We start from the raw sequence: 227,760 nt of genomic DNA, 5'->3' as shown, positions 1-227,760 counted from the left end.
ATCGAGGCCAGTGAGCCGTTCGGCGAGTTGCGCGGCAGGGAGCGCACGCTGGTCACCTCCGACGAGATGGCCCTGCACGTCGAGATCGACGGGCCGGAAGACGCGCCGCTGACGATCGTGTTCTGCCACGGTTACTGCCTCAGCCTGGAGTCCTGGCACTACCAGCGCAGAGACCTGCGCGAGAACTACCGCATGGTGCTGTGGGACCAGCGTTCGCACGGCAGGTCCCAGCGCGGCACCGCCGCCGACAGCACCATCGACCGGCTGGGCGACGACCTGGCCGAGGTGATCGAGCGGTTCGTGCCCGGCCCCTGCGTGCTGGTCGGCCACTCCATGGGCGGCATGACGATCATGGCGCTCGCCGACCGGCATCCCGAGCTGTTCGGCGACAAGATCCGCGCGGTGTCGCTGATCTCCACGTCCGCGGGCAAGCTGGCCGAGCTCACGCTGGGCCTGCCCGCGCTGGTGTCGAAGGTCGTGCACAAGGTCGCCCCCACGACGGTCTCGATGCTCGGCAGGCGCGGCGCGCTGGTCGACCGCACCAGGAGCGTGGGCAGCGACATCGCCTTCCTGATCACCCGGTACATGGGCTTCGGCGACTCGAAGAACGTCAGCCCCACCCTGGTCGACTTCGCCGAGTCGATGATCCGGGCGACCCCCACCGAGGTGATCGCCGACTTCTACCCCGCCCTGATGAACCACGACAAGCTCCAGGCCCTCGACGTCCTCGCCCCGGTGCCGACGGCGATCCTGGTGGGCGCCAAAGACTGGCTGACCCCGCCGGAGCACAGCGCGGCGATCGCGGCGGCGTTGCCCGACGCGCAGCTCACCGAGGTCCCCGACACCTCCCACCTGATCCAGCTCGAGCGTCCTGGCGTGGTGAACGACGCGCTGCGCGAGCTGATCAAGCGGGTGGAGCTGTGATGGACAGGCTCGCGACAGCCGACGAGATGCGGGCGTACGGCACTCGGCTGGCCGCGCGGCTGCGCCCCGGTGACCTGGTGGTCCTGTCGGGGCCGCTGGGCGCGGGCAAGACCACGCTGGTGCAGGGCATCGCCGAGGGGCTCAAGGTACGCGGCCCGATCACCTCGCCCACCTTCGTGATCGCCAGGGTCCACCCTTCGCTGGGGGACGGGCCGCCGCTCGTCCACGCCGACGCCTACCGCCTCGGCGGCGACCTGGAGGTCGACGACCTCGACCTCGACGCCTCGCTGGAGGAGTCGGTGACGGTCGTCGAGTGGGGCGAGGGCTTGGTCGAGGGGCTGTCGGAGGACCGCCTGGAGATCCACATCGACCGCGAGTCCGGCGACGACGCCCGTATCGTGACCCTGCGCGGCATCGGCCCGCGCTGGGCTGAGACGGGGGCTGAGACGGGGGCCGACACGCCGTCTGATCCGGCCGAAGAGTAAAACCCGCGCCATCGCCGGGTCTGGCTGGCACCCTTGACGTACCCGGCCATTGATATGAAACATGATCATTGGCTGGGGTTCGCCCGGATTTTCTGGGTATCAGGAGGGGCAGCATCCCAAAATCTGGGGATGCTTTTCGGCAAGACGGCAAAGTGGGGTGCGGCGGTGCTCAGGGTCAGCCGGGTCGCGTACGCGGGAGCCATTGTCACGATCGGCCTGGTCGGATGTTCCGCCTCAGCGGAGACCACACCGACCGCCACGCCCTCGGCTTCGGCGACGCCGTCGACGCCGACGTCCGCGAACCCGACCGCGTCTCCCACCGCCACCAGGAAGGCCATCGACGTCCAGCTGAACCCTGACAGCGTCACCGCGGGCGAGACGTCGAAGGTGTGGATCCTGGCCAACTGCCCCGTCCCGACCGGCGGGCCCGCGCACACCGGCACCGCCACCTCCAGGGCGTTCATCTCCGGCGTCTCGCTCAACCCGGTACCCGCGTCCTCGGCCACGCCGACGGCGACGGGCGCGCCCGCCAACACGCCGTGGGTGCGCGGCGAGGCGCAGGTGTCGGGCACGGTCAAGCGCGGCTCCTACCGCGTGGACGTCAAGTGCGACGGCACCAACGACACCGGCAAGGCCACGCTGAAGGTCGTCAAGGCGGAGGCCCTCCCGACCGGCGTGCCCACGAAGGCGCCGAGAGCGGGCGGCGGCGGCACGTACGCCAAGGACGTCTCCGACGAGTCCACGGTGCCGCTCGGCCCCGCGGGCGTCGTCCTCGGGCTGGCGCTGGCGGCGGGCATCGGGGTGGCGATCAAGCGCCGCAGGGCCTAGCCATGGCCCGCAAGGGAGCGGTGGTCCTCGCCGGGGCCGCCACGGGGTTGGTGCTGGTCGCGTTCGGCAGGTCCCTGCAGACCACCCCACAGAACGCCGGGGCGGCCGTGGTGCCCGAGAGCATCGACATCCCGTCGATCGACGTCGAGGCGCCGCTGATGAAGCTCGGGCTGAGCAAGGACGGCGAGGTCGAGCTGCCGCCGTACGAGAAGCCCAAGATGGCGGGCTGGTTCTCGGGCAGCGCGGTGCCGGGTGAGAAGGGCGCCTCGGTGATCGTCGGGCACGTCGACACCAAGACCGCGCCCGCCGTCTTCTTCAAGCTGCGCCAGGTCCGCAAGGGCGAGATCGTCAAGGTGGAGCGGAGCGACGGCAAGGTCGTCGAGTACAAGGTCGACTCGATCGAGCAGGTGCACAAGGACAGCTTCCCGGCCAAACGGGTTTACGTCGACGACGGGCTCAAGCTGGTGACCTGCGGCGGCAAGTTCGACTACGCCAAGGGCGAGTACATCGACAACATCATCGTCTACGCCTCCAAAGCCTGACCCGTTCCGGAAAACCGGTTGCCCGGTCCCGGAAGATGGGGAGATGAGCGTAGACAGCAACCCGCCTGCCTCAGGCTCGCGGGTTCCCTGGCAGGAGGTCCATCCGGCCGCCCGCGACGCCGTCGAGGAGTTCCTCGGCGGGCGCGTGGTCGAGGCGGTCACGCAGGCGAACGGCTTCTCGCCCGCCGCGGCGGTACGGCTGCGTGCCGCCAACGGCCGCCGCGCCTTCGTCAAGGCCGTCGGCCCCGAGCCGAACGCCGAGAGCGTCGCCATCTACCGCGCCGAGGCCAGGATCGCCGCGTCCCTGCCGGGCTCTGTCCCCGCTCCTCGGCTGCTGCACAGCCTCGAGGTCGACGGCTGGGTGGTGCTGGTCTTCGAGGACGTCGAGGGCCGCCACCCCGCGATGCCGTGGCGGCGCGACGAGCTGGACCGGGTCCTGGAGGCCGTTCGGCGGATGTCGAGCGCGCTCACCCCGTCGCCGGTCGACGCGCCCACGCTCGGCGAGCGGTTCGACGACTCCTTCCGCGGCTGGCGCAGGCTGCTCGACGAGGACACCACCGGCCTCGACCCCTGGGCGCTCAGGAACCTCGACGGGCTGGCGGAGCTGGAGTCCGGCTGGGGCGAGGCGGCCGCCGGCGACACGCTCGTCCACGCCGATCTGCGGGCCGACAACGTGCTGCTCACCGACGACGGCCGGGTGTACGCGGTGGACTGGCCGTGGGCGTCCGTCGGGGCGCCGTGGTTCGACGTGATCGCCATGCTGCCGTCGGTCACCATGCAGGGCGGGCCGCCTCCGCAGGAGCTCTTCCCCGATCCCGACCCGGCCGCCACGGCGGTGCTCACCGCGTTCGCGGGCTTCCTGGTGCGCCAGGGACGCCAGGAGCCGCCGCCGGGGCTGCCCACCCTGCGGGCGTTCCAGCTGGCCCAGGGCGCGGTCGCGGTCGAGTGGCTCAGGCTGCGTACCGGCTGGGCCTGAGCGTCCGGCAGGTGGGCGGATGGGCAGGGCCTGGGCGAGCGCGCCAGGCGGGCGGATCGGCGGGGGCTGGGCCGTCCGGCGGGTAGGCTACACAGTCGTGCTGGTCCTGGCCTTTGATACCGCGACTCCCGCCGTCACCGCGGCCCTTCACGACGGTGAACGGGTGCTCGCCGAGTCGACGACGATCGATGCCCGCCGCCACGGCGAGTTGCTCGTCCCCACTGTCGAGCGTGTGCTGGCGGAGGCGGGCGCGGCGTTGCGCGACGTCACCGCCGTCGTCGCGGGCAGCGGCCCCGGCCCCTACACGGGCCTGCGCGTCGGGCTGATGACCGCGCAGGGGCTCGCCACCACGCTCGGTGTGCCCGCGTACGGCGTGTGCACGCTCGACGCGGTGGCCTACGGCAGCGGGCTCTCGGAGCCGTTCCTCGCGGCCACGGACGCCCGGCGCAAGGAGGTGTTCTGGGCGCGCTACTCGGATCTGCGCACCAGGCTCGCCGGGCCGTTCGTCGACAGACCCGCGGACGTGCCGGTGGAGGGTCTGCCGGTGATCGGCGCGGGCGCCGCCCTTTATCCCGAAATATTGGGGCACAGCGCGGCTCCTCCGTACCCCTACGCCGGCGCTCTGGCCTCCCTGGCGGCCGAGCGGCTCGCGGCGGGAACCCCCCTCGACCCGCCACGCCCGATCTACCTGCGGCGGCCCGACGCGGTGGTGCCGGGAGCGCCCAAGAAGGTGACGGCGTGAACCTCCGCCAGATGACCGAAGCCGACCTGCCCGCGGTCATGGCCATCGAGCGCACCACGTTCCCGCTCGACGCCTGGAGCGAGGGCATGATGCGCGGCGAGCTGGCCGACCAGCCCCGCAGCAGGCACTACGTGGTGGCACTCGTCGACGGCGTGATCGTCGGATACGCCGGCCTGGCCGCCGCCGCCGACCAGGCCGACGTCCAGACCATCGCCGTCCTGGAGGCGCACCAGGGCACCGGCATCGGCGGCGCCATGCTGACCGAGCTGCTCGCCGAGGCCCGCAGGCGCGGCGCCCGCGAGATGTTCCTGGAGGTCCGGTCCGACAACCCGCAGGCGCGCGGCGTGTACGAGCACTTCGGGTTCGCCGAGATCGGCCTGCGGCGGCGCTACTACGACGACGGAACCGACGCGATCATGATGAGAAGGAACCTGGATGGCTGACGAACCGCTGGTCCTCGGCATCGAGACCTCCTGCGATGAGACCGGCGTCGGCATCGTCAGAGGGCACACGCTGCTGGCCAACACGATCGCCTCCAGCATGGAGGAGCACGCCCGCTTCGGCGGCGTCGTGCCCGAGGTCGCCTCGCGCGCCCACCTGGAGGCGATGACCCCCACGGTGGAGAAGGCGCTGGCACAGGCCGGGCTGACGTTCTCCGACATCGACGCGATCGCGGTGACCGCGGGCCCCGGGCTCGCCGGCGCGCTGCTGGTCGGCGTCGCCGCGGCCAAGGCGTACTCGCTGGGGCTCGGCGTGCCGCTGTACGGGGTCAACCACCTGGCCGCGCACGTCGCCGTCGACCAGCTCGAACACGGCCCGCTGCCCAAGCCGTGCGTCGCGCTCCTGGTGTCAGGCGGCCACTCGTCGCTGCTGCTCGTCCCGGACGTGGCCGAGGACGTGATCTCGCTCGGCTCCACCGTCGACGACGCGGCGGGCGAGGCGTTCGACAAGGTGGCGCGGGTGCTCGGCCTGCCGTTCCCCGGCGGCCCGCACATCGACAGGGCCGCTACCTCCGGCTCCGGCACCGCCGTCGCCTTCCCCCGAGGCAAGATCGACGACGGCACGCTCGACTTCTCCTTCTCCGGGCTGAAGACCGCCGTCGCGCGCTGGGTGGAGGCCCGCGAGGCGTCCGGCCAGTCGATCCACGTGCCCGACGTGGCCGCCTCGTTCCAGGAGGCCGTCGTGGACGTGCTGACCCGCAAGGCGCTCCAGGCGTGCAAGAAGTACGACGTCCACGACCTGCTGATCGGCGGCGGCGTGGCGGCCAACTCGCGGCTGCGCGCGCTCGCCCAGGAGCGGTGCGACGCGGCGGGCGTGCGGCTGCGCGTGCCGCGTCCGGGGCTGTGCACCGACAACGGCGCCATGGTCGCGGCCCTCGGCTCGAACCTGGTCGCGGCCGGGGTGCGCCCGTCCACGCTGGAGATCCCCGCCGACTCCTCGCTGCCGATCACCACAGTCCACGTGTGAGTCGGGAAGGCGGGAGCTCCTGCCTCGCCCGGTCCGCGCAGAGCCTGACGCGGGTGCCCGCCGGCTAGGTGGGGCCCCGCTGTGCGGAGCGGGGCCCCTCGGCGGTCGTCCACGGGGCGTTTCGGCCCTGTGGCGCCTCCGCCGGGAACGCGCCTGCCGTTCCGGCCCGCCGCCCTCAGTCCTTCGTCCTGGACGGGCGGAGGAGGGCCTCGGCCAGCGCGAGCATGGTCTCCTCCAGGGCTCCCAGACGCTTGGTGAGGTCGCCGGTGGCGGGGGCGACGATGTCGGTGACGGTCTGGGCGACCTCGTCGCGGTCGGGACGCGCCTGGACCATCTCCGTGAGCGCGGCGGCGGCCGCCTCCAGCCGCCCGGCCTGGTCGGCCGTCTGAGAGTCGAGCAGGTCGCTCATCCGCGTGCCGATGCCGAGTGTGGTGGGGAGCTGGCCGACGCGCTGGTTGACCGCCTCGACCCGGTCGTCGACGGCCTCCAGCTGCTCGCCCGCCTGCTCCGCCCGCGCGGCCAGGCCCGTGAGCTGCGTGTCGAGCCCGTCGAAGCGGGTGGCGAGCTGGGCGTCGACGGCGTCGAGACGGGTGTTGACGCGGTTCTCCACGCTCTCGATACGGCTGTCGGCGGTGTCGTGGCGGATGGTCAGCCGCTCTTCGACCTCGCCGAGGCGCTCGTCGAGCGTTTCGAGGTGGTTGTCGAGGTTGTTGAAGCGGCCCTCGTTGCGGGTGGCCGCCTCGGTGAGGTGCTGGTCGGTGCCCGCCAGGGCCTGGTCGAGCGCGCCGAAGCGGCTGTCGACGCGGCCGTTGAGCTGGTCGAAGCGGTCGTCGTGGCGGCTCAGGTGGGCGTCGACCGCGGTGAGCCGCTTGCCGGCCGTGTCGAGCTGGTCGTCGACCGAGGTGATGCGCTTGTCGACGCCGTCGAGACGGGAGTCGACGCCGCCGAGGCGGGTCTCGATGTCGGTCAGGCTCTCGTCGGACGACTCGATGCGGCCGTCGACGCTGCTGAGCCTGGTGTCGATGGCCAGCAGCCTGCCGTCGACCCGCTCGGCCCGGCCGTCGAGCCCGTCGAGCCGGCCTGACAGGCGCTGCTCGGTCTCGCCGAGGTGGCTGGTGAGGCGGTGCTCCGCGGCGTCGATCTTGATGCTCACCTGCTCGGTGACCGAGCTGAGCCGGTCGGTGGTGGCGGCCAGCCTGGCCTCGACGGTTTCCGGCAGGCCGAGCACGGCGGACTCGATGCGGTCGGCCCGCGCCGTCAGCTCGCCGATCGACTTGTCGAGCCTGGAGAAGCGGTTGGCGGCGGCCTCCATGCTGACGGTGAGCTGGCCCAGCTTGGTGGCGAAGTCCCCCATCCGGCCGGCCAGCCCGTCGGCGCCGTCGGTGCCGTCGAGCAGCGACTGCAGCCGCTTGAGCGTCTTGTCGACGCTCTCGCCCACGGTGCCGAGGTCGGCGCGCAGGCCGGGCAGCTCGGCCACCGGCGAGACCTGCTCGTTGATCGCCTCGATGCGCGCGTCGACGGTGCCGACCTGCTCGCCCACGGTGTCGACGTGATCGCGGACCGCCTCGATGTGCTGGGCCAGACCCTCTGCCCACATCGGGGGCTTGGCGGTGATGTCGTCGAGGCGGCCGCTCACGGTCTCGAGGGTGCCGCTGAGGCCGCCGAGCTCGCGTTCGCGTACCTCGCGCAGCAGCCACTCCATGCCTTCGAGGCGCTGGCGGATCTCGTCGAGGACGGCTCCCTGCGTGCGCTGCTCGTAGACGTGATCCTGGCTGACCCGCGCGAGCAGATCCCGCATCCTCTCGTTGATGGCCCGTTCGCTGCCTGCCTGCAGAAGGCCGGTGTGGTTGGAATGATCCACCGAAAGCTCCTTCGACGCCGACGGTCTGCCATGGTCGGTAGGTCCGGTTTGCTGATGAAAGAAGGAGGAACGCGGTTAAGCGCAACAGGGGAGAACTCCCGCCCGCCCACCTTAGCCTTTCGATCAAGGTACGTCAGGGGCGCGGAAGAAGTTCGTGATTATCGATGGATCGCCCTGATTTGTCATTCTCGCAGGTCAGAGCCGGTCAGCGCTGGTTGCAAATGAGGACGGAGGGGCGGTCCATGACGCGCGTCAAGATGATTGTCGCTGATTTGTCGCCGGAAAGGCGACGGTGCAATTCGCTGCGCAGCCGGTCGATGTCGACCGCCGATCCCCGCTTTTTGACGACGACATTCCCGATTTCTCGTTCCCTGAGCGCGGCTCGCAGCCGTTTCACCGAGAACGGCATCACCTCCCGCACCTCGTACCGGGCGGCCCAGGGGGTGTCGACGGGCTCGTCGGCCGTGATGTAGGCGATCATCGGGTCGGCCAGCCGCCCGCCGACGAGCTCGGCCACCTCTCCCACGAGGTGCGCCCTGATCGCGGCGCCGTCGGGCTCGTACACGTAGCGGCCGACGGGCCCGGTGGGGGCCGTCACGCCGGTCGCGGTGAGGGTGTGCCCGCCCGGGAGCAGCGTGGCGCGCCGGACGAGCCCCGTCGCGGCCTCACCGGTCCACAGCGACGCCTCCTTCACCTCGCCCCGGTACGACACCCACTCGGCCTCCGTGCCGTCGGGGATGAACTCGTACGGGATGCCGGGGGCGACCTTGAGGCACGCCCGCGCGGCCCGGGACAGCAGGTCGAGCACCACCGGCCACGGCGGCGAGTAGGCCATCGGGTCGAACGTCCGCCCCCGGGCGGAGCCGCTGACGACCCGGCGGGCCGGGTCGGCGAACAGGACGTCGTAGCCCTCGGGCGCGGCCTCGGCCGCGTCGCCCACCGTGACCGTCACCCTGTCGGAGAGTCCGAGCGCCTCGGCGTTGGCCCTGGCCACGGCGACGGTCAGCGGGTCGGTGTCGAGCGCGTCCACCGTGCAGCCGGCGCGGGCCAGCGCGACGAGGTCGCCGCCGACCCCGCAGCAGACGTCCAGGACGCGCGGCGCGCCCGGGACGGCGGCGGTCAGGCGGCGGGCGCGGTGGGCGGCCACCTCGGCGCGGGTGGACTGCTCCAGGCCGTGCGGGGTGAAGAACATGCGCTCGGCGTCGGCGCCGAACTTGGCCTTGGCGCGCTCGCGTAGGCTCGCCTGGGTGAGGGCGGCCGAGGTGAGCGTGGCGTCGTACGTCCGGCGCAGCCTCGTGGCGGCGGCGAGCGGGTCGGTGCCGGTGAGTTCGACCGCCTCGGCGAGCGCGCGCAGGCCGCGCGGGGTCAGCAGCTCGGTGAAAGCGTCGAGGTCCACGTCATACGACGGTAGCGCGTGCGGCCGGGGGACGCTTCGGCGCGTCGTTTTCGCGGGTCGTGAGCTGCAGGAAGCCCGCCAGATCGGCGATCCAGGACGTTCTGGCCCAGGGCCGCCACGGCTGATCGCTCTGAGCAGACGCGTTCGTGTTGACTGTCAAGCCCCTCTTGCATATGTTTCCTGTTGGCACTCTCCCCTTGAGAGTGCCAACGTGCGACGAGGCAGGTCTGACACCCGCGACGGCAGGCCCCGCTGGTCGCCTCTTCTAGATCATTCAAATCTGAAGGGGAGGTCCGATCGTGACGACCGCCACCAAGGTTCCCGTTAAGCCGCTCGGCGACCGCATTGTGGTCCAGCCGCTTGAGGCCGAGCAGACGACCGCTTCCGGTCTCGTCATCCCTGACACCGCCAAGGAGAAGCCGCAGGAGGGCAAGGTCCTCGCGGTGGGCCCGGGCAACTGGGACGAGGACGGCGACAAGCGGATTCCGCTCGACGTCAGCGAGGGCGACATCGTCCTGTACAGCAAGTACGGCGGCACCGAGGTCAAGTACGGCGGCGAGGAGTACCTCGTGCTCTCCGCCCGCGACGTTCTCGCGATCATCGAGAAGTAAGCCGGTTGTGTCGAGCCCCGGGCGCGCTCTTGGCGGCCGGGGCTTTCGACACTAGGAGAGGAATCTCAGCAAAATGGCGAAGATCCTGGAGTTCGACGAGAACGCTCGCCGCGCGCTCGAGCGTGGTGTCAACGCCCTCGCGGACGCCGTGAAGGTTACCCTCGGCCCGCGCGGCCGCAACGTCGTCATCGACAAGAAGTTCGGTGCTCCGACGATCACGAACGACGGTGTGACCATCGCTCGTGAGATCGAGCTGGAGGAGCGCTACGAGAACCTCGGCGCCCAGCTCGCCAAGGAAGTTGCCACCAAGACCAACGACATCGCGGGCGACGGCACCACCACCGCGACCGTCCTGGCCCAGGCCATGGTCCGTGAGGGTCTGCGAAACGTGGCCGCCGGCGCCTCGCCGCTGTCGCTCAAGCGCGGCATCGACAAGGCCGCCAAGGAGATCAGCGACAGGCTGCTCGCCAGCGCCCGTCCGGTCGAGGACAAGAAGGAGATCGCCAACGTCGCGACGATCTCCGCTCAGGACGCCCGCATCGGCGACCTGATCGCCGAGGCGTTCGACAAGGTCGGCAAGGACGGCGTCCTGACCGTCGAAGAGTCCAACGCCATGGGCATGGAGCTCGAGTTCACCGAGGGCCTCCAGTTCGATAAGGGCTACCTGTCGGCGTACATGGTCACCGACCCCGAGCGCATGGAGGCCGTCCTCGAGGACGCCTACATCCTGCTCACCCAGGGCAAGGTCTCCTCCATCGCGGACTTCCTGCCGCTGCTCGAGAAGATCGCCCAGACGAAGAAGCCGCTGCTCGTGGTCGCCGAAGACGTCGAGGGCGAGGCCCTGGCCGTCCTGGTCACCAACAAGATCCGCGGCACCTTCACCTCCGTCGCCGTCAAGGCCCCGGGCTTCGGCGACCGCCGCAAGGCGATGCTGCAGGACATGGCCATCCTCACCGGCGGCCAGGTCGTCAGCGAGGAGGTCGGCCTCAAGCTGGAGAACGTCGGCCTCGAGGTGCTCGGCACCGCTCGCCGCATCGTCGTCACCAAGGACGCGACGACCGTCGTCGACGGCGCCGGTGACGCGGAGGCCATCGAGAGCCGGGTCAAGGAGATCAAGCTCGCGATCGAGCAGTCCGACTCCGACTGGGACCGTGAGAAGCTCCAGGAGCGTCTCGCCAAGCTCGCCGGCGGCGTGTGCGTGCTGCGTGTCGGCGCGGCCACCGAGGTGGAGCTCAAGGAGAAGAAGCACCGTCTCGAGGACGCGATCTCCGCGACGCGCGCCGCGATCGAGGAGGGCATCGTCTCCGGCGGCGGCTCCGCGCTGGTCCACGTCTCCAAGGACCTCGACGACCTCGGCCTGACGGGTGACGAGGCGACCGGCGTCGGCGTCGTCCGCCGCGCGCTGGTGGAGCCCACCCGCTGGATCGCCGAGAACGCCGGCCTCGAAGGCTACGTCGTCACCCACAAGGTGGCGGAGCTCAAGGCGGGCCACGGCCTCAACGCCGCGACGGGCGAGTACGGCGACCTGCTCAGCCAGGGCGTCATCGACCCGGTCAAGGTCACCCGCTCGGCGGTGCAGAACGCGGCGTCCATCGCCGGCATGCTTCTCACCACCGAGGCCCTCGTGGTCGACAAGCCCGAGGAGGAGGCCCCTGCCGCCGGGCAGGGCCACGGTCACGGCCACGGCCACTGACCTTCTTCCCGTTCCACGCCCACGGCCCGCACCACTCTCGGTGTGGGCCGTTCGCGTTTTCTGGCCGTCGTGGGAGTCGGCTCGCCTGGGTCTCGTATCGCGTTCGGTGCGAGGTTGTGGGGCGCTGCGTGCTTGTCTGGGGCGCGTCCGTTGGTGTCGGGTGTCGGCCAGTCCCTCGTCTGTGTCCTGTGCCGTCTTCGGCGCGGCCGTTCGCTTGCGGGCTACCCACCCCGTGCCGCGCCCGTCGGTACGGGCCGGTAGGGGGATCGTCCACAGTGCCCGGATAGGGGTTGTCTGTGGGTTTTTAGGGCGACACGTCCCTTTCACAAGTGGGCGGCGGAGTCAACAGGGTTGGCCGGATGTGGAAAAAGAGGTTTATCGAAGTAAACCCAGCGTGTTCGTTAAGCGTCGAGCGGTCTGACAAATGTTGCACATTCCGGCTTATGGGGTGAAATATTATGTCACATTGAAAGACTTAGTGTACGCGGTTGATTACCGGGTGTTATTGTCGCTTCAATGTGACCAATCCGTAGCCGTTCGCCATGACGACAGGCCGTATCGGTGCGGGCATCATGCCTATCGTGAGCGAGGGAAGCGTCGCCGACGCCAAAATTGGGGTAAGGCTCGCGTCGAGACTTCCGGCACGGACGGATGACTCCGACCTTAGGGAACTGACGAGCCTCGCCGTGCAGGGAGATCGCAGTGCGATCGAATCCCTGCTCGGTGAGTTGCGTCCGATGGTGGTGCGGTATTGCCGTGCCAGGTTGGGCAGGGTTTCTGGGCAATATCACATTGCCGATGACGTCGCCCAGGAGGTGTGCATCGCGGTGCTGTCCGCTTTGCCCCGATACCGTGACATGGGGCGGCCTTTCGCGTCCTTCGTCTTCGGGATCGCCTCGCACAAGGTGGCCGACGCGTTGCGGAGCTCCGTGCGCTCGGCCGTCCCGACCCAGGATCTGCCCGACGGGCCCGACGACGGGCCCGGCCCCGAGGAGACCGTGGTCCGGTACATCGAGGTGGAGCACGCCCGGCGGCTGCTCGCCCGGCTCCCCGACAACCAGCGGGAGTTGCTGCTGTTGCGGGTGGTGTCGGGGCTGTCCGCCGAGGAGACCGGTAATGTACTCGGTATGTCACCAGGTGCGGTCCGCGTCGCCCAGCATCGGGCGCTGGCCAGGCTGCGGCAGATGGCCGAGCTGGAGTCGGCTTGACGCCAGAGGAAGAGACCGACGCGCTCCTCGACGCGCTATCCCGAGGTGAGGCGGCCGGTTCCGGCGACCCCGCCGTGCGCCTGTTGGCCGCCTTGCGCGACGACGTCCTGACCGACGCCTCTCGGGATGAGGTCACTTGCGGCGGTGACCTGGGCGAGGGCGGCGTGGGTCAGTGGCGCTCCTCGGTGTCTATGACGCCGTCCACGTAGCCTCTGGCGTACTCCCAGCTGACGTAGTCGGCGGGGTCGGGGTGGAACGCCGGCTCGTGCACCTGGGGCTGCCCCTTCTCGATCATCTGGCGCAGGTTGCCGCGCAGCAGCTCCCAGTCGAAGAAGTGCTGCTCACCGCATTCAGGGCAGTCGAGCACGAGGCCGAGCACTCCCTGCGGTTCCAGCAGCGAGCGGAAGACCTCGACGTCGGCCAGGTCGGTGATCGCCTCGTCGCGTTCGGTCGCGGTGAGCGGCTCGGAGTCGTCGAGCTCGCCCATCTCCGCGGAAGGGTCGTTCGGGTCGTCCGCGAACGGGTCGCGGGGGACGTCTTCCAGCACCTTCCCACCATATGACCCGTGGGGGTCCAGCGGTGGGTGTTAGCTCAGCCAGCCACGCCGGGCGGCTTCCACACCCGCGTGGAAGCGCGACTGGGCGCCCAGCTCGGCCATCGCGTCGGCGAACCTGGCGCGCACCGTGCGCACCGACACGCCGAGCTGGCGGGCGATGGAGTCGTCGCACATGCCCTGGGCCGCCAGCCTGAGCACCTGGACCATGCCGTCGCTCCGGCGGCGGCCCCAGGGGAGCGGCACGGCGCGTCCCCACAGCTCCTGGAAGAGCGAGCGGAGCACGCCGACCACGATCGGCGCCCGCACCAGGTAGAAGTTGTACGCGTGGTCGGGCAGGTTGCCGCCCCAGAGCGCCGGCAGCCCGGCGGCGTCGGGGCCGGCGGTCATGAACCAGCTCGGCAGCCGGTCCAGCGTGCGGACCCGGCCGCCCGTCTCGACCAGCCGGGTGACCTGCTCGCGGACTCCGGGCGCGGTGAGCGTGGCGACCGGGATCAGCGCGCGCAGTGTCAGCAGCTTGCGGCGCTGTGCATCGATCCAAGGATCAGCAAATTTCCGAACAAAGTCCGTCATCGTGCGCTCGTCCGGGATGGCGGTCAGCAGTTCCAGGGGCGGCGACTGCACCGCCATGCCGACCACCGACTCGTACAGCACGTCGGCCCCGCTGACCAGCTCGACCGGGAACGGGCCGCTCTGGTAGTCGCGTCCCGCGTCGTAGTCGCGGATCAGGTGGCGGATCGAGCCGAGGGCGCTGTCGATTCTGCGGCTCTCCTCCGCCAGCCGGTCCAGGCGCTCGGCGAGCAGGCGGCCGAGCGCGGCGGCGGGATGCCTGGCCAGGTACTCGCCCGAATGCTCGTCCACCACGCCTAATCTGACGAGGTCGTCGAGCTGGCTGCTCACCTTCTCCACCGGGCCGTCCGTGGCCTCGGCCAGCTCGGTGCGGGTCGCCTTGTGCAGGCGCAGCACCGCTGTGTAGAGGGCGCTCTGGGCCGGATCGAGGCCCAGCGTCTCGAGCGGGTCAGACAGGGTGCGGGACTCGTCGCGCATGTGGGGGGCTCCGTCGGGGGGACACGGGCGTGTCGCGAGGATAGCTCGGCATTAGGCCCGTGTCCGCTGCTTACGCGGACTCCTCCGCCCTCGCGTGCAACTTCGTGCAATTGCACGTTTTCACATTGCGATGTGTCCTTGAGTAACGCAGGCTTAACCCACAGTCGGCACGCACCGGTGGGGTATCGCCAGCCATCAGGACGCGGAGGGGGGTTCGGTGGCGCGACGCGCGCCCCGGCCGGGTGCCGATGGCCGGGGGGTGAGACGGGTCATCGACCGCTCCGCCCCCCGGCTCTCCGGCTGCCGGGAGTACGGCGGTGGCGTGGGGGTCATCGTCCTCCCGGCTTCCGTGTCGTTTGGCACCAGGCCCTAGACTTGCCTTATTCAGCGCAGACGGCAGGAGGGGGCCGCAGCATGTCCAAGTTCACCGAAGTGGGTCTCACCTTCGACGACGTGCTGCTGGTGCCGGCATATTCGGACCTCCAACCGGGCGAGGCCGACACGTGGTCCCGCCTGTCGCGGGGCATCACGCTGTCGATCCCGCTGGTCTCGGCGGCCATGGACACCGTGACCGAGGCGCGCATGGCGGTCGCCATGGCCAGGCAGGGCGGCATCGGCATCCTCCACCGCAACCTGTCGGTCGAGGAGCAGGCACAGCAGGTCGATTTGGTGAAGCGGTCCGAGGCCGGCATGGTCACCAACCCGGTGACGTGTACGCCCGACGCCACGCTGGCGGAGGTCGAGCAGCTCTGCGCCACGTACCGGATCTCCGGCGTGCCCGTAACGGACGTCTCCGGCATCCTCGTCGGCATCGTGACGAACCGCGACATGCGCTTCGAAACCGACCACTCTCGCCTGGTGGGCGAGGTCATGACCAAGATGCCGCTCGTCACCGCGCCCGTCGGCGTCTCGCGTGACGAGGCGTTCAGGCTGCTCCGGCAGAACAAGATCGAGAAACTGCCCCTGGTCGACCCCGACGGCAGGCTGCGCGGCCTGATCACGGTCAAGGACTTCACCAAGAGCGAGCAGTACCCCCTGGCCACCAAGGACGCCGACGGCCGCCTCGTGGTGGGCGCCGCCGTGGGCGTCGGCGGCGACGCGGAGCTGCGCGCCAAGGCGCTGATCGAGGCCGGCGTCGACGTGCTCGTGGTGGACGTCGCCCACGGCCACTCCAAGGGCCTCGCCGAGATGATCGCCAAGCTCAAGGCCAACAGCAAGGTCGAGGTCATCGGCGGCAACATCGCCACCAGGGCGGGCGCCCAGATGCTGGTCGACGCGGGCGTCGACGCGGTCAAGGTAGGCGTGGGCCCCGGCTCCATCTGCACCACCCGCGTCGTGGCCGGCGTGGGCGCGCCGCAGGTCACCGCCATCCATCAGGCGTCGCTGGCCTGCGCCCCGGCGGGCGTCCCGGTCATCGGCGACGGCGGCCTGCAGTACTCCGGCGACATCGTCAAGGCCATCGCCGCGGGCGCCGACACGGTCATGCTGGGCTCGCTGCTGGCGGGCTGCGAGGAGTCGCCCGGCGAGCTGATCTTCATCAACGGCAAGCAGTTCAAGTCGTACCGGGGCATGGGCTCGCTCGGCGCGGTGCGCAACCGCGAGCGCGGAGGCACGTCCTTCAGCAAGGACCGCTACGCGCAGGCCGACGTCGGCGGCGACGACAAGTACATCCCCGAGGGCATCGAGGGCCAGGTCCCCTACCGCGGGCCGGTCGCGGCGGTCGCCCACCAGCTGGTCGGCGGGCTGCGCCAGGGCATGTGGTACGCCGGGTGCCGCACGATCACGCAGATGCACACCGACTGCGAGCTCATGCCGATCACGGCCGCGGGGCTCAAGGAGAGCCATCCCCACGACATCCAGATGACCGTGGAATCTCCGAACTATCACAGAAGGTAAAACCGCATGACTCAGCAGGTGGAGATCGGCCGGGGCAAGACGGGCCGCCGAGCTTACGCGCTCGACGAGATCGGGCTCGTGCCCTCGCGGCGCACACGTGACCCGGAGGAGGTCTCGATCGCCTGGCAGATCGACGCCTACCGGTTCGAACTGCCCGTCGTGGTCGCCCCCATGGACAGCGTCGTGTCGCCGGCCACCGCGATCGAGATCGGGCGGCTGGGCGGCCTGGCCCCGCTCGACCTCGAAGGGCTGTGGACCCGCTACGAGGACCCGTCGCCGCTGCTGGAGGAGTGCGCCTCCCTCGACGCCGAGGCCGCGACCAAGCGGCTGCAGGAGATCTACGCGGCGCCGATCAAGGAGGAGCTGATCGGCCGCCGGATCGAGGAGATCCGCGCGTCCGGCGTCACGACCGCGGTCCGCCTGTCGCCGCAGCGCACGGTCCAGTACCACAAGGCCGTCATCGACGCGGGCGTCGACATCTTCATCATCCGCGGCACCACGGTCTCCGCCGAGCACGTCTCCGGGCGGGCCGAGCCGCTGAACCTCAAGCAGTTCATCTACGAGCTGGACGTCCCGGTGATCGTCGGTGGCTGCGCCACCTACACGGCCGCCCTCCACCTCATGCGGACGGGCGCGGCGGGCGTCCTGGTCGGTTTCGGCGGCGGCGCGTCCCACACCACACGCAACGTGCTGGGCGTGGCCGTCCCGATGGCGACCGCGATCTCGGACGTGGCGGCGGCCCGCCGCGACTACCTCGACGAGTCCGGCGGCCGGTACGTGCACGTGATCGCCGACGGCGGCATGGGCACGTCCGGCGACATCGCCAAGGCCATCGCGTGCGGCGCCGACGCGGTGATGGTCGGCTCGCCGCTGGCCCGCGCGTCCGAGGCACCCGGCCACGGCTTCCACTGGGGCTCCGAGGCGCACCACCCCGACCTGCCGCGCGGCCGGCGGGTCGAGTTCGGCACGGTCGGCACGCTGGAGCAGATCTTCCACGGCCCCTCCAGCGTCGCCGACGGCTCGATGAACCTGATGGGCGCGCTGAAGCGCACCATGGCCTCTACCGGGTACTCCGACATCAAGGAGTTCCAGCGGGTCGAGGTCGTGGTCGCTCCCACCCAGCGGTAGCGCTCGAACCCAAGGATCAGACCCGTCGCCGTCTCCGGCGCGGGTCTTTTCCGTCTGCGGGCAGCGGGCGCTTCGTGGCCGGGGCGGGAGTGGTGCGGCCGGGGAGGTCCCGCGATCTTGTACGGTCGGGTTCTCGGGGCGAGGGAGGGTGCGGGATGAATCGGGTGTGCCTGGTTACCGGGGCGAATCGGGGCATCGGGCTGGAGGTCGCGCGACAGCTGGCCGCCGCCGGCGACACCGTGGTCCTCACCGCCAGAGACCTGGCCAAGGCCGAGCGGGCGGCGGGCGGGCTGCCCGGCACGGTGGTGGCGCGGCAGCTCGACGTGGCGGACCAGGGGTCCGTCGACCGGCTCGCCCGCCGGCTCGGTGACTCCTACGGGCGGCTGGACGTGCTGGTCAACAACGCGGCCATCCACTACGACACCTGGCAGCGGGCGAGCGGCGCGGATCTCCGGGTCGTCCAGGAGGCCCTCGACACCAACCTGCTCGGCGCGTGGCGGGTCGCGCTCGCCGTGCTTCCGCTGTTGCGCAAGAGCGCGCACGGGCGGATCGTCAACGTGTCGAGCGAGGCCGGGTCGCTGGCGTCCATGGGCGGGGGGACGCCCGCGTACAACGTCTCCAAGGCGGCGCTCAACGCGCTGACGAAGATGCTCGCCGCGGAGCTGCGCGGCGACGGGGTGCTGGTCAACGCGGTCTGCCCTGGGTGGGTGGCGACCGACATGGGCGGGCCCGGTGGGCGTCCAGTGGCCGAGGGGGCGAGCAGCGTGGTGTGGGCGGTCGATCTGCCCGACGACGGGCCGAGCGGCGGCTTCTTCCGCGACGGCCACCCGCTGCCCTGGTGACCGGAAGCGCGCGGGCTGGTGGCCGATCCCGGTGCGGCCCTGGCAGGTGGAGGGGCTCGCCGTGGTCGGCGGGTGGTGCGCCCGTTGGCAGCCGAGGAACCCGCCGGCCGACCGGGCCGTGCGGGAGGGGGCGAGGTGGCTGGAGGGTTGGCGGCCCGGCGAGGCGGGGGTGACGCCGGTCTTCGGCGCGGGCGACGGCAACCTGGCGAACTCTGCGAGCACGTCTCGATGTGGGTGGACGGTCCGGTGGACGTCGGCGTGGAGGTCGTCCGCCACGTCGAGCTGACCCCCGCGCAGGCGCGGCGGATGCGCGAGTGCCGCAGGCTTCAGGCGCTCACCTGGCTGTTCCTGCTGTCGGGCGAGGGCCCGCGCAATCCGCCCGGAACCTTCGCAAGGCAGGTCGAACGCGTCCTGAGAGTATTGGACGCATGAGACCCGCGCAGACCGCCGACAGGGCGGCCGTCGAGCAGCTGGTGCAGGCCGCCTACGAGCCGTGGGTGGAAGTGATCGGCATGCGTCCGCTGCCCATGGAGGCCGACTACGACGCGCTCATCGCCGAGGGCCGCGTGCACCTGGCCGACCGGCTCGAAGGCGGGGTCGGAGGCGGGCTCGGAGGGCTGATCGTGCTGGTGCCCGAGGACGGCGTGCTGCTCGTCGACAACGTCGCCGTCCGGCCCGAGCAGCAGGGCAAGGGCATCGGCCGGATGCTGCTGGCGTTCGCGGAGGAGGAGGCGCGGCGGCTCGGCCTGCCCGCGCTCCGCCTCTACACGAACGTGAAGATGACCACGAACATCGCCCTGTACGAGTCGCTCGGCTACGTGCAGACGGGCCGCGTGAGCCTAGAGGGCCGCCAGGCGGTGTCGATGCGCAAGGAGCTCAGCCGCTGAGCACGCCCAGCAGGTGGGTCACCTCGCGGGCCACGGCGTCGCGGCCCGCTCTGAGGTACTTGCGCGAGTCGACGACCTTCTCGTCATGGGCCAGGTAGTCGCGCACCGCGCCGGTGAACGCCTTGTTCAGGTGCGTCGCGATGTTGATCTTCTTCATGCCGTGCCGGACGGCCTCGCGCAGCGTGTCGTCGGCGACGCCGGACGAGCCGTGCAGCACCAGCGGCACCGGCACGGCGGCGCGCAGCTCGGCGATGAGCGCGAGGTCGAGCACGGCGTCCTTGGTGGTCATCGCGTGCGAGCTGCCCACGGCGACCGCGAGGGCGTCCACGCCGGTTCTCGACACGTACTCGACCGCCTCGTGCGGCTTGGTGCGGGCGCCCGGCGCGTGCACGCCGTCCTTGCCGCCGACCTCGCCGAGCTCGGCCTCCACCCACACGCCGCGCGCGTGGCACCAGGCGGCGACGTCGGCCGTGGCCGCCACGTTCTCCTCGTCGGGCAGCGCGGACGCGTCGAACATGACCGACCCGAGCCCCAGCTCGACGGCCTCCTCGACGAGCGTCCGGTCGGTGGCGTGGTCGAGATGGACCGCGACGGGCACCTTCGCCTGCCGGGCGACCGCCAGCGAGGCGAGCGCGACCGGCTCCAGCGCGCCGTGGTAGCGGACGCAGTTCTCGCTGATCTGCAGGACGACGGGCAGCCCGACGGCCTCCGCCCCCGCCACGATGGCCGTGGCGTGTTCGAGCTGGATCACGTTGAACGCGCCCACCCCTGCGGGGGACTCGCGGACGATGTCGCCGATTCCGGCGAGCGGCATGACGGGCTCCTTACGTGATGACGATCTGCGGATGCATGTCGGCGTAGACGTCGCGGTCGAAGTCTCCGGCCACCGGCGCCGCGACGGCGGCGGCTCCCAGGGCGGCGGCCCTGCTGAGGGTCTCGGGCCACCCGGCCCGTTCCACGAGCCCCAGCGCCAGGCCCGCCACCAGCGAGTCGCCCGCGCCGGTCGGGTTGCCCTCCACCTTGTACGGCATGCGCGCCCGGAACGTCCCCTCGGGGGTGACGGCGAGCAGCCCGTCGGACCCCATGGACACGACCACGGACCGCGCTCCCCGGCCCCGCAGCGCCTGCGCGCCCTCCTCGGGGCCGCCTCCGGGGACGGCCCTGGCCAGTTCCTCGGCGTTGGGCTTGACGATCGAGGGACGCCCGCTCGGCGCGTGCCTGAGCGGCTCGCCGTCGGCGTCGACGATGGCGGGGACCCCCTGCTCGGCGGCGATCGCGGCCAGCGTGGCGTAGGTGTCGGCGGGGACACCTCTCGGCAGGCTGCCCGAGATGACGACCGCCCTGGCCGTCGCCAGCAGGGACGTGTAGGCGTTCAGGAAGTTTCCGAGCTCGTCGGCCGTGACCTCGGGGCCGGGCTCGTTGAACAGGGCCGTGCGGCTCGCGCCGGTCTCGGAGACCACCAGCGTGGTCCTGGAGTCGGCGGCGACGCCGACGAGCGCGCTCGGCAGCCCGGCCGCCCGCAGGTCGGCCTCGATGGCCTCGCCGGTCGGCCCGCCCGCCATCCCCGTGACCAGCACTTCCTGGCCGAGCGCGGCGAGCACGCGGGCGACGTTGACTCCCTTGCCGCCCGCCCGCCTGTGGACGGTGGAGACCCGGTTGACGCCGTCCCAGTCGACGCCGGGCACCTGGTAGGTGACGTCGAGGGCGGCGTTGAGCGTCACGGTCAGGATCATCAGGGCTCCGTGATCCAGGAGCCGCGCTTCATCACGCCCGCCACCTCCAGCGAGTTGTCGAGCACCACGAGGTCGGCGAACCTGCCGACGGCGATCGAGCCGACCTCGCCGTCGAGGCCGAGCACGCGGGCGGGTGTCAGCGAGGCCACCTGGACGGCCTCCGGCAGCGACAGGCCGACCTCCCGGACCGCGCGGCGGAAGGCGACGTCCATGGTGAGGGTGCTGCCCGCGATCGAGCCGCCTTCGACGAGCCTGGCCACGCCGTCGGTGACCGACACCTCCATGGAGCCGAGCACGTAGGTGCCGTCGCCCATGCCGGTGGCGGCCATCGCGTCGGTGATCAGCGCGGTCCTGCGCGGCCCTGCCACGGCGAAGGCCAGGCGCAGCATCGCCGGGTGGACGTGCACGCCGTCGTTGATCAGCTCGACGGTGACGCGCTCGTCCTCCAGCAGCGCCGCGACGGGGCCGGGGGCGCGGTGGCCGAGCGCCGGCATCGCGTTGTACAGGTGGGTGGCGACGCTCGCGCCCGCTTCGACGCCCTCCAGGGTCTGCTCGAAGGTGGCGTCGCTGTGGCCGAGCGCGGCGATGACGCCCTGGGCCACGGCCGCCCTGATCGTGTCGAGCGCGCCGGGCAGCTCGGGCGCGATCGTGAGCATGCGGACGTGCCCGCGCCCGGCCTCGACCAGGGTCGTGAACTCCTGCGGCGTCGGCTCGCGTAGCAGCGCCGGGTTGTGCGCGCCGCAGCGCGCCTTGGAGATGTAGGGGCCCTCGAAGTGGATTCCGGCCAGCAGGCCGTCGTCGCAGAGCTCGGCCAGCGAGGACGCGGCGGCGGCCAGTTCGTCGGTCGTGCCGGTGACCAGGCTCGCGATCATCGTGGTGGTGCCGTGGCGCTCGTGCAGCGCCACGGCCTGTCTGGCTCGGTCCTGCTCGCCGGTCGGGAAGGAGCCGCCGGCCCCGCCGTGGTTGTGGATGTCGACGAAGCCGGGTACGACGTGCCGCCCGCCCAGGCTGTGGCCGTCGCGGGGGGCCGATCCACGGCCGATGTGCGTGATGCGGCCGTCTTCGATGGTCAGCCACCCGTCGTGCACTCCCTCAGGGGTCACGATGCGGGCGTCGGCGAGTGTAAGGCTCATGAAGAAAGGATCACAGATCGCGTGAGGTGCAGGGGCTCATCGGGGTTGAGGCCCTTGGCGAACGCCCTGGCCACCGCGACGCGCTGGGCCCTGATCAGCTCGGCCATCGGGTCGAGCCCGGACTCCACGAACGTGCCGCCTGTGGCCTCGACCTGCTCGCGCAGGCCCTCGGGGGCGGTGCCGAGCATCCAGGTGACGCGGGAGGGGCCGGCGATGCTGATCGGGCCGTGGCGGTACTCCATCGCCGGGTACGCCTCCGTCCAGGACCTGGACGCCTCGCGCATCTTCAGTGCCGCCTCCTGGGCCAGGCCCACCGACCAGCCGGTGCCGAGGAAGCTGTACTGCTCGGCGGCGACCAGTTCGTCGGGGAGCGGGGCCGACACGGCCTGCTCGGCGTCGGCGATCGCCTGGGTCAGGTCCTCGCCGAGGCTGGCGCGGAGCAGGGCGAGCTGGGTGGTGGCGAAGCGGGTCTGGACGACGGACCGCTCGTCGGCGTAGTCGAGCACGATGGTCTGGCCTGCCGCCGTCATGACCGGGGTGTTCGGGTCGGCGGTGATGGCGGTGGAGCGGGTCCGCGTCCTGTTGAGGAGTTCGAGGACCTCGGTGGTGGTGCCGGAGCGGGTCAGCGCGAGCACGCGGTCGTACGGGCGGCCGACGGGCGCCTCGGAGGCGGCGAACGCGTCGGTCTCGCCGAGCCCGGCCCGCTCGCGCAGCGCGGCGTAGGCCATCGCGATGAACCATGACGTCCCGCAGCCGATGACGGCGACCCGCTCGCCCGGGCTCGGCAGCGCGTCGGTCGGAACGTTCTCGACCGCGCGACGCCAGCATTCGGGCTGCGAGGCGATCTCGGCTTCGGTGTGGGTCGTCACCGCTTACCTCCCGTGATGTGATTGTTTCTGCGCTTTTTATATCAGATTAGAGCAGATTTGTGCACCGCTGGCTGTGTCTGGCTGGGTGTGCCACGCTTGCTGCTGACCGGTCTCGAAGGGGGAAGACGTTCGTGTCCCGTTATGAGCGATGGAACGCGATTCTCGAGCTGCTCGCCCAGGAAGGCAGGCTCTCCGTCGAGGAGGCGGCCCAGTCGCTCGACGTCTCGACCGCGACGATCCGCCGCGACTTCGACCAGCTCGCCCAGCAGCAGATGCTCATGCGCACCAGGGGCGGCGCGGTCGCCCAGAGCGTCAGCTACGACCTGCCGCTGCGGTACAAGACGGCCAGGCACGCCGACGAGAAGCAGCGCATCGCCTCGGCGGCGGCCGAACTGGTCATGCCGGGAGCGGTGGTCGGCATGAACGGCGGCACCACCACCTCGGAGCTGGCCCGCACCCTGGCGACGCAGGCCACCCTGGAGTCGGGCTTCACGATCGTCACCAACGCGCTGAACATCGCCTCGGAGCTGACGGTCCGCCAGCACGTCAAGATCGTGGTCACGGGCGGCGTGGCCAGGCAGCAGTCCTACGAGCTCATCGGCCCCCTGGCCAGCGGGGTGCTGGAGCAGGTGACCCTGGACATCGCGTTCCTGGGCGTCGACGCCCTCGACGTGGACCTGGGAGCCTCGGCGCACCACGAGGGCGAGGCCAGCGTCAACAACCTGCTCATCAGCCGCGCGGCCCAGGTGGTGGTGGTCGCCGACTCCTCGAAGGTGGGCAAGCGGGCCTTCTCTCGCATCTGCCCCATCACCCGGATCGACGCCCTGGTGACGGACGCCCTCCTCTCCGACGCCCTGGCGACCCAGCTCACCGACGCCGGCGTGAAGGTCGTCCGTGCCTAGTCGACGATCGCGCAATAGGGAGACACCCGCCCGGGTACGTATCCCGGGCGAGACGGACCCAGGGGGATGAACATGACGGCCGGAAGGGGTGTGGCTCGGCTCGGGCCCGTCGGGCGCACGGCGGCGCTGGCCCGGATGGCCGCGCAGGAGCTGGACGTGGTCGTGGTCGGCGGCGGCGTGGTCGGCGCGGGTGTCGCGCTCGACGCCGCCACCAGGGGCCTGGACGTCGGCCTGGTCGAGGCGCGTGACTTCGCCTCGGGGACGTCGTCGCGCTCGTCCAAACTGATCCACGGCGGGCTGCGTTACCTGGAGCAGCTCAACTTCGAGCTCGTCAGGGAGGCGCTGCAGGAGCGCGCGCTGCTGCTGCAGCGGATCGCGCCGCACCTGGTGCGCCCGGTGCCGTTCCTGTTCCCGATGACGCACTTCGGGTGGGAACGGCCGTATGTGGGGGCGGGGGTGGCGCTGTACGACACGCTCGGGTTCGCCACCGGGCTCGCCCGTGGCGTGCCGGGGCACCGGCACCTGTCCAGGAGCCGGGCGCTGCGGCTGGCGCCCGCGCTGCGGAAGGCCGCCTTCACGGGGGCCGTCCAGTACTGGGACGCGCAGGTGGACGACGCGCGGTACGTGATGACGGTGCTGCGCACGGCGGCCACCTACGGCGCGCAGGTCGCACCGCGTGCCCAGGTCGTGGGGTTCCTGCGGGAGGGGGAGCGCGTCACCGGCGTGCGGGTGCGCGACCTGGAGAGCGGCAACGAGGTGGAGATCCGGGCGCGGCAGGTCGTCAACGCGACCGGCGTGTGGACCGACGACATCCAGGAACTGGTGGGAGGACGCGGCCAGATCCACGTCCGGGCGTCCAAGGGGATCCACCTGGTGGTGCCCAAGGACCGGATCCACTCTCTGGCCGGAATCATCCTTCGCACCGAAAAATCGGTACTTTTCGTGATTCCGTGGGGGCGACACTGGATCATCGGCACCACCGACACCGAGTGGACCCTGGACAAGGCGCACCCGGCCGCGTCGAGCACGGACATCGACTACCTGCTCGACCACGTGAACGCGGTGCTGTCGGTGCCGCTGACCCGCGACGACGTGGAGGGCGTCTACGCGGGGCTGCGGCCGCTGCTGTCGGGGGAGTCGGAGGAGACGTCCAAGCTGTCGCGCGAGCACGTGGTGGCCCATCCCGTCCCGGGCCTGGTGATGATCGCCGGAGGCAAGTACACGACCTACCGGGTGATGGCCAAGGACGCGGTCGACGCCGTCGCGCACGGGCTGGACCAGCGGGTGCCGCAGTCCTGCACCGACAGGGTCCCGCTGGTGGGGGCCGAGGGCTACCAGGCGCTGTGGAACTCCAGGCACCGGCTCGCGCAGAAGTCCGGGCTGCACGTGGCGCGCATCGAGCACCTGCTCCAGCGGTACGGCTCGCTCATCGAGGAGGTGCTGGAGCTCATCGAGAGCGACAGTTCCCTGGCCAGGCCGCTGAACGGCGCCGACGACTACCTGCGCGCGGAGATCGTCTACGCCGCCACGCACGAGGGCGCCCGGCACCTGAACGACGTGCTGACCCGCCGCACGCACATCTCGATCGAGACCTTCCATCGCGGCGTGGCCGTCGCCCAGGAGGCGGCCGAGTTGCTGGCCGTCCCCCTCGACTGGGACGGCGAGCAGGTCAAACGCGAGGTCGAGTACTACTCCAAACGGGTCGAGGCCGAGCGGCTCTCCCAGGAGCAGGACACCGACCAGGAGGCGGACGCCATCAGGCTGGGCGCCCCCGAGATCGAGCCGGTGGTCGCGCCCGAGCACTCGTGACAGCGGCCCGCGCCGCTGATCGGGGGCGAGGCGGAGCCGTTGAACTGGCAGTGATCGACGGCCCACGCCCCTATGAGCTCCTGAGCTGCCTGCGTGAGGTGAGGCCCAGCTTGCGCAGCGCGTTGGCGACGTGGACCTCGACGGTTCTGGGCGACAGGAAGAGGCTCTCGGCGATCTCCTTGTTCGTCAGCCCTTCGGCGGCCAGGCCGACCACCTGCTCCTCCCTGGGGGAGAGGGTGCCCTGGGGCTGCGCGGGCGCCTCGATCCGGCGTCTCAGCCGCCGCCTGGCCGCCGGGGTGATCGACTCGCAGATCGCCTGCCTGGTCAGGGGCTGGCGCAGGCTGTACTGGCAGGGCGTCCACTCGCGCAGCAGGCCGCGCCGCACCGCCTCGGCGAGCCCGCGCTCGGCCTGCTCGGGCGGCACACCCGCCACGGTGGCGAGCGACTCCTCGCCGACCGGCTCGTCCAGCACGGCCGCCGCCTGCACGAGCCTGAGCGCGGCCAGCGGCAGCGCCTCCAGCTTGAGCAGGACGGCGTCGCGCAGCGCCGGAGGGGTTCCCGGCTCGCGGCCCTCGGCGAGCATGCGGGACACCTCTTCGATCGCGTACGGCACGCCCCCGGTGAGCGGCCAGAGGTCGAGGGCGGTGCCGGGCAGCAGGTGCTTGGCCAGCAGCGCGGTCTCCTCGGCGTCGAGGGGGGCGAGCGCCAGCTCGGCGTGGTCGATGTGCGGCGGTAGGTGCGCGAGCGGCTCGGCCACGGGATGGCACAGCTCCTCCGCCCGGTAGGTGAGCACCAGGTTGACCGTGTCGGGCAGGCAGCGCGCCAGGAAGGAGAGCAGCTCCCTGGTGTCGCCGTCGACCCAGTGGACGTCCTCGACGACCAGCGTGATCGGCTGGAGCGAGTCCAGCAGCGACAGCACGGCACGGAAGAGTCGATGCCGCTCGACCTGCGGGTCCTGAAGAGGGGGCGGGGTGGGCGGCAGCAGATGGGCATATTCCGGCAGGAACGGGCGTAATGCGCCGGTGACGGGGTTGAGGTGCGCGGGCGGGCAGGCGTGTCGCAGCGCTTCCACGATCGGTCCGTACGGGAAGCGCATCGGGTGGCAGTTGCCGACCAACATCGGACGGACGGCCAGCTCGTGGAGCAGGCGGGTCTTGCCGACCCCCGCCTCGCCCTCGATGAGCACCACGACCGGGGGGCGGGTGAGAGCGTCCGTGAGCTGACGGAGTTCCCGTTCTCGACCCACGAATGGCATACCGCACCCGCCCGGCCCGATTGACTTCACATTGTCAATGAATTTTTCATTATTTGTAGCTTTATGTCCATAGTGATTATTTCTGGCATTGTGTCCATAGGTTTAGTCCTGCGGCTTTAGTGCAGCGGAATCCACGCCTGCTTCGCCAGCGTGGTGGCGTCGTTCACCTGCACGCCGTCGTAGGAGACGGTCCAGATCGCGTCGCCGATCACCATCGAGCGCTGGATGCCCGGCTGGTAGGACTGGTCCCGCTGCTTCTGCACCGGGTGCTGGATCAGGCCGACCTTGGTCACCGCGGAGTCGTCGATCTTCAGCACGACCGCGCCGACCTCCTCCCGGTTCTCGCTGTAGGTGTTCATCGGGATCACCGACAGCCCGGTCTTCGGCCAGTACAGGAACGCGTGCGGGTCCCATTCGGCCTCCGAGCCCGAATCCTTCTGGAACAGCTGCGACAGCCGCTTCGGGTTCGCCGGGTCACTGACGTCGAACAGCGAGATCTGCGTGCCGAGGGTCCTGCCCTTCTCGCTGGCCTCCTGGCCGATGCCGATCAGCCGCCCCTCGTTGCCGGGGTGCAAGTAGGCGGAGTAGCCGGTGATCTTCAGCTCGCCGGTGACCTTCGGCGCGGACGGGTCGCGCAGGTCGAGCGTGTAGAGCGGATCGACCTGTTTGAACGTGACGCAGTAGCCGACCGGGCCGATGAACCTGACCGAGTAGATCCGCTCGCCCTCGCCCAGCCCGCCGACCGAGCCGACCTTCGCCAGCGTGTCGGCCCTGAGCACGGACACGCTGCTCGTGCTGGACTTCTCGGTGGTGAGCGTGGTCGCCACCCGCAGGTTCCCCTCGTACTCCGACAGCGAGTACTGGTTCAGCAGTCGCCCGGGAACCTTGCCCGAGGCCACGTACGAGGGCGGCCCCGCCTTGCCGATGTCGAAGCGGTGGACCTCGGTCTCCTCCGGGGGCTCCTTGACCGGCGACTTGGTGGCGGTCGGCTCAGTGGTGGTCGGCTCGGTGGCGGGGGCCACGTCCTCCACTGCCCCCACCGGCACACCCCGGGACCACCAGCGCGGGTTGCTCGTCACGTAGAGGCTCTGGCCGGTGCCGTAGACGGTGTCGCCGTCGGCGGCCAGGGCGATCGGGTCGGTGCCCGCCTCCGTGAGCCCCTGCGCCAGGTCGATCGTGTGGACCGTCATCAGCGAGGTGCCGGTGTAGTCGTCCGGGTGGCTGACCCGCTCGCACGGCACCGACGCCTTGCTGACCTTGCCGGACGCGTCGGTGATCTCGACCTTGGGCAGCCAGGCGTCGATCGGCGCCCGCCGGACCACGTCCTCGTTGAGCTTCACGCGCTCGGGGTCGGCCGTGTTGTCCTTGGGTGGGGGGAATTCGATGTCAGGCTGGCTCCGGGTGACGATCCTGACCGTCGAGCCGACCATCCGGGCGTCGACGTAGCTGCCCTGCGGCTTGACCGTGCCGATCACCTTCGGCTCGCCCGCCAGGTCCACCAGCACGTACCTGGTCTCGCCCTGCGGCGCGAACGACTTGTACATCACGTTGCCGCCCTGGAACAGCACCAGCGCCCGGTCGCCCGAGACCAGCAGGTCGGCCGGGGTGTAGGCGGGTTCGCCCTGCTTCGTGAGGTCGAGCGACGCGGTGACCTTCCTGGTGGCCGTGTCGATGATCCGCAACGTGCCGCCGTTGACCGTGATGACCCGGTTGCCGTCGGTCTTGACCACGTCCGGCTCGTCCACGCCGGCCTCGTGCACGTTGGTCGTGGAGTGCTCGGGCGCCGCGTCGGACTTGGCCTTGGCCTCGGGGGTGGCCATCGCGTTGTCGCGCATCATGTAGATCGGGGGGCCGCCGAAGCCCCACGGGCCGACGTTGGCCGCCGCGTGCTCGCGCAGCCCGCCGAGCATGTCGTCGCAGCTGCTGTAGGAGACCAGGCGCACCGCGTCCAGCCGCACGGGCGCGCCGCCCCCCGGGCTCCCCGTGGACGAGCTGCAGGCGGCGATGGCCGTCGCGAGGCCCGCAGCGGTCAGGGCCGTACGGATCAGCGTCTTCATGACCTCCTTGACGGATGCCAGGACGCGGAGGTTCAGGAACGCGGGGCCTGATTGACGGTGAAGACGGGGCTGAAGTCGACCGCGTCGGGGATCTCCAGCAGCTTGCGCACCAGTTTGCCGTCGAAGGCCACCACCTGGACCTGGTCACGGTCCTCGTTGTCCTGCTCCCAGCAGAACAGGTGGGTCTCGTCGTACCAGCCGAGGACCTTGTCGCAGTCGGAGGCGAACTTGCGGACCCGCTTGCCCGTCCCGGAGTCCCAGACGCAGTGGTCGCCGTCGCCGCCGCCCGGGCAGTTCGACACGAAGAGCTTGCCCGAGGGGGAGAAGAGGTCGCGGGTGCCGGACGCCAGCTCGCCGATGTCCGGGGCGTCGTGGGTGGCCTTGCCGGAGGCGTCGAAGAAGCGCAGCGTGCTCTTGCCCGACAGGTTGACGACGCCCTTCTCGTCGCCGTCCCAGCCGAAGGCCGTCTTGCGGATGGAGGTGTCGGCCACCTTGACGACGCTGGCCTTCTCCGCGGCGACGTCCACGATCACGAAGCCGAGGTAGGTCCATTTGCCGCGGTTCTCCTGCTCGATGTTGAGCAGGATCTTCGAGTTGTCCCGCGACCAGGAGCGGATGCTGCTGATCAGCGGCTTCTTCACGGTCTTGATCGTGGACCTGGTGCCCGTCCGCCGGTCGGTGATGATCACCGAGTCGTAGTCGTCGGAGGTGTAGTTCTTGCCCCGGCCCGCGAGGTAGTGGCCGTCGGACGAGACCATGGACTCCCAGTTGCCGGCGTACTTGGCGAACGTGCCGCGCAGCGAGCCCCTGGCGTAGTCGACCCAGTCGTCGGCCTTCTTGTTGAAGATCTCGTACGAGGTCAGCGTGATGGGGTCGGCCGGGTTCTCGTACAGCATGATCGAGCCGCCGGTCAGCTTCACGGGCTTGCCCGCCTGCGGCACGCCCGTGGGCCTCGGCGTGACCGGCTTCCTGCTCCTGCCGTTCGTAGGGGTGGTGGACGGCGCGGCGGCCGTGTCCTTGTTCGTGTTGATGACCACGACCAGCCCGGCGAGCAGCAGCAGGGCCACCCCGATGGCGCTGCCGATGAGGACCAGCGCCTTGCTCCGCCGTCCCGGAGCCTGCGGATAGCCCGTCTGGTAGACGCTGGGATGCGTCGTCGGTGCCGAATGCGGGGGCGGGCCCGCCTGGGCGGGCATCGCCGGGTGGGACGGCGGCCCGGCCTGGGCGGGCATGACCGGATGCGACGGCGGCCCCGCGTAGCCGTGCGGCGCCTGGTGCGCGACCGGCGCCGGATACGAGGGCGGGCCCTGGTGGCCGGGCGGCGGTGCCTGGGGGTGGGACTGCCAGGCGGGGGCCGCCGCGGCGGCCCCCTGGGCGAGCATGCCCGAGTTCGGCACCGGGTGCTGGAGCAGCCGCATCATCACCTGCTCGGCCGTCGGCCGCTGCGCGGGGTCCTTGGCCAGGCACGCGGCCACCACGTCACGCAGTGGCCCGTCGAGCACGCCCAGGTCGGGCTGCTGGCTCAGCACCCGGTTGATCACGGCGGGCATCGTGTCGCTGCCGAACGGCGCCCGCCCCGACGCGGCGAACACCATCGTGCTGCCCCACGAGAACAGGTCGGCCGCGGGCCCGACGGTGTGCCCCATGATCTGCTCGGGAGGCATGTACGACGGCGTGCCGACCGGCATGCTGCTGATCGTCGAGGTGGCGTTGAGCGCGCGGGCGATGCCGAAGTCGATCACACGCGGGCCGTCGGCGCCCACGATCACGTTGGCGGGCTTGAAGTCGCGGTGCACGATCCCGGCCTGGTGGATCGCCGCCAGCGCGGTGACCGTGCCGATGGCCAGCCGGTGCAGCGCGGACCCCGTGCGCGGCCCCTCCTCCTGCACCACCCGCTGGAGCGACGGCCCCTCGATGAACTCGCTGACGATGTACGGCCGGTCGTGCTCGACCCCGGTGCCGAGGACGGCGGCGGTGCAGAACGGGGCCACCTGCTGGGCCACCTGCACCTCGCGCAGGAACCGCCCGACGCTCACCTCGTCGCCCGCCTGGTCGGAGCGCAGCCACTTGACGGCCACGCGCGTGCCCGACGGGTCTCTGGCCAGGTAGACGACGCCCTGACCGCCCTCGCCGAGCCTGCCTAGGAGCTCCAGGCCCCCCAGCCTCTCGGGGTCTCCGGGTCTGAGCGACGCGATGGATGGCATGAAAGGGATTCTGGCCCCAGGCAAGGGATCCGCAAAAACTACCCGCCGGTAGGTTCACGGAATATCCTTCTGTAATGCACGTGACGTCCAGCGGCGGTACCCGCGAGATCATCGCCCCCTTCACCGGCGAACCCCTCACCGAGCTGCCCGTATCCAGCCCCGACGACGTACGCACCGCCTACGGCAAGGCCAGGGCGGCCGGGACCGGCTGGGCCGCGCTGCCGGCCGTCGAGCGGGCACGCCCGTTCCTGCTGCTCCACGACGCGATCCTGGACCGCCGCGACGAGATCCTCGACATCCTCCAGGACGAGACGGGCAAGGCCCGCAAGCACGCCTTCGAGGAGGTGCTGGACGTCGCGGGCTGCGCCCTCTACTACGCGCGCCGCGCCCCCGGCCTGCTCGTCCCGCGCAGGCGCGCCGCCATCTTCCCCCTCGCCACCCAGGTGCGCGAGCTGCGCCAGCCCAAGGGCGTGGTCGCGCTGATCTCGCCGTGGAACTACCCGCTGTCGCTCGGCGTCACCGACGCCGTGCCCGCGCTGCTGGCGGGCAACGCGCTCGTCCACAAGCCCGACACGCAGACCGCCCAGTCCACGTTGTGGACCATCGACCTGCTGGCCGAGCTGGGCATGCCGCGCGAGATCTGGCAGGTCGTGCTGGGCGAGCCCGCCGAGATCGGCGACGCGCTGCTCGACGGCGCCGACTACGTCGCCTTCACCGGCTCCACCCGCGGCGGCAGGAAGATCGCCGAGGAGGCGGCCAAGCGGCTCATCGGCTGCTCGCTGGAGCTCGGCGGCAAGAACCCGATGCTGGTCCTCGACGACGCCGACGTCGACCGGGCCGTGCAGGGCGCCATCCGGGCCTGCTTCACCAACGCGGGGCAGCTCTGCCTGTCGGTCGAGCGGCTGTACGCGCACGAGTCCGTGTTCGACGTGTTCGCCGAGCGGTTCGCCAGGCAGGCCGGCAACCTCAAACTCGGCGCGGGCCACGACTGGTCGGTGCAGATGGGCTCGCTCACCTCCCAGCGCCAGCTCGACGCGGTCACCGCGCACGTCGAGGACGCGGTGGCCAAGGGGGCGAAGCTGCTCACCGGTGGCAAGCCCAGGCCGGACCTCGGCCCGTACTTCTACGAGCCGACCGTCCTCACCGGGGTCACCGAGGACATGCGGCTGTGCCGCGAGGAGACCTTCGGCCCGGTGGTCGCCGTGTCGGCGTTCTCGTCCGACGGCGAGGCGGTCGAGCTGGCCAACGACACCGCCTACGGGCTGAACGCGTCCGTCTGGACGTCCGATCCGTCCCGCGGTCGCGCGCTCGCCGCCAGGCTCAGGGCCGGGACCGTCAACGTCAACGAGGGGTACGCCTCCGCGTACGCGTCCTACGACGCGCCGATGGGCGGGATGAAGGCGTCGGGGCTCGGCCGCAGGCACGGCGCGGAGGGCCTGCTGCGCTACACCGAGGCGCAGACCGTGGCCTCGCAGGCGTCCTGGCTGGGCTTCGAGCCGCCGTTCGACCTGTCGGCCGAGACCTGGGCGGACGTGCTGGCGACCACGCTCAAGACGATGCGGAGGCTGCGCCTGAAGTGATCGCGGCGTATACACTGTAAACGATGAGTGACCAGGGAACGGCCGCGCGCATCGCGGCCGTGGCACAGCGGATCGTGGTCGAGGAGGGCGCCGACGCCGTGAGCATGCGGCGGGTCGGCGAGGCCGCCGGCATCACCGCGATGGCCATCTACCGGCACTACCCCAACCGCGAGGCGCTGCTCCGGGCCGTCGCCGACACCTGCGCCCGCGAACTGGCCGGCAGGTGGCAGCAGCGGCCGGTGACCGGCGGGCTGGTAGAGCGGATCGACGCGATGCTGGACGACTTCCTCGACTTCGCGCTCGGCAGCCCGCACCTCTACACCTTCCTGATGCTGGACCCGTGGGCACGGGCGAAGCGCTTCCCTGACGACTTCCACGCCGACGAGGGGCCATTCGGCGCCCTGGTGAAGCTGGTCGAGGAGGGCATGCACGTGGGCCTGCTGCGGGAGGACGACCCGCTGGAGGTCACGCTCACGGTCACCTCGGCCGCCCAGGGGCTGGTCCAGCACTATCTGGGCGGCCGGGTCGCGATGAAGGAGTCGGACTTCCGCGAGCTCTGCCACCGCACGGTGCGGAGGATCGTCGACGGCCTGGCAGGGGGAATAGCCCCTATTTCAGGAATGTCGTAGCAGAGCATGGAGATTCGCTACGTGGGCGGGCCAACCGCCGTGCTCGACCTGGGTGGGCTGCGCCTGCTGACGGACCCGACGTTCGACCCGCCGGGCGACTACCCGATCGGTGACCGGGCCCTCAGCAAGACCGGAGGGCCGGCGTTCGGGCCGGAAGAGGTCGGAGCCGTGGACGCCGTCCTGCTCTCGCACGACCAGCACCCCGACAACCTCGACAGAGCCGGGCGCGCCTTCCTGGCGTCGGCGCCGGTGGTGCTGTCCACGGGCGCGGCGGCCGAGCGGCTCGGCGACCCCGTCCGGGCCCTGCCCAACTGGACGCACGTCGACCTGCCCCGCCCCGACGGAGGCACACTGCGGATCACCGGCGTCCCCGCCCAGCACGGCCCCGACGGGTCGGAGCACCTGGTGGGCGAGGTGACCGGGTTCGTGCTCAGCGGCGAGGGCCTGCCGACCGTGTACGTCAGCGGCGACAACGCCTCCCTGGACGTGGTCAGGGCCATCGCCGAGCGGACCGGCGGGGCCGACGTGGCGATCCTGTTCGCCGGAGGCGCCAAGACGCCGCTGGCCGGTGATGCGTACCTCACCCTGACCAGCGAGGACGTGGCCACGGCGGCGGACGTCCTCGGTGCCCGGCACGTCGTCCCGCTGCACTTCGAGCACTGGGCCCACTTCACCCACGGCAGGGACACGCTCCCCAAGGCGCTCGCCGCCCTGGGCGAGCGGGCGCACGTGCCGGACCCCGGCCGGCGGCTGACTCTCCGCTGACGGCGGGAGCCTCAGCGGGCTGTGGGACAGTGGTGAGGTGAGCTGGGATGTGCGAGCACTGGACCTGCTGCAGGCAGGGCCGCCGACACCGCTGATCGAGGTCCCCGTCCAGGCGCCCGGTGTGCGGCTGCTGGTGAAGGACGAGTCGGCACACCCCACGGGAAGCATGCGGCACCGGCACGCCAGGGCGCTGTTCAGGCAGGCGGTGCTCGACGGGCTCGTCACCGAGGGCACCACCGTGGTCGAGGCCACGGGCGGCAACGCCGCGGTCGCCCAGGCGTGGTTCGCCAGGCGGCTCGGCCTGCCGTACGTGGTGATCATGCCGGGTGCGTACGCCGAGGAGCGGGCGCGGCCGGTGGAGGAACTGGGCGGCGAGTGCCGGTTCGTGACCCCGCCGCTGGCGATCTACGACGCCGCCAGGAAGGTCGAGGGGCACTTCCTCGACCAGTTCGGGCGGGCGGCCGAGCACGACCTGGCCGCCGAGCTGTTCGCCCAGGTACGTCCCGACTGGGTGGTGGTGGGCGCGAGCACCGGCGCGACCTCGGCCACGCTGGGCCGCTGGGTCCACGACCGCCGCGACGGCGACTCCCTGGAACCGGGCCTGGGCGGCGCCGACCCGCTGGAGTGCCGGGTGGCCGTGGCGGATCCGGAGAACTCGGCGTACTTCCCCGGCTGGACCCTCGACGCGCCCGACTACGCGACCGGCATGCCGTCGAGGATCGAGGGCATCGGGCGGCCGCGTATCGAGCCGGGCTTCCGTCCGGACCTCGTCGACCTGGTGATCCCGGTGCCCGACGCGGCGAGTGTCGCGGCGGCGAGGCACCTCAGGCGGCTCACCGGGCTGGCCGTGGGCGCCTCGTCGGGCACCGCGCTCTGGGCGGCGCTGGAACTGGTCGAGCGCATGCGTACCAAGGGGACGACCGGCACGGTGGTCTCCGTCCTCGGCGACGCCGCCGACCGGCACCTGGCCACCTGCCACGACGACGCCTGGGCCGCCGCCAAGGGCCTCGACCTCGGGCCGTCCGACGAGGAGCTGCGTCGCCGCGTCGGCCAGTGGTGATCAGCGGAGGCGGTGGCTGACCCAGACGTTGGGCTCGACGTAGACGGCGTAGTCGTGCTCGACACTGCAGTGCACCGGGTTGAGCGCCGTCGGCACCTCCACCGGGCCCGAGCGGTCGAACGGCAGCTCAGTCCACTCGCGCCACTCGGCGAGCGTGCCCGCCACCACCATCGAGCGCGGCGCCACCTTGACGATCCGCCCGCCCGCCCGGACGTGCACGCGCAGCCAGGCGTCCGACGGCAGCCCGTCCGCGCGGGTCCTGGACGCGTACGCGTCCATCGGGGTGTGTGGTTCGAGGTGTTTCTGGTTGGGCCGGACCGGGGCCACCAGCTCGGCGAAGCCCAGCCGGGTCGCGGTGTCGCGCATGGCGGCCACCATGCGCGGTGACACGCCGGTGCCGAGGAGGTCCCGCCTGACGGTGATCTCCAACGCGGAGACCCTGTCACGCTTCTCGCCGCGCTCCCTGGCCAGCCAGCCGCGGCGGATCACGCCGTCCCAGCCGTCGTCGGGCAGCTCGTCGTCCTCGCAGGCGTAGGGGATCATGCAGCCCCTCGCCGCCAGCCTGCCCGGTTCGGTGTCGTCGTCGGCCACCAGGACGTACTCGGCGTAGGTGGTGTTGGCGATCGGGTAGAAGAGGTCGGCGATCGGGTCGTTGAACATGAACACCCCCCACGCGTGCTCCATCTCCCATAAGTCGGCGGCGAACTCGGGGCGTTCGGCAAGCGTGGTGATCCGCAGAGACATGCGGAGCATTGTCACATCTCGGCGGGCAGCTGGATGGGCTGATGCTCCGTTTTGAAGATCAGCGTGGTCTGCAGGTGCACGATCTCCCGCCTGATCAGGAACTTCTCCAGCGCGAGCCGGTGCAGGTGGTCGGCGTCCGCCACGGCCACGTGGACGAGGAAGTCCTCGGTGCCGGCGACGTGGAACAGGGTGATCGTCTCGGGCAGGCTGAGCACGAGGGCTCGCAGCGGGTCCACGATCTGGCGGGTGTGCGGCTTGACCCGCAGGGCGAACAGCGCCTGGAGGGGGCGTCCGAGCCGGGCGGTGTCGACCGTGGCGCGGAACCCGGTGATCATGCCGCGGCGCCGCAGTGACCGCACCCGTTCGAGCGCCGTGGAGGGGGCCACGCCCAGCCGTTCGGCGAGGTCCTTGTTGGGCAGCCGCGCATCCTTCTGCAGCTCGGCCAGGATCGCCAGGTCAATCGAATCAAGTTCGGCGTTGCTCTCCATTATCGCCCTCCAGTTCGGTGACACTAGCCCCATACCGCAGGATTAACCAATATTTCGGCTATGTGGAACATTGATGAGTTCACCGAGGCGGCCGCGATCACCGTCGAGGAACTGGCCGCCTATGTGAACGAGAGCCAGCACGGCCACGCCCCCGTGCTGCGGCGGCAGCCGCCCGGAGAACTGGCCGACCGCCTCGGCCTGAGCGACCTGATCGCCAAGGGCGGCATCACCCCCGAGACCTACCGAGCCTTCCTCAGGACGTTCCTCGCCGAAGGCACCCGCCTCCACCACCCCGGCTTCCTCGCGCACCAGACGGCCTCGCCGGACTTCCCCGCCGCCCTGGCGGATTTCGTGCACGGCGCCACCAACAACCCCATGGCCATCTACGAGATGGGCGCGGCGTCGGCCACGGTCGAGTTCGAGGTGCTCAGGTGGATGCTGGAAAAGGTCGGCTTCCCGGCCGGTGGCGGCGTCCTCACCCACGGCGGCTCGCTGGCCAACCTGACGGCGTTGCTGGCGGCCCGCGCCCGCGCCGTGCCGGACGCCTGGGAGGGTGGAGTCCCCGGTGACCTGGTGATCCTCGCCCCGCCCTCGGCCCACTACTCGATCGCGCGGGCGGCCTCGATCCTGGGCCTCGGGCAGCGCGCCATCGTCCCGCTCGAAACGGACGAGCTGGGCCGCATAGACATCACCCGCCTACCCGAAATTTCCGGGAAAAGGGTGATGGCGCTGGTGGCGTCGGCCTGCGCCACGGGCACCGGGCTGTACGACGACCTCCGTCCCATCGGCGAGTGGTGCCGCGAGCGCGGCGTCTGGTTCCACGTGGACGGCGCCCACGGGGCCTCCGCCCTCCTGACGGACCGGCACCGGCACCGGCTCGACGGCGTGGAACTGGCCGACTCCGTCATCTGGGACGCGCACAAGATGCTCAGGACGTCCGGGCTGGCCGCGGCCGTCCTCGTCCGCAGGGAACAGGACCTCGACGCCGCCTTCAAGCAGGAGGCCAGCTACCTCTTCTACGGCGACCAGGGCTTCGACCTCATCCGCCGCACGGTGGAGTGCACCAAGGCGGCGCTGGGCCTGAAGATCTTCCTCAACCTCGCCTGGCGCGGCGAGGAGGGCCTGGGCGGGTACGTCGCCCGCCAGTACGCCACGGCCCACCGCTTCTGGGAGCTCGCCCGCCGCCGTCCCGGCTTCGACCTGCCGTACGAGCCGGAGAGCAACATCGTCTGCTTCCGATACGGCCAGGGTGACCAGGCGGAGCTGCGCGAACGCCTGATGCGGAACGGCTCCTTCTACCTGACCTCCACGGAGCTCAACGGCGTCCGCCACCTGCGCGTCACGGTCATGGCCCCGGCGACGGACGACGCCACCCTGGAAGCCCTGCTGGACGAGATCGCCTCCCTCCGGCCAGGGGCTCCTCAAGATCAGACAGCTGCGCTAGCGTCGCAGGCATGACGGAACTCGACGCCAGGTTGCGTGCCATCACCGACCTGATCGTGGCCGACGTCCGGGAGGCGGGCGGCAGGCACGAATACGACGGCAAGATCCAGGACCTGTCGCCCGAGGGCGTCCGGGCCGGGCTGGCCCGCCTCGGCGAGGGCGACGCGCCGCAGGACGCCCACGACGCCGAGCACCTGCGGGTGTTCGAGGAGGCGCTGCGCACCCAGCTCGGCGAGCTGGAGCTGCACAGGAAGAACCCGCTGATCCACCTGTCCAACCTCGACCTGGCCTGCTACGACCGCGACTACGCCCCGGAGGAGGAGCGCGCCGCCGCCAAGGCCGCGCACCTCGCGCTCTGGCCGGACGCCGTCGAGCAGTCGATCGCCTCGCTCGACCAGGTCAGCGCCCCCGTCGCGAAGTCGCTGGCTGGAGCGGTCAAGGGGCTGGCGGCGGGCGTCACCGACGAGGCCGCGCTGAAGGCGCACGCCCGGCTGCTCGCGCACGTCGAGCGTGCCGCCGTCGAGGGCGACCCCGACGCGGCGCTGGGCGGTGACGCGCTGGCCCGGCTGATGGGCACGGCGGAGGGCCTGCCGGTGGACCTGGGCAGGCTGGCGGAGCGGGCCGACGCCGAGCGCGACAGGCTCATGGCGCTGCTGGCCGACAGCTGCGCCAAGCTCGGCCAGGGCGGCCGGGCCCCGCTCGACGTGGTGCGCGAGCTGGTCAAGCAGCACCCCGACGCCGACGGCGTGATCGAGGCGGCCAGGATCGGCACCGAGAAGGCCATCGCCTTCACCCGGGAGAAGGACCTCGTCCCCTACCACGACGGCGAGTGCCTGGTCGGCCTCGCGCCGGAGTCGCGCCGCTGGGCGATGGCGATGATGGCGTGGAACTCGCCCGGCGAGCCCGAGGGTCCGTCGTGGTACCACATCACGCCGCCCGACCCGTCCTGGCCCGCGCAGGACGCCGAGGAGTGGCTGGAGGTCTTCAGCGACACCACGCTGCCCGCGATCAACGTGCACGAGGTCGCGCCGGGGCACTTCTCGCACGCCCGCGCCCTGCGCCGCGCCGGGTCGGACGTCCGGCGGCTGCTGCAGTCGGTGGCGTTCATCGAAGGCTGGGCGCACTACGCCGAGGAGCTCTGCGTCGAGGAGGGCTTCGAGGCGCAGGACCCGCGCTTCGAGATCGGCGTGTGGGTGGAGGCGCTGATCCGCGTCACCCGGCTGGCCTGCGCGATCGGCGTCCACACCGGGCAGCTGACGGTGGAGGAAGGCGCGAGGCGGTTCGAGTCCGACACGCACCTGGCCGGCCCGGCCGCGCTGTCGGAGGCCAGGCGGGCCTCGTTCGACCCGACCTACGGCCGCTACACCTGGGGCAAGCTGCTCATCCTGGACCTGCGCGAGCAGGCCCGCAAGGAGTGGGGCGGCGGCTTCACCCTCCAGCGCTTCCACAAGGCGCTGTTCGATCTCGGCTCGCCGCCTCTGGGACTGATCGGCCGCATCCTGTAGCGTCGAAGCGAGCGCTTGGGAGGTTTGGGTGCGGGAGCTCTCCGGCAGGGTCGCCGTCGTGACAGGCGCGGCGAGCGGCATCGGCCGGGCGCTCGCCCTGCGCTTCGCCGCCGAGCGCATGTCGCTGATGCTCGCCGACGTCGACCCGGGAGGCCTCGCGGAGACGGCCGCGCTCGCGGGCGACGCCCCGGTCCTCACCCAGGTCACCGACGTCTCCGACGAGGCCGCCGTCCGGCACCTCGCCGACCGTGCGTTCGGCGAGCTGGGCGGCGTGCACGTGCTCTGCAACAACGCCGGCGTCTACCAGGGCGGCCGGCTGTGGACCAGGACCTTTGAGGACTTCACCTGGCTGCTCGGCGTGAACCTGTGGGGCGTGCTCAACGGCGTCCGCGCGTTCGTCCCGCGCATGCTGGAACAGGGCGGCGAGGGGCACATCGTCAACACGGTGTCGGTCGCCGGGCTGCTGGCCACCCGCCGGTCCGGCGGCTACGCGCTCACCAAGTACGCCGCGCTGGCCGCCTCGCAGGCCCTCGCCCAGGACCTGATCGCCGCCGGGTCCGCGATCCGCGTCACCGCGCTCTGCCCGGGCGCGGTCCGCACCGAGATCCACCGCTCGGAACGGGTGCGACCGGCCGGCCTGGCCGCCGCCCGGCCCGGCGGCGACCCGGAGTCGCAGCACGCCATCGACGGCCTGGTCGAGCAGGGCATGGACCCGTCACAGGTCGCGGAGCTCGTCGTCCAGGCCATCCGCGAGGAGCGCTTCCTCCTGCTCACCCACCCCGGCTACGACGGGCGCCTGCGGGCCCAGCTCGAGACCCTGCTGGCGGGGGGAGTGCCCGGCCACGGCTGATCAACGGTCCAGGGCCGGGTGGAATTGTTACGGCCGATACACTGAGAACACCGCATTCGCCTTTGGGGGGTTCTCTCGGTGTCTGAATTCGACACAGTGCTCGTCGTCGACTTCGGCGCGCAGTACGCACAGCTGATCGCCAGGCGTGTCCGCGAATGCCATGTCTTCTCCGAGATCGTCCCCTCGACGATGCCGGTCGAGGAGATGCTGGCCAAGAAGCCCAAGGCGATCATCCTGTCCGGCGGCCCCTCCTCGGTCTACGCCGAGGGCGCACCGGCCGTCCCCGACGGCCTGTTCGAGACCGGCGTGCCCACGTTCGGCATCTGCTACGGCTTCCAGGCCATGGCCAGGGCGCTGGGCGGCGACGTCGCCCGCACGGGCGTCGCCGAGTACGGCGGCACCCAGCTCGACGTGCTCAGCGAGGGCGTGATCTTCGCCGGGCTGCCCGCGACCCAGAAGGTGTGGATGTCGCACGGCGACAGCGTCGCCGCCGCCCCCGAGGGGTTCGCCGTCACCGCCTCCACCCGCGAGACCCCGGTGGCCGCCTTCGAGCACCCCGCCCGCGGCCTGTACGGCGTGCAGTTCCACCCCGAGGTGCTGCACTCCGAGCACGGCCAGCAGGTGCTCAAGCACTTCCTCGACGCCGCGGGCTGCCGCCCCACCTGGACCATGCTCAACATCGTCGAAGACTCCGTGGAGGCGGTGCGGCGGCAGGTCGGCGACGGCCGGGCCATCTGCGCGCTGTCGGGCGGCGTCGACTCCGCGGTGGCCGCGGCGCTCGTCCAGCGTGCCATCGGTGAGCGGCTGACGTGTGTCTTCGTCGACCACGGGCTGCTGCGCAAGGGCGAGGCCGAGCAGGTCGAGCGCGACTTCGTCGCCGCCACGGGCGTCAAGCTCCGGGTGGTCGACGCCGCCGACCGGTTCCTGAAGGCGCTCGAAGGCGTCACCGACCCGGAGGAGAAGCGCAAGATCATCGGTCGCGAGTTCATCCGCGTCTTCGAGGACGAGCAGCGCGCCATCCTGGCCGACGGGCCCGTCGAGTTCCTCGTCCAGGGCACCCTCTACCCCGACGTGGTCGAGTCGGGCGGCGGCACCGGCACCGCCAACATCAAGTCGCACCACAACGTCGGCGGCCTGCCGGAAGACCTCCAGTTCACCCTGGTCGAGCCGCTGCGCACGCTGTTCAAGGACGAGGTGCGGCGCGCGGGCGAGGAGCTCGGCCTGCCGACCGCCATGGTCTGGCGCCAGCCGTTCCCCGGCCCCGGCCTCGGCATCCGCATCGTCGGCGAGGTCACCCGCGACCGGCTCGACCTGCTGCGCGAGGCCGACGCGATCGCCCGCGAGGAGCTGTCGCGCGCCGGCCTCGACAGGGACATCTGGCAGTGCCCGGTGGTGCTGCTCGCCGACGTGCGCTCCGTCGGCGTCCAGGGCGACGGCCGCACCTACGGCCACCCGGTGGTGCTGCGGCCGGTGACCTCCGAAGACGCGATGACGGCCGACTGGGCGCGGGTGCCGTACGACGTGCTGTCGCGCATCTCCACCCGCATCACGAACGAGGTCCGCGAGGTCAACCGCGTGGTGCTGGACGTGACCAGCAAGCCGCCCGGCACCATCGAGTGGGAGTGACCCTCAGGCGGCGGCTTCTTCCTTAGGGCACGGCTTGTAACAGTGGTCACGATGTGTGACCATCAAAGCCCTACGGAAGAAGGCGCCTTGATGTCCCAGGGGAACACCGCCGCAGCCGGGATCGAGCAGGGTGCCTGCCCGGTCCCGCCGAGGGAGATCCTCGACCGGATCGCCGGCAAGTGGGCGATCCAGATCATCATCGCGAGCGCGACAGGGCCGATCAGGTTCACCGAGCTGGAGCGGCTCGTCGAGGGCATCAGCCGCCGCATGCTCACGCTGACCCTGCGCACCCTCGAACGCGACGGGATCCTGGAGCGCACGGTCTATCCCACGGTGCCGCCGAAGGTCGAGTACCAGGCGACGCCGATGGCGTTGGAGCTGTATGAGGCCATGCTGACCCTGACCGACTGGTCACGCAGGCACAGCGCGAGCGTCGCCAGGGCACGCGAGCGCTACGACGCCCGCCAGACCGTCGCCGTCTAGGACACCGCCGCCTAGGACGCCGTCTTCCGCGACGCGAGCACGATGTCGCCCACCCGTCTCGGCAGCCGGATGAGGCTCGCGACGAGCAGCGGCAGCAGGACGATGCCGACGAAGATCGGCGAGGCCATGTAGCGGAAGTCCTGCGCCGAGATGTTCGCCAGGATCGCGAGCTGCTGCCCCACGACCACCGCCGCCACCCCGACCACGTACCGGTTGCGCAGCGTCCACGCGGCCAGCGCGACCGTCAGGTACGACAGGTACGACCAGAGCGCCCCGCGCCACAGCAGCCAGTCGAGATTCGGCGCCATGGTCGTGGTCAGCCACGGGTCGGCGTACCGGTACAGCTCCTGCGACAGCGGCCGCAGCGAGTACACCCACCGCCCCTGGAAGTCGGGGACCTTGGTGGGCCCGACGTAGGTGTCGGCGTTGGGCTTGCGGGAGAAGTGGTAGGTCATCCCCGAGGGCGTGGAGTCGTCCGCGAACAGCTTCCACGCGATCGCGCCCCTGCACAGGCGCGCGTCGATCACCAGCCGCGGCTGCTCCAGGAGCAGCCGCTTCCACAGGTCGAGCAGCTGGCCGGCGTGCGCGTCGGCCTGCGGCCAGCTGAAGTCACGCCGCCAGATCAGCGGGTTGATCGTGGTGCACACGCCGCCCTCGGTCCACCTGGTCAGCGGCGCGACGGACGCCATGAGCGTCTTGTCCTGCTCGCTGAACAGTTCGGGATGGTCGCGGTAGGCGACGGCGATGTCGCCGAAGGCCGTGTGGTAGACGTACGTCTTCGACGGGGCCAGGATGCCGAACTGCGGGAACACCAGGTTGGTGAGCAGCAGCGGGAGGGCGGCCGCGACCGTCCCGACCAGCGCCAGCCGGATCCGCGCGGCGTTGACGACCACGAGCAGCACGACGACGGCGACCCCCACGACGAGGAAGCCGTTCGCCCTGAACAGGCCGAGCAGGGTCATCAGCGTTCCGAGGGCGGCCAGCCTGCGGCCGGTGACCGTGCGGTCGCCCGCGATCCGGGCGCACACCCCCGCGATCGCGATCGCGCAGATCGTGAACGGGACGTCCTTCCAGAGCGTGACGGAGAACGCGCCCGCGGTCGGCAGTAAGGGGAGCAGGAGGGCCACGGCCGTCGTGGTCCTGCGCGGCGCGCCGACCCTCTTCAGCGACTGCGCCAGGTATGTGATCGCCGCGGCCATGCCGGTGGTCTGGAAGAACGTGACCCAGCCGATGTCACCGTCGACCCTGAAGCTGAGCCAGAGCAGCGCGTCGTAGAGCACCGAGTGGTCGCTCACCCACGGCCCGACCATGGTGTGACTCAGGTACAGGACGGAGTCGCGACTGAAGAGTCCTGGGTACAGGGCCGCCCACCAGCACACGAGGACGGTCTGGATGGCCGTGAAGGTGGCGAGCGGCCCCCAGATCGCGGGCTTCGCGGACTCTGTCTGCATGGCTCCAATCCCCAAACATGCCGAAAGCCCCTGCCTGCCTCCGACACGGGCAAGCTACCGCACTTTACGGATAGCTGACTCCTGGTGTCAGAGCCTTACCGCGCAGCAGCGCCGGGACCGTGACGAGGCGGTAGCCCTGTTTCTTCAGCTCTTTGATGATCTCCGGCATCGCCTGGACCGTCTGCGGGACCGTGTCGTGCATGAGGATCACGCCGTCGCGCTTGGCCAGCCTGAGCACCGCCGCCTTGATCTGCTTGACGTCGCGCAGCTTCCAGTCGAGCGTGGTGCCCGACCACAGCACCTGTGCCAGGTCCTGCTGTCCCGCCAGCCCCAGCACGCGCTCGTCGGTGTGCCCGTACGGAGGCCGGAACATCTTCGGCCGCTGCCCGGTGGCCTGCTCGATGAGCGCCTGGGTGCTCTTGATCTCGTCGATGACGTCGTTGTCCAGCTTGGACGGCAGCGACGGGTGCGAGTAGGTGTGGTTGCCGATCGCGTGGCCCTGCGCGGCCTCGCTCTTCGCGACCGCCGGACGCCGCTCCACCTGCTTGCCCACCAGGAAGAAGGTGGCCTTGGCCTGCTCCTTCCGCAACACCTTCAACAGGGTCGCCGTGTGGTCGCTCGGCCCGTCGTCGAAGGTGAGCGCCAGGCACTTCACCTTGGCGCAGTCGGCCTTCGCCTGGACGTCCGCGGCCGGAAGCGACGTCATCATCAGCGTCGCTGCTAATAAGCTGTGAATCACCACAGCCGCCACTTTAAGGGCAAATTGCCACGCGCGAGCAGCCCGTCAGATGCGCTTCCTGAAGACCCGCAGGTCATTGCCGTAGATCACGCGGTGCGCGGTTTTGGACAGTTCCAAAGTGAGCGAGTTCTCGGCCGCCCACCGCTCGACCGTCGCGACCGGCACGGGGTGGATCCACTCGCGGGCGATGATCAGGTCGTGGACCCGGCAGGCGGCGTTGCGCCACCTCGGGCGGGCGCTCATGTCCTTGTAGATGAACATGCCGCCCGGACGCACCGACGCGCACGCCTTGTCGAACACCTCGCGCTGCCAGGAGACGGGCACATGGTGGATGACGTCCTGCATGTGGACCACGTCGTAGGAGCGGTCGGGCCACGGCAGGCGGGCGTCGCGGTGCTCGAAGCGCAGCGTCGAGCCGGTGTCGCCGAGCCGCGCCGCCATCTCCCGCGCCAGCCCGATCGCGACCGGGCACGGGTCGAACCCGTGCCCCTCGATGCGGCGGCCGCGGGCCGCCATGAGCCCGAGCGAGAGCCCCGAGCCGCAGCCGATGTCGAGCACCGTCGAGCCCGGCGGGACGAACCCGACGGTCTCCTCGAACGGGCAGACCAGCACGCGCAGCCGCTGCTTGAGCCGGAGCGCCCGTGGCGCGTCCGCGTAGAGCCGCCAGGCGTCCTGGAGCAGCAGGCGCCGGTCGAACACCTCGTGGTCGAAAGTGAGCGTCACGTCAGTCTCCTAGCTCGGCTTGCGGGCGCGCAGGTACAGCGTCACGCCCTTGAGCGACGTGACCGGCAGGTGTCTTTCGAGCATGACGACCGCCGAGAGGGCCGCGTTGACCAGGGCCGGAGTCTCGGCGAGGTCGCTCCCGGTGGAGCGCCGGCGGTGCCTGGCCACCAGCGGGCGCAGCAGCACGTTCCAGCTCCACAGCCGCTCGACCTGTAGGCCGCCCTTCTCGACCACGGCCGTCAGTGAGTCGCGGCAGTAGCGCCGCACGTGTCCGACCGCCTCGTCGTGCGCCGACCAGAGCGCCATGTCGCACGGCACCGCGATCAGCGCGCGTCCGCCGGGCCGCAGCGCCTTGGCGATCTGCTCGGTGACCAGGTAGTCCTCGTCGATGTGCTCCAGGACGTCGAAGGCGGTGACGAGGTCGAAGCTGCCCGGGGCCACCGGCAGGTCGCGGGCGTCGGCCAGGAGGCACTTGAGCCCGCGCTCCCTGGCCACCTGCACCGCGACCTCGGAGAAGTCGGTCGCGGTGGCGTCCCAGCCGTCCTCGACCAGGACGCGGGTGTTGCCGCCGCCCGCCGCGCCGATGTCCAGCGCCCGTCCGGGACGCAGCCTGCGCAACTCCCGGCGGAGGATCGCCCGGCGCTCCCGGTACCACCAGTGGGTGTCCTCGAGGGCGACGAGACGGCGGATCTCTGTAGCTTCCATGATGGTCATCTCCGTGAGCGGGCGAAGACCCAGCGGTCCAGCGCGACGAAGCGGAGCAGGGTGAGCCCGCAGTACGTCGCCACGACGGCGGTCACTTCGAGCAGGCGGCTGATCCCTGGCGCGGCCGCGTGCAGGCTGAGCACGGCCGTCGTGGTGACGGCGTAGTTGGCCAGGAAGAGCAGCGCGGCCTTCAGGCGCATGGCCGTGTGGGGGCCGCCGAGGCGGTTGAACGTCCAGCGGCGGTTCGCCTCGGTGTTGGCGATCGCGGTGAGGACGAGGGCGCCGAGATTGGCGAGCGCGGGCGCCCAGTGTTCGCGGAGCGGGAGGTAAAGCAGCGCATAGAGAAATCCGGAAAATGCGCCAATTATCGAGAATGATGTGAATTTAGCCAACGTGACGGCCCTGGGTCTGGCGACCACCGCGTTCGGATGCGTGGGCGTCGGCTCGGCCCGCCTCGGCACGTCCACCCTCGCCCGGCCCGTGGACATCGACCAGGCGACCCTGGCGAGGCCCTTCAGGTCGTCGACCGCCGTCCTGACCAGGCGGACGCGGGAGTCCAGGTCCTCGATCCAGTCGACCGGCACCTCGTGCACCCGCAGGCCGTTGTGCTCGGCGAGCAGGAGCAGCTCGGTGTCGAAGAACCAGCTGTCGTCCTCGACGTGCTCCAGCAGCGGCCTGATCACGTCCGCTCTGGCCGCCTTGAAGCCGCACTGGGCGTCGCTGAACCTGACGCCGAAACCGTAGCGGAGCAGGGCGTTGTAGCCGCGCGAGACCACCTCGCGCTTCAGCGACCGCCGGGTGCGGGCGCTGTGGGCGAGCCGGGTGCCGATGGCGACCTCGGAATGGTCGCTGGCCAGCGAGGCGACCAGCGGGAACAGCGCGCCGAGCCCGGTGGAGAGGTCCACGTCCATGTAGGCGACGATGTCGGCCGGGCTGTCGCGCCAGGCCGCCTTCAGCGCCGCGCCCCGCCCCCTGACGTCGATCTTGCGGGCGTGCACCTGGTCGAACTCGCTCGCCAGGCGCAGGGCGGTCGGCCAGGTGTCGTCGGTGCTGCCGTTGTCGACGATCGTGATACGCCACGGCAGCGGGAACGAGCCGCCCAGGAACGCACTGAGTGTCCTGACGCAGCCCGGCAGCGCACGTTCCTCGTTGAGCACCGGAATGACGATGTCGACGGACGCGAGCCTGACCGGTCCGTCGAGGACGACGGTGCCGGGGCGATGCTCCATGGCGGCAGTCGTGTCCATACGGTCCCCTGATCCCTTGTGGCCGTCGGTCTCCAGAAATGTTGCTGGTGCCGTCGCGCCGACGCTCGCGGTTTCACCGCAACATTCTCAGAGGAGGGGAGAGTTTTACCGTCCGGTGAGCTCGTAGACCGAGCAGGCGCCGCTGTGGAAACGCAGTTCCGCGAACTTCCCGAGCGTCGGAGCCGGTGGATTTACGGAATTGTCCACCAAAAGCCATTTCACGCGATATTTGCGGACGAGCTCCTCGACGTTCTTCGCGGACGGCTCCCGGAACACCGCGTCGTTCGCCGCCAGCCGGGCGGGATCGGCGAACGGGATGGCGACGTACGTCATCGTCGCCAGGTGAGCTCTCGACAGCGTGCTCGCCGCGTACGCCCAGCCCTCGACCAGCACGCGACGCTCGCTGTACCCCGACACCCAGAAGTGGCGGCTGTCGCAGTGCTTCTTGAGCAGCGGACGGCAGTGCGCGTTGGTGGCCACCACATCGTCAGGCGCGGAGTGGTCGCGCAGCCACCTGCCCGCCTCGACGGCCCCGGCGGGGACCGTCACGTCGAACACTCCAGGCGGGCCGAAAGGACTGGCCACCTTGGCCACCGTCGACGGCACCAGGTAGCCCGTCACCAGCGCGAGCAGCACCAGCCCCACGGGCCTGCGGCACAGCACGAGCAGCAGCCACACGACGGCCGCGACGAGGGCCAGCGCCAAGTAGGGCTCGGCGACGTCCGGGAAGCGGTGGTGGCGCACCGGGATGTCCGGCCCGAACGCCTTGGCGGCGTAGGCCAGCCCGGCTCCCGCCACCAGGGCGCAGACCGCGAGCGGCCACGAGTCTCGGCGCGCGGCGACCATGGCCGACGCGCCCACCACGGCCGCGATCGACAGGTAGGGCCGGGCCCCCTCCAGGAAGTAGAGCTGCCCGATGGCCGGATGGGCGAGCAGCAGCAACGCGCCGATCCCCGCCGCCCCGATACCGACCAGCAGCAACACAGCCGGATCCGCCACCACCGCCCACCGGCTCCCAGCCTGCGGCGCTCCCGGGCCGACCAGCCTGTCCCACTCAGGCTGCGGTTCTTTCGGGCTGGTTGCTTTCGCCCCGAGGCTCTCAGGCGGTTCCGTGGCTGGGCCGACCGTCCTGGCTCGCCGGATGATCAGCCCCGACAGTCCGGCCCACACGCAGGCCAGGCAGAACAGGTAGATGGCCGCCATCCCGAGGACCGTCCTCAGCGGAGCCGCCGCCATCTCCGGCTCCGAGAGATCCGCCGCCACCCGCCACATGCGGCGCATGGTGTCGAGAGGGGCGATCGTCATCCCCTGCGCGTCACGCCCGAACACGACGAACTGCGCGATCAGCAGGCACGCCACCGTGATCTCCGCAGCGGTCACCGCCGGGCGGTGCAGGCGCCTGTCGACCAGCCAGCGGACGGCCAGCACGAGCACCAGCCCGCCGAGCAGGAGGGGGAGGAACGTCGCCTTCGCCCCCGTCAGAGCAAGCAGCAGGATCGACACCGCCGCCCACTGCCTCTTGCCGTCCTGCCGGAGAGAGTCGACGAGCAGCAGGACCACCAGTGCGAACAGCAGCGTGCCGAAGTTCTGGGTCGGACTCAGCCAGGCGGTGAACAGCGACCTGGCCGTGAACAGTTCCACGCCGCCCTGATGCAGCTCGGGGGAGCTCACGAAGCAGGTGAAGCCGATCGCCGCCGGCCCCGTCCACCAGCGGCCGGTCAGCCGCACCGCGATCACTGACACCAGTACGGCCGTCGCCGCCAGCATGGGCAGCGCCGACAGCCGGTAGAGCAGGGTCTGCGGCTCGATCCCGGTGACCCAGCTCGTCGCGGACATCTCGGCGTACACGAACCAGTGGTAGGCCAGCCGCTCACCCAACACCACCGGAAGCGTGGGCGGGACGTGGTGCTTGACCTCGCCGAGCAGCGCGAGATGGTAGGGCATGTCCACGTAGGGTGCCGCGTTCCCCGGCCAGGTCAGCCCGTGGACGCGGTAGAAGACCAGCGCACTCCACGCCACCAGATACCCGACGACCGCCGACATCCCCCACGCCCACCACCCCGGCACCCGCCCACCCCGGCCTCGCCAGTGCGCGCGCAGCCGGGGAACGGCCAGGAACGCGGTGATGGTGGCGGCAGGCCAGGCGAGCACCAGCAGCGGCATGCCCGCAGCCCGGGCCGGGATGTACACCAGCACCTCGACCGCGTACCCCAGGGCCAGTCCGGCTGCCAGGTCGGCGGGGAGCGACCCACCTCCTCTGCTCAACGCCCGCCACAGCAGCGTCCCCGGCAACAGGACCCCGATCCCGATATATCCCCCGAAAGCCGCCAACTCGCCAGGCGCACCACCGAACCCGTACAGAACGGCAACCGCAGCCACGGCCACCAGCACAGCCGGCACCCACCCCGGGCTCGGCCTCCAACCCGATCGCCCAGCCGTCCGCACTGTCGCGGGCAGTGTGATGGTCACGTGTCCCCCCAGGTTCCATCTGCTCGGCGATCGCGCCGCCAAGGTCGGTGTCAGGCGAGGCCCGCCAGCCGGCAGGCCGCGTGCTCGGCGATCCCGCCCATGCGCCGGACGCGGTTCGCGAGCCGGACGATCCCGTAGCCGTCGGCCCGTCGTCCTGCGCCAGTCGGTAGGTCGGATGATCAGCCGACCCACGTGCCGAGAGCTGCGGCGCGGGCCCGGACGCCCCTGCTGTCGGCGTGTCGCGGTGGATCGGCTGGACGGTCGTGTGGTTGGTGTGGACGGGTGATCAGCTGGACACGGTTACCAGGCGGGTGTACTCGGCCGGCAGGTCCTCGCCGTCCCACACTCGGTGGAAGCTGAGGGCGGCCCCGAACGGGACCATGCGATCGACCCCCCGCCCGCCCAGCGCCCGCGCCAACCCCTCCAGCTCGGCCCGCTCGAACCCGAAGTGGGTCATCGTCTGATCCCGCCGTTCCACCAGCGAGACCAGGTCGCCCAGCGCGTCGAGCCGCGTGTGGGCGAACGTCCCGGCGCCGAGCCACCGTCTGGGGGCCGTCTCGGGCGTCGCCAGTTCGACGCTGGCCAGGACGTTGCCGTGGAACCCGATGCCGCGCGCCACCCCGTCGGCGGCCAGTCCGTACGTGGCGACACGCTTCTCGACCGCCATCGCCGCGTCCACCGCCCAGCCGCGCCGAGCCACCGCCTCCGCCAGGCAGGCGGTGAAGTCGGCGCGCGCCGCCGCGCAGTCGTCGGGCGGCCCGACCCAGTACACCGTGCGCGGCGACGAGCAGGCCGCCTGGTCGAACCAGTACGCGTCGTTGGCGAACCCGTCGGCCGCCTCCACCCGGGCGGCGACCGGCGCGGCCAGCCAGGCCGGCGCCCGCACGACCGCGAACGAGGAACGGTCGGGAAAGGTGAGGTCGCGTGCGTGCGGAGCGAGCGGATGCCGCCGGATCTCGGTGACCGCCCGATCACCGCCCCAGATGACCCGCAGATCGCACGCCGACGACAGCGCGGCGGTGACGCGCTCGGACCGATCGTAGGAGACGATCCGCTGCGTGCCGGCGACCACCGGGTCGGCGTCGGCGAGCGCGTCCTGGAGCGTGCCGAGCACCGCCTCGGCGACCGCCCCCGCCCGCGGTGACAGCCGCACCACGTTCCGGTTCCCCATCAGCGCGGACAGCGCCCACGAGTAGACGAACACGGTGTCGACGTTCGCGGGCGGGACGTGGAACACCAGCCCCCGCGGCACCCGCAGATGCTCGCCGCGCAGCCCGTCGAGCACCCGGGCCAGCTCGCTCGGCCGCAGGAAGAACCCGAGCGGCCCCAGCTCGGGATGCCGCCGCTCCTTCAACAACCGCCGCCCGAACGCGACGAGAAAGCCCCGCACCCGCTCGTCGCCGACCGCCAACTCCTGGGAGGAAACCTGGCGAAGCACCTCATCCACGGAGACCGCGCCGGCGGCGGGCCACCGCACCTCCACAACCGCCTCACTCCCTCCGCGGGACGCGTCGCCGCTCATCGCCGCCTCCCGCGACCATCAGCCTTCGCGCCCTGCCCGCCGTGGAGGCCGAGCTTTCCGCGGACATCGGTGCGGGCGTCCGTAATCATGCGGCGGCTCCTTTGGACGTGTCGCTGCAGCCTCGGGCCTCCGCTCGGGGCAGGCGGCCGAGCACCGAGAAGCGCTTGCCCGGCCAGCAGCCGTCGTCGACGCCGTGCACCACGCCGAGGTCCTCCGTCAGCAGCACGTGCCCCGGGTACGACGTGGGCAGCGTGCTCACCACCTCGATCACCCCCGGCACGCCGACCGGCGCCTCCTGCCACGTCTCCGGGTCGCGGATCACCACGTCGGCGAAGTCGGGGCAGTACAGCCCGCCCCCGTCGAAGCCCTCCAGAAAGATCGTGCCGATCTGCTCGACCATCCCGTAGAAGTCGTGCACCCGGCTCAGCCCGCACTCCTCGGCCAGCTGTCCGCGGAACTCGGCGTTGCCGACCGCCTGCTCGGCCAGCTTCTTCCAGCCCCCCGAGTGGATCAGCAGCCCCTGGGACAGGTCCAGCCCGAGCCGGCGCAGGTACGTCCAGACCATGAAGGTGAACCCGAAGATCAGGTACGGCTCGCGCCCGTGCCGCGCCAGGAACCTCCTGACCGCCTCCGCGTCGAGTCGCCCGTGCTCGTCGAGGGCGAAGGTGTGGTCTCTGCCGAAGTTCATCATCCCGAGCACGCCGGCCCCCCGGGCGCTCAACGTCGGGTCGCGCAGCACCGCGCGGGCGTCGACGATCAGCATGGGCAGCCGCCGCTCGCCCAGCACCGCCCTGAGCGTCGCGGCGAGCATGCGCGGCTGCGCGGCGGCCGCCGCCCGGTCGAGGTGGATCCGGCTGGGACGCTGCCCGGTGGTGCCACTGGACGTCAGCACCCGGAACACCTGCTCCTCGGGCACGCTGCGCAACTCGTGCGTCTTGAACATCCGCACCGGCAGCCACGGCAGCTCGGCCACCCGCCGATAGGGCCCGGTCGCGCCGATGGCGTCGAGAATCCGCTGGTACGGCGGGCAGGCGGCCCGGTGGTGCTCGGTGAGCTCCACCAGCGCGGGCAGCAGCGCCGCCTCCCTCGCGGCCTGGGGCAACGTGAAAACGCTCACGGGCGGGTCGGTCACGTCAGCGCCTCCAGAGTGCGGTAGTCGATCTTGCCGGTGGCGAGCAGGGGGAGTCTGTCGATGGCGCGTACGTCGAAGCCGCTCCAGTGGAGCCGGAGTTCCGCGCCCAGCCGGCGGGCGAGGCTCGTGCGGGACTCCGCGTCGAGGCTCTCGGCCCAGATCGTCACCCGGTCGTCGCCGCTGGTCGCCGCCACCGGGCCGCAGTCGCGGAGCAGGCGTTCGACGTCGTCGAGGTTGACGCGGACCCCGAAGACCTTGGCGATGCGCCGCACCCTGCCGGTCAGGTACAGGAAGCCGTCGCCGTCGAGGACGCCGAGGTCGCCGGTACGCAGCACACCGCCCAGGTCGTCGCCTCTGGCCAGGTCGGCGGCGGTCTCGGCGTAGCCCATCATCACGTTGGGGCCGTGGTAGACGACCTCGCCGTCGTCGATGGCGACCCGCCCGCCGGGGACGGGCAGGCCGACCGAGTGGGGCCTTTCCGGCAGCCGTTCGGGCGGGAGGACCGTGATGCGGGCCGTCGCCTCGGTCTGGCCGTACATGAGGTAGAACCGTTCGGCCATGAGCGCGAACTCGGCGGCCACCTCGGGACGCAGCCGCCCGCCCGCCTGGGTCAGGGTGGTGAGGGAGGCGTGCTCGCGCGGGTCGAAGCGCAGCCTGCGCAGCATCTCGTACTGGTACGGCACGCCCGCCAGCGACGTGCAGCCGTGCTGGTCGAGCTGGTGCCAGAAGGGACGCTCGAGCAGCCCGGCCTCGGTCAGCACCACTGTCGCGCCCGCGGCGAGGTGGCTGTTGAGCACCGAAAGGCCGTAGCTGTAGTAGAGCGGCAGGCTGGTGGGGGCGACGTCGTGGGGGCCGATGGCGAGGGCGGCGGCGATCGACGTGGCGTTGGCGACGACGGCCTGCCGGGCCAGCCGCACCAGCTTGGGGTTGCCGGTGGAGCCGGAGGTGGCGAGCAACACCGCCAGATCGGGATGGGGGTCGCCGCTGTCGCACCGGGGCGGCGGCCCGTCGGCGGCCTGGTCGAAGCCGAACAGCGCGACGGGCCTGAACCGGCTGACCAGATCGGCCAGCGTTCCGGCGGACAGCTCGGGATCGAGCAACGCGACGGGCCGCCGGCCGTGCCAGGCGGCGAGATAACGCAGGACGGACGCCAGGTTGTTGCGCATCCCGCAGAACACCGGCCCTGAGGGCAGCTTCGCCATCTCCAGCGCCGCCACCTCGATCCGGCGGGCCAGCTCGTCGCCGGACAGCCCGCCTGACTCTCCGGCGACGACCAGCCGCGCTTCCGGATGCGGGAAGCCCTCGGAGAAGGGGTTGAGAGGCGGCAGGCCCGCCCGCAGGGGGCGGTTCGCGCCGGGGGAAGAGGTGGGCCGCACGCGGCTCGTACCTCCTTCGCTCGTGGTGGGAGGGTGGCGTGCGGCGCGCGGTCCGCACCTCTTGCGGTGGTACGTGACAGGGCGGGGCGGGTCATAGGACGAGGCCGCCGTCCACGCCGAGGACCTGACCGGTGACGAAGGCGGCGTCGGGTGACAGGAGGAAGGCGACGGGCGCGGCCACGTCGGCGGGGGTGCCGAGGCGGCCCAGCGGCGTCGCGGCGATCCTGGACGCGCGCCCCTCGGCGTCGAGGGCGCCCAGCATGTCGGTCTGGACGAAGCCGGGAGCCACCACGTTCACCCTGATGCCCGCGGGCCCCAGCTCCTTGGCGGACGCCAGGGCGAGGCCCAGGACGGCGGCCTTCGTGGCGGAGTAGACGGCCTGCCCGGGCCCGCCCCGGACGCCCATGATCGAGGAGAGCAGCACGACGGCGGGCGCGACCCCCCTGCGCAGCAGCTTGACGCCCGTCTGCAGGGTGTGGACGGCGCCGAGCGCGTTGACCTGGAAGAGCTCGTGGACGGTCTCGCCGCGCACGAGCCCGAGCAGGCCCGCGGCGTGCACGCCGGCGTTCACCACCAGGGCGTCGAGCCGCCCGTGACGCCGGTGGATCTCGCGCATCATGGCCGACACGGCGGCGGGGTCGGCCACGTCGCCGTGGACGGAGCCGGTGCGGCCGCCGGTCGCCGTCCGCACCTCGGCCGCCGCCTTGGCCGCCCGCTCCTCGTCGCGCCCGTGGACGACGACGTGGTAGCCGGTCGCGGCCAGCCGTTCGGCGACGGCCCGGCCGATGCCCCGCGTCGAGCCGGTGACCAGCGCGACCCGGATGTCAGCTGGCAGTGCCGGCACCGTGCTTCTCCAGGAGTTCGGCGGCCTTGGCGAACGAGCTCATGTCGATCATCTCGTCGGTGTCGATCATGATGGCGAACTCGTCCTCCATCGCCGCGACCAGCGCCATGTGCGCGAGCGAGTCCCACTGCGGGATCGCGCGGTACTCCAGCCCGTCGACGTCGCTCTCGGACGGCAGGTTCAGCGAGGTGCGGAAGACGGCCCGAAGCCGGTCGAGGTGGCTCATGTTCCCTCACTCTCTGTCTTCTCGTAGCGACGTAGTGTAGCGACTCCGGGTGATCGCCTGAAACCAACCTCTGTCACAGGTAATGGAACCGTATAAAGACCGGTGGCGACGGGGTGGGGCTGGGAATGTCGCATGCGGCGACAGCTACAGGGGGAATGATGGACGAATCCAATCACTGGTACGGGCACTCCCGCATACTCAGCGGATACTGCGGACTTCTGGACGACACCCCCAAGCGAATTCAGGGCTTTCTGCAACACGGCTGGAACTATTTGCATGGATTTCCCCCGAACGACCGCTGGTGCAGCCCCGGATATCCCCGTTTCATCTGGTCTGACGTGCTACGACGCCGAGGGTGGTCGATGGGGCGAAGAGGGCACTATCTCATCGGCGCGCCCTGGATCTACCTCCTTCACCAGGAGCCGGATCTCGGCTGGATTCCGGAGGCGGAAAGGCGGGGTACGATCTGGTATCCGTTCCACGGCTGGGAAAAATCCTCGGTCCATGGCGACCACGCCAAGCTGGCGGCCGAGATCCGGGAAGTGGAGCAGGGGCCGGTGACGGTATGTCTTTATTGGCTGGAATTCGCAAATCCCGCCATAAGGCAGGCTTACCGGTCGGCGGGTTTCCGCGTCATCTGTCACGGCGAGCGCGGCTCGCGCTGGGACGGCAACGGCCGCGACTTCCTCCGCGGCCAGCTCACCGAGCTGCGGCGGCACCGGAGGGCGGCGTCCAACCGGCTCGGCAGCGCGCTGTTCTACGGCGCGTCCGTGGGCTGCGACATCGCCGTCTACGGCGATCCGATGCAGTACGAGGACGAACGGCCCGAGTACGGCGGCACCGCGCGGCGGATGCGGCTCTGGCCCGAGCTGCACGGCGTGGAGGTTGACCGCGCCCTGGCGGCCGAGGTCGCGCGGCGCGAGCTGGGATACGACTATCAGGCGACACCTGAGGAGCTAGTGCGCATGTTCGGCTGGAAGCGGGTGGGCGTCGCATGAGCGAAGCGCCCGAGAACGTCCGGTTGATCGGCGGCGAGATGCTGCTGTGGTCCGACGCGTCCTGCGCGACCGACTGGGGGGACGTGGCGTCGGAGCTGGTCAGACGGCTGCTCCCGGCGGGAGGCAGGGTGCTGCTCGCCGGGCCGCATCCCCCGGCCCTGGTGGACGAGGTCGCCGCCCGCGCCGCCGCCGTCGCCGCGCTGCTGCGCTCCTACCCCGACGCGTGCGCGCTGGCCGAGCGGCTGCCCCGGCTGGAGGTGCACTGCGGCGACCTGGCGGCCTTCACCGCCGACCCGGCGTACGACCTGGTCCTGGCGCTCGACGGCCTCCAGCGGACACACTCCGCGGAGGCGCCCGCGCCGTCCTGGCGGGGGGCGCTGGCCGTGCTGGCGGGGGCCGTGGCGCCCGGTGGGCGGCTGGTCCTCGCCGTCCGCAACGATCTGGGGGTCGACCGGTTCGTCGAGGCGCGTCCGGGAGACCGGGAGGGCTCCGACGCGCAGTGGGCGCCGCACGGTTTCGACCCGACCTACCCCAACGGCGTCGGAGCCCTCGGCGGCGAGCTGGAGTCGGCGGGGCTGGCTGTGGAGTGGCGCTACTCGGCCTACCCGGGGCACGAGGCGCCCCGCGCGCTGCTCGCGCGGGAGGCGCTCGACCTGCCGGAGGCGCTCATGGTCCCGCTCAGCGCGTGCGGCGGCGACCGGGTCCTGGTGGCCGACCCGCTGCACCTGACGCGGCTGGCGTTCAGCCACGGCCTCGGCGAGGACCTGGCCCCGCTCTGGCTGACGGTGGCGTCCAGACCGCCCGCTGAGGGGGTGCGCGAAGCCGTCGACGGGCAGAGGCTGCCGCTCGGGCTGGTCGAGGACGGCATGGTGGTCAGGGAGATCGCCCGTGCGGGCGAGGAGTGGGTCACGCGGCGGCTGCCCGACGGCGCGGCCCAGCCGGTTCCGGCGGGCAGGCTGGTCGAGGAGGTGCTGGTCGAGGCGTGCGTCCGCGAGGACGTCCGGGCCGTCCGCGAGCTGCTGGCCGGGGTGGCCGCGTGGGTCGAGGCGGGCGGCGACGTCACCGCCGCCGCCGACAGCCTGGTGTGGGACGGCGAGCGCTTCGAGGCCGTCACCCCCGGGCCCGCGCCGGCCGAGATCCCGTCCGAGCGGGCCGTGTTCTCCCGGATCGCCTGGCGCTTCGCGGTCCGCCTGCTGGCCGCCGGGCACCACCATCCGTGGCCGTGGCCGCAGGACCCCGTCCAGCTCGCGCTGACGCTCTGCGACATGGCCGGCCGGCCCTGCGACCAGGCCGACCTCGACCGGGGGCGGAAGCTCGACGCCGAGCTGGGCCGTCCGGCCGAGCTGGGGCAGGCCGCGCCCACGTACCGCGACCTGATCGGCGCCCGCGAGCGCCTGGCCGACCAGCTCACCGCCACCCTGGCCAGGGTCGCCCGCCTGGAGACCAAGCTGACCTACCGCGAGCGGGAACTGACGAAGGCCAGGGCGAAGCTGAAGCGGACCCGGCAGCGGGCCACCGCCTACCGCAAAACGCTCGGTTCGCGGCTCTCCCGCCGGCTCTCCCGCCGTCTGGCCCGCCCCCGGGCGGTCGCGCGCAAGGTCCTGCGGCGCCTGTCCGGCTGACGAAGAGGAGTTGACGTGCCGATCCTTTCGGTGATCGTCCCGTTCTACAACGTCGAGAAGTACATCGGCCCCTGCCTGGACTCGCTGGCCGCGCAGACGCTGCACGACCTGGAGGTGATCTGCGTCGACGACGGCAGCACCGACGGCGGCCCGGCCGTGGTGGAGGCCAGGCTGGAGGGGCCGGTGCGCCTGGTCCGCCAGCCCAACCAGGGGGTGGGCCGGGCCCGCAACGTCGGGGTGCGGTACGCGAGCGGCCGCTACCTGGCCTTCGTCGACGGCGACGACAGGGTGCCGCCCGGCGCGTTCCAGCGGCTGGTGTCCTCGCTCGAGTCGACGGGGTCCGACCTGGCCTGCGGGAACGTCATGCGGCTGAGCCAGAACCGGCTCGTCCCGTCCTGGGCGCACAAGCGGGCGTTCGCCCAGCCGGCGCGGCGCACCCATATCACCCGCCACCCGCTGCTGATCCGCGACCGGATGCTGTGGAACAAGGTCTACCGGCGCTCGTTCTGGGAACGGCTCGGGCTGAGCTTTCCCGAGCGCATGTACGAGGACCAGCCGGTCGCGATGGCCGCGCACGTCGGCGCCCACTCGGTGGACGTGCTGAAACAGATCGTCTACCACTGGCGGCAGCGCGACGAGGAGGGCGCCTCGATCACCCAGCGCTGCCTGGAACCCGACAACCTGCGCGACCGCCTGCTGTCGGTGATGGAGACCGCCCACCTGCTCGACGCCTGGGCGCCGAGCCTCAAGCCGCACTTCGACCGCGACACGCTCGACATCGACATGACCGTCGCGGCCGAGGCGCTGGCCGCCATGGGCCCCGATGCCGATCCGGGCCTGGTGGACCTCGCCGTCCGCTTCCTCGACGGCGTCTCCCACGCCGACTGGCTGACCATCCCGTTCGCGCAGCGCGTGCAGATGCACCTGCTGCGCGAGCGCCGCCTGGCCGAGCTGGCGGAGGTCTTCGCGGAGCACCGCGACGGCCGCCTGCGCCCGCGCGTCAGCCGTGCCGGCCTGCTGCGCAGGCGCTGGCACGGCGTGCATCCCGCGATGCCGCGACGCCTGTCGGAGGTGTCGGAGGAGCTGGAGCTGGCGCCCCGGCTGACCGGGCTCGGCTGGCGCGACGGCTTCCTCACCGGCGCCGGGCGGGTGGCGCTGGGCTCCTTCGACGCGACGGAGCTGGGCCGGGTCCGAATCGACGTCCGGCTGCAGGAGCACGGCACCGGGCGGGCCATCGCGCTGTCGTCGCAGGACGCCGAGCCCACCTGGGACAGTGCCCCTCGCGATGACGGCGCCCCGACGCCCGAGCACGGTTTCGCCTTCTCCTTCACGTTCGACCCCGCCGTGCTGACGCCCGCCCAGCTCTCCCGCCAGCGCCTGTGGGATCTGCGCGTCCGGTTGCGCGCCCCACGGCTGGACCTGGACGCCCGGGTGGACGGGCCGCGCTGGCAGGGGCCGGTCGCGCCCGCGCCGCACCGCCGCGAGGGCGTGTGGCTGCTGCCGGTGCGCAGCGCCAAGGGGCGGTGGGGGCTGCGTCTGCGCCGTGCCGACGCGGTGATCGACGAGTGCCGCGTCGAGGGTGGCGAGCTGCGCTTCTCCGGACGGCTGCGCGACCCGGGCGACGGTGAGCCGACGATCAGGCTGGTACGCGGGAGCGACGGCGAGGAGATGTACTTCCCCGTGACGCTCACCGGGCAGGACTTCCACGCCGGTGTCCCGCTCGACGACGTCGAGGAGGCCGTCGGCCGGGATTCCTGCTGGGACGTCCTCATCGACCAGGGCAGGCCGCTCAGGCCGGTCGTGCGAGGTGCGGCGCGGCCGGAGGCGACCGTCGGCGACCGGCGCTTCCGCGTCGACCGGGCCGCCGACGGCGGCCTCATGCTGGTGGAGCGGACGGCTATCGCAGAATCGCGGTCAGACGCTCCACGACGTCGTGCTGCTGGTCGTCGGTGAGGTCGGGGAAGAGCGGCAGTGACAGCTGCTCGGCGTAGTACGCCTCGGCCTCCGGGCAGAGCCCGCGGCGGTACCCGAGATCCTGGAAGACCGGATGCCAGTAGGCCGGGAGGTAGTTGACCTGCACCCCGATGCCCGCCGCCCGCATCCGGTCGTAGACCTCGCGCCTGCGCCCGTCGCGGACCCTGACCGGATACAGGTGCCAGCTCGGCTCGGTGTACGGGCGCCGCGCGGGCAGTGTGAGGCCGGGAACGCCGGCCAGCAGGGTGTTGTACCCGGCCACCAGCTCGGCCCTCCTGGCGCGGAACCGGCCGAGGCGGCGGAGCTGGCTGATGCCGAGCGCGCACAGCACGTCGGGGATGCGGTAGTTCAGCCCGAACTCGTGCACCTCCTGGTGCCAGCCGCCGTGCCCGGGGTCGCGCTGCTCGACCGGGTCTCTGACCAGGCCGTGGTTGCGGAAGCGGGCCGCCCGCGCGTACCGGGCCGGGTCGGCGGCGGCGACCGCGCCGCCCTCGGCGGTGGTGACGGTCTTCGTCGGGAAGAACGAGAACGTCGTGAGGTCGGCCAGCAGCCCGACGGGCCGGTTGCGGTAGGCCGAGCCGACGGCGTGGGCCGCGTCGGCGACCAGCACCGCCCCCGCCCGGTCGGTGATCGCGCGCAGCTCGTCGTAGTCGGCGGGGTGGCCCGCGTAGTCGACCGCGGTGACCGCCCTGGTGCGGCCGGTGACCAGCGACTCGACCGCCTTGGGGTCGATGTTGCCGGTGTCGGGCTGTACGTCGGCGAACAGCACCCGGGCGCCGCGCAGCGCGGCGGTGGCGGCGGTGGCCACGAAGGTCAGCGGCGTGGTGACCACCTCGTCGCCGGGCCCGACCCCGGCGGCCACGTACGCGACGTGCAGCGCGGCGGTGCCGGAGGTGACCGCCACGCAGGGCACGCCGCCGCACCAGCGTGACAGTTCGGCCTCGAACGCCTCGACCGCGGGCCCGGTGGTCAGCCAGTCGCCGCGCAGCACCTTGGCCACCGCCTCGATGTCGGCCTCGCTGATCGACTGCCGCCCGTAGGGGAGCATCAGGCCGTCACCATCCCGCGCAGGTCGTCGACCGACAGCCAGCGGTCGTTGGTGTCGGAGCGATACGCGAAGCCGTCGGGCAGCAGCTCGCCGCCCTGCGGCGGCACGTAGCCCCAGGTGGCGATCGTCGGCGTGACCACGTAGCGGTCGTGCAGGCGCAGCGCGCGGCGGCCGTCGTCGGGGCCGATCATCTCCTCGTGCAGCTTCTCGCCGGGCCTGATGCCGATCTCGTAGACGGGACTCTCCGGCGCGAGGGCCTCGGCCAGGTCGGTGATGCGCATGCTGGGGATGCGCGGCACGTACAGCTCGCCGCCCTGCATCAGGTCGAAGGAGTCGACGACGAACCTGACGGCCTGGTCGAGGGTGATCCAGAAGCGGGTCATCCGCTTGTCGGTGATCGGCACGCTGCCGCCCTCCTCGGCGAGCCGCAGGAAGAGGGGCACCACCGAGCCCCGGCTGCCGACCACGTTGCCGTAGCGCACCACGGCGAAGCGGGTCTCGTGGCCGGCGGCGTAGTGGTTGGCCGAGACGAACAGCTTGTCGGCGACCAGCTTGGTGGCGCCGTACAGGTTGACGGGGCTGGACGCCTTGTCGGTGGACAGCGCCACGACCTTGCGCACCCCGCAGTCGATGGCGGCCTCCACCACGTTCTGCGACCCGCCCACGTTGGTGCGGACGTACTCGAACGGGTTGTACTCGGCTGTGTCGACCTGCTTGAGCGCCGCGGCGTGGACCACGTACTCGATGCCGTGCATGGCACGGGCCAGCCGGTCGCGGTCGCGGACGTCGCCGATGAACCAGCGCAGCCGCTCGTCGGCGCCGAAGAGCTGGCGGGCCTCGTACTGTTTCAGCTCGTCTCGGGAGAAGACGACGAGTCTGCGGACGCCGAGCGAGGCGAGCGCGTGGCGGATGAACGCCTTGCCGAACGACCCCGTGCCTCCGGTGATCAGGATCGACGATCCACTGAGAATGCTCACGCGGCCCCCCGCAATCGCGCTGTGGTTGTCCAGGCTGGGCGGTAGCATAGCGCGATCGCTCGGTCACGTACGGTCACAGTGGAGAATGGGGCTTCGGTGCGTATTGTCGGAATTATTCAGGCACGCATGGGGTCCACGCGCCTGCCTGGCAAGGTCCTGCGCCAGCTTGGGGGCCGTTCCGTGCTGGCCTGGGTGGTGCGGGCCGTGCGGGAGGCGGGCGCGGTCGACGATCTGGTGGTGGCGACCACCACGCAGGCCGCCGACGACGCCGTCGCGGCCGAGTGCCGCAAGCTGGAGACGCCCTGCCACCGCGGCCCCGTCGACGACGTGCTCACCCGCTTCATGCAGGCGCTGGCCGGGCATCCCGGCGACGCGGTGATGCGGTTCACCGCCGACTGCCCGCTCCTCGACCCGATGGTGATCCGCGACGCCACGCTGGTCTACCGGGCGGTGCCCGGCCTCGACTACCTGAGCACCGGCCTGGCGCGCACACTGCCGCGCGGCCTCGACGTCGAAATCGCCGGTCTCCCGGCCCTGCTGAGGGCCGACCGCGAGGCCACCGCCTACCACCGCACCCACGTGACCTCCTACGTCTACTCACATCCGGGGGAGTCGCGGCTGCTCGGCCTCGCCTACGCTCCCGCGGCGGCCGACCTGCGGGTCACGCTCGACACCGAGGACGACTGGCGGCTCGTCTCCAGCGTCGTCGCCGGCCTCGGCGACCGCTGCGTCCCCGCGCGCACCCTGGTGGAGTGGCTGCGGGCCAGGCCGGAGGTTCGCGGGCTGAACGCGCACGTCGAGCAGAAAGCGCTGCAGGAAGCGTGACCGGCCCCAGCGGTGAACGCCCCTCCGGCGGCCTGGCCCGCGTGGTCGGCGGGGGCGGGTCCCGCGCGGGGCGCGACAGCGGGGGAGCGGTCCGCCGGGTGGGCATCCGGTGCGACGCGGGCGTCAAGAGCGGCGTCGGGCATCTCATCCGGTGTGTCGCGCTGGCCGAGGAGCTGCTCGGGCGCGGCGTCGAGGTGCTCTTCCTCGGCGACGTGGCCGGGTCGGCGTGGGCGCGCACCCAGCTGCTCGCGCGGGGGCTGCCGCTGGTGCCCGCGCCGGAGTCGCCCGAAGGGCTGGCCTGGCTGGTCGGCGAGCTCCGCCTGGACGCGGTGGTGCTCGACTCGTACGAGCTGTCACCCGGCACGGGGGCGGTGGTCATGGAGACCGGCGCGGTCGTCCTGGCGATCATCGACGGCGACCCGCTCGGGCAGGAGGCCGATCTCTACCTCGACCAGAACCTGGGCGCGGAGCGGCGTCCCTTTCCCCGGTCGGCGCGGCGGCTGGCGGGGGCCCGATACGTGTTGCTGCGCGACAGCGTCCGCGAGCGCCGCCGGCCGGTCAGGGCCGGGAGGGCCGTGCCGCGGGTGCTCTGCTTCTTCGGCGGCACCGACAGCGCCGGCGTCGCCCCCGCCTGGTCGGAGGCGTTGCGGGCGACGGGCCTGCCGTTCCAGGCCACCGTGGTCAGCCCGGCGTCGTTCGCCGTCGAGGGCTCCTTCACGGTCATCCCGCCCACCGACCGCCTGCCGGAGCTGATGGCCGAGGCCGACCTGGTGGTCACGGCGGCGGGCTCGGCCATCTGGGAGCTGCTCTACCTCGGCGTGCCGACCGCGCTGAGCTGGGTCGCCGACAACCAGCTCATCGGCTACCAGGAGCTGGTGCGCGGCGGCATCGCCGCCGGCCTGGGCCGCGCGGCCGACGGGGCGGCGGTGGCGGTGCTCGCCCGCCTGCTCGCCGACCCCGGCCTACGCGAACGGTACGGCAGGCGCGCCGGCGGCCTCGTCGACGGCCGAGGCCGCGAACGCGTCGCCGACGCCCTGCTCGCGCTCAGCTGACCGCGCCGGCTGCCGACGCCCTGGTCGCACGCGGGTGGTCGCGGTCGTCCCAGCGCGGTCAGATGAGGTCCCAGGTCAGCGGGGTGCCGAGGGGGGTGTCCCGGGTGAAGCGGCGGCCGATCACCTGCGCGGCGGCGGCAGGCGGCAGCCCGCCGGCGGGCCGGATGGAGCGCACGTTCTCGGCTGTCACCGGCTCGCCGGCGCGGACGTCCCGCACCACGTACAGCGAGCGGCGGAAGCGCAGCCCCTCCTTCTCGGAGGCGCGCGGCCCGATCACCGGGCTGCCCAGCGACTGCCAGGCCCGCCCGCTCTCCACGACGAGCGCGGCCAGCTCGTCGGGCTCCAGCGAGAACGCCGCGTCGACGCCGCCGTCGGCCCTCGACAGCGTGACGTGCTTCTCGATCAGGCAGGCGCCGAGCGCCACGGCCGCCAGCGCGGCTCCGAGCCCCGGCGTGTGGTCGGAGACGCCGACCACCGCGCCGGTGAGCCCGGCCAGCAGCGGCAGCGAGCGCAGGTTGCTCTCGGCGGGGGAGGCCGGGTAGGAGGCCGTGCACGACAGCACCGCGAGCTGCGCGCAGCCGGCGTCGCGGGCCGTCTCGACGGCGGCGTGGATCTCGGCGATCGACGCCATCCCGGTGGAGATGATCAGCGGCTTGCGGGTGGCGGCGGCGAGCCTGATCAGCGGCAGATCGACGATCTCCGAGGACGCGATCTTGTACGCGGGCGCGTCCAGCTTCTCCAGCAGCTCGATCGCCGTCGGGTCGAACGGCGAGGAGAACGGGACGAGCCCGCGCGTGCGCGCCCTGGCGAAGATCGGCTCATGCCACTCCCACGGCGTGTGCGCGCGCTCGTAGAGCCGGTAGAGGTTCTCGCCGCCCCACAGCTCGTGCTGCTCGCCGATGCGGAAGGCGGGCCCGTCGGCGTCGATGGTGATCGTGTCGGCGCGGTAGGTCTGCAGCTTCAGCGCGTGCGCGCCGCTGTCGGCCACCGCGTCGACGATGGCCAGCGCCCTGTCGAGGCTGCCGCCGTGGTTGCCCGACATCTCGGCGACGACGAACGGCGGCGAGCCGGGGCCTATCGGACGCCCTGCGATGGAGATCATGCCTGGTCCTTCCTGGTGAGCTGGATCGTGACGACCTCGCGCCGGACGCCCCCGACCGCCTGCCGGCGGCGTCCGACCTCGACGAACCCGAACCTGTGGTGCAGCCTCATGACCGCCTCGTTGCCGGCGAGCACCTCGCCGCGCAGCGTGGTCAGGCCCAGCGGGCCGAACGCGTGGCCGATGGCCTCCCGCTCCAGCCCGAACCAGGCCGCCAGCAGCTTCTCCGACAGCCCGTCGATGTCCAGGTAGAAGCCCCAGTAGCCGGAGCCTGAGCCGAGCCCGAAGAAGGTCACCACACCCGCGGCGGTGTCGCCGTGGTGGTAGACCAGAACGCGCGTGGTGGGGTCGTCGCACATGGCCGCCCACCAGCGGGCGTGCTCGGACTCACCGATCTCGTGGGTGGTGAGGCTGGCCGCCCGCACCTGCGGATGGTTGCGCCAGCGCCGCATGGTGGCCAGATCGCGTTCTTCTGCGTCTCTCAGCACCGCTCTCCTACCTCCCGTGCTCGGTCTGCTACAGACCGTAGCGGATCGTAGGGCGGGTAAAGAGCTCATCAGGACCGCTGCTCAGGGTCCGTGACCAGGGCATCCTGCCCTCAACACATCCCCGCATCCAAGGAGCGTCTCGGCATGGTGCCTATGCTCAGCGTCGTTGTGCCGATCTACAACGTGGAGCCGTACATCACCGAGTGCCTGAAGTCGCTGGCCACGCAGACGCTGGAGGACCTCGAGGTGATCATGGTCGACGACGGGTCGACCGACGGCAGCAGGGAGCTGGCGGAGAGCTTCGCCGCCCTCGACTCCCGGTTCACCCTGATCTGCCAGCCCAACCAGGGGCCGGGGCCCGCCCGCAACGCGGGGCTGCGCCTCGCCAAGGGCGTCTACCTGGCCTTCGCCGACGCCGACGACGTGGTGCCGTCCGAGGCCTACGAGCTGCTGGTGGGCTCGCTCGAGCAGACCGGCTCCGACCTCGCGTGCGGTGGCGTCCGGCGTATCAGGGACGGCGAGCTGGAAGAGTCCTCGCTGCACGAGAGGCCGTTCAGGCGGACCCGTCCAGGCACCCACATCCTGCGCAAGCCGTCGCTGACCAGGGATCGCACGGTCTGGAACAAGGTCTACCGGATGGACTTCTGGCACCGGCACGGGCTGGCGTTCCCTTCGGGGATCTACGAGGACGTCCCGGTCGCCATGCGGGCGCACGTCCTGGCGGACAGCGTGGACGTCCTCGCCGACGTGGTCTACCACTGGCGCAGGCGCGACGACGACGAGGGCGCGACCTCGATCACCCAGCACCGGGCCGAGCTGGACAACCTGCGGGAGCGACTGGCGGCCATCCGCGCGGTCAGGGACTTCCTGAGCGAACGGGCGCCGGACCTCATCGAGACCTTCGACGGGCTGGTCCTGGAGAAGGACATCGTCTTCCTCTTCCAGGCGCTGGAGGCGGCGAAGGAGACCAGGTCGCTGGTCGAGCTCGGGCGGGAGTTGCTGGAGATGCTCAGCCCCGCCGTGCTCGCCTCGGCGTCGTCGCTGCGCAGGCTGGAACTGCACCTGCTCGAACACGGCATGGTCCCGCAGTTGCGCCGCGTGCGCAGGTTCAGGCGCGAGTCGGTCAACGGCACCAAGATCGTTCCGCGCGGCCTGCGGACCGTCAACTGGTACGGCGACTACCCCTACTTCCGCAGCAGGAGGCGGCTGCGCATCCCCGACTCGGTCTACGACGCCAGCGCCGAGCTCAAGCTGCTGGCCAAGGTCGAGGAGTGCACGTGGACGGGCAGCGAGTTCCAGATCCGCGCCGAGGTGGCCCTCCACCGGGTCGCCCGCAGGCCGGACTCGGTGCACCTGTGGCTGAGCGACGGCCGCCGCAGGGTGCAGCTGGAGGTGCGGCGTGTCGGCCGCCACGGCGTGGTCGCCACGGTCGATCCGCGGCGGCTGAAGGGCGGTGGGCCGAACTGGCGGCTGAACGTCCGCACCGAGACCAAGGGCCTGGTGCTCAAGAACGTCTTCACGGACGGAGAGGGCTCGCGCACCTGGCGGCTGTCGGTTCCGGGATGGTCAAGAAGCGGCATGGACATGCCCCAATAGTTCCAGAGAGTAACCGGCCAACGGCGGGGCGTCGCCATGCTGGGATCCATGAGGACCTATTCGCTTCAGGACGTCTACGCGACACGTAAGCGGAGAGACTCCTGGTGGACCGTGTACTTCGTGGATCCGGTCGCCTGTCGGGCCGCTCTGCTGGTGGCCAACCGGACCCGGATCACACCCAACGCGTTGACGGTGTTCTCGCTGGTCCTCGGCATGGTGTCGGCCGTCTGCTTCGCGATGAACAGGCTGCCGGCCGGCGCGACGATGTTCTATCTGAGCTTCATGATCGACTGCGTGGACGGCAAGATCGCCAGACTCAAGGGCACGGGGACTCCCTTCGGCCTCTGGCTCGACTACGTGGGCGACCGGGTCAGGGTGGTGTGCTGCGCCGCGGGTCTGGCCTACGGGCAGTTCGCGATCACGGGCGAGCTGGCGTACATCCTGCTGGGTGCGGCGGTGGCCGTGCTCGACCTGTTCAGGTATGTCAACGCGCCGCAGATGAAGCGGGTCCGCGAGGTGATCAGGGAGGCGCAGCTCGAAGCCCAGATGGGGACGGGACTCGACCCGGTGCCGCCTCCGGTGACCGAGCGCGCGGTCCCGGCGGCGCCCAAGCAGCGCAGCTTCTTCAGGCGGCTCAACCGGCTTCTGGCCCGTCACCGGGTCCGCTCCCACGTGATCAGCGGCATCGAGTTCCACGCGGCGGTCTTCGTGATCGCGCCCCTCGTCGGCGTCGCGGCGCTGATCCCGGTCTCGTCCGTCGCCAGCGTCCTGCTTCTCGTCAACGAGATCTTCCTGGTTCACCGCTTGTGGGTCTTCACGCGCAAGCACGGCGTGCCCTCCTCCCAGGAGAGCCGAGAGCACGTTCTCGTCTAAGTTTTCGGGGGTAAGAAAATGTCCGACAGGCCAGTGTTCGTCGTCGGCTGTCCGCGCTCCGGCACCACGATGCTCCAGCTCATGCTCCACTCGCACCCGCGCCTGGCGGTGACGCCTGAGACGCGCTTCCTGGTGCCCGTCTACTACGGCCGCCGCGAGTACGGGGACCTGCGCGATCCCCAGCGCCGCCGGACGCTGGCGGAATGGATCTCGGGCGACCGCACCACCAAGTTCCGCGAGCTCAAGATCGAGGCGGCCGACTACATCCAGCAGGTCGTGGACGGCCCCGGCTCGCTGGGCTCGGTCATCGGCACGGCGTTCCGCATGTACGCCGACCGCTTCGGCAAGGCCCGCTGGGGCGACAAGCGGCCCAGCTACGTCAAGCAGGTCGACATGCTGCTCAGGCTCTTCCCCGACGCCCAGTTCGTGCACCTGATCAGGGACGGCCGCGACTGCGTCTCCTCGCTGAAGGAGATGCCGTGGTACACGCTGAACTCCTACCACGCGATCTCCACCTGGGCCGAGGCCATCGACGCGGGCAACAAGCTCAGGCGGTCGCTGCCCGAGGACACCTACTACGAGCTGCGCTACGAGGAGCTCACCGACGACCCGGAGACCGAGCTGAAGAAGCTCTGCCACTTCCTGGAGGAGGACTTCGACCCGGCGATGGTCTCCCCGCGCGAGGCCGCCACCGACGCCGTCCCGCTGCACAAGGTCTGGCACAGCAACACGCACGGTGACGTCACCCGCGCGAGGGTGGGCAGCTGGGCCAACCGGCTGGAGAGCTGGGAGATCTCGGTCTGCGAGGCCGCGCTCGGCGAGCGTCTGCGGGCCAACGGCTACGAGCTCAGCGGCGCTCCGGCGCCGTCCAAGGTGCACATGGCGAAGCTGCAGCGGACGATGCAGAAGCGGCGTGCCAGCCGCAAGCGCAAGAACATGCGCGACAGGCTCAACCGGCTGCGCGAGCCGGGGCCGGTGGCCGCGCTGCTCACCTCGGAGCAGCGGGCGCTGGCGGGCATCCCGCAGCAGCGCGTCGAGTCGCCGGAGCTGGCCGGCCACGCCTAGACGTACGGGGTGAGGGCCTTCGGGTGTGGTCCGGCACCGAACCCGAAGGGCCGTCTCCTAGCGTTCAGCCGGGTGGAAGTCGTACGGCTCGGAGTCGTACACGTAGTAGACGCAGTCGGCGCCCTTCGCGCACCGGCCCCAATGGACCGCCTTGGACGGGTAGTACAGGAAGTCGCCCCGGCCGACCTTGTAGGTCTTGTGGCCCTTGACGTTCCACAGCATCGTCCCCGAGACGCCGACGACATGCTCGGGGCTGGTGTGCCAGTGCGGGGCGAACGGGGTGCCCGCCTTGAGGGTGAACATCGCTTCGGAAGGCCCCGTCTCGGGGTCGCCCTTCAGCTGGACGAACGTGCAGCCGGGCAGGCCCTCGCAGGGCGTCCCGTGCCTTCCTGCGTCCTTGTGGACGACTCGATCCTGCGGCTGGGCCGAGTCCGCCACGGCCACGGGTCCTGACGTCACGAAGGCGAGCGCCGCAGCGGCGACGGCAAGCTTGAACACGACCACTCCTAACTGGACTACGGTCCGATTGTTCGGGCGTGTCGAAGCTACCGGACTGTGGTCCGGTTGATCAAGTGCAGGACGGCTAAGCTGTGCAAATGGCGCGATATGGAGCACAGTACGGCCCTGACTTCACCTTCCTCGGCGTCCCCAGCTGCGATCTGACCGACCCCGCGTCCTATGCGGACGCCGACATCGTGATCGTCGGCGCCCCGTTCGACGGCGGCACCTCGCACCGGCCGGGAACCCGGTTCGGGCCGCAGGCCATCCGATCGACGGACTACCTGGGGCACGACGGTTCGAGGCCCAGCCTGGCACTGCGCACCGACGGCCTGAAGGACCTCAAGGTGTACGACGCCGGCGACGTCGAGATGTTCTCCGGGGACGTGGTGAAGTCCCTTGCCGGCCTCCGGGCCGAGGTCGCCAAGGTGGTCGAGGCCGGGGCGATCCCGGTGATCCTCGGCGGTGACCACGCGATCACCTTCGCGGACGCCGCGGGCGTGGCGAGCGTCCTCGGCCACGGCCGGATCTCGATGATCCACTTCGACGCGCACGCGGACACCGGCGACATCGAGTTCGGCTCGCTGTGGGGACACGGGCAGCCGATGCGCCGGTTGATCGAGTCCGGCGCGTTGCGTGGTGACAGATTCCTACAGGTCGGCCTGCGCGGCTACTGGCCAGGGCCGGACGTCCTGAAGTGGATGGCCGAGCAGCGCATGCGCTCCTACGAGATGACCGAGATCGTCGAGCGCGGCCTGACCGAATGCCTCACCGAAGCGTTCGCCATCGCCACTGACGACTGCGACGGCGTGTTCCTCTCGGTCGACATCGACGTCTGCGACCCCGGCCACGCCCCCGGCACAGGCACGCCCGAGCCGGGTGGACTGACGGCCCGCCAACTGCTCGACGCCGTCCGCCGGATCTGCCTGGAGCTGCCGGTGGTGGGCGTGGACGTGGTCGAGGTCAGCCCGCCGTACGACCACGCGGACATCACCGCCGCCCTGGCGAACCGCGTGGTGCTGGAAGCGCTGTCGGCGATCGCCCGCAGACGCCGCGACGAACGGGACGGCACGACCTGGGACCCCCGGCGGCCGCTCCTGGACGGCCGTTGACCGCTAGCGCGCCAGGTGGGCGAAGAGCAGTTCCCAGCGGTCCAGGACGCGGTCGAGGCGGAAGTCCTCGGCCCGGGCCCGAGCGGCGGCGCCCAGGCGCCGGCGCTCCCGCGGGGAGGCGATGAGGCGGGCCAGTGCCCGGCCGAACGCGTCCACGTCCCCGGGCGGGACGAGCACCGGAGCCACCGAGCGGACCCCGCCCGACACGTCGAACACCACCGCCGGCACGCCGTGGGCGGCCGCTTCGAGCAGCACCACGGGCAGCCCTTCGTGCTCGCTGGTCAGCCCCACGATCGAGGCGTCCAGGTAGGCGGCGGGCAGCTCGGCGGCGGGCATCCGGCCTCTGAAGGCGACCCGGCCGGCGACGCCCTCGCGGGCGGCGTGCGCCCGCAGCCGCTCCAGCTCCGCGCCGTCGCCGATCAGGTGCAGCTCCCAGGGCTCGGGCGGGGCCGCCCTGGCGAAGGCGCTGATCAGCCGGTCGAACCGCTTGACCCCCTCCAGCCGTCCGACACCGAGGACGCGCGGCGCCGTGAGCGGCGACACCTGGCCGGGCCAGCCCGACAGCGGGTTCGGCAGCGTCCAGGCGTTGGGCAGCAGCGCGTGCTCGGAGAAGCGCCACGCGTCGTCGTCGCTCAGGAAGACGGCCTGGTCGAGGCCGGGGTAGTGCCGGGCGATGGAGGCGAGGTGCCAGGAGCCGCGGGCGTGCTCGAACGAGCCGTGGTACTGACCGATCCGCAGCAGCGTGCCGGGCAGCAGCCCGGCGACCCTGGCCACCACGCCCGGCGAGGTGAGGACGGCGTAGCCCGGCGGCATCGACGCGAGCAGCGCGGCCAGGCGGCGGTCGGCGCGCCAGCGGGCCAGCCGTCCCTGCGGTCCCAGCGGGTCGCGGCTGACCACGTGGTGCAGGTAGCGGGGGGCCTCGACGTAGCGGAACGGCGCGGCGGCCCGGTGCAGTCCGACCACGTGGACCTCGTGCCCGCGCTCGGCCAGGCCCTGCGCCAGGGTGTGCGTCACCTGCTGGACGCCCCCGAGGGTGTCGGCGTCCATGCAGGCGAACAGCACGCTCACCGAGCGCTCTCCGCGAAGAACGCGTCCACCACGCGGGCCGCCGCGTCGCCGCGCTCGTCCGCGCACCACATCGCGCGGAAGGCGGCGTACCGGCCGGCGTAGGACGCGTGCACGGCGGGCAGCAGGCGCAGGGTGTCGATCAGCTCCCAGGTCGTGGTCAGACAGGGGCCGGGGGCGATCGACGGCAGGTCGTGGTAGACGCCGCGCTCGGCCAGGCGGTACTCCTCCCAGTCGTCCACGTAGAACAGCATCGGCTTGCCGGTCAGCGCGTAGTCGCACATCACGGACGAGTAGTCGGTGAGCAGCGCGTCGGAGGCCAGCATGAGCTCGTTGATCTCGGGGTAGGTGGCGGCGGGCCTGACGAAGTGCCGCAGGTGCTGGGGGATCGTGAACCGTTCCACCGGGTGCGTGCGCAGGACCAGCACCCATTCGCCGGCCAGTTCCTCGGCCATCAGCTCCAGGTCCACCCGCACCGACTGGCCGCTGCTCTTGGCCCGGTCCCGGTAGGTGGGCGCGTAGAGCAGGATCTTCCGCCCCGGCGGGATCTCCAGCCGTTCCCGCACGCCCCGCACGTCCAGCCCGTGTACCAGGACGTCGCAGCGCGGCGTGCCGCAGCGGAAGATCCGGCCCGTGTAGCCGTTCGACGGCAGGAAGACCCGGGTGAACTCCTCGCTCGGCGCGACCAGCGCGTCCCAGCGGGCCACTGCCGCGCGCCACTGCTCGCGCGGCCTGTCGAAGTCGGCGCGCAGGTCGGGCGCGTCGAAGCCGACGGACTTGATCCCCTGCCCGTGCCAGGTCTGCAGGTAGCGGGTGCCGGGCGGCTTCGGGTAGTCGAGCGGGAAGCCGTGGCTGTCGACCCAGATGCCCGCGCGGGCCATCGTCCAGACGTAACGCCAGGAGCCCCTGCGCACCAGGCGGGCGTTGGCCGGGAAGTTCCCGCGGCCGCGCGCCACCGACCACACCACCTCGACGGGCAGGCCGCGCCGCCGCAGCTCCTCGTAGATCGCCCGCGGGCTGCCGGTGTAGCCCTTGCCGACGTCCGCCTCGAACAGGGCCAGGTAGCGGCGCGGGGGCAGCACTCCGATAAGCGCCTTGTAGAAGCGCAGCTTCATCGCCGGGGTGCTGAACCTCCGCAGCAGCCTGCGCCTGACCGCGCGCAGGATCGACCGACCGCACAGGCGCGCCCGCACCCGCAGGAACGCCGCCTTGCCCTCGGCCTTCACCATGACGCCCGGCAGCTCGATCGGGCGCAGGTTCGGGTCCACCAGCAGCCGGTCGGTGGTGGTGTGCCCGTCGGACGCCCTGGTGAAGCCGATGCAGGGGTCCCCCGGGGCCGTCGGCGTGAAGGTGATCTCGCTGACGTACCCGCCGTCGCCCGACGCCTCCGGCCTGATCGGGACGCGCTCGTCGCCGTGCTGCAGGAAGGCGGTCCAGTCGATGGGGAGCGCCCCGAACGGGTCGTAGGTGCGGACGGTCATCCTGACCTGCCTGCCGTTGGAGGCGATCCGCGTCACCTCGTGCCGCAGGCGGGTCGCGGTGTAGGGCAGCTCGGCCATCCGCAGCCTGGTGATGTCCGTGCCGGAGGTGACCGTGGTGCCCCAGTACGTCCGCCCGTCACGCTGGACGGCGGCGCGCGGCGGGGCGTACGGCTCCGTCAGTGAGGCGGCGGCCACCCGCAGGTCGTCGATCCGGTCGTCCAGGATGAGCCGGCAGCAGACCCGGATCATCGGCTCGACCCGCGCGAACACCTCGGACGCCGTCCGCTCCAGGTACGGCCTGACCGTCGCGGCGAACTCGCGCGTCCACTCCCGGTCGCGGGAGGGCAGCGGGTTGAGGTAGACCCGCAGGTCTTGCTGAAGGAAGCGGTACTGGCGCGCGGGCACCAGGTCGGCCGCGCCGTGCGCGCGCAGCAGGGCGTCGCTCCTCCTGGCCGCCTCCACCCGGTGCTGGACGTTCCGCATCTCGCCGATGCTGAGCGAGATAGACGCCGAGTCGCGCGCCCGGTGCCAGAGGTAGACGACCCACGGCACGACCGCGAACCGGCGCGCGACGGCGTACAGCTCGCTGGCGAAGACGTGGTCCTCGTAGTGGATGTCCTCGGGGAAGCGCAGCGCCCTGTCGCGCAGGAATCGTGTGTCGTAGAGCTTGTTGGTGCTGAAGGAGTCGAGGAACAGGTCGGGTTCCTCCCTGATGCCGCACACCACCCGCCGCCGGGCGAACAGCGACGGGTAGTAGCGGTTCTGCCGTCCGCTCCACTCGTACAGGCGGGAGATCTGGCCCGAGACGAACTCCGCGCCGGTCCGCTCGATCTCGGCCACCAGGCTCTTGCAGGTGTGCCTCGGCAGCTCGTCGTCGCTGTCGAGGAACATCACGTACGGCGAGGACACCGTGTCGAGCCCGTCGTTCCGCGGCGCGCCGCAGCCGCCGCTGTTGCACTGTCTGCGCAGGTAGCGCACGCGGGGGTCGTCCCTGACCAGCTCGGCGGCCACCTGGTCGGTCCCGTCGGTGCTCGCGTCGTCGACGATGACGACGTCCAGGTCGCGCAGCGTCTGGTCGAGCACGGAGCGCACGGCCCTCGGCAGACGGGCCGCGTCGTTGTAGGTGATCACGACAACGGTGCAGTCCGACATGCGTAGGGCATTCCCCCAGCTCAGGGGAGTGTGTCCGTACTTGGGGGTGTTTTTGCTGGAAAATCAGCGCATAAGCCGTCGGATCAGCCAGCCGAGCAGCAGCAGCCCGGCCAGCGCCGCCGCGACCGGGGCCAGCCGCTTCAGCAGCGGCGCCCCCGCGACCTCCAGCAGGTCCAGGGCCTCCTCGTCGGGCGTCAGCGAGGTGCGCAGCGTGCCCGCGGGCCGCACGTCCTCCGAAGGCACCGCGGTCAGGTGCCGCTCCTCCGACGCCGCCACGGGCACGGGCTCCGCCACCGGCGCGGCGACCACCGCAGCCGCCGGCGCGGGCTCCACCACCGCCGTCGGGGCCAGCTCGGCCAGCAACTCGGCCAGGTTGGCCGCGAACCTGTCGATCAGCTTCGCCCCGACCTCGGCCATCACCCCCCTCCCGAACTGCGCTGGACGTCCCGTCACGGTGAACGACGTCTCCACCGCGACCGCCGTCGACCCGTCGCCCGGCGTCAGTTTCGCCCTGACAGTCGCCGAAGCCGTGCCGGACCCCCTGGACTCCTTGCCCGCGGCCGCGATCGTGAGCGTGTGCGCGTCCTTGTCGACGTCCTCGAACCTGGCGGAGCCTCGGTAGGTGACGGTGATCGGCCCGACCTTGACCTTCATCCTGCCCGTGAACTCGTCGCCCTCGAAGATGTCGAGCGTCGCCCCGGGCAGGCAGGGCGCGATCCGCTCGACGTCGAGCAGCACCGCCCAGGCCTGCTCGACCGGAACCGGGACTGTGAACTCGTGCTCGAACCGCATCGCCATCGATCCGCTCCTTTTCCCGATGTCTACGACACTAAGTCGGTGCAGGGGCGCCCAGGAAGGGGCGCCCCGGACCGGGTCAGGGAGATCCGGCGGCCGCGAGGACCGCGCGATGGGTCAGCACCCTGGCCAGATGCCGGCGATAGTCGGGCTGCGCGTGCAGGTCGGCGGGCGGCGTGGTGCCGTCGTCCGCCTCCTCGCACGCCTGCCTGACCTGCTCGCCCACCTCGACGCCGCGCAACGCGGCCTCCGCCGCCCGGGCCCGCACCGGTGTCGCCCCCATGTTGGTCAGCCCGATCCTGGCCTCCTGGATCGCGCCATCGGACCGCCTGACCGCCGCCGCCACCCCGACGATCGCCCAGGACTGCGCCGTCCGATGGAACTTCTCGTAGTGGAAGCCCCAGCCGGGGCCGAGCTTGGGGATCTTCACCCCGACCAGGACCTCGCCCGGACGCAGAGCCGACTCCCAGTAGTCGACGAAGAACTCGGCCACCGGGATCTCCCGCTCGCCCTCCTCCGACCTGGCCACGAAGACGCCGTCCAGCGCCAGCACCACCGCGGGCAGGTCGCCCGCCGGGTCCGCGTGCGCCAGCGAACCGCCGACCGTGCCGCGGTGCCGCACCGCCGGGTCGGCCACGGTGGCCACGGCCAGCGACAGCAACGGGCAGTCGGCGTTGACCACGCCCGACCGCAGCACCTCGTCGTGCGTCGCCATCGCGCCGACGAACACGTGGTCGCCGCGGTCGTGCACGCCCGCCAGCTCGGGCAGCCTGGCCACGTCCACCAGCGCGGACGGGTACGCGAGCCGCAGCCGCAGCAACGGCAGCAGCGACTGCCCGCCCGCGAGCACCTTCGCGTCCTCGTCCGAGGCCAGCGCCCTGCACGCCTCGGCGAGCGAGGCGGGGCGGACGTAGTCGAACTGTGCCGGGATCATCGCCGTGCTCCTTCCAGTGCCCGCCAGACGCGCTCGGGAGTGCACGGCATCTGGACGTCGTGGATGCCGTACGGGCGCAACGCGTCCACGACGGCGTTGACGACCGCCGGGGTGGAGGCGATCGTGCCCGCCTCGCCCACGCCCTTGACCCCGAGCGGGTTGCTGGTGGCGGGGGTCTCGGTCCTGTCGGTCACGAAGGTCGGCAGGTCCGCCGCCGACGGCAGCAGATAGTCGGCCATCGTGGCGGTGAGCAGGTTGCCCTCGGCGTCGTAGACGGCCTCCTCGAACAGCGCCTGCGCCACCCCCTGGGCGATGCCGCCGTGCACCTGGCCCTCGACGATCAGCGGGTTGACCACCTTGCCCACGTCGTCGACCGCCACATAGGAGCGGATCTTCGCCATGCCCGTCTCGGTGTCGACCTCCACCGCGCACAGGTGGGTGCCGTGCGGGAAGGAGTAGTTGTCGGGGTCGAACGTGGCATCGGAGTCCAGCCGCGGCTCCACCCCGTCGGGCAGGTCGTGCGCGGTGAACGCGGCGTAGGCCAGCTCCTGGATGGTCTGCTGCGCCTCGGTGCCCCGCACCTTGAACGCGCCCTCGGCGAACTCCAGATCGTCGGGCGAGCACTCCAGCACGTGCGCGGCCAGCGTCCGGGCCTTGTCGCGGACCTTCTCGCACGCCTTGAGCACCGCGACGCCGCCGATGACCAGCGAGCGCGAACCGTAGGTGTCCATGCCCTTGTGCGCGATCGCGGTGTCGCCGTGGATCACCGAGACGTCCTCGAACGGCACGCCCAGCGCGTCGGCCGCGATCTGGCTCCACGCCGTCACGTGGCCCTGCCCGTGCGGCGAGGTGCCGGTGATCACCTCGACCTTGCCGGTGGGCAGCATCCGCACCGAGCCGTGCTCCCAGCCCCCCGCGCCGTACTTCGCCATGCCCAGCAGCCTGGACGGAGCCAGCCCGCACATCTCGGTGTACGTGCTCACCCCGATGCCGAGCTGCACCGCGTCGCCCCTGTCGCGCCGGTCGGCCTGCTCGGCGCGCAGCTTGTCGTAGCCGAACAGCGCCATCGCCCGGTCCGTCGCCGCCTCGTAGTTGCCCGAGTCGTAGGTCAGCCCGGAGATCGTGGTGTAGGGGAACTCCTCGTGCCTGATCCAGTTGCGCCGCCGCACCTCCAGCGGATCGACCTGCAGCTCGGCCGCCAGCTCGTCCATGATCCGCTCGATGGCGTACGTCGCCTCGGGACGGCCCGCGCCCCGGTAGGCGTCGGTCGGCATCTTGGTGGTGAACACACCCGTGCAGGCGAACTCGTAGGCGTCCATCTTGTAGATGGCGTTGAACATCGACGCGCCGAGCATCGGCACGCCCGGCGTGACCAGCATCAGGTAGGCGCCCATGTCGGCCAGCAGATCCACCTGGAGGCCGCGGATCCGCCCGTCTGCCTCGGCCGCCAGCCTGACGTGCTGGATCTGGTCGCGGCCGTGATGCACGGTCAGGTTGCCCTCGGAGCGCGACTCCGTCCACTTGACCGGCCTGCCGAGCCGACGGGTGAGCAGCAGGCACAGCACCTCTTCCGCGGTGACCTGCAGCTTCGAGCCGAACCCGCCGCCCACGTCGGGCGCGATCACCCGGAGCTTGTGCTCGGGGATGCCGGTCACCACCGCCAGCATCACCCGCAGCACGTGCGGGATCTGCGTGGACGACCAGAGCGTGAACGTGTCGCCGTCGGTCACGGCCATGACCGCCCGGGGCTCCATCGCGCTCGGGATGAGCCGCTGCTGGACGAAGGTCCTGTCGATCACCACGGGCGCGTCGCGGAAGGCCCCCTCCACATCGCCGGACGTGATCTTCACGGAGAACGCCTGGTTGCCCGCGTCGTGCACCTTCGGGCTGCCCTCGGTCAGCGCGTCGTGCATGTCGAGGACGGCGGGCAGCGGCTCGTAGTCGACCTCGATCGCCTCCAGGGCGTCGGCCGCGCGGTAGCGGTCGGTGGCGACCACGCAGGCGACCGCCTCGCCCACGTACCGCACCTCCGACACCGCCATCGGCGGGTGGTCCGGGATGACGATGTCCTCGCTCACCGGCCACGCGCACGGCAGGCTGCCCTGCTCCCCGGCGAAGTCCTGGCCGCTGAACGCCGCCACCACGCCGGGCAGGCCCCGCGCCGCGGACACGTCCACCCGGGCGATCCTGGCGTGGGCCATCGGGCTGCGCAGGAACATCACGTGCAGGGTTCCCGGCTGCTGCAGGTTGTCGGTCCACCGGGTGCGCCCGGTCAGCAGGCGGGCGTCCTCCTTGCGTCTGCGCGCCCTGCCCACCTCGGTCGTCATTGTGCCCTCACCGCCTGCCCCATCTCCTGGGCGCCCCTGCGTACCGCGCGGACGATGTTGCAGTAGCCCGTGCACCTGCACAGGTTCCCCTCCAGGCCGTGCCTGATCGCCTCCTCCGACGGGTCGGGGGTGTCTCTGAGCAGATCGATCGCGGCCATGACCATGCCGGGCGTGCAGTAGCCGCACTGCAGCGCGTGCTCCTCGTGGAAGGCCCGCTGCATCGGGTGCATCGCGCCGTTCGCGCCCAGGCCCTCGATGGTGACGATGTCGCAGCCGTCGGCCTGGACGGCCAGGACCGAGCAGCTCTTGACGCTCTTGCCGTCGAGCATCACGGTGCAGGCGCCGCAGTTGCTGGTGTCGCAGCCCACAGGGGTGCCGGTCTTGCCCAGCCGATCTCTCAGCAGATGGACGAGAAGGAGTCGCGGCTCGACGTCCTCCTCGTACGTGACTCCGTCGACGGTGACAGCGATTCGAGGCATACGTCCTCCCTCAAAAGCAGGGGAAATGCGGACAGTTGCCAAGCTACGCTCGTGTTTCCCCCGGTCAAGGGTTACTTACCCCGGATCACCCGCGCCACGATCGCCACGAGCCCCGCGAAACCCAGCCCGACCACCACCAGCGCGACCAGGACCAGCGGGTCCTTGAGCGCCCCGGTCAAGATCAGGATGCCGAGCACGACGAACAGCGCGCCGCTGAGAAAGGCCATCCAGTCGGTCCTGTGGACACTGCGCGGCCTGTCGACCTCACGCGGCACGCCGCACCTCCATGTCGCCGACCCCGCCCCTGAGATTGAGCACGATGGTGGGGACCTTGCCCTCCGGCCGGGTCTCCGGTTCGAGCACCTTGTCGAAGCTGACGTCCACGCCGCCCCTGAGCGACTGGTCCACCTTGATGTCGCCGACCTTGTTGGACGCGTGCACCTCGACCCTCGCCGAGGGAGGCACGATCACGGCCAGCTGGCCGATCGAGACCGTCGCGTTGAACGTCAGGCTCGCGCCGGGCGTGAGCTGGAGCTCTGACAGGTCCAGCCTGCCGTCGCCGACGCCCACGTCGTACCTCCGGCTCGCCTCCGCGGCGGACGTCGGATGCCAGACCGAGTCGCCGATCCTCCTCGGCACCCCGCCGACCGTCAGCCCCAGGGCCACCAGCAGGGCCACGACCGTGCCCGTGGCCACCAGCCCCGCGCCGCGCCCCCACCAGGCCGCGACCAGCAGACCCGCGCCGATCGTGACGAGCACGGCGCCCCCGACGAGGGCCGGGTTCACACCCGAGCCCGACCTGGCTTGGACCGCCACGACTATCACTCCCATGATGATGGCCAGCAGTACGGTGATGGCGCCGATGAACGACCTGGGACGCTTCTGCCGGGGGACTGGCGGGGGGATCGGCCTGCCGTACAGCGTGGGGTCGTAGGGCGAGTAGCCCTCCCGCCTGCGCGGGTCCAGCGGCCGGTAGGGGCCCTTCGGGGCGAACGGCTCGCCGTAGGCCGGGTGCTCCACGGTCCTCGGCTGCGGCCGGTACCTCGGCGCCTCCTGGTACGGCTCCCCGTACACCTCTCCTCGGTCCCGAGGCGTCTCCTCGCGCCTGCCCTGGTACGGCGGGGTGTCGCTCGCGCCGGCGGGCCGTTCGGTCTCGGCGGCCGGACGCTCCTGCGGCGGGACGTCGGGGGCGAGGGCCGGGTTGACCGCGGTCACCGGCTGCTCCGCCGCCGGTTCCGGCACCGGCCTCTGCTCCGCGGCGGGTTCCGGGCGGCGGGCGGGGGCCGGCTCCGGGCGGGGAACCGGACTGGGACGGACAGGGGAAGTGGGCTGCGGCGGGCCGGGGAAGCTGGAGAAGTCCTGCCTGTACGGCGCCACCGGCTGCGCGCCCTGCCTGCGGTTGAGCCGCTCGGGCATCGAACGGGCCAGCGCGAGCAGGTTCACCCCGTTGGCGTGCGCGGCGAGCAGCGACACGGCCAGCACCACGCCGACCACCAGCGTGCCCGTCCCCAGCCAGACGTTCGCCAGGTTGACGACGAGCCCGAACGCGAGCACCGCGGTCAGCAGCGCCATCACGGTGTCGCCGGTGAAGTCGCGCCTGGTCCACTGCTCGATGTAGCCCGGCCTGCCGTCCGGCTCCTTCATCAGCAGGAAAGCCGCGATGTACATGAACAGCCCGATGCCGGAGCCGAACAGGAGCACGCCGAAGCCCACGCGGAAGACCACCGGGTCGAGCCCGGTGTAGCGGCCGAGCCCGGCGCACACGCCCATGAGGAAGCGCCCCTCGTTGCTGCGTCGCAGCACGTCGGGTGGTGCGGCCGGATGCTTCGGAGGCGCTTCTGTCATGGGTCCATCGTGGACCCGGGAGGCGGTTGCCCGCATCCGGGAGACCCCTGACCCGACCCGGGGGTCATTCCCTGATGCCCATTTCGTCCCCGACGTGTGACGATGACGGTGTTATGGCTGACCAGAAGACTCTTGCCGAACCAGGCCCCGACGCGCCCTACCACCGGATGATGCGTCCCATGGAGGGGCGCCTGCTCGGCGGCGTCGCCCAGGGGCTGGCGGCGCAGCTCAAGCTCGATCCGGTGGTGATCAGGCTGGCCTTCGTGCTGCTCAGCGTGGTCGACGGCGTCGGCATCGTGGTGTACGCGGTGCTCTGGATGATCGTGCCGCGCAGGCCGTACGAGGGGCAGCCGCCGCAGCGTGACTGGAGCCAGCTCGCCGCCTTCAGCGCCATCGGCATGGCGCTGCTGGCCTTCGGCTGGCTGACCGGTGCCTCCAAGGGCGGCATCGGGCTGCTGCCGTTCGCGGTGGGTGGGATCGGCGCGCTCATCCTGTGGCAGCAGGCCGACCCGGAACGCCGCAAGAACTGGGTCAGCGGCGCGACCAAGAGCATCCGGGGGAACCGGGTGCGCACGCTGCTCGGCGTGGCCCTGGTCGTGGTCGGCGCGGTGGGCTTCCTGGCCGGGCAGGGCGAGCTTGACCTGGGGGAGGCGGGCCAGGGGCTGATGTTCACGGTGGTCGTGGTCGTCGGCCTCGCGGTCATCGCCGCGCCGTGGCTCGCCGGGCTGTGGAAGGAGCTGCAGCTCGAACGGCGTGAGCGCATCAGGCAGGAGGAGCGGGCCGAGATGGCCGCGATGGTGCACGACTCGGTGCTGCACACCCTCACGCTGATCCAGCGCGTCGCGCACGACCCCCGCGAGGTCGCCCGCCTGGCCCGCGCGCAGGAACGCGACCTGCGCAACTGGCTCTACCAGCCCGCCCAGGACGCCGACGCGACGCTGGCCGCCGCCGTGCGCAGGATCGCCGCCGAGGAGGAGGACGCGCACGGGGTGCCGATCGAGGTGGTCTGCGTGGGTGACATCGCGCTCGACCCCGGGGGCAAGCTCGCCGCCACGTTGAAGGCGTCCCGGCAGGCGATGGTCAACGCGGCCAAATACTCTGGAAGCTCGTCCATTTCCGTCTATGCGGAGGTGGAGGGTGAAGAAGTGACGATTTTCGTGAAAGATCGTGGCAAGGGGTTCGACCTGGATGCGGTGCCGCTCGACCGGATGGGCATCAGGGAGTCCATCATCGGCAGAATGGAACGCCACGGCGGCGCCGCCAGGGTGCGCACCGAGCCGGGTGAGGGCACGGAAGTGATGTTGACGATGAAGGTGGAGAAGTCATGACCAGGGTCCTGATCGTCGATGACCACCGGCTGTTCCGCTCCGGCGTCCGGGCCGAGCTGGGCGAGTCGATCCAGGTCGTCGGCGAGGCCGAGGACGTCGAGACCGCGGTCAAGGCCATCGCCGAGCTCCAGCCTGACGTGGTCCTGCTCGACGTGCACATGCCCGGGGGCGGCGGCCAGGAGGTGCTGCGCCGGGTGCTCGGCGCCGGGTCGCAGGTGCGCTTCCTCGCGCTGTCGGTCTCCGACGCGGCCGAGGACGTGATCGGTGTGATCCGCGGCGGCGCCCGCGGCTACGTGACCAAGAACATCAGCGGCAAGGAGCTGACCGACGCGATCCGCCGGGTGGCCGAGGGCGACGCGGTCTTCTCGCCGAGGCTGGCCGGGTTCGTCCTCGACGCGTTCGCGTCGTCGGAGGCGCCCTCGATCGATCCCGAGCTCGACTCGCTGACCCAGCGCGAGCGGGAGGTGCTCCGGCTGATCGCCCGCGGTTACGCGTACAAGGAGATCGCCAAGGAGCTGTTCATCTCGGTCAAGACGGTCGAGACGCACGTGTCGTCGGTGCTGCGCAAGCTCCAGCTGTCCAACCGGCACGAGCTGTCGCGCTGGGCCACGGCCCGCCGCCTGGTCTGACGCTCTGGCCTAACCGTCCCTGACGTGCGACATTTCGGATATGGGACGGGACGTGCCAGTCGTCGTGTTCAGCAGGGACGATCGCCGGAAATATCGGGAAAAAGTGCGACAAAGTCTGGACGTTTTCGCCCAGATGCTCCGGGAGTCGCGCTTCGAACGCGACCGGCCGGTCGCCGGGCTGGAGATCGAGCTCAACATCGTGGACGAGCACGGCCGGCCCGCCATGCGCAACGCCCAGGTGCTCGCCGCCATCGCGGCCCCCGACTGGGCCACCGAACTCGGCCAGTTCAACGTCGAGATCAACGTCCAGCCGCAGGAGCTGGGCGGCGACGGCGCGCTCAGACTGGAGAACGACGTCAGGGCCCGGCTCAACCACGCGGAGGACCGGGCCCGCTCGCAGGGCGGCCACCTCGTCCTGATCGGCGTCCTGCCCACGCTGCGCGAGCAGGACGTCGTCGAGGGCGCCCTGTCGGCCAACCCCCGCTACCGGCTGCTCAACGAGCAGATCTTCGCCGCCCGCGGCGAGGACCTCCACCTGTCGATCGAGGGCGTCGAACGCCTCGACACGCACGCCGACAGCATCACCCCCGAGGCGGCCTGCACCAGCGTCCAGCTGCACCTCCAGGTCAGCCCCGAGGAGTTCGCCGCGCACTGGAACGCGGCCCAGACCATCGCCGGACCCCAGGTGGCCCTCGCCGCCAACTCGCCCTACCTGTTCGGCAGGGAACTGCACCGCGAGACCAGGATCGCGCTGTTCGAACAGGCCACCGACACCCGTCCCGACGAGCTGAAAGCCCAGGGAGTGCGGCCGCGCGTCTGGTTCGGCGAGCGGTGGATCACCACGGTCTTCGACCTGTTCGAGGAGAACGTCCGCTACTACCCGGCGCTGCTGCCGCTCTGCGAGGACGAGGACCCGCGGGAGGAGTTGGAGCAGGGACGCGTCCCGCACCTGCACGAGCTGACCCTGCACAACGGCACGATCTACCGCTGGAACCGTCCGGTGTACGCGGTGGCCGACGAGAGCCCGCACCTGCGGGTGGAGAACCGGGTGCTGCCCGCGGGGCCGTCGGTGGTGGACATCCTGGCCAACGCCGCCTTCTACTACGGTCTGATGGCCGTCCTGCCGCACGCCGAGCGTCCGATCTGGAGCCAGATGTCCTTCTCCGCCGCCGAGGACAACCTGAACGCCGCCGCCCGGCACGGTCTCGACGCCCGCCTGTACTGGCCGGGCGTCGGCGAGGTGCCGGCGGCGGAGCTGGTGCTGCGGCGGCTGCTGCCGATGGCGCACGAGGGGCTCGCCAGGTGGGGCGTGGACACAGCCGTCGCCGACCGCCTGCTCGGCGTGATCGAGGGACGCTGCCTGACGGGCCGTACGGGGGCGACGTGGCAGGTGGACAAGGTGCGCGCGCTCGGCGGCGAGCGGCAGGAGGCGCTGCGCGCCATGACGCTGGAGTACATCGAGCGTATGCACGGGAATGAACCCGTCCACACGTGGGAAGTGTGAAGCCCGTGAGCCGACCCCTGGCGCTGGTACTCGCGCTCCTGCTCCTGCTGACGGCCTGCGGGCTCACCCGCGCCCCCTCCAGGGACGTCCGGGGAGCCGACACCGTCGACGACGACGTGATCGCGGCCCGGCAGCTCACGGAGCAGTTCTGGGTGCAGCAGTTCAAGCAGCAGGGACTGACCTATCGGCCTATCACTGCTTTTATCCCCTATACCGGTGATTCTGGGCCGAGGTGCGGTAACGAGCGTGCCGTGCCGAACAACGCCTTCTACTGCCCGCTCGGACACTTCGTCGCCTACGACCGGGACTGGATGGAGTCGTTATGGAATGAGATGGGTGACGGGTCCGTCTACCTGATCGTCCCCCACGAGCTGGGGCACGCCGTCCAGGCGCAGCTCGAATCCCGCTTCGAGCTGAACGTCCAGCAGGAGCTCCAGGCCGACTGCTACGCGGGCGGCACGCTGTCGGCACTGATCAACTCCGGCGCCCTCCGCGCCGAACCAGGGGACGAGGACGAACTCCTCCTCAACCTCGAAGCCGCCGGAGACCCCACGGACGACTGGCTGAACCCCGCCGCACACGGCACCGCCCAGCAACGCCAACGCTCGTTCGCCACGGGCTACAACAACAGCGTCGGCGCCTGCTGAGACGCACGGGCTGACATCCACTGAGGGTGTACGTGCGTGTCAGCCCTGAGGATGATGCGGTCGATCATGAGCTGGTCGTAGCGTTGACGCATGCCATTGGGAGAGATCGGCTGGCTGCGCGGGGGCGCCTGCAGGTCCAGCGATCCTGAGCTCTTCTTCCCGCTCGCCCCCAGTCCCGTCCAGGAAGCCCGGGCCAAGGCCGTCTGCGCGACCTGCCAGGTTCTCGCCGAGTGCCGCGCGTACGCCTTACGAGCCGGTGAAGCCGAGGGCATCTGGGGCGGCCTGACCCCGGCGGAACGCCGCCGCACCCGCTTCCCGGCAGGCTGGCGCACCCCGGCCGCCACCTGACCGTCCTCCGGCCCCACCATCGTGGGAGTCCGGGACCACCGGTGCGCCCCTCACGCTGAGGCGCTGCGTGGGGGGGTGGGTCCCGCGCCGAAGGGCTGTGCGAACGTTTGGGTTCCGCGCTGAGGTGCTGCGTGGGGTTTGGGGTCCCGGGCTGAGGCGCTGCGAACGTTTGGGATCCGCGCTGAGGCGTTGTGCGGGGGGCTTGGGGGCTCGCACCGAGGTGGTGTGGGGTTCGAGGTCCCGGGCTGAGGTGCTGTGTGGGGGCCGGGCTCATCGGCCCGCCCCGCGCTGAGGCGGTGCGCGCGTATCAGCACGAACACTGTCTTGGCCAGGAAACTCTGCCGTCCATATGCGATCTGCAAACTATCCGTATCCGATAGATCGCGTAGAGTAATGTCCCGGTCATGGTCACGCCACTTCACGAGGGGCTGGTTGGGATCACCACTCTCGACACCGAACAGACCGCGCACATGCTGCGCACCATGTTCGAGCTGCCCATCTCCCCGACAGCGCAGGTACGCGTAGTCTCGTGTGATCTGTCCGAATGCGTTCCCGCCGTCTATCGGGCCGACGCCGCCATCCTTTACGGCGACGGCGAGGCACGACTCGGGGTCATCACCGAGGTTCAGCTCAAGCCGGACCCCGAGAAGCATCTCACCTGGCTTGCGTACCTGGCGAACCTCCGGGCCCGCGACAAGTGCGAGGTCTGCCTCGTCGTCATCTGCCCCGATCGGGCCACGGCCAAGTGGGCCGCGAAGGCCATCAGGACCGGCCACCCCGGGCTGATCCTGATACCGCTGGTGATCGGCCCCGACAACACCCCCGTCATCATCGACGTCGCCGAGGCCGTGGGCAACATCGGCCTGTCTGCGATCTCGGCCATCACCCACAGCAAGCATCCGGAGATCAGCACCATCCTGGCCACCCTTACGGAGGCATTGGACAGCATCGATCCTGCCAAGGCCCGCCAGTACGCTGAATATGTCACCGTGGCTCTGACAGGCGACGCGCAGAAGGAAATGGAGCGGCTCATGGCCACTGAGACCTACCTGTACCAGGGCGAGTACGCCCAGAGCCTGATCGCCAGGGGCGAGATCCTCGGCGAAGCCAGAGGCGAAGCCAGGGGTGAGGCGAGAGGCGAGGCCAAGTCTGTGCTGCGGGTGCTGGAGTATCGGGGGATCTCCGTGGCTGACAGTGATCGTAAGCGCATCATGAGTTGCGTGGATCTCGACACGTTGGAGATGTGGTTGCAGCGGGCGCTGAGCGTCGACTCTGCTGAGGAGCTGTTCCTCTGAGGTCGTTGAGGCGGCGCCCTTTCACGTTGAGTGGGCGCCGTCGCTGGCAAGAGATGGAGCGGCTCGTGGCCACTGAGACCTACCTGTACCAGGGCGAGTACGCCCAGAGCCTGATCGCCAGAGGCGAGATCCTCGGCGAAGCCAGAGGCGAAGCCAAGTCTGTGCTGCGGGTGCTGGAGTATCGGGGGATCTCCGTGGCCGACGGTGATCGGGAGCGCATCATGAGTTGCGTGGATCTCGACACGTTGGAGATGTGGTTGCAGCGGGCGCTGTCGGTCCACTCCGCTGAGGAGCTGTTCCTCTGAGGTCGTTGAGGCGGCGCCCTTTCACGTTGAGTGGGCGCCGTCGCTGGCAAGAGATGGAGCGGCTCATGGCCACCGAGACCTACCTGTACCAGGGCGAGTACGCCCAGAGCCTGATCGCCAGGGGTGAGGCCAGGGGTGAGGCCAGGGGCGAAGCCAGGGGTGAGGTCAGGGGTGAGGCGAGAGGCGAGGCCAGGTCTGTGCTGCGGGTGTTGGAGTATCGGGGGGTCTCCGTGGGTGACGGTGATCGGGCGCGGATTATGAGTTGTCTGGATCTCGACACGTTGGAGATGTGGTTGCAGCGGGCGCTGAGCGTCGACTCCGCTGAGGAGCTGTTCCTCTGAGGTCGTTGAGGCCTCCGTTGGCAGGCGGTTGTGGTTGGGGTGGCCGTCGGTGAAATGGCTGTAGGCGCGCCGGATGTTGGTTGACTGGCTGTCTCTGCTGGAGCTGCGGAGAAGGCCGACCCGAGATGGGGCGCCGGCCCCGAGATGGGGCCTCGCCGGCGAGGCCGTTCAGGCGCGTGCATCGGGGACGGAGGTGCGGCGCCTGAGCGCGCCGTCGTTTGCGTGTTGCGGCGCCTGAAGTGCTGTGCCCGGTCGGGTCGCCCTGAACCGTCGCACTTGGTGCGGGAGGCGTCGGCGCGGGACGTAGCCTGCAGGGGTGCTGCTTCCCTCGATCGCCGTGCTGGCCGCGGCCAACGTGCTGAACAACCGGGTCGCGCCGCGGCTCGCGCCCCTGACCTCGGCCGTCGCCACGGCGGTGCTGGTGGCGATGGCTCGCAGGGACGGGGTGTCGTGGCGGGAGTTGGGGTTCGACCGGGGGCGCCGGGGGGCGGCGGTCGGCGGGGTGTTGGCCGCCGGGGTAGCCGCCGTCTACACGGCCGGGGTCGCGATCCCGCGTACGCGGGAGTTCTTCCACGATGAGCGGGCGTTGTCGCTGACGCGGGCGCGCGTCCTGGAGGAGGCCCTGCTCCAGGTGCCGGTCGGGACGGTGCTGCTGGAGGAGGTGGGCTTCAGGGGAGCCCTGTACGGCATGCTCCGCCGTACCCACGGCACGGCGACGGCGACGGCGGTGTCGTCGGCGCTGTTCGGGCTCTGGCACATCCTGCCCGCCATCGACATGGCCCGCGCCAACCCCGCTTTCGGCGCGCTGGCGGCGGGGGAGGCACCAGGGCAGCTCGACGCGGTGCGGGCAGCCGGACGCCCCGGCACGGCGCGAGTAGTGGGGGAAGCAACTTCCGGGCAGCCGGGCACGGCTCCGGTGGAGGCCGGTGAGGCGTCTGGGCAGCCGGACACGGCCCACGCGGTGGCGGGTGAGGTGCCCACGCGGCCGGATACGGCCCACGCGGTGGCGGGTGAGGCGCCCATGCAGCCAGACATGGCTCAGGTGGCGGTAGTGGAGGCCGGGGCGGGGGAGGCGGCCTCGCGGCTCGAGACGGCGCGCGTTGTGGTGGGGAGCGTGGTGTCGACAGCGGCGGCGGGGGTGTTCTTCTGCGAGCTCCGCCGCCGAGCCGGCCTGCTGGCGCCGACGATGCTGCACCTGTCCACGAACTCCCTCGGCTACCTGTTCGCCCGCCTCGCCGGGAAGCGCGCGCGGGACGCGCACGCTCAGCCGGTCAGAGCATCGGACTCGTAAGCCGAGTAAGCCGAGTAAGCCGAACCAGGTGGTCAGGCGGTCGGGACGACCTGGAAGCCCTCCGCGTAGCGGCCCTCGCCGAACCCGGCCCGCTCGGCCCAGCTGGCGAAACGGGACCTGATGAAGTCCGCGAAGCCCTCGACGTGCGACACCTGGCTGACGTGCGACTGGAGGGCCGTCAGCTTGCGGTCGATCGCGTCGGTGATGTCCACCCAGTGGTCGGGGGTCGAGCCGCCGGTCAGCCAGACCTCGCGGACGGTCCACGCCTCCAGGCCCTCGTCCTTGGCCAGTTCGGGGAAGGCGTAGGGGTTGCGGGCGTCGGGGTAGACGGCGTCGAGGGTGGAGCCGCCCACTGCGCGGTGGTCGGGGTGGCTGGGGGCGATGAACTGGTAGTTGCGGTCGGGGTGGTGGGTGATCACCAGGTCGGGACGCACCTGGCGGATGACCCTGGCGATGTCGCGCCTGAGGTCCAGCGACGGCACCACGCGGCCGTCGGAGTAGCCGAGGAAGCGGACGTCCGTGACGCCCACGGCCTTGGCCGCCGCCGTCTGCTCGGCCCTGCGCAGCTCGGCCATGCCCGAATTGTCGAGTGTCCGTTCGTTGCCGCCCGCGTCGCCGTCCGTGACCAGGAGGTAGGTGACCTGGACGCCCCGGTCGACGAAGAGTGCGACCGTCCCGGCGGCGCTGAAGTCGGCGTCGTCGGGATGCGCGGTCACCAGCAGCACCCGGTTGATCTCGCTTTCCGTCAGCATGTTCGTCCTTTCTGATCTGCTCCCCTGGACAACCAGCTTGCCCTGAAGGGCATTCCGGGCGCCGATTGTCGGTGGGGAGTCTTAACCTAGGACAGTGCCGACCGAAGTCTCTGTTGACCATCCCTTGCTCGACGGTCTCAACCCGCAACAGCGCGAGGCCGTGATCCATCACGGCAGTCCGCTGCTGATCGTGGCGGGGGCGGGCTCCGGCAAGACCAGGGTGCTCACCCATCGCATCGCGTACCTGCTGGCCGAGCGGAACGTCCACCCGGGTGAGATCCTGGCGATCACGTTCACCAACAAGGCCGCGCGCGAGATGAAGGAGCGCATCGACAAGCTGGTCGGCCCGCGCTCGAAGGCGATGTGGGTGATGACGTTCCACAGCGCCTGCATGCGCATCCTGCGGCGCGAGGCGAAGCGGCTCGGCTTCCCGTCCAGCTTCTCGATCTACGACCAGGCCGACTCGCAGCGGCTCATGGCGATGGTCTGCCGCGAGATGGATCTCGACCCGAAGCGCTACCCGCCCAGGTCGTTCTCGGCGCAGGTCAGCAACTTCAAGAACGAGCTGATCGACTACGAGACCGCCATGGGCAAGGCGGGCTCCCACCTGGAGAAGGTGCTGGCCGAGGCGTACAAGAGCTACCAGCTCAAGCTCACCGAGGCCGGCGCCATGGACTTCGACGACATCATCATGAACACGGTGACGTTGTTCCAGCTCTTCCCCGAGGTGGCCGAGCACTACCGGATGCGCTTCCGGCACGTCATGGTCGACGAGTACCAGGACACCAACCACGCCCAGTACATCCTGGTCAGAGAGCTGGTGGGCCGTCCTGAGCTGCGTACGGACGACGGCGATCTGGTGCGTTCCGGCGCCGACCAGTCCGAGCTGTGCGTGGTGGGCGACGCCGACCAGTCGATCTACGCCTTCCGGGGCGCGACCATCCGCAACATCCTGGAGTTCGAGCGCGACTACCCCGACGCGCGCACGATCCTGCTGGAGCAGAACTACCGTTCGACGCAGAACATCCTGGCGGCGGCCAACTCGGTCATCGCGCGCAACGAGTCGCGCAAGCCGAAGAACCTCTGGTCCGACCAGGGCGACGGTCCGAAGATCGTCGGTTACGTGGCCGACAACGAGCACGACGAGGCCATGTTCGTCGCACAGGAGGTCGACCGGCTCGGCGACGAGGAAGGCGTCAGGCCCGGCGACGTCGCGGTCTTCTACCGCACGAACGCCGCCTCCCGCGTCTTCGAGGAGATCTTCATCCGCACCGGGCTGCCGTACAAGGTGGTCGGGGGCGTGCGCTTCTACGAGCGCAAGGAGGTCAAGGACCTGCTGGCCTACCTGCGGGTGCTGGCCAACCCGGCCGACGTGGTGTCGCTGCGGCGCATCCTGAACGTCCCCAAACGCGGCATCGGCGACCGGGCCGAGGCGATGGTCGAGGCGCTCTCGTCCCGCGAGCGCATCTCCTTCTGGGACGCGTTGCGCAGGGCCGACGAGGCGTACGGCATGGCCACCCGCTCGCTCAACGCCGTGCGCGAGTTCGTCGCGCTGGTCGAGGAGCTGATCGAGAAGGCGGCGGGCATGCCGCCGTCGGCGCTGGCGGAGGAGGTGCTGGTGGCCACCGGCTACCGCGCCGAGCTGGAGGCGTCGGAGGATCCGCAGGACGAGTCGCGCCTGGAGAACCTCAACGAGCTGATCTCGGTGGCGTCCGAGTTCGAGGAGGCCAACCCCGAGGGCACGCTGGTGGAGTTCCTGGAGCAGGTGTCACTGGTGGCCGACGCCGACCAGATCCCCGAGTCCGACGGCGGCCAGGGCGTGGTCACGCTGATGACCCTGCACACCGCCAAGGGCCTGGAGTTCCCGGTGGTGTTCCTGACCGCGATGGAGGACGGCGTCTTCCCGCACGTCCGGTCGCTGAGCGAGCCGAAGGAGCTGGAGGAGGAGCGCCGCCTGGCCTACGTCGGCATCACCAGGGCGCAGCAGCGGCTCTACCTCACCAGGGCGGCCGTGCGCAGTTCGTGGGGTGCGCCGTCGTTCAACCCGGCGTCGCGCTTCGTGAACGAGGTGCCGAGCTCGCTGGTCGACTGGCGCACCGATCCGGAGAAGTCGGCGTGGAGCGCGGCCACCCGGCGCGAGCCCGCCCCCGCGGCGGCGCCCAAGAAGAGCGGCCGCACGGTTCCGTCCCTGGCGCCCGGCGACCGGGTCACGCACGACGCGTTCGGCCTGGGCACGGTGGTGTCGGTCGACGGGGTGGCGGAGAAGACCAAGGTCAAGATCGACTTCGGCAGCGGCGGCGAGAAGACCCTCCTGCTCGCCTACGCCCCCCTGGAGAAGCTCTGACGGTGCTCCTCGGGGCGAGTCCCGAGGAGCACAGCAAGGTCAGTCCTCGACGGGCTGGGTCTTGGCGCCGTTGAGGGCGCTGCCCTTCTTCCACTCGGTCCAGTTGAGCTGCCAGTAGCTCCAGCCGTTGCGCCAGTCGAGCTGGCGCTTGGTGCCGGTGATCTTGACGACGTCGCCGCGCTGGGCGATCGTGTAGAACCACTTGGCGCCGGCCGGGGTGGCGCGGACGCACCCGTGGCTCTGGTTGGAGCGGCCGAGGTACTGGTAGTAGCCCGCGCTCTGGTGGACGTACTCACCGCTGTCGGAGATCCGCACGGCCCACGGGATGCGCTCCTTGTAGTAGCGCGGGTCCTTCGGGTCCGTGACGCCCATCCAGGAGGACGTCATGACCTCCACCGGCTTCTTGCCCATCGTCAGGTGGACACCGCTGGTGGTGAGGTAGACGTCCACGCCGTTCTTGACCAGGCCGCCGCGGCCCGCGCTGATCGGGATGGACTTGACCAGCTTGCCGTCCCTGCGGACCTTCATCACGTGCCTGCGCGTGTCGACCACCGAGATGTTGGCCGCGCCGACCGCGAAGCGGCGGGTGACGTCCTTGGCGGCCTGGTTGCCGGGCAGCTGGCTGAGGCGGGCGGTGAACAGGACGTTCTGGTGCGGACGCCAGTAGGTCTTGGTCCGGTAGATGACCTTCCGGGCGGAGACCCAGCGCCAGGCGCCGTCGCTCGGCTTGTCGGCCTGGACCTGGAACAGGCCCTCGACGGCCGCCTTGTCCTGGACGTCACGGTCGAAGGTGACGATGATCGGGAAGCCGACCCCGACCTTCTCCTTCTCTTCCCCCATCGGGGTGATGTCGGCGATGTCGAGCTTGGCCTTCTTCGGCGCGGTGCTCGGCGTGGCGCTCGGCGTGGCGGCCTTGGGCGCGGAGCCTGCGGCGTGGGCCGCGTGGGCCACGGGGGCCACGGGGGCCGAGGCGGCGCGTGGAGCCGGGGGGCCGTCGGCCGAGCAGGCCGCCACGGTGACCGTGGCGGCCAGTGCCAGCAGCATCCGGGGGAGGGACATGAGGGGTTACTCCTGAGATATGTACGCGTTCACCTAGATAGACAAATAAAACGCGCCATATGACGGCGTACCAATGTAACGATCTTGTAACTGCTCGAAGTCCCATCCGGAGGGCCGCCGGATTTGCCGATCAAGCCAAGGCCGGCTCTCGGGCGCGGCCTTGGCCGGAGATGTGGCCACCACGGAGGTGGCGGCCACGGTTACCCGGTGAGTGCGGGCCCTACTTCGCGACGCTCACGCCGAACGGCAGCTCGATGCTGTCCGGAGCCTCGTCGTTTCCGTCCTTGAGCTCGGTCGTGACCTCGTCCGCCGACGGAGCCTTGATCTCGACCTTCGCGCCCCAGCCGCTGTAGCGGGTGTCGACGCTGAGGGTCGTGCCCTTGGCCGAGCTGCCCGCCAGAGCGGACATCGGGTAGGTGGTGACCAGCCTCGTGGGCAGGCCCTTGGCGTCGACGTCCAGCCGCCAGCTGATCTCGCTCTTGAGCTGCTTGGCGCTGGTCGAGATGAAGCCCATGCTGGAGCGGAACGACGGCGAGACCCGCTTCAGGTCGCCGAACGTGAGCTTGCCGGCGTAGCCGCCGGCCGTCGGCTTGGCGCCCTTGAACAGCGTCTTCAGCGTGGCCGGCTCGCCGATGTTCACGAGCTGGCCGTAGAGGCCGGTGAGGCCGCCGACCGGGCCCCTGGACACCTTGAACCAGGTCTTGCCCTCGGGCAGCATCGTCGCCCAGATGTTGCCGGACAGGTACGACGTGTTGCCGATCTTGATCGTGTGTTCCGGCTTCGTCATGGCGACGAGGAGCTCCGGCGCGTCCTCGGGGAAGTCGCTCGCCTTGAGGTTGAGCTTGCCGGTGGTGTCGGACGCCGCGACACCGATCTTGCTGAACTGCACCGTGCCGGAACGCCGGACGAAGACGTCGCGCATGTTGTTCGACGTCAGGGTGGTGCGCTCGGTCCACTTCATCCCCGTGCCGGGGACGAGCTGCTTCTGCACAGCCGTGACCGGGTTCTTCGGCGCTGCGGCGGGTGCGGCCTGCGCCGGGCCCGCGGCAATGACCGTAGCGGCCGAGGCTAATGCCAGGCCGGCGAGCATACGCTTCATGCGGTTTTCCTCTTTTGTAGAAGGGGGAGCCAGAAGATCTTGGCAACAAAAGATCACGAAAGAATCTCGCTGTGTGAAATTTCCTGCGCGATAGTTGTGGATATTTCGTGCAACAGGATCCGCCCGGCGAGATTTCCGGTCTTAATTGGGCGTTACGGGATGGTGTTGCCCTCGTCGTCCGGCGGAACGCTGACGTAGTCCCTGTCGATCGTGGACGGCGGCTTCAGGCCCTTCTTGGCCAGGTCCTTGAAGTCCACGACCTGCTCGGCGGGCGGGGCGGTCACGGTGATCGCGCTGCCCCAGTCGCTGTAGCGGGTCTCGGTCGAGACGTTGAGCGTGATCTTCTTCGTGACCTTCGTGCTCCACGAGATGGCGATCCGTTTGACCAGCTTCTGCGCGTCCAGCGTGAGACGCCAGGAGATGGCGTCCTTCGCCGACGTGCCGGTGGGCTTCGCGCCGGTCAGCTTGCGGAAGTCGGGGGAGAGCTTGTACAGCTGAGCGAACGTGATCGAGCCGCGGTACTGGTCGCCGCTCTTGCCCTTGGTCTTGCCCTTGGCCGTGGCCAGCAGGGTCTTGAGCGTGTCCGGCTCGAAGACGTTGATGATCTGGTCGGCGCCCGCCGCGGAGATGGGGGTGCCGGGCCAGCCGACCCAGAGCTTGCCGTCGGGGAGCAGTGAGGAGATCAGGCCGCCGTTGGCGTAGAGCCTGTTGCCCGCGCTGACCAGGTAGATGCGCTCGGTGAGGAGCTGAGCGGTGTCGCCGATGTCGTTGTTCTTCTCGGCGAGCTTCTCCAGCCGCTTGCGCATCTCGGGGCTGAGGGCCGGGGTGCGGGTGACCTGGGCTCCGGCGACGCCGTTGGCGTCGAAGGCGATCACGCCCTCCTTGAGGTCGCCCGCGTACTGCTCGCGGCCGATCCTGCTCGTCGTGGTCGAGGTCAGCTTGACGCCCTGACCGGCGACGAACTGCTTCTTCAGCGCCTTGACCGGGTCGGCCGAGGCCGCCGGTGCCGCCTGGGCAGGTCCGGCCGTGACGAGTGCGGCGGCCGTGGTCAGCGCCAGGCCGGCGAGAATTCGCTTCATCGAAGCTCCTTGCGGGGAGAACCCGGGTGCTGGCCCCGGGGGAATCGCGGCGTGTGCCGCACGCTGGCTCTGCCCTGGATTCAGGACGAGGCGAAAGGGATTCTGCCAAGCCAAGATCACGAGCGTGTCGCGTTCCACGAAACTCGTGCCCCGCGTGCGAAGAGGGTGAGATCACCGTCACATAACGGGATATCTCCGACCCGATGACCAGGGCAGGTCAAGCTTGGGGCTAGGCTTCACTGGCGGAAACGCCCGGCACGCACGGGGTGGCCCGGGCCGTCGAACATCAGTCGGAGAAGCAAGGACGGACCCTCGTGGACCTGTTCGAACATCAGGCGAAGGAGCTCTTCGCGGACTACGGCATCCCGGTGCCTCGCGGCATCGTTGCCAACACCGTTGAGGGGGTGCGCGCGGCCGCAGAGGAGCTGACGGGCCGCGTCGTCGTCAAGGCCCAGGTGAAGACCGGTGGGCGTGGCAAGGCGGGCGGCGTGAAGGTGGCCGACGACGCCGCCGACGCCGTCCAGAAGGCCGAGGCCATCCTCGGCATGGACATCAAGGGCCACACGGTCCACAAGGTGCTCGTGGAGGAGGCCAGCGCGATCGCGGAGGAGTACTACTTCTCCTTCCTGCTCGACCGCGCGAACCGTACCTTCCTCGCGATCTGCTCCGCCGCCGGCGGCATGGACATCGAAGAGGTCGCCCACAGCGCGCCGGAGAAGGTCGCCAAGGTGCCGGTCTCGGCGCTGAACGGCGTCGACCGCGCCAGGGCGCGCGAGATCGCGGCGGCGGGCGGGCTGCCCGAGAAGGCGCTCGACGGCGCCGCCGAGCTCATCGAGAAGCTGTGGTGCTGCTTCGTCGACGAGGACGCCACGCTGGTCGAGGTCAACCCGATGATCCTGTCGGCTGACGGCCAGGTGAAGGCCCTCGACGGCAAGGTCACCCTCGACGACAACGCCTCCTTCCGTCAGAAGGAGCACGAGTCCTACGCCGACAAGGCGGCCGAGGACCCGCTCGAGGCCAAGGCCAAGGAGAAGGACCTCAACTACGTCAAGCTCGACGGCGACGTCGGCATCATCGGCAACGGCGCGGGCCTGGTCATGTCCACCCTGGACGTCGTGGCCTACGCGGGCGAGGGGCTGCCCGGCAAGCCGTCCCCGGCGAACTTCCTCGACATCGGCGGCGGCGCGTCCGCCGAGGTCATGGCCGCCGGCCTGGAGATCATCCTCTCCGACCCCAGCGTGAAGTCGATCTTCGTGAACGTCTTCGGCGGCATCACCGCCTGCGACGCCGTGGCCAACGGCATCGTCGCGGCGTTCAAGCTGCTCGAAAGCCGCGGCGAGGCCGTCACCCACCCGCTGGTGGTGCGCCTCGACGGCAACAACGCCCTGCTCGGGCGGCAGATCCTGGCCGACGCCGCGCTCCCGCGCGTCGAGCTGGTAGACACGATGGACGACGCGGCCAAGCGTGCCGCCGAGCTCGCTGCGGTAGGTGTGTGACCCATGGCTATCTGGCTGACCGAGAACAGCAAGATCATCGTTCAGGGTATGACCGGCGGTGAGGGCACCAAGCACACCCGCCGCATGCTCGCGTCCGGCGCCCGCGTGGTGGGCGGCGTGAACGCCCGCAAGGCGGGCACCACGCACGAGGGCCTGCCGGTGTTCGGCACCGTCAAGGAGGCCATGGAGCAGACGGGCGCCGACGTGTCCGTCGTCTTCGTGCCCCCGGCCTTCACCAAGGACGCCGTCAAGGAGGCCATCGACGCGGAGATGCCGCTCTGCGTGGTCATCACCGAGGGCGTGCCGGTCCACGACTCGACCGCGTTCTGGGCGTACGCGGTGGAGAAGGGCAACAAGACCCGGATCATCGGGCCGAACTGCCCCGGCATCGCCTCGCCCGGGGCGTCCAACGCGGGCATCATCCCGGCCGACATCACCACCGCCGGGCGCATCGGGCTCGTCTCCAAGTCCGGCACCCTGACGTACCAGCTCATGTACGAGCTGCGCGACTTCGGGTTCTCGACCGCGGTCGGCATCGGTGGCGACCCCGTCATCGGCACCACGCACATCGACGCCCTCCAGGCGTTCCAGGACGACCCGGGCACCGACGCGATCGTCATGATCGGCGAGATCGGCGGCGACGCCGAGGAGCGTGCGGCGGCCTACATCGAGCAGCACGTCACCAAGCCGGTGGTCGCCTACGTCGCGGGCTTCACCGCCCCCGAGGGCAAGACCATGGGGCACGCCGGCGCCATCGTGTCGGGCTCGGCGGGCACGGCGCAGGCCAAGAAGGAGGCCCTGGAGAAGGTGGGCGTCCGGGTCGGCAAGACCCCGTCGGAGACGGCGCGCCTGATGCGCGAGATCATGCAGTCGCGCTGACCACTCGCACCCGGACGGCCTCGCCCGGCCGCGCTCCCCGCTTCCAGGGGGGCCGCCGCGCGGGGCCTTCCCTTTTCCGGGACTCATGAGGCCTCCCCGCGGGGCGGGGTAAGCCGGGAGTGGGGCGGCGGTAAAGAATCTTGAACGGGATAGTCGCCTACAAACCCGGCGGTGTGCGGCGCGTCAACTCCACGGGCGTCGAGAAAACTTGAGAAAATCGCCAACTGTGACCGCGCTTCTCGACCAGCTCCGGGCCGCCCCCCGTTCCGTACTCGGCAGGCTCCCCGGGGTCTCGGGCGGCGACGACGACGAGGCGCGGCGGCCGCTGCCCGTGTCCGGGATGCTGGCCGCCGCCTGCACGCTGGGCGCGGGCCTGGCCGTGCTGACCACGGTGACGATCGTGGGATGGATGGCCGCCCCCCGAGGCGCTCTGGGGGCGGGCCTGCCCGGCGTCTTCAGGACGGCGGCGCAGCTCTGGCTGGCCGCCCACCATGCGGGGTTCGCGTATCCGGGCGGCCGGGTCGGGCTGCTGCCGCTCGGGTTGATGGTGCTGCCCGCGGTGCTGCTGTACAAGGCGGGCCGGTGGATGGCCCGCGACGCCGACCTGCGGCTTCGGCTGCCTGCCCGGCTGCCGAAGGACAGCCCGCGCGAGGTGGCCAACGCCCGGCGGCGGGCGCAGCTCGTGCTGGTGGTGCAGGCGGGGGTGTCGCTGGCGGCCCCGTACGCGCTGCTCGCGGGGCTGATCGCGCTCGTCGCCAAGAACGATGTCACCCAGCCGTTCCTGGGTGAGGCGCTGCTCAGCCACTTCACGCTGGCGTTCGTGGCCGGGGTGCTGGCCACCGCGCGGACGATCGGGCCGTGGCGGGCGATGCTGCGGCTGCTGCCGGAGCGGGTGCGGGCGCTGGCCGTCGGCACGGCCGTCGCCACGGCGATCCTGCTGGCAGCGGGGCTGGCGCTGGTCCTGGTCGCCGTCGTGCTCAACTTCGGGCAGGTGAGCGAGCTGACCGGCATGCTCTCGCCGGGGGTCGTGGGCGGGGCGCTGCTGTTCCTGATGCAGGCGCTGTACCTGCCGAACGTGGTCGTCTGGGCGTCGTCCTACATCGCGGGCCCGGGGTTCGCGCTCGGCGGCGGCACCCTGGTCGCGCCGACGGGCGTGCAGCTCGGCACGGTGCCCATGCTGCCGCTGTTCGGCGCGCTGCCTGACAGCGGTCCCGCGCCGGCCTGGATGATGGCGGTGATCGCGCTGCCGTTCGCGGCGGGCGCCGTGGCGGGCGTGGTGGTCGCCAGGATCTCGCCGTCGCCCGCGTACGAGGTCGCGCCGCTGTGGGGGTTCTTCACCGGCATCTCGACGGGGCTGGTGGCGGCGCTGCTGGCGGCGCTGTCGGGCGGTCCGATCGGCGGCGGACGGCTCACCGCCATGGGTCCGTCGCCGTGGGAGGTCGCGCTCTCGGTGGGGCTGGAAGTGGGAGTCGCCGCGGGCATCTCGGCCGGTGTGGCCAACCTGCTGCTGTTGAACATGAAGGCGCGGGCCCCGCTCGACAAGGCCGCGGCGCCGGTGCGGAAGGCGGGGGCCGCGATCGCCAAGGCCGCCAGCAAGGTGGGGCTGGCCGAGGCCGATGCCCGCCCGCTGCCCGGTCACTGGATGGACGCCACCGAGGCGGAAACCCAGCCGATCCCGGTCATCCGCGACGACTGGCAGGACGAGCACGCCTCCGCCGAGGCCGAGACCCTCTTGCAGGCGCGTCCGCGTCCTGCCGAGCAGCCGCGCCCGCCGCGCAAGGACATCGTGGACGAGTCCGACGACAGAGGCGGCAAGGTCATCTACCTCGACCCCTACGCCTGGGACCGCGACTAGGGATCTTCGCCGGCGAACGGCAATCCCGTCCCAACATTCCTCGAAGAACTGTCGCGGCCCGCTCGTGTCCTCCTTCGCGACTTCGCCTCACGCCCATGCTGGGTGGGCTCGCCAAGTCACCTTCAGCGAAGGAGAGTTCATGAGCGCACGCTCAAGACAAGCCGCAGTCGTCGTCTGCGCGGCGTTGCTGGCCGTCTCGGGGATGAGCGCGACCGCCAACGGGCAGACCTCCGCCACCGCGGAGACGTCCCCCAGCTCGTCGGCGCAGGGGGTGAGGAACACCCCCGCGAAGAGGATCCTCGGTTACTGGACCAAGAGGCGCATGCGCGCGGCCACGCCGGAGCCGATCCCGGCGGTCACGGTCGCGACGCAGCAGACCCAGCCCAGCAACGTCCTGCCGGGCCGTACGGTGCAGGGCACGCTGCCGCAGCGGAAGATCGCGCGTACCGGCGCGAGGTCCGTGTCGGCGCGTGTCGGCTCGCACGCCGAGCGCTGGTACGGCCAGGGGAACATGCCCGCCCGCACCATCGGCAAGATCTACTACCGACGCAACGACGGCACCCCCGGCTACTGCTCGGGCAGCGTGATCAACGCGGGCAACCGGAACACCGTCTGGACGTCCGGCCACTGCGTGCACGCGGGCGGTGGCGGCGCCGCGAACTGGTTCAGCGACTTCATCTTCGTCCCCGACACCGACAACGGCCAGGAGCCCCAGGGCCGGTGGACGTGGCGGTACGCGAACACCACGCTCGGCTGGTACAACGACCACAACTGGAGCTACGACATCGCGGCCATCGCCTTCAACCCGCAGCCGCTGCGCGGCAATCTGCAGGACTGGCTGGGGTCGCAGGGCTACAAGTTCGGCTCCGGCCAGGTCTTCCCCAACGTCTACGCCTTCGGCTACCCGCAGGACGGCTTCAACCGCACCGACTTCACCGGCAACAACCTGTGGTACTGCACCGGCAGCACCTGGCGGAACAGCGCTTCCGACGACCGCATGAACATGAGCAACGACATGTTCCACGGTTCCAGCGGCGGCCCCTGGCTGGAGGACCTCCAGGTGAGCCGGGGCTGGGGCTACATCGTCGGGGCCAACAGCCACCGTGACGTCGACGCGAACGGTAACCCGACCAGCATCGTCTACCGGTCGCCCAACCACGGCGACGGCGCCATCAACGTCTACAACGACGTGACCGCGCACTAGCGCGGGCCGCACGGGCGAGGGGCCGTACGCTCCTCGCCTTCCCGCCGTCAGCCCGGGGTGGCCTCGTTCATCCGCTGCGGAGTCCAGTAGGACGAGATCTCCTGCGGCGAGCGGGTGCTGCGCACGCCCGTGGCCGCCTCGTCGGGGCCGGCGCTGCGCGCGACCGCGACGGCCGCTCCCGCCAGGACGAGGGCAGCGGCGATCACCAACGCGGTGACGGCCCTCCTGCTCATGCCCCCCATGCTACGCCAGGCGCCCGGCGACGCCCGGCCTGCGCGCCCGCTCAAGAACGGCGCTCAAGCGCGCGCCCGCTCAAGAACGGCGCTCAAGCGCGCGCCCGCCCAGCGGGACGGCGCCGCTAGGGCTGCACCGCCCCCAGCAGTTGCAGCACGTCGGCGGGGAGCTTGCGCTGCGCGGCCTCCCTGAACTGGGCGAAGCACTCGCCCTGCGACGAGACCGTGCCCGCGCCCTTCATGCACTCCTGGTAGGCCGAGTACTCGTCCATCAGGTAGAGCTGGAGCGCCGTGGCCATCGCGGACAGTGCGAGCGCGACCGAGGAGACGACGATGCCGCCCACGGCCATGCCCGTGGAGCGGCCCGCGTCCTTCAGCACGGGCAGCGCGCGAACCCCCGCCATCAGCGCGAACCCCGCCATGACCAGCCCGGCCAGTGGCAGCATGAACGTCATGGCCAGCGCTGCGACGGACAACCAGATCGCTCGGCGGCCCGCGGAATCAGCGGGCTGCGGGCCTGCCGGCGCCTGCACCGGTGTCGACACCTGACCTCCTCTGCCTCGCCGGACCGAGGGAGCAGATACGCTGGCAGCCTCACCCCCGGTTTCACCTTGGGAGTTCGCGTGTCAAAGGCTGGGCGGCTCGTCGTCCTCGTCTCCGGCTCTGGAACCAACCTACAGGCCCTTCTGGACGCTTCGGCCGACCCGGCGTACGGAGCCAGTGTGGTTGCTGTCGGCGCCGACAGGGACGGCATTGAAGGGCTGGCGAGGGCCTCGCGGGCTGATGTGCCAACTTTTGTGGAAAGGATGGGCGACTACGCGTCCCGAAGCCAATGGGATGTCGCGATCGCCGAGCGGATCGCCGCGTACGAGCCCGACCTGGTGGTCTCCGCGGGGTTCATGAAGATTCTCGGCGCTCCGACGCTGAAGAACTTCCCCGTCGTCAACACCCATCCCGCCCTGCTGCCCTCGTTTCCCGGTGCGCACGGGGTGCGCGACGCGCTCGCCCACGGGGTCAAGGTCACCGGCTGCACGGTGATGCTGGCCGACGCGGGGGTCGACACCGGGCCGATCATCGCGCAGGAGGCGGTCGCCGTCCTGCCCGACGACGACGAGCACACCCTGCACGAGCGCATCAAGACCGTCGAGCGCCGCCTGCTCGTCGAGATCGTCGGCCGGATGGTCCGAGAGGGCTGGACGGTCAGCGGACGAACCGTCCGCATTGGCAACTGAATCAGGAGGATCACGTGACACGCATCGCCATCCGGCGCGCGCTGATCGCGGTGTACGACAAGACCGGGCTCGAGGAGCTGGCCAGGGCCCTCGACAGTGCGGGCGTGGAGATCGTCTCGACCGGTGGCACGGCCGCCGCGATCGCGTCCCACGGGATCCCCGTGACGAAGGTCGAACAGCTCACCGGGTTCCCGGAGTGCCTCGACGGGCGGGTCAAGACGCTGCACCCGCGCGTCCACGCCGGGCTGCTCGCCGACCTCACCAAGCCGCACCACGTGGCCCAGCTGGACGAGCTGGAGATCGACCCGTTCCAGCTCGTGGTGGTCAACCTCTACCCGTTCCAGGAGACGGTGGCGTCCGGTGCGACCGACGCCGAGTGCGTCGAGCAGATCGACATCGGCGGGCCCGCGATGATCCGCGGCGCCGCCAAGAACCACGCGACCTGCGCGGTCGTGGTCGATCCCCGCTTCTACGGCGACGTGCTGTCCGCGCTCGGCGAGGGCGGGTTCACGCAGGCCGAGCGCAAGCGGCTGGCCGGCATCGCCTACGCCCACACCGCCGCGTACGACGTCGCGGTGGCGTCCTGGTTCTCCAGCACGTACGCCAAGGACGACACCGGCTGGCCCGCGTTCCTCGGGGCGGCGCGCACCCGCAAGGCGGTGCTGCGTTACGGCGAGAACCCGCACCAGGCGGCCGCCCTCTACACCAACGGGCAGGGCGGGCTCGCCGAGGCCGAGCAGCTGCACGGCAAGGACATGTCGTACAACAACTACCTCGACTCCGACGCGGCCTGGCGGGCCGCCTGGGACTTCACCGACCCGTGCGTGGCGATCATCAAGCACCAGAACCCGTGCGGCATCGCGGTCGGCGCCGATCTGGCCGAGGCGCACCGCAAGGCGCACGCGTCCGACCCGGTGTCGGCGTACGGCGGCGTGATCGCGGTCAACGGCGAGGTCACCGGTGAGCTGGCCCGGCAGATCGCCGGCGTGTTCACCGAGGTCGTGGTGGCCCCCTCCTACAGCGACGAGGCGCTGGAGGTGCTCACCGGCAAGAAGAACCTGCGGCTGCTGCGTTGCCCGACGCCGCCGGCGGAGGCGGCCGAGTTCCGCAGGATCGACGGCGGGCTGCTGCTGCAGACGGTCGACCGGATCGACGCGGTGGGCGACTCGCCCGACCGCTGGCAGCTCAAGGCCGGCGAGCCCGCCTCCCCCGAGATGCTCGCCGACCTCGTCTTCGCCTGGCGGGCGTGCCGGTCGGTGAAGTCCAACGCGATCCTGCTGGCGTCCGACAGGGCGACCGTGGGCGTCGGCATGGGGCAGGTCAACCGGGTCGACTCCTGCCGGCTCGCGGTCGCGCGGGCGGGGGAGCGGGCGGCGGGCTCGGTGGCGGCGTCCGACGCGTTCTTCCCGTTCCCCGACGGGCCGGAGGTGCTGATCGAGGCGGGCGTGAAGGCCATCGTGGAGCCGGGCGGGTCCGTCCGCGACCAGGAGGTCATCGACGCGGTGGAGAAGGCGGGCGTCACGCTCTACTTCACCGGCGCGCGGCACTTCTTCCACTAGGGACGCCCACAGGGGCGGCACGCGCGTCGTGTCGCCCTTGTACGGAAGCGCGGCGAGCATCCTCGGAGTCCGGTTAGCCTGTGTGCCCTGCCGTCCGCTTCCCCCGGAGTCCTCGCCATGGCACTGCTCGATCCCGCCCTGCACGCGTTCGTGACCCTGAACGGCATCGCCACGAGCCCCTTCATGCTCGTGGTGCTCGCGTTCATCGGCGCCTATCTCGGCGCGCGGGCGGTCGAGTTCATCCCGTTCACCCGCCGCATCCTGGAGCGGCGCGCTCAGGCCGCTGCCGAGCGGGAGTAGTCCCAGGCCAGCTTGGCCGCCCCGGCGAGCCCGGCCCGCACCCCGAGCGTGGTCGGCTTCACCTGGACGGCCCTGACGAACGGCAGCCCGCCGATGTCGTCCAGCGCCCGCGCCAGCGGGTCGAACAGGACGGGCCCGGCCGCCGAGACGCCGCCGCCGATGACGACCGTCGACACCTCCGTCGCCGCCGCCGTCGACGCGATCATCGCGGCGAGCGCCCTCGCGCCCCGCTCGAACGCCGCCACCGCGACCTCCTCGCCCGCCGCGGCGTCGCGGGCGAGCGCCCTGGCGTCCGCGGGCTCCCCGTCGGGGGCCTGCCAGCCGTTGGCGAGGGCCCAGCGGGTCAGATTCGGGCCACTGGAGTAGCGTTCGACGCAGCCGCGTCCGCCGCACTCGCAGCGCTCTCCGTACGGGTCCACGGTCATGTGACCGACATGTCCGGCATTTCCGCTACGGCCGAGCAGCGGGACGCCGTCGATCACCAGCCCGCCGCCGATCCCGGTGGACACCACGATGCCCAGCAGCGCCGCGCTGCCCCGGCCCGAGCCGAGCCAGTGCTCTCCCAGGGCCATGCACTGCGCGTCGCCCGCGAGCACCACCGGCAGGCCGGTCAGCTTCCGCACCTCCTCGCGCAGGGGGAAGCCGCGCCAGCTCGGCATGTTCACCGGGCTCACGGTGCCCGCCTCCAGGTCCAGCGGCCCGGCGCAGCCGATGCCCACAGCCCCGGGCGCTGGGCCGTCGCCGGTCACCTCCTCGACGAGCGCGGCCAGCGCGGACATCACGTCCGCCCGCGGGGTCGGCCGGGTGGCGGAACGCGCGACGGAACCGGCCTCGTCCACCAGTGCGGCGGCGAGCTTGGTTCCTCCGATGTCGATGGCGAGTACGCAGGTCATCTCAGTGCTCGTGGGGGTTGTCGGGCCGGCGGGGGCCGCCAGGTTCGAGTGGCAACGAGACCTCCGTGAACGCGCGAGCCGGGCGAGCGCCACACTATTGCCTTCCAAGATCAATGACAACGATGTCAATGGGACCGCGCGTGCACGTACCGGAGGAAGGCATGCGAGGATTGCGAGACATGAGCGCAGTGAAACTCGACGGCAAGGCGACCGCCGCAAAGATCAAGGCAGACCTCGCGACCAGGGTGGCCGCGCTCAAGGCCCGAGGCATCACGCCCGGCCTGGGCACCGTGCTGGTCGGCGACGACCCCGGCAGCCAGATCTACGTCGCGGGCAAGCACCGCGACTGCGCCGAGGTCGGCATCGCCTCCATCCGCGTCGACCTCCCCGAGACCGCCACCCAGCAGGAGGTCGAGGCGGCCATCGACGAGCTCAACGCCTCGCCGGAGTGCACCGGCTACATCGTCCAGCTCCCGCTGCCCAAGCACCTCGACACGATGGCCCTGCTGGAGCGGATGGACCCGGCCAAGGACGCCGACGGCCTGCACCCGGTCAACCTGGGCCGCCTCGTCCACATGGTCGAGGCGCCGCTGCCCTGCACGCCGCACGGGATCGTGCTGCTCCTGCAGGAGTACGGCGTGCCGATCAAGGGCGCCGACGTCGCCGTCGTCGGGCGCGGCATCACCGTGGGCCGCTCGCTCGGCCTCCTGCTGACCCGGCGCAGCGAGAACGCCACCGTGACCCTCTGCCACACCGGCACCCAGAACCTCGCCGAGCACGTCCGCCTGGCCGACATCGTGGTGGCGGCGGCGGGCGTGCCCGGGCTGATCACCCGCGACATGGTCAAGCCGGGCGCGGCCGTGCTCGACGTGGGCGTCTCCAGGGTCGACGGCAAGATCGCCGGCGACGTAGCCCCCGACGTGGCGGAGGTCGCGGGCTTCCTCACCCCCAACCCCGGCGGCGTCGGCCCGATGACCCGGGCCCTCCTGCTGTCGAACGTGGTCGAGGCCGCGGAACGCCTCTGACGCGCCCCCAGCTAGCGGAGCCGGTAGCGGTCGGTGGCGTCCCTGGTGGCGCGGATGGCGGCGTCGGCCCGGTCGTAGGTGCGCTGCGCCAGGCCGACGAAGATGCAGTCGACGATCAGGAGCTGGCTGATCCGGCTGGCCAACGCCCCTGGACGGAACGCGGTCTCCCGGCCCGCCGACACGAGCGTGTGATCGGCCAGCTCAGCCAGCGACGAGCGCGGGTTGTTGGTGATCGCCACCACCAGCGCCCCCGCCTCCGCGGCCGTCCGTGACGGCACCAGGACGTCCGGCGTCTCGCCGCTGCAGCTGATCGCCACCACCACGTCGCCGCTCCTGAGCAGGGCCGCGCTGGTCAGCGCCAGATGGGCGTCGCTGAACGGGTGGCTGGACAGGCCGATCCGCAGCAGCTTCTGCGACATGTCCGCGGCCACCAGGCCGGACGCGGCGACGCCGTACACGTCCACCCTGCGGGCGTCCGCGATGGCCGAGACGACCTCGCCGAGCCGGTCGGGGTCGAACTGCGCGGCCGTGTCGGCCAGCGCCTCCGACTCGGCCCGCGCCACCTTGGCGATCACGTCCGTGAGCGGGTCGTCCGGGCCGAGGTCGCCGGGCACCAGCCGCTCGGGCTCCTTGGCCACCGCGGCGGCCAGGGCGAAGCGCATCTGCGAGTACCCGGCGAAGCCGAGCGCGCGGGCGGTGCGCACGATCGTCGCCTCGCTCGTCCCGGACACCGCGCTGAACTCGGTGATGGTGCTCCGCACGACCAGGCCGGGGTCGTCCAGGATGATGCGGGCGATGGCCTGCGCCGCGGGGGTGAGGGACGGCAGCACCGCCCGCACCGCCGCGACGGGGCTGGCGAACTCGCTCATCCTGGCCCCCGCTTCCAGCGCCCGATCATCTTGTGAGCCATTCGGCAGCCGCCTGTGCTGAGACGCGGGAGATGCCGTGGGTGGCGACGTAGGCGCCCCCGGCGGGCGCATCGGGGATGCCGGTGTCGACCACGATCACGTCCGGACGCGCCCGCACGGCCTGCGCCACCCTGTCGCGCACCCACGGGTGGCGGGCGGCGTCGTGCACCACCAGCACCACGGGACGCTCGTCGAACGGCGGCAGCTCGCCTTCGGCCTCCATCTGCAGCCTGGCGGTGCCGGGAAGCAGCGCGGTGAGCGCCGCCGTGATGCCCGTCGGCGTGGACGGGTCCACCGCCTTGCTGAAGCGCGTGTTGACCTCGATGACCAGCGGCGGAGCGCTCAGCCTGGTGGCGCCGGCCGTGGTCAGCGCGGCCCTGGCGGCCTCCAGGCCGACGCCCTCGTCCACGTCGGCGCGGGCCTCGTCACGCAGCGCGGCCTGCCGTCCGTACCAGGTGGACAGCGCGGCGACCCGCGAGGCCGCCTCGGCCAGCCGCTCCTCGGGCAGGACGCCCGAGCGCACCGCCGCCACGACGGCGTCGCGGATCTCGTGCAGGCTCTGTTCGGTGGACAGACCCACGCAGATGGCGTCGACGCCCGCGTTCAGCGCCCGCACGGTGATCTCGCCAGGGCTGAACATGGACGCGACCGCCTGCATCTCGATCGCGTCGGTGACCAGCATCCCCTCGAAGCCGAGCTCGTCCCTGAGCAGCTCGGTCATCATGGCGCGGCTCAGCGTCGCGGGCATCGACGGGTCGAGTGCGGGGATGAGCAGGTGCCCCGACATGATCGACTGGACGCCGGCCTCGATCGCGGCCCGGAACGGCGGCAGGTGGCGTTCGAAGAGCTCCTCGCGGGAGGCGTGCACGGTGGGCAGCGCCAGGTGCGAGTCGGTGACCGTGTCGCCGTGGCCGGGGAAGTGCTTGGCGCAGGCGGCGACCCCGGCGCCCTGCACCCCCTTGACGTAGGCGACCGTGTGCCGGGAGACGAGGTCGGCCGTGGGGCCGAAGGAGCGGACTCCGATCACGGGGTTGGCCGGGTTGGAGTTGACGTCGGCCGACGGCGCGTAGTCCAGCGTGATGTCGGACTCGGCGAGCATCCGGCCGATCTGGCGGCCGACCCGCTCGGTGAGCTTCACGTCGTCCACCACGCCCAGCGCCCGGTTGCCGGGGAAGGAACTGCCGGAGTGGACTTCAAGCCGGGTGACCGCGCCGCCCTCCTCGTCGATCGCCACGACGGCACCCGGATTCTCGGCCCTGAACTGACGTACGAGCTGCTCGTCCGGGTTGTTGCGGGCGAACAGCACGAGGCCGCCGAGGCCCTCGCCGAGCGCCCGGCGCATCCAGTCGGGGGCCGATGCCTCTTCATAGCCCGGCTGGAGCACTGCCATCGCGAGTTGGTACAGGTCAGCGGTCATGCGGCATTTTCCTTCACGGTTGTTGATCTGAAGGTAATTTTCTGTCATCGTCGCCCTCGACACAACCACATCCGAGAGGCCACCCCCCATGCCCAGCAGAAGGACCCTCCTGAAGGGCCTCGCCCTCGCCGCCGCCGCCTCGGCCGTGCCACTCCCCGCCTTAGCCGACGCCTCAGCCGACGCCTACGTCCCGCCGCTGCGGCAGATGCGCGGCATGTGGATCGCGTCCGTCGCCAACATCAACTGGCCGTCCAAGCAGGGCCTGACCGTCGAACAGCAGAAGGCCGAGTACCTCGCCTGGCTCGACCTGGCCGTGCAGCGCAAGCTGAACTCCGTCTTCGTACAGATCAGGCCGACCGCCGACGCGTTCTGGCCATCGCCCTTCGAGCCCTGGTCGCACTGGCTGACCGGCACCCAGGGGCAGGACCCCGGCTACGACCCGCTCGGCTTCGCCGTGGAGGAGACCCACAAGCGCGGCCTCTCCTTCCATGCCTGGTTCAACCCGTACCGCGTGTCGATGCAGACCGACCCGTCCAAGCTGCACCCCGACCACCCGGGACGCAAGCACCCTGACTGGATCCTGCCGTTCGGCGGCAAGCTCTACTACAACCCGGGCATGCCCGAGGTGCGCAAGTTCTGTCAGGACGCGATCATGGACGCGGTCACCCGCTACGACATCGACGGTCTGCACTTCGACGACTATTTCTACCCGACGAGCACCACTGCCTTCGACGACAGCGCCACGTTCGCCAAGTACGGCGCCGGCTTCCCCGACCTGGCCAGCTGGCGGCGCAACAACGTCGACCTGATGGTCTCGGAGATGCAGCAGCGCGTCCGCGAGGCCAAGCCGGAGGTCGCCTGGGGCATCAGCCCGTCCGGCATCTGGCGGAACAAGGGCACCGACCCGCTCGGCTCCGACACCAAGGGCGGTCAGTCCTACGACGACCTGCACGCCGACACCCGGGGCTGGGTGAAGAAGGGCTGGCTCGACTACATCGCGCCGCAGCTCTACTGGTACATCGGCCAGCCGCCCGCCGACTACTCCAAGCTGGTCCCGTGGTGGTCCGGAGTGGCCGACGGCACCGGCACCCTGCTCTGGATCGGCCAGGCCGCCTACAAGGCGGGCGACCCCGCCCAGACCGCGCCGGAGTGGAAGGACCCGGCCGAGCTGTCCAAGCACCTCACGCTCAACCGCGACCACCCGCAGGTCTCGGGCGACATCTGGTACAACGCCAACGACCTGCGCGCCGACCGGATCGGCTCCATCAGCACCGCCGTCAACGACCACTACACCCGGCCCGCGCTCGCCCCGGTGCTGCCCAGGCTCGCGGGCGGCCAGGCGCCGCGCCGCCCCGTGCTGGCCTACGCCCTGCGGCGCTCGGGCGGGGTCGAGGTGCGCGCGGTCGCCACCGGCCGGGACGAGCCGTTCCAGTTCGCCATCTTCCGGTTCCCCGGCCACGCGCCCGCCGACGGCTTCGCCGACGCCCGCAACCTGGTGGCGGTCGTGCCAGGCGACCGGCAGGTCCGCTGGACCGACCCCGACGGGAAGCAGGGTGACCACTACTACGTGGTCGCCGTGGACCGGGCCAACCGGACCAGCGACCCCAGCCACGGCTTCCGGGTCGTCTAGGTCTACGAGCCCGAGGCGGGTTCCGGCCAGCGCCGGAGCCCGCATCGGACCGTCACGGCCGAGATCCGCAGGACCGTCTCGTGGCATGCCGCGCACGCGTACGCGCACGGTGACGCCAGGCTCCGGTCCTTTCACGCTGCCGGAACCCCTCGCCGAAGCCCCGGTCGCGATCCGGTTCCTAGGAAGCCCTGCGCCCGGCCGCCGACGGCTGCTCGGCCGAGGAACCCGTCCGCTGTGGTGGCACCACGGGGGTGGGGCGTACCAGGCCCAGCGCGACGACCTCGTTGGCCAGCCGCGTGCGCCGGTTGGTGCCCTCGGGGATCCTGAACTTCTGGTACAGCCGCAGCAGGTGCTGCTTGACCGCGGCCTCGGTCACGACCAGATCGTCGGCGATCTCGCGCGCGGTCGCCGGGGCGACGAACGCCTCGTCCGACAGCGCCGGCCTGCAGAGCGAGGTGAGGACGTCGACCTCGCGCCTGGTCAGCTCGGGCGCCGCGGCCCTGCGAAGCTCCACCTCGGGGGTGAAGTCCTCGCGGGGGATGCCGCCGATGCGCCCGCGGGCCGCGCCGAAGGAGACGACGTCGCCGTCGTCGAGCACCCTCCGGGCGATCGGCCTGCCGTTCACCCGCGTGCCGTTGCGGGACAAGCCCAGGTCAACGACGTACAGGTAGGGTCCTCGCCTGACGAACTCGGCATGGAGTCGAGACACGCTCGGGTCGGTGAGCCGGATGTCGACACCGCGGCCCCTTCCCACCGTCGTGATCTCGGGGCGCAACGGGACCACCTCGCCGGTGTCCTCGATGCGTATGAACGGCCCCTCCACTGGCGGTTCCTTCCCTTGTGAGGCAGCGTATGAACGGCACGCCTCCTCCTGGGCACGGCAGTTCCTCCCCAGGTAGCCCGCCGTAACTATTACTACAGCTGCGGCTTACCCAAACGAGGGGATGCGGAATCTCCTTTGCCATAAGGAGAATCCGTCGTGAAATTGGTCTGGACCTTTGCGGACGGTTTTGCCTGCTCACGGGTAGACTTCGGACGAAGATAAGCGGAGGAAACACTCATGGCGGACAAGCCCACGAAAGGCCTGGCCGATGTCGTAGCCGCGTCCACAGCGCTCAGCGACATTGACGGGAAGGCCGGTCGTCTCTTCTATCGGGGATACGACATCCACGATCTTGCCGGCCGCGCGACGTTCGAAGAGACCGCCCACCTGCTCCAGCGAGGCAGGCTCCCCAACCGCGAGGACCTCAGGACGTACGAGGAGGAGCTCGCCCGCGGCCGGGAACTCGGCGCCCTCGTCTCCACGAACGTCGAGGAGATCGCGGAGAAGCAGAAACCCATGGAGGCGCTGCGCTCGCTGGTCTCCCTGTCCGGTGCGGACGACCCGGACAAGGACTCCATCGCCCCCGACGCCAACCTGCGCAAGGCCGCCCGGCTCACCGCACAGCAGCCCCTGCTCGTGGCGCGCTACCACGCCGCCCGCACCGGCGGCAGCGTTCCCACCCCTGATCCCTCGTTGAGCATCGCGGCGAACTTCCTCCTCGAGGTCACCGGCCACATGCCGGAGCAGCGCGAGGTCGAGATCTTCGACACCTGCCTGGTGCTGCACGCCGACCACACCATGAACGCCTCCACGTTCGCCGCCCGCGTGTGCGCCGCGACCCTGTCGGACATGCACTCCGCCATCGTGGCCGCCATCGGCACGCTCAAGGGCCCGCTGCACGGCGGGGCGAACGAGCAGGTCATGAAGACGCTGGAGTCGCTCTCCCCCTCGGGCGTGGGGCAGGCCGTCCGCGACAAGCTCGCGGCGGGCGAGAAGATCATGGGCTTCGGCCACCGCGTCTACAAGACCGAGGACCCCCGGGCGACGCACCTTCGCAGGATGTCCGCGGAGCTGGCCGAGGCGTCCGGCGACGACACGTATTACCGGATGTCCAAGGAGATGGAGGAGGTCGTCTTCGAGACGAAGGGCCTCTATCCGAACGTCGACTTCTACGCCGCGACGGTCTACCACTACCTCGGAATCCCGACCGATCTGTTCACGCCGGTCTTCTCAATCAGCCGCATGTCGGGATGGACCGCACACGTAATCGAGCAACACGCTGACAACCGGCTGATCCGCCCCGACAGTGAATACATCGGTGAGCGTGACCAGAAGTGGAAGCCGATCGACGAACGTTGAGCCAGGACACCGAACGCGAGAGCTGGGGACCGTACCCGATCATTCTGGCGGGTGCGGTCATCGGCGTGGGCGTGACCTATTTCATGGACCCGCGGTGGGGCGGGTTCGCGCTGGGCGCCGTCGTCATGGTGGCAGCCGCGCTCCGCTTCGCCGGGTACGCGGGCCAGCTCGCCGTCCGCAGCAGGAAGACGGACGTCCTCACGCTGGGCCTGTTCGGCTTCGTCCTGGTACTGACCTCGCTCATCCTGGGCAACGACGAGCTCAAGGGGATCATCCTGTCCCTTTTCGCCCGGTGAACGGTCGGTCCGATAGCCTCAACGCATCGATTCATTGAAGGGGAACCATTCGCATGCCCAAGATCAAGGTGGAGGGTCCTGTCGTCGAGCTTGACGGCGATGAGATGACCCGGATCATTTGGCAGTTCATCAAGGACCAGCTGATCCTTCCCTACCTCGACGTCGACCTGAAGTACTACGACCTCGGCATCGAGCACCGCGACGCCACGGACGACCAGGTGACGATCGACGCCGCCAACGCCATCAAGAAGTACGGCGTGGGCGTCAAATGCGCCACCATCACCCCGGACGAGGCGCGTGTCGAGGAGTTCGGCCTCAAGAAGATGTGGAAGTCCCCCAACGGGACCATCCGCAACATCCTCGGCGGCGTGATCTTCCGCGAGCCGATCATCATGTCCAACGTGCCGCGGCTGGTACCCGGCTGGACCAAGCCGATCGTCGTCGGCCGTCACGCCTTCGGCGACCAGTACCGCGCCACCGACCTGAAGATCCCCGGCGAGGGCACGCTCACCCTGACCTACACGCCGAAGGACGGCTCCGAGCCGATCGAGCTGGACGTCTACGACTTCCCCGGCGCCGGCGTCGCCCTGGCGATGTACAACCTCGACGAGTCGATCCGCGACTTCGCCCGCGCCTCGATGCGTTACGGCCTCGCCCGCAACTACCCCGTCTACCTCTCCACGAAGAACACCATCCTCAAGGCCTACGACGGCCGCTTCAAGGACATCTTCGCCGAGGTCTACGAGACCGAGTTCAAGGCCGACTTCGAGAAGGCGGGTCTCACCTACGAGCACCGCCTCATCGACGACATGGTCGCCGCCGCGCTCAAGTGGGAGGGCGGCTACGTCTGGGCCGCCAAGAACTACGACGGCGACGTCCAGTCCGACACCGTCGCTCAGGGCTTCGGCTCGCTCGGCCTGATGACCTCCGTCCTGATGACGCCCGACGGCCGCACCGTCGAGGCGGAGGCCGCGCACGGCACCGTCACCCGGCACTACCGCGAGCACCAGAAGGGCAACCCCACCTCCACCAACCCGATCGCCTCGATCTTCGCGTGGACCCGTGGGCTCGCCCACCGCGGCAAGCTCGACGAGACCCCCGCGGTGACCGAGTTCGCCAACACCCTGGAGCAGGTCTGCATCGAGACCGTCGAGAGCGGCCAGATGACCAAGGACCTGGCGCTCCTGGTCGGCGGCGACGCCAAGTGGCTCACCACCCAGGACTTCCTGGCGGCGCTCGACGAGAACCTCAAGAAGAAGATGGCCTGACGGTCGAATACGGCCTCTACCTGCGGTTGCGCCGCAAGGTGGGGGCCGTTTCGCCTGCCTGGGCCGTCTGCGGGCCGTCACGGCCGTCTGAAGATCGCGAATGTGCCGGAGGTAACGTCCCGACTCCAGCGTTCCGACTTCAGCGGCCCGGCGAGGTCGATGGCCCGCTGGCAAGCCTCGGTGCCCTGGTTGTGATCTCGGTTGGTCAGTCGTGCCGGGGGATGCTGGAGACCTCGTGATCGGCGTGGAAGAGCGCTTCGTTGATCACTGCTCGGACGTGCGCGTCCCGGGCGCGGTACAGCACGCGGCGGCCCTCTCGGCGGGTTTGCACCAGCCCGGCGAGCCGCAGTTTGGCCAGGTGCTGGGAGACCGACGGCCTCGCCACCTCGATCGCCGTGGCGAGGGATCCGACGTCGTATTCGCCGGCCGCCAGCAGCCACATCAGCCGCAACCGGGTGGCGTCGCTGAGCATGCGGAACGCCTCGACGGCGGCCTCCACCTGCGCGCTTGTCGGTTGCTCCTGCGGCGAGCTTGCACCTGATTCGTTGTCGCGTGCGTACATGACTACATATAATCCGCACAGACGGAGTCGATCGCAAGCGAGGTGGACGAATGACGGATCCGAATCCCCACCAGAGCGGTCACGGACACGGTCATGGACATGGGCATGGTGGCGGGGGCAAGCGGCTGCTGTCGAAGATCGGCCACGCCTTCACCCCGCACAGTCATGACAGCGCGGACAAGACCGATACCGCGTTGGAGTCGAGCAGCCGCGGCATGCGTGTGCTCGCCGTCTCGTTCGCCGTGCTCATGGTCACCGGGCTCGTCCAGGCGGTCATCGTGGTCTTCTCCGGCTCGGTCGCGCTGCTGGGCGACACGCTGCACAACTTCGCCGACGCCTTGACGGCGGTCCCGCTGGCCATCGCCTTCTCGCTGGGACGGCGGGCGGCCACGCGCCGTTTCACCTACGGGTACGGCAGGGCCGAGGACCTGGCCGGGATCGTCATCGTGCTGCTCATCGCCGCGTCGGCCGCCTTCGCGGGCTACGAGGCGGTCAAGCGGCTGATTCAGCCCGAGAACGTGCAGGCGCTCGGCTTGGTGGCGGTGGCCGGCGTGGTCGGTTTCCTCGGCAACGAGTGGGTGGCCCGCTACCGGATCAGGGTCGGCCGCGAGATCGGCTCGGCCGCGCTGGTGGCCGACGGGCTGCACGCCCGCACCGACGGCTTCACCTCGCTGGCTGTGCTCCTCAGTGCGGGTGGCGCGGCGCTCGGTTTCCCGCTCGCCGACCCGATCGTCGGCCTGCTCATCACGGTGGCCATCGTGTTCGTGCTGCGGGACGCGGCCCGCGAGATCTACCACCGGCTGATGGACGCGGTAGACCCCAAGCTGATCGCGCAGGCCGAGCGCATCCTGGCCGGCGTGCCCGGGGTCAAGCGGGTCGGTTCGGTGCGGTTGCGCTGGATCGGTCACGCGCTGCGGGCGGAGGTCGAGATCGCGGTGCGCCACGACCTGTCGCTCATCGAGGCGCACGCGGTGGCGGTGGAGGCCGAGCATCGGCTCATTCACGAGCTGCCGCGGCTGCGCGCCGCCACGGTGCACGCCGACCCTGACGGCCCGGTCGGCACCGATCACCACGCTGTGCTCGTCGCGCACCGGTAGCGATCCGGCGGCTTGCAGAGCCGGTGCCGGAGGGGGACCTGCCCGTCATACTCTCCTACGTCCGTGCCCGGCGGCCCGCAGCCTGAAGTGGGCTGTCCTGGGCAGGCCGACGATGACGGACGTTGATCGACGGTGACGGCTGTGACGCACGTCGGCGCGGTACCCGGCACATGCCTTCCACGTCAGCGGAACGGTCTGACGGTCCCTCAAGGGGAAAAGGCCTGACCGTCCTTCGTCAAGGGCGGCCCTTTTCGCTGTTCAAGACCATGTCTTGGGTTTCGGCGAGCGTGGCGCGGTTGATCATCTGGGTAGGAGCCTCCCGTAGGAGTCGTACGTCTCGGGGGGTTCGGATGCGACTGCGTTTCATGGGTGGAGTGGGTGTGCTCGCGGTCGCTGTGATCGCGAGCGGGTGCGGCTCGGAGCACTCCGCCGCCCCGGTGGCCACCGCCAAGGCCAACACGGCGGCCCAGCTCAAGCAGGCCAAGGCGGCCAAGGCCGCCGCCGCTGCCAAGGTCAAGGCCAACGAACTGGGGCAGATCCCGGTGCTCATGTTCCACCGGGTCATCAAGAACCCGGCGACGACGGACGACCGCACGCCCGAGCAGTTCCGCGCCGACCTCGATCGACTGGTGCGCGACGACTACGTCCCGATCACCGCCGCCGAGTTCGTCACCGGCAAGATCGACATCCCGGCCGGGAAGCACCCGGTGGTCCTCACCTTCGACGACTCCTCGCCGTCGCAGCTCACGCTCGACGAGATGGGCACGGTCAAGGCCGACACTGCCGTGGCGATCCTGCGCGAGGTCGCGGCCAAGCACCCGGGCTTCCGTCCGGTGGCGACGTTCTACGTGACGCGCGACATGTTCGGCAAGACCGTCCGCGAGGAGCAGGCGCAGGCGCTGGGCTGGCTCAGGGACAACGGCTTCGACATCGGCAACCACACCCGCGACCACGTCAACCTCCGCGGACGCCCGCAGAAGGACGTCGAGGAGCAGATTGGAGCGATCCAGAAGCAGATCACCTCGCTCGTCAACGTCAAGCCGATCACGCTGGCCCTTCCGTACGGCAACCAGCCGACCAACAAGGAATGGGCGATGCACGGCAAGTTCGGCGACGTGACCTACCGCAACAGCGGCGTCTTCCTGGCCGGCTACACCCCGGCGCCGTCGCCGTTCAGCAAGTCCTTCGACCCGATGGGCATCCCGCGCATCCGCGCCATGGACAAGAAGGGCGACTGCGTCCAGTTCTGCTCCATCGCCTGGCTCGACTGGCTCAACCACAACCCGGACATGCGGTACACGTCCGACGGTGACGTGCGAACGGTCGCCTACCCCAAGTTCAAGACCCCGTTCCTGCGCACCTCGTTCACCACCTGGTCCCTGCCGTACTAGCGGACCGCGAACGTGATGCCCGCCTGCTGGAGGCGGTTGATGAGGGGGCGGCCCATCGCGGACGCCGTGGTGAGCTGGCCCGACAGCCTGGGGACGTCGTCGAAGGCCAGGCAGAGGGCCGAGTGGGCGAGCATCTTGGCGGTCTCGTCGTAGCCGGGGTCGCCGCCTGACACCTCGGTGACCACCCGCCGCCCGCCTCCCTCGCCGAGGAAGGTGACCTTGAACCAGGACTTCGCGCGCTGCTCGGGGGTGGGGCCGTCGCCCGGCCTGACCCGGTTCTGGATCCACTCGCGCGCCCGGGGGATCTGCGCGACGGTCACCAGGGCCGCGGCTCCCACCGCCGTGAACAGGGCCGCCGGCAGGCGCCTGACCGCGTAGTACTGGCGGTAGGTGAAGTCCGGGCCGTAGCGGTCGAGCAGGCGGGCGGAGCGGCCGACGATCTGCGGGTCCAGGCTGGGCATCGGCAGCGCCCAGCCGCCCACGTAACGGAGGCCGCCGGGGAGCGCGCTGATCCTGCGCCCGCGCGGGCGGGGCTCGGCAGAACGGCGCTGCGTGCCCTGCTCCAGCATCTGGCGCGGACGGGAGAAGATCGACATGGCCGAGGCCACGGTGCCGCCCGAGGGCCGCATCCCGCCCCGCAGGAACCCGCTCACCCTGAGCGGCACCCCCTCCGGCAGCTGCTCGACCGTGAACAGCACGCCGAGGTCGTAGGGGATCGAGTCGAAGCCGCACGCGTGCACGATCCTGGCGCCGCTCCGCTCGGCCATCGCGTGGTAGCGGACGTACACGCGGTCGACGAACTCGGCCTCGCCTGTGAGGTCGAGGTAGTCGGTGCCGGCCTCGGCGCACGCGGCCACCAGCGGCTCGCCGTGCCGTACGTACGGGCCGACGGTCGTGGCGACCACCCGCGCCTGCCGGGCGATCGCCGCCAGCGAGGCGGGGTCGCCGGCGTCGGCGACCAGGATCGGCACGCCGAGGCCGAGCGCCTCCAGCTTGGCGCGGTCGCGTCCGGCCACCGCCCAGCGCACGTGCGGCCCCGCGACCTCGGCGAGGTAGGCGGCGGTCAGCGCCCCGGTGAAACCGCTCGCGCCGAACAGGACGATGTCGTAAGCGCGCTCCATGATCGTCAAGGCTCCCTTCGCCGGCGGGCGGGCGCAATGTGTTTCCGCTCACCTTCCCTGACGGTCAGGATGTGTGCGGGAGCAAACCGTGACGTCACGAACGGTTAACACATCCCTGAGAAGTTGCTGAACGTCGTAAAGTTTGCGTCGACGGGCTTTGTGTACACGTGGGGAAGACGAATGCCGCAGATCTCGCCGCTGGTTACGGGCGATCCGGGCCAGCTGGGGTCCTTCCAGCTCTCCGGACGCATCGGAGAGGGCGGTCAGGGCATCGTCTACCTGGGCGTCAACGACCGGGGGGAGCGCGCGGCGATCAAGCTGCTGCACGTGAAGTTCAGCGGCGACACCATCGCCAGATCGCGTTTCGCCCGCGAGCTGAAGGCGGCCCAGCGGGTGGCCTCGTTCTGCACCGCCCGCGTGATAGAGGCCGATCTCGACGGCGACACCCCCTACATCGCCAGCGAGTACATCGACGGGCCCGCGCTGAGAGACATCGTCGACACCGACGGGCCGCTTCGGGGAACGGTCCTGGACCGGCTGGCCATCGGCACCGCCACCGCGCTGACCGCGATCCACCACGCCTCGATCGTCCACCGCGACTTCAAGCCCGACAACGTGCTGATCGCCGCCGACGGGCCGCGTGTGGTGGACTTCGGCATCGCCAGGATCATCGACTCCACCGGCACGATCACCAGCCGGGCCATCGGCACGCCCGCCTACATGGCTCCCGAGCAGATCGCCGGCGACGAGATCGGCCCCTACACCGACGTGTTCGCGTGGGGGGCGACGATCGCGTTCGCCGCGACGGGAAAGACCGCGTTCGAGGGGAACTCGATCGCGGTGGTGCTCAACCGCATCCTGAACCACGAGGTGGACGTCGGCATGATGCCGGAGCCGCTGCGCGGGGTGGTGCGGTCCGCGCTGTCCAAGGCGCCGGACGAGCGGCCTTCGGCCGACCAGATCCTGCTGAGGCTGCTCGGGCAGCCGGAGTCGGTGGGCGCGTCCACGGCCGTGCTGACCAAGGGCGTGCAGGTGGCGAGCGACGACACCACCCCCTTCGCCCGGGTGTCGCGGACTCTCGGCGGGCGGCACACGGGAACGGACACCGCGCGACGCGACTCCACCGGAACGGGGACACCGGCGCAGACCGCCACAACGGGGACGCAGGCCCAGCCTCCCGGTACGGGGACGCACGACCAGGCTCCGGGGACGGGGACGCAGGCCCAGGCACCCGGAACGGGGGCACAGGCGTCCGTGGCGCCGGGTTCCGTGGCCGGGCCGCCGACGCGGCAGTCCGGCCTGCCCGCCCAGGCCACGCAGCCGCCGCAGCCCGCGACGCCGCCCGGCCCGGCGCAGCCGCAGCAGGCGGGGGCCGGTGCGCCGCCCGCGCGGCGGCGGCGTACCGCACTCTGGGTCGCGTTGATCGCCGCGGTCGTGCTGGCCGCGGCGGCGGCGGTCGCCGTCATGAACGACTGGCCGCCGCTGGCGTTCGGCGAGCAGCCCGACGCCACCCCGACCGGCTCCGACAGCAAGGATCCGTTGCCGAACGCCTTCGCCTCCGCGGTCGACAAGGCGGTCCAGACCGGCCGGCTCGTGATCGGCGTGAAGGGCGACCTGCCGGGCGTCGGCCTCCAGGAGGGCGACGGCTTCGCCGGGTTCGACGTCGACCTGGCCAGGCGGATCGCCGCCGAGCTCGGGGCCAAGAAGGTGGAGTTCGTCAGGGTCAGCAAGAGCGACAGACCCGAACTGCTGTCCCAAGGCACGGTGGACCTGGTCGTCGCCACGTACTCGGTGAACAACGACAAGGTCCAGTTCGCGGGGCCGTACTACTTGGCGCACCGCGACCTGCTGGTGCGCGCGGGCGACTCCATCGACTCGATCGACGACCTCGAGGGCAAGAAGATCTGCGACCCCAACAGCCCGTCCGTCGGCGACACGCAGGACAAGGTGAAGGTCGAGCTGGTGCCCGCGCAGAACTACGCCGAGTGCATGGACCTGCTCAGGAGCGGCGAGGTCGCCGCGGTTCCCGGCGACGACCTCATCCTGGCCGGGTTCGCCAGCCGTGAGAACCAGCGCTACAAGATCCTCGGCGCCAAGCTGAACGACGAGCGTTACGCCGTCGGCGTCAAGCAGGGCGACGCGAAGACCTGCAAGGCGGTCAAGGCCGTCATCGCCGACCTGTACCGCACGGGCGCGTTCAGGAAGCTCGTGACCGCGTACTTCTCCAAGGTGGAGTTCACGCCGGAGCTGAAGGTGCCCGCGATGGAACCCTGCGAATGACGAGCGGGTAACATCCGAAAGTCAATGATTCACACTGCGAGTTAGGGGAAGGCCATGGCCACGCCCGTCAAGGTGACCGTCACCGGTGCCGCCGGTCAGATCGGCTACGCACTGCTGTTCCGCATCGCGTCGGGCCAGCTGCTTGGCGCGAACGTCCCGGTCAAGCTGAGCCTGCTGGAGATCCCGCAGGCGGTGAAGGCAGCCGAGGGCACCGCCATGGAGCTCGACGACTGCGCCTTCCCGCTGCTGTCCGGCATCGAGATCACCGACGACCCGAACGTCGCCTTCGCGGGCGCCAACGTCGCGCTGCTGGTGGGCGCCATGCCGCGGAAGGCGGGTATGGAGCGCGGCGACCTGCTCGGCGCCAACGGCGGCATCTTCGGCCCGCAGGGCAAGGCGATCAACGACCACGCCGCCGACGACATCAGGGTCCTGGTCGTGGGCAACCCGGCCAACACCAACGCGCTCATCGCCCAGCAGCACGCGCCCGACGTCCCCGCCGAGCGCTTCACCGCGATGACCCGCCTCGACCACAACCGCGCGCTGTCCCAGCTCGCCGCCAAGCTCCAGGTGCCGGTCACCGAGATCAAGAACATGACCATCTGGGGCAACCACTCCGCCACGCAGTACCCCGACCTGTTCCACACCGAGGTCGGCGGCAAGGTCGCGGCCGAGCAGGTCGACGGCGAGTGGCTGCGGGAGACGTTCATCCCGACCGTCGCCAAGCGCGGCGCCGCCATCATCGAGGCCAGGGGCGCGTCGAGCGCCGCCTCCGCCGCGAACGCCGCGATCGACCACGTCTACGACTGGGTCAACGGCGCCGCCTGGACCTCGGCCGCGGTCGTGTCCGACGGGTCGTACGGGGTGCCGGAGGGGCTCATCTCGTCCTTCCCGGTGCGCGCGGTCGACGGCCGGTTCGAGATCATCCAGGGCCTGGAGATCGACGCCTTCTCCCGCGACCGGATCGACGCGTCCGTCCGCGAGCTCGTCGAGGAGCGCGACGCCGTCAGGGCGCTCGGCCTGATCTGATTCCTGTGTGACGAGGCGCGCGTCCGGTGTGACGCGCGCCTTTCGCGTACTACGCGGCTACTTGCCGGAAAGCCCGTCCCAGGCGTCCGAGACGATGTCCCTCAGCGACGTCCGCTCGGGCTTCCAGCCCAGCTCGCGCTGGATCTTCTCGGACGAGGCGACCAGCACGGCGGGGTCGCCCGCACGGCGCGGTCCGACGACGGCCGGGATCTCGTGCCCGGTGACCTCGCGGCAGACCGAGATCACCTCCTGGACGGAGAAGCCGGTGCCGTTGCCCAGGTTGTAGATCTTGTGCTCGCCCTCGGTGATCGTGTCCAGGGCCAGCAGGTGGGCGCGCGCCAGGTCCGAGACGTGGATGTAGTCGCGCACGCAGGTGCCGTCGGGCGTCGGGTAGTCGGTGCCGAACACGCTCACCGACTCGCGCTCGCCGGTGGCCACCTTCAGCACGTTCGGGATGAGGTGCGTCTCGACGGTGTGCCGCTCGCGGAATCGCCCGTAGGCCCCGGCCACGTTGAAGTAGCGCAGGCTCACCGCGCCCAGCCCGTGCAGGCCCGCGTAGGCGGTGAGAGTCGTGTCGACGGCCAGCTTGGACGCGCCGTAGGGGTTGGTCGGCCGGGTCGGGTCGCTCTCCTGGATCGGCGAGCGCTCCGGCTCCCCGTACGTGGCCGCCGTGGAGGAGAACACGATCCGGCGCACGCCCTGCTCGCGCATGGCGTGCAGCAGCGCCAACGTGCCGCCCAGGTTGTTCGCCCAGTACAGCCCCGGCTTCTCCACGGACTCACCCACCAGCGACTTGGCCGCGAAGTGCAGCACCGCGTCCACGCCGGCGAGCGCCGCGGAGGCATCGCTGATCGAGCCCTGGACGAACCGTGCCCCGTCGGGCACCGCGTCCGCGTGCCCCGTCGAGAGGTCGTCGAGGACGGTCACCTCGTGCCCCGCCTCGACCAGCTGCGCGGCGACGACACTGCCGACGTATCCGGCTCCTCCGGTGACCAGCAGCCTCATGTTTACTCCTGTTCGAATATGTTTGAGGATGTAGGGGTTGCTGTTCAGCATACGCGGGAAAGCGGCCGAGTACGCTGCGAAGCACCATGTTTGACACGCTCGTGGCCAACATCGCCTTGGTCTTGCTCTTCATCCTGGTCGGCGGCTTCTTCGCCGCCGCAGAGATGGCCATGGTCTCGCTCCGAGAGTCGCAGGTTCGCAAGCTCTCACAGCGTGGCCGCCGCGGTGAGCGCGTCGCCAAGCTCGCACGCGATCCAAACCGCTTCCTGTCCGCCGTCCAGATCGGCGTCACCGTGGCCACCATGCTGTCGGCCGCGTTCGGGGCCGACCGGCTCGGCATGCAACTCGTGCCCGTCCTCGAACGGTGGCGGGTGCCCGCCGCCGTCGCGCCCGTGCTCGCCCTTGTCCTGGTGACGCTGGCGATCTCGTACGTGTCCCTGGTGCTGGGCGAGCTGGCGCCCAAGCGGCTCGCCAGGCAGCGGGCAGAGGGGCTCTCGCTGTTCGTCGCGCCCTTCCTGGACCGGATCGCGGCCCTGTCGCGGCCGATCATCTGGACGCTGTCGAAGTCCACCGACGGCGTGGTCCGGCTGCTGGGCGGCAACCCGCAGGCCGACAGGGAGGAGGTGACCACCGAGGAGCTGCGTGAGATGGTCGTCGGGCACACCGACCTCACCACCGACGAGCGCAACCTGATCGCCGAGGTGTTCGCTGCGGGCAAACGCCAGCTCCGCGAGGTCATGCTGCCGCGGACCGAGGTGGAGTTCATGGAGGCCGACACGCCGCTGGCCGAGGCCGCCGTGCTCGCCGCGGGGCTGCCGCACTCCCGCTTCCCCGTCTACCGCGAGTCCTACGACGAGATCATCGGGTTCGTGCACGTCCGTGACCTGCTCGACCCCGTCCTGACCGGACGCATCGAGCCGATCAGCGAGCTCGTCCCGATCCGTCCGGTGAAGTTCCTGCCCGCGTCCAAGCGGGTGCTGACCACCCTGTCGGAGATGCGCGACGAGGGGCACCACCTGGCCATCGTCGTCGACGAGTACGGCGGGACCGACGGGATCGTCACCCTGGAGGACCTGGTCGAAGAGCTGATCGGCGACATCAGGGACGAGTACGACCTCGAGGACCACACGGTGATCCTCACGGCGGGCGAGATCGAGATCGACGGCCTGACGAACCTCAACGACTTCGTCGCCGAAACCGGCCTCCGGCTCCCCGACGGGCCCTACGAGACGCTGGGCGGGTTCGTCATGGCCATGCTCGGCCACGTTGCCACCCTCGGGGAGACGGTGGAGGTCTCCGGCTTCGAACTGACCGTCACCGGGCTCGACGGACGCCGCATCGCCAGGGTGAGGGTCAAACGGCGTCCGGCGATCGAGTCGCTGCCGGACCAGGATTGCTGACACAATTACCTGCTATGGCCAGACCTCGTGTTCTCTCCGGCATCCAGCCCACGGCAGACTCCTTCCACCTGGGTAACTACCTGGGTGCGGTCCGCCAGTGGGTCGCGATGCAGGAGACCCACGACGCGTTCTACTGCGTGGTCGACCTGCACGCGATCACCGTGCCGACCGACGCCGCCGCCCTGCGCCGCCGCACCCGCGTGGCCGCCGCGCAGCTCTTCGCCGCCGGGCTCGACCCCGAGCGCTCCACCGTCTTCGTCCAGTCGCACGTGCGCGAGCACACCGAACTCGCCTGGATCCTGATCTGCCAGACCGGCATGGGCGAGGCCGCCCGGATGACCCAGTTCAAGGACAAGTCGGCCAAGTACGGCGAGAGCGCCGCCAGCGTCGGCCTGTTCACCTACCCGATCCTGCAGGCGGCCGACATCCTGCTCTACCAGGCCAACGCCGTCCCGGTCGGGGCCGACCAGAAGCAGCACCTCGAACTGACCCGCGACCTGGCCCAGCGGTTCAACCACCGCTTCGGCGACACGTTCACGCTGCCCGAGCCGTACATCCTCAAGGAGGTCGAGAAGATCACCGACCTCCAGGACCCAACCTCGAAGATGTCCAAGTCGTCCTCCAGCCCCGCGGGCATCCTCGACCTCCTCGAGCAGCCGGGGCCGCTGCGTAAGAAGGTCATGCGCGCGGTCACCGACACCGGGTCCGAAGTGCTGTTCGACGAGGAGAACAAGCCCGGCATCTCCAACCTGCTGCGCATCCAGTCGGCCCTGACCGGCACCCCGATCCCGGCCCTCGTGGAGCGGTACGCGGGCCAGGGGTACGGCACGTTCAAGAAGGACGTCGCGGAGGCCGTGGCCGACGCGTTCGGCCCGATCAGGGAGCGCACGGAGAAGCTGCTGGCCGACGAGGTGGAGCTGGACCGGATGCTGGCGATCGGCGCCGAGCGCGCCCGCGCGGTGGCCACCCGCACCATGGCCGAGGTCCGCGACCGCGTCGGCTTCCTCCCCACCCACTGACCGCGGGGGCACGCACCGGCGTGCCCCCGGAGCGGGTGCCCGCCCCAGGGGTATGTCGGCGGGACGTCCGGGCGCGTCCGGACGTCCGCTACGAGAGCTTGCCGAGGCCGCGGGCGAGGATGGCGGCGGTGTCGGCGATGACCTTGTTGTCGTTGGTGGCGTCGGCGGCCGGGCGGTTGGTGTAGATCGCCATGATCAGCGGCGGAGCCGACTCGGAGGTCTGGATGACGGCGATGTCGTTCGCGGCTCCGTAGGTCGAGCCGGTGCCGGTCTTGTCGCCGATGATCCAGGTCTTGGGAAGCCCGGCGCGGATGCGCGCGTCGCCGGTCTTGGTCGCGCGAAGCCACGCGTTCAACTGCTCCCGGTCCTTGGCGTCGAGCGCGTCCCCGGACGCGACCTGCCGCAGGTCGCGGGCGATGGAGGCGGGCGTGGTGGTGTCCCGCTTCTCCTTGGGGCTCCAGATGTTGAGCTCGGTCTCCCAGCGGTCGAGGCGGGAGACCGGGTCCTTCAGCGTGCGGAAGTACCGGGTCAGTCCCGCCGGCCCGCCGATCTGCTTGAGCAGCAGGTTGCCCGCGGTGTTGTCGCTCACGGTGATGGCGGCCTCGCACAGCTGGGCGACGGTCAGCCCGTCGTCCACGTGCTCCTTGGTCACCGGCGAGTTGTCCTTCAGCTCGCCGGCCTTCCAGCGGATGACCCGCTCCATCAGCCCGGGGTCGGACGTGCGGGCCTTGTGCAGGACCGCGGCGGCCGCGAGCGCTTTGACGGTGGACGCGAGCGGGAAGCGCTCGCCGGACCGGTAGGCGACGGTCTTGCCGGTGGCCGTGTCGAGGGCGTACGCGCCGATGCGGGTCTTGGACGACGTTTCCAGCGCACGCAGCTGCTTGCGCGCGTCAGCTGCCTGCAGGTCGGCGTGGACGGCCTCCCCGTTCTGGGCCGCCGAGGCGTGGGGGAGCGCCTGGCTGTCGGCCGAGGCGGCGTTCACGCCGTACGCGGTGCCGCCGACCAGGACGGAGATCGCCAGTCCGGTCGCCTTCAGGGCCGCGGGGAAGCGGCGGGCGTCAAGGTGTCGCATTCCATGTCCTTGCTCTTGATCAGCAGATCGCTGGAGCCAATCAGACCGGACGAGACGATGTCCAATAGCGATATTGGCCGAGCAATGATATGTATTCCGATATCAATGCAGCTCCGGGCCGTCTAGGTTCTGGTCGTCTCCCGGCGTGTACGGCGTTGTCTCCGGATGAGCAGGAAAGAGGCGGCTGCCAGCCCGGACAGGCCGACTCCGGTGATGATCGCCGCAATGGGGCAGCCGCTGTCCATCGTCGCGGCCCTGGTGTCTGCCTGGTCCGCGAACGCCACCACCGAGCTGTCGCCACCCCCAAGGTGATCTTCGCTGACTCCGGCCTGGCCGGCTATCTGACGGGCGGGAGCGTCGCTGACGCCGGACTTCCGCGGGCTGCGGCTCCTGCGGCGCAGGCTGGGCAATCGGATGCGGGCGGGGTTCGTCCTCTACTGCGGGCCGGAATCCCTGAGCTTCGGCGACGGGCTCGCCTGCCTGCCCATCTCCGGGGTGTGGACGGCGAACGAAGGCTAGCGGCGGGCTCGTGTGCGCTGCGCTTTGTTAGCGGACGCGGCGTCTGCCCACCACCAGGAGGAGTTCTCGGAGGGCGTCGGCTGCCTGCCTGATGGTGGCTTCCGGGACCCCGGCCATGACCTCGTCGTGGGCCTTGCCCGCGACGTTGAGGGCGGCGGTGGCGATGCGGAGGCCCTCGGCGGTGAGCTGGACCCAGCGGCTGCGGGCGTCGCCCGGGTTGGCCGCGCGTTCGACGTACCCCGCCGCCGTGAGGCGTTGGAGGACGTTGCTCGTGCCGCCCGAGGTCAGGAAGAGGGCTTTGGACAGCTCGCTGGGCTTCATCCGGTGCGGTTCGGGAGTGCGCGCGAGGGCGGCCAGGACGTCGAACTCGGCGTAGGTGAGGCCGAGGTCGGTGATTTCGGCTTTGACGGCGGCTTCGAAGAGCGCGTTGAGGCGGGCGGTGCGCTTGCTGAGCTCGAGGCTGGCGATGAGGGACGACGACAGCCCCGAGGCCTGCCAGCGGGGGACCATGGCGTCTACCTCATCGTGCTTCATGTGTTCGAGGATACTTCCAGGTAAATTGCTTTTCCAAAAGCTTCTAGCTAAGCTTTTCGGCATGACAATTTTGATCAGAAACGGGATCGTCGTCGACACCGAGCCGCAGCCCGTGGTGGTCGGCACGGCCGACGTGCGGATCGAGGACGGGAAGATCGCCGAAGTGGGGCCGGGGCTGCCCGACGTGCCGGGAGCCGAGGTGATCGACGCGTCCGGGATGATCGTGATGCCCGGCTTCGTCGACAGCCACCGGCACACCTGGCAGGCCGGCATCCGGGCCGTCGCGCCCGACATGACCTTCCAGGGATATCTGCAGCGCATCCTGGGCGAGCTGGCGCCCGGCTACCGTCCCGAGGACGTCTACGCGGGCAACCTCGCCGGGGCCCTGGAGTGCCTCGACGCGGGCATCACCACCCTGCTCGACTGGTCGCACGTGCAGTTCACGCCCGCGCACACCGAGCAGGCCGTCCGGGCGCTGCGCGAGTCCGGCATCAGGTCGGTCTTCGGGTTCTGCCACGGCGGGGCCCCGGAGGGCCTGGTCGAGGAGGGGCGCCGGGTGCACGACACGTACTTCGGGACGCCTGGGCTGGTCAGCATGGCGGTCGCGGCCCTCGGGCCGGAGATCGTCGGCGAGGAGCACGCGCTGGACGAGTGGCGGCTCGCCCGCGACCTCGACCTGCCCGTGACCGTGCACCTGGGCGGGCAGAGCCAGGAGAGCGCCGCCCGAGGGCTCGCGTTCCTGCGCGACAACGGCCTGCTCAGCACGCCCACGACGTACGTGCACGCCAACCACTACGCCGACGACCACCTCAAGCTCATCGCCGACACCGGCGGCAGCGTGTCGGTGTCGCCGATCGACGAGATGACGCTGGGCATCGGGTACCCGGTCAGCGGCCGGGCGCGGGCCGCCGGGATCCCCACCTCGCTCAGCGTCGACACCGTGAGCTGCGCTCCGGGCGACATGTTCAGCCTGATGCGGGCCGCGTTCGCGATGGAGCGCGGGCGTCCCGGCGGTGACGGGCTCGGGTTCACCACCCGCGACGTGCTGCGCATGGCCACGATCGAGGGCGCGGAGGTGGTCGGGCTCGGCGACGTCACCGGGTCGCTGCGTCCCGGTAAGCAGGCGGACGTCGTCCTGCTCCGCACCGACACGCTCGGCATGGCCGCCGCGCAGGACCCGATCGGCGCGGTGGTGCTCAACGCGGGCACCGACGCCGTCGACACGGTCCTGGTCGCCGGACGGGTGGTCAAGCGCGACGGCAGGCTGCTGCACCACGACGTGACCGCCGTGCTGGAGTCGCTGACGGAGTCGGCCGCCAGGGTGACCGCCGCGTCCTCCTGAACCGCCGGATCCCGGGCTTTCCCCGGGATCACGGAAACGGCAGACTTGTCCGGCTTGTGGGGGGAAGATTCCTCTGATCGAGCCGGAAAGGGGGCCGTGCGGCAGCGATGGCAAGCCTGACGGAGCGGATCGAGGCCGTGAAGGCCCGGGGGCGCCGCCTCGTGGAGCACTGGCGGGTCCGCCGTCCCTCGATCGACCACCTGATCAGGACCGTCCAGCGGTACCAGGTGAACACCGGTGACCGGCTGGCGGGCGCCGTCACATACTTCGCGTTCCTGTCGTTCTTCCCGCTGGTGGCGCTGGCCTTCGCGGTGTTCGGCTACGTCCTGTCCAACAACGAGAAGGCGCTGAACGCCCTGAACGCGGCGATCGCCAAGCAGTTGCCGGGCCTCACCTCCCAGCTCGACCTCACGAGCATCGCGCAGGCCAAGCAGACCGCCGGGATCATCGGCCTGCTCGGTCTGCTCTACGCCGGGCTCGGCGCGATGGACGCGTTGCGCGGCGCGTTGCGCGAGATCTCGATGACCACGACGCCGCCGCTCAACTTCTTCCTCGGCAAGCTGCGCGACCTCGCCTCGCTCGTCCTCCTGGGGCTGACGATGCTCGCGTCGGCCCTGGTCACCGGCTTCGCCACGCAGGCGACGACGTTCCTGGTGCGCTTCCTCCACCTGGACGCCACGCCGTTCAACAAGGGCGGGCTCTTCGCCGGAGGCCTTCTGGCGAGCCTGGCGGCCGACTGGCTGATGTTCCTGATCCTGCTGGGCTGGGTGGGGCGTCCCACCCAGCCCTTCCGGGTCATCGCCCGGGGGGCGTTGCTCGGGGCGATCGGGTTCGGGCTGCTCAAGCAGCTCGCCGGGCTGCTGCTGGGCGCGACGCTGAGCAACCCGGTCTACGGCGCGTTCGCCGTCATCGTGGGCCTGCTGCTGTGGATCAACCTGTCGGCCAGGCTCGTCCTGTACGTGGCAGCCTGGACGTCCACGGCCGGGCTCAGCCCGCCCCCTGTGCCCTCGCCCATCCCGTCCAACGGCGGCTCACGCGCGTGACCTGCGCCTGCGGCGGATGCCGAAGCCCAGCCAGACCACGCCGAACAGCAGCGCTCCGCCGATCACGCCCGCGCCGATCTTGCGGGTGGTGTCGGTCTGCCTGGACGCCGTGTTCACCATCGGCGCCTTGGACGCCACTCCCGGCGCGGGCGACGCGGCGACCTGCCGCGGTGTCGGACGCACGGCCGGGATCGGGTCCACCAGCTGGCCCACGGGCGGGACATGGCCTCTGACCTGGAAGCCCCAGTCGAGCAGCTTGGCGACCTCGTCCCAGAAGTAGCCGTCGTGCCGCATGATCGTGACCATGATGGTGTGGCCGTCGCGTGTGGCGGCGCCGACGAAGCTGCCCAGGGCCTTGGACGTCCAGCCGTTCTTGACGCCGATCATGCCCTTGTAGCGCCAGAGCAGCTTGTTGTGGTTGCTGATCTCGTAGTAGCTCTTCGGCGCCGGGAACTTGGCGACCTTCGTGCTGATATATCGCCGGAAGGCGGGATTGGCCAGGCCGGCCCGCGCGATGAGCGCCAGGTCGTAGGCCGAGCTGCTCTGGCCGGGTTTGTCCAGGCCGCTGGGTGTCTTGGCCACGGTGTCGTTCGCCTGCAGGCGCTTGGCCTCGGCGTTCATGTCCCGCATGGTCTTGGGCACGCCGCCGTTCGTCTCGGCCAGCGCCATCGCCGCGTCGTTGGCCGAGGACATCATCAGCGCCCTGAACAGGTCGTCCACCTTGTAGGTGACCTTGGGCGACAGGCCGACCGCGGTGCCTTCCTGGTTGCACGCGTTCGCGCTCGGCCTGACCTTGAGGTTCTTGTCGAGTTTGGGGATGAGCGTGAGCGCCGTCAGCGTCTTGAGCGTGCTGGCCGGCAGGTAGCGCCCGTGGGCGTCCTTGGCCGCGAGCACCTGCCCGGTCTCGACGTCCGCGATCACGAAAGAGGTGGCCTGTGTCTTCGGCGGCGCCTCGACGCCGTCGGGCTTCACCAGGCCGCGGCTGCCCAACGCGTCGCCCCCGATAGGTGCGGTGGTCGAGGCGTGCGCGGGTGCGGTGAGCGTGACCGCCGCGAGGAGTGCCGTGACAGGCACCGGTTTCATCCACATGGCGGTCTCAGCGTAGCTTTGTGTCAATGCCCATGTGGCGACACATCCCCTGAAGATCCACCTTGGACACTAGAGAGATGGCAATGTCACGAAAGATCGCTGGATTCCTCGTTGCCCTCGGCGCGTTCATGGTCTTCGAGTGGGTGATGTTGGCATTCAACCTGGCAGACGGTCATCCGACGGCCTTCTACGTGGTGCACGGAGTTCTGATCGCGGTCAATCTGGTGCTCGCCGTCGTGCTGGCCGTCATCGGCTGGAAGGGGTTCCGCAGAGCGCCCGGCGGGTGATCCGGTGGAGCTCGTCGGCCTCCTCACGGGAGTCGCCGATCGTGGTGAAACCGAGCTTGCCGTGCTCGGGGATCGCGCCGAGCAGGTGGAAGACGTTGCCGGTGCGGCGGCCGTGGTCGAAGCCGAGCCCGAGCCTCTCGACCGTCCGCACGACCTCGCCGGGGGAGCGGCCGCGCAGGCAGCGGGCGGCGCAGTTGTCGGTCGCGGTGTAGTACTTGGGCTGCTCGCCCACCATGAGCAGGCCGGTGCCGTGGTCGTAGGTGGCGCCGGTGGTCAGCAGCGCCGCGCCGAACGGGTGGGTGGTGCCGCCGATCCGCAGATTGATCTCGCAGAGCAGGGCGGCGTAGCCGGCGTCGGTCTTCATCGCGAAGAAGTCCATGCCGAACAGCCCCACCACGCCGCGCTCGGCCAGGACGCGGGCGATCCCGGAGGCGGACTCCTGCACCTCGGCCCGGTACCGCGACGCGGCGGGGAACGAGCACCCCTGGTAGACGTCCTTGTTGGCGCCGCCGAGCACCTGGTCGTGGGTGGCCAGGACGTCGTGGTCGCCGCCGGGCGTGATGCGGGCCAGCGCGCTCGGGAAGTAGAGCGGCTGGTGCTCGATGAACTCCTCGGCCACGGCCCCCCGCTCGACGATCTTGGCGGTGAAGGTCTCCCAGGTCTCGCCCTCCGCGGAGAAGCTCGTCCGGGACCGGTCGCTCTTCGTGACGATCGCGTTGCCCAGTCCGGAGTAGCCGTCGTTGAGCTTGACGATCACCCGTTCGCCCGGCAGCGCCTCCATCGCGTCCTCGATCTCGGCGGCCGAGCGCAGGTCGCCGAAGCCGCGGGCCATCGGCACGCCCGCTTCCAGGCCGACCTCGCGCGAGCCGCTCTTGGAGCCGTAGTAGGCCAGCGACGTGGCCGGGCCGTAGAGCGGGATGCCGAGCAGAGCCGCGAGTTCCTCCTCCAGCTCGCTCAGGACGAACGGGACCAGCCAGGCGTCGCCGTCGACGGCCTGGCGAAGGCGCTCGATCGCGTCGGGACGCGAGAGCAGGGTCCTGGTCAGCGGCTGTGAGACGGGGTCGTCGAGGCTGATGAGCCGGAGCCGGTCCGCGGCCCCGGACGGGTCGGGGAGGAAGCTCAGGTAGTACGCGACGATGTCCGGATCGACGGGCGCGGAGGAGAGGTAGACCACCTTGACGCGGGGATCGCGGAGCGTGAACAGGAGGAACAGCAGACGCTCCTCGTAGCATCTTGCCCCCGTGATGCGGCGGAGCTCGTCCTGCGGCAGGGAGAGCGAGGGCACGACCACCAGGGTCCCCTCGCCCGGCTCGAAGATGCTCAATCTCGCATGCTTCTCCCCGAACGGGATATTAGTGATCATATAGCGAGTGAAACACGCATTCTTCGCAGAAACAGCCATCGTCGTAGTGTGATGGCCATGACGGAAGGTGACAGGATTCGGAATCGCCGACCACGTTTGGAAGTGGCGACAACGGGTCACCATCTAATGATCCCTTGTGACTATTTCGGGGTCAGGTAGACGCTCACTTACCGTAACGACCTGAGGTTACGGTCATGCCGTCAGTGAACTTTTGGGGTAGTTGTCGGCGGGAACCGTCACGGGAGCGATAAAGTCGATGCATCGCCATCGGGCTCACGGCCACCCTCGCCGCGGTCTCCCGTTCTGACGATCACTGGCACCGAAACCCACGGGTGCAGCCTTTGATTGCCCGGGTGACTGCCCTGACCGGACAGCTACCGCAGTGCGAAACATGGATGTAAGACAGCGCAGACTGAGCCGGGCGACGTTGGGCCGAGGGGTCGCACGGCACGTGACGGGATGGTGACTGATGCGGGGCCGTGAGCTGCGGGGGGAACTCGACGCGTTCCTGGCGGAGAACGAGCAGAATCTGGTGGCGTTCCGTCGCGACCTGCACATGCACCCAGAGCTGGCCTTCGCCGAGTACCGCACGACCCAGCGCATCGCCGAGCGGCTCATCGCCGCCGGCCTCACGCCTTCCGTGCTCCCGCGCGGCACCGGGCTGGTGTGCGACGTGGGCAGCGGCGACGGCCCGACCGTGGCGCTGCGCGCAGACATCGACGCGCTGCCCCTGCAGGACGAGAAGGACGTTTCATACCGTTCGACCGTCACGGGCGTCTGCCACGCGTGCGGCCACGACGTGCACACCACCGTCCTGCTCGGCACCTCGCTCTTCCTCGCCCAGCAGGCCGCCGCGGGGCTGCTTCCCGGGCGCGTCCGGCTCATCTTCCAGCCCGCGGAAGAGCTGCCCGGCGGCGCGCTCGAGGTCATGGCGCACGGCGGCATCAGCGGCGTCGACCGCATCTTCGGCCTGCACTGCGACCCGCGCGTCGACGTCGGCCAGATCGGTCTCAAGTCCGGCCCGATCACCTCGGCCTGCGACAAGCTGGTCGTCCGCGTCTCCGGCCCCGGCGGCCACACGGCCAGGCCGCACCTGACCGCCGACCTCGTCTTCGCCCTCGCCAAGGTCCTCACCGAGCTGCCCGCCGCGCTCTCCCGCCGGGTCGACCCGCGCTCCTCGCTCAGCCTGGTCTGGGGCAAGGTCGAGGCGGGCTCGGCCGCCAACGCCATCCCCGACGACGGCGTGGCCGAGGGCACCGTCCGCTGCCTGGACGAGAACGCCTGGCACGCCGCCCCCGACCTGATCAAGGCGCTGCTCGAGTCGGTCGCCGGCGCCTACGGCATCGAGGCGACCATGGACTACACCCGCGGGGTGCCGCCGGTCGTCAACGACGAGGTGAGCGTGGAGATGCTGGCCGCGTCGGCCGAGCGCGCCCTGGGGGCGTCCGCCGTGGTGCCGACGCAGCAGTCCCTCGGCGGCGAGGACTTCGCCTGGTACCTGGAGTCGATCCCGGGAGCCTTCGCCCGGCTGGGCACGCGGTCGCCCGGCGGCGTCACCTACGACATCCACCAGGGCACCTTCGACGTCGACGAGGGCGCGATCGGGATGGGCGTGCGGATGATGGCCGCGACCGCCCTCACCGCGCTCTGGGAGGCCGGCCGCGTCGTCGATCCCCTCACCACGCTGGCCTGAGTGCTGGCCTGAGCGTCAGGTGACCCTGCCCGCGACCACCGGCAGGGTCAGCGACGAGCGGCCGGGCGAGAGCTCGACCCTGGTGCCCGGCGGGTAGCGCAGCGTGTAGTCGCGGTCCGTCGAGATGATCACCAGGCCGATCCGGTGTCCCTGCTTGAACAGGTAGTCCTTGGGCTGGAAGTCCCAGGTGAAGGTGTACTCCTTGCCGGGGCGCAGCGGTTGCGTGCGGTCCATGCCGGCGCGGTTGCGGACGTCCAGCCAGCCCCTGGAGACGATCTTGTACGGCGTGGTGGCGGTTCCCAGCCTGCGCAGCGCCGTGCAGCCCGTGTCGCCGGGGACCCCCTGGCCGTAGCAGAGCGTTTCGCCGGTCGGCACCAGCGACCCGTCAGGGCGGACGTCCTCGCCGTAGTCCACCAGCAGGGCCGTGAGGTACGGCGAGGAGCCGCCGCTGAAGGAGGCCCTGACCGAGACCTCGGGGGTGCCCGAGATCCGGACGTCCGCCGGCAGCTCGGACGTCAGGTAGGCCAGGCGGTTGGGATCGGGCGCGGGGGCCGACTCGACCAGCTGCTCGGCCGTGCGGTCCTTCTGGTCGACGAACGACTCGCGGCCCGGCCACGGGCGGGTGAGCGGGCCCAGCTCGGAGTTCTGGCCGAGCCGGAGCCTGACAGGGGTGGCGCCGGGAAGCGGCCACGAGGCGTACCGGCCCCAGTCGCCGGGGCCGATCTCCACGTCCGCCTGCGGTTCGCGCATGATGCCGCTGTCGATCCCGTACAGCCAGTAGTCGAACCAGCCGTGCAGCTGACGGAGCCACTCGACCGTCCTGAGGTTGAAGGGGCTCATGTGGGTGCCCTGGTGCAGCCAGATCTTGCGCGGGATGTGCCGCTTGGCCAGGGCCTCCCACCACTGGGCGAACTGCTTGGTCTTGACGTTCCAGTCGTTGAGCCCGTGCACCAGGAAGACGCTGGCCCTGACCTTGCCGACGTCGTTGAGGTAGTTGCGGACGTCCCAGAAGCGGCTGTAGTCGCCGGTGATCCGGTCCTGCGCCGCCGTCAGGTGCTCCATCACGGGGCCGCAGACCCGCTGCCCGTCGGCCCGGGTGAGGACGTACTTGGCCAGCACGTCCGTGTCCTCGCCCTGGAAGCCGCCGGGCGCGACGACGCCGCCGTTGGCCCGGTAGTAGTCGTACCAGGACGAGATCGCGGCGATCGGGACGATCGTCTCCAGCCCCTTGACCCCGGTCGAGGCGACCGCGTTGGGCAGGGTCCCGTTGTAGGAGACGCCGATCATGCCGACCTTGCCGGTCGACCAGGACGCCGACACCGGCTCGCCGGCGGTGAAGGCCCTGGCCCGGCCGTTCAGCCAGTCGATCGCGGCCTTCGGGCCGGCCGTCTCGTTGCGGTCGCCGGTCGTCGGGCAGCCCGTGGCACGCCCGCTGCCCAGGTTCTCCACCAGCGCGATCGCGTAGCCGCGCGGCAGGAAGTAGTTGTCGTAGTAGCCGTCGAACGGCTCGGCGGCGAGCTTGTTCGCCCGCGCCCACAGCGAGGGCAGCGGGTTGCCGTCGTCGTCCACGTCCACCACGTGGTTGGGGACGTCGTTGCCGCCCGCGTAGTACGGGCTGGCCTCCATGATCACGGGAACCTTCAGACCCTGGTCGGTCTCCTTGGGACGCAGGATGTCCACGGCCACCCGGTCGGGGCTGCCGTCGCTGTCGCTGTCGGTGCCGGCGACCTCCACGAACACGGTCTGCTTGATGGCGTCGGCGCGGGAGAAGACCGGTTGGGTGGCGTTCCCCTCGACCTTGATCGCCGGTGGGGTCTCCGGTGGGCCGGCCGTGGCGGGCGCGGCGCCCATCGCCAGGACGAGCACCGCGGCCAGCGGCACCGCCAGAACCTTCCGAGCACGCATCAGGGCTCCCGTGGCAGACGGACTTCCATCTATGATCGAAAATCTCCGTCAAGATCGGCCGCACGGCAAGCCCTTGACCCGCGTCAAGTTACGGTAAAAATGAGAGGGCCCGGCCGGGGGGTGCCATTCTGTCCGCAGGTCACAGACGCGACTGATGTCGATAACGGACCGGTTGCGACCTTGTGTGCCGGTTTGGTCTGCCCTGGTCAAGCAACTATCTTCCGTGCAGGTGCCGTACGTTTCTTCGCGCCCGCGATGAAGTTCGGCGGCGGGGAAATGGAAGGGAGTCGCCTTGCTCAGCAAGCGATTCGGCAGGATGGCGATCGGCTCTGTCGCCGGCGTCATGCTCATGGCGGCCGCGGCCTGTGGTGGCAGCAGCGGGGGCGACAGCACGGCTGGCGCCCAGCCCACATCGGGAGCGAGCAGCGAGGCGTCCAAGGCGGGCGCGCTGAAGGTCGGTCTCGCGTTCGACGTCGGCGGGCGCGGTGACAAGTCGTTCAACGACGCCGCCTACGTCGGCCTGGAGAAGGCCAAGACCGAGCTGGGCGCGGACATCAAGGACCTGAGCCCCGCCGCTGACGGCTCCAACCGCGGCGAACTCCTGCGCCAGCTCGCCGACGCCGGCTACAACCCGATCATCGGCGTCGGCTTCGCCTACGGCGACGACATCAAGAAGACGGCCCTGGAGTACCCCGAGATCCAGTTCGCGGTCGTCGACTCCGCCTCCAACGCGCCGAACGTCACCGGCCTGCAGTTCGCCGAGGAGCAGGGCTCCTACCTGGCGGGCGTCGCCGCGGCGACCAAGGCCAAGAGCGGTCACGTCGGCTTCGTCGGCGGCGTCGAGAACGACCTGATCAAGAAGTTCGAGGCGGGCTTCGTGGCCGGCGTGAAGTCGGTCAAGAAGGACGCCAAGATCGACATCAAGTACCTCACCCCCGACGGCGACTTCAGCGGCTTCAAGGCCCCCGACAAGGGCAAGGTCGCGGCCGAGAAGATGTTCCAGGACGGCGCGGAGATCGTCTACCACGCCGCCGGCGACTCCGGCCTCGGCGTGTTCCAGGCGGCGGCCGCGGCCAAGAAGAAGGCCATCGGCGTCGACTCCGACCAGCGTCAGACGGTCAAGGAGACCGACCTGCAGCCCGTCATCATGACCTCGATGCTCAAGCGCGTGGACGTCGGCGTGTTCGAGTTCATCAAGGCCTTCCAGGGCGGCGCGAAGGGCGGCAGCAACACCGTCTACGACCTCAAGGTCGACGGTGTCGGCCTGGCCACCACCGGTGGCGAGATCGACGACCTCAAGGACAAGCTCGACGCGGTCAAGAAGGACATCGTCGACGGCAAAATCACGGTTCCGTCCAAGCCGTAACCTGGGTAGGAACGTCAAGCGAGGGCCCGGGGGGCCTAATCCCCGGGCCTTCGGTCTATCCACCCGGCTCAAGGAGACCGCATGAGCTCGGAAACCCTCGCCGCGGTGCAACCCGCCGTCGAGCTGGAGGGCATCACCAAACGCTTCCCCGGCGTGGTGGCCAACCACGACATCCGCATCACCGTCGAACCCGGCACGGTGCACGCGATCGTGGGAGAGAACGGCGCGGGCAAGTCCACCCTGATGAAGATCCTCTACGGCATGCAGAAGCCGGACGAGGGCACGATCAGGATCAACGGCGAAGAAGTCAGCTTCCGCACGCCCAGCGACGCGATCGGCGCGGGCATCGGCATGGTCCACCAGCACTTCATGCTGGCCGACAACTTCACCGTGCTGGAGAACATCGTCCTCGGCGCAGAGCCGAAGCGGGCCGGCACCCTCGACACCGCCCAGGCCCGCGCCCGCATCGCCCAGCTCGCGGCCGGTCACGGCCTGAGCGTCGATCCCGACCGGCTGGTCGAGGACCTCGGCGTCGGCGACAGGCAGCGGGTCGAGATCCTCAAGGTGCTCTACCGCGGCGCGCGCATCCTGATCCTCGACGAGCCCACCGCGGTGCTCGTGCCGCAGGAGGTCGACGAGCTCTTCGACAACCTGCGCGAGCTCAAGGCCGACGGCCTGACCGTCATCTTCATCTCGCACAAGCTCGACGAGGTGCTCAGCATCGCCGACGCGATCACCGTGATCCGCCGCGGCACCACCGTCGCCAGCGTCGACCCGACCGAGGTCACCGCCCGCCAGCTCGCCGAGCTGATGGTCGGCAGCGAGCTGCCCACCCCGGAGACCCGCGAGTCCACGGTCACCGAGACGGTCGCGTTGCGGGTGTCCGGCCTCACCATGGAGGCCGACGGGTACCGTCCCGTCCCCAAGGGCACGTCCATGCAGGTCTACGTCGACAAGCTGCGCGAGGACGGCAGGCGGCTGCTGCTCGACGGCGTCTCGTTCAACATCCACAAGGGCGAGATCCTCGGCATCGCCGGAGTCGAGGGCAACGGGCAGTCGGAGCTGATCGAGGCGATCATGGGCATGCGTCCCGCCCACGGCGAGATCACGCTCGGCGAGGCCGACATCAGCTCCTGGTCCACCTTGAAACGCCGCGAGTCGGGCATCGGTTACATCCCGGAGGACCGGCACCGGCAGGGGCTGCTGCTGGAAGCGTCCCTGTGGGAGAACCGGGTGCTCGGCCACCAGACCAGACGGCCCGCCCGCAGCGGCATCTGGGTCAACAGGCGGGCGTCCAGAGCCGACACCGAGCGCATCGTCAAGGAGTACGACGTGCGCACGCCCAGCGTCGACACGCTGGCCCTGGCCCTGTCGGGCGGCAACCAGCAGAAGCTGATCGTGGGCCGCGAGATGAGCGGCGAGCCGAAGTTCCTCATCGCCGCGCACCCCACCCGCGGCGTGGACGTCGGCGCCCAGGCGGCCATCTGGGACCACCTGCGTAACGCCAGGGCCGCCGGGCTGGCCGTGCTGCTGATCTCGGCGGACCTCGACGAGCTGATCGGCCTGTCCGACACGCTGCACGTGATCTACCGCGGGCGGCTCGTCGCCCGGCTCGACCCGTCCGCCGTGACGCCCGAGCGGCTGGGCGGCTACATGACCGGCGCCATCACCGGCACTGAGGAGACGTGATGCCCGCAGGGCTCTATCGGGCGCTGCTGACCGTCGCAGGCGCCGTGGCCGCGATCGTGCTGGCCATCCTGATCTCCAGCGTGGCGATCATCGCCGCGGGGGCCAGCCCCGAGGCCGCGTTCGCCGCCTTCTTCGACTTCGGCGAAACTCCCCGTTCGGTCGTCAACGGCATCACGACCATGCTGAACAGGGCCGTGCCGCTGTACATCGCGGGCCTGGCGGTGGCGGTCGGGTTCCGGATGAACCTCTTCAACATCGGCGTCGAGGGCCAGTACCGGATCGCGGCCATCTGCGCGGCCTACGTCGGCGCGCAGTTCACGGCGCCCGCGCCGATCCAGATCCTGGTGATCATCGTGGTCGCGATGGCCGTCGGCGGCCTCTACGCGTTGATCCCCGCGGTGATGAAGGTCGGCAGGGGGGTGAACGAGGTCATCTCCACGATCATGCTGAACTACATCGCGATCAACCTGGCGGCCTTCCTCGTGCGCGGGCCGTTCACCGGTGAGCGCGCCTCCGGCACGCTCACGACCAACACGCCGGTGCTGCCGCAGTCGGCCTGGTTCCCCAACCTCAACTGGATCTTCGAGATGTTCGGGCTGCCCGCGCCGCGCGGCGGCGGGCTCTGGGGCTTCCTGCTCGTGGCGGTCGTCCTCGGCCTGCTGCTCTGGCTGGTGCTCGAGCGCACCCGGTTCGGCTTCGACGTCAAGGCCAGCGGGCTGAACGCGTCCGCGGCGCTGGCGTCGGGCGTCAACCCGAAGAAGATGGTCATCTCCGCGATGGTGCTGTCCGGCGCGATCGCCGGGCTGATCGGGCTGCCGGAGATCCTCGGAGACAAGCACTCCTTCGGCTCCAACTTCACCCCCGGCCTGGGCTTCCTCGGCATCGCGGTCGCGCTGCTCGGCCGTAACAGGCCGGCCGGCATCGCGGTCGCCGCGCTGCTGTTCGGCTTCCTCGACCGCGCCCAGGGGCCGCTGCAGTTCGCCAGCGTGCCCCCGTCGGTCATCATGATCATGCAGGGGACGATCGTCCTGCTGGTGGTCGTCGCCAATGAGATCACGAGCAGGGTCGCGCTGCGGCGCGAGGAACGGCGGGCCGCGCAGCAGCTCGGCAGGAACACTCCCGTTGAGGTGGCGGCATGAGCGTCGTAGCGACTACCCGGGTCAGCAAGTACCACCTGGGCCTCATCGGCGCCGCCGTGCTCATCCTGCTGATGTCGCTGGTGCGGATCGTGTCCGGGCAGGACGACATCACCTCCTCCGGCACCTTCGCCGCGGCGCTGCTGCTCGCCGTGCCGATCGGGCTGGCCGGGCTCGGCGGGCTCTGGGCGGAGCGGGCCGGCGTGGTCAACATCGGCCTCGAAGGCATGATGGTGCTCGGCACCTGGTTCGCCGGATGGGCCGGATACCAGTGGGGCTGGGCGGCGGCGCTGCTCGCCGGGTTGGTCGCCGGGGCGCTCGGCGGGCTGATCCACGCGGTGGCGACCGTTACCTTCGGCGTCGACCACATCATCAGCGGCGTCGCCATCAACCTGCTCGGGCCGGGCGTCACGCGCTTCCTGTCGGAGGTCCTCTACAAGGAGGGCACGGGCGCGGCCAAGGCCGGGGCCGGCATCACCACCTCGCCCGCGCTGTCGTCCCAGGCGCCCGAGGTCAGCCTGCCTCTGCTGTCCTCAGGGCCCGACTGGCTCGGCAGCCTGGAGAACACGCACTGGTTCCTGCTCTCCGACCTGGCGGGCATCCTGCGCGGGCTCACGCACGAGGTCAACGCGCTGGTGATCCTGGCCGTGCTGTTGCTGCCGCTGACGTTCTTCGTGCTCTGGCACACGGCCTTCGGCCTGCGGCTGCGCTCGGCGGGCGAGAACCCGTGGGCGGCCGAGTCGCTCGGTGTGAACGTCTACCTGATCAAGTACCTGGCCGTCGTCATCTCCGGCGCGTTCGCCGGGCTCGGCGGCGTGTTCCTGGTCTTCGTCACCACCAAGTACGTCGAGGGTCAGACGGCCGGGCGCGGCTTCATCGGCCTGGCCGCGATGATCTTCGGTAACTGGCGGCCCGGCGGGCTGGCCGCGGGCGCGGCGCTGTTCGGCTACGCCGACGGCCTGCAACTGCGCAGCTCCGGCGCCGTCACCTCGTTCTTCCTGTTCGGCGCGGCGCTGCTCGTGCTCTACGTCGGCGCCCGGCTCCGTGGCATGCTGGCGTCCAACCAGCCTGCCGAGATCGTGGCCAGGGGAGCCCGGGAGTACACGCTGCTCGCCGGGGCGGCGGTGGGAGCCGTCCTGCTCGTCTGGCTCTGGATGACCGTCGACAAGCTGCCGAACGAGTTCGTCTTCATCACGCCGCACGTGCTGACGCTGTTGGTGCTCCTGGTCGCCTCGCAGCGCCTGCGGATGCCCAAGGCCGACGGCGTGCGCTACCGCCGGGGGGAACAGCATTGAGCAGCCACAAAGTCAACTGGGACGCGCTCAGGGCCGAGGCCGACGAGGCCATGCACCACGCGTACGCGCCGTACTCGAAGTTCCCCGTCGGGGCGGCGGCGCTGGTCGACGACGGCCGGATCGTCACCGGCTGCAACGTCGAGAACGCCTCCTACGGCATCGGCCTGTGCGCCGAGTGCGGGCTGGTCTCCGCGCTGCAGGCGTCGGGCGGTGGCAGGCTGGTGGCCTTCACCTGCGTCGACGGGCACGGCGAGCTGCTGATGCCGTGCGGGCGATGCCGCCAGCTCCTGTTCGAGTTCGGCGGTAACGACCTGTTGGTGGAGACCGTCGACGGGCCGAAGCGGATGGCCGAGATCCTGCCGTACGCGTTCGGCCCCCACGACCTGTCCAGGATGGCGTGATGGACGCGATCGAGGTCATCGTCGCCAAGCGCGACGGTGGTGAGCTGACGGCCGCCCAGATCGACTGGGTCATCGACGCCTACACCCGCGGTGACGTGGCTGACGAGCAGATGTCCTCGCTGGCCATGGCGATCCTGCTGAACGGGATGAACCGGCGCGAGATCGCCGGCTGGACCCAGGCCATGATCCGCTCGGGCGAGCGCATGGACTGGTCCGTCCTGGACCGTCCCACCGCCGACAAGCACTCCACCGGCGGCGTCGGCGACAAGATCACGCTGCCGCTCGCGCCGCTGGTGGCGGCGTGCGGCGCCTACGTCCCGCAGCTGTCGGGGCGCGGGCTCGGGCACACCGGCGGCACGCTCGACAAGCTCGAGTCGATCCCCGGCTGGCGGGCCTCGCTGTCCAACGCCGAGATGCTGGACGTGCTGCGCTCGGCGGGCGCGGTCATCTGCGCGGCCGGCTCCGGCCTGGCCCCCGCCGACAAGAAGCTGTACGCGCTGCGCGACGTGACGGGCACGGTCGAGTCGATCCCGCTGATCGCGTCCTCGATCATGTCCAAGAAGATCGCCGAGGGCACGGGCTCGCTGGTGCTGGACGTCAAGGTCGGCTCCGGCGCGTTCATGAAGACCCCGGAACTGGCCCGCGAACTGGCCGAGACCATGGTCGCGCTGGGCACCGACGCGGGCGTCCGCACGGTCGCGCTGCTCACCGCGATGGACCGGCCGCTCGGCCGGGCCGTGGGCAACGCGCTGGAGGTCGAGGAGTCGGTCGAGGTCCTGGCGGGCGGCGGGCCGTCCGACGTGGTGGAGCTGACGGTGCGGCTGGCGAGGGAGATGCTCGACGCCGCCGGCATCGCGGGCAAGGACCCCGAGCAGGCCCTGAAGGACGGCTCGGCGATGGACCACTGGCGCCGCATGATCACCGCCCAGGGCGGCGACCCCGACGCCCTGCTGCCCAGGGCCGCCGAGACGATGACCGTCGAAGCCCCCTCATCGGGCGTGCTGACCAGCCTCGACGCCTACGCGGTCGGCCTCGCCGCCTGGCGGCTCGGGGCGGGCAGGGCCCGCAAGGAGGACCCGGTGTCTTTCGGCGCGGGCATCACCCTGCACGCCAAGCCGGGCGACCTCGTCCGCGAGGGGCAGCCGCTCATGACCCTGCACGCGGACGAGACGGCCCGCTTCGACCGCGCTCTGGAGGCGCTGGCGGGCGGCTACCTGGTCGGCCCCGCGAGCCAGGACCTCCTGCCCCTGGTCATCGAGCGCGTCACCGCCTGACGCCGGCCGGTACGCTCGCCGGTCCTCCTGCACGCGATCGCCCGCCTCCCGGCGTTCGGCGGGAGGTCAGGCGATGGGCACGGGGGAGGCGGAGAAGATCTCGGCCAGCACGGCGCGCTGCGTCGGCAGTGCCTCCGCGTGCCTGGCGCGGCCCTCGTCGGTGATGCAGACGAACACGCCGCGCCGGTCGGAGTCGCAGACGCCGCGCGAGACCAGCGCGGCCTTCTCCAGGCGCGCCACCACGCGGGAGAGCGCGCTCTGGCTCAGGTGGACCTCGTCGCAGAGCTCCTGGACGCGCAGCTTCCTGTCGTGGTGGACGATGCGGTCGAGCACCTCGAACTCGCTGGGCCCGAGGCCATGTCTGTCGCCGAGCTCGCGCTCCAGCGCACACATCGCCTTGGCGTGCTTGGCCAGGACGTAATGCCAGGTCTCGACCACGAACTCATCGTCCATGTCGCGGAGGTTACCATCCCGATAAATCTCATGCAACGGAATTAAATGCGTTTGCATTAGATGCGGATGCATGTAGTGTTCGGGTCCATGTCCTCTTCCTCATCTCGTTGGGGCGCGCTCGCCGTGCTCTGTGCAGTGATCTTCCTTGATGCCCTCGATGTCTCGATGGTCGGTGTGGCACTGCCTTCCATCCAGCGTGATCTGGGGCTCTCTACTTCCTCCTTGCAATGGGTTGTCAGCGGTTACGTGCTCGGCTACGGCGGTCTCCTGCTGCTCGGCGGCAGGACCGCCGACCTGCTCGGGCGGCGCAGGGTGTTCCTGGTCGCGCTGGGCGTCTTCGCCGTCGCGTCACTGCTCGGCGGCCTGGTGGACGACGGCGCGTTGCTCATCGCCGCCCGCTTTGTGAAGGGCGTGGGAGCGGCCTTCACCGCGCCCGCCGCCTTGTCGATCATCACCACGACCTTCCCCGAAGGCCCCGCGCGCAACAAGGCGTTGAGCATCTTCACCGCCTGCGGCGCCAGCGGCTACTCGCTGGGATTGGTGCTGTCCGGCCTGCTGACCGAGCTGGGGTGGCGCTGGACGCTGCTGATGCCGGTGCCGGTCGCGATCATCGCGCTGCTCGCCGCGCTCAAGGTGCTGCCGCGCGGCGAGGAGGAGCGCGCCGAGGGCGGTCACGACCTGGTCGGCGCCGTGCTGATCACCGCCTCGATGCTGCTGCTCGTCTACACCGTGGTGCAGGCGCCCGAGGTCGGCTGGGCCTCGCTGCGCACGATCGGCTCGCTCGTGGTCACCGCCGCGCTGCTCGGCCTGTTCATCTTCGCCGAGCTCAGGATGAAGCACCCGCTGGTCCGGCTCGGCATCCTGCGCTCCGGCTCGATCGTCCGGGCCAACCTGGGGCTGCTCATCCTGATGGGCTCGTACGTGGCCTTCCAGTTCGTCGCCATGCAGTACTTCCAGAACCTGCTGCACTGGTCGGCTCTCGGCACCGCGCTCGCGTTCCTGCCCGCCGGCGTGCTCGTGGCCGTCACCAGCACCAAGATGGGCGACTTCGCCGACAGGTTCGGCACCGGCAAGCTGATCGTCATCGGGGCCGCCGCGCTGGCCGGAGGCTACGCCATCTTCCTCGGCATCGACGAGACCCCGAGCCTGGGCGGCATGGTCATCCCCGGCATGATCCTGCTGGGCATCGCGTTCGCGCTGTCGTTCCCGTCGCTCAACATCCAGGCCACCAACGGCGTGGACGACGACGAGCAGGGTCTGGCCTCCGGCCTGCTCAACACCTCCGGCCAGGTGGGCGGCGCGATCGTGCTGGCCGTGGTCACCGCGGTGCTCACCTCCGGCTCGGGCGGCGCGATCTCGATCGGGACGCTGCGCGCGGCGATCGTCGTGTCGCTGGTGCTGGCCCTGGTCGGCGTCGCGATCTCCGCGACGGGACTGCGCTTCCGCAAGGCGGCGGCGGTCGAGGAGGAGGTCAAGGTCTACGAGACGGTCTGACCGCCCGTCCATGGCTGTCTGGGGCCTCGCGCGTGCTCGCGCGGGGCCCCTGGTCTGCGAACTCCCTGATCCGGGGAAAGGCTTGCGGTGATCCACGGAAAGCCCGCTTGCGGGGACGGCGGTGGGGCATCATCGGGATATGCGCCCGTCACCCGCACCGGGGACCGTCCAGGGGTTCGCCCGTGCGGTCGCCGGGCTCGCACTCCTGGCCGTCCTGTCCGCCTGTGGCAACGTCACGCCCACCGGCAGCGCGGCGGTCTCGCCTCCGTCGCCCACCCCCACCCCGACCAGTACCGACGACCCGCCGCCGACGAGCACGTCCGAGGTCGACGTCGACATGGGCGGCACGGGCGAGCCCGCCCTGGTGAAAGCGGTCAACTGGGAGGCCCGCGACGGGTTCGACCGGATCGTGGTGGACTTCGAGGGCGATCCCCCCGGCTACAAGGCCACCTGGGTCAAGGAACTCGTCCAGGACGGCTCGGGCGACCGCCTGGACGTCAAGGGCGGCGCCTACCTCGAGATCGCCCTCAACCGCGCCCAAGCCCACACCGACAAGGGCGCCCCCACCTGGGAGGGCGGCCCGATCTTCCAGACCGACCTCGGCAACGTCCGCGCCGTGGTCAAGACCGGCGACTTCGAGGGCAGGGTCGGCATCGGCCTGGTCCTCGACCATCGCGCCGGGTACCGCCTCGATCAGCAGACCTCCCCGAACCGGCTCGTCGTGGACGTGGCACACTGACGTCGTGGTGAGAAAGATCGAAGGCCCGACGAGAATCCCGGTACCGGGCGGCAAGCTCATCGACGAGCACATCGGCCGCGTGAACAGCGGCGACGAGGCGATCTCGATCGCCCACATGGTGGCGCCGCCAGGCTGGTCGGAACCGCCCCAGACCCCCGAGTTCACCGAGTACACGGTGGTGCTCAAGGGCACGGTCCTGGTCGAGCACGCGGGCGGCACCACGAAGGTCTCGGCGGGCGAGTCGTTGGTCAGCGAGCCGGGCGAGACGGTCCGTTACAGCACCGGCCCCGAGGGCGCCGAGTACGTCGCCGTCTGCCTTCCCGCCTTCTCCCCTGACCTGGCCCGTCGCGACTGACCCCGGCGCGCGGGAGAGGGCGGGGCCACAGCTCATATCATGGCCAGATGAGCCCCACCCTTGACGAGATCCGACGCGCGCCCAAGGTCCTGCTCCACGACCATCTCGACGGTGGCCTGCGGGCCGAGACGATCGTCGAGCTGGCTCGGGAGCACGGCTACCAGGGCCTGCCCACCACCGACGCCGGAAACCTGCGGCAGTGGTTCGAGGAGGCCTCCGACTCCGGGTCCCTGGAACGGTACCTGGAGACGTTCGAGCACACCGTCGGGGTGATGCAGACCCGTGACGCGCTGGTCAGGGTGGCCGCCGAGTGCGCCGAAGACCTGGCCGCCGACGGGGTGGTGTACGCGGAGGTGCGCTTCGCGCCCGAGCAGCACACCACCACCGGGCTGACCCTCGACGCCGTGGTGGAGGCGGTGCTCGAAGGGTTCAAGCTGGGCTCGCAGGGCCGCGACGTCAAGGTCGGCACGCTGCTGACCGCGATGCGGCACCAGGCGCGCTCCAAGGAGATCGCCGAGCTGGCCGTCCGCTACCGCGACGTCGGCGTGGTGGGGTTCGACATCGCGGGCGCCGAGGCGGGCTACCCTCCCACCCGGCACCTCGACGCGTTCGAGTACCTGCAGCGGGAGAACGCGCACTTCACGATCCACGCCGGTGAGGCGTTCGGGCTGCCGTCGATCTGGCAGGCCATCCAGTGGTGCGGCGCCGACCGGCTGGGCCACGGGGTGCGCATCATCGACGACATCTCCACCTCCGGCGACGGCACCGCCAAGCTCGGGCGGCTGGCCGCCTACGTCCGCGACAAGCGCATCCCGCTGGAGATGTGCCCGACCTCCAACCTGCAGACGGGCGCCGCCCCGTCGATCGCCGAGCACCCCATCGGGCTGCTGCGCCGGCTGAACTTCAGGGTGACGGTCAACACCGACAACCGGCTGATGAGCTCCACCTCCGTCTCGCTGGAGTTCGCCAAGCTGGTCGAGGCGTTCGGCTACGACTGGGATGACCTGCAGTGGTTCACGGTGAACGCGATGAAGTCGGCGTTCATCCCGTTCGACGAGCGGCTGGCGCTGATCAACGGCGTGATCAAGCCCGGCTTCGCGCGGCTGAAGTGGCAGCCGTGAAGCAGGTCTACCGGTCCAAGACCGCCTTCGTGCTCGGCTGGGTCTGGGTGGCGTTCGTCGCGGTGAACGCCTGGGATCTCACCGTCCGCTTCAACGGCAAGCCCTCGCTGGTGGCCGCCGCGGTCCTCGGCGGGCTCACCGCGATCGTCTACCTGGTCGCGCTCAGGCCGGCCACCGTGTTCACCGAGCCCGGGCTGGTCGGGCGGAACCCGCTGCGCACCACGTTCGTCCCGTGGGCGTCCGTGGCGGACGTGACCGTCTCGCACTCGATCAACGTCCAGCACGACGAGCAGCTCCTGCGGCTGTGGACGCCGATGAGCACGGCACGGGAGCGGGCCAGGGCGCAGCGCAGGGCGGCGCCCAGGCCGCAGCGTCCCAGCCGGTTCCGCACCGAGCCCGCGATGACGAGGGGCGAGCAGACGGCGGCGGAGGCGTTCGCCGGGAAGACGCACGCCGACTGGGTGGGGGAGCAGATCACCGAGCGCGCCGAGTCGGCCAGGCGGCGCGAGGAGGCGGCCGGTCCCGCCCGCACCACGTGGTCGCTCGACGCGTTCGCGGTGCTCGCCGTGGCGCTCGCCCTGGTGGTGGCCGCCATCGTGGTCCCCTGACGGCTCCCGGGGTCAGAGCTCTCCACGTAGGTTGACCCTGACACCGTGTGAGGCCCTACACCTGGAGAGGTCATGTTCAGCATCGGAGACTTCGCCAGGCTCGGACTCGTGTCCGTGCGCATGCTGCGCCACTACGACGCGCTCGGGCTGCTGCGCCCCGCCCACGTGGACCCGTCCACCGGCTACCGCTCGTACCAGGCGGCGCAGCTGTCCAGGCTCAACAGGATCGTCGCGATCAAGGACCTCGGCTTCACGCTGGAACAGGTCAGGGCGATCCTCGACGACAAGGTGAGCGCGGACGAGCTGCACGGCATGGTCCGGCTGCGCCGCGCCCAGCTCGAAGCCCAGATCAGCGCCGACCTGGCCAGGCTGCGCGGCGTCGAGGCGAGGCTTCGGAGCATCGAGACGGAAGGGCACATGAAGACGGACGAGGTCGTGCTCAAGAAGGTCGCCCCGGTCACGGTGGCCGAGCTCAGCGCCAGGGCCGCCAGCTACGACAGCGAGGACATCGGCCCGGTCATCCAACCCCTGTACAGGCAGCTCTGCGACCGCGTGGAGGCGGCCGGTGTGGCCATCGCCGGCCCCGGCATCGCCTACTACGTGCCCGAGGACGACGGGAGCGTGATGGTCCACGCCGCGTTCCCCGTCACGACCGGGCCGCGCCCGGACCTCGACTTCCAGGTGGTCGCCCTGCCCGGCATCGACACCGCGGCGACGATCATCCACCACGGCGCGATGGAGGACGTCGGGTCGACGTTCCAGACCCTCGCCCACTGGATCGAGGAGAACGGTCACCGGTCGCTCTCCCTGGCCAGGGAGGTCTACCTGCACTGCCCGGATAACGCGGCCGAATGGGTGACGGAACTGCAGATCGAGGTGGCCCCCGCCTAGTGGACGATCTGGAGCGGCACCGCGCCGAGCTGACCGGATACTGCTACCGCATGCTCGGCTCCGCCTTCGAGGCCGAGGACGCGGTGCAGGAGACCCTGGTCAGAGCCTGGCGGGGCGGCTACGACCCGGCGCGCGGGCCGGCGCGTCCGTGGCTGTTCCAGATCGCCACCAACATCTGCCTCGACATGCTGCGCACCCCCCAGCGACGGGCCCGCGCCATGGACCTCGGCCCCGCCGCCGCCCCGGGAGCGGGACTCGGCGACCCCCTGCCCGAGCACAGGTGGATCCAGCCCGTCCCCGACAGCCGGGTGCTGCCCGCCGACCCTGCGGACCTCGCCGTCGCCAGGGAGTCGGTGCGGCTGGCGTTCGTGGCGGCGTTGCAGCACCTCCCGCCCCGGCAGCGGGCCGTCCTCATCCTGCGGGACGTCCTGCGCTGGCGCGCCGCCGAGGTGGCGGACCTGCTCGGAGCCAGCGTCGCGTCGGTCAACAGCGCCCTGCAACGCGCCAGGGCCGCCCTTCCCGCCACCCCGGAACCACGAGCGGACGTGGACGAGGAACTGCTCGCCCGCTACGTGGACGCCTTCGAGCGCTACGACGTCGAACGGCTCGTCGCGCTGCTCCACGAGGACGCCACCATGTCGATGCCGCCGTTCACCTGGTGGCTGCGCGGCCGGGACGACATCCGCACGGTCATGCTGGCGGCCGACGCCCCCTGCGCCGGGTCCCGCCTCGTCCGCACCGCGGCCAACGGCTCGCCCGCCTTCGGCCAGTACGTGAACGGCGAGCCCTTCGCCCTCGTGGTGGTCGAGCCCGCCGACGGCCGGATCGCCGCCACGACGGCCTATCTCGACCCGGCGCTGTTCCCGCTGTTCGGCCTGCCGATGACTTCCGGCGCCGCATCTCGTACAGACCGGTAAGGAGGACAGACATGCCAGAGATCATCGAACAGCCCGCCCGCCCCTACGTGGGGGTGCGCAGGCATATCACCATGACGACCTTCGGCGAGGTCGCCGACCGCATCTCGGAGCTGATCGGCTGGCTCGCCGAGCGCGGTCTCGCCCCGGCGGCGGGCCCGTTCCTGCGGTACCACAGCATCGACATGGCGGCCGACCGGCTGGAGGTCGAGGCGGGCGTGCCCGTCGCGGAGCCGGTCGAGGGCGAGGGCGAGATCCTCGCCGGTGAGTTGCCCGCCGGGCGCTACGCGACCGTCACCCACCACGGCCACCCCGACCAGCTCGCCGGCGTCATCGGGGACCTGCTGAAATGGACGGCGGAGCAGGGGCTGGAGTGGGACATGACGGAAGCGGACGGCGTCGAACGCTGGGGCTGCCGCCTTGAGATCTACAACACCGACCCCCGCGTCGAACCCGACCCGAACAACTGGGACACCGACCTCCAGTTCCGCCTCGCCTAACGCCTGACGCCGAGCGCCTGACGCCTGACGGTGGCTCGCCTAACGCCAGACGTCGAGCACTTCCTCAGGCGTGACGTGCCTGACCCCCTCCACGTCGCACCCACTGCGCGAGACCGCGCAGAGCGGCGTGGAGGTGTCGGCGCCCGGCATCTTCGAGCGGTGGACGATGAGCTCGCTCAGATCGTGATGGTCGAACGGCCGGTTCTCCAGCCACTTGATCGACCCCAGCATCGTGATCTTCTTGGCGATCGGCTCCCTGTCGGCTCCGACCAGGTCGATCTCCGGATCGTTGGTCCGGGTCCAGTAGCCGCCTATGGCACCGGTGCCTTCGGGAAGCTCGTCCATGCGCCGGACGGACTCGCGGATGACGGGCTCGATGGCCGTCCCTCGCCATGACGTCCAGGACTGGCGGATCCTGTCCATGACCCTGTCCGCTCGGCCACGCTCGATGTCGGTCAGGCGGGATCCGATGAACCGGATCCAGAACCGCAGATGGGTGTCCACCACGTGGTAGCGCGTCTCCCGGGACGGCCGGGTCGACAGGGGCCGCTCCACGGCGATCATGCGCTTCTCCAGCAGCAGCTGGAGCGCCCGGTTCATCGATGCCCGGGAGACCCCCTGGGCGGCGGTGGCGATGTTGGCGTGCGTGCGCTGCCCCGCGCCGATCGCGCTCAGCACCTCCCGGGCGAGGGCTTCCGGCGGGAACTCGGCGGCGAGCGCACGCTCTCCGCTGACGATCAGCGCGGAGAGCGGGTTCGCGGTCGCCTCCTTCAGGTAGTCCCAGAGGGAGCCGCCACGGGGCCATTCCTCGCAGATCATCGGCAGGCCGCCCGAGACCAGATGGGCGTCGAACGCCTCCGCCGCGGACAGGCCGAGAGCCTGCCCCACGTCATGGGGGCTGAGGGGATCGACGACGAAGTCGACAGCACGCTGGTAGAAGGGCCGGTCGTAGGTGTTGATCGCCTCCATCATGGACAGGTCCGAGCCGATGAGCAGCAGCAACACGGGCCGTCTGGAGAACTCCCGGTCGAAGAGCTTCTGCAGCACGCCCTCCAAGGACGGGTCCGCCTTGATCAGGTACGGGAGCTCGTCGATGACCACGACGCTGGGCGAGCGCTCGGGGAGGGCGTGCGCGAGCAGGGACAGCGCGTCGTGCCACGAACCTGGCTGCTCGGCGTGGAAGGCCGAGGCATCCGGAAGGTTCGACGAGCGAACCTCCTCGGTGAAGAGGCGAAGCTCCTGGTCCAGAGCGTGGCCGGTCGCCGTGAAGTAGACGTGGGGCAGTTGGGTCTGCTGGATGAACTCCTCCGCCAACCTCGACTTCCCCACGCGACGGCGGCCCCGGACCAGGAGGGCGCGCCCGGGGCGATCGAAGCGGTTGACATCCGTCTTCTCCAGGACACACTGGAGAAGGGCCAGTTCCCGCTTCCTGCCGATGAAGCTCTCCAAAACCGCCCCCAGATAGTCTCACAGATGAGACTATCTGGAAGAGATGGTCTCAGAGGTGGATTCTGCGACACCGTCGCCTGGGATGGTCTCAGGCGTGAGACTGAAGTCCCAGTGCCGTGCTCAGGTCGGACTTCAGGGCGTCAAGGTCTCGGACGGCCTGCGCCCGCGCGTCCGCGACCTCGCCGGTGACCGGGACGACCACCTCCAGGTAGCACTTGAGCTTGGGCTCGGTGCCCGAAGGGCGGACCACCACCCGCGCGTCGCCCGACAGGACGTAGCGCAGGCCGTCGGTGGGCGGCAGGCCGCCGTCGCCCCTGCTCAGGTCGTCGGCGGTGAGCGCCGCGCGCCCGCCGAGCGTCGCCGGCGGGGCCGCGCGGAGCCTGGACATGGCGCCGGCGATCAGTGACAGGTCGTCCACCCTGACCGAGAGCTGGGTGGTGGCGTGCAGCCCGTAGCGCCGGGCCTGGTCGTCGAGGAGGTCGAGGAGGGTGCGGCCGTCGCGCCGGGCGGCGGCCGCGATGCCGGCGACCGTGAGGGCGGCGCCGATGCCGTCCTTGTCGTGGACCGGCAGGCCGGAGTCGGAGCCGACGCTGTAGCCGATCGCCTCCTCGTACCCGAAGACCAGCCCGGGGCCCGCCTTGATGATCCACTTGAAGCCGGTGAGCGTCTCGCCGTAGCGGACGCCGTGCGCGCGGGCGATCTTGCCGAGCAGGGTGGACGACACGATCGTGGTGGCCACCATGCGATCGCCGGACGTGTGCGTGATCACGTGCTCGGCGAGCAGGCCGCCCACCTCGTCGCCGGTCAGCATGCGCCAGGAGCCGTCGCCCAGCGGCACGGCCACCGCGCACCGGTCGGCGTCGGGGTCGTTGGCGATGACCAGGTCGGCCCCGGACTTGGTGGCGAGGGCGATGGCGAGGTCCATCGCGCCCGGCTCCTCCGGGTTCGGGAAGGACACCGTGGGGAAGTCGGGGTCGGGCTCGCGCTGCTCCTCGACCGACATCGGGCTCTCGAACCCGGCCGCGAGGAACGCGCCGGTCAGGGTCGCCCCGCCCACGCCGTGCAGCGGCGTGTAGGCCACCCGCAGCTCGCGGGCGTCGCCGAGCGGCAGCGCGGTGACCGCGTCGAGGTAGTCGTCGATGATGCCGTCGCTCAGCTCGGTCAGCGTGCCGGGGCCGTTGAGCGGCAGCTCGTCGACGCGTCCGACGGCGTCGATGGCGGCCGAGATCTCGCGGTCGATCGGGGGCACGATCTGGGAGCCGTCGCCCCAGTAGACCTTGTAGCCGTTGTCGCGGGGCGGGTTGTGGCTGGCCGTCACCGTGACCCCCGCGTCGGCGCCGAGGTGGCGGACGGCGAAGGCCAGCACGGGCGTCGGCAGCGGGCCCGGCAGCAGCGAGGCGTGCAGCCCCGCCCCGGTCAGCACCGCGGCGGTGTCGCGGGCGAACACGTCGGACTTGTGCCTGGCGTCGTAGCCGATGACGACGTGCTTGCCGGGGCCGAGGACGGCGGCCAGCCCGGCGGCGGCCCGCATGACGGTGACCCGGTTCATCCGGTTCGGCCCGGCTCCCAGCTCGCCGCGCAGACCCGCCGTGCCGAACTCCAGCCTGTTGCCGAAGCGCTCGCCCAGCGCCTCCAGGTCACCTCGTTCCAGCAGGTCGGAGAGCTCGGCCCGGGTCTCGGGGTCGGGGTCCTGGACGAGCCACTGCCTGGCCCGCCGGACGAGGTCGCCGCTCACAGCCGATCGACGATCTTGGCCAGCAGGACGCCCATGCGGGCGGCCGTGGCCCGGCCGACCTCCAGGACCTCCTCATGGTTGAGCGGCTCGCTCGCCAGGCCCGCTCCCGGGTTGGTGACCAGCGAGATGCCGAGCACGTCCAGGCCGGCCTCGCGGGCCGCGATCGCCTCCAGCACGGTGGACATGCCGATCAGGTCGGCGCCCAGCGTGCGCAGCATGCGGATCTCGGCGGGAGTCTCGTAGGTGGGGCCGCGGAAGGCGACGTAGACGCCCTCGGCGATCTCCGGGTCGACCTCGCGCACGAGCGCGCGCAGCCGCCGCGAGTAGACCTCCGTGAGGTCGAGGAACGTGGTGCCGGTGATCGGGTTGGCGCCCGTCATGTTGATGTGGTCGCTGATCAGCACCGGGTCGCCGACGTTCTGCGTCTCGGGACGCAGCCCGCCCGCCGCGTTGGTCAGCACGACCGTGCCGACCCCCGCCGCCGCGGCCGTGCGCACCCCGTGGACGACCGACTCGGCGCCGCGGCCCTCGTAGAGGTGGCTGCGTCCGAGGAAGACGAGGGCCGACCGCCCGGCTTCGGTGCGGACGACCCTGATCTTGCCGCCGTGCCCCGCGACCGCGGGAGCCGCGAAGCCGGGCAGGTCGGTGAACGGGATCTCGGCCACGGTCGCGCCGAGGGCGTCGGCGGCCGGGACCCAGCCGGACCCCATGACGAGGGCCACGTCGAAGGAGTCGAGACCCGTGGCGGCCTTCAGCGCAGCGGCGGCCGTACCGGCGAGGGAGTAGGCGTCGTTTGTCACCTTCAGTAGTTTAGGAGCAGCCTGTCGAGCACTCGCACCCCGAACTGCAGCGCCTCCACCGGCACCCGCTCGTCCACGCCGTGGAACATCGACGCGAAGTCCATGTCCGCGGGCAGCCGCAGCGGCACGAACCCGAACCCGCGCACGCCCAGGTCGGCGAAGAACGTCTTGTTGTCCGTGCCGCCCGACATGCAGTACGGCACCGCCCGCGCGGTCGGGTCCTCGGCCTTCAGCGCCGCGATCATCGACTCGACCAGGGCGCCGTCGAACGTGGTCTCCAGCGCGATGTCGTGGTGCACGAACTCGCGGCGCACGTTCGGGCCGAGCAGCGAGTCGATGGTCTTGAAGAAGTCGTCCTCGAAGCCGGGCAGGAAGCGCCCGTCGACCACGGCGGTGGCCTGCCCGGGGATGACGTTCGCCTTGTATCCGGCGTCGAGCTGGGTGGGGTTGGCGGTGTGGCTCAGCGTCGCGCCGACGAAGCGGACGAGCGGCCCGATCCTGTCGAGGATCGGCGTGGGGTCCGTCTCGTCGAAGGGCAGGCCGAAGGCGTCGGCGACCTCGGTGAGGAAGCGGCGCACCGTCGGAGTGAGCGTGATGGGCCACTCGTGCGCGCCGATCCTGGCCACGGCCTTGGCCACCTCGGTGACCGCGTTGTCGGAGTTGAGCATCGAGCCGTGCCCCGCCGTGCCGTCGGCGATCAGCTTCATCCAGCCGAGGCCCTTCTGCGCGGTCTCGATCAGGTAGAGCCGCAGCGACGGGTCCACCTCCAGCGAGTAGCCGCCCACTTCGCTGATCGCCTCGGTGACGCCCTCGAACAGCTCGGGGTGGTGCTCGGTGAGGTACTTGGCGCCGTACACGCCGCCCGCCTCCTCGTCGGCCACCCAGGCGAAGACCAGGTCGCGGCGGGGCTTGCGGCCTTCCTGCTTGAGCTGGCGGAGGACGGCCAGCATCATCGCGTCCATGTCCTTCATGTCCACCGCGCCGCGGCCCCAGATGTAGCCGTCGCGCACCTCGCCCGCGAACGGGTCCACCGACCAGTCGGCGGCGTTGGCGGGGACCACGTCCAGGTGGCCGTGGACGAGCAGCGCGGGCAGCGACGGGTCGGCGCCCTCGACGCGGGTGACCACGTTGCCGCGTCCGGGGGCGCTCTCCACGTAGGTGGAGTCGACGCCGACCTCGGCGAGCCTGGCCATGACCACCTCGGCGGCGGCGCGCTCGCCGGGGCCGGAGCCGTCCCCGTAGTTGCTGCTGTCGGCGCGGATCAGCTCCGCGCAGAGCTCGGCGACTTCCTTCTCGGCTGGTGTCATGGGGTCTTCTCCAAGGTGAGCAGGCCGGACTTGTGGAGGTGGCCGCGCTTGTAGGCGCGGGTGATGAGGGTGACGTCCATGTCGGTGATCTCGTCGAGAGGCCCGACGACGCCTGTCAGGAAGCGGTAGAGGGCGGCCTCGTGGGCGACCGCCACCTGGACGATCACCGAGTAGGTGCCGGTGGTGGCCGCGCAGTACCGGACGTTCGGGTGCGCGGCCAGCGTCTGGCCGACCATGTCGAGGCCGTGCGGGCGCACCTTGAGCCAGAGCTTGGCCTCCACCTCCAGGCCGAGCAGCGCGGGCTCGACCTCCGCCCGCAGCAGCAGGAGCCGCCGGTCGAGCAGCGAGGCGACCCGCCTGCGCGCGGTCGGGACGGAGATGTCCAGCCGTTCGGCGATCGTGGTGAAGGCGATGCGCCCGTCGGCGGCCAGCAGTTCGGCGATCTCCCGCTCCAGCGGTGACAGGCCGTCCTCGTCGGGGAGGCAGTCACGGACGGTAGCCGGGCGCAGCCCGGCCACCTCCTGGTCGGTGAGGTAGGGGGCGTGCCACTCGGCGACGGTCATGAACGTGTGCAGGACGACCTGGGTGCGCGTCTGCAGCACTCCGTCGATCTTGGTGATCTGCGCGGTCAGGATGTCGTGCAGGCGGTCCCTGGACGGGGAGACCAGCTCGCAGCCGAGGTCGGCGGCGCCGGTCAGCGAGTAGACCGAGCGCGTGTCGGGCCGGTCGGACAGCGCCTCGGCCACCTGCCGGGACGTGCCGGGCCGGACCTGGACGTGCAGGTGGACGGGCCGCCCGTGACCGGAGCGCAGGTCGTCGTAGATGGCGGTGACGCGGATCGCGCCCTCGGCGATCAGTCGTTGCAACCGGCGCGCCACTGTGCGTTCATGCTCGCCGACGGCCCTGCCGATCTCGCCCCACGCTGCCCGGGGGTTGACCTGAAGGGCAGCGACGAGGCGCCGGTCAAGAACATCCACGTGAGGCCGTTTCTGTGTCGGGTTTGTAAATATATATCCAGACATTTGACTGTTTCGGACGTCCGCATGCACAGTAGGCCATCACAGCACTCGCCAGCAAAGGAGCCACGCGTGGCGACCCCTCCCCTTGCTCAATCGCCGATCGGCATCCCCAGAAGTCGCGTCCGTCAGCTCATGGCGGCCAGCATCGGCAACGTCGTCGAGTGGTTCGACTGGTATACCTACTCGTTCCTCACCGTTTACTTCTCCTCGCAGGTCTTCCCCAAGACCGACAACCCGCTCGTGCCGGTGCTGAGCGCGTTCGCCATCTTCGCGGTCGGCTTCTTCATGCGCCCGCTCGGCGGCCTGCTCGTCGGCGCGTTCGCCGACCGGTTCGGCCGCAAGGCGGCGATGACGTTCACCATCGTCCTGATGGGCGTCGGCTCGCTGCTGCTCGCGGTCACTCCGACCTACGCCGCCGTGGGCGTGCTCGCGCCGATCATCCTGACCCTGGCCAGGCTGATCCAGGGCCTGTCGGTCGGCGGTGAGTTCGCCGCCGCCACCACGTTCCTCGTGGAGTCCGCGCCCCCCGGCCGCCGTGGCCTTTTCGCGAGCTTCCAGTACGTCAGCACCACGATCGGTCAGCTCCTCGCCTCCGGCCTGGCCGCACTGCTGGCCTCGACGCTGACCGAAGCGGACATGAACAGCTACGGCTGGCGCATCCCGTTCCTGATCGGCGCGGTGATCAGCCTGGTCGGCCTGTGGATCCGCAAGGGCGCCGAGGAGACCAGCGCCGTCGCGGAGGAGATCAAGAAGGGCGAGGCCGAGCGCCCCCGCCTGTTCGAGTTCCTCGTCCGCTACCCGACCAAGGCCGCGCTCATCGTCGGCATCACGGTGGCGGGCACGGTCGCGTACTACACGTGGACCACGTTCCTGCCGACCTACGCGCAGCAGAACGTCAACTTCGACAAGGCCGACTCACTCACCGTGAGCACGATCGCGCTGGTGTTCTTCATGATCCTGCAGCCGCTGCTCGGCATGCTGTCGGACAAGATCGGCCGCAGGCCGATGCTGATCGCCTTCGGTCTGGCGTTCACGCTGCTGCCGGTGCCGCTGCTCAGCATGCTGACGAACTCGTTCTCCAGCCTGCTGCTCATCCAGTGCGTGGGCATGGTCTTCCTGGGCTGCTACACGGCGATCGCGGCCGCGGTCAACTCCGAGCTCTTCCCGACCAGGGTGCGGGCCGCCGGAGCCGGGTTCCCGTACTCGCTGACCGTCGCGATCTTCGGCGGCACCGCGCCGCTGATCGGCACGGCGCTGAAGGACGCCGGCAACTCCGGGCTCTTCCCGTGGTACATGTCGGCGCTCGCGCTGATCTCCACGCTGGTCTACGTCTTCGCTCTGAAGGAGACCAAGGACCAGCCGCTCAGCTAGTCGCCGAGCGACTTGCAGGGGCGCCCCCGCAACTCCTTGACGTAGTCGTCGGGGGCGCCCGCCCGCTCCGCGGCGTCGGCCAGGATGCCCAGGTAACGGGCGGACGGCAGGCCGCCCTCGTAGCCGTCGAGCACGTAGAACCAGGCCACGACCTCGCCCTCGAGCGTCTGCACCCGCAGTCGCACCTTGTGGTGCATGCCGCGTGCCGCGCCCTCCCACTGGTCGAGCGAGTTCTCGTCCCACTCGGGGACGTCGTAGAGGACGACGAAGACGTGCTCATCAGGATCCTCGACGATGGTGGAGAGAGCGCCCTCCCACCCGATGTCCTCGCCCCCGAACGTCAGGCGCCAGCCCTGCAGCCAGCCCACCCCGCGCATCGGAGAGTGCGGGGCGCGCATGGCCATCTGCTCGGGGTCCATGTTGCTGCCGTAGGCGGCGTAGACAGGCACAGCAGACAAGACTAGCGCGAGGGGGGCTGCCCCGTTCGTAGGCGACTCGGCCGATGCGGGAGAATAGGACACGTGACTAGGATCGTGATCATCGGTGGCGGGCCAGGCGGGTACGAAGCAGCACTCGTTGCCGCGCAACTAGGCGCAGAGGTCACGCTGGTGGAGCAGGACGGCCCGGGTGGCGCGTGCGTGCTCACCGACTGCGTGCCGTCCAAGACGCTGATCGCGACCTCCGTCCGCAAGCAGGCCCTGCTCGACGCGCCCTCGCTGGGCGTCGCCTTCTCCGGCGGCCCCGACGGCGACATCGGCGTGGCCAGCGTCGACCTGCCGCTGGTCAACAAGCGCGTCAAGGAGCTGGCCCAGGCCCAGTCGGCCGACATCGCCACCAGGGTCGCCGCCGAGGGCGTCGAGATCGTCAAGGCGCGCGGGCGGCTGGTCGACCCGCAGGTGGTCAGGGCCGGCGACCGCACCATCAGGGCCGACGTGGTGCTCGTCGCCACCGGGGCCACCCCGCGCGTGCTGCCGGGCGCGGAGCCCGACGGCGAGCGCATCCTGAACTGGCGCCAGCTCTACGACCTCGACGAGCTGCCCGAACACCTGATCGTGGTCGGCTCGGGCGTGACGGGCGCGGAGTTCGCGGGCGCCTACCGCTCCCTGGGAGCCGAGGTCACCCTCGTCTCCAGCCGCGACCGGATGATGCCCAACGAGGACGCCGACGGCGCCGAAGTGCTGGAAGAGGTCTACCGGCGGCGCGGGATGAACGTCATGGGCCGCTCGCGCGCCGCCTCCGTCAAGCGCACCGCCGACGGCGTGGTGGTGACCCTCGAGGACGGCCGCACCGCCGAAGGCTCCCACGCGCTGATGACGGTCGGCATGGTGCCCAACACCGGCGGCATCGGCCTGGAGGAGGCCGGGGTCCAGCTCGACAGGAACGGCTTCATCAAGGTCGACAAGGTCTCGCGTACGTCCGCGCCCGGCGTCTACGCCGCCGGCGACTGCACCGGCGTGCTCATGCTCGCCTCCGTCGCCGCCATGCAGGGCCGCATCGCCGTCTGGCACGCGCTCGGCGAGGCGGTCCAGCCGCTGCGGCTGGCGACGGTCGCGTCCAACATCTTCACCGACCCCGAGATCGCCGCCGTCGGCGTGGCGCAGCGCTCGATCGAGGCCGGCGAGATCGAGGCCAACGTGGTCAAACTGCCGCTGGCCACCAACGCCCGCGCCAAGATGCAGGGCTTCAACGACGGCTTCGTCAAGCTCTTCTGCCGCCCGCACACCGGCATCGTGCTGGGCGGGGTCGTGGTGGCCCCGCGGGCCTCCGAGCTGATCCTGGCCGTCTCCGTGGCGGTGCAGCAACGGCTCACGGTGGACCAGCTCGCCCACACGTTCGCGGTCTACCCGTCGCTGTCCGGCTCCATCACCGAGGCCGCCCGCCGCCTCATGCAGCCCGAGGCGTCCATCGGCATCTGAGACGCTTCCCGGAGCCTTACGCCAGGTTCTGTCCGCAGGCGGTGAGCAGGGACACCAGGTGTCGCACCTCCTCGGGCGGGAGGTTCGTGAGCATGCGTTTCTCCACGTCGAACACGATGCACGCCATGCTCGGCAACCCGGCCGCCCAGGCGCACATGGGCCAGGCCGCCGCCATCGCCGACCATTTCGACCCACCTGTACGCCGTCGAATCAGTGCACCACCGCTGACGCAGCCGTCCTCATCGCAGCCATCGATACTCGTCATGTCCAGCTTGCGGCCACCAGCCACGAGTGAGGGTGACACCCTCTGCGGCAGGCTTCGACATGTGTGAACAGATCCAGATGCTATGGCTCATGGGTTATCTTGCCTAGGATTGATATCACCGGAGTGCTATGTAGCTGGAGGCGTGATGGAGTTGAACTCGCTCAGGCAGTTCCTGGTGGTGGCGCGGCTGGAACACCTCAGCGGCGCGGCCGAGGAGCTTCGCGTCGCCCAACCGTCGCTGAGCCGTACCATCGCCCGGCTGGAGAGCGAGCTGCGCACACCGCTGTTCGACCGGAGCGGCCGGCTGCGGCTGAATGACGCGGGCAAGCTCTTCCGTGATTACGTCGAACGCTCCCTGGGTGAGCTGGATGCGGGGCGGCGAGCCGTGGCCGAGGCCGTCAGCGAGGGTGTGGGCACCGTACGGCTTGCGTCGGAGACCTTCCTCACGCTCACGGGGCCGCTGGCGGCCTTCAAACGAGCTCACCCGGCCATCGAGGTCGAACTTCGCTGGATGGCGGCTGAGGAGATGGGCCGTCACCTGCGGGCCCAGGACGTCGACCTGTGCGTCGCCTCCCAGCCGATCTCCGCTGAGGGCCTGGAGGCGGTCCAACTGCTCGATGAGGCGGTCGGCGTGGCCACGCCGCTCGGCCATCCGCTGTCGAGCCGTACGTCGGTGAGCATCGACGAGCTCGCCGGCCAGCCCATCGTCAGCGCCCGCAAAGGGCACTGGCAGCGCCGCCTCCTGGACCGACTCTTCGCCGCACGAGACCATACCCCGAAGATCGTCTGCGAGGTCGACGAGCCCAGCGCCATCGCGGCCCTGATCAGCGCGGGGCTCGGCATCGGTCTCGTCCCCGCCTTCGCCCGGACCGGCTCCACGCGGGTCCCCGCCGCCTGGGTCCCCGTCGACAGCCCTGACTGCCGACGTGCGGTCACCCTGTACTGGGGCGCAGGCAGCCACCTGTCCACCGCCGCCCGCCTGATGCGCACCACGATCGCCAACTGGAACTGGATCACTGACGAACCACAGGAGAAGCGCTGAGGACGCGCTTTCATGATCTCGGCGAGCTCGTCATTGCCCGCCGTCTCCCAGCCCTCAACGAGTCGACGGGTCGAGGTCGGCAGAGTGGGGCCTTACGGCTGCCCGTCCGGGTCGGGTCACTTCTGGAGAACGGCCTGGATCTCGAGGCTGATCGACACCTTGTCGCCGACTACGACGCCACCGGCCTCCATCGGGGTGCTGATGTCGATGCCGAAGTCGCGCCGGTTGATCTCCGTGGTCGCGGAGAAGCCGGCCCGCTGCCCACCCCACTGGTCCGGGCCGAACCCGTTCACCTCGACGGCCAGCGGTACCTGCCGTGTGACGCCGTGCAACGTCAGCTCACCGTCGATGGCCCAACCGTCGCGGGTCTGGCGGATGCCGGTCGAGCGGTAGCTCATCGTCGGGTACTTCTCGATCTCGAGGTAGTCGGCGCTGCGAAGGTGGTTGTCACGTATTTCGCTGCCGGTGTCGATGGACGCGAGGTCGATCGTCGCGGCCACCGACGAGCCCAGCAGGTCCTCGCTTGTGACGATCGTGACCTCGTAGCCGGTGAACCGGCCACGCGTCTTGTTGATCATGAGATGGCGGACAGTGAAGGCGATCTCGGAGTGCACCGGGTCGGCTTTCCAGGTGCCGACCAGATGGCCCGGGATCTCGACGGTCGCGAGGGCGGATTTCATGGCTTCCTCCATGGATGCGGTGCCGCGGCGACGCGGCGCGGGGGAGTGGGGGAGTGGGGTGGCGGGATCAGGGCTCGAGGTCGACAACCCCTTTGCCGCTGGCGATGTCGAGCGGCACCGAGACCTGGTCGTGCACGATCAACCACGTGCCGTCGATCTTCTGGAGGCAGTACGTGACCCTGACCCACATACCGCTCGTCGCCGTCCCGTCCTTCAGGGTGCCGCTGAGACGAGCGAAGGCGTGCCCGAACGCCACATCGTCGCCCACGGTGAGCGTCAGGTCGCGAACCTCATAAGTCACACTCTCGAAGAACGTGAACACGGGCGCCCAGTTCTTGAGCTTTGCCTCGATCCCCACGTGCTGGAGCGGCTGCTCGACGTCGAAGGACACGATGTCCGTCGCGTAAAGCCGCTTCAGACCCTCGAGATCCTTGCCTTGGAGCCCGTCGACGATCTTGTCGACCAGCTGGCGGATCTTGGCTTCATCTACCTCGCGTCGCGTGGGCATCGCTACCCCAACCCTTCCCATGGTGGAACCTTGGCTTCTCACGCCTCCGACGCTATGGCTCTGGAGTTATCTTGTCTAAGATGAATATTGCTATGATGTTATGTCCTGGGCGGCATGATGGAGCTGGTGATTTGCGCGGCTGGGCACCTCAGTCGGGCCGCGAGGACCATCGCCAGGCTGGAGGGCGAGCCCGGGCGCACTCTGTTCGACCGCAGCCTCCCGGGCAAGCTCTCCTGCGTTCCTTGGGTGAGCTCAATGCGGCCATCGGCGAGGGATTATGCCTTGCTGGTTATATGGTCATGGCAAAACCGGTCTTTGAAGGCATAAGCGCCTGTCCTCTACGGTCGCAGTGGGCCCCACACCACACCACTGCACCAGGAAGGTCGCACCATGAGCGCTGCGGATCTGGCCCGACTCCAGTTCGCGGCCACCACCGGCATCCACTGGCTGTTCGTGATCCTCACGATGGGCCTGGTCCCCATCGTGGCGATCATGCACACCAGGGCCGCGTTCACGCGAGATCCCGCCAAAGCGGCCGTACGTGAGCGCATGACGCGCTTCTGGGGCCAGCTCTACCTCATCAACTACGCCGTCGGCATCGCCACCGGCATCGTCATGGAGTTCCAGTTCGGACTCAGCTGGAGCGGGCTGAGCAAGTTCGCCGGCAACGTGTTCGGCGCCCCGCTGGCCCTGGAAACCCTCATCGCCTTCTTCGCCGAATCCACCTTCCTCGGCATGTGGATCTTCGGATGGGGGCGGCTGCGCCGCGGCGTGCACGTCACGCTGATCTGGCTGGTGGCCCTGACCGCCTACGCCTCCGGCTACTGGATCCTGGTCGCCAACGGTTTCATGCAACACCCGGTCGGCTACCAAGTACGCGACGGAGCCGCCTACCTCACCGACTTCGCCGCGCTGCTGACCAACCCGAGCGCGCTGATCGCGCTGGCCCACGTCACCCTGGCCGCGCTGACGACCGGCGGGGTGTTCGTCGCCGGCGTCAGCGCCTACCACTTCGCCCGCGGCACCAAGGAGACCGACCTGTTTCGCGGCTCGCTCCGCCTGGGGGTGTGGGTGGCCATGCTGGCCTCCTTCTTCGTCATCATCGTCGGCGACATGCAGTTCCCCCTGCTGCGCCGTACCCAGCCGATGAAGATCGCCGCCCTGGACGACAGCGGCGTCGCCCAGGTGCAGGCCCAACTCCTCCAGCAGTACGGGGCGGGCGACTACACGCTGCCGGGCGAATGGCTGCGCGTCTCGATGGACGCCATGACGATCATCGGCAACACCATCTCCACCATCACCCTGATCGCCGTCATCCTGCTGTGGAAGGACTGGCTGGTGCGCTGGCGCCCCCTGGCCTGGCTGATGACCGCGATGATCCCCTTCCCGTTCATCGCCTCGGTGGGCGGCTGGGTCTTCCGCGAGATGGGCCGCCAGCCGTGGCTGGTCTACGGCGAGCTGACGGTCGCCGACGCCCTGTCTCATGTCAGTACGGCTGCGCTGGCCATCTCGTGCGCGAGCTTCATCGCCATCTTCGTGGCGCTGGCGGTGACGAACTGGACGCTCATCACCCGCCTGGCCAGGCGCGGCCCGGACGCCACCCAACTCGGCGCGCCGCAGCCGCTGGCCGAAGACAAGCAAACGGTTCCGGCCTTCTGAGAGCGAGACGACCATGCAGACGTTCTGGCTGGCCCTGCTCGGGCTGCTGCTGTCCGGGTACTTCGTGCTGGGCGGCTACGACCTCGGCGTGCAGTTGCTGCACCCGTTCATGAAAGACCGCGATGCGGCCCTGGGCGCGATGGCACCGTTCTTCCTGGGCAACGAGGTGTGGCTGGTGGCCTTCACCGGCGTGCTGTTCGGCGCCTTCCCGCACCTGGAGGGCAGCCTGCTGTCCGGGCTGTACCCGCTGGTGGTGGCGATCTTGGTCGGGCTGGTGGTAGGCAACGCCGCGGTCCAGCTGCGCCGCCGTACCCGCCGCGGCCACCGGTGGTGGCAGGCGCTCATCGTGGCGGGCGGCGCGTTGCCGGCCGTGTGTTGGGGGCTGGTGGTGGGGTTGTTGCTGCATGGGGTGCCGCGCCTCGCCGACGGCAGCTTCCACATCGGGGCCGACCAGGTGCTGACGCCGTTCGTGCTGGCCTGCGGGGTGAGCGTCGCGCTGCTGTTCGCCGCGCACGGGGCGGCCTTCCTGGCGCTGCGCTCGGCCCCTGACCTGGCCGCCAGGGCCTGCCGGGCGGGCACCACCCTGGTGGGCGCGGCAGGCGCCGCCGCCGTCCTGGCGCTGGTGTTGACGCTGCTGGGCGTGGGCGCTTCGATGACCAACCCCCTCACCTCGGCGCTCCTGACCGGGCTGCTGGTGACGGCACTGGTGGCCGCCTGGTGGTCGCTGTCGCGCGGGCACCGCGTCCGCGCCTTCGCCGCCACCTGCTGCGCAACGGTCGTGCCGGTGCTGCTGGTGGGGGCAGGGCAGCACCCGTACGTACTGGCCACCAAGGCCGGCGCAGGCCTGAGCGTCGCCGAGGCTGCGGCAGACGGCGCCACGCTGCAGATCCTGACCGCGTTCGGAGTGGTGCTGATCCCGACGATCATCGCCTACCAGGCGTGGAGCTGGTGGGCCCTCCGCGCACGCACCGCCAGCAGCTACTTCTGAGCGACGGCGGCGGAATCAAGCAGCGGCTTGTGGTGAGTGGCGCTTGGCTACCAGGCCGGTGGCGGGTTCAGGCGTTCAGCAGGCGCAAGACCCTATTCCGGCCGCCCTCACTTCGGTCGCAGCGCGATGCCGCGCTCAGCGAAGAACCCGGCGAACACGTGCTCAGGCAGTTGGGCGCGGCGGCTGTCGGGCGTGTGCCCGGATGGGTTGCACAGGTGCACGGTGCCGTCAGCGTGGCCGGTGACGAGGACCAGATGCCCGCCGGTGCCGGGTGCCGGCTCGTCAGGGCAGCGGATCTCCCTGTGTACGGAGGCCATGACCAGCCAGCCTTCGGCGAGCCTGGCGGCGATGTCGTCGAGGGTCAGGTGGGGGTGGACCTCGGCCTGAAGGGCGTGTTCGGCCTCGACGTAGGCGGCGAACGGCGCGTAGATGAGGCCCTTGACGTGGCCGGAGCCGTCCTCGACGTACCCGCCGTAGGCCGTGCATGCGTGGAGTAGATCCAGCAGGGGCCTCGCGTACCCGTCGCGATGGTGCAGCACCATCTGCAGGCAGGCGATCCCGCACGCGTGGCGGCACCACTGCCCGTACTCCTCCTGCGTCCGAGCACCGGACAGCCGCCAACGCGGATCCTCGGCAGGATCGGCACCCTCGTAGACGATCGCCTCGATCAGGTCTCCGCTCATGAACTGCGTGTAGACGGGCACGTTCTCATGAAGGGCGCTCGTGCCGGCGCAGGCTGGGCAGCCCATCGCGTCTCCCGTCCTCGATGCGTCTCTCCCCACCCGGAAAGCGTTCCGGTCAATGTTCCCACCAGGGGCGCCGACGGTTACCGGCTCGGGGCGGCGTTCGGTCCCTTGACGGGGTTGTCCGGAGTGTCCAGCCAGACGTACTGGGCATCAGGGGAGACGGTCATCCCGAAGCGGGCACGATCCGGAGCGCCCCAGGCGATCCAGCGCAGGTAGGCGGCCTCCAGTTCGTCCCACAGGTCACGTGGCCCCCGTTGCAGGACCGCCACGCGCTTGTAGTCGGGCGAGTAGTGGACTTGGGCGTCGGAATCGTCCGACCACACCGACAGGTGGAACTCGCCGTCGTCCTGGTCTGCGTACGCGCCGCTCACGTCCGGCAGCATTGCCGAAACAGCGATATCGGCCCCGACGGAGGAACGCGCCACCCTACGCGGATCAAGATAGGTGGCCGAGTCCCGGTAGGCCCCTTCCATCTCGGGCGGGCTCCACCTCTGCGACCGAAGCATCATGTAGACGACGCCCGCATGAAACCTCCCCACGGCGGTACCGTCGCCGGCCACGGTGAGCTTGGCCAGGTGCCCGCCTTCCCAGCGCGGCATCCACGGCAGGACGATCGTCCCGCCGGGCCGCGTCTGCTCCACCCACGCGTACGGCACCTCATCCACTCCGCAGGTGACGTGTACCTGGTCATACGGCGCTCCCTCAGGGCACCCTCTCGCGCCGTCGCCCAGAATCAGCCGGGGTACGTGCCCGGATCGGTTCAGGTTCTCAGCCGCCCTGTCGAACACGGCACGGTCGATCTCGACGCTGGTGACGTTCTCGTCCCCGAGCCGATGCGCCAGCAGGCCCGCCGTCCAGCCGGTGCCCGTGCCGATCTCCAGAACCTCGTCGCCCTCGAAGGGGTTGAGCAGACCCAACCCGGCTGCGACGAGGCTCGGCCTGGAGCACGAAGAGGTGTAATCCCCCTTTCCTACAGTTGCGCCGTCGTCCGTTTGGGTGATGATCGCCGCGTCGGAGTACACGGCCTTCATCCATCCGCCCGGATCGGCGGCCCGATCGATCACGTACCCGGGCGCGTCGTCCGGATGGCACCATGCCCTGTCCGGGATGAACAGGTGGCGGGGAACGGCGTGCATCGCCTCCCGCCACCCGTCATCGAGATCCGCGATCTGATCGGTGCGGGCACGTACGCGCTCACCGGCGCTCATGTGTTCCCCGGCTTCTCGCGCTTGCCGGGCGGGTCGGGACGAAACCCGTCCTGGCTCGGCTTCGGCCGCTCGACCGGCTTGTCTGACGGCTTCTTGCCGTCATCGTGCTTCCCCATTGTGTGGACTCCTTCCACTCTGTGATTCGTTCGACGGGTAACCAGGCGACGTAGCGTCTATTGCGCCCCTCCTGCGAGCAGGGCTTGCCACGTCACAGCCGCCAAGGCCGGCCGCCATCGCTGACTCTCCAGCACTTCGCCATGGGCGGTCCGCCGGATGAAACCCTGCCCTGCGCTGTAACACAGCTCAAAGACGATGTCCTGACAGGGGCACGTCCAGTCCTCGACGCGTGTTCTCGCGTCCCTGTTCGGCGCAGAAGGCCGCCACTCCAGCGCGAATGACCCTTCTGCGGCCCGCGCACGATGGCGGCCACGGATGCAGTCGATCACCTCGGTCACCGCTCCGTGTCCAGTTTCTCTGCCAAACCATGCAGGCTGTGACTGCGCAGGATGTGTTCGGAGCCGTGTACTTCGGGCTCTGGGCAGGTCTGCGCGCCACGACCCTCCCCGGTGAGCGCTGCCGGGACGGTCGCGGCATCGGCACCCACCGCCGCCAGTCGATGGCCACCAGAGCATGCCTGCAGGTATCGCTCGGCGATCTGCCGCGCGGCCGTCTGCCCAGCACCCATCGGGCATACGGTCCACGTCCAATTCCCAGTGGTGGCCGAGACATGGCCGGTCCGCCAGCGGAAACGCCATCCCTCCGGCCCGCACTCACCCCAGCTCGCCAGGTCGGCGCCCCCCAACACCAGCGCGACGCCATACCCCTCGACGATTTGGGCAGCGATGCCGTAGTCCTCCAGAGCACCGCGCAATCGCCGCGCGGCCATCCCGGCAGGCGAGCGAGCAGGGCCGACTGGGTCAGGGACTGCGAGCGCGCCGACGAATCCCCTTGGCCAGGCGGTGGCGTTCCTGCGGTGGACACCCTGTGTGGAAGGCATGCGTCGACGGTAAAACCCGGCTTGCCTGCCTCACACCTATGAGAAGGTCCGCGCATGCTCGGATCTTGAGGTAGCGGTGACCTGCTCTTCCTTGTGGATGCTTCGCCGATTGCCCATGGGGATGGGTAATCTAGTGACGAAGCCATGAGGAGGCGCGATGCCTACCCAGAGCCGGGCCGGAGGCAGCCCTCAGGCACGAGGACGCGAACTGGCACGTATCGGCACGCGACTATGGCAAGAGACGGGCTCGGTCAAAAGAGCCGCCGTCGAACTGATGAATCGGCATCCTGGCATACCTAGCCTTCAGGCACACCGCTACGCGTGCGGTCTCTCCCAGGACCAAGCCGCTGTCCGTTACAACGAGGTGACAGGCCATCAGACCAGCTTGGGCGGTACCTCCATCAATGCCTGGGAGACATGGGCGCGTGCCCGCGGCGGAGCGGGATCACCCCCAAGCTTCCCGAGCCTGCTGATCCTCGCCACTGCGTACAGCAACGGCCCCTTGGGCGTGGCACACGAGCACATCTCTCCCAGCGATCTGATCGCCGAAGCGTACGAGCGCCTTGCACCCGAAGATCAGCTTTCACTGAAGAGGTTCACCGCGGCCGACTCGCCCAAGGAGCCGTCTGCACCACGGACAGGGCCGGACGGTCGCCTGGCCAAGCCGGACGAGCGGGTGATCCTCAGCAAGGACAACGTCATCGGCCCTGACTTCAACCTCGCCGTCCCGACTCTCGAGTACGGCAATCCCGAGGTCTGTCTTTACTCCCTGCCCAACCCCAAACCGGGCCAACTGCTGAACCTGACCTGGGCGTCGTTCGGATATGGGCTCGAACGGCTCATCCAACAGATCAAGAACGTTGGGCGTCGGGTGGACGCGGACGCCTGCTTTGGGATCAATGAGGCAGGTCTCGTCATGGCGACCTTCCTCGCGTCAGCTCAGTTTGGACGCTGCCCCATCGGCTACCTCAAGTGCAACAAGACCCGGGACTCCATCACTCTCGATCGGGCCTCCCTGTACCCGGACCTGCCTGAGTCCCCGACGATCGTCCTGTGCGACTTCGAGGTCAAGCACGCGGATGTTGTTGGATTCATCACCCGCGAGATCCGCGCCCGCTACCCAGATGCGGAGGTCTACTTCGCCGTATTCGGAGCCATGACCAAGGGCCGGGAGCTCGAAGTGGCCAGCTTTGACGACCTGACCGGCGCGGGCATCATGCGAGCTGCCGACTTCAAAGCAGTGTTCATCGCCGCAACGATGAGTCCTCCCGGCATCGAGCCACCCCTAGAGCTACGCTGACGGCACGGAGGTGCTCATCGTGACGTCTCGGCCGCCTCTGCCCGGCATTGCGCAGAACCTAGCAGAGCTGGTTGCGACAGTGATCAGCGAGATTCGTCCCAGGCTGATCGAGGCCGCACTATCGGGTAATCGCTCGGAGAGCCGGAACCTTCGACATGCCGGCAACTTCTTGTCGGAATACGACCTGTGGATGCACGAGCGCTACCGGGAACTACTGACAGAGATCATTCCATCGTACGTCTACGCCTCAGAGGAGGCAGATCCGCAAATCATCGGAGAGGATCCGGACCCGGACCTGTGCGTCCTCGTCGATCCACTCGACACGAGCGAACTAGCCGTCCGAGCCCTGTACGGCTACACACATGTCCTCGTCTACTCACGTGGCCTCGCGCGCCCGATCGCGGCGGTGGTGGGTGACATCTTCCACCACCTCCAGATCTATCTCGCAGCCCGCGACGATGCTGGGCACGAACAAGCTTTCGTCGTCACGAAGGACGGGACCTCTCATGCGCTGCGGCTGGATCGGTTCGCCTCACTGCCAGAGGCGTTGATCACGAACTACTTCATGAAGCCTTCTGATCGCTTCCAACCGCTCGCCCAGCAGACTCGCCTGATAGAGGCGTTGAGCCAGCAGTCTGAGGACGGTGTCAGCCGAGGCCGGATCGGCGTGGACTTCGGGTCCATCGGACTGTGCCACGTCGCCGCCGGCTTCACCGACGCGATGATCGAGTTCGCAAAGGGCTTCGCGATCTGGGATCTGGCGCCAGGGCACTACATCCTCAACGCCGCTGGAGGGGTAGTCCTCGATCTCCAGGGCCGTCCCATCCCGTTGGACTATCAGTTCGGAACCGTGGCCGACATCAGGAAGGCCATGGACCAGCGGCAGAAGTTCGTCGCCGCTTCCAGCCTGTCTCTTGCCCGGGACGTTCTTAGCACGATGACGAAGGAATGACGCTGGTTGGCAGCATCCTTGCCGATCAGTCGTGCACATTCGCCCGCGACCTTCGCAGGATGAGCGCGTGATGCGTCTGGCGTCCGGTTGAATGCGGCCATGGTCACGATGCCGCCTCGCGTTCTCTACATCGTCGTCTGCGCGACTCCGCGTGCCCGCCTCGTTGGCGAGTTGGTCGCGTTGGTCGCGCGGCGGGGCTGGACTCCCTGTGTCGTAGCCACTCCGCAGGCGATGACGTTCATCGACAGGGCCGCCCTCGAAGCGCAGACCGGGTACCCGGTGCGCTGCGACTACAAGCAGCCGGACGAGCCCGACGTCCTTCCCGAGCCTGACGCGATCCTGGTGTGTCCCGCGTCCTTCAACACGATCAACAAATGGGCCATGGGCATCAGCGACACGCTGGCACTCGGCCTGATCACCGAGGCCGTCGGCATGGGCACCCCGTTGATCGCCGCACCAGCCGTCAACAGCGCGCAGGCGGCACATCCCGCCTTCGAGCGCAACATCGACGTGCTGCGTGCCGCCGGCGTCACCTTCCTGTACGGCCCCGGCGTCTGGGAGCCCGCGCCACCCCGCAGCGGAGGAGCGCCCTTCCCCTGGGACCTCGCCCTCAACGCCCTCGACAGGATCCGGAACCCCTGACGAGTCTCCAGCGGTCATCCCTGCGCCGGGGCCATTAGGCCACGTCGATCACCAATTCTGCCCACGCACGACGCTCCAGGACACGGGGGCGGGCCCCTGCGGACGCACGACTCCGGGCGGCCCACACGACGAAAGGGCGCGCCCCCCGGGAAGGGGGGCGCGCCCGATCGGCGTGGCTACTGGTTACCAGTCGCCGCCACCGAAGTCGCCACCACCGAAGTCACCGCCGCCGAAGTCGCCACCACCGCCACCGAAGTCGCCGAAGCCGCCACCGAAGTCGCCGCCGCCGGCGTCGGCGACACCCTCGGCGTAGCCGGCGCCGTAGCCGCCGAAGCCGAAGCCGCCGCCGAGCATGTTGCCCATCAGGGTGCCGATGAACATGCCGGTCATGATGTCGCCGAAGCCGCCGTAGTAGCCGTAGGCGTACGGCTGGTAGGCAGGGCCGGCGTCGTAGTACGGGCGGCGCTGCCCGTCGACCATGACCTCGCGCATCTGCGGGTCGAAGCCGCGCTCCACGGCCTCGGCGTCGGCCGCGCAGGCGGGGACGTCGCGCACCGCGCCACCGGCCGGGGCCCAGCGCACGTCACGCACCGACGGGCCGTGCTGCGGGTTGAAGAAGCAGGGCGCGCGCCGCTCGGGGACCGGCTGCTTGTTGACCCTGGCCTTCACCACGGCCAGCGCGTAACGGCCGTCCTCGAGGGTCTGGGTGACGTCGCGGACCTGCTCGGCCCGCTGCACCGCGGCGAGCTGCGTCTTGGCCTTCTCGTAGGAGTCGAGAGCCTGCTGCCACTCGTTGATGTGCTGGCCGCCCTGGCCGGCGAGCTGGACGTCGGTGTCGAGCGCGGTGATCTCCTCGCCGAGCTTGGTGACGTCCTCCTCGACGGTCTGCTTGACCGCGGCGAGGTCCTTGGCGTCCTGGATGGCCTGCTTCTTCTTCTTGTTCTTGGAGTACAGGAAGAGGCCGCCACCGCCGACCAGCACGACCGCGCCGATGCCGGCCAGCACGCCGAGGCCGGTGCTGCCGCCCCCGCCCACCGGGCCGGAGTCGAGCGCGGCGCGGGTCTTGCCGGACGAGGCCAGGTTGATCCGCTCGATGAAGTCCTCCATGCCGGCGACGATGTCGCTGTTGGCGCTCACGGCCCGCTTGGCGAGCTGGTCGGTCAGACCGGACTGGCCGAAGTTGGACGCGGCGAACAGCGTCTTGCCGTCGAGCACCGCCACGGTGACCCGGCCGCCGCCCTTGGCCTGGACGGTCGCTCTGCCAAGGGAGTCGACATAGGGCTCGGCGGTGGAGGCGCTCAGCGTGCCGTCGGGCAGCGCCGCCACGTAGATGTCACTCTTGGAGTCCTTCAAGGCGTCACGGATCTTGGACGCTTGGTCCGAGCTCAGCGACGAGCCCGACTCCAGATAGAGCGGGTCCTTCTTGTCCTTCCAGTAGGACACCACCGACTGTGCGTCAGGGGGGGCCGCCGCGTTGGCGGCCGGGGAAACTGCGAACACGACGATGAGACCGGCGATCAGGGCCGCGATCGCGGCCCCTGCTCGGCGCAGCGAATGGGTCATTGGCAGCAAGCCTCCTTCGCCCATGAGGACGAACGGGCGATCGGCAAAGTTCCTCAGTCTGCACGTTACCCGTACGGAGTCGGCCGGGTGCGTTGGGTGGCCGGACAGCCTGGGGCCTCCGGTCAGGCGTTCTTGATCTCGCAGATGGTCGCCCCGGAGGTGACGGTCTGGCCGACCGCGGCCGTCAGGCCGGTGATCGTGCCGGCCTTGTGCGCGGCCAGCGGCTGCTCCATCTTCATGGCCTCCAGCACGACGACGGTGTCGCCCTCGGCCACGGTGTCGCCGTCGCCGGCGACGACCTTGACGATGGTGCCCTGCATCGGGCTGACGAGCGCGTCGCCGCCGGCCGCCGCCTTCTTGGCGCCGCCCGCCCGCCGCTTGGCCGCCCTGCCCGGGGACGGCGCGCCCGCGGACCGGCCGGCCGTGCCCAGACCGGCGGGCAGGACCACCTCCAGGCGCTTGCCCCCGACCTCGACCGTCACGCTCTCGCGCGGCTCGGGCTCCTCGGCGGAGACGTCGCCCGCGTAGGGCTCGATGGTGTTGTCGAACTCGGTCTCGATCCACCGGGTGTGGACGGTGAACGGCTCGGAGACGAAGGCCGGGTCGGACACGACCGCGCGGTGGAACGGCAGCACGGTCGGCATGCCGTCGATCTCGAACTCGGCCAGCGCCCTGCGCGAGCGCTCCAGCGCCTCCTGGCGGGTGCGTCCGGTCACGATCAGCTTGGCCACCAGCGAGTCGAACGTGCCCGGCACGGTCATGCCCGTCTCGTAGCCGGAGTCGAGCCGCACTCCCGGGCCGGACGGCGGGCGCATGACGCTCAGCGTGCCCGGCGCGGGCAGGAAGCCGCGGCCCGCGTCCTCGGCGTTGATCCGGAACTCGATCGCGTGGCCGCGCAGCTCGGGGTCGCCGTAGCCGAGCGGTTCGCCGTCGGCGATGCGGAACATCTCGCGGACCAGGTCGACGCCCGCGACCTCCTCCGTGACGGGGTGCTCGACCTGCAGCCGGGTGTTGACCTCCAGGAAGGAGATCGTGCCGTCCTGGCCGACGAGGAACTCGCAGGTGCCGGCGCCGACGTAGCCTGCCTCGCGCAGGATCGCCTTGGAGCTGGAGTAGAGCGTCTCGAACTGGGCCTGCGACAGGAACGGCGCGGGCGCCTCCTCGACCAGCTTCTGGTGGCGGCGCTGGAGGGAGCAGTCGCGGGTGCTGACCACGACCACGTTGCCGTCGTGGTCGGCCAGGCACTGCGTCTCGACGTGGCGGGGACGGTCGAGGTAGCGCTCCACGAAGCACTCGCCGCGGCCGAAGGCGGCGACCGCCTCGCGTACCGCCGACTCGTACAGCTCGGGGACCTCTTCCAGGGTGCGGGCCACCTTGATGCCGCGCCCGCCGCCGCCGTACGCGGCCTTGATCGCGATGGGCAGCCCGTGCTCCTCGGCGAACGCGACCACCTCGTCGACGCCCGAAACGGGGTCGGTGGTGCCGGCGACCAGCGGCGCGCCGACCTTCTGCGCGATGTGCCTGGCCCGCACCTTGTCGCCGAGCGCGGCGATGGCGGCGGGTGGCGGGCCGATCCAGGTCAGGCCCGCGTCGAGGACGGCCTGCGCGAAGTCGGCGTTCTCGGCCAGGAAGCCGTAGCCGGGGTGCACCGCGTCGGCCCCCGACTGCTGGGCGATCTTCAGCAGCTTGGCGATGTCGAGGTAGGTCTCGGCGGGGGACTGCCCGCCCAGCGCGTACGCCTCGTCGGCGACTCTGGCGTGCAGCGAGTCGAGGTCTTGGTCGGCGTAGACGGCCACGCTGCCGATTCCGGCGTCCTTGCACGCGCGGGCGACCCGCACGGCGATCTCGCCTCGGTTGGCTATCAGAACCTTCTGCACCGACGTTGGTCCTTCCTCGACGGGCACCCAACGGATTTTAGGCGCCGGTTGCCGGCTTGTCGTCAGCGGCCCAGATAAGCGCCGCCGTTGACGTGCACCACCTGCCCTGTCAGGTGCCTCGCCCCCTGTGAGGCGAGGAAGAGCACGCTATCGGCCACGTCCGACGGAGTCCCGGGCCGCCCGTTGCGGGTGTTCTGGACGCGGGCCATGATGCCCTCGTCGGTCAGCCTGCCACGGAAGAACTCGGTGTCGACCACCAGGCCGGGCGCGACCACGTTCGCGGTGATGCCCCTCGGGCCGAGCTCGGCCGCCAGGTCGGCGGTCCACGACTCGACGGCCGCCTTGGACGCGCCGTACGAGCCGGAGCCCGTGCCGCGCGCGGCGATGGAGCCGATGGAGATGATCCTGCCGCCCTTGTTCATCCGCGGCAGCAGCGCGGTGGTGACGAGCACCGCCGACATCAGGTTCGCGTTGAGGTTGGCCCACCACGCCTCGGCCACGCCCGTCAGGTCGGCGGTGCCGGACGGTTGCTGCCTGCGGTCCAGGTTGGTGTTGGCGCCCGCGTTGTTGACCAGCACGTCCACCCGCTCCGGCAGCTTCCGCGCGGCCTCCTCGACGGCGTGCGGGCTGGACGCGTCGAAGGGCACGGCCGCGGCGCCGAGCCGCTCCGCGGCCTCCTTCAGCACGTGCTCGCGGCGGCCGGTGATCGTGACGTGGTCGCCGAGCGAGACGAACGCCGCGGCCACCGCGTAGCCGATGCCGGTTCCGCCGCCGGTGACCACTACCTCGCGCATGGACGGGACACTCCTTCGGCCGAACATTCCTCTGGTAGACCATAGCCGCTCGGCATAACGGCGGCGAGGCGTGGGATGCGCATCTATGGTGAGTGCGCTTTCCCATCGATCCTGGAGGTATGCATGGGCCAGAGCATGCTCGGTGGCGACCCGGGTGAAATGCAGCAAATGGCCGCCCAATTCAGGCAGCAGTCGGAAGCGGTGCGCTCCACGATGGCCGCGCTCGACCGCGAGGCGGGCAAGGTCGGCACCGCCTGGACAGGTCCGGGGGCGGAGAAGTTCCGCGACGCCTGGCAGAGCTACCGCGCGGCGTTCCAGCGCATGACGGAAGAGCTGAACGAGGCCGGTCGGGTCATCACCACGTACCAGACCAACATCGAGTCCGCGACGCGCTGATCCATCGGGAGAGCCCCGGCGTTCGCCGGGGCTTTTTCGCGAGCCCGCCAGGCTCGCCAGACCGGGGCAATATATGCTTCTCGGTCATGATCCAGCGGATCCTTCTGGCATGCGCGCTGGCCGCCGCGGGAGTCGCCGCCGCGCCGGCAGCCGCCTACGCCGAGCCCGTGCGGTGCAACCCCGAGAAGGGCTCGATGCAGGTCGGGGAGTCGTGGGCGCAGAAGCGGCTGAACGCGCGGAGCGTGTGGAAGCTGACAAGCGGCGAGGGGGTCACCGTCGCCGTCATCGACAGCGGCGTCGATCTCAAGCACCCGTCGCTGGCCGGAGCGGTCGTCAAGCAGGTGGATCTCACCCGCACCGGGCATCGCGACTGCGTGGGGCACGGCACCGCCACCGCCGGCATCATCGCCGGACGCTACCTCCAGGGCGTTCCCTTCTACGGGGTCGCGCCGAGGGCCCGGCTGATCTCGTACAAGCAGACCAACGAGCAGGAGGGCGAGGTCGGGAAGCTCGCCGACGCGATCGTCAAGGCGGCCGAGGCCGGCGTCGATGTGATCAACATCTCCGTCCAGGCCAGTAACCAGCCCGACCTGAAGCAGGCGGTCGACTACGCGCTCTCGCGCGACGTGGTGATCGTGGCCGCGGCCGGGAACGTCGAGAAGGGCGGCGTCACCGCGCCCGCCTATCCGGCCGCCTACGAGGGCGTGCTCTCGGTGGGCGCCGTCACCGAGGACGGCCGGCGCTCCGACTTCTCCAACACCGGATCCAGGGTCGGCGTCGTGGCGCCGGGCGAGAAGATCACCAGCTCGTGGACCGGCCGCTCCTTCCGCAGCGACCTTAAGGGGACGAGCTTCGCCGCGCCGTACGTGGCGGGCGTCGCCGCGCTGGTGCGCTCCCGGTATCCGCGCCTGAACGAGGAGCAGGTGCGGCGGCGGATCGAGAACACCGCCGACGGCGCGCTCGGCGACGGCACGGGGGCCGGGATGGTGAACCCGCTGCTCGCGATCACCGCGGTCCTCCCGACGGATCAGGTGGTGGTGGCCGGGCCGCCGCCCGCCCCGCTGTCGGCAGGGCTCGTGGCCAAGGCGCCGCCGGTCGACCAGCGCGCGATCAACGTCGGCATGGCCGTGGGAGCGGGCGCGCTGGCAGGCATGGGAGCTCTCGTCGTCGGCCGCATGGTGGTGCCGATGGGCAGGCGGAGGGGTTGGCGGGCGGGCCGCCGCACCTGATGGCATCGATCGGATGAACAACGATCATTAGGGTCCGAAACCCCTGATGCTGCTGTGACAAATTTGGTTCAATGTACCGCGAATCATGATTTGTCATTGGAAGGGCTCTCATGGACTCCTTGCTTCCGGGTGATCCCGACCAGGTAGGCGACTACGCCATCATCGGACGGCTGGGCGAAGGGCCCCGTGGGGTCGTCTATCTGGGGCGTGACAGCGACGACGGGACGCCGAGGGCGATCAAACTGCTGCCCGGCACGCCGGACGAAGCCGAGGCCGTCCATCGGCTCAAGGCCGCCCAGCGGGTGTCGAGCTCCTACATCGCGCGGGTCCTCGACACGGGCGCGTGGGAGGGACGGCCGTACGTCGTCAGGGAGCACGTCGAGGGGCGCAGCCTCGCCGAACTCGTCGAGGCCGAGGGCCCGCTGTCCGCGGACGCGCTGGAGCGCGTCGCGGTGGGCGTGCTGACCGCGCTGACCCCCATCCACCTGGCGGGTCTGGTGCACGGCGGCCTCAGCCCGAACAACGTGATCATGGGCGCGGACGGCCCCCGGGTCACGGACGTCGCGGTTGGCGAGCCGATGGGCGAGGTCGGATACCGCTCGCCCGAGCAGCTGAACGGCGAGTCCTTCGGGGCCTACTCGGACGTCTTCTCGTGGGCGTCCGTCGTGACGTTCGCCGCCACCGGCCGGCCGCCCTTCGGCCAGGACGCGGAGGCCGTCATGAAGGCGGCGCCGGACCTGGGTGAGCTGGCGGAGCCGCTGCGGCGGGTCGTGCTCTCCTGCCTGGCCAAGCTGGTCGCGCAGCGGCCGACGACGTACACCGCGCTGCTGCAGCTGATGGGCGACAAGAGCTCCGGCCTGCCGGTCGCCGGTCCCGTCCCGGACCCGGGGCAGCTCGCCGTGCCCGTGCAGGCTCCGCTCGGCGACGAGACGTTGCTGCTCGCGCCGCGTGACGAGGCGCCCCTGCAGGGGCAGGTGCATCTGCAGGGACTGGCCGTGCCGCCCCCGCCCGTGGTGGTGCCCGAGCCGGCCGCCGCCGCGCCGACCTGGGGGCCGCCGCCCGTGCCGGGGCCGCAGGAGCCGCAGCAGTCCTGGTCGCCGCCCGGGCCGATGCAGGCCGCCACGAGCATCCCGCCGCGCAGGTCGTTCCCCATCGGGCTGGTCGCGGCTTCCGCGGCGGTCGTCCTGGTCTCGGCTCTCGGCCTGTGGGGAGCGAGCCGGTACGCGTCGACGCAGACCACCCTGCAGCCGGCGGCGGCAGCGGCGGACAAGACGCTGTCCCCTTCCACGGCGGCGAGCGCGCAGGACGCTCCCACCTCCGTCGACGTGCAGCAACAGCAGCAGCAGCCGGCGCCCACGGCTCAGGCGGAGGTGACGGTGCCCTGGGCTGACACGCCCGCGCCGCAGGCCACCGGCGTGCTGCCGTTCGAGCTGCCCAGGGACGAGCCGACCACGGCGCCGGTTCCGGAGCTGAGCACGGTTCCGACGCAGGTGCCCACGCAGCCCCAGCCCCTGGCGACGCAGCCGATCGCGCAGCCGACGGTGACGATCACGGCGCAACCGACGCAGAAGCCGACCGAGTCGGCCAAGGAGGCGGAGCCCACCCCGACGAGGACGCGGCACAGGCCCACCCCGACGCCGACGCCGACGGAGGACCAGAAGCCGACCGAGGAGCCGACCCCGACGGAGAAGCCGACCGAGAGGCCGACGGAGAGGCCGACCGAGAGGCCTACGGAGAGGCCGACTGAGAGGCCGACGACGGAGGCGCCGAGGCCGACTCCGACCAGGAAGCCGACGACGGAGGCGCCGAAGCCGACTCCCACCCAGAAGCCGACGACCGAGGCCCCGAAGCCGACTCCCACCGAGAAGCCGACGACCCAGGCGCCGAAGCCGTCCCCGACGCAGACGAGGAACCCGTACACGGCGACCCAGGTCTGCGGCAGCGGCTTCTCCGTCCAGCGGTCCAGCTCGTTCAACGGAGGCGTCACCTACCAGCTGTACAACAGCGGCTCGGGCGTGAACTGCGTGGTGACGATCAAGACCACGGACATCGGCAAGTCCACCCCGGTCAGCGCCACCCTGGAGGTGCAGGGCGGCGGTAGCCAGACCGACAGCGGCAACTTCGAGTACTACGCCGGGCCGGTGAGGCTCCCGGCCAAGGGCAAGTGCGTGAAGTACGCGGGCAGCGCCGGCTCGGGCAGCACCAGCGAAGGCTGGGGGAACTGCGGGTGACAGCCCGTCCGGGAAACCTGGACGGATAGGGAGAGGACGTGCTCCGCGCGGGCGGGGCACGTCCTCTCGTCGTGTCAGTAGGGGCGGTAGCCGCCGCCGCTCTCCAGCGACGAAATGCCCGGATGGTTCGCTAGGTTGCCGTAGCGGCTGTAGGTGTAGAGCACGCCCGCGATGATGTTGTCGACCGGCTCCAGGATCTGCTTGTGGCCGGGCAGGCTGTTCGCGTCGAACGTGGGCGGGATCGTCTGCATGAGGCCCTGCGACGGGACACCGTTCTGCGCGTTGATGTCCCAGTTGTTGATCGCGCTAGGGTTGCCGCCCGACTCGTGGTAGATGATGGTCCAGATCCGCTCGATGTCCTTGGGGTCGTTCGGATCCAGGTCGCTCACGTCGATGCCGCGCTTGCGCATGATCGCGGCCATCTCCGGCGACTTGATGACGTCGATCGCCTCTTTGATCCACTTGACGACCTCGGACTTCGGCTGCGGCGTGGTGCCGCCCGAGGACGTGCCCGTGTAGCCGTAACTGCCGGTGCTGTTCGACCCGCTCGTGCCGCCCCCGCCCCCGCCGCCCCCGCCACCACCGCCGCCTCCGGCGAGCTGGGTGCGCTCGAGCTCGGCCGGGGAGACCGCGACCCACTCCACCTTGTGCCCGGGGGCGGGGACGAAGTCCTGGTCACCGGCGGGCGGGATGTCGGAGAAGAGCACCTTCTCCTCGCCGAAGCGCTTGTTGATGCTCGACAGCGACGTGGACATCACGCTCTCGACCGCGTCCACGGCGGGCTGCGCGTCCGTCGCGGCCGCGCTGACCTTGCCGGAGATGGCCTTGTCGAGATCGTCCTGGGTGGCGTCGGGGTCGTTCTTGTGCGCCGTGCGCACGGCCGCGACCTGCTGCAGCAGGTTGTCGCCGATCCTGTTGACGTCCGTCTTGGCCTTGACCAGGGCGTCCGCGACGTCGTTCAGCTTGCCGGCGCAGTCCACCAGCGCGTCGTTCATCCCCTGGCCGGCCTTGCCGTACTTGCCCATGTAGGTGACGAAGGCGTCGGCGGAGTCGCCCTTCCAGTGGTCGTCCACCCTCTTGACCGCGCCCGCCAGGACGTTCATGTTGCCCACGGCGTCGTATCCGGCGAGGTTCCAGCGGGAGGCGATGCGCCTGATCTCCTCCGGGTCGCCGTCGACCTTGTCCATGACCGCGGTGAACTTGTCGCCGTTGGTGAGGGCGGCGATCTGCTCACGCAGGCTCACTTCTCGTCCTTCCCGGTGGAAGCCTTGTCGGCCGTGCGGATGTTCCGCCGGACCTGGTCGAGGGCGCGTTCCACGCCGTCGAGGCGGTGCTTGGCCGCGTCCAGTTCGTCGGACACCTTCTGTTCCACGGTGTCCACGGCGGAGGCCAGCCCTTCGGAGTCGGCGAGCTTGCCGAAGACCTTGGAGGCGGGCTTCTTCCCGGGGAACGCGGCGCCGAACTCGCCCGGCGTCTTGTCCATGGGCTTGCCGTCCTTGAGCTTGACGATGTCGGTGGCTCGACCGTTCACCGAGTCCTGTAGCTGCTCGAGTGCTTTCTGGCTCAGATCGACGCCTGCCACAGAGTCGTCCTTTCTGGCGGTCCGTGCGCATTGTCGGGAAAGACGGTAATGATGTTACTTGTGACACCTGGTGGGATTGAAGATTATGAGAACAGAGTGACCCATTCGAGCCTCGAACGCGCGGCGTCCGAGCACTCCGAGGCGGCCCGCGCCGTGGCCGGGGAGGCGACCTTCCTCCGGGAGGACCTCGCCGCGCTTGGCGACCGGTGGGGCGGCGGCGAGGTAGGTGCCACGATCGGTGCCCTCGACAAGGCCGTGCTGCGCATGCTGTACGACAGGTGCGCCGACCTGGCCGAGTGGCACCAGGGCGACGCGGACCGCGTCACGACCATGTCGGCGACCCACCGGGGGGCCGAGCTCGACACCGTGGCGACCATCGAACAGACCGCGGCGGACGCCTGAGACGCTCCTCAGGCGTCGCCTCCCTACTCGTTCCCCGGCTCACCGCCCTGCTTGCCGGGCGGCTTACCGGGCTGGCTGCGCCGCTTTGCGGCCGCCTGCTCCCAGGCCTTGACCGCTCTCGCCTGTTCCGCCGCTTCCTCCGCGGGGTCCGTTGCCGGCTTGCCGAGGTGCGGCTGCGCCGTCCTGGACGGCGCGGCCGTCCCCTTCGGCAGGTGCGGCCTGGCGAGCCGGGCCGCCCGCCGCCTGGCCAGGAGCGCCCCGGCCCGCTCGAACAGCCAGCGGCAGATGGCGGACAGCAACCGGTACGTCGTACGCAACAGGACCCGGATGAGCGCCCCGATGCCCTTGATGGTCGCCTCGGCGATGACCTTCCCGGCCGCGCCGAAGAACCCCGCCGCCCACAGCCTGCGGATCAGGATGACGGCGGCCGCGGCGAGAGAGAGCTTGAGGGCGGCCATCAGGAAGCTCCCTGAGGCCTGACCGGTCGCGGTCGCCAGCGCGGCCCTGACGATCTCCCTGGTCTGTGCCGGAGCCCCGTCCTCGCCCGCCGTGCTCGTGCGCATCGCGGTGATGGCGCCGCCGGAGTTGCCGGCCCTCAGCTGCTCGCCCGCGGCGGTCGCCTTGGCGCTCTGCCAGTTCACCGAGTCGGTGAAGCCGATCAGCCGCCGGCAGGCGCCCAGCAGCGACTCGGGGGTGCAGTCGGGCGCGGAGTTGCCCGTCAGCGCCAGGGCCAGCTGGACCCCGCCGGGTAGCTCAAGACTCACGATGGAACTCCGAGGTCGGGTATACGTGATCTTACGGACGATCTCCGCGCCGCCACCAGTGATCTCAGGCCGGCTCCGCAGGCGGATCGGCGGGCGGATCCGCAGGCGGCTCGGCAGGCGGGAGGAAGGCGGTCTGGGTCAGACGGGAGCCGAACCGCCTCTCGACGTAGTAGCCACGGCCGGTCGGCAGCGGATGCGGACGGACGTTGCCGAAGAGGTAACCCTCGTCCTTGCTGCCGGAGAGGATCACCGCCGGACTGGCCAGGTCCTTCATCTTGGTGATGATCGGATCGAACATGGCTCGCCCGATGCCGCCCATCTGGCGGGCCACGATCAGGTGCAGGCCGATGTCACGTGCCTGGGGCATCAGGTCGGCCAGGGGCAGCAGCGGGTTCGTCGTGCCGGCGACCAGGTCGTAGTCGTCGACGATGATGTACAGGTCGGAGCCCTGCCACCAGCTGCGGGTCCTGAGCTGGTCCGGTGTGAGGTCGGCGGGGGGCAGCCGCTTGAGCAGCGCCCCGCGGGCGTTGTTGATCAGCTCGGCGGCGGCCGCGCTGGAGGCGGCGTAGCCGATCCGGTGCTCGGTGACCGCGGTGTCCAGCAGCGCGCGCCGGTAGTCGATGACGATGAGCATGGCCTCGCGCGGCGTCTGCCTGGCCACCAGCCCTTCGGAGATCACCCTGAGCAGGTTGGACTTGCCGCTCTCCGTGTCGCCCACGACGATGAAGTGCGGGTCGGCCTCGAAGTCGAGCAGCATGGGCGAGAGCGTGGCCTCGTCGATGCCGATCGGGATCCGCTTCGGGCCCGTCGCGTCCGGTCCTGGCAGCATCGCGGCGGGCAGCACCGCGGGCAGCAGTCGCACGCCCGGCGCGGCCTGGCCCTTCCAGGCCTCCCGCACCGCCTGCACCAGGGCACGCACTCCCACCGCCAGGTCCTCGGCGTTCTGCACCCCGTCGATCCTCGGCAGCGCCGCCAGGAAGTGCATGCCGTCCTTGGTGAGGCCGCGACCCGGCATGCCCTCCGGCACGGCCATCGCCGCCTTGCGGTTGATCTCCGACTCGTAGGAGTCGCCCAGTTTGAGCTCGATGCGCGTGCCGAACAGGTCACGGATGCCGGGCCGGAACTCGGACCACTTGTTGGTGGCGGCCACCACGTGGATGCCGTACCCCAGGCCGCGCGCGGCGAGGTCGGTGATCACGCCTTCCAGCGCCTCGTACTCCTGCCTGATGGTCAGCCAGCCGTCGACCACCAGGAAGATGTCGCCCCAGCCGTCGCCCTCGATCTGCCCCTCCGCGACCTGGCGCCGGTAGGAGGCGAACGAGTCGATGCCGAGCTCGCCGAACAGGCGCTCGCGGTCGCGCATGATGCTGGAGATCTCGGCGATGGTCCGGCGCACGCGGTCGGCGTCCAACCGGGTCGCCACGCCGCCGACGTGGGGGAGCCCGTCCAGGGTGCCGAGCGAGCCGCCGCCGAAGTCCAGGCAGTAGAACTGCACCTCACGCGGCGTGTGGGTGAGCGCCATGCTGGTGATCAGCGAACGGAGCATCGTGCTCTTGCCGCTCTGCGTGCCGCCGGCCATGCCGACATGCCCGGCGGCGCCCGACAGGTCCAGCCAGAACGGGTCGCGTCGCTGCTCGAAGGGCCGGTCGATGATGCCGACCACCGCGTGCATCTTGCCGCGACCCGCCCAGCCGGGCGTCGTCAGGCCGAGATCCGGCGTGACCGACAGCGGCGGCAGCAGGTGGGCGAGGGTGGGCGGCTCGGCCAGCGGCGGCAGCCAGATCCGGTGCGCGGCGGGGCCCGCACCCTCCAGCCGGCTCACGACGATGTCCAGCAGGCTGGTCTGCGGCCCCTTCTCCTCGGCGGGCACGACCTCCGCCTTCGGCTCCTCCACGACCGGGATCGGGGCGAAGGCCGGGGTGTACTCCACCACCTCGTGGATCGACGGGCCGCCGTCGGGGTCGGCCGCCTGGCGGGGGTCCGCCTGGTACGCGCCGGAGACGTAGGCGGCCTTGAACCGCGTCATGCCCGTGGTGTCGAACTTGAGGAAGCCGTTGCCCGGCGCGGACGGCAGCTCGTACGCGTCGGCGACACCCAGCACCACCCGCGACTCCATGGCCGAGAAGGTGCGCAGGCCGATCCGGTACGACAGGTGGGTGTCCAGGCCGCGCAGCCGTCCCTCTTCGAGGCGCTGCGAGGCCAGCAGCAGGTGGACGCCGAGCGAGCGGCCCAGGCGGCCGATCATCACGAACAGCTCGATGAACTCGGGCTTGGCCGTCAGCAGCTCGCTGAACTCGTCGATGATGACGAACAGGGTGGGCATCGGCGCCAGGTTGGCGCCCTGCTCGCGGGCGCGCTCGTAGTCACGCAGCGAGGCGTAGTTGCCCGCGGCGCGCAGCAGCTCCTGACGGCGCACCATCTCGCCGTGCAGGGCGTCGTGCATGCGGTCGACCAGCGGCAGCTCGTCCTCGAGGTTGGTGATGACGGCGGAGACGTGCGAGAGCGTGTCCAGCCCGAGGAAGGTGGCGCCACCCTTGAAGTCGACCAGGACGAAGTTGAGGATCTCCGACGAGTGGGTGATCGCCAGGCCGAGCACCAGGGTGCGCAGCAGCTCGCTCTTGCCGGACCCGGTCGCGCCGATGACCAGCCCGTGCGGGCCCATGCCGCCCTGTGCCGACTCCTTGATGTCGAGGTCGACCATCCGGCCGTCGGCGCCGAGCCCGATCGGCACCCGCAGCTTGTTACGTCCCGCCCTGGCACGCCAGGTCTGGGTGGGATCGAGCCGGGTCGGGTCGCCTACGTTGAGCAGGTCGGTCAGCGTGGTGTTGGCTGACAGGACGTCCTGCACCTCGCCCCCGCCCGTGCCGCTCGACAGCCGCAGCGGGGCGAGCTGCCTGGCCAGCCCCTCCGCGCGCAGGTAGTCGAGCTGGTCGGGGTCGCCCAGCCGGGTCTGGCTCTGCTTGCCGGCGTGGTCGATCTTGACCATGTGGAAGCCGTCGGGCTGGATGTCGAGCCTGAGCGTGCTCTTCTCGTCGACGGGGCCCGAGGCGTCGGACAGGTCGATCACCGTGACGCCCTGGATGGCGTCGATTCCCAGCTGCGAGTCGTGCGGCACGTGCCCGCCGTCGATGATCAGGATGTGGTACGGCAGGGAGTCGGAGGGGGAACCGGGCTTGAACCGCGCCCGCTCCTTGAGCTCGCTCCCGAGCAGCCTGTCGAGGTCGGCCAGGTTGTCGCACATGAGCCGCACGGGGCCGGCGGCGTCCACCTCGTCCGGGTGCAGGGCGTGGGGCAGCCACTTGACCCAGTCCCAGTGGGGCATCCACTCGTCGTCGGCGCACACCATGATCCGCATGTCGTCGGGGGCGTGGAAGACGGTCACCTGGGCGATCATCGCCCGGACGAGGTCGCGCATCGCCGTGGGGTCGCCGGTCAGCTTGATGCGGGCGAATGAGCCGAGGGCCACGGCCACGGGAAGCTCGGAGACGGTCGAGTGCGCGCGCACGAACCTGCGCAGCGCCCCCGCCGACAGCGCGTCGAGGTCCTCGACCGGCTTGGAGTCGGGCGGGACGAGCTGGATGGCCAGCTTCTGCACGCCGGTGCCGAGCCGCACCGTGCTGAAGTCCTCGTCGCGCGGCCGGCGCTCCCACAACCGGGGGCTCATCGCGACCCACCACAGCGACTCGGGTGAGGGGCCGCCCCATTCGAGCGCCTCGCGCTGCTGCTTGGCGGCCCTGCGCGACCTCTTCCTGGCCTGCGCGAGATACCGGAAGTAGTCACGGCGCAGGCCGTTCAGCCGGTGCTTGCGCTCGCCCGACTGGCGCCCCATCTGGCCGATGGTCACGCCGACCATCGAGAAGGCGAACAGCCCGCTCGCCACGTACATGAGGGGGTTGCCGCCACCGTTCGAGGTGAACATCAGCGCCATGGCCGCGCCGCCCGCCACCATCGGCAGGTACGTCAGGACCATCATGAAACCCTGCCCCTGGACCTCGGGGATCTCCGGCGGCGACTCCAGCAGGATCTCGCCGCGGGGCGGCTTGGGACTGGGCCGGCGCTCGGGGCGCCGCACGATGACGATGCTCACCCTGGAACTGCCTCCTGTGATGTTGAAAGACTTTCTTACCAGAAGCGCATGAACTGCTGCCTGCCCGATATGTTCTTCCTGTCGCGCAGCAGATGGGACAAGGGGGACGGCAGTGAGGTCGCTGGCTCAAGGGACCCATGGGCCCATACCGCAGGGCGCCCTGCCTCAGTCAGCCGCTCCGCTGCCCCCGTTGTGCCACGTCACGATCGTGGCGCCGCGCAAGCGGATGGACCTGGCGCTGCCTGTCGACATCCCGATGCCGCACGTCCTGCCGAGCGTGCTGCGCGCCGTGGGCGAGGTCGGCGGCGAGTCCGCCGCGGGGCCGGGCTGGGTGCTCCAGAGGCTCGGTGGCGCGCCGTTCGACCTCGGGCAGAGCCTGGCGGCGCTGGGCGTGCTAGACGGCGAGGTGCTCTACCTCAGGCCGCGCGAGGCCGCGCTGCCGCCCGCGCTCTACGACGACGTCGCGGACGTGGTCGCCACCGGGGTCAAGGAGCGCGCCGGCACCTGGGGCGAGCGCAACACCCGCCAGCTGGGCCTGGGCGCCGCCTGCGCGCTGCTCTGCGCGGGCCCGCTGGCGCTGCTGCTGGCGGGACCGCCCTGGATGGTGACCGCCATCGTCGCGGGCGCTCTCGCGCTCCTGCTGATCATCACCGGGGCCGTCATGTCCAGGGCCGTGGGCGACTCCTCGGCGGGCGTCCCCGTCGGCTACGCGGCCCTGCCGTACGCCTTCCTGGCGGGCCTGCTCGCGCCCGCCGGTGACGGCAGCGTGTTCTCCCTGGGCGCGCCCAGTGTGCTGGCCGCGCTGGCCTGCACCGCGCTGGCCGCCACGTTCGCGGGCATGCTCGTCGCCGACGGCGTGGTGGGCTTTCTCGGTACGGCCATCGCCTCCGTGGCGGGGGTGGCGGGCGCGGCCGTCGTCATGGTCTTCGCGCTGCCCGCCGCGGGAGTGGCGGCCGTCACCGCCACCATCCTGCTGGCCCTGAGCCCGCTGATCCCCACGCTCGCGTTCCGCATCGCGCGCGTGCCGATGCCCGCGATGCCCACCACCGCCGAGGAACTCCGCGTCGACAACCAACTGGTGGACGCCCCGGCGATCAAGGAACGCACGCTCCAGGCCAGGAACTACGTGACCGGCATGATCGCGGGGGTCGCGCTGGCCGTCGCCGTCACGCAGGTCTTCCTGGTGCTCGACGGCGGCTGGATCGCCAGGGTCATGAGCGTCACCCTGGCGCTGACGATCATCATGCGTGGCCGCGTGTTCAAGGGAGTGGGACAGCGGCTGTGGCTGATCCTCTCCGGGGTGGCGGGCCTGGTCATGCTGGCGATCTCGTTGAGCGCCGGGCGCGGCGGTGTGATGGCCGCCGTCCTGGTGATCGGGCTGCTGTGGGCGGGGCTGATCGCGATGGGGCTCGGCGTGTGGCTGCCGTCGGGCAAGCCGTCCCCGTTCTGGGGGCGTGCCGGGGACATCGTCGACCTGATGCTGATCGCCGCGCTGTTCCCGCTCGCGCTCGGCGTCCTCGAGGTCTACACCTGGGTGCGCGGGCTGTCCGGCTGAGCCGCTACCACTCCGAGCGGCGGGTCAGCCGGTCGATGGACGCCAGGCTGTTCTCGATCGACATGGTGAACGACTCCTGGATGTCGTTGACCTGCCGCTGCAGGGCGTCCAGGTCAAGGGGGAAGCGCGCGGCGTCGCTGCCGAGCGCGTTCGCCAGCATCTCCTCGCCCTGGCGCTGGGCGTCCGCCTGAGCGGCGCGCACGGCCGCGGTGACGTGGTCGGCCAGCTCCTCGCTGCCCATGCGCATGGCGCGCGGGTCGATGGTGATCCACTGAATCCCGCCGGCGTTGTCGACCAGGGCTCTGACCTGCTGGTCGGCGCTCTCGCCCGTACCCGTGATCGCTCCCAGTTCGTCGCTCATCTCGGTGAGGCGGCGGATCGACTGCTCGCTCTCCCTGGCCATGCGCTCGAGGTTCTCCGGGAGGAGGTCGTCGGGTCGGAAGTCGGTCATCGGAAGGCGTGTCCCTTCGGGGTCGATGGGCTCCGGCGGCTCGTACGGCCGCTGGCTGTCCACCGTGCAGCCAAGGAGATCTTGGTTAACGGAGGACGAACGGCCTTGGGCGATCTTGTGAAACAACCCGTAATACCCCTGATTACGGTCATTTGGTGTCTTAGGTTGAGTCGCGGCGTGGTGGCTGTTTGAGGGGGGACTATGAGCCGCGACAACCTCGCGTATTCGACGGGTATCGAGCATTCGGCCGAGCGGATCAAGAACGACCTGCGGCCCATCTTCACCGGCCTGCGCGACGCGATTCCCGACACCGACATCCCCGACCCGGGATTCGCGCCGGTGGGCAACCGCGTGCTCGCGCACACCTACCACGAGACCCAGTTGATGGCGCTGGAACTGCTGAACGAGGCCATCGAGGTCATCGACAGCTGGCAGGACCTGCTCAAACTGGCCGCCAAGAACTGGCGGGTGGCCGAGGACAAGGGCATCGTCAGGTACGAGGAACAGGGGTAGGCGTAAATGTCGGAGACGACCTACACGTTCACGCGGCTCGACACGGGGACGTCCGCGCCGGGAAGGGTGCTGCTGCCGAAGGCGCTACCGCCAGGGCCGGGCGGCCCGCCCGCCGGGCTGCGGATGATTCGGCTCCTGGGCCGCTATTCGATGTACCTCATCCCCGCGGGGCTGCTGGCCGCGACGGCCTGGGCGAACGAGAGGGGGATCGCCCAGGCCGCGACCAACTGGGGCGCGATGAACATGGTTCTCGACGACGGTCTGAAGGCCGTCATGCCCAACATCCAGAACTCGCTGCGGAAGAACTGGAAGGGGCTGGACCAGGAGGCCGCCGAAGGGGCGGTGGGGCGCTTCTCCGCGGAGGCGGCGAAGCTGCGCCACGTCTTCGCCGACATCGGCGGCGTGCTGGACGAGATCGGCGGCACCATCCGCAGGTTCTGGACGGAGATCATGTACCTCGGAGGAGCGCTCCTCGGAACGCTCATCGCCACTCTGATCGCCAAGAGGTTCCCGCAGCTGCGCATCTTCGCCACCCTGCAGGAGGCGAAGATCGGCAAGCTGGCCCTCAGCGGGACCGCGCTGATGGTGGGGCAGCTGAGCCTCATGCTCGCGTCCGCGGCCAAGACCATCTTCATGGAGATCAGGAAGATGCGTCAGCTCAAGGTCGTGGCCCCCAGCGGCAAGGTGGCGGTCGACTTCGACAAGGCCAGGTTCAAGACCAACGACCTGCCCTCGTTCCACAAGCCCGACCGGCCGGGCGAGCTCCCGGACGGCGGCGAGGAGTTCTTCAGGGACGCCTCACCGGTCGACCCGGGGAACGGCGGGTCCAAGGGCAGCGACAAGCCTGGCCAGAACGGGCCGACCCTGGAGAACGGGGGGCTCCGGCGCGTCCGTGGCGGCTCCAGCCTGTGGGAGATCGCGGAGCAGGCCTACGGCGACGGCAACCGCTGGCAGGACATCTACAAGGCCAACCGCGATCTCATCGGTCCCAACCCCGCCGTCCTCAGAGAGGGACTGGACCTCAAGATCCCGGAGTGATGTCTCCTGTGGCTCATGAGGTTGGTGCGCTGATTGCGGTAAAGCGTCTGGGGCGCTACGTTTCTGGACGTTTGTTCCTCCAGGATGGAGCGTCCGATGCAGGAGTTCGGGGACTTCGCGAACATCGATATTGACAAGCTTCTCAAGACCGCCGATGGGCAGTTCGCCCAGATGGAGGAGCTGCAGAAGACCATGGCCGACCTCGTCGGCCGGGCCCAGGACGAAGACGGGCTGGTCGTGGTGGAGTACTCCGCTGAGGGGCTGCACGAGCTTGAGCTGCACCCCAAGGCGATGCGCCTGAGCTCCGGCGAGCTGGCCGAGATGATCAAAGAGGTCGTCCGGGAGGCCGCCGCTGACCTGCAGAAGCAGGTCAGCGAGGCGATGGGCGAGGTCTTCGGGGAAGAGGACAACCCGATGAAGTTCATCAACGACCCGGAAGCCGCGCTGGAGCAGGTCAGAAGCGCCGAGGCCTCCTACAACCGGACCTTCGAGGACGTCATGGGCGAACTCGACCGCATCCGCCGCCGCCTCGACCTCTGAGCCCGGTCACTTCTTCTGCTTGGGCGGCTCGTCGGCCCAGCCCATCTTCACCTGCTTGAAGTCGGGCTTGCCGCCCGCCGGATTCAGGACCTGGTCATTGAGAGTCTGCCGCTGCATCTCGTGCCAGCCGGCGCCGACGAGCAGGATGACGGCCGCCGCGGAGCCCAGGATGCGCTGTTTCTTCAGCACTTCGCCCACCGTGGCGAGCACCCTCGTCGCGACCCCCTGCGCCGCCAGTTGGGCCGAGGCGGCTCCCAGCGGTCCGGTAGTAGCGGTCACCACGAGGGCGGCGCGGGCCGCGGCGAACATGACCCCGGCCGCCGTCAGGCAGAAGTAGGCACAGCCGTGTGACGCCGTTGATGAGTGGTTCATGGTCTGGCAGGCGCCATGCGCGACGTCCTTGGCTTTGTCGACCTGTTCGATGAGGTCGGACACGGTCTGGTCGAAGGCGTCTCTGTCGTTGGCGTCCCACTCCTTCGGCGAGCCGGACTTCTTCGTGCTGCCCAGCGCCTTGGAGCACTCTTCCAGGTGCTTCGCGGCGCTCCCATAGTTGTCGGCGAGCCTCGACTGCCCTTCGGGGCTGTTCCACAGCGTGCCGATGCTGACGGGGATGGCCTTGGACGCCACCCCCGGGATCATGGCGGACGCGAAACCGGCGGTGGCGATCGCGCTGGGGAAGATCACCCAGGTGCTTACATCCATCAAGTCATCCCCGTGACGTGCTGTTGTCGTCCGCTTCCTGCCAGACGGCAGAGGTCTTCTTCAGTGCGTCGTTCATGCGGTTGAACAGGAGGCCGCCACCCTCGAAGTATCCGGCGGCAGCGCTCCTGATCTTTTCATGTCCCAGGCCCATGGGAAGGCCGGCGACGCCGAAGACGAGAGGGTTCGCGTGGTTCCCGTTGGCGGCATCGAAGGCCTTGCGCATGTGAGGCGAGGCCTTGTTGATGATGATGTAGGCGACGTTGTCTATGTCTTCTTTGTCTGACTTCTTGTCCTTTTTGTCCGAGCCGCCGTCGCCACCGGTACCGTCGCGGCCGTCCTTCCCCGAACCGTCCTTGCCCTTGTCGTCTTTGCCTGTGCCGTCTTTCCCCTTGCCGTCTTTGCCTGTGTCGTCCTTGCCCCCGCCGCCGCCCGGTCCGTCGCCGCCACCACCGCCGCCGGGGATGTCCGGCGATGGCGAGTCGGACCCGTCGGGCTTCTTCTCGTCGTCAGGCTTCTTGTCATCGTCGGGCTTTTTGCCGTCGTCGGGCTTTTCGGTTCCGGTGGGCGGTTTTTCGGTGCCGTCGCCCGGGGGAGTCGTCCCTGGATCCCCGGTCCCGGGCGTGCCCGTGCCGGGGTCGGAGGGGTCCTTCCCCGGGTCGTCGGTGCCCCCGGACCCACCGTGATCTCCGGGCGTGCCCTGGTCGTCCCCGGGCGTCCCGGGCGTGGTCTCCCCGCCGTCGCCGGTGTTGCCGTCGTTTCCGTCCGGGTTCTGCGGGTCGTCGCCCGTGTTGCCGTCGGGGTTCTGCGGGTCGCTCGGGTCTGTCTGGCCGCCGTCGTCGTTGCCGTCGCCGGGCTGGTCGGGCGACTGGTCCTGGGGATCGTTGGGTTGCCCGTCCGAGGGGTTCCCGTCCTGGTCCTGCGGGTCCGCGTCCAGGCGGTCGGACGCCTCCCACTGTGGATCGCCCGGCGCGGCCTCCGGGTCGACGAAGCCGGGCTCGCCGTCGTCCGAAGCGGCGTCGTTTGTTGAGGCGTCCGGTGCGGTGTCGTCCTTGTCGGGGGCCTTGTCGGGGGCGGGGTCCTTGTCGCCGGAAGGCTGGGAGACCTGCGCGTCGAGTTTCTGGCCGTCCGCCGTCACGACCTCTGACAGCTGGGTGGGCTCGTCCGGCTTCGAGTCGTCCTGGACGGCCTGTCGGTGCGTCTCGTGGGACTCCCGGGGCGCGGGGTTCTGCTGTCCTGAGGAGGCCGGCACGACGGTGAACTCGGTGGACGTCGTACTGGGCGCACCCGAAGGGGACGCGCTGACCTGCCCCCAGTTGAGCAAGCTCTCGACGTCCGGCTGCTGGTTCATCGGGATCCCCTCCGCCCCCTCGGTGATCAGAGACGCTAGACCAACCATGGGTGAACATGCCGGTAGAGGGCAAACCGCTACTTCTTGTTAACAGAGATTCCACAATCCCCGTAAGACCGTGATAGCGCATCCACCTGCGCATTTACCGGGATGCGATCTTGCCGTTATTGATCTGTTATCTGTGCATGTGTAAGTCGTGTTGCGTCTGATAGCTACCGTGTCCTTTGATGGGTTTTGTGCGAATCTTGCCCTCCGTCTGCCCGTGAGCCTGACGAGGGGGAAGCACAGGCTCAGCAATCGCAGGAGGAATCTCTGTGTCACTCTTTGGCGCCAGTCCAGCGCAGCTCCAGACCGCGGCCCGGTACGTAGAGACCGCCGCCCGGAACATCGAAGGCCTGCGGAAGGGGGTCGCCACCACCGTGCAGGAGCTCACCGCCTCCGGCGTGGCCTCCGGCTGGGAAGGCACTGCGGCCGGGAAGTACAAGCAGCACATGGACTCCTGGGACATGATCTGCAACAACATCATCAAGGACCTCGAGAAGATCTACGACAACCTGAACGTGGGTGCCGGGATCTACAGCGCGGCGGAGGCCGACTCGCACAACATCGGCCTCAGTGGTGTCGGTGCCAACACGAACCGGGTCGACGACCTCATCAACGTGAAGGCCTAGGCCGCAGCAAGCTAGCCGTACTGAAGGGAGATCGCAGTGTCCGACGGTCGTATGCACGACTTCACGAAGGTCAACTTCGGCCAGATGCAGGCCGCGCAGGAGGGCCTGCTCAGGGTCGTGACCGAGCTCGACAGGATCACTGACCAGCTCTACAAGGACATCCAGCGGGAACTGCAGGAGCAGTGGGTCGACGACGACGGCAAGGGCGCGAGGTCCTTCTTCGACCAGCACCGTGCCTACTGGGACGCCCAGGAGAAGGAGATGGGTAACCAGCTCCACCAGGCGGCCCAGGCTGTCGGCCTCGCCAACGAGAACTACCAGCGGGCGGAGAACTACAACCGCCGACTGTGGGAAGACCCCAACCACTAGGTCTTGCTCGCCGACTCGGCCATCGCCAGTCGGCGATGGCCGAACGCACGTCTGTCACGGGGCGAAATGACGCAAAAAGATGCAATGTACGGTCCGGATCCTCTGCCCATCATCACTGACTGGCCCGGGCTCGACGGCGACGTGACCGTGGAGTACTCGGTCAAGATGATGAGGTCGATCGCGAACGAGCTGAAGTCTTATACGTCCGGTTTCAACGGCCCTGGGTCGGCGGAGGGCTACACGACCGGGTCGACGAAGAGCCTCGCGGACCACTGTCAGCTGACCGAGGCGCAGGTAGGCACGTGGAACGACGCGAAGGCGTACTGCGACACCGTCGGTGCGAACAGTGCTGGGACGAAGTTTCTCCAGGTGTACACCGAGTGGGTCGAGATGTACGACAGGATCGTTCGGGCGATCGAGGCCAACGCCGACGAGTACGCCAGGAAGAGCGCGGACAACGAGGGTGGCCGTGAGGCCTGAGGAAGGTCATCGTGGGTGACAAGCGCAAGGTCGTCGTCATCTACTCCTTCGAGGCGCTGCCCCAGGGCGCGGAGGTCAAGGCCTCGAAGAAGGAAATCGAGCAGATGCTCGCCAACACCAAGCCGACTGAGATCGACGATGCGGGCTTCGCCTATCTGAATGTGGCGGGCACGATCGACCTGGCCGTCGGCGCCTTGGAGAAGCACGCCAGCAGGCTTGCCAAGGACTGGAAGGGCCCCACGGCCGCCAAAGTGCAGAAGGCCATGCAGATGATGCATGCCAGCGGCACCGAGCTGGCCTCGAAGATGAAGCTGATGGACGGCGCCCTCAGGCTCTACAGCGAGGAACTGCGCAAGGCCCTCGAGGAGGTCAAGGGGATCTCCGTCGATTTCGGCGACGACATCGAGAACAGCCCCGAGACCAAGGCGGCCGCGAAGAAGGCGAAGGCCTCCGCGGAGGACGCCCAGGCGCAGAAGGTGATGAAGAAGCTCAACGAGCGCATCGCCGAGCTGTTCCAGAACAACGTTCCGGGCGACGTGTCCTACGAGCTGCCCCCCGTCGGCATCCCCGGGGAAGGCAGCCCCAAGGGCAAGCCGGTGAACTACGACGCCATCTCGTCGGACAAGGACTCGTCCCGCGGCGGCTCGAACAACCCGACGCCCTATGAGAGGAGCACGCGCGACGGCGGTTCGTCGGGCGGGCACGGCACCACAGGGCATGGCTCGGGCTCCGACCGCGACAGCACGCCCTCGGGAGGCGACAAGAACCCCGACGGGCGCGGCTCCGACAGCACCGGATCGGACGGGCGCGGTTCGGACGGCACCGGCTCCGACCGGCCGGGTACGGACGGCCAGGACGGCAAGGGCCAGGACGGAACCGGCTCGGACCACACGCCCGCAGACGGTACGAACCAGAACACGGGCAACACCCAGGATCAGCAGAACGGGTCCGACAGAGGCCGCGACACGGGCAGCACCGTCCCCTCTGTGATCGGCAAGGACGATCCGCGGCAGACCGAGGTCGCGAACTTCTCGCCGCACCAGCCGACGACCACGCCGTTCACCACCACCTCCATCCCCACCACCACCATTCCGACCACGACCATCCCGGCGACGACCGGCCTCACGCCGGGCGTGCCGTCGGTGCTCGGCGCTCCCGGAGGGTTCGCGGCGGGCCCCATGGGCGGCGCGTCGGTCTCGGGGATGCCCGCGACCGCGGGCACGGGGATGCTCCCGCTCGGTGCGATGGGCGGAGCCGGAGCCGGCTCGGAGGAGGGCGTGGAACATGGGACGGACCTTTCGGAAGAACGAGACGTCTGGGCGTCACCGCACCAGGTGACCGACCCTCGTATCGGCTGATCAGGTTCCGCCGGCAGTAAAGAGGTTTGGGCACATGGGAGATCAGGGTTCGACGTTCTCGCTGGGCGACCTGCCCGGGGCGACGTCCGGTGTGAAGTTCAAGAAGGGCAAGCTCGAATCCAACAGCAAGACGCTCACGGGTGACTCCGAGAACGTCGGCGGGCTCGCGAAGAGAACGGACGGCATCGACCTGGGTCGCAGTTACGGCGTGTCGGGCCGCAACTGCGACACCGCCCATAGCCAGGCGCGGGCGCAGCACATCGAGACGCTGAAAGTGGCCCGCGAGGTGCTGGAGTCCTGGCGCGACGCGCTGAAGGTCGCCGACGACAAGTACACCAAGGCGGACGACGACTCCGGCTCCGGCATCGACAAGCTCGGTCTCGGCAAGAACACGCCGACGATTCCCGCCGGCCTCGGTAATCCCAATCTCGGCAACCCGAACCTCAACACCCCGGATCTCAAGGACCCGAACCTCAACAACCCGAACCTCAACACGCCGGATCTCAAGGACCCGAACCTCAACACCCCGGATCTCAAGGACCCGAACCTCAACAACCCGAACCTCAACGACCCCAGGCTCAACGACCCCAGGCTCAACGATCCCAATCTCAAGACTCCCGACCTGAAGCAGCCGGATCTCAATAACCCCAAGATCGACGATCCCAATCTCAAGACTCCCGACCTGAAGCAGCCGGACATGTCAGGGCTGGATCCGAACAAGACCAACCTGCCGGATCCCACGAAGACGGACCTCTCCTCCCTCAACCCGTCCGACCTGCAGACTCCGCAGATCCGCACTCCCGAGGGCGTCACGACGACGGACCCCGGCCGTACGACGGCCGGAGGGCCGGGCGCCGGCTACGGCGGCTCGGCCACCGGCGGCACGCCGCCCAACATGAAGCTGCCGAGCGGCCTGAACGGCACGAACGGGATGGGCGGCATGCCCTTCATGCCGATGTCGCCCATGGCCGGGGCCGGCGACAAGGAGAAGGAAGGCACCGGCTCCGACAAGCTGCGCGGGGACGAGGACGACTGGGGCGCCGGCGAGGACGCGACGCCGGCCGTTCTCCGGCACGAAGGCATCTGACATGGAATTCGGTTTCGGCGCAGGGAACACCTTCATCGTCGCGGGATCGATCTGCCTCGCCTGCGCAGCTATCATCAAGCGGCCGATAGCCGTCACCATCGCCATGTCCATCTTCGTGATAGCCGGAGATGCGGACAAGATGCGCGCATGCGGGCGTGAATGGAAGACCGAGAAAAGCGGCGGCCAGACCAAGGAACTGGACGAGCTCCGGCAGTCGGTCCTCGACCTGGCCAAGCGCCTGGAAGAGGACGCCCACTATGATGGAGAGCTTTACAAGACCCTCATCAAGCCGCTGATGGACCAGTTCGTCGAGGAGACGGGAAAGAGCGGCACCCACCGCGACGGGGTCGGGGATACGCTCTGCTCCAGCGCTGATCTTTACGACGACCTCCGTAATGGGGTACTCGCCGTGACCGGGGCGATGATTGGGTGGGCGGTCCTCATCGGAATCGGTAAGTTTAATCCTGGCACCTGGCTCGCCACCGAGGCCGCGGCCAACGAGGGGATGACCGGCCTGTGGAAAAAGTGGGGGCCGATCATCAGAAAGCTGGGGTTTGCCCTCATGACGGTCGCCGGGGTCTATCAGGGCGTCCAAATGCTGAGCATGAAGCAGCAGATGAAATTCCAGGACATGAAGGCAGTGCCCATGTTCAACAGCCTCGGGCTCGGCAACGACAAGAAGACCGGGGCGCTCATCAACAAGAGCATCGGCATGGACAAGGACGGCATGCCCGCCGGCATGCAGCTGCCGGGCGCGACGGCCGAGGCCTGACAGCGCCCGCTTTCCAGGGCCGGCCTCGTGCGCGCGGAGCCGGCCCCGTCTGCCACGTCCGCGCGGAGAGGCGCGTTCCACACGCAGCGCGCTGCCCGAGCCGCGCACGCAACGGTGTGCCGGCCCCCAAGCGCACGAGGGCCGGCCCGGACGACGATGATCAGGGCTTCGGGATCTTGAGCTTCTGGCCCACTCTGATCACGCTGGGGTCCGGGCCGATGACGTCGCGGTTGGCGTCGTAGATCTCCTGCCAGCGGGAGCCGTCGCCGTACACCTTCGCCGCGACGTCCCAGAGGGACCCCTCGTTCACCGACCACTGCGCCGGTGGCGGCGGCTGGTGGTAGGTCGGAGAGCCGGCCGGGACCGGCCTGTCCCACTCGGGCAGTTCGTACGACTCGGGGGCGTTCAGCGAGCGCCACACCCGGAAAGCGGCGGTCGGCGCGAGGCCCAGCAACTGCTTCTGCATGTCGGGGCTGAACCTCTTGAGCCACGCCGGCGTGCCGACCTTGCCGATGGCCCAGTTGCGGAGGGCGACGAAGCCGCCGAACGACATGCCGGACTCGCCGACCGCGGCGCCCGTCTTCGTCAGCGTCGCCGTGAACGAGGCCGCGGTGCCGCCCTGGAACAGGCCCTTGGTGCCCACGCCGGCGATCGGCATGAACGTCGCGACCAGGTTGGCGCCGGTGGTGATCCGGGCCGCCTGCGTGAACGTCAGCGGGCTGAGGTTGAAGATGCTCTCGCCCTGCAAGCCCTGCCCGAGCATCTGCGTCGCGATGACACCTCCGTAGACGTACGCCGAGCTCCTGGCGTACTTGGCGAACGTGGTGACCTTGGGGTCCGCGAGCTTGGAGATCGCCTCGTAGTTGAAGGGCCGCAGCGCCGCCTGCTTTATCACCGCGCCGATGGAGCCGAGCTTCCCGCCGAACCTCAGCCTGCCCACGAGCGGAACGGCCTTGAGCAGCTCGCCGAGCGTGTGGAAGAGGGCCCCGAGCCGCTTCAGCAGAGCGACCGTCGCCATGACGATCTTTGTGGCCCGAAGGTAGGCGATGAGGGCGGCCCAGTAGTTGGCGGCCATCCGCATGACGTAGAAGAGCCCGACCCAGATCAGCGAGGTCCTGACGAACTCGATGATGGCGATCTTCGTGAGGTTGGTCGAGTCCAGCACCGCTTCCAGCACCTTCACGACGCCCTCGCAGCTCTTCTGCAGCTTCTCACGGGTGCCGGGGGCGACCACCCTCTGCCAGGCGTGGCGGAACTCGTCTCCCGCCGAGCCGTGCCAGTCCTTCAGCACTGTGGAGACATGGGGGTTGATGGCGTCGTGCAGCTTGCCCAGGGCCGTGCCGAGGTCGCGGTGCGCGTTGGCCGCCGCTCTGAGGCGCAGTTCACTGTTGCCGTCGAACATGTGCGGGATCGCGCGCGCTATCGCCATGATCGTGTCCTTCAGCGGCTGAAGGTTGAGGACCTGCGACGGGTTGAAGTCCCAGCCCCAGCCGAGGGGGTTCCAGTCCCAGTCGAGCGGGTTGAGGCTGCCCTGGCTGCCCTGGCTCACCCGTTCTCCTTGATGGTGCTCCCCTGGTTCGCCGTCCGGTAGGTGCGCTCGGTGCCGCCGAGGGCCGCGCTGATGTACATGAAAGCGTCGCTGAGATCGCGCAGGTACGCCATCAGCGACGGGTAACGGCCGTCGGGCAGGTCGTCCACGTAGGCGTCCGCCAGCGCATTGGCTCCTGGGGCGGCACCGAAGTCGCGCTTGCTGAGCTCGGCGGGGGCGAAGATGCGCTGCATGTTGTTGATCTCGTCGAGCTGGTCCGCGCAGATCCGCATCGCCTTGCGTAGGTCATCTGACCACCAGGCGGCCTCTCCCTGAGCGCCATCCCCCATGTGCGCTTGCCCCCTCACCATAAATCTGATGAAAGTTGCAATGTATAACCGCGCCCTAAGTGGCGTCTAGCCCGTTTTGTGGCTGATGTGAGGTATGGGGTCATTGGTTGATCTTGACCGGTGTGCGTGCGGCGGCCGGATCGAATCGGGGCCCCGCGGGGATCATGTGCAGCAGGTGGGCCGGGAGCGGCGCCACGGCCGAGGCGTCGTATCCGAACGTCTCCAGCTGGGCCGCCGACTGGAGCTGGAACATGCGGCTCTGGTCGTTGATCAGGTAGTAGGTGTTGATGGCCGACACCTGGCCGTCGTTGGGCAGCAGCCCCGCGACCGCGGCCCCGCCCGGCGGCAGCAGAACCTGGTCGAAGTGGTCCGGGCTGCCGATCGTCCGCGGCACCGGGATGCCGATCCTGGCGCCGCTGGTGATCCTGGCCCTCGCCGAGCCCGACTGGGTGTCGGAGTAGACCGCGCACAGCGGGGCGCCGGCCGACGGCGTGGTCACCGCGGGCATCGTCTGCGGCAGTCCGCCGCCCATGAACTGCTGCTTGGACGGCTTCGCGTTGGCCGTCGCGGCGTCGATCGTGATCGGCTCGACCGGCCTCGAGCCGTACGCCTTCTTGCTGGCGGGATCGTTACGCAGGAGCGTCGCCTGCGTCAGCGAGATCGGCGCCAGGCCGTCCTCGGCGAGCACGTACCACCGGTCGGCGCTGCCGGCCATGCCGGGCACCCTGAAGATCTGGCCGACACGCGCGGCACGGCCGGTCGGCCCGCGAACCGCTTTGCCGCGGTTCGGGATGGCCCGGACGCGGAAGTCCGGTCCGACAGGAATGGCGGTGATCCAGGGGGCCGGCACCTTCCTGGGCGCGGTGGCGCCGAGCGCGTTGATGCCCTCGGGGCCGACCTTCATCCTCTGGTCGGCCCAGATCACCCAGCCCTGCTGCTGGTCGTCGACGACGACCATCGCGCCGTTCCCGACCGGCGTGCCGCCGACGTCGGTGCCGCCCACCAGGGTGACGAACGGCTTGCGGGTCCCGGACGTGTCGGTCGTCTCGCCCACGCAGGCCGACCACGGGCCCTTGACCAGCTTGTCCTTGGACGGCAGGGAGTCGGGGGCGCCGGGGATCCCCACCAGCGGCCCGCGGGCGTACTTGGCCAGGGAGGCCGCCGACACGTTCCGCACCTTGACGTCAGAGGTGTCGAGCAGCAGGCGCGCGGAGGCGTAGTTGGCCACCGGCATCATCTTGTTCTCCTGCTGGCTGAAGACGTACTTGGCCCCGGTCTCCTCCTCGACCAGCAACTGGCCGGGGTCGGTCAGCTTGGTCGAGTTGCCGGGTTTGAGCAGCCCCCAGATGCCGAAGCCCGCGGCCACGAGAACGGCCACGATCAGCCCGCAGAACACCGCCACGTTCTGGCGGCGCATGGGCGACTCGGGAACGTCAGGTTCGGCCTGGAGCAGAGCCATGCCAAGACGCTGCGTCATCAGGCGGTGCGCCTGGTAGAGGTCCTTCCGAGTCTGCATCCCACTCCATTTCGATCAGGCTCCCCGGAGTATGGTACGCATGAGCCTGTTGAGGGATATGTCAACTTCTGTACTGCATCGTGGTAAGCCGAGTAGGCTTGCGATCAAGCACGCGGGGAGGCGCCATGGCCACCAAGGACCACCAGCATTGCGAGCAGAAGTGGCCGGGACTGGATCCGTCCAGGGACGATGTCAAGTACCCGGACAATCCCAAGGACCGGTTCGACCAGCTCGCCAAGCGGCTTGAGGAAGAGCTGGCCGACCTCACCGGGCAGAAGAAGGGCTCCCTGATGGACCTGCGGCTCCACGGGGATCTCAGCGCCCTCGACTACCTCTTCCGGGACATGGACCGCTGGGACGGCGGTCACGTCTTCTCCGGCACCCTGCAGCGGGGCCTCGATGAGCTCACGACGATCTACGAGCAGGCCAACGAGAAGCTCCGTATCGCCGCCGGGCTGGTACGCGGCGGCGGAGGCACCCTTGACGCTACCGACATCGCCAACCTCGGCAAGGACTTGTAGACCGCACCATGGGCGACACGAAGAAGACGCATTGGATCAAGCCGCAGTGTGACAAGTTCGACCTCGACGACGACGGCAGGAGCGTCGCCGAGATCAAGGACTTCATCATGTCGCTCGATCCCAAGGGCGCGGATACCGCTGCCAGCGCTTACCAGGACGCCGCCACCAGGCTGGCCACGACCCTCGACGCCATCGACGAGGTCAGCGGGGAGCTGGCCAAGATCTGGGAGGGCGACTCCTCCGTCAAGGCGCAGAAGGCCCTCAAGCTCCTCCACGAGACCGTCCGCAACCTGTCGGACGGGCTTCAGCGCATGGGCAAGCCCCTGAACCAGCTGGCCGACAAGATCCGCGAGCACCAGGACTTCGTGGAGAACACGATGTTCGCTTGGAGCGACCAACCGACCAACGTGTTCGGCAAGCCGATCACCTGGGACGACTCCGCCTGGGGCGCCTACAAGACGATCGACAAGGGATGGGAGACGGGGTCGCAGGATGAGCTGGCGGGCCAGCACCTGCGGGCCCTGACCAACGACCTCTATCACATCTACGTGCAGTTCCCCGACTCCGTCCAAAAGAACCTGCCGGACATCAAGGACCCCTCCCCGCCGGACCCGAAGGACACGAAGGACAACTTCGACCCCCGTGATCTGCTGAAGCAGCATCCGTACAACCCCGGCGGCAACGGCGACCTCGACCTGAACGGCCCAGACTCCCCGGACGGCGGCGGCCTTGACCGGCCCGAGTTCCCGGGCGGCGACACCGGCCTGGACGGCACCGGTGGAGACGGCACCGGCCGCGATGGCACAGGCGCGGACGGAACCGGCCAGAACGGCACGGGCACGGGCGGCGTCGGAAACGGCGCGGGCATCGACGGTTCGCGCGTCGGCGATCGAACGGGGGCCGACACCTCCACCGCGAGCGCACCCAACATCCCCGACCCGTCCCGGACCGGCGTGGGCGACTCGCCGAACGGCAACGACTCTCGCTCGACCAACCTGTCCGACTTCAACACGCCGACGCACGACGGCTCGCCGTCCCCCACCGCGTCGCCGACCTCACACTCATCCACCAATGGGACGTCCAACGGGACGTCGTCAGGCGGAACCACCGGCGTGAGCGGGGCCGTCGCCGCACCGGCGCAAGGCGCCTCGACCGTCCGGACAGGCAACGCCGCGGGGGGCATGGGCGTCCCCGTCGTGCCGCACGGCGGCGGCCACGGGGGCAACGAGGAGCGCACCAGCGAGATGTTCTCCTGGCTGAAGGAAGAGGACGACGTCTGGACCGGCCCGCTGGACGGCGTGGTCAACGGCCACATCGGCTGACCACACGCCCCCGGCTCACCCACACCTGACCACCCTCACCCCCACGCCAGGCCACCGCCACCCGACTCGCCCTGACCCGTCCCGACCCAACGCCAGGCCACCACTACCGGCCCACCCCCGCGCCAGGCCACCGCCGCCCGACTCGCTCGCCCTGACCCGCTTACCACCCGACGCGCGCCAGGACGTGGCGGCTCCTGGCCTGGGTGGCCGTACGCGCCTGGCCCAGGAAGCGGCGACGACTACCCTCCCGTCTCCCCAAGCCGGGCAGGTGGGACAACCGGGTCCGGGAGGGCGGTCTGCAGGGGGGTCATGGTGCCTGTCGTGATGAGCAGGCCGCGCCCCGGCGGGCCGCCGACCGAGCCGCGCGGCAGTCGTACGGTGAAGAGGTCGCCGTCGGCGGGGCTCTGCACGGACAGGAGCAACCCCGTGCGCGACTTGCGCGCCTCAGCCACGAACCCCCGGTAGGCCGTAGCCAGATCACCGGTGGCCCCCGCGATGATCAGCCCGTGCTCGCCGTCCCTTCCTGACCGGAGCACCTCCTCCAACGCCTGCCCGAGCGGCGTGTCGGGGTTGATGAGCTCGGCGTCGTCCACGAGCACCACGTAACGGTCCTGTCCGGCGACGAGCTCCGACAGCCCGGTGTCGTTGCCGTCGAGCACGGCGAGCGCGCCCTCCAGGTGCCGCAACGGGCTGCGTCTGGGGGCCACGGCGACGACCGGTGTCCCTTGGGAGATCAGTGACATCGCGGCGGTGAGCAGCGCCGACGACCGCCCCGATCTCGCCGGACCGGCGATCACCGCGCCCGGCCCCTGCGCGAGCAGGTCGAACCCCATCGGCGTCAGCGCGTCACCGCCCGCGCCGACCAGCGCCCAGAGCGGCGAGGGCGGAACGAATCCGGGCTTCAGGGCGAGGGCCTGGGGGGCGGTGATGCGCGTGGGGAGGGCGTCGACCCTGAGCGGCGGGGTGCCTTGCCAGCGCCAGGTGATCGGGGCGACGCCTCCGGACGATCTGTGGCCCGTAGCGCCGCCCGCCGCGCGGGCCAGGGACTGGAGTGCGGCCACCTGAGCCGGGCCGGAGGGGTCGTCGGCGAGGAGGGCGATCTGGCTCTCGACGATGCCGTGCTCGCCCATCGAGAGGGCGCGCCCGGGCGGCATGAACGACGGCAGCTCCTTGAGCGGGAAGTTGGCCAGGCCGTAGTCGGACGAGTCGGCCAGGCGGAGGATCAGACGGTCGTCGAAGACGGTCGACACCTGCCCCAGCAGGCAGGACCGGTCGCCGGTGACCACCGCGCGCAGCCCCACCGCCGGGCCCTCGCGCAGGAGTTGCAGGAGGGCCTCGGTGAGACGGCCGTAGTCGTAGCCTTCGAAGGCCGCGACGTAGCCCTCCCAGCGGTCGAGCATCAGCACCAGCCAGGGGAGGCGGTTGCCGGCCTGCCGGTACTCGGTCAGCGAGGCGTGCCCGGCCTCCGCGAGGAGCTGCTGCCTGCGGCCCACCTCGGCGCGCAGACGGGCCAGCAGTCGCTCGACGCGGTCGAGCTGGTCGCGGGTGACGACCGCGCCGCAATGGGGCAGCGCCATCAGCGGAAGCAGCGCGCCGGAGCCGCAGTCGATCGCGTGGACGTGCACGTCGGCAGGGGAGGCGTGCGCCGCGATGGCGCCCGCGATCGTCCGCAGCGCGGTGGACCTGCCGCTGCGGGCCGCCCCCGCGATGAGCAGGTGGCCGCCGCGGGGCAGGTCGAGCATGAGCGGCGCGCGATCCTGCGCCCACGGCCGATCCATCACCCCGAACGCCAACGGCGCCACCTCCCCGAACGCCTCAGCACCGCGCGAGCCGTTCGACGTGGGTAGGTGGCCGGCCTGGCCTCGCAGGCGCGCCGGGTCGGCGCCTGAGTGGGACCGGGCGGCGAACCCGCCAGCGTGGTCGAACTCCGTGGAATCGGCCGTGCGGGGATGGATGGTGGCTCCGGCTGCGTGATGGAGATCCGTGGGATGGGTGGCGCGCGGCTGGGCGGCGAGCTCGCCTGCGTGGTGGAGGTCTGTCGGGTTGACGGCGTAGGGGCTGGACGCGCCGGCGCGGGCCGGGTGGGCTGCCGCCGGGGGCGGAGGGAGCGGAAGGACGAGCTGGGTGGGCAGGGGGTCGAGCCAGGGGCTCGGCTGCTCGGGGACTCCGGCCAGGTCGGCGGCCTCGATGAGGGCGTCGGCGAGGATGGTGAGGTCGGTGACGGTCGACTCTTCCGAGGGTTGCGGAGGCGCGGGGAGTGACCGTCCGAGTGACCGCCAGTCGACGTCGACCACCCGTACGCGCCCGGCCGCCCCCGCGGCGCCGCCCCCGGAGAGCTCCCCGGCCCGGGACGGGCTGCCGCCGAGCGAGGTGGACACCGGGGCGCGGCCCCCCACCCGGGCCGTCTGGACGGCGGTGGCCGCGCCCACACCGGACCTGACGTAGCACCGCCCGGGCGTGGACTTGGCGATGTGCGCCGCGTCCGGCAGGTCGATGACGTCCGTCGACTCGTTGGTCTCGGTGACCCTGAGCGCGATGCGGAGCGAGGTGTTGGCCTGGATGTCGGCCGTCACCACTCCGGCGGGACGCTGGGTGGCCAGGATGAGGTGGATGCCCAGCGAACGGCCCCTGCGGGCGATGTCGACGAGGCCGGTGACGAAGTCGGGGAGCTCAGCCACCAGCGCCGCGAACTCGTCGATGATCAACACCAGGCGCGGTAACGGGCCGCCGGTGTAGTCGTCGATGTCCTTGGCTCCGGCGGCGAGCAGCAGCCGCTCCCGCCGCCGGATCTCCGCCGCCAGCGAGTCGAGGGCCCGCTGGGTGAGGTGGCCGTCGAGGTCGGTGACCATGCCGACCGTGTGCGGCAACCGGACGCACTCCTTGAACGCGGCGCCGCCCTTGTAGTCGATCAGCACGAAGGTGAGCTGGTCGGGACGGTTGGCGACGGCCAGCGTGGAGATCAGCGTCTGCAGCAGCTCGGACTTGCCCGCCCCCGTCGTGCCCGCGATCAGCCCGTGGGGGCCGTCGAGCCGGAGATCGACCGAGAACGGGCCGTCGGGGCCGACCCCGATCACCGCTTCCGTGGACCCGCGGGCGCGCCACCGGGAGGCCAGCTCGCGGCCGGACGCGGCGCGCAGCCCGAGCAGGTCGAGCAGCCGCACCGCGTCGGGCAGGTTGCCGGACGGGTCATCTCTGCTCACGTCGCGGATCGGGGCGAGCGCCCTGGCCAGCCGGTCGCACCAGGACGGTGACACCAGGTCGGCCAGGACCGGCCCGATGACGTCGAGGCCGCCGCCGCGCAGCCGTACCTGGCCGTCGTCGCCGCAGTCGGCGACCGTGGCGCACTCTTCGGGCAGCAGCCGCTGGTCGTCGTCGAGCGCCAGCGTGAAGACGCCCGCGTGCGGCCCCTTGCGCAGCACCTGCGGCATGCCGGGCAGGCCGCGCAGGGCCTGCGCGCCGTCGATGACGACGAGCACGTCGTAGGGCCGGACGTCGTAGCGGGAGAAGGCGGGAGGCTCGGCACCGCCCAGATCGTCCCAGCCTTTGGGGATCTTGCCGAGTTCCGGGATGGCGGTCTTCTGCCGCTCGTCGATCAGCGCGGCCAGCTCGCTCACCCTGCGGGCGGCGGTCTCCGGACCGGTGCCGACCAGCGTCACGCAGTCTTCCCCGGCCCGCGGCGCGCAGTGCGGCAGCCAGCGCACCCAGCCCCAGCGGCGCTCGGCGTCGGCGCGCGTGGACAGCACCACGATCGCCAGGTCACGCGGGCTGTGCAGGGTCGCCGCCTGGCCGATCAGCCAGCCCGCCAGCCCCGTGGCGACGTCGCGAGGGCCGGTGACGCCCGCGACGCCGAGCCTGCGCATGGCCAGCGCCACCGGCACGGCACGGCAGACCGGAGGGGGGAGCGGGCCGCCGCGCTCCTCGGTCAGCTCCAGGTTGGCGGGCAGGTCGGCCAACCCCACCCGGAGCCTGAGCGAGTCGGGGTCGTGGATCCGGCGCTCCCACAGCCGCCTGCGCGGCCCCGTGGCGGTGAGCAGCACCTGGGCCGGATCGGGGGCGTCGGACCGGCGAAGCAGCTCGTCTTCGGCCCTGGCCCGCTCGACGGCCTCCTCGTACGCCTCCAGCCGCCGCCTGTACTCCTTGAGCGCCTGCCGGTGCTTCTTCTTGCCGTGGCGGCGGTCGCTCAGCCACTGGCCGATCATGATGACCGGGGTCATCAGGGCCATGAGCAGGAAGTACCACTGGTGCATGACGTAGGCCAGCGTCAGGCCGAGCACCGCGGGGAGGAACGCGGCCAGCAGTTGCAGCCGCATCCCCTCGCCCCGCTGCGGCTCCTGCGGCTTCTCGAACGCGCGCTCAGGCTCGAGACGGCGCAGCCTGGGCGGCCGGTTGTAGGAGACGCCGCCCTCCTGCCCGGGCGCGAGGTGCGCGTCGCGCGGCTCGATCGCCGTGAGCGTGAACACGGACGATCCGCAGGTCAGCAGCGCGTGCTCGGGCCAGTCGCGGGGCTCGGTGACCGGCTGCCCTGCCAGCTCCGGCCCCTGGTAGGACGCGCCCGCGCGCGCAGCCGCCTCCCGCTCGGCGACCTGGGCCGTCAGCTCGGCGACCTCGTCGGCCCACCGCCCCTTGAGCTTGAGCCGCGGGGCCTGGCCCGGCGCCGCCCGGCGGGCCGGCTCGACGGTGATCGAGTCGGGGGTCACGCGCAGGGTGGCGGACTCGGGGGCCATCAGCGGGTCGGCCACGGAGATCGCGCACATCGGGTCGGCCCCGACGACGTGCACGCCCAGCCCGAGCCTGTGCACCGTGCCCGCGGCCGGGCCGCCGACGACCCGCACCTCGGCCACTCCGCCGGGCTCCTCGATCACCGTGGCCCTGGCGAGACGGGAGTCGAGGGTGACCTTGTCGCCGTCGCGCAGCACCGCCCCGGCCAGGGCGCGCGGGTCGAGGGCGCGGCCGTTGCGCCAGAGACCTGGAACCTCGGCCCCGCGCTGCCGCGGCACGCGCGCCTCGGCCGCCTCCGGCACGCGCCCGAGGCGCGCGGAAGGCGACGCCGGGGGCGAGATGCCGTAGGGAGCTCTGGCTCTGGGCAGCCGGACCACCTCGGCGAGCTGTTCCTGGTCGCCGAGCGCCGAGGTGACCGCGGCGACCGTGGCGCCCTCGTCGCCGTCGACCACGACGTCGCGATCGCCTTGCTCGCCGAGCACGGTGAGCATGATTCGCATGTGCCGCTCCTCGGTGGGGCCTCGCGCGACCAAAGTAATGCCAGAAGCGAGACTAGGCGCGCCGCTTGACGGCAATGGCCGAGAAAGCCACGCCTGTGGATAACGCTGCCATCACACCCGTGCCGAAGGTCGGGATTCCGGCGGATTCGTGGCGATTGATGCGACGCGTCTTCGGAAGGAGCGGGCGCTTCGCATAGGCGCACGGGTGATAAGGACGTGCTTTGTGGGGATTATGGCGGACGCCGGAATCCGGTGCCCGCGGTGTGATCACCCCGGCGAGGGCGGTCGAGGAGGGAGTCAGAAGCGTTCAGCCCGGCGGGGTGGTCGGGGAGGGGTGTCAGAAGCGTTCAGCCCGGCGCGGGGCCCGGACGTCCGAAGACGCCAGGGCGTGCTCCCCTCGCGACCTGGCCATGCCCCGCATGGTCGCACCCATTGACCGGATTTCAGACGGCCAAATCCACCAATCTGAGTGAACAGTGTGTCACATGTGAGCCCGGTGGCATATATCCCGAAGAATCAGCAGTCGTCAACTTGATAGAAACAATAGGCATTGATTATTTCGAGTTGACATCCGCTCACCTGCGAAACGAGCATGGGTCCTCGCATTCGACCCCCAACCAGGCAGCCGGATGCACATAATGGCGTGAATTCCACAATTCACAATGGGAGCCCCCCACCCATGAGGACCAGCGAAAAGCCCGTCGCCAACGGGTTGTCCGGCCCGGCCTCCCGCAAGCTTCCCGTCCCTCCCCGCGAGCGGAAGCCTGCTCTGGCCGCTCTCGCCGTACTCCTCATCCTCGGCGGCGCACTCGCCACGACGCTGCTCGTGCTGCGCAGCGGCGACCGGATCTCCGCGATCAGGGTCACCCAGCAGGTCGGCGCCGGCCAGCCGTTCACGGCCCAGTCCATCGAGGAGGTGCAGATCGCCGACACCGGGATCAACTACGTGAGCTGGTCGCAACGGGCGAACGTCCTCAGGAGCTTCGCCGCGGTCACCGTGCTGCCGGGCACGCTGCTCACCAACGAGATGGGCGCCAGGGCCAGCCAGGAGCTCGGCCCCGGCAAGGCCAAGATCGGGCTGGCGCTCAAACCGGGGCAGGCCCCGGCGGGGCTGAAGGAGGGCGACCGGGTCCAGGTCATCCACGTCCCGGGGCGGAGCAGTCAGGAGAAGAGCGAGGTGCTCGCGGAGAGCGCGCTCGTCTTCGACGTCGGCGAGCCCGGCCGGACGGGCGGCAGCGGCGTGATCACCGTGATCGTCGACTCGACGGTGTCGCCGGAGATCGCCGGGTTCGCCTCCAGCGGTGAGATCGCGGTGGCCGAGCTGCCGGGAGCGCGCTGACGTGGCGCTGATCGTGCTGGCGGCCGACAAGGGCGCACCGGGGGTGACCACGGCCGCGACCGCGCTGGCGGCGGTGTGGCCGAGGCCGGTGCTGCTCGCCGAGTGCGACCCCGCGGGCGGCGACCTCGCCTACCGCCTGCCCGCCGCCGACGGCGGCGTGCTGAACCCGGGCAGGGGCCTGCTCACGCTGGGCGCGACGGCCCGGCGCGGGCTGGAGCCCGCGCAGATCCACCCGCACACGCAGAAGATCGTCGGCGGCCTGGACGTGCTGGCCGGGCTGACCCACGGTGAGCAGGCGGCCGGGCTGACCTGGCTGTGGGGCCCGCTGGGCAGGTCGCTGGCGGCGATCCCCGGCGCGGACGTGATCGCCGACTGTGGCAGGCTCGGCGGCCACCCCCAGCTCGGCGACCTGATGGCGGAGGCCGAGCAGGTCGTCCTGCTCACCAGGCCCACCCTCGACCACGTCGCCCACCTGCGCGAACGCCTGGCGATCACCAAGGCGCACGGGGTCGTGGTGATCGCCGACTCGCGCACCTACCGGTCCTCGATCGACGACGTCCGCAGGATCGTCGGCGGCACCGTCGACTGGGTGCACGGCCTCGCGCACGATCCGAAGGGCGCCGAACTGCTGCGCGGCCAGTGGGGCGGGCGTCTCGACCGTTCTCTCCTGATCCGTACGGCACGCGACCTCGCGGGACGGCTGGTGAGCAACCGATGATCGACCACACCCTCGTCAAGCGCTTCCGCCAGGAGGTCGGCGACCGCCTGGCCCACCAGCGCAGGCTTGACCAGGCCAACGGCGTCCCCGCGATGACCGGCGAGGACGAGCGCCAGTTCGCCAGAGCGCTGATCTCGCAGGTGCTGGAGGAGCACGCGCGCAGTGAGATCGGCCTCGGCCGCACCCCTCCCACGGTGGAAGAGGAGGAGGGGCTGGCAGCGGGCATCCACGCCGCGCTGTTCGGCGTCGGACGCCTCCAGCCGCTGCTCGACGACACCGAGGTCGAGAACATCGACATCAACGGCTGCGACCGGGTCTTCGTGAGCTACGCCGACGGCCAGGAGGTGTCGCACGAACCGGTGGCGGAGTCCGACGACGAGCTGATCGAGCTGATTCAGATCCTGGCCGCGTACTCGGGCCTGTCGAGCAGGCCGTTCGACACCGCCAACCCCCAGCTGGACCTGCGCCTGCCCGACGGCTCGCGGCTGAGCGCGGTCATGGACGTCACGGTCAGGCCGGCCGTGTCGATCCGCCGCGCCCGCCTCGGCAAAGTCTTCATGTCAGATCTTGTCGGCAACAACACGATAAGTGCGGAAATTGGCAGGTTTCTGAGTGCGGTGGTCGGCGCCCGCAAGAACATCATGATCGCCGGGTCCACCAACGCGGGCAAGACGACCCTGCTCAGAGCCCTCGCCAACGAGATCCCGGCCGGCGAGCGCCTGATCACCGTCGAACGCGCCCTCGAACTCGGCCTCGACCAGTTCCCCGAGCTGCACCCCAACGTCGTCGCCTTCGAGCAGCGGCTGCCGAACTCCGAGGGCCAGGGCGAGATCAGCATGGCCGAGCTGGTCAGGAGATCCCTCCGGATGAACCCGAGCCGCGTCATCGTCGGCGAGGTCCTCGGCGACGAGATCGTCACCATGCTGAACGCGATGACCCAGGGCAACGACGGCTCGCTGTCGACCATCCACGCGAACTCCAGCATGGAGGTCTTCAACCGCATCGCCACCTACGCCCTGCAGGCCGCCGAGCGCCTCCCGATCGACGCCACCCACATGCTCATCGCGGGCGCGATCGACTTCGTCGTCTTCATCGAGAAGCGCAACGACTACGGTCGCGGCGGCACCCTGCGCCGGTACGTCTCCAGCATCCGCGAGGTCAACGGCTGTGACGGCCGGGTCCTGTCGAGCGAGGTGTTCGTGCCGGGCCCCGACGGCGCCGCCGTCCCGCACGCGCCGATCTCCTGCATGGACGAGCTCGCCGCGCACGGCTACCTGCCAGGAGGCTGGTGAGACATGATCGACTTCGAACCGCTGGCCATCCTGCCCGGCGCCGCCGCTGGTGGCGGCCTGTTCCTGCTCTTCCTGTCGCTGTACGGCATGCGCCCCAGGCCGTCCCAGCCCAAGCGGCACCTCGTCAAGATGCTCACGACCCGCACCGCGATCGCCGCGGTGGCCGCCACCCTGGTGCTGGTGGTCACCGGCTGGCCGGTCGTGGCCGTCGGCACGGTGCTGCTGGTGTTCGCCTGGCGCGGCCTGTCGGGCGGGGCGGCCGAGGAGCGCGCCGCGATGCGCAGGCTCGAAGGGCTGGCGGCCTGGACGGAGTCGCTGCGCGACACGATCGCCGGCGCGGCCGGGCTCGAACAGGCCATCCCGTCCTCGATCAGAGCCGCCGCGCCCATGCTCAGGCCGCACCTGCGCGCCCTCGTCGACCGGCTGCACACCCGGATGGCGCTGCCCGACGCGCTCTCGCTGTTCGCCGACGAGCTCGACGACCCGTCCGCCGACCTGGTGGTGGCGGCGCTGATACTCAACTCCCGGCTGCGCGGCCCCGGCCTGCGCGACGTGCTCGGGGCGCTGGCCGTCTCGGCCCGCGAGGAGCTGGACATGCGCCGCCGCGTCGAGGCCGAACGGCGCTCCACCCGGCGCAGCGTGCAGATCGTGGTGATCACCGCGCTGGTCTTCGCCGGGCTGCTCGTGGTGTTCAACCCGTCCTACGTCAGCGAGTACGGCAGCGTGCTCGGACAGGCGGTGCTCGTCGTCGTGGCCGGCCTGTTCGGCGCCGGATTCGCCTGGATGCGCAGGCTGGCCAGGTTCGACAAGCCCACACGACTGCTCGTCGGAGGCGGCGATGGTTGAGGCGGTACTCGCGGGCGTCACGCTCGGGCTCGGCCTGTTCCTGCTGCTGCGGGCGCTCTTCCCGGCCAGGCCGGGGCTGGTGGCGCGGCTGCTCGCGATCGAGGCCGTCCGGGGCGACGCCGACGCGCCCCGCATCCAGCTCGTGCTGCCCGACGAGGAGGTCAGCGCCTTCCGCCGGGGCCTGGGCGCTAGGCTGGCCCGCTTCTACGCCGCACGTGGCTGGGAGGTCAGGTCGGTCAGGGCCGACCTGGCGCTGGTCGGGCGGTCGTTCGAGGGTTTCCTGGCCACGAAGGCGCTGCTGGCGGCGGCCGGGCTGCTCGCCTTCCCCGTCCTGATCGGCTGGCTGGCTCTGATGGAGTGGGGCACCTCGTACGCGATCCCGTTCTGGGCGGCCGTGGCCGCGTCGATCGCCTTCTTCTTCCTGCCCGACCTCCAGGTACGCCGCGACGCGGCGGCCAGGCGGCGCGACTTCAGGCACGTCGTCGGCGCCTTCCTCGACCTGGTCTCGATGAACCTGGCGGGCGGCAGGGGCGTCCCTGAGGCGCTGATGATGGCGGTCTCGGTCAGCGGCGACCAGCCCAACTGGGCGATGTCGCGCATCCGTGAGGCGCTGAGCGGGGCCAGGATCGTCGGCATCACCCCCTGGCAGGCGCTCGGCCAGCTCGGCGACGAGATCAACGTGGACGAGCTGCGCGACCTGTCGGCCGCCCTGGGCCTGGTCGCCGACGACGGAGCGAAGGTGCGCGCCTCGCTCACGGCCAGGGCCGCCACGCTGCGCCGCCGGGAGCTGGCCGAGATCGAGGGCAAGGCGGGCGAGCGCTCGCAGTCGATGCTCGTCGCCCAGCTCCTGCTCTGCGCCGGTTTCGTGATCTTTCTCAGTTTTCCCGCCGCTATGAAGATGTTGGGGGCCTCATGAACCATCCCTGGATCGTCTACCTGCAGGCACTGCTGAGCGTGCGCATCCACCGGGCGCGCACCGCACCCACCCGGGGCGCGTCGGCCGTCGAGTGGGTGATCATCACCGCCATCATCGCCGGGGTCGCGCTGGGCCTGGCCACGCTGATCAAAACCCTTGTGGAGCAGAAGCAGAGCGACATCCAGAACAGCTTCGGCGGCGGCAGCGGGAACACGTGAACCTTTCCCGCCCCTGTGGCCGTACTACAGGCCGTAGCAGGGGTCGTACGAGTGAACGTGGCGTGACGGTCGTCGAGCTGGCGCTGCTGATGCCGGTCATCCTCGCCGTCGTGCTGCTCATCGTGCAGGTCGCGCTCTGGTTCCACGGCCGACAGGTGGCGGAGGCCGCCGCCCGGGAGGCCGCCAGGGTGGCCAGATCCGCACCGTTCGACTCGACGGCCTGGGAGGACTCAGCCAGGACGAAGGCCAAGGACGTCATCCAGGCCATCGGCCCCCGGCTCCTGTCCGACGCGGAGGCGACGGTGACCACGAAGGATCCCGACGAGCGCTGGGTCACGGTGACGGGCAGCGCGGTGCAGGTCATCCCCCTGCTGCCGGAGCTCGCCTTCACCATCACCGCCACCTCGGGCGGTCCGGTGGAGTGCTTCCGGCCCGACAACGGAGGGGACGACTGCCAGTGAAGCGTCCGGACCGGGGCTCGATGGCGGTGGAGACCGTGCTGCTGGCGCCCGTGTTCCTGCTCTTCCTGATGTTCCTGGCGGGCGCCGGGCGGCTGGTGGAGGCGCAGGGCGAGGTGAACGGCGCGGCGCGCGACGCCGCGCGGGCGGCCTCGGTCCAGCGGACCTTCGACGCCGCGGGCCAGGCCGCCGAAAGCAGCGTCAAGGAGAGCCTGCAGGGGAACTGCACGACGCCGCAGGTCTCCCTGGACGGGTCGAAGTGGCAGGAGGGCGGCCAGGTGCAGGCCGAGGTGACCTGCGAGCTGGACCTCGGCTTCCTCGGCTTCGGCGGCACCAAGCAGCTGCGCGGCACCTCGGTGGTCCCGCTGGAGCAGTTCAGGAGAGTCGAATGAGCGGCGCCCGCGCCGAGCGGGGGTCCATGTCGGTCTTCACCGTCCTGTTCTCGGTGGTCGTCTTCCTGCTGGCCGGCCTGCTCGTCGACGGTGGCGCGGCCATCAACGCCCGGCTGCGGGCCGCCGACATCGCCGAGCAGGCGGCGCGGGCCGGAGCCGACAGGATCGACGAGGCCCAGCTGCGCAGAACCGGGCAGGTCAGGCTGCTGGACGAGGGCCAGGTCTGCGCCAGGGCCGACGAGATCGTCACCGCGCTGGCCGGCACGGACGTGACCAGGGGCGACTGCGCGGTGGCCGGCGGCGGGGCCGAGGTGACCGTCGCCGTGAAGGTGCGGTGGAACGCCCTGTTCCTGGGAGCCCTCGGGTTCCCCGGCTCGGAGATGGAGGGGCGGGCCACGGCCGGGCCCGAGGCGAGATGAGCCATACCCGATGAGATCTCCCGCTGGATGCGGGTGACGGCCGCACAGCACGCTGAATCCGAGGAAGGAGAGCCGATGCCGACGCGAGAGCCTGTGCCTCCGGGCGGGCGGTCGCGCGCGCCGCGACGGGCGCACGCGCGCATCCCGGCCAGGCGCACCGCCGGTGACGTGGTCGCCGGGCTCGCCGCGCTGGTCGTCCTGGTCGCGCTCGTGGGCGGCGTGCCGTACGCGCTGCTGACGTTCGTCGGGCCGCCGCTCTCTCCCGAACTGCTCGACCTGAACCTGCTGACCAGCCACGTCGGGCCGAGCACGATCATGGCCGTGCTGGTGCTGCTCGTCTGGCTCGCCTGGTTCCAGCTCTTCGCGTGCGTGATGGTCGAGGTGTACGCGGGGGTGCGCCGGGTCGGCATGCCGGCCAGGGTGCCGTTCTCCGGCGGGACGCAGGCGCTGGCGAACAAGCTCGTCTCGGCCGTGCTGCTGCTGTTCACGGCGGGGGCGGTGGCCGTCCCGCTGGCCAGGCTGGCCGCGCCGCCGCCTGCCGCGCCGCCCATGACGGCGGTCGCGTTCTCCGCGCCGATCGTGGAGCAGGTCGCCGACGCGAACCGGACGAAGAAGGTGTACGTGGTGCAACCGCCGCACGGGCGGCACCACGAGAGCCTGTGGGAGATCGCCGAGAAGTGCCTCGGCGACGGGCGGCGATATCCCGAGATCTACCGGCTCAACCAGTACAAGGAGCAGCCCGACGGCTCCCGCCTGCGGATGGCCGACCTGATCAGGCCGGGCTGGGTGCTCGACATGCCCGACGACGCGCGTAACGCGCACATCGTCCCGGTGACGCAGGCGCGGGCGCAGACGCTGAAGGAGCACCCCGCCAGGCCGTCCCAGCACAAGGAGGTCGTCGACGAGGTCCGCGGGCACGCCGAGCAGGAGCAGGGCGTACGGCAGCAGGGCGAGCAGAGGCGCGAGCCGCGGGCCGAGACGACGGCGGCGCGGGAGCGGCCCGCGCAGAGCGAGGGGCTGGACCTCGTCGACTACCTGGCGGCGGCGTCGCTGGCCGCGGCCGGGCTGCTGGCCGCGCTGTCCGGGCGGCGGCGCAGGCAGCTCTGGCGGCGCGCGTTCGGCCGCCGGCTGGCCCGTCCACGTGACGACGCGGCCATGGCCGAGGTCGCGCTCAGGCTGGGCGCCGACGCTCCCGGCGCCCGCATCCTGGACGTGGGCCTGCGGCTGCTCGGCGCCGGGCTGGCCGAGCAGGGCCGTACTCCGCCGACGGTCTACGCGGCCCACCTGTCGCCGCGCACGCTGGACCTCTGGGTCCACCCGCCGGAGGAGGACCCGCCCGCCCCCTGGACCGCCCAGGACGGCGGCCAGGTGTGGCGGCTGCCCGCGCACGAGGGCCGCCTGCTGGAGGAGCAGCCGGGCGGCGCGCCGTACCCGGGGCTGGTGTCGATCGGCACGGACGCGGGCGGACGGGTGCTGATCGACCTGGAGGCCGCGCAGGGCCTGATCAACGTCCGCGGCCCGCAGACCACGGCCGCGCTGGCGGCGCTCGCCGTCGAGCTGGCCACCAACCGCTGGTCCGACGGGATGCGGATCACGCTCGTCGGCTTCGGCGAGGAGCTGACCGCGATCGCCCCCGACCGGATCAGGGCCGTGGGCGGGCTGGCCGAGGTGCTGCCGGAGCTGGAGGCCGCGGCCGTGCCGCGTCAGGAGGTCATGACGGGACGCGTCCACGGGAGCCCGCGTGACGCCCACTACCTGCTGTCGGCGGTGGCGCCGACCCACGAGGAGGCCCGCCGCCTGGCCCTGCTCGCCCGCAAGGACACCGCCGGATATGTCGTGACCGGTGAGGTCCCGCAGGCCACCTGGACCCTGGAGATCACCGACGACGGCAAGGCCAAGATCGCCGAGCTGGGCTTCGAGGTGACCGCCCAGCTGCTCCCGCGCCGCCACTACAAGGCGCTGGTGGACCTCTTCCACACGGCCGACCAGCTCGACGGCGAGGTGATCCTCGCCCCGGAGCCGCTGGACGAGCTGCACCCGCCCGCGGTCGAGATCAGGATGCTCGGCCGGATCGAGGTCGTTGGGCTCGCCCCGCTGGAGGAGGGCCGCATGGCGCTCGCCAACGAGATGCTGGTCTACCTGGCCACCCATCCTGGCGGCGTGCACCCGGTCGTGCTCGGCGGCGTGCTCTGGCCGCGCGGCGTCCAGGACATGGTCAGGGACGCCACGATCGCCAGGGTCGCCGACTGGCTGGGCAGGGAGCACCTGCGCACCGACGAGGCGGGCAGGCTCAGGCTGGGCCCGCGCGTGCGCACCGACTGGGCGCTCTTCCGTGAGCTGGTACGCCGCTCGCACGGCGACCCCACGGCGCGTGCCGTCCTGCTGGAGAAGGCGCTCGGCCTGGTCAGGGGCCCGCTGCTGGCCGGGCGCTCGCCCGGCAGGTACGCCTGGCTGGCGGCCGACGACCTGGAGTACGACGTCGCGGCCGGGGTCGCCGACGCCGCGCACCGCCTGTGTGAGATCCGGCTGGCGCAGGGCGAGCCGGACGCCGCGGTGGCCGCCATCCGGGCCGCGCTGCTGCTGGCCACCGACGACGAGGGGCTCTGGCGCGACCTGCTGCGGGCCACGCACGCCACCCACGACCTGACGCGGCTGCGCGCGGTCATCGAGGCGCTGACCCGCAGGGCCGCCTCCCATCCGTACGGCGGCGGATTGGCCCCGGAGACCGAGGCGCTGATCGACGAGCTCCTCCCGTCGTGGCGCATCCACGTAGTCAGGGAGTCGACAGCATGAAACGGACACCAGTGCTGGCTGCAGGGCTGGGGGCGCTCGTCCTGCTGGCCGGTTGCGGCGGAGGAGCGCCCGAGCGGGCGTACACGCCTGCCGCCGCGGCGCCCAGCCCGCAGCAGACCGCGGCGCGGAGCACGCCCACCGAGACCCCCGGCGACGGGACGATCAGCGTGGGCCGGCAGCTGCGGATCCGGGTCGACTGGCCCGAACGTCGCGACCCGCTGCTGAGGCTCTTCGTCGACTACTACGTCGAGTCGTGGAAGGCGGTCGTCCTCGGCGACGGCGACTTCGGGAACAACCTGGAGCTGTCGGCGATGCCCGAGGCCGACAGGTGGGTGCGGCTCTTCACCGACAAGGGCTGGACCATGAAGGGCGTCGCCCGCCTGTACGACATCCGCGTCAAGTCGACGTACGGCAAGGGCGCGCAGGTCAACACCTGCGTGGACGAGACCGGCCTGAGCCTGCTCTCTCCCGAGGGCCAGGTCGTCAAGAAGCCGTCGACCTGGCCGCGCAAGCCCTTCCTGCAGGCCGTGATAGCGCACCGCGACGACCAGGGCGCCTGGCGCATCAGGACGTTCCTCAACGACAAGGAAGGGTGCCCCCGATGAAGAGCCTGCTCCACGTGCTGGCAGCGGGTCTGCTGCTGCTCGACCCGCCCCCCGGCGACGGAGTGGTCCACGGCAGGGGCTTCGAGAACGGCAACACCAAGGGCGTCGAGCTGGCCTTCTCGAAGATCGTGATCACCGGCGACGGGGCCAAGGGCGGTAGGAGCGACGGCTACCAGCTCAAGCGTCCTTGCTGGTACGAGCCGGGCGCGGACGCCGCCGAGATGCTCAAGACGCAGGAGGGGCTGCGCGACTTCTGGTTCAAGTTCACCAAGAACGCCAGCGAGGAGGGCTTCCAGCAGTTCATCCAGCAGTTCAAGGACAAGATCGGCAAGCCGGGGCGCTGGTGGGGGCCGGCCTACAACGCGTCCGACCCCAAGGGCGAGTCGTGCTTCGGCAGCCTGGACCCGTTCGTCTTCGTGCCGCCCGGCACCACTCCGCCGTCCGGCATCACGATCCAGGAGCTGGCCGAGATCGCCAGGGCGGCGCTGACCGTGCCCGAGCCGCAGCTGAAGCTGAGCCCCGACGCCAAGAGCTACGTGAACCTGCCGACCTGGGTCTGGCTTGACGACGCCGGCCAGACCAGGCGCACGGTCACCGCCACGATTCCGGGCGTCATGAGCGCGACCGTGGTGGCCACGCGGCAGGACATCAAGATCGATGCGGGCACCACCGCCGACCGGGCCGAGGTGCGCCAGGACGGGTGCGGCGCGTCCGGCAAGCCGTACGTCACGGGTGGCGCGTTCGCCTGCGGCGTGCGCTACCTGCGCGCGTCGATCGACCAGCCGCGCGAGGTGTACCAGCTCACCGTGACCACGGTCTGGCCGGTCCAGGTGGCTGGGAACGCGGTGCCGGTCCAGTTCGCTCCCGCGCAGGCGAGCACCACCCGGGACGTCCCGGTCGGCGAGGTGCAGAGCAACGTCAAGACGCCCTAGGCGATGACCGAGGCGAGCGGGGCGAGTTCCGGCTGTCCGGCCGCCTCCGCCAGCACCTCCTTGAGCACCGTGTCGTGCGTGGGGCCCGCCTGGGCCAGCAGCTCGCGGCCCGCCGGGGTGACCTCGGTGTAGATCCCCCTGCGGTCGTCCTCGCACAGGTATCTCGACAGCAGCTCGCGGTTCTCCAGCCGGGTGACGAGCCGGGTGGTGGCGCTCTGGCTGAGCACGACCGCGCGGGCGAGCTGCTGCATGCGCATGTGCCAGCCGTCCTGCCTGTTGAGGACGTCGAGCACGGTGTACTCGCTCACGCTCAGCCCGTGCGCCTTCTGCAGCTCCTTCTCCAGGCGGTCCTCGATCTTCGCGTGCAGCGCGGCGAGGGTGCGCCAGCCCTGGGCGCGCGCCTCGACGGCGTCGTCGGCTAGGGGCATGTGACACCTTCCTCGGCTTGCTTGTATGGTGAGTTAGTCGGCGTGTGCAAATAATGCTCACGCTTACTAACGTCGTCTGAGGAGTATTCTATGCCTCTCGCCCTGTTCGCCCTCGCGATCAGCGCCTTCGGCATCGGCACCACCGAGTTCATCATCAACGGGCTGCTCCCCGAACTGGCCGCGGACTTCGGCGTGACGATCCCCGCCGCAGGCCTGCTCGTGTCGGGGTACGCCCTGGGCGTCGCCGTCGGCGGCCCGCCGCTGACCATGCTCGGCGGCCGGCTGTCGCGCAAGACCATGCTGCTGTCACTGATGGTGCTGTTCATCGCCGGGAACCTGCTGTCCGCGCTCGCCCCCACGTACGGCGTGCTCATGATCGGACGCTTCCTGGCGGCCTTCTCGCACGGCGCATACTTCGGCGTCGGCTCCGTGGTGGCCGCCGACCTGGTCGCACCGCAGAAGCGGGCCAGCGCCATCGCGCTGATGTTCACCGGCCTGACCCTGGCGAACGTGCTCGGGGTGCCGCTCGGCACCTGGATCGGGCAGGCGTTCGGCTGGCGGGCCACGTTCTGGGTCGTGGTCGTGATCGGCGTCGTGGGGCTGGCCGGGGTGCTCGCCCTGGTGCCCGCTCAGCCGCGCCCCGAGTCGGGCGGCCTGCTGCGCGAGCTGGGCACGTTCCGCAAGGGCGGCGTCTGGCTGGCGCTGGCCATGACCGTGTTCGGCTTCGCGCCGGTGTTCGCCGTGATCACCTTCATCGCCCCGATCATGACCGGGGTCGGCGGGTTCTCGCCCGGCGCGGTGCCCGTGGTGATGGCGCTGTTCGGAGTCGGGCTGGTGGTGGGCAACCTGATCGGCGGCCGGCTCGCCGACCGGGCCGTCATGCCCGCCATCTACGGCTCGGTCGGGCTGCTCACGTTGCTGGCCGTGGCCGTCGCGCTGCTGGCGGGGAGCCAGGTGGCGTTCGTCGTCGCCATCACGCTGTTCGGCGTGGCGGCCTTCGCCACCGTCCCGCCGCTGCAGACCCGGGTTCTGGACGCAGCCGCAGGCGCGCCCACGCTGGCCTCAGCGGCCAACATCGGGGCCTTCAACCTGGGGAACGCGATCGGGTCCTTCGTGGCCGGGCTCACGATCGACGCCGGCCTCGGCTACACCGCGCCCGCCTGGTCCGCCGCCCTGCTCGGGCTGGCCGGACTCGCGGTGGCGGGCCTCGCCGGCGTCCAGTCCCGCCGCCACGAGGCCGTCCCGGCCTGACGCCGGGCGGCCCCGAAGTCGGCCCCGAAGTCGGCCCCGAAGTCGGCCCCGAAGTCGGCCCCGAAGTCGGCCCCGAAGTCGGCCCCGAAGTCGGCCCCGAAGTCGGCTACGCCCTGCCGGACTCGTGCGCCAGCAGCCACTCCTTCACGGGGACCCCGTAGTAGTAGCCGCCGAAACCGCCCGTGGTGGGCAGGACCCGGTGACACGGCACGAACGGGGCGATCAGGTTCTGCGCGCACGCGGACCCGGCCGCCCTGGCCGCCGTCTTCGGCAGGCCCGCCCGCTCGGCCAGCTCGCCGTACGACACCGTGGTGCCGGGCTTCACCTCGCGCAGCGCCTCGTGCAGCCGCTTGCGGGTGGGCGTGCCCGGCTGCTCGACCGGGATGGCGTCCAGCGCCAGCAGGTCGCCGTCGAGGTAGTCGCGGACGGCCTGCGAGGCGAGGCCGAGATCGTCCACCACGTCCAGGCCCTCGGCCTGGAGGGCGGGCGCGAGCCTGACGAACATCTCTTCGGGGTCGGCGGTGAAGCCCGCCGCCACCAGCACGTCCTCCCGCATCAGCAGGGACAGCGGCCCGATCGGCGTGGGGAGGACCTGAGCGTTGATCATGATGAACTCCAGAGGTGCAGCGCGGCGTAGGCCCGCCAGGGCCGCCACCGCTCGATGTGGTCGTGCGGGATGCCCAGGGCGGCCATGCGCTTGTTGAGCACGAGGTCGCCGGTGGGCCACGCGTCGGGGTCGCGCAGCGCGCGCAGCCCGATGTAGCTGGCGGTCCACGGCCCGATGCCGGGAACCTCCAGCAGCTCGGCCACGGCCTCGCCGGGGTCCTGCCCGCCGTCGAGGTCGAGGCGGCCGTCGGCCGTGCGGGTGGCCAGGTCTTTGAGCGTGTCGATCCGCCGGTTCGTCAGGCCCAGCCCCTGCAGGTCGGCCTGGAGCAGCTCGGCGGGCGTGGGGAACAGGTGCGAGAGCCCGCTGCCGGCCCCGGCCCCGCCCTCCGGCGTGCGGCTGCCCGCCCTGGCCACGATGCGGCCCAGCAGGGTGCGGGCGCCCGCGACCGAGATCTGCTGGCCCACCACGGCGCGCACCGCCAGCTCGAAGCCGTCGAACGTGCCGGGCACCCGCAGGCCGGGACGGGCCTCGACCAGCGCGCCCAAGGACGTCTGGCCGAGCGCCTCGGCGATGGCCTCAGGGTCGGCGTCGAGGTCGAGGAGGCGGCGGCAGCGGGCGACGATGCGGGCGAGCTGCCGGGTGTCCTCGATGGCGACGTCCAGCGCGATGTGGCCGGGCTGCGGGGTGAGCGTGATCGCGCCGCCGGGCACCGCCCGGCTGTAGGACGTCCGGTCCGCCGCCTCCAGCCCGGGGATCGCACGGGAGGCCAGAAAGGCGAGCACCCCGTCGGCGTCGTACGGCTCGCGCCGGTGCAGGCGCAGCCGGAGTGTCGCGGGCGCGGCCACCACGGGCGCCTCCGCCGGGCAGCCGCCGGGCGACGTGCCCGTCAGCGACGCGTCCGCCGCCTGGCCCGGCGTGGCGCCGCTGGATGCCGTGCCGGTGCCGCCTGCCGTCGTGCGGTCGTCTCGTGCCGTGCCGGGGCTGCCTGCCGTGGCGCGGCCGTCCCTGCCCGCGTCGGCCGCCGTGCTGGTGGCGGCTGTTCTGGCCGCGCCGCCCGCGGTGGCGCGCAGCTCGCTCGGGGTGAAGCCGTACGTCTCGCGCATCGTCGCGTTGAACTGGCGGACGCTGCCGAACCCCGCCGCGAACGCCACCTCGGTGACCGGCAACGACGTCTCGGTCAGCAGCTGCTTGGCCAGCAGGAGCCGCTTCGTCCTGGCGACGGCCAGCGGGCCGACGCCCAGCTCGGCGACGAACAGCCGGTGCAGGTGCCGCTCGGTGATGTGCAGGCGGCCGGCCAGGCCCGCCACGCCACGCTCGTCCGCCGCGCCGTCGTCGATGAGCCGCAGCGCGCGTCCGATGAGGTCGCCGCGCAGGTCCCAGCCGGGATCGCCCGGCGACAGCTCGGGACGGCAGCGCTTGCAGGGGCGGAAACCGGCCGCCTCCGCCGAGGCCGCGTGCCGGTAGAAGCGGACGTTGCGCGAAGCGGGGGTGCGGGCCGGGCAGATCGGACGGCAGTAGATGCGCGTCGTGGTCACCGCCGTGTAGAAGCGCCCGTCGAACCGGGCGTCCCGGGCGGAGACCGCCCGGTAGCAGGAGTCGAAGTCGAGCTCTAGTGGTGACATGCCTCCGAGCGTAGGCGCTCGTCACACGCCCTGACTGGCGGAAATCGGACACGACCGTGAAATCGCAGGTCACCAGCTCGCAGGGGGTGACTGGCGGGAATCGGACCTGTGGGCATGCCGTGTCGCCGCGATCAGGTGAGGGTGCGGTTCAGGGGCGGACCCGGGCGGCTGGTTCGGGGCGGACCCGCGCGGCCGGTGAGCCAGTGGGCGGTCAGGATTGGCGGCGGAGGGGGCCGAAGGCGAGGGGGAGCCAGCTCAGCGCCATGACGACGCCGCCCGCCCAGAGCGGCGCGCGCAGCCCCCACACCTCCCCGAGCAGCCCGGCGAGCAGGCTGCCGAGGCCGAGGGCGCCCATCAGCAGCAGCCGCATCGTGGCCGTCATCCGGCCGAGCAGGTCGTCGGGCGTCACCCGCTGCCTCAGGCTGACCAGCAGGACGTTGTTGATCCCGGTGCGGAACGTCAGCGCGAACCAGGCCGCGGCCCCGGCCACCAGCCAGCCGCCCCGGTCGAGGAACGGCACCAGCAGCGCCGTCGGCGTGGTCACCAGGCTGACGAGCCAGACGCCCCTGCCCGTCCCGAAGCGCCGCCCGATCAGGTGCGCGGCCGACGATCCGGCGAGCACTCCCAGGCCGCCGACCGCCAGGAACGCCCCCAGCACCCACTCCGGGTAGCCGAGGTGCTCGACGATCAGCACGGGCAGCAGCACCGAGCAGAGCGGGAACGCCAGGTTCGCCATGGTCCCCTGGGTGAGGGCCGCGACCAGCACCGGGTTGCCGAACAGGAAGCGCACGCCGTCCACGATCCGGCTGCGCAGCGACTCATGGGCGGGCCGGGCGCTCGGCGCGGGCGGCGGTTCGTGGACCCGGCGCAGCCAGGCGGCCGACCACAGGTAGCTCAGCGCGTCCAGCAGGATGGCCACGGGCGCGCCGGCGAGCTGCACGAGGACGCCCGCCGCGCTCCTGCCCGCGATGTCCATGCCCGCGCCGGTTCCCACGAGCAGCGAGTTGGCCGCCGTCAGCCGCTCGCGTCCGACCAGCCCGGGGACGAGGCTCAGCGACGCCACGTCGAACAGCAGCGACCCCGCCCCGACCAGCATCGCGACCAGGTAGAGCTGCGCCATGGACAGCCACCCCAGCCACCACCCGACCGGCACCGACGCCAGCACCAGCGCGCGGGCCAGATCGGTGGCGACCATCAGCGGGCGGCGCCTGAGCCGGTCCACCCAGGCGCCGGCGGGCAGGCCGAGCACCAGCACGGTCAGCGTGCTCAGCGCGCTGAGCAGGCCCACCTCGCCCGGCCCGGCCCCGAGCGTGGTGACCGCGAGCAGGGGCAGGGCGACGTAGCCGATCTGGCTGCCGAGCTGGCTGATCGCGCCGGCGAGGTAGAGGTTGCGGAAGCCGGGCTGCCGCAGCAGGGGCGCTTCGGTCAAGGTTGCCGTCATGGCGCCAACGATGCTGATATGGCCTCCGACGGCGCCATCGATTAAGTAAGACGCGAATCCATGACTCTGGATCTCCACTTCACGGCCCGCGACGTGGCCAACACCCGCTTCGCGGTCTCCCCGCTCGGCGAGGTCATCACCAGCGTGCGGGTGGTGAAGAACCCGGCGGCGCACCCGCTGCTCAGGCCCTGGGCCGAGCGGGTGCGCAGGCGGCTGGAGGACGTCGACTGGCGGCTGCTGTCGGACCTGGTCCCCGTCCCCACGGTCTCCATCGCGGGCTTCGCCTGCACCCCGCCGTCCACCTCGATGCCGGACCTGGAACTGGAGCTGGCCACCATGCGCGGCGCCGCCGCCCGCGTCAGGACGGACCTCGACCACATCCGGACGCCCAGGACGAGGCGCGTCCAGGCGCTGTACGACGACCCGGAGAAGGGGCTGGAACGCCTGGCGGAGGAGGTCGCCGGCTACTGGGAGGCCGCGATGGCGCCGTACTGGCCGAAGATCAGGGCGCTGCTCGAAGGCGAGATCCTGCACCGGGCCAGGCTGCTGGCGGAGGGCGGCGCGCAGCGCATGCTGGCCGACCTCGACGCCTCCGTCACCTGGGCGGACGGCACGCTGCGCCTGGAGCACCGGTACGTGTCGGGAGACCGCTCGCTGCGCGGGCTCGGGCTGCTGCTCGTGCCGTGCGTGTTCGCCTGGCCCAGGGTCTTCTCGGTCACCACCCCGCCGTACCAGCCGACGGTCCGCTACCCGCCGCGCGGCATCGCCACGCTCTGGGAGCGTCGCGAGCTGGACGTGCCGGAGGCGCTGGCCGCGGTGCTCGGCAGGACGCGCGCCCGGCTGCTGGCCGAGCTCGACCAGCCCGCCTCCACCCGCGACCTGGCCCAGCGCGCCGGACTCTCAGAGCCCGGCGTCAACCAGCACCTCACCGCGCTGCGCAGGGCCGGTTTCTGCACCGCCCACCGCACCGGGCGGTACGTCCTGTACGCCCGGACGGCCACGGCCGAGGCCCTGCTGAGCGGCCACTACTTGGACGAGACGCCCACGCCCAGGTCGAACTCGCGGTAGACGCGCGCCCAGAACCCGTCGCGCAGCCAGACCCGCGCCTCGGGGAAGGGCCGCAGCGAGTGCCCCAGCTCCTTCTCCGCCTCGATGAGCAGCTCGGTGTCGATCACGGTCGGCAGGATCGGCCCCGGCAGCAGGTCGCGGATGTTGTCGCGGCCGCGCGTCAGGATCCACTTCTGCGCCACGTGCTCGCCGACGTCCTCGACGCGCGGGCGGTTCGGCCCGAGCTTGGCCACCTGGCCGGGCTTGACGTGCGGCTTGACCGGAGTGCGCCCGGCGAAGACCTGCGCGGGCGACGGCGCGGCGGCCGGCGGTGTGACCGGGACGGGCTGGGGAGCACGGCTGAAAAAGGGCCTCAGGAAATCGGCGGAGATCACTTCTACGGTGTCGGACTCCCACACGAGCCGTTCGGCCTGGTTGGTGCCGTACGGCGGTTCGACGCCCCACAGGTGGATGCGCACCCCGTACGCCTGGGCCGCCTCCACCGCGGGCACCATGTCCTCGTCGCCCGCCAACAGGATGGTGTCGGTGACCGCGTGATGCCTGGCCAGTGCCTCCAGATCGCTCCTGATCTGCGCGTCGACGCCCTTCTGCTGGCCTCGCGCGTTCAGGTTGCCAAGCCGGACCTTGACCCACGGAAGCTGGGCGATGACGCGCTGGTCGACGGTGGGAACACGGTCGCGGGCGGCGTCATACCAATAGATCCGCAGTAGTTCGCCGGAAATTCGTTCCTCGGCATGTTTCTGTAGACTCTGGATGAGCTCATCGGCGGCCACCCGGTATTCCTTGCGCTCCTTGGCGCCAAGCAGGACTTCACCTGCGGCGGCGTACAGGTATCCGACGTCCACCAGGACGGCGTACTTTGCTGCCACAGGATGCGGCATGAGGTCTGGGATGGCCATGTTCGTCCTCCAGGCCGCGGCGTTCGTTGATCGGCTGACTATATACGTGCCTACTTTTCTAGATAGTCCCAACTCCTGGGAAGCTTGACACCCGTTTCCCTGGATCTATCTAGGGTAGGCCGCTCATCCGCCAAGCCGACTTCCCCGGTGAGAGTGGGTTACGCATCGTTCTCGCCGGGTTTCGCCACGTTTGACTTCTGGGTGCGGGCGGCGGCGCCGGTTCGGCCTCTCGCGTGGCGAGAACCGCCACGAGCGCGGCGATCTCCTCAGGGGTGGCGTCACCCCGAACAATCTTCAAATGTCCACTCATAGTGGGATGTTCCCATGCTTCTTGGGCGGCAGCGAGGCGCGCTTGTTCCGCAGTGCACGGAGCGCCCTGACAACCTGTGCCCGTGTTTCGGCCGGCCGAATCACCGCGTCGACGTAGCCGCGCTCGGCCGCGATGTACGGGTTGGCCAGCGTGTCCTCGTACTCGGTCACCAGCCGGGCCCGCTCGGCGTCGGCGTCCTCGGCGGCGGCCAGCTCGCGCCGGTAGAGGATGTTGACCGCGCCCTGCGCGCCCATGACCGCGATCTGCGCGGTCGGCCAGGCCAGGTTGACGTCCGCGCCGAGGTGCTTGGAGCCCATGACGTCGTAGGCGCCGCCGTACGCCTTGCGGGTGATCACGGTGACCAGCGGGACGGTGGCCTCGGCGTAGGCGTAGAGCAGCTTGGCGCCGCGCCGGATGATTCCGTTCCATTCCTGATCGGTTCCTGGGAGGAATCCCGGTACGTCGACAAAAGTCAGGATCGGAATATTGAAGGCGTCGCAGGTGCGAATGAATCGGGCGGCCTTTTCGGATGCGTTGATATCCAGACATCCAGCGAAATGCATGGGTTGGTTGGCCACGACTCCCACCGGACGCCCGTCCACCCGGCCGTAGCCGACCACCACGTTCGGCGCGAACAGCGCGTGCACCTCCAGGAACTCGCCGTCGTCCAGCACGCGCTCGATCACCCGGTGCATGTCGTACGGCTGGTTCGCCGAGTCGGGGATCAGCTCGTCCAGCTCGGGGTCGGGCTCCAGGTCCGCGGCGGCCTCGAGCGCGGGCGTCTCGTCCAGGTTGTTGGACGGCAGGTACGACAGCAGCGCCTTGACGTACTCCAGCGCGTCGTTCTCGTCCGAGGCCTGGTAGTGGGCCACGCCCGACTTGGTGTTGTGCGTGTGCGCGCCGCCGAGCTCCTCGAACGTGACCTCCTCGCCGGTCACCGTCTTGATCACGTCCGGCCCGGTGATGAACATCTGGGACGTCTGGTCCACCATGACCACGAAGTCGGTCAGCGCGGGGGAGTAGACGTGCCCGCCCGCCGCGGCGCCCATGATCAGCGAGATCTGCGGGATCACGCCCGACGCGTGCACGTTGCGCTTGAAGATCTCCGCGTAGAGTCCGAGCGCGACCACGCCCTCCTGGATGCGCGCGCCGCCGCCCTCGTTGATGCCGATGATCGGGCAGCCGGTCTTGAGCGCCAGGTCGAGCACCTTGACGATCTTCTCGCCGTAGACCTCGCCGAGCGAGCCGCCGAAGACGGTCACGTCCTGCGAGAAGACGCAGACCTGCCGGCCGTCGACGGTGCCGTGCCCGGTGATCACACCGTCGCCGTAGGGGCGCCGGTTCTCCAGCCCGAACATCGTGGAGCGGTGCCTGGCGAACTCGTCGAACTCCACGAACGAGCCCTCGTCCAGCAGCGCCAGCACCCGCTCGCGGGCCGTCATCTTGCCCTTGGCGTGCTGCTTCTCGACCGCCGCCGCCGGCCCGGCGTGGACGGCCTCGTCGAGCCGCCGCTCCAGATCGGCGATCTTTCCAGCGGTGGTGTGGATGTCCGGCATATCCGGCATAGCCTCGGCAGCTGTCATGCGCGCAAGGGTAATCCCTCCTCATAGAGTGGATCCATGACGCATGCGGTTCGCACCGAAGGTCTGTTCAAGAGGTTCGGGCCGCAGGTCGCGGTCGCGGGTGTCAACCTGGTCGTCCCCGCGGGCAGTTTCGCCGGGCTGGTCGGGCCCAACGGCGCGGGCAAGACCACCACGCTCAGCATGGTCACCGGCCTGCTGCGCCCCGACGGCGGCCAGGCCGAGATCGACGGGCTCAGCGTCTGGCGCGACCCCGTCCAGGTCAAGGCCAGAATCGGGGTGCTGCCCGAAGGGCTCAGACTGTTCGAGCGGCTGTCAGGCCGCGAACTGCTCCTCTACTGCGGGCGGCTGCGCGGCATCCCCAAGGCCGACGTCGAGGGGCGCGCCCGCGAGCTGCTGCACGTGATGGACCTCGACGGCGCCGCCGACAAGCTCGTCGTCGACTACTCCACCGGCATGCGCAAGAAGATCGGCCTGGCCGCGGCGCTGCTGCACAACCCGTCGGTGCTCTTCCTCGACGAGCCGTTCGAGGGCGTCGACCCGGTCAGCGCCAACACGCTCGCCGAGGTGCTGCGGCGTTTCACCGAGTCGGGCTCGACCGTCGTCTTCTCCAGCCACGTCATGGACCTCGTCGAGCGGCTGTGCGACTGGGTGTCGGTGATGAGCGGCGGCCACATCGTGGCGCAGGGCCCGCTGGAGGAGGTCCGCGGCGGGAGCAGCCTCAACGAGGCGTTCCTGCGGCTGGTCGGCGGCCGGCGTGACGAGGGCGGCGACGGGCTGTCCTGGCTCGGCGCCCAGACCAGGGAGCGGTAGTGGCCACCGTCCTGCTCTTCGGCGGGCTCAAGCTCCGCCTGCTCGCCGGGAACCTGCGCGGCGACGTCCAGCGCAAGCTCGGCTTCGTCTTCACGCTGATCATGGCCGTGGTCCTGGCGCTGCTCGGCTTCCTGCTGATGGCCCTGCTCCGGCTGGCCCCGCACGACGTCGCGGCCGATCTCGTCACCGTCGCGTACGCGCTCTTCTTCGTCGGCTGGATGGTCGTGCCGCTGCTCGCCTTCGGGCTCGACGACACGCTCGACCCCGCGCGGCTGTCGCTGTTCCCGCTGCGCACCCGCGAGCTGGCCGTCGGCCTGTTCACCGCGTCCGCCACCGGGGTGTGGCCCGCGGCGACGCTGGTCGTGACCGCGGGCGCGCTCGCCGGGCTGGCCACGGGCGTCGACGGGGTCCTGCTCGGGGTGCCGGCCGTGCTGCTCCAGTTCGCGCTCTGCCTGGTCACGTCCCGGCTGGTCACCACGTCGCTGTCGGGCGCGATGCGCACCCGGCGCGGCCGGGACGTGCTCGCCGTGTCGGCGATCTTCGTGGTGCTCCTAGCGCAGCTTCCGAACCTGGTGCTCAACCGGGGCCTCGGCGACCCCGCCGCGCTGCTGCACGGCACCGCGAGCTTCCTCAGGTGGACCCCACCGGGCATGGCGGCGCACGCGATGGCCGCCGGCGGGCTGACCGGGCTGGCCGAGGTGGCGATCCTGGCGGTCGTGGTGCTGGTGGTCGGCTGGCTGTGGATCAAGGCGCTGAGCCGGGCGCTGGTCATGCCCGACGCCTCCACCCGGGCCGCGTCCGTGCGCAGGGAGAGCGGGCTGGCCGACCGCTTCCTGCCCGACGGGCCGCTCGCCGCCGTGGTGACCAAGGAGCTGAAGTACACCAGGCGCGAGCCCAGATTCCGGGTGTCCTGGTTCGTCGCCATCGTGGTCACCGTCGTGCTCGCGTTCTCGCTGACCAGCAACGGGGCGCCCGTGGGCTCGTGGGTGCCGGTGCTCCTCACCGCGTCAGGGGCGACGATGATCGCTCTGCAGTCGGGCAACGCGTACGGCCTCGACGGCCCGTCGCTGTGGATGAACGTCGTCGCCTGCGGCTCGGAGCAGGGGCTGCGCACCGACCTGGCCGGGCGGCACCTCGCCCACGCCCTGCTCGCCACCCCGCTGCTCGCCGCCCTCGCCGTCGCCGCCGGGCTGTACACCGGGCACCCCGGCGCGATCGTCCCGGCGATGCTGGCCGGGTGGGGCGCTCTCGGCATCGGGCTCGGCGTCGGCGCCGTGACCAGCGTGACCATCCCGTACACGGTGCCCGAGCGGCTCAACGCCTTCAGCGGCGCCGCCCCCGGGCAGGGCGGCCAGGCGTTCGCCTCGTCCATAGGGGCGCTGCTCGGCATCGTCGCGCTGTCGCTGCCGTTCGTGGTGGCGCTCGTCTTCGGGGCCCTCTGGGTTCTCGTGCTCGCGCCGTTCTACGGGCTGCTCGCCGAGGTGCTCGGCAGGCGGCTCGCGGCGAAGATCGGGTTCGGACGGCTCCCCGAGCTGGTGGCGGCGGTGTCGCGGCCGACCTGAGCACCGGCGACGCCATTGGTCTAGTCCATTTGGTGAGACCGGTCTTCGGTCGCCCAG

General features: G+C 70.5%; 210 protein-coding genes (1 of these 210 cut by a window edge). 122 read left to right on the top strand and 88 right to left on the bottom strand.

From position 1 onward, the window contains the following. The 8 genes from ABT294_RS06045 to tsaD all read left to right on the top strand — a co-directional run. On the top strand, positions 1–924 hold the 3' portion of the coding sequence (locus ABT294_RS06045; protein ID WP_350803889.1) for an alpha/beta fold hydrolase. Its footprint begins 126 nt before the window's first position; the window shows 924 of its 1,050 coding nt (coding positions 127–1,050); the start codon falls outside the window, past its left edge; it ends in the stop codon at positions 922–924. Next, positions 924–1,409, top strand: a complete 486-nt coding sequence (tsaE, locus tag ABT294_RS06040; protein WP_350803887.1) for a tRNA (adenosine(37)-N6)-threonylcarbamoyltransferase complex ATPase subunit type 1 TsaE — start codon at positions 924–926, stop codon at positions 1,407–1,409. The genes ABT294_RS06045 and tsaE overlap by 1 nt, the downstream gene beginning before the upstream one ends. Positions 1,410–1,538: 129 nt before the next feature. After that, the gene (locus ABT294_RS06035) at positions 1,539–2,237 is read left to right on the top strand and encodes a hypothetical protein (RefSeq protein WP_350803886.1); all 699 of its coding nucleotides are present in this window, start codon (positions 1,539–1,541) and stop codon (positions 2,235–2,237) included. A 2-nt stretch (positions 2,238–2,239) separates the two neighbouring features. Beyond that, complete coding sequence (locus tag ABT294_RS06030; RefSeq protein WP_350803885.1) at positions 2,240–2,779, top strand: class F sortase; 540 nt, start codon at positions 2,240–2,242, stop codon at positions 2,777–2,779. 43 nt (positions 2,780–2,822) lie between these two features. After that, entirely contained in the window at positions 2,823–3,755 is a 933-nt protein-coding gene (locus tag ABT294_RS06025) for a phosphotransferase family protein (RefSeq protein ID WP_350803882.1), read from the top strand. A gap of 97 nt (positions 3,756–3,852) precedes the next feature. Then, complete coding sequence (gene tsaB, locus ABT294_RS06020; protein ID WP_350803972.1) at positions 3,853–4,497, top strand: tRNA (adenosine(37)-N6)-threonylcarbamoyltransferase complex dimerization subunit type 1 TsaB; 645 nt, start codon at positions 3,853–3,855, stop codon at positions 4,495–4,497. A gap of 11 nt (positions 4,498–4,508) precedes the next feature. Further along, the gene (gene rimI / locus ABT294_RS06015; RefSeq protein ID WP_350803971.1) at positions 4,509–4,940 is read left to right on the top strand and encodes a ribosomal protein S18-alanine N-acetyltransferase; all 432 of its coding nucleotides are present in this window, start codon (positions 4,509–4,511) and stop codon (positions 4,938–4,940) included. After that, a complete protein-coding gene (gene tsaD / locus ABT294_RS06010; RefSeq protein ID WP_350803881.1) occupies positions 4,933–5,964 on the top strand; it encodes a tRNA (adenosine(37)-N6)-threonylcarbamoyltransferase complex transferase subunit TsaD in 1,032 nt (343 codons plus the stop codon). Before rimI ends, tsaD begins: the two co-directional genes overlap by 8 nt. 175 nt (positions 5,965–6,139) lie before the next feature. Here the strand turns inward: tsaD and ABT294_RS06005 are convergent, their stop codons facing one another. Beyond that, entirely contained in the window at positions 6,140–7,825 is a 1,686-nt protein-coding gene (locus ABT294_RS06005) for a hypothetical protein (protein WP_350803879.1), read from the bottom strand. Positions 7,826–8,030: 205 nt separating this feature from the next. Next, positions 8,031–9,221 (bottom strand): THUMP-like domain-containing protein, encoded by a 1,191-nt coding sequence (locus tag ABT294_RS06000; RefSeq protein WP_350803878.1) that lies wholly within the window; start codon positions 9,219–9,221, stop codon positions 8,031–8,033. Positions 9,222–9,520: 299 nt separating this feature from the next. Between ABT294_RS06000 and groES the strand changes: the two genes are divergently transcribed. The 3 genes from groES (at position 9,521) to ABT294_RS05985 (ending at position 12,733) form a co-directional block, all read left to right on the top strand. Beyond that, positions 9,521–9,832: a co-chaperone GroES gene (groES, locus tag ABT294_RS05995; protein WP_043623565.1), complete on the top strand. Its 312-nt coding sequence runs from the start codon at positions 9,521–9,523 to the stop codon at positions 9,830–9,832. A 73-nt stretch (positions 9,833–9,905) separates the two neighbouring features. Continuing rightward, entirely contained in the window at positions 9,906–11,525 is a 1,620-nt protein-coding gene (groL, locus tag ABT294_RS05990; RefSeq protein ID WP_350803877.1) for a chaperonin GroEL, read from the top strand. Positions 11,526–12,097: 572 nt separating this feature from the next. Further along, positions 12,098–12,733, top strand: coding sequence for a sigma-70 family RNA polymerase sigma factor (locus ABT294_RS05985; RefSeq protein WP_090930520.1), 636 nt, complete (start codon positions 12,098–12,100; stop codon positions 12,731–12,733). Positions 12,734–12,902: 169 nt separating this feature from the next. Here the strand turns inward: ABT294_RS05985 and ABT294_RS05980 are convergent, their stop codons facing one another. Both ABT294_RS05980 and ABT294_RS05975 read right to left on the bottom strand, forming a co-directional pair. Further along, positions 12,903–13,280 carry a DUF5319 domain-containing protein gene (locus tag ABT294_RS05980; RefSeq protein WP_350803876.1) on the bottom strand — a complete coding sequence of 126 codons (378 nt, stop codon included), beginning with the start codon at positions 13,278–13,280 and terminating at the stop codon, positions 12,903–12,905. Positions 13,281–13,319: 39 nt separating this feature from the next. After that, a complete protein-coding gene (locus ABT294_RS05975) occupies positions 13,320–14,333 on the bottom strand; it encodes a helix-turn-helix transcriptional regulator (RefSeq protein ID WP_350803873.1) in 1,014 nt (337 codons plus the stop codon). 414 nt (positions 14,334–14,747) lie between these two features. Between ABT294_RS05975 and guaB the strand changes: the two genes are divergently transcribed. The 5 genes from guaB to ABT294_RS05950 all read left to right on the top strand — a co-directional run bounded on the left by guaB (position 14,748) and on the right by ABT294_RS05950 (position 19,086). After that, positions 14,748–16,229: an IMP dehydrogenase gene (guaB, locus tag ABT294_RS05970; protein ID WP_350803872.1), complete on the top strand. Its 1,482-nt coding sequence runs from the start codon at positions 14,748–14,750 to the stop codon at positions 16,227–16,229. A gap of 6 nt (positions 16,230–16,235) precedes the next feature. Then, positions 16,236–17,357, top strand: coding sequence for a GuaB3 family IMP dehydrogenase-related protein (locus tag ABT294_RS05965; protein WP_350803871.1), 1,122 nt, complete (start codon positions 16,236–16,238; stop codon positions 17,355–17,357). A gap of 155 nt (positions 17,358–17,512) precedes the next feature. Next, entirely contained in the window at positions 17,513–18,199 is a 687-nt protein-coding gene (locus ABT294_RS05960; RefSeq protein WP_350803870.1) for an SDR family oxidoreductase, read from the top strand. A 228-nt stretch (positions 18,200–18,427) separates the two neighbouring features. Further along, on the top strand, positions 18,428–18,631 hold the full coding sequence (locus ABT294_RS05955; protein WP_350803868.1) for a hypothetical protein: 204 nt from the start codon (positions 18,428–18,430) through the stop codon (positions 18,629–18,631). Next, a complete protein-coding gene (locus ABT294_RS05950) occupies positions 18,628–19,086 on the top strand; it encodes a GNAT family N-acetyltransferase (RefSeq protein ID WP_350803867.1) in 459 nt (152 codons plus the stop codon). The genes ABT294_RS05955 and ABT294_RS05950 overlap by 4 nt, the downstream gene beginning before the upstream one ends. Here the strand turns inward: ABT294_RS05950 and ABT294_RS05945 are convergent. The 4 genes from ABT294_RS05945 to ABT294_RS05930 are packed head-to-tail and all read right to left on the bottom strand — an operon-like array spanning position 19,076 to position 22,821. After that, complete coding sequence (locus ABT294_RS05945) at positions 19,076–19,900, bottom strand: class II fructose-bisphosphate aldolase (RefSeq protein ID WP_350803866.1); 825 nt, start codon at positions 19,898–19,900, stop codon at positions 19,076–19,078. The genes ABT294_RS05950 and ABT294_RS05945 overlap by 11 nt on opposite strands. A 10-nt stretch (positions 19,901–19,910) precedes the next feature. After that, a complete protein-coding gene (locus ABT294_RS05940; RefSeq protein ID WP_350803865.1) occupies positions 19,911–20,819 on the bottom strand; it encodes a 1-phosphofructokinase family hexose kinase in 909 nt (302 codons plus the stop codon). Beyond that, on the bottom strand, positions 20,819–21,952 hold the full coding sequence (gene nagA / locus ABT294_RS05935) for an N-acetylglucosamine-6-phosphate deacetylase (RefSeq protein ID WP_350803863.1): 1,134 nt from the start codon (positions 21,950–21,952) through the stop codon (positions 20,819–20,821). Before nagA ends, ABT294_RS05940 begins: the two co-directional genes overlap by 1 nt. Continuing rightward, a complete protein-coding gene (locus ABT294_RS05930; protein WP_350803862.1) occupies positions 21,949–22,821 on the bottom strand; it encodes an SIS domain-containing protein in 873 nt (290 codons plus the stop codon). Before ABT294_RS05930 ends, nagA begins: the two co-directional genes overlap by 4 nt. Before the next feature lie 131 nt (positions 22,822–22,952). Here ABT294_RS05930 and ABT294_RS05925 point away from each other — a divergent pair, with 131 nt between their 5' ends. Together ABT294_RS05925 and ABT294_RS05920 are read left to right on the top strand one after the other, a co-directional pair. Continuing rightward, entirely contained in the window at positions 22,953–23,723 is a 771-nt protein-coding gene (locus ABT294_RS05925; RefSeq protein WP_350803861.1) for a DeoR/GlpR family DNA-binding transcription regulator, read from the top strand. 72 nt (positions 23,724–23,795) lie between these two features. Continuing rightward, positions 23,796–25,532 (top strand): glycerol-3-phosphate dehydrogenase/oxidase, encoded by a 1,737-nt coding sequence (locus tag ABT294_RS05920; protein WP_350803860.1) that lies wholly within the window; start codon positions 23,796–23,798, stop codon positions 25,530–25,532. Between the two features lie 70 nt (positions 25,533–25,602). Here ABT294_RS05920 and ABT294_RS05915 read toward each other — a convergent pair whose 3' ends face one another. The 3 genes from ABT294_RS05915 to ABT294_RS05905 all read right to left on the bottom strand — a co-directional run bounded on the left by ABT294_RS05915 (position 25,603) and on the right by ABT294_RS05905 (position 31,048). Beyond that, a complete protein-coding gene (locus ABT294_RS05915; RefSeq protein WP_350803859.1) occupies positions 25,603–26,778 on the bottom strand; it encodes a helix-turn-helix transcriptional regulator in 1,176 nt (391 codons plus the stop codon). A gap of 125 nt (positions 26,779–26,903) precedes the next feature. Then, positions 26,904–28,844, bottom strand: coding sequence for a beta-propeller domain-containing protein (locus ABT294_RS05910; RefSeq protein WP_350803857.1), 1,941 nt, complete (start codon positions 28,842–28,844; stop codon positions 26,904–26,906). A 32-nt stretch (positions 28,845–28,876) separates the two neighbouring features. Beyond that, positions 28,877–31,048: a serine/threonine protein kinase gene (locus ABT294_RS05905; protein ID WP_350803856.1), complete on the bottom strand. Its 2,172-nt coding sequence runs from the start codon at positions 31,046–31,048 to the stop codon at positions 28,877–28,879. A gap of 74 nt (positions 31,049–31,122) precedes the next feature. Between ABT294_RS05905 and ABT294_RS05900 the strand changes: the two genes are divergently transcribed. From ABT294_RS05900 to ABT294_RS05885, 4 genes are read left to right on the top strand one after another with little or no spacing between them, the layout of a single operon-like run. Next, positions 31,123–32,628 (top strand): succinic semialdehyde dehydrogenase, encoded by a 1,506-nt coding sequence (locus tag ABT294_RS05900; protein WP_350803855.1) that lies wholly within the window; start codon positions 31,123–31,125, stop codon positions 32,626–32,628. Between the two features lie 23 nt (positions 32,629–32,651). Beyond that, positions 32,652–33,257 (top strand): TetR/AcrR family transcriptional regulator, encoded by a 606-nt coding sequence (locus ABT294_RS05895; protein ID WP_350803853.1) that lies wholly within the window; start codon positions 32,652–32,654, stop codon positions 33,255–33,257. A gap of 6 nt (positions 33,258–33,263) precedes the next feature. After that, complete coding sequence (locus ABT294_RS05890; RefSeq protein ID WP_350803852.1) at positions 33,264–34,022, top strand: MBL fold metallo-hydrolase; 759 nt, start codon at positions 33,264–33,266, stop codon at positions 34,020–34,022. Positions 34,023–34,059: 37 nt separating this feature from the next. Further along, positions 34,060–35,082, top strand: a complete 1,023-nt coding sequence (locus tag ABT294_RS05885; protein ID WP_350803851.1) for a PLP-dependent cysteine synthase family protein — start codon at positions 34,060–34,062, stop codon at positions 35,080–35,082. Here ABT294_RS05885 and ABT294_RS05880 read toward each other — a convergent pair whose 3' ends face one another. Together ABT294_RS05880 and ABT294_RS05875 are read right to left on the bottom strand one after the other, a co-directional pair. Then, positions 35,083–35,826 (bottom strand): N-acetyltransferase, encoded by a 744-nt coding sequence (locus ABT294_RS05880; protein ID WP_350803849.1) that lies wholly within the window; start codon positions 35,824–35,826, stop codon positions 35,083–35,085. Between the two features lie 11 nt (positions 35,827–35,837). Continuing rightward, a complete protein-coding gene (locus ABT294_RS05875; protein ID WP_350803847.1) occupies positions 35,838–36,314 on the bottom strand; it encodes an Lrp/AsnC family transcriptional regulator in 477 nt (158 codons plus the stop codon). Positions 36,315–36,374: 60 nt separating this feature from the next. On the opposite strand from ABT294_RS05875, the gene ABT294_RS05870 reads away from it, so the two are divergent. From ABT294_RS05870 to ABT294_RS05850, 5 genes are all read left to right on the top strand, one after another. Further along, a complete protein-coding gene (locus ABT294_RS05870) occupies positions 36,375–37,772 on the top strand; it encodes a pyridoxal phosphate-dependent decarboxylase family protein (protein WP_350803845.1) in 1,398 nt (465 codons plus the stop codon). Continuing rightward, the gene (locus ABT294_RS05865) at positions 37,769–39,262 is read left to right on the top strand and encodes a DUF885 family protein (protein WP_350803843.1); all 1,494 of its coding nucleotides are present in this window, start codon (positions 37,769–37,771) and stop codon (positions 39,260–39,262) included. The genes ABT294_RS05870 and ABT294_RS05865 overlap by 4 nt, the downstream gene beginning before the upstream one ends. 28 nt (positions 39,263–39,290) lie before the next feature. Then, the gene (locus tag ABT294_RS05860; protein ID WP_350803841.1) at positions 39,291–40,112 is read left to right on the top strand and encodes an SDR family NAD(P)-dependent oxidoreductase; all 822 of its coding nucleotides are present in this window, start codon (positions 39,291–39,293) and stop codon (positions 40,110–40,112) included. 78 nt (positions 40,113–40,190) lie between these two features. Next, positions 40,191–41,738 (top strand): glutamine-hydrolyzing GMP synthase, encoded by a 1,548-nt coding sequence (gene guaA / locus ABT294_RS05855; protein WP_350803840.1) that lies wholly within the window; start codon positions 40,191–40,193, stop codon positions 41,736–41,738. Between the two features lie 90 nt (positions 41,739–41,828). After that, on the top strand, positions 41,829–42,221 hold the full coding sequence (locus ABT294_RS05850; protein WP_350803838.1) for a winged helix-turn-helix transcriptional regulator: 393 nt from the start codon (positions 41,829–41,831) through the stop codon (positions 42,219–42,221). Between the two features lie 11 nt (positions 42,222–42,232). Here the strand turns inward: ABT294_RS05850 and ABT294_RS05845 are convergent, their stop codons facing one another. The 11 genes from ABT294_RS05845 to ABT294_RS05795 all read right to left on the bottom strand — a co-directional run bounded on the left by ABT294_RS05845 (position 42,233) and on the right by ABT294_RS05795 (position 54,655). Continuing rightward, on the bottom strand, positions 42,233–43,672 hold the full coding sequence (locus ABT294_RS05845) for a hypothetical protein (RefSeq protein ID WP_350803837.1): 1,440 nt from the start codon (positions 43,670–43,672) through the stop codon (positions 42,233–42,235). Between the two features lie 64 nt (positions 43,673–43,736). Next, the gene (locus ABT294_RS05840; RefSeq protein ID WP_350803836.1) at positions 43,737–44,414 is read right to left on the bottom strand and encodes a polysaccharide deacetylase family protein; all 678 of its coding nucleotides are present in this window, start codon (positions 44,412–44,414) and stop codon (positions 43,737–43,739) included. Between the two features lie 42 nt (positions 44,415–44,456). Next, complete coding sequence (locus ABT294_RS05835; protein ID WP_350803834.1) at positions 44,457–45,134, bottom strand: class I SAM-dependent methyltransferase; 678 nt, start codon at positions 45,132–45,134, stop codon at positions 44,457–44,459. Positions 45,135–45,143: 9 nt separating this feature from the next. Beyond that, the gene (locus ABT294_RS05830; protein WP_350803833.1) at positions 45,144–45,839 is read right to left on the bottom strand and encodes a class I SAM-dependent methyltransferase; all 696 of its coding nucleotides are present in this window, start codon (positions 45,837–45,839) and stop codon (positions 45,144–45,146) included. 5 nt (positions 45,840–45,844) lie between these two features. Beyond that, positions 45,845–47,086: a glycosyltransferase gene (locus ABT294_RS05825; protein ID WP_350803832.1), complete on the bottom strand. Its 1,242-nt coding sequence runs from the start codon at positions 47,084–47,086 to the stop codon at positions 45,845–45,847. A gap of 105 nt (positions 47,087–47,191) precedes the next feature. Continuing rightward, a complete protein-coding gene (locus tag ABT294_RS05820; protein ID WP_350803831.1) occupies positions 47,192–49,465 on the bottom strand; it encodes a hypothetical protein in 2,274 nt (757 codons plus the stop codon). Positions 49,466–49,841: 376 nt separating this feature from the next. After that, positions 49,842–51,077 carry an acyl-CoA reductase gene (locus ABT294_RS05815; protein ID WP_350803830.1) on the bottom strand — a complete coding sequence of 412 codons (1,236 nt, stop codon included), beginning with the start codon at positions 51,075–51,077 and terminating at the stop codon, positions 49,842–49,844. A gap of 85 nt (positions 51,078–51,162) precedes the next feature. Beyond that, positions 51,163–52,209 (bottom strand): LuxE/PaaK family acyltransferase, encoded by a 1,047-nt coding sequence (locus ABT294_RS05810; protein ID WP_350803829.1) that lies wholly within the window; start codon positions 52,207–52,209, stop codon positions 51,163–51,165. Then, entirely contained in the window at positions 52,206–53,585 is a 1,380-nt protein-coding gene (locus ABT294_RS05805; protein WP_350803827.1) for an AMP-binding protein, read from the bottom strand. The genes ABT294_RS05810 and ABT294_RS05805 overlap by 4 nt, the downstream gene beginning before the upstream one ends. Before the next feature lie 91 nt (positions 53,586–53,676). Further along, the gene (locus ABT294_RS05800; protein ID WP_350803826.1) at positions 53,677–54,429 is read right to left on the bottom strand and encodes an SDR family NAD(P)-dependent oxidoreductase; all 753 of its coding nucleotides are present in this window, start codon (positions 54,427–54,429) and stop codon (positions 53,677–53,679) included. Beyond that, on the bottom strand, positions 54,410–54,655 hold the full coding sequence (locus ABT294_RS05795) for an acyl carrier protein (protein ID WP_350803825.1): 246 nt from the start codon (positions 54,653–54,655) through the stop codon (positions 54,410–54,412). Before ABT294_RS05795 ends, ABT294_RS05800 begins: the two co-directional genes overlap by 20 nt. A gap of 158 nt (positions 54,656–54,813) precedes the next feature. On the opposite strand from ABT294_RS05795, the gene ABT294_RS05790 reads away from it, so the two are divergent. The 3 genes from ABT294_RS05790 to ABT294_RS05780 are packed head-to-tail and all read left to right on the top strand — an operon-like array spanning position 54,814 to position 59,228. Beyond that, on the top strand, positions 54,814–55,653 hold the full coding sequence (locus ABT294_RS05790) for a hypothetical protein (protein WP_350803824.1): 840 nt from the start codon (positions 54,814–54,816) through the stop codon (positions 55,651–55,653). Next, the gene (locus ABT294_RS05785) at positions 55,650–57,275 is read left to right on the top strand and encodes a class I SAM-dependent methyltransferase (RefSeq protein ID WP_350803823.1); all 1,626 of its coding nucleotides are present in this window, start codon (positions 55,650–55,652) and stop codon (positions 57,273–57,275) included. Before ABT294_RS05790 ends, ABT294_RS05785 begins: the two co-directional genes overlap by 4 nt. 15 nt (positions 57,276–57,290) lie before the next feature. Beyond that, positions 57,291–59,228, top strand: coding sequence for a glycosyltransferase family 2 protein (locus ABT294_RS05780; protein WP_350803822.1), 1,938 nt, complete (start codon positions 57,291–57,293; stop codon positions 59,226–59,228). On the opposite strand, the gene ABT294_RS05775 is transcribed toward ABT294_RS05780, so the two are convergent. Next, positions 59,173–60,297, bottom strand: a complete 1,125-nt coding sequence (locus tag ABT294_RS05775; RefSeq protein ID WP_350803821.1) for a DegT/DnrJ/EryC1/StrS family aminotransferase — start codon at positions 60,295–60,297, stop codon at positions 59,173–59,175. The two genes, ABT294_RS05780 and ABT294_RS05775, sit on opposite strands and share 56 nt — an antisense overlap. Continuing rightward, positions 60,297–61,274, bottom strand: a complete 978-nt coding sequence (pseB, locus tag ABT294_RS05770) for a UDP-N-acetylglucosamine 4,6-dehydratase (inverting) (protein WP_350803820.1) — start codon at positions 61,272–61,274, stop codon at positions 60,297–60,299. The genes ABT294_RS05775 and pseB overlap by 1 nt, the downstream gene beginning before the upstream one ends. Positions 61,275–61,352: 78 nt before the next feature. On the opposite strand from pseB, the gene ABT294_RS05765 reads away from it, so the two are divergent. Both ABT294_RS05765 and ABT294_RS05760 read left to right on the top strand, forming a co-directional pair. Further along, the gene (locus ABT294_RS05765) at positions 61,353–62,099 is read left to right on the top strand and encodes a cytidylyltransferase domain-containing protein (RefSeq protein WP_350803819.1); all 747 of its coding nucleotides are present in this window, start codon (positions 61,353–61,355) and stop codon (positions 62,097–62,099) included. After that, positions 62,096–63,151 (top strand): PseG/SpsG family protein, encoded by a 1,056-nt coding sequence (locus ABT294_RS05760; protein ID WP_350803818.1) that lies wholly within the window; start codon positions 62,096–62,098, stop codon positions 63,149–63,151. Before ABT294_RS05765 ends, ABT294_RS05760 begins: the two co-directional genes overlap by 4 nt. Before the next feature lie 58 nt (positions 63,152–63,209). On the opposite strand, the gene pseI is transcribed toward ABT294_RS05760, so the two are convergent. Together pseI and ABT294_RS05750 are read right to left on the bottom strand one after the other, a co-directional pair. Then, positions 63,210–64,253 (bottom strand): pseudaminic acid synthase, encoded by a 1,044-nt coding sequence (gene pseI, locus ABT294_RS05755; protein WP_350803817.1) that lies wholly within the window; start codon positions 64,251–64,253, stop codon positions 63,210–63,212. Further along, positions 64,250–64,738 carry a GNAT family N-acetyltransferase gene (locus tag ABT294_RS05750; RefSeq protein WP_350803816.1) on the bottom strand — a complete coding sequence of 163 codons (489 nt, stop codon included), beginning with the start codon at positions 64,736–64,738 and terminating at the stop codon, positions 64,250–64,252. The genes pseI and ABT294_RS05750 overlap by 4 nt, the downstream gene beginning before the upstream one ends. 153 nt (positions 64,739–64,891) lie before the next feature. On the opposite strand from ABT294_RS05750, the gene ABT294_RS05745 reads away from it, so the two are divergent. From ABT294_RS05745 to ABT294_RS05735, 3 genes are read left to right on the top strand one after another with little or no spacing between them, the layout of a single operon-like run. After that, the gene (locus tag ABT294_RS05745; RefSeq protein WP_350803815.1) at positions 64,892–66,334 is read left to right on the top strand and encodes a glycosyltransferase family 2 protein; all 1,443 of its coding nucleotides are present in this window, start codon (positions 64,892–64,894) and stop codon (positions 66,332–66,334) included. Between the two features lie 48 nt (positions 66,335–66,382). Beyond that, the gene (locus ABT294_RS05740; protein ID WP_350803813.1) at positions 66,383–67,207 is read left to right on the top strand and encodes a CDP-alcohol phosphatidyltransferase family protein; all 825 of its coding nucleotides are present in this window, start codon (positions 66,383–66,385) and stop codon (positions 67,205–67,207) included. 18 nt (positions 67,208–67,225) lie between these two features. Then, positions 67,226–68,272 (top strand): sulfotransferase family protein, encoded by a 1,047-nt coding sequence (locus ABT294_RS05735; RefSeq protein WP_350803812.1) that lies wholly within the window; start codon positions 67,226–67,228, stop codon positions 68,270–68,272. A 57-nt stretch (positions 68,273–68,329) separates the two neighbouring features. Here ABT294_RS05735 and ABT294_RS05730 read toward each other — a convergent pair whose 3' ends face one another. After that, positions 68,330–68,770 carry a cupin domain-containing protein gene (locus ABT294_RS05730; protein ID WP_350803811.1) on the bottom strand — a complete coding sequence of 147 codons (441 nt, stop codon included), beginning with the start codon at positions 68,768–68,770 and terminating at the stop codon, positions 68,330–68,332. A gap of 98 nt (positions 68,771–68,868) precedes the next feature. Here ABT294_RS05730 and speB point away from each other — a divergent pair, with 98 nt between their 5' ends. Then, positions 68,869–69,882, top strand: a complete 1,014-nt coding sequence (gene speB, locus ABT294_RS05725) for an agmatinase (protein WP_350803810.1) — start codon at positions 68,869–68,871, stop codon at positions 69,880–69,882. Positions 69,883–69,885: 3 nt separating this feature from the next. On the opposite strand, the gene ABT294_RS05720 is transcribed toward speB, so the two are convergent. The 8 genes from ABT294_RS05720 to ABT294_RS05685 all read right to left on the bottom strand — a co-directional run bounded on the left by ABT294_RS05720 (position 69,886) and on the right by ABT294_RS05685 (position 79,960). Then, on the bottom strand, positions 69,886–70,950 hold the full coding sequence (locus ABT294_RS05720; RefSeq protein WP_350803809.1) for a glycosyltransferase: 1,065 nt from the start codon (positions 70,948–70,950) through the stop codon (positions 69,886–69,888). Beyond that, on the bottom strand, positions 70,947–73,580 hold the full coding sequence (locus ABT294_RS05715) for a bifunctional glycosyltransferase/CDP-glycerol:glycerophosphate glycerophosphotransferase (protein WP_350803807.1): 2,634 nt from the start codon (positions 73,578–73,580) through the stop codon (positions 70,947–70,949). The genes ABT294_RS05720 and ABT294_RS05715 overlap by 4 nt, the downstream gene beginning before the upstream one ends. A gap of 63 nt (positions 73,581–73,643) precedes the next feature. Next, positions 73,644–74,378 (bottom strand): SRPBCC family protein, encoded by a 735-nt coding sequence (locus ABT294_RS05710; RefSeq protein ID WP_350803806.1) that lies wholly within the window; start codon positions 74,376–74,378, stop codon positions 73,644–73,646. A gap of 76 nt (positions 74,379–74,454) precedes the next feature. After that, positions 74,455–75,309, bottom strand: a complete 855-nt coding sequence (locus tag ABT294_RS05705) for an FAD binding domain-containing protein (protein ID WP_350803805.1) — start codon at positions 75,307–75,309, stop codon at positions 74,455–74,457. After that, on the bottom strand, positions 75,306–77,636 hold the full coding sequence (locus ABT294_RS05700) for a xanthine dehydrogenase family protein molybdopterin-binding subunit (RefSeq protein ID WP_350803804.1): 2,331 nt from the start codon (positions 77,634–77,636) through the stop codon (positions 75,306–75,308). Before ABT294_RS05700 ends, ABT294_RS05705 begins: the two co-directional genes overlap by 4 nt. After that, entirely contained in the window at positions 77,633–78,115 is a 483-nt protein-coding gene (locus tag ABT294_RS05695; RefSeq protein ID WP_350803803.1) for a (2Fe-2S)-binding protein, read from the bottom strand. Before ABT294_RS05695 ends, ABT294_RS05700 begins: the two co-directional genes overlap by 4 nt. A gap of 71 nt (positions 78,116–78,186) precedes the next feature. Next, complete coding sequence (locus tag ABT294_RS05690) at positions 78,187–78,390, bottom strand: hypothetical protein (RefSeq protein ID WP_350803802.1); 204 nt, start codon at positions 78,388–78,390, stop codon at positions 78,187–78,189. Then, on the bottom strand, positions 78,380–79,960 hold the full coding sequence (locus tag ABT294_RS05685) for a PspC domain-containing protein (RefSeq protein WP_350803801.1): 1,581 nt from the start codon (positions 79,958–79,960) through the stop codon (positions 78,380–78,382). Before ABT294_RS05685 ends, ABT294_RS05690 begins: the two co-directional genes overlap by 11 nt. Before the next feature lie 113 nt (positions 79,961–80,073). On the opposite strand from ABT294_RS05685, the gene ABT294_RS05680 reads away from it, so the two are divergent. From ABT294_RS05680 to ABT294_RS05640, 9 genes are all read left to right on the top strand, one after another. Next, entirely contained in the window at positions 80,074–81,288 is a 1,215-nt protein-coding gene (locus ABT294_RS05680) for an ATP-binding protein (protein ID WP_350803800.1), read from the top strand. Next, positions 81,285–81,917, top strand: coding sequence for a response regulator (locus ABT294_RS05675; protein WP_350803799.1), 633 nt, complete (start codon positions 81,285–81,287; stop codon positions 81,915–81,917). The genes ABT294_RS05680 and ABT294_RS05675 overlap by 4 nt, the downstream gene beginning before the upstream one ends. 103 nt (positions 81,918–82,020) lie before the next feature. Next, positions 82,021–83,421 (top strand): glutamate-cysteine ligase family protein, encoded by a 1,401-nt coding sequence (locus ABT294_RS05670; RefSeq protein WP_350803798.1) that lies wholly within the window; start codon positions 82,021–82,023, stop codon positions 83,419–83,421. A gap of 5 nt (positions 83,422–83,426) precedes the next feature. Then, on the top strand, positions 83,427–84,068 hold the full coding sequence (locus tag ABT294_RS05665; protein ID WP_350803797.1) for a neutral zinc metallopeptidase: 642 nt from the start codon (positions 83,427–83,429) through the stop codon (positions 84,066–84,068). A gap of 90 nt (positions 84,069–84,158) precedes the next feature. Next, positions 84,159–84,416 (top strand): WhiB family transcriptional regulator, encoded by a 258-nt coding sequence (locus tag ABT294_RS05660; protein ID WP_350803795.1) that lies wholly within the window; start codon positions 84,159–84,161, stop codon positions 84,414–84,416. Positions 84,417–84,820: 404 nt separating this feature from the next. Then, positions 84,821–85,711 (top strand): hypothetical protein, encoded by an 891-nt coding sequence (locus ABT294_RS05655; protein ID WP_350803794.1) that lies wholly within the window; start codon positions 84,821–84,823, stop codon positions 85,709–85,711. A gap of 65 nt (positions 85,712–85,776) precedes the next feature. After that, entirely contained in the window at positions 85,777–86,016 is a 240-nt protein-coding gene (locus tag ABT294_RS05650) for a hypothetical protein (protein WP_350803793.1), read from the top strand. Between the two features lie 65 nt (positions 86,017–86,081). Then, a complete protein-coding gene (locus ABT294_RS05645; RefSeq protein ID WP_350803792.1) occupies positions 86,082–86,357 on the top strand; it encodes a hypothetical protein in 276 nt (91 codons plus the stop codon). Between the two features lie 316 nt (positions 86,358–86,673). After that, complete coding sequence (locus tag ABT294_RS05640; RefSeq protein WP_350803791.1) at positions 86,674–87,648, top strand: CPBP family intramembrane glutamic endopeptidase; 975 nt, start codon at positions 86,674–86,676, stop codon at positions 87,646–87,648. A 32-nt stretch (positions 87,649–87,680) separates the two neighbouring features. Here the strand turns inward: ABT294_RS05640 and ABT294_RS05635 are convergent, their stop codons facing one another. Continuing rightward, on the bottom strand, positions 87,681–88,400 hold the full coding sequence (locus ABT294_RS05635) for a PIG-L deacetylase family protein (protein ID WP_350803790.1): 720 nt from the start codon (positions 88,398–88,400) through the stop codon (positions 87,681–87,683). Between the two features lie 94 nt (positions 88,401–88,494). Here ABT294_RS05635 and pcrA point away from each other — a divergent pair, with 94 nt between their 5' ends. Then, a complete protein-coding gene (gene pcrA, locus ABT294_RS05630) occupies positions 88,495–90,744 on the top strand; it encodes a DNA helicase PcrA (RefSeq protein WP_502911964.1) in 2,250 nt (749 codons plus the stop codon). 39 nt (positions 90,745–90,783) lie between these two features. Here pcrA and ABT294_RS05625 read toward each other — a convergent pair whose 3' ends face one another. The 3 genes from ABT294_RS05625 to ABT294_RS05615 all read right to left on the bottom strand — a co-directional run bounded on the left by ABT294_RS05625 (position 90,784) and on the right by ABT294_RS05615 (position 93,981). After that, on the bottom strand, positions 90,784–91,803 hold the full coding sequence (locus ABT294_RS05625; protein WP_350803789.1) for a L,D-transpeptidase: 1,020 nt from the start codon (positions 91,801–91,803) through the stop codon (positions 90,784–90,786). Between the two features lie 220 nt (positions 91,804–92,023). Beyond that, positions 92,024–92,902, bottom strand: coding sequence for a hypothetical protein (locus ABT294_RS05620; RefSeq protein WP_350803788.1), 879 nt, complete (start codon positions 92,900–92,902; stop codon positions 92,024–92,026). 152 nt (positions 92,903–93,054) lie between these two features. Continuing rightward, complete coding sequence (locus ABT294_RS05615) at positions 93,055–93,981, bottom strand: hypothetical protein (RefSeq protein WP_350803786.1); 927 nt, start codon at positions 93,979–93,981, stop codon at positions 93,055–93,057. A gap of 314 nt (positions 93,982–94,295) precedes the next feature. Between ABT294_RS05615 and sucC the strand changes: the two genes are divergently transcribed. From sucC to ABT294_RS05595, 4 genes are all read left to right on the top strand, one after another. Next, a complete protein-coding gene (gene sucC / locus ABT294_RS05610) occupies positions 94,296–95,477 on the top strand; it encodes an ADP-forming succinate--CoA ligase subunit beta (RefSeq protein WP_350803783.1) in 1,182 nt (393 codons plus the stop codon). A 3-nt stretch (positions 95,478–95,480) separates the two neighbouring features. Then, positions 95,481–96,356, top strand: a complete 876-nt coding sequence (gene sucD, locus ABT294_RS05605; protein WP_350803782.1) for a succinate--CoA ligase subunit alpha — start codon at positions 95,481–95,483, stop codon at positions 96,354–96,356. Positions 96,357–96,582: 226 nt separating this feature from the next. Further along, positions 96,583–98,211, top strand: coding sequence for a cell division protein PerM (locus ABT294_RS05600; protein WP_350803781.1), 1,629 nt, complete (start codon positions 96,583–96,585; stop codon positions 98,209–98,211). 139 nt (positions 98,212–98,350) lie between these two features. Next, a complete protein-coding gene (locus ABT294_RS05595) occupies positions 98,351–99,415 on the top strand; it encodes a trypsin-like serine peptidase (protein WP_350803780.1) in 1,065 nt (354 codons plus the stop codon). A gap of 47 nt (positions 99,416–99,462) precedes the next feature. Here the strand turns inward: ABT294_RS05595 and ABT294_RS05590 are convergent, their stop codons facing one another. Further along, a complete protein-coding gene (locus ABT294_RS05590) occupies positions 99,463–99,648 on the bottom strand; it encodes a hypothetical protein (protein ID WP_350803778.1) in 186 nt (61 codons plus the stop codon). 125 nt (positions 99,649–99,773) lie between these two features. After that, on the bottom strand, positions 99,774–100,193 hold the full coding sequence (locus tag ABT294_RS05585; protein WP_350803775.1) for a hypothetical protein: 420 nt from the start codon (positions 100,191–100,193) through the stop codon (positions 99,774–99,776). Between the two features lie 78 nt (positions 100,194–100,271). Here ABT294_RS05585 and purN point away from each other — a divergent pair, with 78 nt between their 5' ends. From purN to ABT294_RS05570, 3 genes are all read left to right on the top strand, one after another. Continuing rightward, entirely contained in the window at positions 100,272–100,880 is a 609-nt protein-coding gene (gene purN / locus ABT294_RS05580) for a phosphoribosylglycinamide formyltransferase (protein WP_350803773.1), read from the top strand. Positions 100,881–100,894: 14 nt separating this feature from the next. Then, positions 100,895–102,439 (top strand): bifunctional phosphoribosylaminoimidazolecarboxamide formyltransferase/IMP cyclohydrolase, encoded by a 1,545-nt coding sequence (purH, locus tag ABT294_RS05575; protein WP_350803772.1) that lies wholly within the window; start codon positions 100,895–100,897, stop codon positions 102,437–102,439. Positions 102,440–102,556: 117 nt separating this feature from the next. Continuing rightward, the gene (locus ABT294_RS05570; RefSeq protein ID WP_350803771.1) at positions 102,557–102,739 is read left to right on the top strand and encodes a hypothetical protein; all 183 of its coding nucleotides are present in this window, start codon (positions 102,557–102,559) and stop codon (positions 102,737–102,739) included. Here the strand turns inward: ABT294_RS05570 and ABT294_RS05565 are convergent. Next, a complete protein-coding gene (locus ABT294_RS05565; RefSeq protein WP_350803769.1) occupies positions 102,715–103,632 on the bottom strand; it encodes an ROK family protein in 918 nt (305 codons plus the stop codon). The two genes, ABT294_RS05570 and ABT294_RS05565, sit on opposite strands and share 25 nt — an antisense overlap. Before the next feature lie 179 nt (positions 103,633–103,811). Here ABT294_RS05565 and ABT294_RS05560 point away from each other — a divergent pair, with 179 nt between their 5' ends. Further along, on the top strand, positions 103,812–104,657 hold the full coding sequence (locus tag ABT294_RS05560; protein WP_350803768.1) for a bifunctional methylenetetrahydrofolate dehydrogenase/methenyltetrahydrofolate cyclohydrolase: 846 nt from the start codon (positions 103,812–103,814) through the stop codon (positions 104,655–104,657). An 11-nt stretch (positions 104,658–104,668) separates the two neighbouring features. On the opposite strand, the gene ABT294_RS05555 is transcribed toward ABT294_RS05560, so the two are convergent. Continuing rightward, on the bottom strand, positions 104,669–105,526 hold the full coding sequence (locus tag ABT294_RS05555) for a MurR/RpiR family transcriptional regulator (protein ID WP_350803767.1): 858 nt from the start codon (positions 105,524–105,526) through the stop codon (positions 104,669–104,671). A 25-nt stretch (positions 105,527–105,551) separates the two neighbouring features. Beyond that, a complete protein-coding gene (locus tag ABT294_RS05550) occupies positions 105,552–106,982 on the bottom strand; it encodes a glycoside hydrolase family 3 protein (protein ID WP_350803766.1) in 1,431 nt (476 codons plus the stop codon). Positions 106,983–107,070: 88 nt separating this feature from the next. Here ABT294_RS05550 and ABT294_RS05545 point away from each other — a divergent pair, with 88 nt between their 5' ends. Next, positions 107,071–108,612 carry a glycoside hydrolase family 10-like protein gene (locus ABT294_RS05545; protein ID WP_350803764.1) on the top strand — a complete coding sequence of 514 codons (1,542 nt, stop codon included), beginning with the start codon at positions 107,071–107,073 and terminating at the stop codon, positions 108,610–108,612. A gap of 178 nt (positions 108,613–108,790) precedes the next feature. Here the strand turns inward: ABT294_RS05545 and ABT294_RS05540 are convergent, their stop codons facing one another. Further along, the gene (locus ABT294_RS05540; RefSeq protein ID WP_350803761.1) at positions 108,791–109,435 is read right to left on the bottom strand and encodes an FHA domain-containing protein; all 645 of its coding nucleotides are present in this window, start codon (positions 109,433–109,435) and stop codon (positions 108,791–108,793) included. Positions 109,436–109,672: 237 nt separating this feature from the next. Here ABT294_RS05540 and ABT294_RS05535 point away from each other — a divergent pair, with 237 nt between their 5' ends. The 3 genes from ABT294_RS05535 to ABT294_RS05525 are packed head-to-tail and all read left to right on the top strand — an operon-like array spanning position 109,673 to position 112,358. Next, positions 109,673–110,794, top strand: coding sequence for a citrate/2-methylcitrate synthase (locus tag ABT294_RS05535; protein WP_350803760.1), 1,122 nt, complete (start codon positions 109,673–109,675; stop codon positions 110,792–110,794). Continuing rightward, on the top strand, positions 110,791–111,090 hold the full coding sequence (locus ABT294_RS05530; RefSeq protein WP_350803758.1) for a DUF3017 domain-containing protein: 300 nt from the start codon (positions 110,791–110,793) through the stop codon (positions 111,088–111,090). Before ABT294_RS05535 ends, ABT294_RS05530 begins: the two co-directional genes overlap by 4 nt. 53 nt (positions 111,091–111,143) lie before the next feature. Continuing rightward, positions 111,144–112,358, top strand: a complete 1,215-nt coding sequence (locus ABT294_RS05525; RefSeq protein WP_350803757.1) for an NADP-dependent isocitrate dehydrogenase — start codon at positions 111,144–111,146, stop codon at positions 112,356–112,358. A 205-nt stretch (positions 112,359–112,563) separates the two neighbouring features. Here the strand turns inward: ABT294_RS05525 and ABT294_RS05520 are convergent, their stop codons facing one another. Then, entirely contained in the window at positions 112,564–112,920 is a 357-nt protein-coding gene (locus ABT294_RS05520; protein WP_350803756.1) for an ArsR/SmtB family transcription factor, read from the bottom strand. Positions 112,921–112,970: 50 nt separating this feature from the next. Between ABT294_RS05520 and ABT294_RS05515 the strand changes: the two genes are divergently transcribed. Continuing rightward, positions 112,971–114,017 carry a cation diffusion facilitator family transporter gene (locus ABT294_RS05515; protein ID WP_350803755.1) on the top strand — a complete coding sequence of 349 codons (1,047 nt, stop codon included), beginning with the start codon at positions 112,971–112,973 and terminating at the stop codon, positions 114,015–114,017. 380 nt (positions 114,018–114,397) lie between these two features. Then, the gene (locus ABT294_RS05510; RefSeq protein WP_350803753.1) at positions 114,398–115,408 is read left to right on the top strand and encodes a polysaccharide deacetylase family protein; all 1,011 of its coding nucleotides are present in this window, start codon (positions 114,398–114,400) and stop codon (positions 115,406–115,408) included. Here the strand turns inward: ABT294_RS05510 and ABT294_RS05505 are convergent. Next, entirely contained in the window at positions 115,405–116,529 is a 1,125-nt protein-coding gene (locus tag ABT294_RS05505) for a saccharopine dehydrogenase family protein (protein WP_350803751.1), read from the bottom strand. The two genes, ABT294_RS05510 and ABT294_RS05505, sit on opposite strands and share 4 nt — an antisense overlap. 180 nt (positions 116,530–116,709) lie before the next feature. On the opposite strand from ABT294_RS05505, the gene ABT294_RS05500 reads away from it, so the two are divergent. Both ABT294_RS05500 and ABT294_RS05495 read left to right on the top strand, forming a co-directional pair. Beyond that, on the top strand, positions 116,710–118,809 hold the full coding sequence (locus ABT294_RS05500; protein WP_350803750.1) for a serine/threonine-protein kinase: 2,100 nt from the start codon (positions 116,710–116,712) through the stop codon (positions 118,807–118,809). A 54-nt stretch (positions 118,810–118,863) separates the two neighbouring features. Beyond that, positions 118,864–119,838, top strand: a complete 975-nt coding sequence (locus tag ABT294_RS05495; RefSeq protein ID WP_350803749.1) for a malate dehydrogenase — start codon at positions 118,864–118,866, stop codon at positions 119,836–119,838. A 57-nt stretch (positions 119,839–119,895) separates the two neighbouring features. Here ABT294_RS05495 and galE read toward each other — a convergent pair whose 3' ends face one another. Beyond that, the gene (gene galE, locus ABT294_RS05490; protein WP_350803748.1) at positions 119,896–120,843 is read right to left on the bottom strand and encodes a UDP-glucose 4-epimerase GalE; all 948 of its coding nucleotides are present in this window, start codon (positions 120,841–120,843) and stop codon (positions 119,896–119,898) included. Positions 120,844–120,929: 86 nt separating this feature from the next. Here galE and ABT294_RS05485 point away from each other — a divergent pair, with 86 nt between their 5' ends. Together ABT294_RS05485 and trpS are read left to right on the top strand one after the other, a co-directional pair. Continuing rightward, positions 120,930–122,243, top strand: coding sequence for a hemolysin family protein (locus ABT294_RS05485; RefSeq protein WP_350803747.1), 1,314 nt, complete (start codon positions 120,930–120,932; stop codon positions 122,241–122,243). Positions 122,244–122,257: 14 nt separating this feature from the next. Continuing rightward, entirely contained in the window at positions 122,258–123,262 is a 1,005-nt protein-coding gene (gene trpS / locus ABT294_RS05480; RefSeq protein ID WP_350803745.1) for a tryptophan--tRNA ligase, read from the top strand. Positions 123,263–123,350: 88 nt separating this feature from the next. On the opposite strand, the gene bla is transcribed toward trpS, so the two are convergent. Together bla and ABT294_RS05470 are read right to left on the bottom strand one after the other, a co-directional pair. Beyond that, complete coding sequence (gene bla, locus ABT294_RS05475; protein ID WP_350803744.1) at positions 123,351–124,334, bottom strand: class A beta-lactamase; 984 nt, start codon at positions 124,332–124,334, stop codon at positions 123,351–123,353. Between the two features lie 546 nt (positions 124,335–124,880). Beyond that, positions 124,881–125,387, bottom strand: a complete 507-nt coding sequence (locus ABT294_RS05470) for a MarR family winged helix-turn-helix transcriptional regulator (RefSeq protein WP_350803743.1) — start codon at positions 125,385–125,387, stop codon at positions 124,881–124,883. A gap of 61 nt (positions 125,388–125,448) precedes the next feature. On the opposite strand from ABT294_RS05470, the gene ABT294_RS05465 reads away from it, so the two are divergent. Then, complete coding sequence (locus ABT294_RS05465; protein ID WP_350803742.1) at positions 125,449–126,729, top strand: amidohydrolase family protein; 1,281 nt, start codon at positions 125,449–125,451, stop codon at positions 126,727–126,729. A gap of 107 nt (positions 126,730–126,836) precedes the next feature. Further along, the gene (locus ABT294_RS05460) at positions 126,837–127,772 is read left to right on the top strand and encodes a YihY/virulence factor BrkB family protein (protein WP_350803741.1); all 936 of its coding nucleotides are present in this window, start codon (positions 126,837–126,839) and stop codon (positions 127,770–127,772) included. Here the strand turns inward: ABT294_RS05460 and ABT294_RS05455 are convergent. After that, entirely contained in the window at positions 127,761–128,855 is a 1,095-nt protein-coding gene (locus ABT294_RS05455) for a D-alanyl-D-alanine carboxypeptidase family protein (protein ID WP_350803969.1), read from the bottom strand. The genes ABT294_RS05460 and ABT294_RS05455 overlap by 12 nt on opposite strands. A gap of 83 nt (positions 128,856–128,938) precedes the next feature. On the opposite strand from ABT294_RS05455, the gene ABT294_RS05450 reads away from it, so the two are divergent. Continuing rightward, positions 128,939–129,148 carry an SCO4848 family membrane protein gene (locus ABT294_RS05450; protein WP_350803740.1) on the top strand — a complete coding sequence of 70 codons (210 nt, stop codon included), beginning with the start codon at positions 128,939–128,941 and terminating at the stop codon, positions 129,146–129,148. On the opposite strand, the gene ABT294_RS05445 is transcribed toward ABT294_RS05450, so the two are convergent. Beyond that, positions 129,108–130,472, bottom strand: a complete 1,365-nt coding sequence (locus tag ABT294_RS05445; RefSeq protein ID WP_350803739.1) for a peptide ligase PGM1-related protein — start codon at positions 130,470–130,472, stop codon at positions 129,108–129,110. The two genes, ABT294_RS05450 and ABT294_RS05445, sit on opposite strands and share 41 nt — an antisense overlap. Before the next feature lie 508 nt (positions 130,473–130,980). Here ABT294_RS05445 and ABT294_RS05440 point away from each other — a divergent pair. Further along, positions 130,981–132,204, top strand: a complete 1,224-nt coding sequence (locus tag ABT294_RS05440) for a M20 family metallopeptidase (protein WP_350803738.1) — start codon at positions 130,981–130,983, stop codon at positions 132,202–132,204. A gap of 15 nt (positions 132,205–132,219) precedes the next feature. On the opposite strand, the gene ABT294_RS05435 is transcribed toward ABT294_RS05440, so the two are convergent. After that, positions 132,220–134,109 (bottom strand): Xaa-Pro dipeptidyl-peptidase, encoded by a 1,890-nt coding sequence (locus tag ABT294_RS05435; protein ID WP_350803737.1) that lies wholly within the window; start codon positions 134,107–134,109, stop codon positions 132,220–132,222. Positions 134,110–134,401: 292 nt separating this feature from the next. On the opposite strand from ABT294_RS05435, the gene ABT294_RS05430 reads away from it, so the two are divergent. From ABT294_RS05430 to ABT294_RS05405, 6 genes are all read left to right on the top strand, one after another. Then, positions 134,402–135,475 (top strand): BMP family lipoprotein, encoded by a 1,074-nt coding sequence (locus ABT294_RS05430; RefSeq protein ID WP_350803736.1) that lies wholly within the window; start codon positions 134,402–134,404, stop codon positions 135,473–135,475. A gap of 81 nt (positions 135,476–135,556) precedes the next feature. Next, a complete protein-coding gene (locus ABT294_RS05425) occupies positions 135,557–137,164 on the top strand; it encodes an ABC transporter ATP-binding protein (protein WP_350803735.1) in 1,608 nt (535 codons plus the stop codon). Then, on the top strand, positions 137,164–138,303 hold the full coding sequence (locus ABT294_RS05420; protein ID WP_350803733.1) for an ABC transporter permease: 1,140 nt from the start codon (positions 137,164–137,166) through the stop codon (positions 138,301–138,303). The genes ABT294_RS05425 and ABT294_RS05420 overlap by 1 nt, the downstream gene beginning before the upstream one ends. Then, positions 138,300–139,595: an ABC transporter permease gene (locus ABT294_RS05415; protein WP_350803731.1), complete on the top strand. Its 1,296-nt coding sequence runs from the start codon at positions 138,300–138,302 to the stop codon at positions 139,593–139,595. Before ABT294_RS05420 ends, ABT294_RS05415 begins: the two co-directional genes overlap by 4 nt. Then, entirely contained in the window at positions 139,592–139,996 is a 405-nt protein-coding gene (locus ABT294_RS05410; protein ID WP_350803729.1) for a cytidine deaminase, read from the top strand. The genes ABT294_RS05415 and ABT294_RS05410 overlap by 4 nt, the downstream gene beginning before the upstream one ends. After that, a complete protein-coding gene (locus ABT294_RS05405; RefSeq protein ID WP_350803728.1) occupies positions 139,996–141,270 on the top strand; it encodes a thymidine phosphorylase in 1,275 nt (424 codons plus the stop codon). The genes ABT294_RS05410 and ABT294_RS05405 overlap by 1 nt, the downstream gene beginning before the upstream one ends. A gap of 66 nt (positions 141,271–141,336) precedes the next feature. Here the strand turns inward: ABT294_RS05405 and ABT294_RS05400 are convergent, their stop codons facing one another. Then, a complete protein-coding gene (locus ABT294_RS05400; RefSeq protein ID WP_350803726.1) occupies positions 141,337–141,723 on the bottom strand; it encodes a MarR family winged helix-turn-helix transcriptional regulator in 387 nt (128 codons plus the stop codon). Between the two features lie 60 nt (positions 141,724–141,783). Between ABT294_RS05400 and ABT294_RS05395 the strand changes: the two genes are divergently transcribed. The 8 genes from ABT294_RS05395 to ABT294_RS05360 all read left to right on the top strand — a co-directional run bounded on the left by ABT294_RS05395 (position 141,784) and on the right by ABT294_RS05360 (position 148,345). Continuing rightward, entirely contained in the window at positions 141,784–143,217 is a 1,434-nt protein-coding gene (locus ABT294_RS05395) for an MFS transporter (protein WP_350803723.1), read from the top strand. 139 nt (positions 143,218–143,356) lie between these two features. After that, positions 143,357–143,956, top strand: coding sequence for an AMIN-like domain-containing (lipo)protein (locus ABT294_RS05390; protein WP_350803721.1), 600 nt, complete (start codon positions 143,357–143,359; stop codon positions 143,954–143,956). A gap of 4 nt (positions 143,957–143,960) precedes the next feature. Beyond that, positions 143,961–144,311: a cupin domain-containing protein gene (locus tag ABT294_RS05385; RefSeq protein ID WP_350803720.1), complete on the top strand. Its 351-nt coding sequence runs from the start codon at positions 143,961–143,963 to the stop codon at positions 144,309–144,311. Positions 144,312–144,358: 47 nt separating this feature from the next. After that, positions 144,359–145,432: an adenosine deaminase gene (locus tag ABT294_RS05380; protein WP_350803719.1), complete on the top strand. Its 1,074-nt coding sequence runs from the start codon at positions 144,359–144,361 to the stop codon at positions 145,430–145,432. Further along, complete coding sequence (locus ABT294_RS05375) at positions 145,429–146,040, top strand: hypothetical protein (RefSeq protein WP_350803717.1); 612 nt, start codon at positions 145,429–145,431, stop codon at positions 146,038–146,040. Before ABT294_RS05380 ends, ABT294_RS05375 begins: the two co-directional genes overlap by 4 nt. Before the next feature lie 72 nt (positions 146,041–146,112). After that, on the top strand, positions 146,113–146,931 hold the full coding sequence (locus tag ABT294_RS05370) for a MerR family transcriptional regulator (protein ID WP_350803716.1): 819 nt from the start codon (positions 146,113–146,115) through the stop codon (positions 146,929–146,931). After that, positions 146,892–147,848, top strand: a complete 957-nt coding sequence (locus ABT294_RS05365; RefSeq protein ID WP_502911961.1) for a sigma-70 family RNA polymerase sigma factor — start codon at positions 146,892–146,894, stop codon at positions 147,846–147,848. The genes ABT294_RS05370 and ABT294_RS05365 overlap by 40 nt, the downstream gene beginning before the upstream one ends. 11 nt (positions 147,849–147,859) lie before the next feature. After that, complete coding sequence (locus ABT294_RS05360) at positions 147,860–148,345, top strand: GyrI-like domain-containing protein (RefSeq protein ID WP_350803713.1); 486 nt, start codon at positions 147,860–147,862, stop codon at positions 148,343–148,345. A 39-nt stretch (positions 148,346–148,384) separates the two neighbouring features. Here ABT294_RS05360 and ABT294_RS05355 read toward each other — a convergent pair whose 3' ends face one another. From ABT294_RS05355 to ABT294_RS05335, 5 genes are all read right to left on the bottom strand, one after another. Then, a complete protein-coding gene (locus tag ABT294_RS05355; protein WP_350803712.1) occupies positions 148,385–149,659 on the bottom strand; it encodes an ATP-binding protein in 1,275 nt (424 codons plus the stop codon). 223 nt (positions 149,660–149,882) lie between these two features. After that, positions 149,883–151,529: a phospho-sugar mutase gene (locus ABT294_RS05350; RefSeq protein WP_350803710.1), complete on the bottom strand. Its 1,647-nt coding sequence runs from the start codon at positions 151,527–151,529 to the stop codon at positions 149,883–149,885. Further along, complete coding sequence (locus tag ABT294_RS05345) at positions 151,526–152,329, bottom strand: purine-nucleoside phosphorylase (protein ID WP_350803708.1); 804 nt, start codon at positions 152,327–152,329, stop codon at positions 151,526–151,528. Before ABT294_RS05345 ends, ABT294_RS05350 begins: the two co-directional genes overlap by 4 nt. Positions 152,330–152,331: 2 nt before the next feature. Continuing rightward, the gene (locus ABT294_RS05340) at positions 152,332–153,636 is read right to left on the bottom strand and encodes a M20/M25/M40 family metallo-hydrolase (RefSeq protein ID WP_350803707.1); all 1,305 of its coding nucleotides are present in this window, start codon (positions 153,634–153,636) and stop codon (positions 152,332–152,334) included. Beyond that, positions 153,633–154,613 carry an Lrp/AsnC family transcriptional regulator gene (locus ABT294_RS05335; protein WP_350803706.1) on the bottom strand — a complete coding sequence of 327 codons (981 nt, stop codon included), beginning with the start codon at positions 154,611–154,613 and terminating at the stop codon, positions 153,633–153,635. Before ABT294_RS05335 ends, ABT294_RS05340 begins: the two co-directional genes overlap by 4 nt. Positions 154,614–154,724: 111 nt before the next feature. Between ABT294_RS05335 and ABT294_RS05330 the strand changes: the two genes are divergently transcribed. Next, positions 154,725–156,026: an MFS transporter gene (locus tag ABT294_RS05330; RefSeq protein ID WP_350803704.1), complete on the top strand. Its 1,302-nt coding sequence runs from the start codon at positions 154,725–154,727 to the stop codon at positions 156,024–156,026. On the opposite strand, the gene ABT294_RS05325 is transcribed toward ABT294_RS05330, so the two are convergent. After that, complete coding sequence (locus tag ABT294_RS05325; RefSeq protein ID WP_350803703.1) at positions 156,023–156,475, bottom strand: gamma-glutamylcyclotransferase family protein; 453 nt, start codon at positions 156,473–156,475, stop codon at positions 156,023–156,025. The two genes, ABT294_RS05330 and ABT294_RS05325, sit on opposite strands and share 4 nt — an antisense overlap. Before the next feature lie 72 nt (positions 156,476–156,547). Between ABT294_RS05325 and ABT294_RS05320 the strand changes: the two genes are divergently transcribed. Together ABT294_RS05320 and ABT294_RS05315 are read left to right on the top strand one after the other, a co-directional pair. Then, positions 156,548–157,942 (top strand): NAD(P)H-quinone dehydrogenase, encoded by a 1,395-nt coding sequence (locus ABT294_RS05320; protein WP_350803702.1) that lies wholly within the window; start codon positions 156,548–156,550, stop codon positions 157,940–157,942. Positions 157,943–158,352: 410 nt separating this feature from the next. Then, the gene (locus ABT294_RS05315; protein ID WP_350803700.1) at positions 158,353–159,249 is read left to right on the top strand and encodes a LysR family transcriptional regulator; all 897 of its coding nucleotides are present in this window, start codon (positions 158,353–158,355) and stop codon (positions 159,247–159,249) included. A 116-nt stretch (positions 159,250–159,365) separates the two neighbouring features. Here ABT294_RS05315 and ABT294_RS05310 read toward each other — a convergent pair whose 3' ends face one another. Together ABT294_RS05310 and ABT294_RS05305 are read right to left on the bottom strand one after the other, a co-directional pair. After that, on the bottom strand, positions 159,366–159,929 hold the full coding sequence (locus ABT294_RS05310) for a YceI family protein (RefSeq protein ID WP_350803699.1): 564 nt from the start codon (positions 159,927–159,929) through the stop codon (positions 159,366–159,368). Between the two features lie 67 nt (positions 159,930–159,996). Next, the gene (locus ABT294_RS05305) at positions 159,997–160,437 is read right to left on the bottom strand and encodes a YybH family protein (RefSeq protein WP_350803696.1); all 441 of its coding nucleotides are present in this window, start codon (positions 160,435–160,437) and stop codon (positions 159,997–159,999) included. 390 nt (positions 160,438–160,827) lie between these two features. On the opposite strand from ABT294_RS05305, the gene ABT294_RS05300 reads away from it, so the two are divergent. After that, the gene (locus ABT294_RS05300) at positions 160,828–162,096 is read left to right on the top strand and encodes a cytochrome ubiquinol oxidase subunit I (protein WP_350803695.1); all 1,269 of its coding nucleotides are present in this window, start codon (positions 160,828–160,830) and stop codon (positions 162,094–162,096) included. Between the two features lie 13 nt (positions 162,097–162,109). Beyond that, a complete protein-coding gene (locus ABT294_RS05295; RefSeq protein WP_350803694.1) occupies positions 162,110–163,084 on the top strand; it encodes a cytochrome d ubiquinol oxidase subunit II in 975 nt (324 codons plus the stop codon). A 107-nt stretch (positions 163,085–163,191) separates the two neighbouring features. Here ABT294_RS05295 and ABT294_RS05290 read toward each other — a convergent pair whose 3' ends face one another. The 3 genes from ABT294_RS05290 to ABT294_RS05280 all read right to left on the bottom strand — a co-directional run bounded on the left by ABT294_RS05290 (position 163,192) and on the right by ABT294_RS05280 (position 165,924). Next, the gene (locus tag ABT294_RS05290) at positions 163,192–163,767 is read right to left on the bottom strand and encodes a cysteine peptidase family C39 domain-containing protein (RefSeq protein WP_350803693.1); all 576 of its coding nucleotides are present in this window, start codon (positions 163,765–163,767) and stop codon (positions 163,192–163,194) included. Positions 163,768–163,910: 143 nt separating this feature from the next. Continuing rightward, positions 163,911–165,038, bottom strand: a complete 1,128-nt coding sequence (locus ABT294_RS05285) for a methyltransferase domain-containing protein (RefSeq protein ID WP_350803692.1) — start codon at positions 165,036–165,038, stop codon at positions 163,911–163,913. 451 nt (positions 165,039–165,489) lie between these two features. Then, positions 165,490–165,924 (bottom strand): hypothetical protein, encoded by a 435-nt coding sequence (locus tag ABT294_RS05280; RefSeq protein ID WP_350803691.1) that lies wholly within the window; start codon positions 165,922–165,924, stop codon positions 165,490–165,492. A 268-nt stretch (positions 165,925–166,192) separates the two neighbouring features. Between ABT294_RS05280 and ABT294_RS05275 the strand changes: the two genes are divergently transcribed. From ABT294_RS05275 to ABT294_RS05265, 3 genes are all read left to right on the top strand, one after another. Beyond that, positions 166,193–167,335: a hypothetical protein gene (locus tag ABT294_RS05275; RefSeq protein WP_350803690.1), complete on the top strand. Its 1,143-nt coding sequence runs from the start codon at positions 166,193–166,195 to the stop codon at positions 167,333–167,335. Positions 167,336–167,345: 10 nt separating this feature from the next. Continuing rightward, complete coding sequence (locus ABT294_RS05270) at positions 167,346–168,287, top strand: inositol monophosphatase family protein (protein ID WP_350803689.1); 942 nt, start codon at positions 167,346–167,348, stop codon at positions 168,285–168,287. Positions 168,288–168,386: 99 nt separating this feature from the next. Next, positions 168,387–168,929: a flavoprotein gene (locus tag ABT294_RS05265; RefSeq protein ID WP_350803688.1), complete on the top strand. Its 543-nt coding sequence runs from the start codon at positions 168,387–168,389 to the stop codon at positions 168,927–168,929. A 183-nt stretch (positions 168,930–169,112) separates the two neighbouring features. Here ABT294_RS05265 and ABT294_RS05260 read toward each other — a convergent pair whose 3' ends face one another. The 3 genes from ABT294_RS05260 to ABT294_RS05250 all read right to left on the bottom strand — a co-directional run bounded on the left by ABT294_RS05260 (position 169,113) and on the right by ABT294_RS05250 (position 173,163). Further along, entirely contained in the window at positions 169,113–170,492 is a 1,380-nt protein-coding gene (locus ABT294_RS05260; RefSeq protein ID WP_350803687.1) for a hypothetical protein, read from the bottom strand. A 122-nt stretch (positions 170,493–170,614) separates the two neighbouring features. Beyond that, entirely contained in the window at positions 170,615–172,369 is a 1,755-nt protein-coding gene (locus ABT294_RS05255; RefSeq protein WP_350803686.1) for an acetyl/propionyl/methylcrotonyl-CoA carboxylase subunit alpha, read from the bottom strand. Positions 172,370–172,431: 62 nt separating this feature from the next. After that, positions 172,432–173,163: an SDR family NAD(P)-dependent oxidoreductase gene (locus ABT294_RS05250; RefSeq protein WP_350803684.1), complete on the bottom strand. Its 732-nt coding sequence runs from the start codon at positions 173,161–173,163 to the stop codon at positions 172,432–172,434. Positions 173,164–173,286: 123 nt separating this feature from the next. On the opposite strand from ABT294_RS05250, the gene ABT294_RS05245 reads away from it, so the two are divergent. The 3 genes from ABT294_RS05245 (at position 173,287) to ABT294_RS05235 (ending at position 177,019) form a co-directional block, all read left to right on the top strand. Next, a complete protein-coding gene (locus ABT294_RS05245; RefSeq protein ID WP_350803683.1) occupies positions 173,287–173,559 on the top strand; it encodes a WXG100 family type VII secretion target in 273 nt (90 codons plus the stop codon). Between the two features lie 86 nt (positions 173,560–173,645). Beyond that, entirely contained in the window at positions 173,646–174,788 is a 1,143-nt protein-coding gene (gene mycP, locus ABT294_RS05240) for a type VII secretion-associated serine protease mycosin (protein WP_350803681.1), read from the top strand. A gap of 110 nt (positions 174,789–174,898) precedes the next feature. Then, the gene (locus ABT294_RS05235) at positions 174,899–177,019 is read left to right on the top strand and encodes a serine/threonine protein kinase (protein WP_350803679.1); all 2,121 of its coding nucleotides are present in this window, start codon (positions 174,899–174,901) and stop codon (positions 177,017–177,019) included. 74 nt (positions 177,020–177,093) lie between these two features. On the opposite strand, the gene ABT294_RS05230 is transcribed toward ABT294_RS05235, so the two are convergent. Together ABT294_RS05230 and ABT294_RS05225 are read right to left on the bottom strand one after the other, a co-directional pair. Beyond that, positions 177,094–178,263 carry a transglycosylase SLT domain-containing protein gene (locus ABT294_RS05230; protein WP_350803678.1) on the bottom strand — a complete coding sequence of 390 codons (1,170 nt, stop codon included), beginning with the start codon at positions 178,261–178,263 and terminating at the stop codon, positions 177,094–177,096. Then, on the bottom strand, positions 178,260–178,601 hold the full coding sequence (locus ABT294_RS05225) for a hypothetical protein (protein WP_350803676.1): 342 nt from the start codon (positions 178,599–178,601) through the stop codon (positions 178,260–178,262). The genes ABT294_RS05230 and ABT294_RS05225 overlap by 4 nt, the downstream gene beginning before the upstream one ends. 96 nt (positions 178,602–178,697) lie before the next feature. On the opposite strand from ABT294_RS05225, the gene ABT294_RS05220 reads away from it, so the two are divergent. Next, positions 178,698–179,003: a hypothetical protein gene (locus tag ABT294_RS05220; RefSeq protein WP_350803675.1), complete on the top strand. Its 306-nt coding sequence runs from the start codon at positions 178,698–178,700 to the stop codon at positions 179,001–179,003. 23 nt (positions 179,004–179,026) lie between these two features. Here the strand turns inward: ABT294_RS05220 and ABT294_RS05215 are convergent, their stop codons facing one another. Then, positions 179,027–179,767 (bottom strand): hypothetical protein, encoded by a 741-nt coding sequence (locus tag ABT294_RS05215; protein ID WP_350803673.1) that lies wholly within the window; start codon positions 179,765–179,767, stop codon positions 179,027–179,029. A gap of 64 nt (positions 179,768–179,831) precedes the next feature. Next, the gene (eccCa, locus tag ABT294_RS05210) at positions 179,832–183,854 is read right to left on the bottom strand and encodes a type VII secretion protein EccCa (protein ID WP_350803671.1); all 4,023 of its coding nucleotides are present in this window, start codon (positions 183,852–183,854) and stop codon (positions 179,832–179,834) included. A gap of 190 nt (positions 183,855–184,044) precedes the next feature. Between eccCa and eccD the strand changes: the two genes are divergently transcribed. After that, positions 184,045–185,409 carry a type VII secretion integral membrane protein EccD gene (gene eccD / locus ABT294_RS05205; RefSeq protein ID WP_350803670.1) on the top strand — a complete coding sequence of 455 codons (1,365 nt, stop codon included), beginning with the start codon at positions 184,045–184,047 and terminating at the stop codon, positions 185,407–185,409. A 4-nt stretch (positions 185,410–185,413) separates the two neighbouring features. Here the strand turns inward: eccD and ABT294_RS05200 are convergent, their stop codons facing one another. Next, positions 185,414–185,860 (bottom strand): YbaB/EbfC family nucleoid-associated protein, encoded by a 447-nt coding sequence (locus tag ABT294_RS05200; RefSeq protein WP_350803669.1) that lies wholly within the window; start codon positions 185,858–185,860, stop codon positions 185,414–185,416. 201 nt (positions 185,861–186,061) lie between these two features. Here ABT294_RS05200 and ABT294_RS05195 point away from each other — a divergent pair, with 201 nt between their 5' ends. From ABT294_RS05195 to ABT294_RS05185, 3 genes are all read left to right on the top strand, one after another. Continuing rightward, positions 186,062–186,373, top strand: a complete 312-nt coding sequence (locus ABT294_RS05195; RefSeq protein ID WP_350803667.1) for a hypothetical protein — start codon at positions 186,062–186,064, stop codon at positions 186,371–186,373. A gap of 6 nt (positions 186,374–186,379) precedes the next feature. After that, complete coding sequence (locus tag ABT294_RS05190) at positions 186,380–187,411, top strand: hypothetical protein (RefSeq protein WP_350803666.1); 1,032 nt, start codon at positions 186,380–186,382, stop codon at positions 187,409–187,411. A gap of 96 nt (positions 187,412–187,507) precedes the next feature. Then, complete coding sequence (locus tag ABT294_RS05185; RefSeq protein WP_350803664.1) at positions 187,508–187,951, top strand: YbaB/EbfC family nucleoid-associated protein; 444 nt, start codon at positions 187,508–187,510, stop codon at positions 187,949–187,951. A gap of 6 nt (positions 187,952–187,957) precedes the next feature. On the opposite strand, the gene ABT294_RS05180 is transcribed toward ABT294_RS05185, so the two are convergent. Continuing rightward, positions 187,958–188,653: a hypothetical protein gene (locus ABT294_RS05180; RefSeq protein WP_350803663.1), complete on the bottom strand. Its 696-nt coding sequence runs from the start codon at positions 188,651–188,653 to the stop codon at positions 187,958–187,960. 4 nt (positions 188,654–188,657) lie between these two features. Further along, the gene (locus ABT294_RS05175; RefSeq protein WP_350803662.1) at positions 188,658–189,902 is read right to left on the bottom strand and encodes a hypothetical protein; all 1,245 of its coding nucleotides are present in this window, start codon (positions 189,900–189,902) and stop codon (positions 188,658–188,660) included. A 413-nt stretch (positions 189,903–190,315) separates the two neighbouring features. On the opposite strand from ABT294_RS05175, the gene ABT294_RS05170 reads away from it, so the two are divergent. From ABT294_RS05170 to ABT294_RS05145, 6 genes are all read left to right on the top strand, one after another. After that, the gene (locus tag ABT294_RS05170) at positions 190,316–190,672 is read left to right on the top strand and encodes a WXG100 family type VII secretion target (protein ID WP_350803660.1); all 357 of its coding nucleotides are present in this window, start codon (positions 190,316–190,318) and stop codon (positions 190,670–190,672) included. A gap of 36 nt (positions 190,673–190,708) precedes the next feature. Continuing rightward, positions 190,709–191,041: a WXG100 family type VII secretion target gene (locus tag ABT294_RS05165; protein ID WP_350803659.1), complete on the top strand. Its 333-nt coding sequence runs from the start codon at positions 190,709–190,711 to the stop codon at positions 191,039–191,041. Positions 191,042–191,107: 66 nt separating this feature from the next. Continuing rightward, entirely contained in the window at positions 191,108–191,521 is a 414-nt protein-coding gene (locus ABT294_RS05160) for a hypothetical protein (protein ID WP_350803658.1), read from the top strand. A gap of 11 nt (positions 191,522–191,532) precedes the next feature. Beyond that, the gene (locus ABT294_RS05155; protein WP_350803657.1) at positions 191,533–192,879 is read left to right on the top strand and encodes a WXG100 family type VII secretion target; all 1,347 of its coding nucleotides are present in this window, start codon (positions 191,533–191,535) and stop codon (positions 192,877–192,879) included. Between the two features lie 34 nt (positions 192,880–192,913). Beyond that, positions 192,914–193,966 carry a hypothetical protein gene (locus tag ABT294_RS05150; protein WP_350803656.1) on the top strand — a complete coding sequence of 351 codons (1,053 nt, stop codon included), beginning with the start codon at positions 192,914–192,916 and terminating at the stop codon, positions 193,964–193,966. A gap of 1 nt (position 193,967) precedes the next feature. After that, positions 193,968–194,738 (top strand): hypothetical protein, encoded by a 771-nt coding sequence (locus tag ABT294_RS05145; protein ID WP_350803655.1) that lies wholly within the window; start codon positions 193,968–193,970, stop codon positions 194,736–194,738. 160 nt (positions 194,739–194,898) lie between these two features. Here the strand turns inward: ABT294_RS05145 and ABT294_RS05140 are convergent, their stop codons facing one another. The 3 genes from ABT294_RS05140 to eccB form a co-directional block, all read right to left on the bottom strand. After that, positions 194,899–196,287, bottom strand: a complete 1,389-nt coding sequence (locus ABT294_RS05140) for a LysM peptidoglycan-binding domain-containing protein (RefSeq protein WP_350803654.1) — start codon at positions 196,285–196,287, stop codon at positions 194,899–194,901. Further along, positions 196,284–196,616: a hypothetical protein gene (locus ABT294_RS05135; protein ID WP_350803652.1), complete on the bottom strand. Its 333-nt coding sequence runs from the start codon at positions 196,614–196,616 to the stop codon at positions 196,284–196,286. Before ABT294_RS05135 ends, ABT294_RS05140 begins: the two co-directional genes overlap by 4 nt. A 100-nt stretch (positions 196,617–196,716) precedes the next feature. After that, positions 196,717–198,132, bottom strand: a complete 1,416-nt coding sequence (gene eccB / locus ABT294_RS05130; protein ID WP_350803650.1) for a type VII secretion protein EccB — start codon at positions 198,130–198,132, stop codon at positions 196,717–196,719. 125 nt (positions 198,133–198,257) lie between these two features. Here eccB and ABT294_RS05125 point away from each other — a divergent pair, with 125 nt between their 5' ends. Both ABT294_RS05125 and ABT294_RS05120 read left to right on the top strand, forming a co-directional pair. Then, positions 198,258–198,653, top strand: a complete 396-nt coding sequence (locus ABT294_RS05125) for a hypothetical protein (protein WP_350803649.1) — start codon at positions 198,258–198,260, stop codon at positions 198,651–198,653. Positions 198,654–198,661: 8 nt separating this feature from the next. Beyond that, positions 198,662–199,975, top strand: a complete 1,314-nt coding sequence (locus tag ABT294_RS05120; protein ID WP_350803648.1) for a WXG100 family type VII secretion target — start codon at positions 198,662–198,664, stop codon at positions 199,973–199,975. Positions 199,976–200,214: 239 nt separating this feature from the next. Here the strand turns inward: ABT294_RS05120 and ABT294_RS05115 are convergent, their stop codons facing one another. Beyond that, positions 200,215–205,194, bottom strand: a complete 4,980-nt coding sequence (locus ABT294_RS05115; protein ID WP_350803647.1) for an FtsK/SpoIIIE domain-containing protein — start codon at positions 205,192–205,194, stop codon at positions 200,215–200,217. A 679-nt stretch (positions 205,195–205,873) separates the two neighbouring features. Between ABT294_RS05115 and ABT294_RS05110 the strand changes: the two genes are divergently transcribed. From ABT294_RS05110 to ABT294_RS05055, 12 genes are all read left to right on the top strand, one after another. Continuing rightward, positions 205,874–206,533 carry a hypothetical protein gene (locus ABT294_RS05110; RefSeq protein WP_350803645.1) on the top strand — a complete coding sequence of 220 codons (660 nt, stop codon included), beginning with the start codon at positions 205,874–205,876 and terminating at the stop codon, positions 206,531–206,533. 1 nt (position 206,534) lies between these two features. Beyond that, positions 206,535–207,251 (top strand): CpaE/TadZ family protein, encoded by a 717-nt coding sequence (locus ABT294_RS05105; RefSeq protein WP_350803643.1) that lies wholly within the window; start codon positions 206,535–206,537, stop codon positions 207,249–207,251. Continuing rightward, the gene (locus ABT294_RS05100) at positions 207,248–208,543 is read left to right on the top strand and encodes a TadA family conjugal transfer-associated ATPase (RefSeq protein WP_350803642.1); all 1,296 of its coding nucleotides are present in this window, start codon (positions 207,248–207,250) and stop codon (positions 208,541–208,543) included. Before ABT294_RS05105 ends, ABT294_RS05100 begins: the two co-directional genes overlap by 4 nt. 3 nt (positions 208,544–208,546) lie before the next feature. Continuing rightward, positions 208,547–209,389, top strand: coding sequence for a type II secretion system F family protein (locus ABT294_RS05095; protein ID WP_350803641.1), 843 nt, complete (start codon positions 208,547–208,549; stop codon positions 209,387–209,389). Continuing rightward, a complete protein-coding gene (locus ABT294_RS05090; RefSeq protein WP_350803640.1) occupies positions 209,382–210,305 on the top strand; it encodes a type II secretion system F family protein in 924 nt (307 codons plus the stop codon). Before ABT294_RS05095 ends, ABT294_RS05090 begins: the two co-directional genes overlap by 8 nt. Continuing rightward, complete coding sequence (locus ABT294_RS05085) at positions 210,302–210,523, top strand: Flp family type IVb pilin (RefSeq protein ID WP_350803639.1); 222 nt, start codon at positions 210,302–210,304, stop codon at positions 210,521–210,523. Before ABT294_RS05090 ends, ABT294_RS05085 begins: the two co-directional genes overlap by 4 nt. Positions 210,524–210,585: 62 nt before the next feature. Beyond that, positions 210,586–210,984 carry a TadE family protein gene (locus tag ABT294_RS05080; RefSeq protein ID WP_350803638.1) on the top strand — a complete coding sequence of 133 codons (399 nt, stop codon included), beginning with the start codon at positions 210,586–210,588 and terminating at the stop codon, positions 210,982–210,984. Then, positions 210,981–211,373 carry a TadE/TadG family type IV pilus assembly protein gene (locus ABT294_RS05075; protein WP_350803637.1) on the top strand — a complete coding sequence of 131 codons (393 nt, stop codon included), beginning with the start codon at positions 210,981–210,983 and terminating at the stop codon, positions 211,371–211,373. Before ABT294_RS05080 ends, ABT294_RS05075 begins: the two co-directional genes overlap by 4 nt. Then, positions 211,370–211,792, top strand: coding sequence for a TadE/TadG family type IV pilus assembly protein (locus tag ABT294_RS05070; RefSeq protein WP_350803636.1), 423 nt, complete (start codon positions 211,370–211,372; stop codon positions 211,790–211,792). Before ABT294_RS05075 ends, ABT294_RS05070 begins: the two co-directional genes overlap by 4 nt. Before the next feature lie 75 nt (positions 211,793–211,867). Continuing rightward, positions 211,868–214,585 (top strand): BTAD domain-containing putative transcriptional regulator, encoded by a 2,718-nt coding sequence (locus tag ABT294_RS05065; RefSeq protein ID WP_350803635.1) that lies wholly within the window; start codon positions 211,868–211,870, stop codon positions 214,583–214,585. Beyond that, a complete protein-coding gene (locus tag ABT294_RS05060) occupies positions 214,582–215,190 on the top strand; it encodes a hypothetical protein (RefSeq protein ID WP_350803634.1) in 609 nt (202 codons plus the stop codon). The genes ABT294_RS05065 and ABT294_RS05060 overlap by 4 nt, the downstream gene beginning before the upstream one ends. Continuing rightward, complete coding sequence (locus ABT294_RS05055; protein WP_350803633.1) at positions 215,187–216,122, top strand: hypothetical protein; 936 nt, start codon at positions 215,187–215,189, stop codon at positions 216,120–216,122. The genes ABT294_RS05060 and ABT294_RS05055 overlap by 4 nt, the downstream gene beginning before the upstream one ends. Here the strand turns inward: ABT294_RS05055 and ABT294_RS05050 are convergent. Beyond that, entirely contained in the window at positions 216,119–216,550 is a 432-nt protein-coding gene (locus ABT294_RS05050; protein WP_350803631.1) for a MarR family winged helix-turn-helix transcriptional regulator, read from the bottom strand. The genes ABT294_RS05055 and ABT294_RS05050 overlap by 4 nt on opposite strands. Positions 216,551–216,640: 90 nt before the next feature. Between ABT294_RS05050 and ABT294_RS05045 the strand changes: the two genes are divergently transcribed. Continuing rightward, positions 216,641–217,801, top strand: coding sequence for an MFS transporter (locus ABT294_RS05045; protein WP_350803630.1), 1,161 nt, complete (start codon positions 216,641–216,643; stop codon positions 217,799–217,801). 106 nt (positions 217,802–217,907) lie between these two features. Here the strand turns inward: ABT294_RS05045 and ABT294_RS05040 are convergent, their stop codons facing one another. From ABT294_RS05040 to ABT294_RS05030, 3 genes are all read right to left on the bottom strand, one after another. After that, a complete protein-coding gene (locus ABT294_RS05040; RefSeq protein ID WP_350803629.1) occupies positions 217,908–218,408 on the bottom strand; it encodes a methylated-DNA--[protein]-cysteine S-methyltransferase in 501 nt (166 codons plus the stop codon). Then, positions 218,405–220,030 carry an AlkA N-terminal domain-containing protein gene (locus tag ABT294_RS05035; protein ID WP_350803628.1) on the bottom strand — a complete coding sequence of 542 codons (1,626 nt, stop codon included), beginning with the start codon at positions 220,028–220,030 and terminating at the stop codon, positions 218,405–218,407. Before ABT294_RS05035 ends, ABT294_RS05040 begins: the two co-directional genes overlap by 4 nt. Before the next feature lie 211 nt (positions 220,031–220,241). Beyond that, a complete protein-coding gene (locus ABT294_RS05030; protein WP_350803627.1) occupies positions 220,242–221,471 on the bottom strand; it encodes an MFS transporter in 1,230 nt (409 codons plus the stop codon). 60 nt (positions 221,472–221,531) lie between these two features. Here ABT294_RS05030 and ABT294_RS05025 point away from each other — a divergent pair, with 60 nt between their 5' ends. Then, positions 221,532–222,539: an ArsR/SmtB family transcription factor gene (locus ABT294_RS05025; RefSeq protein ID WP_350803625.1), complete on the top strand. Its 1,008-nt coding sequence runs from the start codon at positions 221,532–221,534 to the stop codon at positions 222,537–222,539. Here ABT294_RS05025 and ABT294_RS05020 read toward each other — a convergent pair. The 3 genes from ABT294_RS05020 to ABT294_RS05010 all read right to left on the bottom strand — a co-directional run bounded on the left by ABT294_RS05020 (position 222,497) and on the right by ABT294_RS05010 (position 225,331). Next, a complete protein-coding gene (locus tag ABT294_RS05020) occupies positions 222,497–223,438 on the bottom strand; it encodes an NYN domain-containing protein (protein WP_350803624.1) in 942 nt (313 codons plus the stop codon). The two genes, ABT294_RS05025 and ABT294_RS05020, sit on opposite strands and share 43 nt — an antisense overlap. 109 nt (positions 223,439–223,547) lie before the next feature. Next, a complete protein-coding gene (locus tag ABT294_RS05015) occupies positions 223,548–223,748 on the bottom strand; it encodes an acyl-CoA carboxylase subunit epsilon (protein ID WP_350803622.1) in 201 nt (66 codons plus the stop codon). After that, positions 223,745–225,331, bottom strand: coding sequence for an acyl-CoA carboxylase subunit beta (locus tag ABT294_RS05010; protein ID WP_350803621.1), 1,587 nt, complete (start codon positions 225,329–225,331; stop codon positions 223,745–223,747). Before ABT294_RS05010 ends, ABT294_RS05015 begins: the two co-directional genes overlap by 4 nt. Positions 225,332–225,367: 36 nt before the next feature. Here ABT294_RS05010 and ABT294_RS05005 point away from each other — a divergent pair, with 36 nt between their 5' ends. Next, positions 225,368–226,141, top strand: coding sequence for an ABC transporter ATP-binding protein (locus tag ABT294_RS05005; protein ID WP_350803620.1), 774 nt, complete (start codon positions 225,368–225,370; stop codon positions 226,139–226,141). Further along, a complete protein-coding gene (locus tag ABT294_RS05000; protein WP_350803619.1) occupies positions 226,141–227,703 on the top strand; it encodes a hypothetical protein in 1,563 nt (520 codons plus the stop codon). Before ABT294_RS05005 ends, ABT294_RS05000 begins: the two co-directional genes overlap by 1 nt. The last annotated feature ends 57 nt before the right edge of the window (positions 227,704–227,760 follow it).

Origin of the sequence: Nonomuraea sp. NPDC000554 (genome assembly GCF_040300065.1) — a bacterium.
Lineage (GTDB): Bacteria > Actinomycetota > Actinomycetes > Streptosporangiales > Streptosporangiaceae > Nonomuraea.
The sequence above is the reverse complement of the archived record's forward strand: the minus strand, read 5'-3'. Positions and strand labels throughout refer to the sequence as shown.

Bases quoted from the DNA above. Each gene is read 5' to 3' on its own strand.
- tsaE (WP_350803887.1), top strand. From the start codon at position 924: ATGGACAGGCTCGCGACAGCCGACGAGATGCGGGCGTACGGCACTCGG.
- ABT294_RS06035 (WP_350803886.1), top strand. From the start codon at position 1,539: ATGCTTTTCGGCAAGACGGCAAAGTGGGGTGCGGCGGTGCTCAGGGTC.
- ABT294_RS06030 (WP_350803885.1), top strand. From the start codon at position 2,240: ATGGCCCGCAAGGGAGCGGTGGTCCTCGCCGGGGCCGCCACGGGGTTG.
- ABT294_RS06025 (WP_350803882.1), top strand. From the start codon at position 2,823: ATGAGCGTAGACAGCAACCCGCCTGCCTCAGGCTCGCGGGTTCCCTGG.
- rimI (WP_350803971.1), top strand. From the start codon at position 4,509: ATGACCGAAGCCGACCTGCCCGCGGTCATGGCCATCGAGCGCACCACG.
- tsaD (WP_350803881.1), top strand. From the start codon at position 4,933: ATGGCTGACGAACCGCTGGTCCTCGGCATCGAGACCTCCTGCGATGAG.
- groL (WP_350803877.1), top strand. From the start codon at position 9,906: ATGGCGAAGATCCTGGAGTTCGACGAGAACGCTCGCCGCGCGCTCGAG.
- ABT294_RS05985 (WP_090930520.1), top strand. From the start codon at position 12,098: ATGCCTATCGTGAGCGAGGGAAGCGTCGCCGACGCCAAAATTGGGGTA.
- ABT294_RS05975 (WP_350803873.1), bottom strand. From the start codon at position 14,333: ATGCGCGACGAGTCCCGCACCCTGTCTGACCCGCTCGAGACGCTGGGC.
- guaB (WP_350803872.1), top strand. From the start codon at position 14,748: ATGTCCAAGTTCACCGAAGTGGGTCTCACCTTCGACGACGTGCTGCTG.
- ABT294_RS05965 (WP_350803871.1), top strand. From the start codon at position 16,236: ATGACTCAGCAGGTGGAGATCGGCCGGGGCAAGACGGGCCGCCGAGCT.
- ABT294_RS05960 (WP_350803870.1), top strand. From the start codon at position 17,513: ATGAATCGGGTGTGCCTGGTTACCGGGGCGAATCGGGGCATCGGGCTG.
- ABT294_RS05955 (WP_350803868.1), top strand. From the start codon at position 18,428: ATGTGGGTGGACGGTCCGGTGGACGTCGGCGTGGAGGTCGTCCGCCAC.
- ABT294_RS05950 (WP_350803867.1), top strand. From the start codon at position 18,628: ATGAGACCCGCGCAGACCGCCGACAGGGCGGCCGTCGAGCAGCTGGTG.
- ABT294_RS05945 (WP_350803866.1), bottom strand. From the start codon at position 19,900: ATGCCGCTCGCCGGAATCGGCGACATCGTCCGCGAGTCCCCCGCAGGG.
- ABT294_RS05940 (WP_350803865.1), bottom strand. From the start codon at position 20,819: ATGATCCTGACCGTGACGCTCAACGCCGCCCTCGACGTCACCTACCAG.
- nagA (WP_350803863.1), bottom strand. From the start codon at position 21,952: ATGAGCCTTACACTCGCCGACGCCCGCATCGTGACCCCTGAGGGAGTG.
- ABT294_RS05920 (WP_350803860.1), top strand. From the start codon at position 23,796: ATGACGGCCGGAAGGGGTGTGGCTCGGCTCGGGCCCGTCGGGCGCACG.
- ABT294_RS05910 (WP_350803857.1), bottom strand. From the start codon at position 28,844: ATGAAGACGCTGATCCGTACGGCCCTGACCGCTGCGGGCCTCGCGACG.
- ABT294_RS05905 (WP_350803856.1), bottom strand. From the start codon at position 31,048: ATGCCATCCATCGCGTCGCTCAGACCCGGAGACCCCGAGAGGCTGGGG.
- ABT294_RS05900 (WP_350803855.1), top strand. From the start codon at position 31,123: ATGCACGTGACGTCCAGCGGCGGTACCCGCGAGATCATCGCCCCCTTC.
- ABT294_RS05895 (WP_350803853.1), top strand. From the start codon at position 32,652: ATGAGTGACCAGGGAACGGCCGCGCGCATCGCGGCCGTGGCACAGCGG.
- ABT294_RS05890 (WP_350803852.1), top strand. From the start codon at position 33,264: ATGGAGATTCGCTACGTGGGCGGGCCAACCGCCGTGCTCGACCTGGGT.
- ABT294_RS05880 (WP_350803849.1), bottom strand. From the start codon at position 35,826: ATGTCTCTGCGGATCACCACGCTTGCCGAACGCCCCGAGTTCGCCGCC.
- ABT294_RS05875 (WP_350803847.1), bottom strand. From the start codon at position 36,314: ATGGAGAGCAACGCCGAACTTGATTCGATTGACCTGGCGATCCTGGCC.
- ABT294_RS05870 (WP_350803845.1), top strand. From the start codon at position 36,375: ATGTGGAACATTGATGAGTTCACCGAGGCGGCCGCGATCACCGTCGAG.
- ABT294_RS05865 (WP_350803843.1), top strand. From the start codon at position 37,769: ATGACGGAACTCGACGCCAGGTTGCGTGCCATCACCGACCTGATCGTG.
- ABT294_RS05850 (WP_350803838.1), top strand. From the start codon at position 41,829: ATGTCCCAGGGGAACACCGCCGCAGCCGGGATCGAGCAGGGTGCCTGC.
- ABT294_RS05845 (WP_350803837.1), bottom strand. From the start codon at position 43,672: ATGCAGACAGAGTCCGCGAAGCCCGCGATCTGGGGGCCGCTCGCCACC.
- ABT294_RS05830 (WP_350803833.1), bottom strand. From the start codon at position 45,839: ATGGAAGCTACAGAGATCCGCCGTCTCGTCGCCCTCGAGGACACCCAC.
- ABT294_RS05825 (WP_350803832.1), bottom strand. From the start codon at position 47,086: ATGGACACGACTGCCGCCATGGAGCATCGCCCCGGCACCGTCGTCCTC.
- ABT294_RS05815 (WP_350803830.1), bottom strand. From the start codon at position 51,077: ATGAGCGGCGACGCGTCCCGCGGAGGGAGTGAGGCGGTTGTGGAGGTG.
- ABT294_RS05795 (WP_350803825.1), bottom strand. From the start codon at position 54,655: ATGAGCCACCTCGACCGGCTTCGGGCCGTCTTCCGCACCTCGCTGAAC.
- ABT294_RS05790 (WP_350803824.1), top strand. From the start codon at position 54,814: ATGGACGAATCCAATCACTGGTACGGGCACTCCCGCATACTCAGCGGA.
- ABT294_RS05785 (WP_350803823.1), top strand. From the start codon at position 55,650: ATGAGCGAAGCGCCCGAGAACGTCCGGTTGATCGGCGGCGAGATGCTG.
- ABT294_RS05775 (WP_350803821.1), bottom strand. From the start codon at position 60,297: ATGCTCCCCTACGGGCGGCAGTCGATCAGCGAGGCCGACATCGAGGCG.
- pseI (WP_350803817.1), bottom strand. From the start codon at position 64,253: ATGATCTCCATCGCAGGGCGTCCGATAGGCCCCGGCTCGCCGCCGTTC.
- ABT294_RS05745 (WP_350803815.1), top strand. From the start codon at position 64,892: ATGCTCAGCGTCGTTGTGCCGATCTACAACGTGGAGCCGTACATCACC.
- ABT294_RS05740 (WP_350803813.1), top strand. From the start codon at position 66,383: ATGAGGACCTATTCGCTTCAGGACGTCTACGCGACACGTAAGCGGAGA.
- ABT294_RS05735 (WP_350803812.1), top strand. From the start codon at position 67,226: ATGTCCGACAGGCCAGTGTTCGTCGTCGGCTGTCCGCGCTCCGGCACC.
- speB (WP_350803810.1), top strand. From the start codon at position 68,869: ATGGCGCGATATGGAGCACAGTACGGCCCTGACTTCACCTTCCTCGGC.
- ABT294_RS05715 (WP_350803807.1), bottom strand. From the start codon at position 73,580: ATGTCGGACTGCACCGTTGTCGTGATCACCTACAACGACGCGGCCCGT.
- ABT294_RS05710 (WP_350803806.1), bottom strand. From the start codon at position 74,378: ATGGCGATGCGGTTCGAGCACGAGTTCACAGTCCCGGTTCCGGTCGAG.
- ABT294_RS05705 (WP_350803805.1), bottom strand. From the start codon at position 75,309: ATGATCCCGGCACAGTTCGACTACGTCCGCCCCGCCTCGCTCGCCGAG.
- ABT294_RS05700 (WP_350803804.1), bottom strand. From the start codon at position 77,636: ATGACGACCGAGGTGGGCAGGGCGCGCAGACGCAAGGAGGACGCCCGC.
- ABT294_RS05695 (WP_350803803.1), bottom strand. From the start codon at position 78,115: ATGCCTCGAATCGCTGTCACCGTCGACGGAGTCACGTACGAGGAGGAC.
- ABT294_RS05685 (WP_350803801.1), bottom strand. From the start codon at position 79,960: ATGACAGAAGCGCCTCCGAAGCATCCGGCCGCACCACCCGACGTGCTG.
- ABT294_RS05680 (WP_350803800.1), top strand. From the start codon at position 80,074: ATGGCTGACCAGAAGACTCTTGCCGAACCAGGCCCCGACGCGCCCTAC.
- ABT294_RS05675 (WP_350803799.1), top strand. From the start codon at position 81,285: ATGACCAGGGTCCTGATCGTCGATGACCACCGGCTGTTCCGCTCCGGC.
- ABT294_RS05660 (WP_350803795.1), top strand. From the start codon at position 84,159: ATGCCATTGGGAGAGATCGGCTGGCTGCGCGGGGGCGCCTGCAGGTCC.
- ABT294_RS05655 (WP_350803794.1), top strand. From the start codon at position 84,821: ATGGTCACGCCACTTCACGAGGGGCTGGTTGGGATCACCACTCTCGAC.
- ABT294_RS05645 (WP_350803792.1), top strand. From the start codon at position 86,082: ATGGCCACCGAGACCTACCTGTACCAGGGCGAGTACGCCCAGAGCCTG.
- ABT294_RS05635 (WP_350803790.1), bottom strand. From the start codon at position 88,400: ATGCTGACGGAAAGCGAGATCAACCGGGTGCTGCTGGTGACCGCGCAT.
- ABT294_RS05625 (WP_350803789.1), bottom strand. From the start codon at position 91,803: ATGTCCCTCCCCCGGATGCTGCTGGCACTGGCCGCCACGGTCACCGTG.
- ABT294_RS05620 (WP_350803788.1), bottom strand. From the start codon at position 92,902: ATGAAGCGTATGCTCGCCGGCCTGGCATTAGCCTCGGCCGCTACGGTC.
- ABT294_RS05615 (WP_350803786.1), bottom strand. From the start codon at position 93,981: ATGAAGCGAATTCTCGCCGGCCTGGCGCTGACCACGGCCGCCGCACTC.
- sucD (WP_350803782.1), top strand. From the start codon at position 95,481: ATGGCTATCTGGCTGACCGAGAACAGCAAGATCATCGTTCAGGGTATG.
- ABT294_RS05595 (WP_350803780.1), top strand. From the start codon at position 98,351: ATGAGCGCACGCTCAAGACAAGCCGCAGTCGTCGTCTGCGCGGCGTTG.
- ABT294_RS05590 (WP_350803778.1), bottom strand. From the start codon at position 99,648: ATGAGCAGGAGGGCCGTCACCGCGTTGGTGATCGCCGCTGCCCTCGTC.
- ABT294_RS05570 (WP_350803771.1), top strand. From the start codon at position 102,557: ATGGCACTGCTCGATCCCGCCCTGCACGCGTTCGTGACCCTGAACGGC.
- ABT294_RS05565 (WP_350803769.1), bottom strand. From the start codon at position 103,632: ATGACCTGCGTACTCGCCATCGACATCGGAGGAACCAAGCTCGCCGCC.
- ABT294_RS05560 (WP_350803768.1), top strand. From the start codon at position 103,812: ATGAGCGCAGTGAAACTCGACGGCAAGGCGACCGCCGCAAAGATCAAG.
- ABT294_RS05555 (WP_350803767.1), bottom strand. From the start codon at position 105,526: ATGAGCGAGTTCGCCAGCCCCGTCGCGGCGGTGCGGGCGGTGCTGCCG.
- ABT294_RS05550 (WP_350803766.1), bottom strand. From the start codon at position 106,982: ATGACCGCTGACCTGTACCAACTCGCGATGGCAGTGCTCCAGCCGGGC.
- ABT294_RS05545 (WP_350803764.1), top strand. From the start codon at position 107,071: ATGCCCAGCAGAAGGACCCTCCTGAAGGGCCTCGCCCTCGCCGCCGCC.
- ABT294_RS05535 (WP_350803760.1), top strand. From the start codon at position 109,673: ATGGCGGACAAGCCCACGAAAGGCCTGGCCGATGTCGTAGCCGCGTCC.
- ABT294_RS05525 (WP_350803757.1), top strand. From the start codon at position 111,144: ATGCCCAAGATCAAGGTGGAGGGTCCTGTCGTCGAGCTTGACGGCGAT.
- ABT294_RS05520 (WP_350803756.1), bottom strand. From the start codon at position 112,920: ATGTACGCACGCGACAACGAATCAGGTGCAAGCTCGCCGCAGGAGCAA.
- ABT294_RS05515 (WP_350803755.1), top strand. From the start codon at position 112,971: ATGACGGATCCGAATCCCCACCAGAGCGGTCACGGACACGGTCATGGA.
- ABT294_RS05505 (WP_350803751.1), bottom strand. From the start codon at position 116,529: ATGGAGCGCGCTTACGACATCGTCCTGTTCGGCGCGAGCGGTTTCACC.
- ABT294_RS05500 (WP_350803750.1), top strand. From the start codon at position 116,710: ATGCCGCAGATCTCGCCGCTGGTTACGGGCGATCCGGGCCAGCTGGGG.
- ABT294_RS05495 (WP_350803749.1), top strand. From the start codon at position 118,864: ATGGCCACGCCCGTCAAGGTGACCGTCACCGGTGCCGCCGGTCAGATC.
- galE (WP_350803748.1), bottom strand. From the start codon at position 120,843: ATGAGGCTGCTGGTCACCGGAGGAGCCGGATACGTCGGCAGTGTCGTC.
- ABT294_RS05485 (WP_350803747.1), top strand. From the start codon at position 120,930: ATGTTTGACACGCTCGTGGCCAACATCGCCTTGGTCTTGCTCTTCATC.
- trpS (WP_350803745.1), top strand. From the start codon at position 122,258: ATGGCCAGACCTCGTGTTCTCTCCGGCATCCAGCCCACGGCAGACTCC.
- bla (WP_350803744.1), bottom strand. From the start codon at position 124,334: ATGCGACACCTTGACGCCCGCCGCTTCCCCGCGGCCCTGAAGGCGACC.
- ABT294_RS05470 (WP_350803743.1), bottom strand. From the start codon at position 125,387: ATGAAGCACGATGAGGTAGACGCCATGGTCCCCCGCTGGCAGGCCTCG.
- ABT294_RS05465 (WP_350803742.1), top strand. From the start codon at position 125,449: ATGACAATTTTGATCAGAAACGGGATCGTCGTCGACACCGAGCCGCAG.
- ABT294_RS05460 (WP_350803741.1), top strand. From the start codon at position 126,837: ATGGCAAGCCTGACGGAGCGGATCGAGGCCGTGAAGGCCCGGGGGCGC.
- ABT294_RS05455 (WP_350803969.1), bottom strand. From the start codon at position 128,855: ATGAAACCGGTGCCTGTCACGGCACTCCTCGCGGCGGTCACGCTCACC.
- ABT294_RS05450 (WP_350803740.1), top strand. From the start codon at position 128,939: ATGGCAATGTCACGAAAGATCGCTGGATTCCTCGTTGCCCTCGGCGCG.
- ABT294_RS05440 (WP_350803738.1), top strand. From the start codon at position 130,981: ATGCGGGGCCGTGAGCTGCGGGGGGAACTCGACGCGTTCCTGGCGGAG.
- ABT294_RS05435 (WP_350803737.1), bottom strand. From the start codon at position 134,109: ATGCGTGCTCGGAAGGTTCTGGCGGTGCCGCTGGCCGCGGTGCTCGTC.
- ABT294_RS05425 (WP_350803735.1), top strand. From the start codon at position 135,557: ATGAGCTCGGAAACCCTCGCCGCGGTGCAACCCGCCGTCGAGCTGGAG.
- ABT294_RS05420 (WP_350803733.1), top strand. From the start codon at position 137,164: ATGCCCGCAGGGCTCTATCGGGCGCTGCTGACCGTCGCAGGCGCCGTG.
- ABT294_RS05415 (WP_350803731.1), top strand. From the start codon at position 138,300: ATGAGCGTCGTAGCGACTACCCGGGTCAGCAAGTACCACCTGGGCCTC.
- ABT294_RS05405 (WP_350803728.1), top strand. From the start codon at position 139,996: ATGGACGCGATCGAGGTCATCGTCGCCAAGCGCGACGGTGGTGAGCTG.
- ABT294_RS05400 (WP_350803726.1), bottom strand. From the start codon at position 141,723: ATGGACGATGAGTTCGTGGTCGAGACCTGGCATTACGTCCTGGCCAAG.
- ABT294_RS05395 (WP_350803723.1), top strand. From the start codon at position 141,784: ATGCGGATGCATGTAGTGTTCGGGTCCATGTCCTCTTCCTCATCTCGT.
- ABT294_RS05390 (WP_350803721.1), top strand. From the start codon at position 143,357: ATGCGCCCGTCACCCGCACCGGGGACCGTCCAGGGGTTCGCCCGTGCG.
- ABT294_RS05380 (WP_350803719.1), top strand. From the start codon at position 144,359: ATGAGCCCCACCCTTGACGAGATCCGACGCGCGCCCAAGGTCCTGCTC.
- ABT294_RS05370 (WP_350803716.1), top strand. From the start codon at position 146,113: ATGTTCAGCATCGGAGACTTCGCCAGGCTCGGACTCGTGTCCGTGCGC.
- ABT294_RS05365 (WP_502911961.1), top strand. From the start codon at position 146,892: ATGGGTGACGGAACTGCAGATCGAGGTGGCCCCCGCCTAGTGGACGAT.
- ABT294_RS05360 (WP_350803713.1), top strand. From the start codon at position 147,860: ATGCCAGAGATCATCGAACAGCCCGCCCGCCCCTACGTGGGGGTGCGC.
- ABT294_RS05340 (WP_350803707.1), bottom strand. From the start codon at position 153,636: ATGACACCAGCCGAGAAGGAAGTCGCCGAGCTCTGCGCGGAGCTGATC.
- ABT294_RS05315 (WP_350803700.1), top strand. From the start codon at position 158,353: ATGGAGTTGAACTCGCTCAGGCAGTTCCTGGTGGTGGCGCGGCTGGAA.
- ABT294_RS05310 (WP_350803699.1), bottom strand. From the start codon at position 159,929: ATGAAATCCGCCCTCGCGACCGTCGAGATCCCGGGCCATCTGGTCGGC.
- ABT294_RS05305 (WP_350803696.1), bottom strand. From the start codon at position 160,437: ATGCCCACGCGACGCGAGGTAGATGAAGCCAAGATCCGCCAGCTGGTC.
- ABT294_RS05300 (WP_350803695.1), top strand. From the start codon at position 160,828: ATGAGCGCTGCGGATCTGGCCCGACTCCAGTTCGCGGCCACCACCGGC.
- ABT294_RS05295 (WP_350803694.1), top strand. From the start codon at position 162,110: ATGCAGACGTTCTGGCTGGCCCTGCTCGGGCTGCTGCTGTCCGGGTAC.
- ABT294_RS05290 (WP_350803693.1), bottom strand. From the start codon at position 163,767: ATGAGCGGAGACCTGATCGAGGCGATCGTCTACGAGGGTGCCGATCCT.
- ABT294_RS05285 (WP_350803692.1), bottom strand. From the start codon at position 165,038: ATGAGCGCCGGTGAGCGCGTACGTGCCCGCACCGATCAGATCGCGGAT.
- ABT294_RS05280 (WP_350803691.1), bottom strand. From the start codon at position 165,924: ATGGCCGCGCGGCGATTGCGCGGTGCTCTGGAGGACTACGGCATCGCT.
- ABT294_RS05275 (WP_350803690.1), top strand. From the start codon at position 166,193: ATGCCTACCCAGAGCCGGGCCGGAGGCAGCCCTCAGGCACGAGGACGC.
- ABT294_RS05265 (WP_350803688.1), top strand. From the start codon at position 168,387: ATGGTCACGATGCCGCCTCGCGTTCTCTACATCGTCGTCTGCGCGACT.
- ABT294_RS05260 (WP_350803687.1), bottom strand. From the start codon at position 170,492: ATGACCCATTCGCTGCGCCGAGCAGGGGCCGCGATCGCGGCCCTGATC.
- ABT294_RS05250 (WP_350803684.1), bottom strand. From the start codon at position 173,163: ATGCGCGAGGTAGTGGTCACCGGCGGCGGAACCGGCATCGGCTACGCG.
- ABT294_RS05245 (WP_350803683.1), top strand. From the start codon at position 173,287: ATGGGCCAGAGCATGCTCGGTGGCGACCCGGGTGAAATGCAGCAAATG.
- mycP (WP_350803681.1), top strand. From the start codon at position 173,646: ATGATCCAGCGGATCCTTCTGGCATGCGCGCTGGCCGCCGCGGGAGTC.
- ABT294_RS05235 (WP_350803679.1), top strand. From the start codon at position 174,899: ATGGACTCCTTGCTTCCGGGTGATCCCGACCAGGTAGGCGACTACGCC.
- ABT294_RS05200 (WP_350803669.1), bottom strand. From the start codon at position 185,860: ATGACCGACTTCCGACCCGACGACCTCCTCCCGGAGAACCTCGAGCGC.
- ABT294_RS05195 (WP_350803667.1), top strand. From the start codon at position 186,062: ATGAGCCGCGACAACCTCGCGTATTCGACGGGTATCGAGCATTCGGCC.
- ABT294_RS05190 (WP_350803666.1), top strand. From the start codon at position 186,380: ATGTCGGAGACGACCTACACGTTCACGCGGCTCGACACGGGGACGTCC.
- ABT294_RS05185 (WP_350803664.1), top strand. From the start codon at position 187,508: ATGCAGGAGTTCGGGGACTTCGCGAACATCGATATTGACAAGCTTCTC.
- ABT294_RS05180 (WP_350803663.1), bottom strand. From the start codon at position 188,653: ATGGATGTAAGCACCTGGGTGATCTTCCCCAGCGCGATCGCCACCGCC.
- ABT294_RS05160 (WP_350803658.1), top strand. From the start codon at position 191,108: ATGACGCAAAAAGATGCAATGTACGGTCCGGATCCTCTGCCCATCATC.
- ABT294_RS05150 (WP_350803656.1), top strand. From the start codon at position 192,914: ATGGGAGATCAGGGTTCGACGTTCTCGCTGGGCGACCTGCCCGGGGCG.
- ABT294_RS05145 (WP_350803655.1), top strand. From the start codon at position 193,968: ATGGAATTCGGTTTCGGCGCAGGGAACACCTTCATCGTCGCGGGATCG.
- ABT294_RS05135 (WP_350803652.1), bottom strand. From the start codon at position 196,616: ATGGGGGATGGCGCTCAGGGAGAGGCCGCCTGGTGGTCAGATGACCTA.
- eccB (WP_350803650.1), bottom strand. From the start codon at position 198,132: ATGCAGACTCGGAAGGACCTCTACCAGGCGCACCGCCTGATGACGCAG.
- ABT294_RS05125 (WP_350803649.1), top strand. From the start codon at position 198,258: ATGGCCACCAAGGACCACCAGCATTGCGAGCAGAAGTGGCCGGGACTG.
- ABT294_RS05120 (WP_350803648.1), top strand. From the start codon at position 198,662: ATGGGCGACACGAAGAAGACGCATTGGATCAAGCCGCAGTGTGACAAG.
- ABT294_RS05115 (WP_350803647.1), bottom strand. From the start codon at position 205,194: ATGCGAATCATGCTCACCGTGCTCGGCGAGCAAGGCGATCGCGACGTC.
- ABT294_RS05110 (WP_350803645.1), top strand. From the start codon at position 205,874: ATGAGGACCAGCGAAAAGCCCGTCGCCAACGGGTTGTCCGGCCCGGCC.
- ABT294_RS05100 (WP_350803642.1), top strand. From the start codon at position 207,248: ATGATCGACCACACCCTCGTCAAGCGCTTCCGCCAGGAGGTCGGCGAC.
- ABT294_RS05095 (WP_350803641.1), top strand. From the start codon at position 208,547: ATGATCGACTTCGAACCGCTGGCCATCCTGCCCGGCGCCGCCGCTGGT.
- ABT294_RS05090 (WP_350803640.1), top strand. From the start codon at position 209,382: ATGGTTGAGGCGGTACTCGCGGGCGTCACGCTCGGGCTCGGCCTGTTC.
- ABT294_RS05085 (WP_350803639.1), top strand. From the start codon at position 210,302: ATGAACCATCCCTGGATCGTCTACCTGCAGGCACTGCTGAGCGTGCGC.
- ABT294_RS05070 (WP_350803636.1), top strand. From the start codon at position 211,370: ATGAGCGGCGCCCGCGCCGAGCGGGGGTCCATGTCGGTCTTCACCGTC.
- ABT294_RS05065 (WP_350803635.1), top strand. From the start codon at position 211,868: ATGCCGACGCGAGAGCCTGTGCCTCCGGGCGGGCGGTCGCGCGCGCCG.
- ABT294_RS05060 (WP_350803634.1), top strand. From the start codon at position 214,582: ATGAAACGGACACCAGTGCTGGCTGCAGGGCTGGGGGCGCTCGTCCTG.
- ABT294_RS05055 (WP_350803633.1), top strand. From the start codon at position 215,187: ATGAAGAGCCTGCTCCACGTGCTGGCAGCGGGTCTGCTGCTGCTCGAC.
- ABT294_RS05050 (WP_350803631.1), bottom strand. From the start codon at position 216,550: ATGCCCCTAGCCGACGACGCCGTCGAGGCGCGCGCCCAGGGCTGGCGC.
- ABT294_RS05045 (WP_350803630.1), top strand. From the start codon at position 216,641: ATGCCTCTCGCCCTGTTCGCCCTCGCGATCAGCGCCTTCGGCATCGGC.
- ABT294_RS05040 (WP_350803629.1), bottom strand. From the start codon at position 218,408: ATGATCAACGCTCAGGTCCTCCCCACGCCGATCGGGCCGCTGTCCCTG.
- ABT294_RS05035 (WP_350803628.1), bottom strand. From the start codon at position 220,030: ATGTCACCACTAGAGCTCGACTTCGACTCCTGCTACCGGGCGGTCTCC.
- ABT294_RS05030 (WP_350803627.1), bottom strand. From the start codon at position 221,471: ATGACGGCAACCTTGACCGAAGCGCCCCTGCTGCGGCAGCCCGGCTTC.
- ABT294_RS05025 (WP_350803625.1), top strand. From the start codon at position 221,532: ATGACTCTGGATCTCCACTTCACGGCCCGCGACGTGGCCAACACCCGC.
- ABT294_RS05020 (WP_350803624.1), bottom strand. From the start codon at position 223,438: ATGGCCATCCCAGACCTCATGCCGCATCCTGTGGCAGCAAAGTACGCC.
- ABT294_RS05015 (WP_350803622.1), bottom strand. From the start codon at position 223,748: ATGAGTGGACATTTGAAGATTGTTCGGGGTGACGCCACCCCTGAGGAG.
- ABT294_RS05010 (WP_350803621.1), bottom strand. From the start codon at position 225,331: ATGACAGCTGCCGAGGCTATGCCGGATATGCCGGACATCCACACCACC.
- ABT294_RS05005 (WP_350803620.1), top strand. From the start codon at position 225,368: ATGACGCATGCGGTTCGCACCGAAGGTCTGTTCAAGAGGTTCGGGCCG.